The sequence below is a fragment of the Citrobacter sp. 50677481 genome (assembly GCF_001463265.1).
Classification (GTDB): domain Bacteria; phylum Pseudomonadota; class Gammaproteobacteria; order Enterobacterales; family Enterobacteriaceae; genus Citrobacter_A; species Citrobacter_A sedlakii.
In genome coordinates, this window is sequence record NZ_LNHZ01000001.1 from 286,170 (window position 1) to 471,825 (window position 185,656).

167 protein-coding genes, 1 other RNA gene, 2 pseudogenes and 1 other annotated feature (1 of these 171 running past the window's edge) are annotated in these 185,656 nt (G+C 55.8%); of the genes and pseudogenes, 68 read left to right on the forward strand and 102 right to left on the reverse strand.

Annotated elements, in window-relative coordinates; translation table 11 throughout:
• Both fetB and fetA read right to left on the reverse strand, forming a co-directional pair.
• Positions 1–570 carry the 5' portion of an iron export ABC transporter permease subunit FetB gene (gene fetB, locus APU02_RS01515; protein ID WP_060569037.1) on the reverse strand. 207 nt of this gene lie to the left of the window's left edge, so the window shows 570 of its 777 coding nt (coding positions 1–570); the start codon lies at positions 568–570; its stop codon lies off the left edge, out of view.
• Positions 557–1,234, reverse strand: coding sequence for an iron ABC transporter ATP-binding protein FetA (fetA, locus tag APU02_RS01520; protein WP_060569038.1), 678 nt, complete (start codon positions 1,232–1,234; stop codon positions 557–559). The genes fetB and fetA overlap by 14 nt, the downstream gene beginning before the upstream one ends.
• Before the next feature lie 147 nt (positions 1,235–1,381).
• On the opposite strand from fetA, the gene APU02_RS01525 reads away from it, so the two are divergent.
• Positions 1,382–2,296: an SPFH domain-containing protein gene (locus APU02_RS01525; RefSeq protein ID WP_042285781.1), complete on the forward strand. Its 915-nt coding sequence runs from the start codon at positions 1,382–1,384 to the stop codon at positions 2,294–2,296.
• Entirely contained in the window at positions 2,296–2,757 is a 462-nt protein-coding gene (locus APU02_RS01530; RefSeq protein ID WP_060569039.1) for an NfeD family protein, read from the forward strand. Before APU02_RS01525 ends, APU02_RS01530 begins: the two co-directional genes overlap by 1 nt.
• A 5-nt stretch (positions 2,758–2,762) precedes the next feature.
• On the opposite strand, the gene cueR is transcribed toward APU02_RS01530, so the two are convergent.
• Positions 2,763–3,170 carry a Cu(I)-responsive transcriptional regulator gene (cueR, locus tag APU02_RS01535; RefSeq protein WP_042285786.1) on the reverse strand — a complete coding sequence of 136 codons (408 nt, stop codon included), beginning with the start codon at positions 3,168–3,170 and terminating at the stop codon, positions 2,763–2,765.
• A gap of 107 nt (positions 3,171–3,277) precedes the next feature.
• Here cueR and copA point away from each other — a divergent pair, with 107 nt between their 5' ends.
• The 3 genes from copA (at position 3,278) to ybaK (ending at position 7,393) form a co-directional block, all read left to right on the forward strand.
• Positions 3,278–5,779 (forward strand): copper-exporting P-type ATPase CopA, encoded by a 2,502-nt coding sequence (copA, locus tag APU02_RS01540; protein ID WP_060569040.1) that lies wholly within the window; start codon positions 3,278–3,280, stop codon positions 5,777–5,779.
• Positions 5,780–5,917: 138 nt separating this feature from the next.
• On the forward strand, positions 5,918–6,712 hold the full coding sequence (locus tag APU02_RS01545) for a TraB/GumN family protein (protein ID WP_060569041.1): 795 nt from the start codon (positions 5,918–5,920) through the stop codon (positions 6,710–6,712).
• A 201-nt stretch (positions 6,713–6,913) separates the two neighbouring features.
• Positions 6,914–7,393, forward strand: coding sequence for a Cys-tRNA(Pro)/Cys-tRNA(Cys) deacylase YbaK (ybaK, locus tag APU02_RS01550; protein ID WP_042285792.1), 480 nt, complete (start codon positions 6,914–6,916; stop codon positions 7,391–7,393).
• Positions 7,394–7,437: 44 nt separating this feature from the next.
• Here the strand turns inward: ybaK and ushA are convergent, their stop codons facing one another.
• Positions 7,438–9,087, reverse strand: coding sequence for a bifunctional UDP-sugar hydrolase/5'-nucleotidase UshA (gene ushA / locus APU02_RS01555; RefSeq protein WP_060569042.1), 1,650 nt, complete (start codon positions 9,085–9,087; stop codon positions 7,438–7,440).
• A gap of 161 nt (positions 9,088–9,248) precedes the next feature.
• Here ushA and APU02_RS01560 point away from each other — a divergent pair, with 161 nt between their 5' ends.
• Both APU02_RS01560 and ybaL read left to right on the forward strand, forming a co-directional pair.
• Complete coding sequence (locus tag APU02_RS01560) at positions 9,249–10,454, forward strand: MFS transporter (RefSeq protein WP_060569043.1); 1,206 nt, start codon at positions 9,249–9,251, stop codon at positions 10,452–10,454.
• A 215-nt stretch (positions 10,455–10,669) separates the two neighbouring features.
• Positions 10,670–12,346, forward strand: a complete 1,677-nt coding sequence (ybaL, locus tag APU02_RS01565; protein WP_042285798.1) for a YbaL family putative K(+) efflux transporter — start codon at positions 10,670–10,672, stop codon at positions 12,344–12,346.
• A 110-nt stretch (positions 12,347–12,456) separates the two neighbouring features.
• Here ybaL and gsk read toward each other — a convergent pair whose 3' ends face one another.
• A complete protein-coding gene (gene gsk / locus APU02_RS01570; protein WP_042285800.1) occupies positions 12,457–13,761 on the reverse strand; it encodes an inosine/guanosine kinase in 1,305 nt (434 codons plus the stop codon).
• 142 nt (positions 13,762–13,903) lie between these two features.
• On the opposite strand from gsk, the gene aes reads away from it, so the two are divergent.
• On the forward strand, positions 13,904–14,863 hold the full coding sequence (gene aes / locus APU02_RS01575) for an acetyl esterase (RefSeq protein WP_060569044.1): 960 nt from the start codon (positions 13,904–13,906) through the stop codon (positions 14,861–14,863).
• Here the strand turns inward: aes and hemH are convergent.
• The 8 genes from hemH to APU02_RS01615 all read right to left on the reverse strand — a co-directional run bounded on the left by hemH (position 14,860) and on the right by APU02_RS01615 (position 23,006).
• Complete coding sequence (hemH, locus tag APU02_RS01580) at positions 14,860–15,822, reverse strand: ferrochelatase (protein WP_060569045.1); 963 nt, start codon at positions 15,820–15,822, stop codon at positions 14,860–14,862. The two genes, aes and hemH, sit on opposite strands and share 4 nt — an antisense overlap.
• Positions 15,823–15,994: 172 nt before the next feature.
• Positions 15,995–16,639, reverse strand: coding sequence for an adenylate kinase (gene adk / locus APU02_RS01585; protein WP_042285806.1), 645 nt, complete (start codon positions 16,637–16,639; stop codon positions 15,995–15,997).
• Positions 16,640–16,880: 241 nt separating this feature from the next.
• Positions 16,881–18,755: a molecular chaperone HtpG gene (gene htpG, locus APU02_RS01590; RefSeq protein ID WP_060569046.1), complete on the reverse strand. Its 1,875-nt coding sequence runs from the start codon at positions 18,753–18,755 to the stop codon at positions 16,881–16,883.
• A 110-nt stretch (positions 18,756–18,865) separates the two neighbouring features.
• Positions 18,866–19,471, reverse strand: coding sequence for a recombination mediator RecR (gene recR, locus APU02_RS01595; protein WP_042285814.1), 606 nt, complete (start codon positions 19,469–19,471; stop codon positions 18,866–18,868).
• Positions 19,471–19,800 (reverse strand): YbaB/EbfC family nucleoid-associated protein, encoded by a 330-nt coding sequence (locus APU02_RS01600; RefSeq protein ID WP_001515903.1) that lies wholly within the window; start codon positions 19,798–19,800, stop codon positions 19,471–19,473. Before APU02_RS01600 ends, recR begins: the two co-directional genes overlap by 1 nt.
• Before the next feature lie 53 nt (positions 19,801–19,853).
• Complete coding sequence (gene dnaX, locus APU02_RS01605) at positions 19,854–21,785, reverse strand: DNA polymerase III subunit gamma/tau (RefSeq protein ID WP_042285817.1); 1,932 nt, start codon at positions 21,783–21,785, stop codon at positions 19,854–19,856.
• Positions 20,457–20,521 (reverse strand) — a sequence feature (DnaX frameshifting element). It overlaps the preceding gene by 65 nt.
• Before the next feature lie 88 nt (positions 21,786–21,873).
• Entirely contained in the window at positions 21,874–22,425 is a 552-nt protein-coding gene (gene apt, locus APU02_RS01610; protein ID WP_042285819.1) for an adenine phosphoribosyltransferase, read from the reverse strand.
• 203 nt (positions 22,426–22,628) lie between these two features.
• Positions 22,629–23,006 carry a DUF454 family protein gene (locus APU02_RS01615; protein ID WP_060569047.1) on the reverse strand — a complete coding sequence of 126 codons (378 nt, stop codon included), beginning with the start codon at positions 23,004–23,006 and terminating at the stop codon, positions 22,629–22,631.
• A gap of 69 nt (positions 23,007–23,075) precedes the next feature.
• Here APU02_RS01615 and priC point away from each other — a divergent pair, with 69 nt between their 5' ends.
• The 3 genes and pseudogenes from priC to APU02_RS01630 form a co-directional block, all read left to right on the forward strand.
• Entirely contained in the window at positions 23,076–23,603 is a 528-nt protein-coding gene (priC, locus tag APU02_RS01620) for a primosomal replication protein N'' (RefSeq protein ID WP_060569048.1), read from the forward strand.
• 14 nt (positions 23,604–23,617) lie between these two features.
• The gene (gene rsmS, locus APU02_RS01625; RefSeq protein ID WP_042285825.1) at positions 23,618–23,785 is read left to right on the forward strand and encodes a pleiotropic regulatory protein RsmS; all 168 of its coding nucleotides are present in this window, start codon (positions 23,618–23,620) and stop codon (positions 23,783–23,785) included.
• Positions 23,786–23,812: 27 nt separating this feature from the next.
• Positions 23,813–24,469, forward strand: a pseudogene (locus APU02_RS01630) (Rpn family recombination-promoting nuclease/putative transposase); the annotation flags it as partial.
• A gap of 36 nt (positions 24,470–24,505) precedes the next feature.
• Here APU02_RS01630 and mscK read toward each other — a convergent pair.
• Both mscK and acrR read right to left on the reverse strand, forming a co-directional pair.
• Entirely contained in the window at positions 24,506–27,862 is a 3,357-nt protein-coding gene (gene mscK, locus APU02_RS01635; protein ID WP_042285830.1) for a mechanosensitive channel MscK, read from the reverse strand.
• Positions 27,863–27,981: 119 nt separating this feature from the next.
• Positions 27,982–28,635 (reverse strand): multidrug efflux transporter transcriptional repressor AcrR, encoded by a 654-nt coding sequence (gene acrR / locus APU02_RS01640; protein ID WP_042285832.1) that lies wholly within the window; start codon positions 28,633–28,635, stop codon positions 27,982–27,984.
• 141 nt (positions 28,636–28,776) lie between these two features.
• On the opposite strand from acrR, the gene acrA reads away from it, so the two are divergent.
• From acrA to APU02_RS01670, 6 genes are all read left to right on the forward strand, one after another.
• The gene (gene acrA / locus APU02_RS01645; RefSeq protein WP_042285835.1) at positions 28,777–29,970 is read left to right on the forward strand and encodes a multidrug efflux RND transporter periplasmic adaptor subunit AcrA; all 1,194 of its coding nucleotides are present in this window, start codon (positions 28,777–28,779) and stop codon (positions 29,968–29,970) included.
• Positions 29,971–29,992: 22 nt separating this feature from the next.
• The gene (gene acrB / locus APU02_RS01650) at positions 29,993–33,142 is read left to right on the forward strand and encodes an efflux RND transporter permease AcrB (protein ID WP_042285838.1); all 3,150 of its coding nucleotides are present in this window, start codon (positions 29,993–29,995) and stop codon (positions 33,140–33,142) included.
• Between the two features lie 494 nt (positions 33,143–33,636).
• Positions 33,637–34,011 carry an Hha toxicity modulator TomB gene (gene tomB / locus APU02_RS01655; protein WP_042285841.1) on the forward strand — a complete coding sequence of 125 codons (375 nt, stop codon included), beginning with the start codon at positions 33,637–33,639 and terminating at the stop codon, positions 34,009–34,011.
• A gap of 27 nt (positions 34,012–34,038) precedes the next feature.
• Positions 34,039–34,257 carry an HHA domain-containing protein gene (locus tag APU02_RS01660; RefSeq protein WP_001280991.1) on the forward strand — a complete coding sequence of 73 codons (219 nt, stop codon included), beginning with the start codon at positions 34,039–34,041 and terminating at the stop codon, positions 34,255–34,257.
• Between the two features lie 177 nt (positions 34,258–34,434).
• Positions 34,435–34,992, forward strand: coding sequence for a maltose O-acetyltransferase (gene maa / locus APU02_RS01665; RefSeq protein ID WP_042285845.1), 558 nt, complete (start codon positions 34,435–34,437; stop codon positions 34,990–34,992).
• 107 nt (positions 34,993–35,099) lie between these two features.
• Positions 35,100–35,570, forward strand: a complete 471-nt coding sequence (locus tag APU02_RS01670; protein WP_042285848.1) for a YlaC family protein — start codon at positions 35,100–35,102, stop codon at positions 35,568–35,570.
• Positions 35,571–35,617: 47 nt separating this feature from the next.
• On the opposite strand, the gene ykgO is transcribed toward APU02_RS01670, so the two are convergent.
• Complete coding sequence (ykgO, locus tag APU02_RS01675; protein WP_016537667.1) at positions 35,618–35,758, reverse strand: type B 50S ribosomal protein L36; 141 nt, start codon at positions 35,756–35,758, stop codon at positions 35,618–35,620.
• 2 nt (positions 35,759–35,760) lie between these two features.
• On the reverse strand, positions 35,761–36,021 hold the full coding sequence (locus APU02_RS01680; protein ID WP_042285853.1) for a type B 50S ribosomal protein L31: 261 nt from the start codon (positions 36,019–36,021) through the stop codon (positions 35,761–35,763).
• A gap of 178 nt (positions 36,022–36,199) precedes the next feature.
• Between APU02_RS01680 and APU02_RS01685 the strand changes: the two genes are divergently transcribed.
• Positions 36,200–37,750 carry an EAL domain-containing protein gene (locus tag APU02_RS01685; RefSeq protein ID WP_060569049.1) on the forward strand — a complete coding sequence of 517 codons (1,551 nt, stop codon included), beginning with the start codon at positions 36,200–36,202 and terminating at the stop codon, positions 37,748–37,750.
• A 39-nt stretch (positions 37,751–37,789) separates the two neighbouring features.
• On the opposite strand, the gene APU02_RS01690 is transcribed toward APU02_RS01685, so the two are convergent.
• Positions 37,790–38,143, reverse strand: coding sequence for a DUF1428 family protein (locus APU02_RS01690; protein WP_060569050.1), 354 nt, complete (start codon positions 38,141–38,143; stop codon positions 37,790–37,792).
• 80 nt (positions 38,144–38,223) lie between these two features.
• Positions 38,224–38,820: a membrane protein gene (locus APU02_RS25685; protein WP_060569051.1), complete on the reverse strand. Its 597-nt coding sequence runs from the start codon at positions 38,818–38,820 to the stop codon at positions 38,224–38,226.
• Positions 38,821–38,903: 83 nt separating this feature from the next.
• Here APU02_RS25685 and APU02_RS01700 point away from each other — a divergent pair, with 83 nt between their 5' ends.
• Complete coding sequence (locus APU02_RS01700) at positions 38,904–40,331, forward strand: PLP-dependent aminotransferase family protein (protein ID WP_042285864.1); 1,428 nt, start codon at positions 38,904–38,906, stop codon at positions 40,329–40,331.
• Here the strand turns inward: APU02_RS01700 and APU02_RS01705 are convergent.
• From APU02_RS01705 to ffs, 3 genes are all read right to left on the reverse strand, one after another.
• The gene (locus tag APU02_RS01705; protein ID WP_060569052.1) at positions 40,328–40,546 is read right to left on the reverse strand and encodes a hypothetical protein; all 219 of its coding nucleotides are present in this window, start codon (positions 40,544–40,546) and stop codon (positions 40,328–40,330) included. The genes APU02_RS01700 and APU02_RS01705 overlap by 4 nt on opposite strands.
• Positions 40,543–40,794, reverse strand: a complete 252-nt coding sequence (locus tag APU02_RS01710; RefSeq protein WP_042285870.1) for a hypothetical protein — start codon at positions 40,792–40,794, stop codon at positions 40,543–40,545. The genes APU02_RS01705 and APU02_RS01710 overlap by 4 nt, the downstream gene beginning before the upstream one ends.
• Positions 40,795–40,992: 198 nt before the next feature.
• An RNA gene (gene ffs, locus APU02_RS01715) (signal recognition particle sRNA small type) lies at positions 40,993–41,089 on the reverse strand.
• An 84-nt stretch (positions 41,090–41,173) separates the two neighbouring features.
• Between ffs and APU02_RS01720 the strand changes: the two genes are divergently transcribed.
• A complete protein-coding gene (locus APU02_RS01720) occupies positions 41,174–41,563 on the forward strand; it encodes an MGMT family protein (protein WP_060569053.1) in 390 nt (129 codons plus the stop codon).
• Between the two features lie 31 nt (positions 41,564–41,594).
• On the opposite strand, the gene APU02_RS01725 is transcribed toward APU02_RS01720, so the two are convergent.
• Positions 41,595–42,164: a YbaY family lipoprotein gene (locus APU02_RS01725; RefSeq protein WP_042285875.1), complete on the reverse strand. Its 570-nt coding sequence runs from the start codon at positions 42,162–42,164 to the stop codon at positions 41,595–41,597.
• 213 nt (positions 42,165–42,377) lie between these two features.
• Here APU02_RS01725 and tesB point away from each other — a divergent pair, with 213 nt between their 5' ends.
• A complete protein-coding gene (gene tesB, locus APU02_RS01730; protein WP_042285876.1) occupies positions 42,378–43,238 on the forward strand; it encodes an acyl-CoA thioesterase II in 861 nt (286 codons plus the stop codon).
• A gap of 70 nt (positions 43,239–43,308) precedes the next feature.
• Here the strand turns inward: tesB and amtB are convergent, their stop codons facing one another.
• From amtB to decR, 5 genes are all read right to left on the reverse strand, one after another.
• Entirely contained in the window at positions 43,309–44,595 is a 1,287-nt protein-coding gene (amtB, locus tag APU02_RS01735; RefSeq protein WP_042285877.1) for an ammonium transporter AmtB, read from the reverse strand.
• A 31-nt stretch (positions 44,596–44,626) separates the two neighbouring features.
• Complete coding sequence (glnK, locus tag APU02_RS01740) at positions 44,627–44,965, reverse strand: P-II family nitrogen regulator (protein ID WP_002891893.1); 339 nt, start codon at positions 44,963–44,965, stop codon at positions 44,627–44,629.
• A 221-nt stretch (positions 44,966–45,186) separates the two neighbouring features.
• Positions 45,187–46,965 carry a SmdB family multidrug efflux ABC transporter permease/ATP-binding protein gene (locus APU02_RS01745; RefSeq protein WP_042285880.1) on the reverse strand — a complete coding sequence of 593 codons (1,779 nt, stop codon included), beginning with the start codon at positions 46,963–46,965 and terminating at the stop codon, positions 45,187–45,189.
• Positions 46,958–48,730, reverse strand: coding sequence for a SmdA family multidrug ABC transporter permease/ATP-binding protein (locus APU02_RS01750; protein WP_060569054.1), 1,773 nt, complete (start codon positions 48,728–48,730; stop codon positions 46,958–46,960). Before APU02_RS01750 ends, APU02_RS01745 begins: the two co-directional genes overlap by 8 nt.
• A gap of 44 nt (positions 48,731–48,774) precedes the next feature.
• Complete coding sequence (gene decR / locus APU02_RS01755) at positions 48,775–49,233, reverse strand: DNA-binding transcriptional regulator DecR (RefSeq protein WP_042285884.1); 459 nt, start codon at positions 49,231–49,233, stop codon at positions 48,775–48,777.
• Positions 49,234–49,348: 115 nt separating this feature from the next.
• Between decR and APU02_RS01760 the strand changes: the two genes are divergently transcribed.
• A complete protein-coding gene (locus tag APU02_RS01760; RefSeq protein ID WP_042285887.1) occupies positions 49,349–50,401 on the forward strand; it encodes a PLP-dependent cysteine synthase family protein in 1,053 nt (350 codons plus the stop codon).
• A 43-nt stretch (positions 50,402–50,444) separates the two neighbouring features.
• On the opposite strand, the gene cof is transcribed toward APU02_RS01760, so the two are convergent.
• Positions 50,445–51,263 carry an HMP-PP phosphatase gene (cof, locus tag APU02_RS01765; RefSeq protein ID WP_042285890.1) on the reverse strand — a complete coding sequence of 273 codons (819 nt, stop codon included), beginning with the start codon at positions 51,261–51,263 and terminating at the stop codon, positions 50,445–50,447.
• A 100-nt stretch (positions 51,264–51,363) separates the two neighbouring features.
• On the opposite strand from cof, the gene APU02_RS01770 reads away from it, so the two are divergent.
• Together APU02_RS01770 and queC are read left to right on the forward strand one after the other, a co-directional pair.
• Positions 51,364–53,064 (forward strand): SgrR family transcriptional regulator, encoded by a 1,701-nt coding sequence (locus APU02_RS01770; protein ID WP_060569055.1) that lies wholly within the window; start codon positions 51,364–51,366, stop codon positions 53,062–53,064.
• 64 nt (positions 53,065–53,128) lie between these two features.
• Positions 53,129–53,824, forward strand: a complete 696-nt coding sequence (gene queC, locus APU02_RS01775) for a 7-cyano-7-deazaguanine synthase QueC (RefSeq protein ID WP_042285896.1) — start codon at positions 53,129–53,131, stop codon at positions 53,822–53,824.
• 106 nt (positions 53,825–53,930) lie between these two features.
• On the opposite strand, the gene fadM is transcribed toward queC, so the two are convergent.
• The 9 genes from fadM to bolA form a co-directional block, all read right to left on the reverse strand.
• Positions 53,931–54,329 (reverse strand): long-chain acyl-CoA thioesterase FadM, encoded by a 399-nt coding sequence (gene fadM, locus APU02_RS01780; RefSeq protein WP_042285898.1) that lies wholly within the window; start codon positions 54,327–54,329, stop codon positions 53,931–53,933.
• A 104-nt stretch (positions 54,330–54,433) separates the two neighbouring features.
• Positions 54,434–54,808, reverse strand: a complete 375-nt coding sequence (locus APU02_RS01785; protein WP_042285900.1) for a helix-hairpin-helix domain-containing protein — start codon at positions 54,806–54,808, stop codon at positions 54,434–54,436.
• Between the two features lie 149 nt (positions 54,809–54,957).
• The gene (ppiD, locus tag APU02_RS01790) at positions 54,958–56,832 is read right to left on the reverse strand and encodes a peptidylprolyl isomerase (protein WP_060569056.1); all 1,875 of its coding nucleotides are present in this window, start codon (positions 56,830–56,832) and stop codon (positions 54,958–54,960) included.
• A gap of 201 nt (positions 56,833–57,033) precedes the next feature.
• On the reverse strand, positions 57,034–57,321 hold the full coding sequence (hupB, locus tag APU02_RS01795) for a nucleoid-associated protein HU-beta (protein ID WP_233459101.1): 288 nt from the start codon (positions 57,319–57,321) through the stop codon (positions 57,034–57,036).
• A gap of 193 nt (positions 57,322–57,514) precedes the next feature.
• Positions 57,515–59,869, reverse strand: a complete 2,355-nt coding sequence (gene lon / locus APU02_RS01800; RefSeq protein ID WP_042285905.1) for an endopeptidase La — start codon at positions 59,867–59,869, stop codon at positions 57,515–57,517.
• 183 nt (positions 59,870–60,052) lie between these two features.
• On the reverse strand, positions 60,053–61,327 hold the full coding sequence (gene clpX, locus APU02_RS01805; RefSeq protein WP_042285907.1) for an ATP-dependent protease ATP-binding subunit ClpX: 1,275 nt from the start codon (positions 61,325–61,327) through the stop codon (positions 60,053–60,055).
• A gap of 182 nt (positions 61,328–61,509) precedes the next feature.
• Complete coding sequence (gene clpP / locus APU02_RS01810) at positions 61,510–62,133, reverse strand: ATP-dependent Clp endopeptidase proteolytic subunit ClpP (protein WP_003021624.1); 624 nt, start codon at positions 62,131–62,133, stop codon at positions 61,510–61,512.
• Between the two features lie 244 nt (positions 62,134–62,377).
• Positions 62,378–63,676 (reverse strand): trigger factor, encoded by a 1,299-nt coding sequence (gene tig, locus APU02_RS01815; RefSeq protein ID WP_042285910.1) that lies wholly within the window; start codon positions 63,674–63,676, stop codon positions 62,378–62,380.
• Positions 63,677–64,016: 340 nt separating this feature from the next.
• Positions 64,017–64,334: a transcriptional regulator BolA gene (gene bolA / locus APU02_RS01820; protein WP_042324511.1), complete on the reverse strand. Its 318-nt coding sequence runs from the start codon at positions 64,332–64,334 to the stop codon at positions 64,017–64,019.
• A gap of 305 nt (positions 64,335–64,639) precedes the next feature.
• Here bolA and APU02_RS01825 point away from each other — a divergent pair, with 305 nt between their 5' ends.
• The 7 genes from APU02_RS01825 to cyoE all read left to right on the forward strand — a co-directional run bounded on the left by APU02_RS01825 (position 64,640) and on the right by cyoE (position 71,994).
• Positions 64,640–65,218, forward strand: coding sequence for a lipoprotein (locus APU02_RS01825; protein ID WP_042285918.1), 579 nt, complete (start codon positions 64,640–64,642; stop codon positions 65,216–65,218).
• 47 nt (positions 65,219–65,265) lie between these two features.
• The gene (ampG, locus tag APU02_RS01830) at positions 65,266–66,741 is read left to right on the forward strand and encodes a muropeptide MFS transporter AmpG (protein WP_060569057.1); all 1,476 of its coding nucleotides are present in this window, start codon (positions 65,266–65,268) and stop codon (positions 66,739–66,741) included.
• A 459-nt stretch (positions 66,742–67,200) separates the two neighbouring features.
• Positions 67,201–68,148: a cytochrome o ubiquinol oxidase subunit II gene (cyoA, locus tag APU02_RS01835; RefSeq protein ID WP_042285924.1), complete on the forward strand. Its 948-nt coding sequence runs from the start codon at positions 67,201–67,203 to the stop codon at positions 68,146–68,148.
• Between the two features lie 19 nt (positions 68,149–68,167).
• Complete coding sequence (gene cyoB, locus APU02_RS01840) at positions 68,168–70,159, forward strand: cytochrome o ubiquinol oxidase subunit I (RefSeq protein ID WP_042285926.1); 1,992 nt, start codon at positions 68,168–68,170, stop codon at positions 70,157–70,159.
• Positions 70,149–70,763, forward strand: a complete 615-nt coding sequence (locus APU02_RS01845; RefSeq protein WP_042285929.1) for a cytochrome o ubiquinol oxidase subunit III — start codon at positions 70,149–70,151, stop codon at positions 70,761–70,763. The genes cyoB and APU02_RS01845 overlap by 11 nt, the downstream gene beginning before the upstream one ends.
• Positions 70,763–71,092: a cytochrome o ubiquinol oxidase subunit IV gene (locus APU02_RS01850; protein WP_012904838.1), complete on the forward strand. Its 330-nt coding sequence runs from the start codon at positions 70,763–70,765 to the stop codon at positions 71,090–71,092. The genes APU02_RS01845 and APU02_RS01850 overlap by 1 nt, the downstream gene beginning before the upstream one ends.
• An 11-nt stretch (positions 71,093–71,103) precedes the next feature.
• Positions 71,104–71,994, forward strand: a complete 891-nt coding sequence (gene cyoE, locus APU02_RS01855; protein ID WP_082636756.1) for a heme o synthase — start codon at positions 71,104–71,106, stop codon at positions 71,992–71,994.
• 94 nt (positions 71,995–72,088) lie between these two features.
• Here cyoE and APU02_RS01860 read toward each other — a convergent pair whose 3' ends face one another.
• Positions 72,089–72,412: a DUF1493 family protein gene (locus APU02_RS01860; RefSeq protein ID WP_060569058.1), complete on the reverse strand. Its 324-nt coding sequence runs from the start codon at positions 72,410–72,412 to the stop codon at positions 72,089–72,091.
• Between the two features lie 163 nt (positions 72,413–72,575).
• A pseudogene (tssD, locus tag APU02_RS24785) lies at positions 72,576–72,855 on the reverse strand (type VI secretion system tube protein TssD); the annotation flags it as partial.
• A gap of 190 nt (positions 72,856–73,045) precedes the next feature.
• On the opposite strand from tssD, the gene APU02_RS01865 reads away from it, so the two are divergent.
• Positions 73,046–74,410, forward strand: a complete 1,365-nt coding sequence (locus APU02_RS01865; protein WP_060569059.1) for an MFS transporter — start codon at positions 73,046–73,048, stop codon at positions 74,408–74,410.
• A gap of 46 nt (positions 74,411–74,456) precedes the next feature.
• Here APU02_RS01865 and APU02_RS01870 read toward each other — a convergent pair whose 3' ends face one another.
• The gene (locus tag APU02_RS01870; RefSeq protein ID WP_042285941.1) at positions 74,457–74,948 is read right to left on the reverse strand and encodes a YajQ family cyclic di-GMP-binding protein; all 492 of its coding nucleotides are present in this window, start codon (positions 74,946–74,948) and stop codon (positions 74,457–74,459) included.
• Positions 74,949–75,072: 124 nt separating this feature from the next.
• Between APU02_RS01870 and panE the strand changes: the two genes are divergently transcribed.
• On the forward strand, positions 75,073–75,984 hold the full coding sequence (gene panE, locus APU02_RS01875; protein ID WP_042285943.1) for a 2-dehydropantoate 2-reductase: 912 nt from the start codon (positions 75,073–75,075) through the stop codon (positions 75,982–75,984).
• Entirely contained in the window at positions 75,947–76,537 is a 591-nt protein-coding gene (yajL, locus tag APU02_RS01880; protein ID WP_042285945.1) for a protein deglycase YajL, read from the forward strand. The genes panE and yajL overlap by 38 nt, the downstream gene beginning before the upstream one ends.
• 93 nt (positions 76,538–76,630) lie before the next feature.
• Here yajL and thiI read toward each other — a convergent pair whose 3' ends face one another.
• A complete protein-coding gene (gene thiI, locus APU02_RS01885; RefSeq protein ID WP_060569060.1) occupies positions 76,631–78,079 on the reverse strand; it encodes a tRNA uracil 4-sulfurtransferase ThiI in 1,449 nt (482 codons plus the stop codon).
• A 208-nt stretch (positions 78,080–78,287) separates the two neighbouring features.
• Between thiI and xseB the strand changes: the two genes are divergently transcribed.
• The 4 genes from xseB to APU02_RS01905 are packed head-to-tail and all read left to right on the forward strand — an operon-like array spanning position 78,288 to position 82,347.
• Positions 78,288–78,530: an exodeoxyribonuclease VII small subunit gene (gene xseB / locus APU02_RS01890; protein WP_042285949.1), complete on the forward strand. Its 243-nt coding sequence runs from the start codon at positions 78,288–78,290 to the stop codon at positions 78,528–78,530.
• Complete coding sequence (gene ispA / locus APU02_RS01895; protein ID WP_042285951.1) at positions 78,531–79,430, forward strand: (2E,6E)-farnesyl diphosphate synthase; 900 nt, start codon at positions 78,531–78,533, stop codon at positions 79,428–79,430.
• 23 nt (positions 79,431–79,453) lie between these two features.
• Positions 79,454–81,316 carry a 1-deoxy-D-xylulose-5-phosphate synthase gene (gene dxs / locus APU02_RS01900; RefSeq protein ID WP_042285953.1) on the forward strand — a complete coding sequence of 621 codons (1,863 nt, stop codon included), beginning with the start codon at positions 79,454–79,456 and terminating at the stop codon, positions 81,314–81,316.
• A 56-nt stretch (positions 81,317–81,372) separates the two neighbouring features.
• Complete coding sequence (locus APU02_RS01905; protein WP_060569061.1) at positions 81,373–82,347, forward strand: aldo/keto reductase; 975 nt, start codon at positions 81,373–81,375, stop codon at positions 82,345–82,347.
• 55 nt (positions 82,348–82,402) lie between these two features.
• Here the strand turns inward: APU02_RS01905 and pgpA are convergent, their stop codons facing one another.
• The 6 genes from pgpA to nrdR form a co-directional block, all read right to left on the reverse strand.
• The gene (gene pgpA, locus APU02_RS01910; RefSeq protein WP_042285958.1) at positions 82,403–82,918 is read right to left on the reverse strand and encodes a phosphatidylglycerophosphatase A; all 516 of its coding nucleotides are present in this window, start codon (positions 82,916–82,918) and stop codon (positions 82,403–82,405) included.
• A complete protein-coding gene (gene thiL, locus APU02_RS01915; protein ID WP_042285959.1) occupies positions 82,896–83,873 on the reverse strand; it encodes a thiamine-phosphate kinase in 978 nt (325 codons plus the stop codon). Before thiL ends, pgpA begins: the two co-directional genes overlap by 23 nt.
• Before the next feature lie 77 nt (positions 83,874–83,950).
• The gene (nusB, locus tag APU02_RS01920; protein ID WP_042285962.1) at positions 83,951–84,370 is read right to left on the reverse strand and encodes a transcription antitermination factor NusB; all 420 of its coding nucleotides are present in this window, start codon (positions 84,368–84,370) and stop codon (positions 83,951–83,953) included.
• A 19-nt stretch (positions 84,371–84,389) separates the two neighbouring features.
• Entirely contained in the window at positions 84,390–84,860 is a 471-nt protein-coding gene (ribE, locus tag APU02_RS01925; protein WP_042285964.1) for a 6,7-dimethyl-8-ribityllumazine synthase, read from the reverse strand.
• Between the two features lie 89 nt (positions 84,861–84,949).
• Positions 84,950–86,053, reverse strand: a complete 1,104-nt coding sequence (gene ribD / locus APU02_RS01930) for a bifunctional diaminohydroxyphosphoribosylaminopyrimidine deaminase/5-amino-6-(5-phosphoribosylamino)uracil reductase RibD (protein WP_060569062.1) — start codon at positions 86,051–86,053, stop codon at positions 84,950–84,952.
• Positions 86,054–86,056: 3 nt separating this feature from the next.
• Positions 86,057–86,506: a transcriptional regulator NrdR gene (gene nrdR / locus APU02_RS01935; RefSeq protein ID WP_012904816.1), complete on the reverse strand. Its 450-nt coding sequence runs from the start codon at positions 86,504–86,506 to the stop codon at positions 86,057–86,059.
• 152 nt (positions 86,507–86,658) lie between these two features.
• Between nrdR and APU02_RS01940 the strand changes: the two genes are divergently transcribed.
• Together APU02_RS01940 and APU02_RS01945 are read left to right on the forward strand one after the other, a co-directional pair.
• Complete coding sequence (locus APU02_RS01940) at positions 86,659–87,198, forward strand: DUF3251 domain-containing protein (protein ID WP_060569063.1); 540 nt, start codon at positions 86,659–86,661, stop codon at positions 87,196–87,198.
• Between the two features lie 299 nt (positions 87,199–87,497).
• Positions 87,498–88,352 carry a nucleoside-specific channel-forming protein Tsx gene (locus APU02_RS01945; RefSeq protein ID WP_042285970.1) on the forward strand — a complete coding sequence of 285 codons (855 nt, stop codon included), beginning with the start codon at positions 87,498–87,500 and terminating at the stop codon, positions 88,350–88,352.
• Positions 88,353–88,377: 25 nt separating this feature from the next.
• Here APU02_RS01945 and APU02_RS01950 read toward each other — a convergent pair whose 3' ends face one another.
• The 7 genes from APU02_RS01950 to queA all read right to left on the reverse strand — a co-directional run bounded on the left by APU02_RS01950 (position 88,378) and on the right by queA (position 95,110).
• Positions 88,378–89,109 (reverse strand): YafY family protein, encoded by a 732-nt coding sequence (locus APU02_RS01950; protein WP_042285971.1) that lies wholly within the window; start codon positions 89,107–89,109, stop codon positions 88,378–88,380.
• A 15-nt stretch (positions 89,110–89,124) separates the two neighbouring features.
• On the reverse strand, positions 89,125–89,496 hold the full coding sequence (locus APU02_RS01955) for a VOC family protein (protein WP_042285972.1): 372 nt from the start codon (positions 89,494–89,496) through the stop codon (positions 89,125–89,127).
• A gap of 152 nt (positions 89,497–89,648) precedes the next feature.
• Positions 89,649–90,620 carry a protein translocase subunit SecF gene (secF, locus tag APU02_RS01960; protein WP_042285973.1) on the reverse strand — a complete coding sequence of 324 codons (972 nt, stop codon included), beginning with the start codon at positions 90,618–90,620 and terminating at the stop codon, positions 89,649–89,651.
• 10 nt (positions 90,621–90,630) lie between these two features.
• The gene (gene secD, locus APU02_RS01965; RefSeq protein ID WP_072197058.1) at positions 90,631–92,478 is read right to left on the reverse strand and encodes a protein translocase subunit SecD; all 1,848 of its coding nucleotides are present in this window, start codon (positions 92,476–92,478) and stop codon (positions 90,631–90,633) included.
• A gap of 26 nt (positions 92,479–92,504) precedes the next feature.
• Complete coding sequence (gene yajC, locus APU02_RS01970; protein ID WP_012904809.1) at positions 92,505–92,837, reverse strand: preprotein translocase subunit YajC; 333 nt, start codon at positions 92,835–92,837, stop codon at positions 92,505–92,507.
• A gap of 22 nt (positions 92,838–92,859) precedes the next feature.
• Complete coding sequence (gene tgt / locus APU02_RS01975; protein ID WP_042285978.1) at positions 92,860–93,987, reverse strand: tRNA guanosine(34) transglycosylase Tgt; 1,128 nt, start codon at positions 93,985–93,987, stop codon at positions 92,860–92,862.
• A gap of 52 nt (positions 93,988–94,039) precedes the next feature.
• On the reverse strand, positions 94,040–95,110 hold the full coding sequence (gene queA / locus APU02_RS01980) for a tRNA preQ1(34) S-adenosylmethionine ribosyltransferase-isomerase QueA (RefSeq protein WP_060569065.1): 1,071 nt from the start codon (positions 95,108–95,110) through the stop codon (positions 94,040–94,042).
• 92 nt (positions 95,111–95,202) lie between these two features.
• Between queA and acpH the strand changes: the two genes are divergently transcribed.
• A complete protein-coding gene (gene acpH, locus APU02_RS01985) occupies positions 95,203–95,784 on the forward strand; it encodes an ACP phosphodiesterase (protein ID WP_042285982.1) in 582 nt (193 codons plus the stop codon).
• Positions 95,785–95,910: 126 nt separating this feature from the next.
• Positions 95,911–96,513 carry a peroxiredoxin gene (locus APU02_RS01990; RefSeq protein ID WP_042285985.1) on the forward strand — a complete coding sequence of 201 codons (603 nt, stop codon included), beginning with the start codon at positions 95,911–95,913 and terminating at the stop codon, positions 96,511–96,513.
• A gap of 50 nt (positions 96,514–96,563) precedes the next feature.
• Here APU02_RS01990 and APU02_RS01995 read toward each other — a convergent pair whose 3' ends face one another.
• The 10 genes from APU02_RS01995 to phoB form a co-directional block, all read right to left on the reverse strand.
• Positions 96,564–97,958 (reverse strand): DUF3999 family protein, encoded by a 1,395-nt coding sequence (locus APU02_RS01995; RefSeq protein ID WP_060569066.1) that lies wholly within the window; start codon positions 97,956–97,958, stop codon positions 96,564–96,566.
• Positions 97,955–100,600, reverse strand: coding sequence for a DUF2339 domain-containing protein (locus APU02_RS02000; RefSeq protein ID WP_060569067.1), 2,646 nt, complete (start codon positions 100,598–100,600; stop codon positions 97,955–97,957). The genes APU02_RS01995 and APU02_RS02000 overlap by 4 nt, the downstream gene beginning before the upstream one ends.
• A gap of 159 nt (positions 100,601–100,759) precedes the next feature.
• Positions 100,760–102,628 carry an amidohydrolase gene (locus tag APU02_RS02005; protein WP_060569068.1) on the reverse strand — a complete coding sequence of 623 codons (1,869 nt, stop codon included), beginning with the start codon at positions 102,626–102,628 and terminating at the stop codon, positions 100,760–100,762.
• Positions 102,629–102,649: 21 nt separating this feature from the next.
• Positions 102,650–103,195, reverse strand: coding sequence for an antibiotic biosynthesis monooxygenase (locus tag APU02_RS02010; RefSeq protein ID WP_060569069.1), 546 nt, complete (start codon positions 103,193–103,195; stop codon positions 102,650–102,652).
• 48 nt (positions 103,196–103,243) lie between these two features.
• A complete protein-coding gene (locus tag APU02_RS02015) occupies positions 103,244–103,885 on the reverse strand; it encodes a hydrolase (RefSeq protein ID WP_042285998.1) in 642 nt (213 codons plus the stop codon).
• Positions 103,886–104,075: 190 nt separating this feature from the next.
• A complete protein-coding gene (malZ, locus tag APU02_RS02020; protein WP_060569070.1) occupies positions 104,076–105,893 on the reverse strand; it encodes a maltodextrin glucosidase in 1,818 nt (605 codons plus the stop codon).
• A 178-nt stretch (positions 105,894–106,071) separates the two neighbouring features.
• Entirely contained in the window at positions 106,072–107,439 is a 1,368-nt protein-coding gene (proY, locus tag APU02_RS02025) for a proline-specific permease ProY (RefSeq protein WP_060569071.1), read from the reverse strand.
• An 81-nt stretch (positions 107,440–107,520) separates the two neighbouring features.
• The gene (gene brnQ, locus APU02_RS02030) at positions 107,521–108,840 is read right to left on the reverse strand and encodes a branched-chain amino acid transporter carrier protein BrnQ (RefSeq protein WP_060569072.1); all 1,320 of its coding nucleotides are present in this window, start codon (positions 108,838–108,840) and stop codon (positions 107,521–107,523) included.
• A 408-nt stretch (positions 108,841–109,248) separates the two neighbouring features.
• On the reverse strand, positions 109,249–110,544 hold the full coding sequence (phoR, locus tag APU02_RS02035) for a phosphate regulon sensor histidine kinase PhoR (protein WP_060569073.1): 1,296 nt from the start codon (positions 110,542–110,544) through the stop codon (positions 109,249–109,251).
• Positions 110,545–110,595: 51 nt separating this feature from the next.
• Positions 110,596–111,285, reverse strand: a complete 690-nt coding sequence (gene phoB / locus APU02_RS02040) for a phosphate response regulator transcription factor PhoB (RefSeq protein ID WP_042286011.1) — start codon at positions 111,283–111,285, stop codon at positions 110,596–110,598.
• A gap of 189 nt (positions 111,286–111,474) precedes the next feature.
• On the opposite strand from phoB, the gene sbcD reads away from it, so the two are divergent.
• From sbcD to araJ, 3 genes are all read left to right on the forward strand, one after another.
• Positions 111,475–112,677 (forward strand): exonuclease subunit SbcD, encoded by a 1,203-nt coding sequence (gene sbcD, locus APU02_RS02045; RefSeq protein ID WP_060569074.1) that lies wholly within the window; start codon positions 111,475–111,477, stop codon positions 112,675–112,677.
• Complete coding sequence (gene sbcC / locus APU02_RS02050; protein WP_060569075.1) at positions 112,674–115,820, forward strand: exonuclease subunit SbcC; 3,147 nt, start codon at positions 112,674–112,676, stop codon at positions 115,818–115,820. The genes sbcD and sbcC overlap by 4 nt, the downstream gene beginning before the upstream one ends.
• A 207-nt stretch (positions 115,821–116,027) precedes the next feature.
• Complete coding sequence (araJ, locus tag APU02_RS02055) at positions 116,028–117,206, forward strand: MFS transporter AraJ (RefSeq protein ID WP_060569076.1); 1,179 nt, start codon at positions 116,028–116,030, stop codon at positions 117,204–117,206.
• A 36-nt stretch (positions 117,207–117,242) separates the two neighbouring features.
• On the opposite strand, the gene mak is transcribed toward araJ, so the two are convergent.
• On the reverse strand, positions 117,243–118,151 hold the full coding sequence (gene mak, locus APU02_RS02060) for a fructokinase (protein ID WP_060569077.1): 909 nt from the start codon (positions 118,149–118,151) through the stop codon (positions 117,243–117,245).
• Positions 118,152–118,278: 127 nt separating this feature from the next.
• Between mak and rdgC the strand changes: the two genes are divergently transcribed.
• Positions 118,279–119,190, forward strand: coding sequence for a recombination-associated protein RdgC (gene rdgC / locus APU02_RS02065; protein WP_060569078.1), 912 nt, complete (start codon positions 118,279–118,281; stop codon positions 119,188–119,190).
• 66 nt (positions 119,191–119,256) lie between these two features.
• Here the strand turns inward: rdgC and ppnP are convergent, their stop codons facing one another.
• The 5 genes from ppnP to APU02_RS02090 form a co-directional block, all read right to left on the reverse strand.
• The gene (gene ppnP, locus APU02_RS02070; protein ID WP_042286027.1) at positions 119,257–119,541 is read right to left on the reverse strand and encodes a pyrimidine/purine nucleoside phosphorylase; all 285 of its coding nucleotides are present in this window, start codon (positions 119,539–119,541) and stop codon (positions 119,257–119,259) included.
• A gap of 70 nt (positions 119,542–119,611) precedes the next feature.
• Positions 119,612–120,289, reverse strand: a complete 678-nt coding sequence (locus APU02_RS02075; RefSeq protein WP_042286031.1) for an AroM family protein — start codon at positions 120,287–120,289, stop codon at positions 119,612–119,614.
• 259 nt (positions 120,290–120,548) lie between these two features.
• Positions 120,549–120,740, reverse strand: coding sequence for a protein YaiA (yaiA, locus tag APU02_RS02080; protein WP_042286035.1), 192 nt, complete (start codon positions 120,738–120,740; stop codon positions 120,549–120,551).
• Positions 120,741–120,767: 27 nt separating this feature from the next.
• Positions 120,768–121,313: a shikimate kinase AroL gene (gene aroL, locus APU02_RS02085; protein WP_060569079.1), complete on the reverse strand. Its 546-nt coding sequence runs from the start codon at positions 121,311–121,313 to the stop codon at positions 120,768–120,770.
• 192 nt (positions 121,314–121,505) lie between these two features.
• Entirely contained in the window at positions 121,506–121,955 is a 450-nt protein-coding gene (locus APU02_RS02090; RefSeq protein WP_042286041.1) for a YaiI/YqxD family protein, read from the reverse strand.
• Between the two features lie 147 nt (positions 121,956–122,102).
• On the opposite strand from APU02_RS02090, the gene proC reads away from it, so the two are divergent.
• A complete protein-coding gene (gene proC / locus APU02_RS02095; protein WP_042286044.1) occupies positions 122,103–122,912 on the forward strand; it encodes a pyrroline-5-carboxylate reductase in 810 nt (269 codons plus the stop codon).
• 15 nt (positions 122,913–122,927) lie between these two features.
• Here proC and adrA read toward each other — a convergent pair whose 3' ends face one another.
• The 5 genes from adrA to APU02_RS02120 form a co-directional block, all read right to left on the reverse strand.
• Positions 122,928–124,028, reverse strand: coding sequence for a diguanylate cyclase AdrA (gene adrA / locus APU02_RS02100; protein ID WP_060569080.1), 1,101 nt, complete (start codon positions 124,026–124,028; stop codon positions 122,928–122,930).
• A 114-nt stretch (positions 124,029–124,142) separates the two neighbouring features.
• Positions 124,143–124,463 (reverse strand): phosphate starvation-inducible protein PsiF, encoded by a 321-nt coding sequence (gene psiF / locus APU02_RS02105; protein WP_060569081.1) that lies wholly within the window; start codon positions 124,461–124,463, stop codon positions 124,143–124,145.
• 546 nt (positions 124,464–125,009) lie between these two features.
• On the reverse strand, positions 125,010–125,270 hold the full coding sequence (gene iraP, locus APU02_RS02110; protein WP_042286052.1) for an anti-adapter protein IraP: 261 nt from the start codon (positions 125,268–125,270) through the stop codon (positions 125,010–125,012).
• A gap of 254 nt (positions 125,271–125,524) precedes the next feature.
• Positions 125,525–126,730, reverse strand: a complete 1,206-nt coding sequence (locus APU02_RS02115; RefSeq protein WP_060569082.1) for a multidrug efflux MFS transporter — start codon at positions 126,728–126,730, stop codon at positions 125,525–125,527.
• 167 nt (positions 126,731–126,897) lie between these two features.
• Complete coding sequence (locus APU02_RS02120) at positions 126,898–127,581, reverse strand: extensin family protein (RefSeq protein WP_060569083.1); 684 nt, start codon at positions 127,579–127,581, stop codon at positions 126,898–126,900.
• Between the two features lie 105 nt (positions 127,582–127,686).
• Between APU02_RS02120 and ddlA the strand changes: the two genes are divergently transcribed.
• Entirely contained in the window at positions 127,687–128,781 is a 1,095-nt protein-coding gene (ddlA, locus tag APU02_RS02125) for a D-alanine--D-alanine ligase (RefSeq protein WP_060569084.1), read from the forward strand.
• Between the two features lie 82 nt (positions 128,782–128,863).
• Here ddlA and APU02_RS02130 read toward each other — a convergent pair whose 3' ends face one another.
• Entirely contained in the window at positions 128,864–129,055 is a 192-nt protein-coding gene (locus tag APU02_RS02130) for a DUF2754 family protein (protein WP_060569085.1), read from the reverse strand.
• A gap of 258 nt (positions 129,056–129,313) precedes the next feature.
• On the opposite strand from APU02_RS02130, the gene APU02_RS02135 reads away from it, so the two are divergent.
• Positions 129,314–129,622: a YaiY family protein gene (locus APU02_RS02135; protein WP_012904778.1), complete on the forward strand. Its 309-nt coding sequence runs from the start codon at positions 129,314–129,316 to the stop codon at positions 129,620–129,622.
• Positions 129,623–129,658: 36 nt separating this feature from the next.
• On the opposite strand, the gene APU02_RS02140 is transcribed toward APU02_RS02135, so the two are convergent.
• A complete protein-coding gene (locus APU02_RS02140; RefSeq protein WP_060569086.1) occupies positions 129,659–130,753 on the reverse strand; it encodes a DUF1615 domain-containing protein in 1,095 nt (364 codons plus the stop codon).
• A gap of 14 nt (positions 130,754–130,767) precedes the next feature.
• Positions 130,768–131,988, reverse strand: coding sequence for a peptide antibiotic transporter SbmA (gene sbmA, locus APU02_RS02145; RefSeq protein WP_060569087.1), 1,221 nt, complete (start codon positions 131,986–131,988; stop codon positions 130,768–130,770).
• A 342-nt stretch (positions 131,989–132,330) separates the two neighbouring features.
• Here sbmA and ampH point away from each other — a divergent pair, with 342 nt between their 5' ends.
• Positions 132,331–133,488 carry a D-alanyl-D-alanine-carboxypeptidase/endopeptidase AmpH gene (ampH, locus tag APU02_RS02150; protein ID WP_042286067.1) on the forward strand — a complete coding sequence of 386 codons (1,158 nt, stop codon included), beginning with the start codon at positions 132,331–132,333 and terminating at the stop codon, positions 133,486–133,488.
• Here the strand turns inward: ampH and iprA are convergent, their stop codons facing one another.
• Positions 133,489–134,115, reverse strand: a complete 627-nt coding sequence (gene iprA, locus APU02_RS02155; protein ID WP_060569088.1) for a hydrogen peroxide resistance inhibitor IprA — start codon at positions 134,113–134,115, stop codon at positions 133,489–133,491.
• A 91-nt stretch (positions 134,116–134,206) separates the two neighbouring features.
• The gene (gene ehaB / locus APU02_RS02160; RefSeq protein WP_060569089.1) at positions 134,207–137,128 is read right to left on the reverse strand and encodes an autotransporter adhesin EhaB; all 2,922 of its coding nucleotides are present in this window, start codon (positions 137,126–137,128) and stop codon (positions 134,207–134,209) included.
• A 512-nt stretch (positions 137,129–137,640) separates the two neighbouring features.
• Between ehaB and hemB the strand changes: the two genes are divergently transcribed.
• Together hemB and APU02_RS02175 are read left to right on the forward strand one after the other, a co-directional pair.
• Positions 137,641–138,615 (forward strand): porphobilinogen synthase, encoded by a 975-nt coding sequence (gene hemB, locus APU02_RS02170; RefSeq protein ID WP_060569091.1) that lies wholly within the window; start codon positions 137,641–137,643, stop codon positions 138,613–138,615.
• 127 nt (positions 138,616–138,742) lie between these two features.
• Positions 138,743–140,443: a GNAT family N-acyltransferase gene (locus APU02_RS02175; protein ID WP_060569092.1), complete on the forward strand. Its 1,701-nt coding sequence runs from the start codon at positions 138,743–138,745 to the stop codon at positions 140,441–140,443.
• 9 nt (positions 140,444–140,452) lie between these two features.
• Here APU02_RS02175 and tauD read toward each other — a convergent pair whose 3' ends face one another.
• The 4 genes from tauD to tauA are packed head-to-tail and all read right to left on the reverse strand — an operon-like array spanning position 140,453 to position 143,866.
• Positions 140,453–141,304 (reverse strand): taurine dioxygenase, encoded by an 852-nt coding sequence (gene tauD / locus APU02_RS02180; protein WP_060569093.1) that lies wholly within the window; start codon positions 141,302–141,304, stop codon positions 140,453–140,455.
• On the reverse strand, positions 141,301–142,128 hold the full coding sequence (gene tauC / locus APU02_RS02185) for a taurine ABC transporter permease TauC (RefSeq protein WP_060569094.1): 828 nt from the start codon (positions 142,126–142,128) through the stop codon (positions 141,301–141,303). Before tauC ends, tauD begins: the two co-directional genes overlap by 4 nt.
• Positions 142,125–142,892: a taurine ABC transporter ATP-binding subunit gene (gene tauB, locus APU02_RS02190; protein ID WP_060569095.1), complete on the reverse strand. Its 768-nt coding sequence runs from the start codon at positions 142,890–142,892 to the stop codon at positions 142,125–142,127. Before tauB ends, tauC begins: the two co-directional genes overlap by 4 nt.
• Before the next feature lie 11 nt (positions 142,893–142,903).
• A complete protein-coding gene (gene tauA, locus APU02_RS02195) occupies positions 142,904–143,866 on the reverse strand; it encodes a taurine ABC transporter substrate-binding protein (protein ID WP_060569096.1) in 963 nt (320 codons plus the stop codon).
• Positions 143,867–144,127: 261 nt separating this feature from the next.
• On the opposite strand from tauA, the gene APU02_RS02200 reads away from it, so the two are divergent.
• From APU02_RS02200 to fbpC, 6 genes are all read left to right on the forward strand, one after another.
• On the forward strand, positions 144,128–144,757 hold the full coding sequence (locus APU02_RS02200) for a response regulator transcription factor (RefSeq protein WP_042286212.1): 630 nt from the start codon (positions 144,128–144,130) through the stop codon (positions 144,755–144,757).
• Entirely contained in the window at positions 144,757–146,298 is a 1,542-nt protein-coding gene (locus APU02_RS02205) for an MASE1 domain-containing protein (protein ID WP_060569097.1), read from the forward strand. Before APU02_RS02200 ends, APU02_RS02205 begins: the two co-directional genes overlap by 1 nt.
• Positions 146,299–146,381: 83 nt before the next feature.
• On the forward strand, positions 146,382–147,686 hold the full coding sequence (gene uhpC, locus APU02_RS02210; protein ID WP_060569098.1) for an MFS transporter family glucose-6-phosphate receptor UhpC: 1,305 nt from the start codon (positions 146,382–146,384) through the stop codon (positions 147,684–147,686).
• On the forward strand, positions 147,683–148,714 hold the full coding sequence (locus APU02_RS02215; protein ID WP_042286088.1) for an ABC transporter substrate-binding protein: 1,032 nt from the start codon (positions 147,683–147,685) through the stop codon (positions 148,712–148,714). The genes uhpC and APU02_RS02215 overlap by 4 nt, the downstream gene beginning before the upstream one ends.
• A gap of 74 nt (positions 148,715–148,788) precedes the next feature.
• Entirely contained in the window at positions 148,789–150,867 is a 2,079-nt protein-coding gene (locus APU02_RS02220; RefSeq protein ID WP_060569099.1) for an iron ABC transporter permease, read from the forward strand.
• Between the two features lie 11 nt (positions 150,868–150,878).
• A complete protein-coding gene (gene fbpC, locus APU02_RS02225; RefSeq protein ID WP_042286092.1) occupies positions 150,879–151,925 on the forward strand; it encodes a ferric ABC transporter ATP-binding protein in 1,047 nt (348 codons plus the stop codon).
• A 36-nt stretch (positions 151,926–151,961) separates the two neighbouring features.
• On the opposite strand, the gene mmuM is transcribed toward fbpC, so the two are convergent.
• The 9 genes from mmuM to APU02_RS02270 all read right to left on the reverse strand — a co-directional run bounded on the left by mmuM (position 151,962) and on the right by APU02_RS02270 (position 161,897).
• On the reverse strand, positions 151,962–152,894 hold the full coding sequence (mmuM, locus tag APU02_RS02230; protein WP_042286094.1) for a homocysteine S-methyltransferase: 933 nt from the start codon (positions 152,892–152,894) through the stop codon (positions 151,962–151,964).
• A complete protein-coding gene (mmuP, locus tag APU02_RS02235) occupies positions 152,881–154,284 on the reverse strand; it encodes an S-methylmethionine permease (RefSeq protein ID WP_060569100.1) in 1,404 nt (467 codons plus the stop codon). Before mmuP ends, mmuM begins: the two co-directional genes overlap by 14 nt.
• Positions 154,285–154,361: 77 nt before the next feature.
• Positions 154,362–155,561 carry a 3-(3-hydroxy-phenyl)propionate transporter MhpT gene (mhpT, locus tag APU02_RS02240; protein WP_060569101.1) on the reverse strand — a complete coding sequence of 400 codons (1,200 nt, stop codon included), beginning with the start codon at positions 155,559–155,561 and terminating at the stop codon, positions 154,362–154,364.
• 69 nt (positions 155,562–155,630) lie between these two features.
• The gene (gene mhpE / locus APU02_RS02245; protein WP_042286099.1) at positions 155,631–156,644 is read right to left on the reverse strand and encodes a 4-hydroxy-2-oxovalerate aldolase; all 1,014 of its coding nucleotides are present in this window, start codon (positions 156,642–156,644) and stop codon (positions 155,631–155,633) included.
• Positions 156,641–157,591, reverse strand: a complete 951-nt coding sequence (gene mhpF, locus APU02_RS02250) for an acetaldehyde dehydrogenase (RefSeq protein WP_060569102.1) — start codon at positions 157,589–157,591, stop codon at positions 156,641–156,643. Before mhpF ends, mhpE begins: the two co-directional genes overlap by 4 nt.
• Positions 157,588–158,397 (reverse strand): 2-keto-4-pentenoate hydratase, encoded by an 810-nt coding sequence (mhpD, locus tag APU02_RS02255; RefSeq protein WP_060569103.1) that lies wholly within the window; start codon positions 158,395–158,397, stop codon positions 157,588–157,590. The genes mhpF and mhpD overlap by 4 nt, the downstream gene beginning before the upstream one ends.
• 9 nt (positions 158,398–158,406) lie before the next feature.
• Positions 158,407–159,273: a 2-hydroxy-6-oxonona-2,4-dienedioate hydrolase gene (gene mhpC, locus APU02_RS02260; protein ID WP_060569104.1), complete on the reverse strand. Its 867-nt coding sequence runs from the start codon at positions 159,271–159,273 to the stop codon at positions 158,407–158,409.
• A gap of 16 nt (positions 159,274–159,289) precedes the next feature.
• A complete protein-coding gene (mhpB, locus tag APU02_RS02265; protein ID WP_060569105.1) occupies positions 159,290–160,234 on the reverse strand; it encodes a 2,3-dihydroxyphenylpropionate/2,3-dihydroxicinnamic acid 1,2-dioxygenase in 945 nt (314 codons plus the stop codon).
• Between the two features lies 1 nt (position 160,235).
• A complete protein-coding gene (locus APU02_RS02270) occupies positions 160,236–161,897 on the reverse strand; it encodes a bifunctional 3-(3-hydroxy-phenyl)propionate/3-hydroxycinnamic acid hydroxylase (RefSeq protein ID WP_060569106.1) in 1,662 nt (553 codons plus the stop codon).
• Positions 161,898–162,087: 190 nt separating this feature from the next.
• Between APU02_RS02270 and APU02_RS02275 the strand changes: the two genes are divergently transcribed.
• The 7 genes from APU02_RS02275 to lacA all read left to right on the forward strand — a co-directional run bounded on the left by APU02_RS02275 (position 162,088) and on the right by lacA (position 171,094).
• Positions 162,088–162,900 carry a DNA-binding transcriptional regulator gene (locus APU02_RS02275; RefSeq protein ID WP_072197064.1) on the forward strand — a complete coding sequence of 271 codons (813 nt, stop codon included), beginning with the start codon at positions 162,088–162,090 and terminating at the stop codon, positions 162,898–162,900.
• Between the two features lie 166 nt (positions 162,901–163,066).
• Positions 163,067–163,843 carry an MBL fold metallo-hydrolase gene (locus tag APU02_RS02280; protein WP_060569129.1) on the forward strand — a complete coding sequence of 259 codons (777 nt, stop codon included), beginning with the start codon at positions 163,067–163,069 and terminating at the stop codon, positions 163,841–163,843.
• Positions 163,844–163,861: 18 nt separating this feature from the next.
• Positions 163,862–164,815: a helix-turn-helix domain-containing protein gene (locus APU02_RS02285; protein WP_060569108.1), complete on the forward strand. Its 954-nt coding sequence runs from the start codon at positions 163,862–163,864 to the stop codon at positions 164,813–164,815.
• A gap of 27 nt (positions 164,816–164,842) precedes the next feature.
• Complete coding sequence (locus APU02_RS02290; RefSeq protein ID WP_131729027.1) at positions 164,843–165,928, forward strand: LacI family DNA-binding transcriptional regulator; 1,086 nt, start codon at positions 164,843–164,845, stop codon at positions 165,926–165,928.
• A gap of 125 nt (positions 165,929–166,053) precedes the next feature.
• Positions 166,054–169,137, forward strand: coding sequence for a beta-galactosidase (locus APU02_RS02295; protein WP_060569109.1), 3,084 nt, complete (start codon positions 166,054–166,056; stop codon positions 169,135–169,137).
• A 51-nt stretch (positions 169,138–169,188) separates the two neighbouring features.
• A complete protein-coding gene (locus tag APU02_RS02300) occupies positions 169,189–170,442 on the forward strand; it encodes an MFS transporter (protein ID WP_042286109.1) in 1,254 nt (417 codons plus the stop codon).
• Positions 170,443–170,470: 28 nt separating this feature from the next.
• Complete coding sequence (lacA, locus tag APU02_RS02305) at positions 170,471–171,094, forward strand: galactoside O-acetyltransferase (RefSeq protein WP_060569110.1); 624 nt, start codon at positions 170,471–170,473, stop codon at positions 171,092–171,094.
• Between the two features lie 64 nt (positions 171,095–171,158).
• On the opposite strand, the gene prpE is transcribed toward lacA, so the two are convergent.
• The 4 genes from prpE to prpB are packed head-to-tail and all read right to left on the reverse strand — an operon-like array spanning position 171,159 to position 176,675.
• Positions 171,159–173,045, reverse strand: coding sequence for a propionate--CoA ligase (prpE, locus tag APU02_RS02310; RefSeq protein WP_060569111.1), 1,887 nt, complete (start codon positions 173,043–173,045; stop codon positions 171,159–171,161).
• Between the two features lie 40 nt (positions 173,046–173,085).
• Positions 173,086–174,537 (reverse strand): bifunctional 2-methylcitrate dehydratase/aconitate hydratase, encoded by a 1,452-nt coding sequence (locus APU02_RS02315; protein WP_060569112.1) that lies wholly within the window; start codon positions 174,535–174,537, stop codon positions 173,086–173,088.
• A gap of 37 nt (positions 174,538–174,574) precedes the next feature.
• Positions 174,575–175,744: a 2-methylcitrate synthase gene (gene prpC / locus APU02_RS02320; protein ID WP_060569113.1), complete on the reverse strand. Its 1,170-nt coding sequence runs from the start codon at positions 175,742–175,744 to the stop codon at positions 174,575–174,577.
• Between the two features lie 52 nt (positions 175,745–175,796).
• Entirely contained in the window at positions 175,797–176,675 is an 879-nt protein-coding gene (gene prpB, locus APU02_RS02325; RefSeq protein ID WP_042286117.1) for a methylisocitrate lyase, read from the reverse strand.
• Positions 176,676–176,923: 248 nt separating this feature from the next.
• Between prpB and prpR the strand changes: the two genes are divergently transcribed.
• The 3 genes from prpR (at position 176,924) to APU02_RS02340 (ending at position 182,510) form a co-directional block, all read left to right on the forward strand.
• A complete protein-coding gene (gene prpR / locus APU02_RS02330; RefSeq protein WP_042286118.1) occupies positions 176,924–178,519 on the forward strand; it encodes a propionate catabolism operon regulatory protein PrpR in 1,596 nt (531 codons plus the stop codon).
• Between the two features lie 627 nt (positions 178,520–179,146).
• A complete protein-coding gene (locus APU02_RS02335) occupies positions 179,147–181,747 on the forward strand; it encodes an autotransporter outer membrane beta-barrel domain-containing protein (RefSeq protein ID WP_060569114.1) in 2,601 nt (866 codons plus the stop codon).
• Between the two features lie 130 nt (positions 181,748–181,877).
• Complete coding sequence (locus APU02_RS02340) at positions 181,878–182,510, forward strand: LysE family transporter (protein WP_060569115.1); 633 nt, start codon at positions 181,878–181,880, stop codon at positions 182,508–182,510.
• 10 nt (positions 182,511–182,520) lie between these two features.
• On the opposite strand, the gene APU02_RS02345 is transcribed toward APU02_RS02340, so the two are convergent.
• The 4 genes from APU02_RS02345 to ssaA form a co-directional block, all read right to left on the reverse strand.
• Positions 182,521–182,652 (reverse strand): DUF2474 domain-containing protein, encoded by a 132-nt coding sequence (locus APU02_RS02345; protein ID WP_060569116.1) that lies wholly within the window; start codon positions 182,650–182,652, stop codon positions 182,521–182,523.
• Positions 182,652–183,662, reverse strand: coding sequence for a cytochrome d ubiquinol oxidase subunit II (gene cydB, locus APU02_RS02350; protein WP_060569117.1), 1,011 nt, complete (start codon positions 183,660–183,662; stop codon positions 182,652–182,654). Before cydB ends, APU02_RS02345 begins: the two co-directional genes overlap by 1 nt.
• Positions 183,662–185,062: a cytochrome ubiquinol oxidase subunit I gene (locus APU02_RS02355; RefSeq protein WP_042286123.1), complete on the reverse strand. Its 1,401-nt coding sequence runs from the start codon at positions 185,060–185,062 to the stop codon at positions 183,662–183,664. The genes cydB and APU02_RS02355 overlap by 1 nt, the downstream gene beginning before the upstream one ends.
• A 120-nt stretch (positions 185,063–185,182) precedes the next feature.
• Positions 185,183–185,284, reverse strand: a complete 102-nt coding sequence (gene ssaA / locus APU02_RS25700) for a small effector SsaA (RefSeq protein ID WP_042286124.1) — start codon at positions 185,282–185,284, stop codon at positions 185,183–185,185.
• Positions 185,285–185,656 lie beyond the last annotated feature (372 nt).

A 185,656-nucleotide genomic window follows, 5' to 3' on the forward strand; every position in this document is an offset into this window, starting at 1 on the left:
TTTCGCTGAGTCAATCGTTGGGATTAGCGAAGCGCGAATGCTGTCGCGAATCAATCCGGCTGATGCCATTTTTGGCGTCGCGCCTAGGCTCAGTTTTTCCTGAATCTGCTGCCGCTCACTACTAAATCGCTGTCCGAGATTGTTATAGCACAAGCCAACGGCGACCATCGCGTTCCCGGCAATCATCCCGGAGATCGGAATCACCTGCATGGGAATAAATTCAATCGACCCTGACAGCACCAGCACCGCTAGTGTTAAGCCTGCGCCCACGGTAATGGCAATAAATGAGGACACAAACGCTTTATCAATATATTTGCTGCGCTTCTGCGCGTTATACGCCGCGTTAAAACAGATAAATAGCACCATCACTAACGTCAGAACGGCGTGATTGACGCCGAAGATATATTTCAGGACATAGCCCACGATAATAAGCTGAACGACAGCGCGCCCGACGCTCCAGAGAATGTCCTTTTCCAGCGCCAGTTTCTCTTTGTGGCTGATCAGCATCGCCACCACCACCAGCATCATCGCCAGGGCCAGAGACGAATTGGTAATATTATGCTCGTTCATTACGCGTCTCCTGCATTTCACCGGCATGCGGCGTCAGGGTAATAATCGTATCCGCATGATCGATCTCATCTTTATCGTGAGTAACCCACAGCACCCCAATTTGCTTATCACGAGCGTAGCGATGGATCATTTCGTTGACGTTGCGCTTATTTTTTTCATCCAGCGCGCTGGTGATTTCATCAAGCAACAGCACCTGCGGTAAAAACTGTAGATTGCGGATTAGCGAGATACGCTGCTTTTCGCCGCCGGAAAGCGCGCTGATGTTTTTCTCCAGTAGCGTTTCCGAAAGGTCAAATCGCGCCAGATCGTCGACAAGTTGCTGTCGCTCCGGGCGCTTATTGCGGATTTCCCAGGGGAAGATCAAATTATCATACACGGTGTTGCCAAACAGCGTGGGCGTTTGCGTACAGTAAGAAACCTGCTGGCGATACGTTTCCGGACTGAGCGTGGCGATGTCTTGACCCGCAAAAAGAATTTCCCCTTCGCTGGGGCTAAGTAACGATGCGATAATTTTCAGCAAGGTGCTTTTACCGCAGCCGGAAGGTCCGGTAATCAGTTTAAATTCGCCGGGGAGGAGGTTAAAGCGAATACCGCGCAGAATGGTTGTCTCCCCTGCCTGGTATCCCACGTTTTTGAGCTGAAGCAGAATGCCATTTTCTTTCATTGTGCGTCCATCTTTCCATTTTTTATCGGCAAAGAGTGTATCTCTGTATGGAATAAGAGGGGAACTCCCTTTGATTAATCGGATATAATTTGTTTACGCTGGTAGCGATATATCATTTCAAGGACAGTGCAACAGGAGGTTTTTTTAATGCTTATTTTTATCCCTATTCTCATCTTTGTCGCCCTGGTGGTCGTTGGCGCGGGCGTAAAAATCGTACCGCAGGGGTATCAGTGGACAGTGGAACGTTTTGGCCGTTACACCAAAACGCTCCAGCCCGGCCTGAGCCTCGTTGTGCCGTTTATGGACCGCATTGGCCGCAAGATCAATATGATGGAACAGGTGCTGGACATTCCTTCGCAGGAAGTGATTTCCAAAGACAACGCCAATGTCACCATCGACGCCGTGTGTTTTATCCAGGTCATCGATGCTCCACGGGCGGCCTATGAGGTCAGTAACCTCGAACTGGCGATCATCAACCTTACGATGACCAACATCCGTACCGTTCTGGGTTCGATGGAGCTCGACGAAATGCTTTCCCAGCGCGACAGCATCAACTCGCGACTGCTGCATATTGTCGATGAGGCGACCAACCCGTGGGGCATCAAAGTCACACGTATTGAAATCCGCGACGTGCGTCCTCCGGCGGAGTTAATTTCCTCTATGAACGCGCAGATGAAAGCGGAGCGAACCAAGCGCGCCTATATTCTGGAAGCCGAAGGGGTACGCCAGGCGGAGATCCTCAAGGCCGAGGGGGAGAAACAGTCGCAAATCCTGAAAGCGGAAGGCGAACGCCAGTCGGCCTTCCTGCAGGCGGAAGCGCGTGAACGCTCCGCTGAAGCGGAAGCGCGGGCGACCAAAATGGTGTCCGAAGCGATTGCCGCCGGGGATATTCAGGCAGTTAACTACTTCGTGGCGCAGAAATATACCGAAGCGCTACAACAAATAGGCTCGTCCAGTAACAGTAAAGTGGTGATGATGCCGCTGGATGCCAGCAGTCTGATGGGCTCCATTGCCGGCATCACTGAACTGGTTAAAGACAGCGCCAGCGAGCGGAAAAAATAATGATCGAGATGATAGCGGCGCATCCGCATATTTTCTGGCTCAGCCTCGGCGGCCTGCTGCTTGCCGCCGAAATGCTCGGCGGTAACGGCTACCTGCTGTGGAGCGGCGTGGCGGCAGTAATTACCGGTCTCACGGTATGGCTACTGCCGGTTGGTTGGGAGTGGCAGGGTGTGATGTTCGCGGTCTTAACCCTCCTCGCCGCCTGGCTATGGTGGAAATGGCTGGCGAAGCGTGTACGGGAGCAGAAACCCGCCGACCGCCAGTTAAACCAGCGCGGGCAGCAACTGGTGGGTCGCCGGTTTATGCTGGAGTCCGGGCTGGTCAATGGCCGCGGGCATGTGCGGGTCGGCGACAGCTCCTGGCCGGTCAGCGCCACGGAAGATCTGGCTGGCGGTACGTTAGTTGAAGTGATTGCCGTTGAAGGGATTACCCTGCATGTCAGAGCAATAATACGTTCGTAATTAACTCACCTTCCCTTGTGATGGCAGCAGCCGGAAAGATTATCGATAATCGGACAGTCGGCGCTGTCATCGCCGGGACAGGCGTCCGCCAGCGTCAGCAGTTGCTCGCGCATCGACTGTAACTCGCTGATGTGCCTTTCAATTTCCGCCACTTTTTCCAGCGTGCGCTTTTTCACATCCGCGCTGTGGCGGGCCGGATCGTTGAACAGGTTGACCAGTTCGCCACATTCTTCAAGGTTAAATCCAACCTGACGCGCCTGGCGCAGCAGCGTCAGTTCGTTCAGATGCTGTTGGCTGTAGGTCCGGTAGCCATTTTCACTGCGTAACGGCGGCGTCACCAGCCCCTTTTCTTCATAAAAGCGGATGGCTTTGCTGGTTAAACCGGTTTTTTTCGCGACATCGGATATATTCATGACTTCCCCCTTGACCTTCCCCTTGATGGAAGGTTTACCCTAAATAACAGTTAGCCCATCGAAGTGCAAGGGGCAATACCTTTGCCCTGTAACAGAGGAGAGTTGTGATGCCACAAACCATCGACCTGACCCTGGACGGCCTGTCCTGCGGTCATTGCGTGAAACGCGTGAAAGAGAGCCTTGAGCAGCGCCCTGATGTTGACCAGGCGGAAGTAAGCATTACGGAAGCGCACGTCACCGGCACCGCCAGCGCCGACGCGCTTATCGAAACCATCAAGCAAGCCGGTTACGGCGCGGAGTTAAGCCACCCAAAGGCTAAACCGCTGGCGGAGTCATCAATCCCGTCGGAAGCACTGGCAGCGGTCCCTGATGAGCTTCCGGCAGCCACGGCTGAAGACGATAGCCAACAGCTGCTGTTAAGCGGCATGAGCTGCGCCAGCTGTGTCTCCCGGGTTCAGAACGCGCTGCAAAGCGTACCGGGCGTCACGCAGGCACGGGTAAACCTTGCGGAACGCACTGCGCTGGTCATGGGCAGCGCGTCCGCCGCGGAATTAGTGCAGGCGGTGGAAAAAGCGGGCTACGGCGCCGAGGCGATTGAAGATGACGCTAAACGCCGCGAACGCCAGCAGGAAACCGCCATCGCCACCATGAAACGCTTTCGCTGGCAGGCGATTGTCGCCCTGCTGCTCGGTGTGCCAGTGATGGTCTGGGGCATGATCGGCGACAATATGATGGTCACCGACGACAACCGCAGCCTGTGGCTGGCGATCGGCCTGGCGACGCTGGCCGTTATGGTTTTCGCAGGTGGCCATTTCTACCGCAGCGCGTGGAAAAGCCTGTTGAACGGCACCGCCACGATGGATACGCTGGTCGCCCTCGGCACCGGCGTGGCGTGGCTCTATTCGATGAGCGTCAACCTGTGGCCGCAGTGGTTCCCAATGGAAGCGCGGCATCTCTATTATGAAGCCAGCGCGATGATCATCGGTCTGATTAACCTCGGACATATGCTGGAAGCCCGCGCCCGCCAGCGCTCGTCAAAAGCGCTGGAAAAACTGCTCGACCTCACACCGCCAACCGCCCGGATCGTCACCGACGAAGGCGAAAAAAGCGTCCCGCTGGCCGATGTCCAGCCAGGCATGCTACTGCGGCTTACAACCGGGGACCGCGTACCGGTTGACGGTGAAATCACCCAGGGTGAAGCGTGGCTGGATGAAGCGATGCTCACCGGGGAACCTGTCCCGCAGCAAAAAGGCGAAGGCGATAGCGTTCATGCCGGTACCGTCGTGCAGGACGGCAGCGTGCTGTTTCGCGCAAGCCGCACGGGGAGCCACACCACACTGTCACGCATCATTCGCATGGTGCGCCAGGCCCAGAGCAGCAAACCGGAAATCGGTCAGATGGCCGATAAAATCTCTGCGGTGTTCGTCCCGGTGGTAGTGGTTATTGCATTGGTGAGCGCCGGGATATGGTACTTCTTTGGCCCCGCGCCGCAAATTGTCTATACCCTGGTCATCGCGACAACGGTGCTGATCATCGCCTGTCCATGTGCGCTGGGGCTGGCAACGCCGATGTCGATCATTTCCGGCGTTGGGCGCGCCGCCGAATTTGGCGTTCTGGTTCGCGATGCCGATGCGCTACAGCGCGCCAGCACCCTGGATACGGTGGTCTTTGACAAAACCGGGACGTTGACCGAAGGCAAGCCGCAGGTTGTGGCGATCGCAACCTTTAACGGCGTTGATGACGCCATGGCGCTGCGTCTGGCGGCGGCGCTGGAACAAGGCTCCAGCCATCCGCTGGCCCGGGCGATCCTCGACAAAGCGGGCGAGGCAACGCTGCCGCAGGTTAACCGTTTCCGTACGTTGCGCGGGCTGGGCGTGAGCGGTGAAGCCGAAGGCCATACCCTGCTGCTGGGCAACCAGGCGCTGTTAAATGAGCAGCAGGTCGCCACGACGCTGATGGAGACCGAGATTGCCGCTCAGGCGTCACAAGGCGCCACGCCGGTTCTGCTGGCGATTGACGGTAAAGCGGCAGCGTTACTGGCTATGCGCGATCCGCTGCGCAGCGACAGCGTCGCGGCGCTTCAGCGACTTCATCGCGCCGGGTATCGTCTGGTGATGTTGACCGGGGACAACCCGACGACCGCTAACGCGATCGCGAAAGAAGCCGGGATCGACGAGGTGATCGCAGGGGTATTGCCGGACGGTAAAGCCGATGCCATTAAGCGTCTGCAGAGTCAGGGACGTCAGGTGGCGATGGTGGGCGACGGCATTAACGACGCCCCGGCGCTGGCGCAGGCGGATGTCGGTATCGCGATGGGCGGCGGCAGCGACGTGGCGATTGAAACCGCCGCCATCACCCTGATGCGCCATAGCCTGATGGGCGTCGCCGACGCGCTGTCGATCTCCCGCGCCACGCTGCGAAATATGAAGCAGAACCTGCTCGGCGCGTTTATTTATAACAGCATCGGTATTCCGGTCGCCGCCGGGATCCTCTGGCCCTTCACCGGTACTCTGCTGAATCCGGTGGTTGCCGGGGCGGCAATGGCGCTGTCATCCATTACCGTGGTGAGTAACGCGAACCGTCTGCTGCGTTTTAAACCAAAAGAGTAACGCGGATCGCTGACGCTTATCCGGTCTACACAGCCGTTTGTAGGCCGGATATGCCGCGCGCGCATCGTCATCCGACAATTCACGGTTTGCACCTTCTCAGGCCACGCGCTAGCATGAGTCTCTACTTAGGGAGGTCGCATGGATCTGTTGTACCGGGTAAAAAGGGTTTTCGCTGCGCTGCGCGGCCATCCGTATAGCTGGCCCGCCATCGACGTTTCGTTGCCCGGCCATCGCCACTTTCACCTGATTGGCAGTATTCATATGGGCAGTCGCGACATGTCGCCGCTGCCCGCCAGGCTACTCAAAAAGCTCAGAAACGCCGATGCGCTGATCGTTGAAGCCGATGTCTCCGGTAGCGACAGTCCGTTTGCCGACTTACCGGCGTTTGCCGCGCTGGAAGATCGCATCAGCGAAGACCAGCTGCGCAATCTGCACAGAGCGACCGACGAGCTGGGGATCTCCCCTTCCCTGTTTTCCACGCAGCCGCTGTGGCAGATTGCGATGGTGCTGCAGGCCACCCAGGCGCAACAGTTAGGATTACGGCCTGAGTACGGAATCGACTACCAGCTATTGCAGGCGGCCAAAAACGCGCAGATTCCGGTCATTGAACTGGAAGGCGCGGCCAGCCAGATTACGTTACTGAGCGAACTGCCGGACAACGGCCTGGCGTTGCTGGACGATACGCTGACGCACTGGCATACCAATGCCCGGCTGCTTCAGCAGATGATGAGCTGGTGGCTGAAAACGCCGCCGCAGGATAACGCGTTGACGCTGCCAAACACCTTTAGCGAATCGTTGTACGACGTACTGATGCACCAGCGCAACCTCGCCTGGCGGGATCGCCTGGCGGCGCTGCCCGCGGGACGCTATGTGGTTGCCGTCGGCGCGCTTCATCTGTATGGGGAAGGAAATTTACCGGCGCTGATGCGCTAAAAAAATGGCCAATATCGCTATTGGCCCGTCAAAGAGGAATTTCATCATTATTATTATGCCGCCGCTTTTTGCGACGGTGTATGTCGATTGTCGCTCAAACTCTGCATCCTGCCAATACAATTGCGCAAGATGGTACTATTTTTTAGACAGTCGTCAGGGGTATGCTTTTGTTGAATTATCTCCGAGCAAGGATTCGTAGTTATGACACCCGCCGTTAAATTACTCGAAAAAAACAAAATTTCCTTTCAGATCCACACCTACGATCACGATCCTGGCGAAACGAACTTTGGCGACGAAGTGGTGCGTAAACTGGGACTGAATGCGGATCAGGTTTATAAAACGTTACTGGTCGCTGTAAACGGAGACATGAAGCACCTGGCCGTTGCGGTCACGCCGGTTGCCGGTCAACTGGATCTAAAAAAAGTGGCGAAAGCGCTGGGGGCAAAAAAAGTCGATATGGCTGACCCGATGGTTGCGCAACGTACTACGGGGTATCTGGTGGGCGGCATTAGCCCACTCGGACAGAAAAAGCGGTTGCCGACGCTGATAGATGCGCCCGCACAAACGTTCCCGACCATTTACGTATCCGGCGGCAAGCGCGGGCTGGATATCGAACTGGCGGCAAACGATTTGGCCGCCATTCTGGACGCTAAGTTCGCCGACATTGCGCGTCGGGATTAAACCCGTTGTCAGCCCGGCGGCATAGCGTCACCGGGCAAGCAGATTTAAAAAATCACCTCATTGCCAGGCGCATACGCACCGGCATCCAGCGGTGAATTTTTCTGGATATATTCTTTCAGCACTTCCGCATCGATGAAGCCGGTGTTGACGTAGCCCGGCTTATTATCCAACCGCGGATAACCATCCCCGCCCGTGGCGTTAAAGCTCAGCGTCGCCATCCGGTAGGTTTTGGCCGGATCGATCGCTTCCCCTTTGATTTTGAGATCGTTTAGCTTACCGTCTTTCGCCACAAAGCTGACGTTAGCAAACTGCGGATACGCGCCGGAATCCGGCTTCATTTGCGCTACGGCGGTCAGGTATTCAATGACCTCTTTGCCGCTCATATCGGCGTATACCACAATGTTGCCAAACGGCTGCACCTTCAGGACGCTTTTATACGTGATGTCGCCCTCTTCAATCGAGTCGCGAATGCCACCGCCGCTCATCACCGCGAAATCCGCGCCGGTGCGCGCCATTTGCGCGGCCAGGATCAGACGGCCCATATTGGTTTGCTCGAAGCGCACTTTGCTGCGATCGCCTTCCAGACGAGCATTCACCGAGCCGATTTTGACATCCAGTTGCGCTTTGCCTTTATTCTGAAATGGCGTCAGCAGCGAGAGCATCTGCGGATTTTCGGCTATTTCCGGTGTGTAAAGCACGCGCTCACTTTTCCCGTCTTCCCAGGTGACTTTCTTCTTCAGGTTCACCGGAATGAGCTGGTAGTTAACCATTTTCATTTCACCGTTACGGAACTCAAAGTCCGCGCGGCCTACGTATTTACCCCATTCATGCGCCTGTACGATCCAGATGCCGTTCTGCTTATCCGGTGCGCAAGGCGTTCCCGGAACATAATCGACCTGCTTTTTGTTTTCTGACGCCATGCACACGGGGTCTTGCGAGTGACCGCCTACAATCATCGCCAGCGAACCGGCAGGCAGGCTGCGCGCCATTTCGACGTCGCCCGGCGCATTGGAGCCGTGATTGCCGTTATCGTAGTGCCCCATGTGGGTCGTCGCGATAATCACATCCGGCTTCTCGTTCATTTGCAGTTCCTGAATCACCAGCTTCGCTTCATCCGCGGGCTTACGGAACTCAATATCCGTAAAGAATTCAGGGTTGCCAATTTTCGCCGTGTCGTCGGTGGTTAAACCGATAACCGCAATTTTCAGATCCTGACGCTTAAAAATCGCCCAGGGTTTAAACAGACGTTCACCGGTGCTTTTCTGGTAAATATTGGCGGAAAGAAACGGAAACTTCGCCCACTTTTCCTGCTGGCGTAAAACAGTGAGCGGATTATCGAATTCGTGATTGCCGACGGCCATTGCATCATAGCCAATCAAATTCATGCCGCGAAAGTCGGGTTCGGCATCCTGCAGATCGGACTCCGGCACGCCAGTATTGATATCGCCGCCGGAGAGCAGCAGCAGGCTTCCGCCCTCTTCCGCCACTTCGTGACGAATACCGTCCACCAGCGTTTTTTGCGCAGACAGGCCATATTCGCCGTATTCACTGCGCCAGAAATGGCCGTGATGATCGTTGGTGTGCAGGATGGTGATTTTGTAAGTTTTATCCTTTTCATATGCCTGCACGGGCTGGCTGACCAGCGCCCAGGTTGCCAGCAACGCCAGTGCGACGCCACGTTTCATAAACTTCATTTTTTCTCTCCCTGACCCAGGACAAATGCAGAAATTACAGCGAGTAATGAGAATAAACAAATAAGTTTTCAGAAATGCGACTTTCTTCAAAACTCAGTCACAGGTATGTTAGGCGGATAATAATTACTCCCTGCACTTCAATAACTATAGACGTGGTACTTATGGCAATCAGTGAAACCTCTCAGCCAGCGTCGCTGCCGAAAGGGCGGACGTCATTTGGCATTTTAGGGGCCATCAGCCTCTCGCACTTACTTAACGATATGATCCAGTCGCTGATTCTGGCGATTTACCCACTGCTTCAGTCAGAATTTTCGCTGACGTTTATGCAGATTGGCATGATCACCCTTACCTTTCAACTGGCCTCGTCGCTGTTGCAACCGGTTGTCGGCTACTGGACCGATAAATATCCCATGCCGTGGTCGCTCCCCATTGGAATGTGTTTCACCCTTAGCGGGCTGGTTCTATTGGCGATGGCGGGCAGCTTTGGCGCCGTTTTGTTGGCGGCAGCGCTGGTCGGGACAGGTTCATCGGTCTTCCATCCGGAATCCTCGCGCGTGGCGCGCATGGCCTCCGGCGGACGTCACGGCCTTGCCCAGTCGATCTTCCAGGTGGGCGGCAACTTTGGTAGCTCGTTAGGGCCGCTGCTGGCGGCAGTGATTATCGCCCCTTACGGTAAAGGCAACGTCGCGTGGTTTGTGCTGGCCGCTCTGCTGGCGATTGTCGTGCTGGCGCAAATCAGTCGCTGGTACGCCGCGCAGCATCGAATGAGCAAAGGGAAACCTAAAGCCAGCGTTATCAATCCGCTACCGCGCAACAAAGTCGTACTCGCGGTAAGCGTCCTGCTGGTGCTGATTTTTTCGAAATACTTCTATATGGCGAGCATCAGCAGCTATTACACCTTTTATCTGATGCAAAAATTCGGATTATCGGTACAAAACGCGCAGCTTCATCTGTTTGCGTTTCTGTTTGCGGTCGCTGCCGGGACGGTTATTGGCGGGCCTGTCGGCGATAAAATCGGTCGAAAATATGTGATTTGGGGGTCTATCCTCGGCGTAGCGCCGTTTACGTTGATTTTACCCTATGCCACGCTCTACTGGACCGGGGTTTTAACGGTGATCATTGGTTTTATTCTTGCCTCGGCGTTTTCTGCCATTCTGGTGTATGCCCAGGAACTGTTACCCGGCCGTATCGGCATGGTTTCTGGTCTGTTTTTCGGCTTCGCTTTCGGAATGGGCGGACTTGGCGCGGCGGTATTAGGGTTAGTTGCCGACCATACCAGTATCGATTTAGTTTATAAAATCTGCGCTTTCCTGCCGCTTCTCGGGATATTGACCATATTCTTACCTGATAACCGACCTAAAGCCTGAGTTTACCGCGGCTAAAGCTAAACTTTAGCCGCGTGCCAGACCAGTTATCATAAGCGTTTGCTCTGCCTGTCCTCAGTCCCTTTTCCGATCCGTGCCTTTTTTGCGCCAGATTGCAGTTTTCTTCAAAATTCAACAATTATTCATAAACATGATAATGAAAATTGTCATAAACTATTACGTGGAATTTGTGGACATCAGCTACCAAAGGAGACGGAATGCATCACGCCACCCCGCTTATCACCACCATTGTTGGCGGCCTTGTGCTCGCTTTTATTCTCGGCATGCTTGCCAATAAACTGCGTATTTCTCCTCTGGTGGGATATCTGTTAGCGGGCGTTCTGGCCGGTCCATTTACCCCTGGTTTTGTGGCTGATACCCAACTGGCGCCGGAACTCGCCGAACTGGGGGTTATCCTGCTGATGTTCGGCGTTGGCCTACATTTCTCGCTCAAGGATTTGATGGCGGTAAAGTCCATCGCCATTCCCGGCGCGATCGCCCAGATAGCCGTGGCGACGCTGCTGGGTATGGCGCTTTCCGCAGTGATGGGCTGGTCGTTGATGACCGGCATCGTCTTTGGGCTGTGTCTGTCGACCGCCAGTACCGTGGTGCTGCTGCGCGCGCTTGAGGAGCGTCAACTGGTTGACAGCCAGCGCGGGCAGATCGCTATCGGCTGGCTGATTGTCGAAGATCTGGTGATGGTGCTGACGCTGGTGCTTCTGCCTGCAGTGGCCGGAATGGTGGAAAAAGGCAACGTCGGTTTCGCCTCGCTGGCGGTCGATATGGGCATTACCATCGGCAAGGTCGTGGCATTCATCGCCATTATGATGTTGGTGGGTCGCCGCCTGGTGCCATGGATTATGGCCCGCAGCGCCGCCACCGGCTCCCGCGAGCTGTTTACGTTATCCGTTCTGGCGCTGGCGTTAGGCATCGCCTTTGGCGCGGTGGAACTGTTTGACGTCTCCTTCGCCCTCGGCGCGTTCTTTGCCGGCATGGTGTTGAATGAATCAGAACTAAGCCACCGCGCGGCGCACGATACGCTGCCTTTGCGCGACGCGTTTGCCGTACTGTTCTTCGTTTCCGTCGGTATGCTGTTCGACCCGATGATCCTTGTGCAACAACCGCTGGCGGTGCTTGCCACGCTGGCTATCATCATCTTCGGTAAGTCGGTCGCCGCCTTCCTGCTGGTGCGTCTGTTTGGGCATTCGCCGCGTACCGCACTGACCATTGCCGCCAGCCTGGCGCAGATTGGCGAATTCGCCTTTATTCTTGCAGGTCTGGGGATGGCGCTGAATCTGCTGCCCCAGGAAGGGCAAAATCTGGTGCTGGCCGGCGCGATCCTGTCAATAATGCTAAACCCAATACTGTTTGCGCTGCTGGAAAAATATCTGGCGAAAACCGAAACGCTGGAAGAGCAGACGCTGGAAGAAGCGATCGAAGAAGAGAAGCAAATTCCGGTGGATATCTGCAACCACGCGCTGCTGGTAGGCTTTGGCCGCGTCGGCAGCCTGCTTGGCGAGAAACTGATGGCGGCGGATATACCGCTGGTGGTGATTGAAACGTCACGAACCCGCGTGGATGAACTGCGCGAGCGTGGGATCCGCGCGGTGCTGGGCAATGCCGCCAACGAAGAAATCATGAATCTGGCGCATCTGGACTGCGCGCGCTGGCTCATCCTTACTATCCCGAACGGCTACGAAGCGGGTGAAATCGTGGCGTCTGCCCGTGAGAAATGCCCGAACATTGAGATTATCGCCCGCGCGCACTATGACGATGAGGTGGAGTACATTACCGAGCGCGGGGCGAATCAGGTGGTGATGGGCGAACGTGAAATCGCCCGGACGATGCTGGAACTGCTGGAAACGGGGCCAGCAGGTGATGTGGTGCCGGGTTAATCCTGAATCCTGAATGTCACCCTGCCGGATGGCGGCGTCATGCCTTGTCCGGCCTACAGCGCCTGGTACTCTACGCAGGCCCGATCAGTGAATCGCCATCGGGCAGAGGTTCAGCGATCCCAGTAGGACTCCTCAAGACTGTCTTCCCGTTCCGGCAATCCTCGCGTCAGACGCGGGGAGTGTTGGTTCAACACCTGATAGCTGACCCGGTTCGCATACTTGCATACCTGCGCCAGTGACGAATAGGTCAACCAGGTAAAGGTATGCTTGCTGGAATTCGGCACGTTCGTGCGGTGATAGCTGTTAGCAGTAATATCATGCAGTAGCGCCGCCAGCGCGCCGTCGCCCGCGCCGTTGGTATTCATGATCTTTTCCGGACCGCCCATATACGGCGCGATATGAGAATAGACCCGCAGCGGATTCACGCAATCCTTATGACGCATCGCGCGGCTGAACTCGTACTGGTTAAACTCGGCAATCGCGCCCGGCAATAATGGATGCTGGGTTTTCCGTTTGGCTTCGTCTTCGGTGAAGCCCGCCATATACAGGCCGATCGGCCCGGCGGTGCAAAGCACCAGATCCACCCAGTCCAGCGCCTTGTCCGACGCCAGCAGCGGATCGCTCTCTCCGGTCAACGCTTCGGCTTCTTCTTCGTTCATTGCCAGAATTGAGACGTTTTCTTGCAGAAATGCCTGCCACCACTGTGGGTTATCGGCAATCACGAATTTGGTGCCAAGCGTCAGCACTACCGGCACATTGTGTTTTTTCGCATACCCGATGGCCTTCATGGTCGCTTCCGGCATTGGTTCTCCCGGCTTACAGCGCACCAGATAGGAGGTTAATACCAGCGCAGAGGCACCGGCAATCACCGACTCGGGGATGCTTTCCGCACGCAGTTGGTTCATGTGGCCGGGGCTGATGGCGAAGGTACGCTCACCGGATTCGCCGATCAGGGTAAAACAACGGCCAATCGGTCCGTCCACGCCCTGAAGATAGTTGAGATCGGTACGGCTGGAGGTATTGCACAAATAGCGATAGGCATAGCTGCCTATTTCAATGTTACTGCACATGACGCCAAGCAACACCGAGCGATCGTCCGCCAGCACCGAATAGTTGTGCATGGTGTTGCCTATGGTGCCGCCCGCAAACTGATGAGTGATTAAATTTCTCTGCTTCAGCTCCTGATATAACGCTTCCGCCACGTCATCTTCGATCACCAGAGAATGTCCGGCGCTTAATCCGTAACGTTGTATAAACTCGTCATCGACTTTCGCTTCAATATCCACCAGCGTCTGGTCGATACCGACGACCCACGCGGCGCTACTCTCGTTTTCAGGCTGAATTTGTTGCAGCAGCGGATCGCGCGCATTGACGGGGAAATAGTGTTTGGATTTGCGTTTACCGGGAAATTTCATGACTGTTTTTACGGGTGACTAACGGAGCGGTGCATGGTAGCACATTCCCCCCCGCTTCCGCAGAGTTTCAATATCCGACGGCGGGATCGCAGTTTCTGCGGCGAGAATTTTTACAATGTTCCTTTTTCACAAGGAGCGTTCGATGAACCCGGAAAATAAGCTTCCCGTCCTGACGTGCATTTCAGAAGAGATGCAGACAGTGCTTGATGTCCACCAGGACGACCTGCCGCCCTGGCCGCCCGCCGATGATGTGAAAGCCATGCGCCAGCATTATCAGCTTGAGCGTCGTTTCTGGAATCTTGATGCGCCAGCGATGACGACGCGAGAATATACGATTCCAGGCGCGCACGGCGAACTGACCACGCGGTTTTACTGCCCGGAGCCAGAAAGTCAGGCAACGCTCTTTTACCTGCACGGCGGCGGATTTATTCTCGGCAATCTCGATACCCACGACCGCATTATGCGTCTGTTGGCACAATATAGCCGGTGTACGGTGGTAGGCATTGATTATTCCCTGTCGCCCGAGGCCCGTTTTCCGCAGGCTATTGTAGAAACGGTTTCTGCCTGCCAGTTTTTTCATCAGCACGCGGACGATTATCAACTGAACATGTCGCACATTGGCTTTGCCGGTGATTCGGCGGGAGCGATGCTGGCGCTCGCCAGCGCGCTGTGGTTGCGGGATAAACGGTTGGACTGCGGGAAAGTGGCCGGCGTGTTGCTATGGTATGGTCTGTATGGCTTGCAGGACTCGCCCAGCCGTCGGCTGCTGGGCGGCGAGTGGGACGGCCTGAGTCGCGACGATCTGAAGATATTTGAGAACGCCTATCTGCGTACCGCAGAAGACCAGGAGTCGCCTTACTATTGCCTGTTCAATAACGACCTGACGCGCGACGTGCCGCCATGCTTTATCTCCACCGCCGAATTTGATCCGCTTATTGACGACAGCCGTCTGCTTTTTGACACGCTCAGGACGCACCGCCAGCCGTGCGAATACAAAATGTATCCCGGCACGCTGCATTCCTTCCTGCATTACTCCAGGATGATGCGTAGCGCTGACGAAGCGCTTCAGGACGGCGCGCGTTTCTTTACCGCCCAGCTTTAGCGATACGCTGCGGTCAGTTTTAGCATCATATCAATATGTTCCGGTGTGGCATTAAGCGCCGGAATATATTCATATTTTTTGCCGCCCGCCTCAAGGAAGATCTCTTTGTTTTGTACCGCGATCTCTTCCAGCGTCTCCAGGCAGTCAGCCGCAAAGCCCGGGCACATCACCTGTATATGGCCGGTCCCTTTTTCACCGAGCATTTTCAGCGTTTCGTCGGTATAAGGCGTTAGCCATGGCTCACGACCAAAGCGCGACTGGAAGGTCATCATCACCTTGTCCGGCGGCAGGCCGAGCGCAGAAACCAGCTCTCGGGTGGTATCACGGCAGCGCTGCGGATAATCGTCGCCTTCATCTGCATAACGCTGCGGAATGCCGTGATACGACAGCAGCAGCAGATCGGGTTCGCCATGTTCTGCAAATGATGCCCGCACGCTGTTGGCCAGCGCATCAATGTAGGCGCTGTCGTCAGCGTAATCGCGAATGAATGAGATGCCAGGAATGTGGCGTTTGCGCTCAAGAATGCGCGCCAGTTCGTCCCAGACGGCAGCGACGGTCGAACAGGAATATTGCGGGTACAACGGCAACACGACGATATGATCGACATGGTTGGCCAGCAGTTCATCCACTGCGCTTTCCAGCGATGGCGATCCATAGCTCATCCCGAGGGCAACCGGCGTATCCGGCAAGCGTGCGGCAAGCGCCTGCTGCTGCTGGCGGCTGTAAACCATTAGCGGCGACCCACCTTCCATCCACACAGACTGATACAGTTTCGCCACGCGCGGCGAGCGCAGCGGCAAAATCACCCCGCGTAACAACGGCCACCATAAAAGACGAGGCGTATCAACAACGCGTTTGTCGCTGAGAAATTGCTTGAGATAGCGTTTCACTGCCGCTGGCGTAGGCGCATCGGGCGTGCCGAGGTTAGCCAACAAAATTCCGGTTTTCGTCTGACGCATTACCGCCTCTTATCGTTTCAACTGGTTGATAATTGTAGCGGAAAAGCAGAGAAGAAGAACTAATTGCTGCGAGAGGTATTTTTGGGCGAAGCCGGAGAGTAGCGTGCCGCGTTCTCTCCGGCCTACGGTGCGGTAAGCCCGATAAGCGTGGCGCCTTCGGGCATTTTACCGATTAACCGAGGATTTTTTCCAGGTCAGCACGCACGTCAGCCACGGCCTGTGTGCCGTCGACTTTGGCGTATTGGGTGTTACCGGCTTCCGCTTCTTTCTGGTAGTAGCCAATCAGCGGTGCGGTCATCTGATGGTATTCCACCAGACGCTTACGTACGGTTTCTTCCTGGTCGTCTTTACGGGTAGTCAGCTCTTCGCCGGTCACATCGTCTTTACCGTCTACTTTCGGCGGATTGAATTTGATGTGGTATACGCGGCCAGAGGCGGCGTGAACGCGGCGACCAACGATACGGTCCACGATCAGTTCGTCCGGTACGTCGAATTCGAGAACGTAATCCACCACGATGCCCGCTTCTTTCATGGCGTCAGCCTGCGGAATGGTGCGCGGGAAGCCGTCTAACAGAAAACCGTTACGGCAATCTTCCTGGGCGATACGCTCTTTCACCAGCGCAATCACCAGCTCATCGGTCACCAGCTTACCCGCATCCATGATGTCTTTCGCTTGTTTACCCAGCTCGGAGCCAGACTTCACGGCAGCACGCAGCATATCACCCGTGGAGATTTGCGGAATACCATACTTCTCCATGATGAACTGAGCCTGAGTTCCTTTACCCGCGCCCGGAGCGCCAAGCAGAATGATACGCATTACGAAAATCCCCTTAAAGGTTGTCGATATTTTTTAAAAAAGCGCTAAACGATACCACCATCACGCAATTCGCTCAAGGAAGGTGCCCTGCGCTGAAACGGTTAACGGCGGGAAAATAAGAAAAGAGAGGAACAAATAAAAGAATGCCGGATGGCGCTGACGCTTATCCGACCTACAAACAGCAACCTGTCGGTAGGCTGGAAAGACGTTTTCGTCGCCTTCCGGCATCACCTCAACGCGGTCAGGAAACCAGCAGTTGGTTCATGCGACGGATAAACTGGTTCGGATCCTCCAGCGTCCCGCGTTCGGCAAACAGCGCCTGATCCAGCAGCAGTTCTACCCACTCTTTAAACTGAGCGTCATCTTCGGTGTCCGCGGTGCGTTTCACCAGCACGTGATCCGGGTTCAGTTCAAAGATGTATTTCACTTCCGGTACAGCCTGACCCGCAGCGGCAAACAGTTTTGCCATCTGAGTGCTCATTTCGTCCGCATCGGTGGTGACAATCGCGGGCGTGTCGGTCAGACGGTGGGTCAGACGCACCTCTTTCACCCGATCGCCAAGCAGAGTTTTCACACGCTCAACGAACGGCGTCAGCGCTTTTTCCGCTTCTTTCGCGCTTTCGTCCACTTCATCGGCCAGCTTGTCGATAGATTCGTCGGCTTTCGCCACGGACTGGAACGCTTTACCGTCGAATTCGGTCAGGTAATTCATCATCCATTCGTCGATGCGGTCGGAAAGCAGCAGGACTTCGATACCTTTCTTACGCAGCAGCTCCAGGTGCGGGCTGCTCTTCGCTGCCGCATAGCTGTCGGCGGTGATGTAGTAAATCTTCTCCTGCCCTTCTTTCATGCGGGAAACATAGTCTTCCAGCGAGACGGTCTGTGCGGAGGAATCGGTATGGGTGGAGGCAAAACGCATCAGTCTGGCGATGGTTTCCTGGTTGGCGTGATCTTCCGCCGGACCTTCTTTCAGCACCAGACCGAACTGTTTCCAGAAGGTCTGGTATTTTTCCACATCGTCCTTCGCCAGTTTTTCCAGCATTTGCAGAACGCGTTTGGTCAGCGCGCTGCGCAGATTACGGGTAACGGTGCTGTCCTGCAGGATTTCACGAGAAACGTTCAGCGGCAGGTCGTTGGAATCGATCAGACCCCGCACGAAACGCAGGTAGTTCGGCATGAACTGTTCGGCGTCGTCCATGATAAACACGCGCTGGACGTACAGCTTCAGGCCGTGTTTATGATCGCGGTTCCACATGTCCCACGGTGCCTGAGACGGGATATACAGCAGGCTGGTGTACTCCTGCTTCCCTTCCACGCGGTTGTGGCTCCAGGTCAGCGGATCGGTAAAGTCATGGGCAATGTGCTTGTAGAATTCTTTGTATTCGTCTTCGCTGATTTCGGACTTGTTACGGGTCCACAGCGCCTGCGCCTTGTTGATTTTTTCCCAGGAGACAACGGTTTCACCGTCTTTCTCTTCCTGTTTTTCAATTTCTACCGGCAGCGCGATGTGATCGGAATATTTGCTGATGATCGAACGCACGCGCCAGTCATCGAGGAACTCATCTTCGCCATCGCGCAGGTGCAGGGTAATTTCGGTGCCGCGATCGTCTTTGGTGATGTCGGCAACCGTGTATTCGCCTTCGCCCGCGGATTCCCAGAACACGCCGTTTTCCGGCTTATCGCCCGCCGCGCGGGTGCGCACGGTCACTTTGTCGGCAACAATAAACGCGGAATAAAAGCCGACCCCGAACTGGCCGATCAGCTGGCTGTCTTTCGCCTGGTCAGATCCCATGGATTCGAGGAATGATTTCGTGCCGGATTTGGCGATGGTCCCCAGATGATCGATAACGTCATCCCGGTTCATGCCCACGCCATTGTCGGCAATGGTCAACGTACGCTTATCTTTATCGAAGGAGACGCGCACGCGCAGTTCACCGTCGCCTTCATAGAGGTCCGGGTTTGACAGCGCGCGGAAACGCAGCTTGTCTGCCGCATCTGAGGCGTTAGAGATAAGCTCACGCAGGAAGATTTCTTTATTGGAATACAGAGAATGGATCATCAGATGCAGAAGTTGCTTTACCTCTGACTGAAAACCGCGAGTTTCTTGTCCTTTCATGTAGATCTACCTCAACAAAGCCATTTTTAATGGTAAAAACACGTTGAGGGGAAAATGGGGACGCGGGGGAGAGATTTCAAGCGGAGGCCGCAAACGCCGCCTCCGTTTGTTCAGAATTTAAGCTTATGGCGACCAGCAAGAGAGTGTGACAGCGTTGTGCCGTCAACCATCTCCAGCTCACCGCCAACCGGAACGCCGTGAGCGATACGGCTGGCTTCGACGCCATATTGCGCGCAAAGCTCGGCAATATAGTTCGCCGTTGCCTCCCCTTCGACCGTGGGATTGGTCGCGAGGATCACTTCATTGAGCGGCTCAGAAGAAAGGCGCTGTTCCAGCCGGTCAAGTCCAATGTCGTCCGGTCCGATACCGTCGAGCGGCGACAGGTGCCCCATCAGCACGAAATAGCGCCCGGAAAATTGCCCGGTCTGCTCAATCGCGTAGATATCCGCCGGACTTTCGACCACGCAAATCTGACCGTTTTCCTGACGACGCGGGTTTGAACAGATATTGCACACGTCCTGCTCGGTGAAAGTACGGCAATCGGCACAGTGGCCGATTTCCGACATCGCCCGGGTCAGCGCTTGCGCCAGGCGCATCCCGCCGCTGCGGTCACGCTGTAACAGCGTAAACGCCATGCGCTGCGCCGACTTCGGGCCTACGCCCGGCAAACAGCGCAGTGCTTCCATAAGCTGAGTTAACAGCGGGCTGGTTTGCATCAGAACGGCATCTTAAAGCCTGGCGGCAGTTGCATACCGGAAGAAACAGACGCCATTTTCTCTTTCTGCGTTTCTTCAATGCGACGAGCGGCATCGTTGAACGCGGCGGCGACCAGATCTTCCAGCATCTCTTTGTCATCTTCGAGCAGGCTCGGATCGATTTCCACGCGACGGCAGTTGTGCGCGCCGTTAATGGTCACTTTCACCAGACCTGCGCCGGACTCGCCGGTCACTTCCAGCTTCGCAATCTCTTCCTGCATCTGCTGCATTTTTTCCTGCATCTGCTGGGCCTGTTTCATCAGGTTGCCCAGACCGCCTTTACCAAACATAGGCTTCTCTCTCAATCACGTTAAGGGATGACAATCGTAAGCGACGCTTACGATCAAATGGGACGAATACTCTCTTCATCCAGATCCGCATCAAAAAAGCGACGCAGGGTCTGGATATTATTATCCGCAACGATCGACTCACGCGCCTGCGCAAGTTTTTCTTCATAAATGGCCTGACGCCACTCCAGCGGCGTGCGCACCGCCGGATTATCATCTTCTACGATAGTCAGTTCAACCGTTGTACCGGCCAGCGCGCTCAGCGCCTCGGCCAGTTTTTGTTTCGCGCCAGCGGAGTTCAGATGGCGCTGGCTGGAGCGCAAATGCAGACAGACAGCATTGCCGTTCTCTTCTTTCCAGGCATTGAGCGCCACCTGTTCCACCAGTTTCGGTAACGCTAACTGGCTCACCTGCGCCGCCCACGGGTCGCGTTCAATGGCTTCCGTCGCCAGCTTCGCCGCCAGTTCAGGCGTCTTTTCATGCTCCAGCGCTTTTTTCAGCGCTTTCGGCGTCGCGACAACGTCTTTCACTTCGACAACCGGAGTGGTTGCCTTCCAGCGATACGCTTCTTTCTTCACCGGCGCTTGTTCGAGCGCAGACGGTGCGGGACGCGCCTGCACGCGCTCCGTCACCGATGCCAGCCTTTCCAGCGCAGCGTTATTCACCGGCCGCGCGCGGGTTGCGGCTGCCGGTTCACTCTTTTTTGCTTTGGTTGCTCCCTGCGCGCGCTGAAGCTGATTGCGCGCCGCCAGCACCTGACTGGTGGCGTCGGACAATGGCGCGGCTGGCGCCTGCTGTGTCGGCGCAGACGGCTGCTGCGGCACCTGCGTCGGACTCATCACCGCCGTCGGGGCCACGGGCGCAAAAGACTGGCGCGGCGTCTCCGGTTCCGGCAACGGCATCCGTGGGTGAAACGCCAGCGCGCGCAGCAGGGTCATTTCAACCCCCATGCGTCTGTCCGGCGCGTAAGGCAGCTCTTTACGACCCATCAACAACGTCTGGTAATAAAGCTGTACGTCCGTTGGCGGTACGGTTCGCGCCAGTTCGCGCATCCGTACTTCAATTGTCGCCATGTCGCTGCCCAGCGCCGCGGGCGAAAGCTGGACCAGCGCAATTCGATGCAGCAGGCCGAGCATTTCGACCAGCAACGCTTCCCACTCGATGCCGCGCGCCGCCGCGTCGTTGACCAGCGACATGACGCGTTCACCGTCGGCGGCGATCACCGCTTCAACAAGCGACAGCGCCTGGTCGTCATCCAGCGTACCGAGCATCGCGCTCACCGCCTGGGTTGAAACCTGACCGTCGCCGCTGGCGATAGCCTGATCGGTCAGGCTAAGCGCGTCGCGCAGGCTCCCGTCTGCCGCCCGGGAAAGCAACTGCAACGCGCGAGGTTCGTGCGCGATGTGCTCTTCATTAAGAATGTGCTCAAGCTGGTGGCGGATCTGCTCGACGTCCAGCGCCTTAAGGTGAAATTGCAGACAGCGGGACAATATGGTCACCGGCAACTTCTGCGGGTCGGTGGTCGCCAGCAGGAATTTGACGTGCGCGGGCGGCTCCTCAAGGGTTTTGAGCAGCGCGTTAAAGCTGTGACGGGACAGCATATGCACTTCGTCGATCAGGTACACCTTAAAACGACCGCGCGCAGGGGCGTACTGAACGTTATCCAGCAGGTCGCGAGTGTCTTCGACTTTGGTACGCGACGCGGCGTCAATCTCGATGAGATCGACAAATCGTCCCTGCTCAATTTCACGGCAGTTGTCGCAAACGCCGCATGGCGTGGCGGTGATCCCGGTTTCGCAGTTCAACCCTTTCGCCAGCAGACGGGCGATAGAGGTTTTACCGACGCCGCGAGTCCCGGAAAAAAGATAAGCGTGGTGAATACGCCCTAGCGACAAGCCGTTCGCCAGTGCGGTTAGCACATGTTCCTGGCCGACAACGTCAGCAAAGGTTTGTGGGCGCCATTTTCGGGCTAAAACCTGATAACTCATTGGCTGGCTCTGCAACGCTGGAAGGTGAATTCATAGGGGGGAATGCTAACACAACCTCGCTCAATGAGCGAGGTTGCGGGGACCGGGATTAATGCCCGGCAAAGGAGACCAGACAGTAACTGGCGATACCCAATTTTTCCAGACGCGCTTCGCCGCCGAGATCCGGTAAATTGATGATAAACGCCGCGTCATTGACTTCACCACCCAGACGGCGGATCAGTTTCGCGGTGGCTTCGATGGTGCCGCCGGTCGCTAACAGATCGTCCACCACCAGCACTTTGTCGCCAGGCTGAATGGCATCAACGTGAATTTCCAGTTGATCGGTGCCGTATTCCAGCTCGTAGCTTTCAGCGATTGTCTCACGCGGCAATTTGCGCGGTTTACGTACCGGCACAAAACCAACGCCAAGCCCCAGCGCCACCGGCGCGCCAAACAGGAAGCCGCGCGCTTCGGTACCGACCACTTTGGTAATGCCCGCATCTTTGTAACGCTCAACCAGCAAGTCGATGCTGAGCGCGTAAGCCTTCGGGTCTTCCAGTAAGCTGGTGACATCACGGAAAAGAATGCCCGGTTTCGGGTAGTCCTGAATGCTTTTAATGCTATTTTTGAGAAACTCAAGCTGCTGTGCAGTCGCGGTCATAAGTGTGTGCCTGATAAATACGGTATTACTCTACATTGCGCGCAGTATACTTCATCCTGCAGATTGCCTTAACGCACTTTGGACGATCGTGTGTATAGCAGGCCAAAGTTACCTGTGGTTAACCTTTGACCAGGCGCGCCTGTGCTCGAAAACGGTCGAATTTACTGGCTACAGCCAGTAATTGCAACTGCGATGATTACGCTTCAGTGCTTTTGTTGCTTTTCATCAACTACCGGGATTCGCCACATAAATATCAGCAGGCAGGCGAGGATGAAAAGCAGGAGGATCCGCACCCACATCATGGGGGTCAGCCACAATGAGACGCCAAAAGTCATCAGGATCAGAATAATCGCCCGGGATTTCGCGCCCGGCGGCATCGCTTTATGTTTTTGCCAGTAGCGTAAATAGCTGCCAAACCACGAACGGTAGAGCAACCACTGATGAAAACGCGGCGACGAGCGGGCAAAGCACCAGGCGGCAAGTAAAATAAACGGCGTCGTCGGCAGAAGCGGCAATACCACGCCAAGCGTTCCAAGGAAAACCGCAAGCCAGCCCGTGATGATCAAGAAGATTCGTTGCATAATAAAGGCATGTCGCAAACCAGAACGCTACTTTAGCATAACAGTTATCATTTTCATTGGAGTGTTGTATTGAAAACCGCCATGCTGCTACAAAAGCTGGACGATCGGCTCGCCGAATTGCGCCATCGTTGCGCACCGCTAGCGCAGCACGCAACACTCAGCCCTCGCTTCGATCGCCAGCTTTTTCAGACCCGCGCTACGCGTCTTCAGGACTGCGTAGAGGAAGCGGAGGCCAATCTTCAGGCGCTACGCCAGGCTGTTATGCGACAGCAGCTTCCACAGGTCGCCTGGCTGGCGGAACATCTCGCCTCACAGCTGGAGGCTATCGCCCGCGAGTGTGAAAGCTGGTCGCTGCGCGAATGGGACAGCGGGTCACCCACCCTGACCAAATGGCAGCGTAAACGCCTTCAGCATCAGGAATTTGAACGCCGCCTGCGAGCGATGACGCAGGAACGTAAAATGCGCCTCGCCGAAACCCGCAGCCTGCAGGAACAACAGACGCTGCAGCGCGAAGTGGAAATCTATGAAGGTCGTCTGGCGCGCTGTCGCAAGGCGCTCGACAGCATTGAACGCGTCATCGCACACTTAACCCGCTAATCCCCGGAGAATCTATGTCACTGGAAAACGCCCCGGACGAGGTCAAACTGGCCGTCGATTTGATCGTGCTGCTGGAAGAGAATCAGCTCCCTCCGCGAACCGTGCTACGCGCGCTGGAAATCGTTATGCGTGATTATGAAAACAAGCTCAAAAGCGCGGAAGACGGCTCGCAATATCAATGATTACTGTCTGGTGGAACGTCGCGGCGAATGGCATTCCGAATGATGCGCTATGCGATTGCCGCCATGCAGCGCCATCTTGATGCGGGACATACAACGTTGCCGTTAGTGGTGCCTATCCTCTTTTACCAGGGGCTAAAAAACCCATGGCCCCACAGCCTCAACTGGCAAAGTCTGTTTAGTGAACCCGAGATGGCAAAGACGCTATACAACAGTGAATTTCCGCTGGTGGACCTGACGGCGATACCGGATAATCAGATCCTGCAGCATCAACGGATGGCGATGCTGGAACTCCTGCAAAAACATATTCGTCAACGCGATTTGAGCGAGTTACTGGATCAGTTGATCACATTGCTAACGCAGCAATCGCTTACCGACCCTCAACTTAACGTGTTGATAAACTATATGGTGAAGGCAGGTAATTGTGAAAATCCCGGCGTACTGATTCGCCAACTGGCACAAGGTGCGCCTCAGTATAAGGATCAACTGATGACGATTGCCGAATGGCTGGAAGAGAAAGGCCGCACAGAGGGTATTCAACTGGGCATGCAACAAGGTCTGGAAAAAGGCCGCCAGGCGGAGGCCCGTGCCATTGCGCGAAAGATGCTGGATGACGGGATGGAATTCTCACGTATTATGCAGTTTACTGGCCTGACCGCAGAAGAACTGGCTGCGCTGTCTCATTAAACAACCGAGGGGCGACATTCGCCGCCCCCCGTTTGGTTAACTTACCGCCGGCGTCGGATCGTCGCCTTTAATCTCGCGCTTCACTTCCGTCACTTCATCGCCCTTATCGTTGCGCAGATGCACTTCAAGTTGATTAAAGGCAATGTCGATATTGTTTTCGCGGCACAGGCGGTCGATGGCGCGGTTCAGTTCGTCCACAGTATGGCTGCGATCGCGCAGTTCGCGGACGTACAAACGCAGCTCGTGGTCGAGTGTACTGGCGCCGAAGGTGGTAAAGAACACTTCAGGCTGCGGATCGTGCATCACCTTTGGATGCTCCAGCGCCGCCTGTTGCAGAACCTTACGCACTTTTTCCAGATCTGAACCGTAGGCCACGCCAATGCGGATCACCAGTCGCGTGGTGGTATCGGACAGGGACCAGTTGATCAGACGTTCGGTCACAAACGCCTTGTTCGGGATGATCACCTCTTTGCGATCGAAGTCAGTGATAGTGGTCGCACGGATGCGGATCTTACTGACGGTCCCTGAATAGGTGCCGATGGTCACCGTATCGCCGATCCGCACCGGACGTTCGAACAGGATAATCAGACCGGAGACAAAGTTACCGAAGATCTCCTGCAAACCAAAACCCAGACCGACCGACAGCGCCGCCGCCAGCCACTGCAGTTTATCCCACGAAACGCCAAGCGACCCGAATACTGTCATCGCCCCGACGGCGATAATAATGTAATTGAGGATCGTGGTGATCGCGTACGATGCGCCCTGGCGCATTTTTAGCCGCGAGAGCACTAACACTTCCAGCAGGCCCGGCAGGTTACGGATCAATGCCCAGGCCACCATAGAGGCAATAATGGCAAACAGTAAACTGCCCATCGTCACGCTTTTCACCACCGCGGCGCCCGCTTCAGTGCCGTTGTAATGCCAGAGCGTAATGCTGTCGAGATAGCTGAACACGGTGATCAGATCGGACCAAATCGCCCAGAACATGACCGCAAACAGCGAGACCATTAGCAGCATGGTGATACGCAGCGTTTGCTGGTTCACCTGCTCGAGCGCGATCGTCGGCTCCTCCTGCGGTTCCGCCCCTTCAGCGCCCTCTTTCACCAGATTTTGCCGACGCGCCAGTGCGCGACGCCAGGCAATGCGCCGCGCCGCAACGCTCAGTCCGCGCAGTACGGTCTGGTAAAGCAGATTCCAGATAATCACCAGATAAACGGTCTCTATCCAGCGACCCGCCAGGCGAAGCGTGGTATAGAAATAGCCGGTCGCGGTCAGCACCATCAGGGCAACCGGAATGATCGACAGGATAGTGATCGTGACCAGTCGCAGTCCGTGAGATTCTTTGTCGCGCCAGCTTTCCCGGAACATCGGCCAGACCAGAAACGCGATCAACAGCAGGTTAAGGAAAATCATCGCCTGCCCCAGCACATCATCCATCAGATGCAGCGGCGACTGCTCGGCTACCACCGACCAGAAGTGCAGCGGCAGCAGCGCCAGACTGATGCGTACGATCTGACGCCGCCAGTGGCTGGTCAGCTGCGCGGGCATCCCGAAGTGTCGAATCGCCACCCCTTCTTTTTCCAGTACCTTCCAGCACAGGCCAAACACCAGCCAGAAGATGGCCAGTTTTTTGCTGAACGCCCACAGCAGGTCGCTGATGTTGAGCTGCATTGTCAGCAAAATCAGGCCGACGGCGAGGATAAGCAGGCACGCAGGCAGGGCGCGAATCAGATCGATCAGTATCGCTTTCGGCGTATTCAACTGGCTGTCATTGCGTAAGGAACCGACCGCCGCAGCGAGTTTTTGCTGCCAGGCTTTCAGCCATTTCAGACGCCAGCGAATCACGCCGGCAATCAGTAACAGCGGCAAGCCAGCGAGAAACGCGATGAATACCGCAGGCCAGGCTTTCTCCCAGTTAACGGTGATTTTCATCGCCTTAAACTGCTCTTTCAGGGTTTCCGGAAACGCCTTTATCCAGTCCCAGTCCATCGGACGGTTGCTGTTTACCCAGAAGATTTGCTGGGTGAGAATTTCTTTCAGGCTTTTTGATACGCTCATTAACTGCTGTTGATTAATTTGCAGGTTAATGGCCATCATCAGCTGATTGCCAAGCTGCTTATTCAACTGATCCAGCAGCTCGCGGCGCATATCGACCACCTGCAGCAGCGCGTCGTGCACCTCGTCGTTAACGTCGCTCTGATGCCCCTCTTCCAGTTTGGCGACGAAAGCATCATTCTGAAACAGCGCGTCGCGCTGTTGGTTGACTTCAAACTGCTCAAGACGCAAATCCGCGATGCGGTTGGTCATATCTTCAAGCTCATCTGCCGACGGCAGGGTTTGCTGCTGCTGATACAGGATACGAGACAGCAGGAGGCTCCCCTTCAGCACCGCGATCTGTTCTTTAATATTGCGTTCAGACTGCAGGGCGCGATCCAGCCAGTTTTTGACTTTGATGTTTTGCTGCATCAACGCGTTGCCGTTTTCCGTCGCGGTAATCAGACGCTGGCTGAGCTGATGGTTGATATCCAGTTCCTGCTTCACCAGCGGATTGGCCTGAATGCGCGCGGTCTCATCTGGCGAAATGGCCTCCTGCGCGGTCTTTTCGGTGAGCGTTAGCCGCTTGTTATTCACCGCTTCCTGCAACAGCTGCAGCTGATGCTCAATCCGGTTGCTGTTGGCAGTGACGAAATCGCGCTGCTTTTGCAAAGTGTCCTGGAGCACTGTATTGCCTTCCAGGCTTTTACGCTGTTGCTCAATTTGGGCATTCAGCAACACTTGCTGCGCTTGTAGCAGCACCTGTTGGGTTGGACGTAACGCCGTTTCGCCGACGCCATCCAGTTGGTTACGGATTTGCTGAAGCTGTTGGGAAGCGGCGTACATAGCGTTCTGCACGCGCTCTGGCTGCGTTTGCAGGGAAACTAACTGACTGTTATAGGTCGCCAGGTCGTTTTGCGAATTCTGCAGATCATCCAGCGCCTGGGCCACGCGCAGCTCCAGCTGACGCAGTGACAGAGTGCTGAGGGTTTTCCGCGTCTCGTCGTCATTATCGACATCGCTCAGCGCGTTAAGGGACTCCACGGCCTGACGCATTTTTTCCGGCGCCTGTGACACTTTCTGGCGTAACTGAACTGTCTCCTCTTTCACCCGTTCGATTTTCTCCAGCGTGGCAATGGTCTCAGTGAGATCCTGCTGAATCAGTTTGTCCTGGGCGGAAAGGTCTTTTTGTTTATTGAGTGTATCCAGTTGGCTTTGCACATCCGCCCGGGAAGGCAGGTCACCGTTTGTGGAGGCGCGGGCCAATGCCAATGACGGGCAGGACAACATAAGAATGAAAACAGCCACCGTGACAAAAATAAGGTGCTGTGAACGTTTATAGAGCTGCAACATAGTCATGTGAATGAAGGTTTCTGAACCGAAAAGACGACCGAAAATAGTCAACGCGCAAGAATATCACGGCTCTCTTAGGCAGAATAGCGGCAGCGAAATCGACCAGGACAATTCCTGGCGCGGGTTCAGGCCTGCGCGTCAGGCGCGACGGCGCGCAGTGTGGGGCAAAACATAAACATTTCCAGCAGGATAGCGACGTAATCACGCGCTTCTTTTTTGAGATCAAACGAATGCGGCGCAAACAGCCAGTTTTCCATGATGCCCGAGACGTAGCCGCGCATGATAACCGCGGCGCGGCGCGTGAGCAGATTTGCGGGAAGCATATTGGCTTTTATACAGTGCGTGAGGGTCTGCTCAATACGGTCATAGCTCTCCAGGCAGATGTTTCTTTGCGCCTGCTGCACTACGGCCATTTCTCCCACAAATTCGCATTTGTGGAATATAATCTCCATCAATAAACGTCGCCGCTCTTCCGTCACGGTAGATTCAAGAAGATGAACTAATATTTCTCTTAATACAGATAGTGGATCGTCGGGGAATTTTGCCTGATACTCAGTCTCAAGCTCACCAATGTTGGATTCTGACAGCTCCCAGATTTCACTGAATAAATCCGACTTGTTTCTGAAATGCCAATAGATTGCGCCACGAGTAACGCCCGCGGCTTTTGCAATCTCCGCCAGCGAGGTGGAAGATACCCCTTGTTGCGAGAACAAACGTAGCGCTACATCCAGTATGTGTTGTCGTGTTTCCTGCGCTTGTTGTTTGGTTTTTCGTGCCATATGTCGGTGAATTTACAGGCGTTAGATTTACATACATTTATGAATGTATGTACCATAGCACGACGATAATATAAACGCAGCAATGGGTTTGTGGACTTTTGACCATTGATCAATTTGAAATCGGACACTCGAGGTTTACATATGAACAAAAACAGAGGGTTAACGCCTCTGGCGGTCGTTCTGATGCTCTCAGGCAGCTTAGCGCTAACAGGATGTGACGACAAACCGGCCCAACAAGGGGGCCAGCAAATGCCAGAAGTTGGGGTTGTGACGCTCAAAACTGAACCTCTGCAGATCACCACTGAACTTCCGGGTCGCACCAGTGCTTTCCGTATTGCCGAAGTTCGCCCTCAGGTAAGCGGCATTATCCTGAAGCGGAATTTCGAGGAAGGCAGCGATATCGAAGCAGGTGTGTCTCTCTATCAGATTGATCCTGCGACTTATCAAGCGTCATACGAAAGTGCGAAAGGCGATCTGGCGAAAGCCCAGGCCGCAGCCAGCATCGCGCAGGTCACGGTGAACCGTTATAAGAAACTGCTCGGCACGCAGTACATCAGTAAACAAGACTACGATCAGGCGCTGGCGGATGCGCAACAGGCGAATGCTGCCGTGCTTGCCGCTAAAGCCGCCGTTGAAACGGCGCGTATTAACCTGGCGTACACCAAGGTGACCTCTCCGATTAGCGGCCGTATTGGTAAATCGTCCGTAACCGAAGGCGCACTGGTGCAAAACGGTCAGGCGACCGCGCTGGCGACCGTACAACAGCTTGATCCGATCTACGTTGATGTTACCCAGTCGAGCAACGACTTCCTGCGCCTGAAACAAGAACTGGCTAACGGAACGCTGAAACAGGAAAACGGCAAGGCGAAAGTTGAGCTGGTGACCAGTGACGGCATTAAATTCCCGCAGACAGGCACGCTTGAGTTTTCAGACGTGACCGTCGACCAGACTACCGGTTCTATTACTTTACGCGCCATCTTCCCTAACCCGGACCACACGCTGCTGCCGGGTATGTTTGTCCGCGCGCGTTTGCAGGAAGGGACTAACCCATCCGCTCTGCTGGTGCCGCAGCAGGGGGTAACCCGTACGCCGCGTGGCGATGCTACCGCGTTGGTCGTCGGCGCAGATAACAAAGTCGAAACCCGTCAAATTGTGGCCAGTCAGGCGATTGGTGACAAGTGGCTGGTGACCGATGGGCTGAAAGCGGGTGACCGTGTTGTCGTCAGTGGGCTGCAGAAAGTGCGTCCTGGTGCGCAGGTGAAAGCACAAGAGATTACCGCAGATAACAAACAGCAAGCTGCTGGCGGTAACCAGCCTGAGCAAACTAAGTCTTAACTTAAACAGGAGCCGTTAAGACATGCCAAATTTCTTTATCGATCGCCCCATATTCGCATGGGTGATCGCCATTATCATCATGTTGGCAGGGGGGCTTGCGATCCTCAAACTGCCGGTCGCGCAATATCCAACGATTGCGCCGCCAGCAGTGACGATCTCCGCAACCTACCCTGGCGCTGATGCGCAAACCGTGCAGGACACCGTCACGCAGGTTATCGAACAGAACATGAACGGTATCGATAACCTGATGTACATGTCCTCAAACAGTGACTCCACGGGTACCGTGCAGATCACCCTGACGTTTGAATCCGGTACCGATGCGGACATTGCGCAGGTTCAGGTGCAGAACAAACTGCAGCTGGCGATGCCGTTGCTGCCGCAGGAAGTTCAACAGCAGGGCGTGAGCGTTGAGAAGTCATCCAGTAGCTTCCTGATGGTTGTCGGGGTTATCAACACCGACGGTTCCATGACCCAGGAAGATATTTCGGACTACGTTGCCGCCAACATGAAGGACGCCATCAGCCGTACTTCCGGCGTGGGTGACGTGCAGTTGTTCGGTTCGCAGTACGCGATGCGTATCTGGATGGACCCGACAGCGCTCAACAAATTTCAGCTGACGCCGGTCGATGTGATCAACGCAATCAAAGCGCAGAACGCCCAGGTTGCGGCGGGTCAGTTAGGCGGTACGCCGCCGGTGAAAGGCCAGCAGTTGAACGCCTCGATCATTGCCCAGACGCGACTGACTTCAACCGAAGAATTCGGCAAAATCCTGCTGAAAGTGAATCAGGATGGTTCGCAGGTTCGTCTGCGTGACGTTTCCAAAATCGAACTGGGCGGCGAGAACTACGACGTTATTGCGAAGTTCAACGGCCAGCCTGCGTCCGGTTTAGGGATTAAACTGGCGACGGGCGCCAACGCGCTCGACACCGCGACAGCGATCCGTGCTGAACTGGCGAAAATGGAGCCGTTCTTCCCGTCGGGCCTGAAAATTGTTTACCCGTATGACACCACCCCGTTCGTGAAAATCTCCATTCATGAAGTGGTGAAAACGCTGGTGGAAGCGATCATTCTCGTGTTCCTGGTAATGTATCTGTTCCTGCAGAACTTCCGCGCGACGCTGATCCCAACCATTGCCGTTCCGGTGGTTCTGTTGGGGACCTTTGCGGTCCTTGCGGCCTTCGGCTTCTCGATAAACACCCTGACGATGTTCGGGATGGTGCTCGCCATCGGTCTGTTGGTGGATGACGCCATCGTGGTGGTCGAGAACGTCGAACGTGTTATGTCCGAAGAGGGTCTGCCGCCGAAGGAAGCGACGCGTAAATCAATGGGCCAGATTCAGGGCGCACTGGTGGGTATCGCGATGGTTCTGTCGGCGGTGTTTATCCCGATGGCCTTCTTCGGCGGCTCGACCGGGGCTATCTATCGTCAGTTCTCCATCACTATCGTCTCCGCGATGGCGCTGTCGGTTCTGGTAGCGTTGATCCTGACGCCGGCGCTGTGCGCCACCATGCTCAAACCCATCGCCAAAGGCGACCACGGTGAAGGCAAAAAAGGCTTTTTCGGCTGGTTTAACCGCATGTTCGATAAGAGCACGCACCACTACACCGACAGCGTAGGCAACATTCTGCGTAGCACCGGTCGTTATCTGCTGCTGTATCTGATCATCGTGGTCGGCATGGCCTTTCTGTTCGTTCGTCTGCCAAGCTCCTTCCTGCCGGATGAAGACCAGGGGGTATTCCTGAGCATGGCCCAGTTGCCTGCCGGTGCGACTCAGGAACGGACGCAGAAAGTTCTCGATGAGATGACCGACTATTTCCTGACCAAAGAAAAAGCCAACGTTGAGTCGGTGTTTGCGGTTAACGGCTTCGGCTTTGCGGGTCGCGGTCAGAACACCGGTATCGCGTTCGTCTCGCTGAAAGACTGGGCCGATCGTCCGGGCGATGAGAACAAAGTTGAGGCGATTACCCAACGTGCGTCAGCGGCCTTCTCGCAGATTAAAGACGCGATGGTCTTCGCCTTTAACCTGCCGGCGATTGTTGAGTTGGGTACTGCAACCGGCTTCGACTTCCAGTTGATCGACCAGGCGGGTCTTGGCCATGAAAAACTGACACAGGCACGTAACCAGCTGTTTGGCGAAGTGGCAAAACACCCGGATCTGCTGGTTGGTGTTCGTCCTAACGGTCTGGAAGATACGCCGCAGTTCAAAATTGATATCGACCAGGAAAAAGCACAGGCGCTGGGCGTTTCCATTAGTGATATCAATACCACACTGGGCGCAGCCTGGGGCGGCAGCTACGTAAACGACTTTATCGATCGTGGTCGTGTGAAGAAAGTTTACGTAATGTCTGAAGCGAAATACCGCATGTTGCCGGAAGATATTGGTAACTGGTACGTCCGCGGCAGCGATGGACAGATGGTGCCGTTCTCGGCCTTCTCGTCGTCACGCTGGGAATACGGTTCACCGCGTCTGGAACGCTATAACGGCCTGCCTTCCATGGAGATTCTGGGCCAGGCGGCGCCGGGCAAGAGTACCGGTGAAGCGATGGCGATGATGGAAGAGCTGGCAAGCAAACTGCCTTCCGGCATCGGCTATGACTGGACGGGGATGTCCTATCAGGAACGTCTGTCAGGCAACCAGGCCCCTGCCCTGTACGCCATCTCGCTGATCGTCGTCTTCCTGTGTCTGGCGGCGTTGTATGAGAGCTGGTCGATTCCGTTCTCGGTGATGCTGGTGGTTCCGCTTGGGGTTATCGGCGCGCTGCTGGCGGCGACCTTCCGCGGGTTGACCAACGACGTTTACTTCCAGGTGGGTCTCCTCACAACCATTGGGTTGTCGGCGAAGAACGCGATCTTGATCGTCGAATTCGCCAAAGACCTGATGGATAAAGAAGGTAAAGGCCTGATTGAAGCCACGCTTGAAGCGGTACGTATGCGTTTACGTCCGATCCTGATGACCTCGCTGGCGTTCATTCTGGGCGTTATGCCGCTGGTTATCAGCTCCGGCGCAGGCTCCGGCGCGCAGAACGCCGTGGGGACAGGCGTGATGGGCGGTATGGTTACCGCGACCGTACTGGCTATCTTCTTCGTTCCTGTGTTCTTTGTGGTGGTACGCCGTCGCTTCAGCCGCAAGAGCGAAGATGTCGAGCACAGCCATACCGTAGAGCATCGTTGATCCGCATTATAATAAAGGCCGCGCAAGCGGCCTTTTTTTTCGAGTGATAGTGTTCATCGCGCTAATTGCAACGTCGTTTACTTACGATTGAGGAATAAACGTCTTTATCCACAACAGTGAGGAGGATTTTCTTAGCGGTTTTAGTTAATTCTTATTTGTCGATTATTAATTCATTATTAAGAGTATTCCTGGCGATGAAAACAGCGACACCTCCCCCGCAACAACTAAGTCAATGAAAAGATAAGATATATTGAGTCTACGACTCAGGACAAAATACCTTATTCCGGACAGCCTCTATTACGTGCTATAATGATAATGTTGCACCTCACTCTTCTATTCACTTAATTGTAATTTTTCGTAATAGGACGATGAAATCTTTTATAGAGTAGATTATAGTTAAAGCATCAGGAGCAGAGGGCAAGTTCCAGGTCTGTTAGTTGTACCCATCCCGAAAGGTGTTCGGTTAGTTAAAGCCACTAAGAAGGGGATGCGTTATGGATGAATACTCACCCAAAAGACATGATATCGCTCAGCTGAAATTTCTTTGTGAAACGCTTTATCATGATTGTCTTGCAAACCTTGAAGAAAGCAATCATGGCTGGGTTAACGATCCAACCTCGGCTATCAACCTGCAACTCAACGAACTGATCGAGCATATTGCAACCTTCGCGCTTAATTATAAAATTAAGTATAACGAGGACAATAAGCTGATCGAACAGATTGATGAATATCTGGACGACACTTTTATGTTGTTCAGCAGTTATGGCATTAATGCGCAGGACCTCCAAAAATGGCAGAAATCCGGGAATCGCTTGTTCCGCTGCTTTGTGAATGCCACCAGGGCTAATCCTGTTAGTTTGTCTTGTTAAATATTATTACAATCATAGGTAAGAATCATGTCCGATAAACCATTAACTAAAACTGATTATTTGATGCGTTTGCGACGCTGCCAGACTATTGACACGCTGGAACGCGTGATTGAAAAAAATAAATATGAATTGTCTGACAATGAATTGGCTGTATTTTACTCAGCAGCAGATCACCGTCTCGCAGAATTAACCATGAATAAACTTTACGACAAGATCCCCTCCTCCGTCTGGAAATTCATCCGTTAATTCGTGGCAGACTCATTAGAAAATACGGATGTTTTCTTGCGAAACAATGTTGAATATTTGCTTTAAGCGTCGATACGCTGTTGTGAATTCTGTCACAAAATAACGCAGGGAACGTTCCCTGACACCCTCTGTCCCTCTACTGTATGGCTTTTAATGCTAACGCAGAGAGTGCATGGAATGAGTGAAGAAAAGCAAAAAATGATCGCGGGCGAGCTGTACCGACCCTCGGATGACACCCTGCGCGATGACCGGATGCAGGCGCGCAAGTGGGTTCACCGCTACAATCAGACCGCCCCGGACGAAAAAGCCGAACGCCTGGCGATCCTCACCGCGCTCCTCGGTCACTGTGACAAGCCCTATATCGAACCGTCCTTTCGCTGTGACTACGGTTACAATATCTTTCTCGGGAAAGACTTTTACGCCAATTTCGACTGTGTACTGTTGGACGTTTGCCCCATCCGCATTGGCGACAACTGTATGCTGGCGCCCGGCGTTCATATTTATACCGCCACCCATCCTCTGGACGCGACTGAACGCAACAGCGGACGGGAGTTCGGCAAACCGGTCACCATCGGCAATAATGTCTGGATTGGCGGACGCGCGGTGATTAATCCGGGCGTAACGATTGGCGACAATGTCGTTGTGGCCTCCGGCGCGGTGGTGACCAAAGATGTGCCGGCAAACGTGGTCGTAGGCGGCAATCCAGCGCGGATCCTGAAACACCTGTCGGCCTGATTGTAACTGTTATGCTAAATTGTGGTTAATCTGTTACTTTTTTCAGGGTTACGCCGCTTTTAAAATGGGGTGTTCATCTGCAAGTAGCACAATCACAAAGGCTAAAAATGACAGAAATACAACGCCTGCTTACCGAAACCATTGACGATCTTAACGTGCGTGAAAAGCGCGATAATAAGCCGCGCTTCAGTATCAGCTTTATCCGCAAACATCCGGGCCTGTTTATCGGCATGTACATCGCCTGGTTCGCCACCCTCGCGGTCATGTTGCAATCCGACACGCTGGTTGGCTCAGTCTGGCTGCTGGTCGTGCTTTTCATCTTACTGAACGGTTTTTTCTTTTTTGACGTCGCTCCGCGCTATCGTTATGAAGATATCGACGTGCTGGACTTCCGGGTGTGTTACAACGGCGAGTGGTACAACACGCGATTCGTTCCCCCGGCTTTGGTTGAGACGATTCTTGAGTCCCCGCGCGTCAATCGCGAACAGAAGACGCAGTTACAGAAGATGCTCTCCCGTAAGGGCGAGCTGTCGTTTTATGACATTTTTACTCTGGCACGCGCTGAAGCGCAGCAATAACCTGCCGGTGCCGGATGGCGCGCTCCGCCATCCGGCACCGGGTAATCTTACCGACGCTTTTTCCGCCCTTGTACTGCCTTAAAACGCGGATTCGTTTTACAAATCACATATAACCGCCCTTTTCTTCTGACAATCTGACAGTCCGGATGGCGCTGCTTTGCGCTGCGCAAGGAATTCAGTACCTGCATTTTCACCCCCGCTTCGAGCTTAAAAAATGGCCAAAACGTTTCTCAAAGCGCGCCGCGCTGCCTTCGTTAGCAAACGTTTTTTGCTTACCGGTGTAATACGGATGCGACTTAGATGAAACATCAATAGTGACGTACGGGTAGACCACACCGTCCAGCTCAATTTCGCGATCCGTTTTAATGGTTGACCCTACTTTAAAATATTCATCAGCGCTGGTGTCGTGAAACACCACGGTGCGGTAAGCAGGATGGATATTCGGTTTCATCTTTACCCCTTTAATTGTTACAGTATAACATAACAATAAAATACGCCAAGCCTGGCCGTTTATCAACCCCATGAAAACCAGGCTCAATACGCACATTGCACTTAACACACTCACCAATACCGGTTTTTTTCCGCGATCGGATATAATTTCTTTACGATGCGTTATTAAGGATATCTTCGTGACCACACGACATCTGGTTAGCCTGGTAACGGGCGTGCTGATCCTCGCTATTTTGCTGCCAGTAGGGGTGAGCATCTGGCTTGCCCATCGCCAGGTCGAGAGGAAGTTTATTGAGGAGCTGGATAACTATTCCACCCAGGTGTTTGAGCGCACCCAGCGTGTGGTCCAGCAGGCGAAAAATGCCCTACAGGACATTGAGGCAGTGACCAGCCTCCCCTGCTCGCATGACCATTTGCTGGCGATGCGGCGTATCTCTTTTAGCTACCGCTATGTACAGGAAGTGCTGTACCTGGAAAACAACATCCCGCGATGCTCGTCGCTGGAACAGGAAAGCCATACCGCTCCTTTTCCGCCCGCTATGAAGCTGACCGACGACGGTTACCAGGCCTGGTTTACCACGCATAACGATTTGGGGATTGCGCGCTATATGACTGCGCTGGGGAATGGTCGCTATATCGTCATGATCGATCCCGCCTCATTTATTGACGTTGTGCCCTTTGGCGCATGGCAAATCGATGTGGCGATAATCGGCACACAACGTAATATTGTTATCGCCAGTAGCGGGACCATTCCTCCCGCCGTTCTGCAATATACCCGCGAAAAAACACCGCGCCATCTGGAACGTCACGGCGTGGTATATGAAATCCGCCCCTTCCCGGAAATGGGGATTGCCATTGTCAGTTGGGCGTCGACGCGTCCACTGGATAAAATCTGGTATCAACAGGCGTTTATCTGGGTGCCCGTCGGTACGGCGATTGGGCTTCTGGCAGCGGCGTTTATCCTGCGCATTTTGCGGCGTATTCAGTCTCCCCGTCATCGGCTACAGGATGCTATACATAACCGGGACATCAGCGTTCACTATCAACCCATCATGTCGCTGACCACGGGGAAGATCGTTGGCGCAGAAGCGCTGGCGCGTTGGCGGCAAACTGACGGCAGCTTTCTTTCGCCGGACATTTTTATTCCGCTTGCCGCTCAGACCGGGCTTACCGAATCGCTTACCCGCCTGATCATCGAGTCGGTGTTTGAAGATATGGGGCAATGGCTTCAGCAGCATCCGGAACAGCATATTTCCATCAATATTGAATCCGCGGATCTTGCCTCAGAGAAGCTCCCGGCGCTGCTCAACAAACTGCTCCAGCAGTACCAGCTTTCTCCTTCTCAGATAGCCCTGGAACTGACTGAACGCGCCTTTGCCGACCCAAAAACCAGCTCGCCCATCGTTGCCCGCTATCGTGAAGCGGGACATGCCATCTATATTGACGATTTCGGTACCGGTTTCTCCAGCCTCAGTTACCTGCAGAATCTGGAAGTGGATATCATGAAAATTGATAAATCCTTTGTCAGCGCGCTGGAATACAAAAACGTGACGCCGCACATTATCGAAATGGCCCGGACGCTGAATCTGAAGATGGTGGCCGAGGGAATTGAAACGGCGAAGCAGGAAGCATGGTTACGCCAGCATGGCGTGGATTATGGTCAGGGCTGGCTGTACAGCAAAGCGCTGCCCAAAACGGCGTTTATCCTCTGGGCTGAAGAACACCTTTGAGGCGAAAATGGCTGGCGGCACGCCGCACAGCCAGTCACGTTATTCGTCGAGAATAGGGGCAAATCCACCGTAGATCATGCGTTTACCATCAAACGGCATTTCATCGCCGAATTCTTTCATCCGCGGGTCGGACATCATCTTTTGATTCGCCGCATCCCGTACCTCTTTCGACGGGTATTCGATCCAGCTGAACACCACTTCTTCGTTTTCTCCGGCTTTAACCGCCATGCGGAAATCGGTGACGCTGCCATCTGGCACGTCGTCGGCCCAGCATTCAACAATGCGAAGCGCGCCAAATTCCTTAAACAGCGGTGCTGCTTTCGCCGCCAGCGCCTTATAAGCTTCCTTGTTTTCGGCGGGGACGGCTACAACAAAACCATCAACATACTTCATGAGAAAAACCTCCGAAGTTTACTGCGCGGCCAGCCTTTCCAGCCGCGTCAGTCGGATTAAGTGTAGTCGTCTCTCGTCAACTACGCTGTCTGGATCCGGGACCTGGAAGTGTAGCGAAACCACGGCAAACAGAGCTGAATTAACGGCCCGATCGCCAGAGCGTACAGCACCGTTCCTATGCCAAGCGTGCCGCCCAGCAGCCAGCCGCTGAAGAGCACCGACACCTCGATCGCCGTTCGGATCAGACGCACCGACCAACCGGTGCGGGCATGAATGCCGGTCATCAGCCCGTCCCGCGGCCCGGCGCCAAAGCCAGCGCCGATATACATGCTCGTCGCCAGCGCGTTGACCACCACCGCCGCCGCCAGCATCACGCTGCGCACGACCAGCGAGGAGAGTTCCGGCATCAGCGCCAGCGCAGCATCGGCGGCAAGTCCAATGACAATAACGTTGCTGAATGTGCCTAAGCCGGGACGCTGGCGCAGCGGGATCCACAGCAACAGGACCAGCGCGCCAACGATAATCATCACGATGCCTATCTTCATTGACAGCAGATTTGCCAACCCAAGATGAAAAACGTTCCACGGATCGGCGCCTAAGTCCGCGCGCACAAACATGGCGGTTGAGACTCCATACAGAGCCAGTCCAAAATAGAGTTGCAGCAGTCGACGTCCCATTTTCCCCTCCCCGTCAAGATGGCTTTTATCTTCGCCATAATTGGCACTATGATTAATGACCAGTTTTGAGAAAGTGGACTGCTATGTCATCACGTCGCAATGGAAGCCAGTCGTTACATCGCCTGCTGGGTCACTGGCAGGAGACATCTTCACGTACGCCGCTGTGGCGACAGTTGGCGGAAGCGCTGCGTCTGCTGATCCTTGACGGGCGTCTGGCGCTAGACAGCCGCTTGCCTGGCGAACGCGAACTGGCGTCAGTGCTGGATGTGAGCCGCACCACCGTTGCCAGCGCGCTGGCGCAATTACGTGAAGAGGGATATCTGGACATCCGTCACGGCAGCGGGTCGCGGGTGATTCTGCCAACGCATATTCGCGACGTGCCCACGCGCTCGGCGACGCCCCTGGCGGTTGATCTTTCCACGGCGGCGCTGAATGCCGGACCTGAAATCCATCAGGCTTACCAGGAGGCGCTGCGCGCCATGCCGCCCCACTTGTTGACCTCCGGCTATCAGCCGCAGGGGTTGCTCTCCCTGCGCGAGTCTGTCGCCCGGCACTATGCGTCGCGAGGACTGCCGACCCATGCTGATGAAATCATGGTAGTGAACGGTGCGGTCAGCGGTCTGGCGCTGATCCTGCGTTTAATGACCGGGCCTGGCGACCGCGTACTTGTCGATCATCCCACTTACCCACTGGCCATTGCCGCGATTCAGGGCGCCTCCTGTCGACCGGTTGGCGTTTCGTTACCGGAGCAGGGCTGGGATACCGCTGGACTGGCAGCCACTATCGCACAGACCTCTCCCAGGCTCGCTTATCTGATGCCGGATTTTCATAACCCCACCGGGCGGTGCATGGATGAGCCGACGCGCCAGATTGTCGCCGACATTGCGGCCACAACCCACACAACGCTGGTCATTGATGAAACGATGGTGAATCTGTGGTACGACGCCGCGCCGCCGCCTCCACTGGCGGCTTATCATCGCCATGCGCCGGTCATTCTGCTGGGTTCGGCAGGAAAAAGTTTTTGGGGCGGCTTGCGGCTGGGATGGGTGCGCGCGCCCGCAAGAACCATCGCTGCGCTGGTGCAAACGCGCGACACGTTCGATCTCGGCTCGCCGGTGCTGGAACAGCTCGCCACCACGTGGCTTCTCGATAATGCCAGCGCCTTTTTACCCCAACGCCGACAGCAACTGGCGGAACGACGCGCATTGTGTCAAACGCTTATGCGCTCGCATTTTCCGGAATGGCGCTTTCAGACGCCGCAGGGAGGACTTTCGTATTGGGTGGAACTGCCGGACGCGCTGGCGACGCAGTTCGCCACGCGCGCGGAGAGCGCCGGGATACAATTGGGAACAGGCACCCGCTTCGGTTTAGCAGGCGCCTTTGATCGCTTTTTGCGGATGCCGTTCGCGCTGCCGGAAGAAGGCTTGCGCGAAGCTTTTCGAACCTTACAGCCGCTCTGGGAGAGCCTGCGCATGCAGTCAGCAGGCAGTAAAGTTCGCAAAATTATTTAGTATTGACGCGGTACCGGAAAGCCTTTCAGGGAGATGATAAAATCCTCACCCTCTTTCTTGATTCTGGCGCCCGCGTCGCACCAGTCTGAGGCAATACGGAAAAACTCGTCGCTGCCGACGTTCCAGTGTAAGCGAACATGTTTCACGTAGCCTGAGCGCAATAATTCACAGGCTTCACTGTAGCTGCTGGCGGTGGAAAGCGTTTGCTGTTTCATTTTTTCTTCTTCAGTAATCTGCGCAATGCTTTGATTTCTTTCGACGTCAGCGGTTCGACTTGCGACTCGATCGTGTGCTGGCTGTCGATCTCATCTGCGCAGACGTCGCCTTCTGCCGCCGCCCCAAAGGCGCTAAGCAGCAGTTTTTCTGTCGTGATACTCAAATTTTCGTTGTTCGTTTCGGCGTGCTGGCGAAGTTTCTCTTTCACCGCCTCATCGATTTTGACATTTAGTACCGCTGTAGCCATCGTAAAATCCTTGTGTGCAAGCAGGCAAAACACGGCGTAGCCGCAAACGCGCCGGTACGACGTGGAAAGAAAGAGGGGATTATGTTTTAACTTCCCGACAACACTCTGCCAGTTGTTCATTACAAAAAAATGACGAATTCATGACAAAATGAAGAAGTGAGACGTCGGGCTACTTCGGACGGCAGAAATGGGTGGGGGCCCTGCCAGCTACATCCCGGCACACGCGTCATCTGCCTTGGCTGCTTCCTTCCGGACCTGACCTGGTAAACAGAGTAGCGTTGCGGGAGAACCAACAGAGCCCCCATTGAGAGCGTTGTTAACCAACGCGCAGGCGCATTATCACTGCTGCCCCGGCCAATTGCAAGCCGTCGGGCGTCGGATGCTGGTTTCTTGCGCAATGGCGCTTCACCCGCCGCCGTTTCGGGATTATCCTGAAGGATTACCGCAGGAAGAAATAATGGACAGAGAAGACACTTTTCCCCAACGAGTCTGGCAAATCATTGCCTCAATACCGGAAGGATTCGTCACCACCTACGGTGACGTGGCAAAACTTGCCGGTTCGCCGCGGGCTGCGCGCCAGGTAGGCGGCGTCCTCAAACGCTTACCCGAAGGCAGCACCCTTCCCTGGCATCGGGTGGTTAACCGACACGGCGCGATCTCATTAACCGGGCCGGATCTTCAGCGTCAACGTCAGGCATTATTATCAGAAGGGGTTCAGGTGTCCGGAAGCGGGCAAATCGATTTGCAGCGTTATCGCTGGAACTACTGACCCTCTCCGGGCGGAGAGGGCCGTTTACGTCTTAATACTGCGTAGGTGCTGGTACGGCAGAAGAAGGCGTCACCTGTGTCGGCGACGTCGACGGCACCGTTGTGGTTGCGCCGCCGCTGGCCTGAACAGGCACTGCCGTCTGCTGGACAGGGACCAGCGTCAGATCGGCTTTCGTTCCGCCCTGGTTGATAACCGGCTGAACGGTATCGGTGATAAAGACCAGTTTGTCGTTCACAGTGATGGCTGCGCTCAGCAGAATGCGGGCATTCGGCTTGATATCGGCCGGGTTAAACGGCAGTACGAAGCTGAACGGCGCTTGCTTCCCTTCGGTTCGTACCGCTTTTTGCGACAGCACCTTAGACGGCGCATCGGCCAACGAAGCGTCTGACAGGGTAACGGTCAGAACAGCATCAGGCGGCAACGCCACTTTCTGACGGATCCATACGGTACCTGAAACATTAGGTTGCTGAATAGTGGACTGTGTGGCAGTAATGGAAGTGTTCGGGTTTGGCGCAGGCGTCTGAATGTCCGCGCTTTTATCCGCGCAGGCAGCCAGGGACACCGCAACCGCTAAACCACTTACTATGTGCACGAGTTTCATTCAATTCTCCTTATCATCAATGCACCAGCAGGCCTTTCCCCCCGCCGGAAGAGTGGTTAACAAATACATAACGTCAATAAGTGTGGCACATATCACTGATTTTTGCCTGGATTAAGCCTTTTATTCAGACTATTGCACCCATCGGACCACTTAATAAATTGCGTTATACTCTGCCTATCTCGCTTCGGCGCCGTTGTTACCTGGAGAGCATGTATGAGTCAGGCACTGAGTAATTTGCTGACATTATTGAATCTGGAAAAAATTGAGGAAGGACTCTTTCGGGGCCAGAGTGAAGACTTAGGACTGCGCCAGGTCTTTGGCGGGCAGGTTGTCGGTCAGGCGCTGTATGCCGCTAAAGAGACCGTACCGGAAGAACGCCTGGTTCACTCTTTCCACAGCTATTTTTTACGCCCCGGCGACAGCCAGAAACCGATTATTTATGATGTGGAAGTGCTGCGCGACGGCAACAGTTTCAGCGCCCGCCGCGTTGCCGCTATCCAGAACGGCAAGCCTATTTTTTACATGACCGCGTCGTTTCAGGCGCCAGAAAACGGTTTTGAACATCAAAAAACCATGCCGCACGCCCCCGCGCCAGACGGCCTGAAATCAGAAACCGAAATCGCCCAGTCGCTGGCGCATCTGCTGCCACCGGTGCTGAAGGATAAATTTCTCTGCGACCGCCCACTGGAGGTGCGACCGGTTGAGTTCCACAATCCGTTGAAAGGCCATGTGGCCGAACCCACCCGTCAGGTGTGGATCCGCGCTAACGGCACGCTGCCGGATGATATCCGCGTGCATCAGTATCTGCTGGGCTACGCGTCGGATCTTAATTTTCTGCCGGTTGCGCTACAGCCGCACGGCATTGGTTTTCTGGAAAAAGGGATTCAGATCGCCACCATCGATCACTCCATGTGGTTCCACCGTCCCTTTGATTTGAATCAGTGGCTGTTGTACAGCGTGGAAAGCACCTCGGCGTCCAGCGCCCGGGGCTTTGTACGCGGCGAGTTTTATACCCAGGACGGCATATTGGTCGCCTCAACTGTGCAGGAAGGGGTGATGCGCAATCACAACTAAACCGGCAGACGCCGTATGCGGTTGATAACGCACGCAGGCCCGGTCAGCAATACGCTGCCGGGCCCTGACGTTACGCGTTATACGCGTTCTCGCCGTGGCTGTTGACATCCAGCCCTTCGCGCTCTTGCTCTTCCGGCACGCGCAGCCCTACGGTCATATCCGCCAGCTTGTAACCGATGAACGCCACCACGCCGGACCAGACGAGGGTGATGGCAATACTTTCCAGTTGTACCAGCACCTGATGCCCCATCGTTACGCCCTCGGCGAACCCCACGCCGCCCAGCGCGCTGGAGGCGAATACGCCCGTCAGAATACAGCCGACGATCCCGCAGACGCCGTGAACGCCAAACACATCGCACGGGTCGTCAACTCGCAGCAGACGCTTCAACATGGTTACGCCCCACAGCCCGGCTAGCCCGGCGACCACGCCGATGATTAACGCGCCGCCTACGCCGATATAGCCGCAGGCAGGCGTTACGCCAACCAGACCGGCAATCGCACCGGAACAGGCGCCCAGCAGAGACGGTTTACCGCGCAGCGCCCACTCCCCGAAAATCCAGCCGAGGATTGCCGCCGCCGTCGCGACAACGGTATTGACGAAGGCCAATGCCGCAATTTCATTCGCCGCCCCGGCAGAGCCGGCGTTAAAACCAAACCAGCCGATATAAAGGATCGCCGTGCCGGTAAACACCATCGGCAGGTTGTGCGGTTTAAACGCCTCTTTGCCAAAACCGACGCGTTTGCCAATCAGGTATGCGCCCACCAGCCCGGCAATCGCCGCGTTAATATGCACCACGGTACCGCCGGCGAAGTCCAGCGCGCCATGTGACGCCAACAGGCCTCCGCCCCACACCATATGGGCGATCGGAATATAGGAGAGCGTCAACCAGACCACCACAAAGATCAGCACGGCAGAGAAACGGATACGTTCCGCCAACGCCCCGACGATCAACCCGACGGTGATACAGGCAAACGAGCCCTGAAAAGCAACGTGAATATACTGGTAGATACTGCCCATCACGGCGGTCAGCTCAATGTTCTTGAGCATCACCCAGTTAACATTACCGAAGAAGTTATTCCCTTCGCCAAACGCCAGTGAATAGCCAAATACCACCCACATAATACACACCAGCGCGAAGGTGACCGTCACCTGCGTCAGCATCGACAACACGTTCTTACCGCGGATCAGACCGCCATAGAACAGGGCAATGCCGGGAATGGTCATAAACAGCACCAGCGCGGTGCAAATCATCATAAAACCGTTGTCCGCTTTTTCGGCAACTGCCGGAGCAGCCGCTGCCAGCCCAGGCAGCATCGCCAGTGAAGCAAGGCCCGTTTTCATCGTTGCTATCTTCATTTTGTCGTTTCCCGTTACTGTGTGCCAGGCGTTACAGCGCCGCTTCGTCGGCTTCGCCGGTACGAATACGAATCACACGCTGCAGCTCAGCGACGAAAATTTTGCCGTCGCCAATTTTTCCGGTGTATGCCGCTTTACTGATGACATCAATCACTTCATCAAGCTGGTCGTCGGCAATCGCCACATCAATTTTCACTTTGGGCAGGAAATTGACGCTGTATTCCGCCCCGCGATAAAGCTCAGCATGACCTTTCTGCCGCCCAAAGCCTTTCACTTCGGTGACGGTCAGTCCCTGAATACCTATAGAAGAGAGCGCTTCGCGAACGTCTTCCAGTTTGAACGGTTTGATTACCACGGTAACCAGCTTCATAGATCCCCTCCAGTCAGAATTCGGTAATGGCGCTGCTACACGTATACGTGATTGCAAGGGTTATGCCAGAAATGAAAATTCGCCGAAGAGCGGCCTGCGGCTGGCGAAAGAATTGACGTGAGAAAGGGCGAGGCGAAGCGAGAAAAGAAAAACGCACCATGGCAGTGCATGATGCGTTACATTTTTGCACCACCGCCGTCGGGGTTAACGGCGTCGGTGCATCAGGCGGGTTGCGACTCTTCCCGCACGCTGGCCGCCAGTTCCTCTCCGGCGAGCTGGAGCTGATACATCTGCCAGTAGCGTCCCTGCGCGGCGAGCAGTTGATGATGGGTCCCGCGCTCCACCGCTTGTCCGCGATGCAGCACCAGAATGGTATCCGCTTCCACGATAGTTGACAGTCGATGAGCGATCACCACCAGCGTGGTATGTTCGCGCACCGCCGCCAGCGCCCGCTGAATTGCCTGCTCAGTGCCCGAGTCAATGCTGGCGGTCGCTTCATCGAGAATTAAGATTTGCGGCGTCGCGACCAGAACCCGCGCCAACGCAAGCAGCTGTTTTTGCCCGACGGAGAGGTTATTTCCCTGCTCGCCAAGACGGGTATGGATACCTTCGCTCATGCCGCGCGCCAGCTCCGCGAGCTGCACGGTTTCGAGCGCCTGCCAGACCTGCTCCTCGGAAATATCCCGTCCCAGGGTAACGTTGGCAAGGAACGTATCCGCCATCACCACCGGATCCTGCTGCACCATCGCCACGCCCTGGCGTAACGCACCGTGACTGAGCGTACTCAGCGGACGGCCATCAAGACGAATTTCGCCGTGGCGAAGGGGATAATAGCCCATCAGCAGGCTGGCAAGCGTGCTCTTGCCGCTGCCGGTGTGCCCCACCAGCGCCACAAAACTGCGCGACGGCACTGAGAGGCTAATGTTTTGCAGCACCAGATTATCATCGCGATAAGCAAACGAAACATCGTCGATTTCGATCTGCCCGGATGCCAGCGGACGAGCGTCCTGACCGTAACGCTGACGCGGGCCGTCCATCAGTTCAAACACGCGTTCACCCGCCACTACCGCCTGTTGCAGCATCGACTGCTGCGTAGTGAGTTCAATTAGCGGCTCATTCAGGCGCCCCAGATAACTGATGAAGGCGTACAGTACGCCGACTTCAATAGTGCCGACAGAGGTAAAGCTGAACAGCATCAGCAGCCCACAGAGAATCAACGCTGAAAACAGGCTCAACAGAGGACGCAATAAAAAGCCGTCCAGACGCAGTGTCTGCATCCGCGCCATATAATGCGATCGGCTGGCCTCCCCCATTCTTTCACCAAAACGCGCCTGCTGGCGGAACTGCTGAATGACGCTCATGCCGTTGATGACTTCGTTAAAACCGTCGTTAATATCGGCGAGATAAGCGCGTACCCGGCGCACTATCGGCGTGCTGTAGCGCTGGTAGATCACCATCACCACCAACACGGCCGGGAAAATCAGGATCGCCACCAGCGCCATACGCCAGTCAAGACTGAACATCGCCACCAGCATCGCGCCAATCAGCGCCGCGCTGCGCAGCACGGTCGCCACCACCGTGACGTACAGATCGCGAATGACTTCGGTGTCATTGGTGACGCGTGAAATCAGTTGGCCGACGGGTTGGGTGTCAAACTCGCTTAGCGGCTGTCGCAGCGCGGCGTCCATCACGTCGGTACGCAGTTGCTGAACCACCCCGACCGCGGCGCGGTTAAACAGCAGCGACTGCGCGTAATGCAAACTGGCGGCCAGGATTTGCAAGCCGAGATAAGCGGCTATCAGCCCGGCGACAATGCCGAGCGGCAGCGTGTTTTTCGCCACCATATTGTCGATAAAATAACTGATCAACAACGGGCCGCTGACTTCCGCCGCCGCCGCAATCCACAGCATCACGACCGCGATACCCAGCGGTTTACGCCACGGAGATCCATAGGCCAGCAGGCGCTTGAGGGTCGGCCATAACTGCCCGAAACTACGCATTCGCCGTCTCCTCATCGTTTTGCGGCGCATCGTCCAGCGCGGCTTCCAGTTGCTGGTAACGGTACATGTCGCGATACCAGCCCGCCTGCTGAACCAGCGTCTCATGGTCGCCACGCTGCACAATATGACCATGCTGCATAACGATGATTTCGCTCGCTTCGGTCAGCGCCGACAGTCGGTGCGCGCTGATAATCACCGTGCGCCCTTCTCCCCACTGGCGCAGGTTATGCAGGATCTGATGCTCGGTGCGGCCATCCACTGCCGACAGCGCGTCATCAAGGATCAGAATTTCGGCATTCAGCAGCAGCGCTCGCGCAATGGAGATGCGCTGTTTTTGCCCGCCAGACAGCATGACGCCGCGCTCGCCCACTTCGGTGTCATAGCCCTGCGGCAGACGCAGAATATCCTCATGAACGCTGGCCAGCCGCGCCGCATGCTCAATGTCCTGCTGCGTGGCGTTCGGGCAGCCCAGCGCAATGTTATTGGCCACGGTATCGGAAAACAGAAAAGGCGTCTGGCTAACCACCGCCAGGCGGCTGCGCCAGCTGTCCAGTTGCAAACGCGGCAACGGAATGTTGTGAAAACGCACGTCCCCCTGGGTAATGTCGAAATGACGCTGAATCAACGACAGCACCGTACTTTTACCTGCGCCGGTGGGCCCGCAAATGCCAAGCATCTGCCCCGGTTGAAGGCGAAAAGCCACGTTTTCCAGCGCCGGATGCGAGGTGTGGGGATAGCTGAACTCACGTATCGCGACCGCCAGTTCTCCCCGCCCTTCCGGCACCGGTTCCGTACCGTCGTTAACTACCGGCGCTTCGGCCAGCATCGCGCGAATGCGGCTGTATGCCGCGCTGCCGCGCTCGACGATGTTGAACATCCACGCCAGAGCCAGCATTGGCCATATCATCAGCCCGAGATACATCATAAAGCTGGTTAATTGTCCCAACGTCAGAGCGCCCTGGACAACCATCCAGCTGCCGCCGCCAATCGCCAGCAGGTTCGCCATCCCGATGGCGATGTAAATCGTGGGATCAAAGCGCGCGTCAATGCGCGCCACGCGCATGTTTTTCTTACCGGTGTCGTCCGCATCGGCCGCAAACAGCGCCGACTGGCGATCCTCCAGACCAAAGGCTTTGATCATGCGGATACTGGTGAGGCTCTCCTGGGTACGGTCATTCAGGCTGGAGAAAGCAGCCTGCGCCAGGCGAAAGCGATCGTGCAACTTATCGCCGTAGCGCTTAATCATCAACGCCATAACCGGCATGGGCAACAGCGCTAACAGGGTCAGTTGCCAGCTGATCTGCGTGGACATCACGATCAGCACCGCACAGCCCATCACCAGCGAATCCACCAGCGTCAGGACGCCTTCGCCTGCGGCGAACACCACGCGATCCACATCGTTGGTGGCGCGCGCCATCAGATCGCCGGTACGGTGGCGCAAATAAAATTCAGGATGCTGACGGCTCAGCTGACGGTAGTAATCTTCCCGCAGTTCCACCGCAAGCTGGTAAGACGCGCCAAACAGCAGCACGCGCCAGACGTAGCGCAGCAGATACACCACTACGGCAATCAGGGCGATGGTGCCAATCCACATCAGCACCCGCTGCGTCGCAAAGTGCTGCGCGGTGACGCCATCCACGACAATGCCCACCACCTTTGGCGGAATGAGCTGAAGAATGGCGATGATAATAAGCAAGGCAACAGCGCCGAGGTAGCGACGCCACTCCCGGCGAAAATACCAGCTTAATTGAGCAAATAATCGCACGCGTTATGTCCTGACCTGATTTTCCGGCTCATCGTCCGGGAGGGTTATTCAATGGGTAAAGCGGTAGTGTATTTAATCTGTTCCATCGCGAAACTGGATGTCACATCGGAGAGGCCCGGCACGCTGTTCACCAGGCGCTTATAGAAATCATCGTAGCGTTTCATGTCGGCCACCTGTACCCGCATCAGGTAGTCGTACTCCCCGGCCATGCGCCAGAAGCCAAGCACTTCGGGCATCTCGCTGACCACCGTCACGAAACGGCAGTACCATTCACTGCTGTGGTGCTGGGTTTTGATCAGCACGAAGGCGGTTAATCCCAGCCCCAGTTTTTCCGGGTCCAGCAACGCGACTTTGCCCAGCAAAATACCGTCGTCTTCCAACCGTTTGAGGCGCTTCCAGCAGGGCGTGGTGGTCAGATTAACGGCATCCGCCAGCGCCTGCAAAGAGAGGGTGCAGTCTTGCTGCAACAGCGCCAGTAGCTTGCGGTCAATTTTATCTAACATATCGACGTCTCAGAGAACAATTTTCTCCATTCATTCTATTTTAAAGGTCAAATAGCAACAATTTTTTCCGTGCTTTTCGCTACGCTTGGCACAAAATGACAAATGGATATTAACGATGAATAGTGCATGGGTTAAAAACGCCATCAATGAAATCAACGCGGATTACCATCGCTCCGCCGATACTCACCTTATTCGCTTGCCGCTGCCTGCCTTTCCGGGTATCCAGCTGTATCTTAAAGATGAAAGCACGCACCCGACCGGCAGCCTGAAACACCGGCTGGCGCGCTCGCTGTTTCTCTACGGGCTGTGCAACGGCTGGATCAAAGAAGGCACTACTATTATAGAATCCTCTTCGGGATCGACCGCGGTTTCTGAAGCCTATTTCGCTCGCCTGCTGGGGTTGCCGTTTATCGCCGTCATGCCATCCTGTACGGCAAAGCGTAAGATTGAGCAGATTGAATTTTACGGCGGTCGCTGTCATTTCGTCGAAAGCGCGTGTGAAATTTACGCCGCCTCGGAGCAACTGGCGCGCGAGCTGAACGGTCATTACATGGATCAGTTCACCTACGCTGAACGCGCCACCGACTGGCGCGGCAACAATAACATCGCCGACAGTATTTTCCGCCAGATGCAGTGCGAGCCGAACCCGGTTCCCGCGCACATCGTTATGAGTGCGGGCACAGGCGGCACCTCCGCCACTATTGGACGCTATATTCGCTGTCAGGGCTATGCGACCCGTCTGATGGTGGTTGACCCGGAAAACTCGGTATTCCTCCCCTACTGGCAAAACCGTGACGCCACGCTTCGCAGCCCGACGGGCAGTAAAATCGAAGGCATAGGCCGTCCGCGCGTGGAGCCTTCTTTTATTCCGGACGTGGTGGACGAAATGCTGCGCGTGCCCGATGCCGCCAGCGTGGCAACCGCGCACTGGCTGGAAACCCAGCTCGGTCGTAAGGTTGGGGCTTCCACGGGAACCAATATGTGGGGAATGCTGCACCTTGCCGCCAGAATGCGCGACGCGGGTGAAACCGGTTCACTGGTGACGCTGTTATGCGACAGCGGGGAGCGGTATCTGGACACCTACTACCACCCCGAGTGGGTAAAGGCGAACATGGGCGATTTGACGCCGTGGCAGGATGCGCTTGCTCAGTTGCTACGCCTTAAATAAAAAAACGGGCAACGTGATGCTGCCCGTTGCCGGAAAGGATCTCTCATTCGGGGGAATAAGGTAGATGCGGATTGTCCAGCCAATGTGTCAAAAAGTGTGATACCGCCTGATTACGGCAGTGGCCAATAACCGGCAGATGCGGCAGCTCGGCAATCAACTGCGGCATCGCATTGCCCATAATCAGGCCATGACCAACGCTACCGAGCATTTCACGGTCGTTCATCGCGTCGCCGAACGCCATGCATTCCGCCATCGTCAGTCCAAGGTGCTGACTCAACACTGTCAATGCGGAACCTTTATTACAGTTCACCGGCAATACTTCCAGGCAATCAACGGCAGAGAAGCACAGATGCGCCCGTGGGCCTAACGTTTCATGCAACTGCGTTTTCAGTCGCGACAGATCGTCATGATCGCCGCAGAAGCAAACCTTGGTGACTTGATCCGCCGGGAGACGTTTGATATCGACGATCTGGTAGCGAAAACCGCTGTAGACGTGGGCCTGCAGGATCGCCGGAATGTCCTCGCCGGTAAACCAGCCATTGTCGTTAAAAACATGCATACTTGCCCGGGTGTCCCACTTCTGCTGCAGGACAATTTGCGCGACCGCCGGATCCAGATCCTGTCGATGCAGCACCTCTCCTTCCAGCGAATGAATGCGCGTACCGTTGCCGGTAATTAAAAACGCCTCCAGCGAAACGGCGCCGAGAATATGGCGCATTTCCAGCACGTGACGCCCGGTCGCAAAAGCCAGCGTGATGTCACGTTCACGCAGGCGGGACAACGTGGAAATCGTTTCCTCACCCAGCAGGTGGTTTGGCATCAGCAAGGTGCCATCCATATCAAATGCAGCCAGACGAGCCATCTCTTTCTCCACTCTGTGACGGGGTTAACTTGTGGATGAGTATCACCTGATATATACGGAAGTAATAGTGAATAGATAATCTGAATTGTTCCGGGTTTTTATGCGACTTCTTAATCGTCTTAATCAATACCAGCGGCTGTGGCAACCTTCTGGCGGCGAACCGCAAAGCGTGACCGTGGGCGAACTGGCGGAGCGCTGCTTTTGCAGCGAGCGTCACATCCGCACCCTGCTACGTCAGGCGCAGGCGGCGGGGTGGCTTGTCTGGACGTCGCAGTCCGGGCGGGGGAAGCGCGGATTGCTGCGTTTTTTGGTGACGCCGGAATCGCTGCGCACCACGATGATGGAGCAGGCGCTGGAAAAAGGGCAACAGCTTAGCGTACTGGAGCTGGCGCAACTGGCGCCCGGCGATTTGCGCGCCATGCTCCAGCCTTTTATGGGGGGTCAGTGGCAGAATGCGACGCCAACGTTGCGAATTCCCTATTATCGCCCGCTGGATCCGTTGCACCCTGGTTTCCTGCCTGGCCGCGCCGAACAGCATCTGGCAAGCCAGATTTTCTCGGGTCTGACCCGCTTCGACAGCGAGACGCAGCAACCCTGCGGCGATCTAGCGCACCACTGGGAGATTTCCCGCGACGGCTTACGCTGGGATTTTTATATCCGATCCACGCTGTACTGGCATAACGGCGACCCGGTGGCAACCACGCAGTTACACCAGCGGCTGTTGATGCTGCTGGCGCTTCCGGCGCTGCACAGGCTGTTTATCAGCGTCAAGTCGATAGATGTGACCCATCCGCAATGCCTGACGTTCACCCTTCACCGCCCGGACTTCTGGCTGGCGCACCGTCTGGCAAGCTACTGTAGCCATCTGGCGCATCCGGAACAGCCACTCGTCGGTACGGGGCCGTTTCGCCTGACGCTTTTTACTCCGGAACTGGTGCGTCTGGAAAGCCACGACCATTACCATCTTACGCATCCCCTGCTTAAAGCCATTGAATACTGGATCACACCACAATTGTTCGCGCAGGATCTGGGCACCAGTTGCCGTCACCCGGTGCAGATCACCATTGGAAAACCAGAAGAACTCGCCACGGTAAGCCCGGTCAGTACCGGAATCAGCCTGGGCTTTTGCTACTTAACGTTGAAAAAGAGCGCAAGATTATCCCTGCACCAGGCGCGTTGGCTGGTCGAACTCATCCATCGTTCTTCGCTGCTTGAGACGCTCGATGTCGGCGAGAATTTAATCACGCCCAGCCGCGCGCTGCTGCCAGGCTGGTCTATTCCACGCTGGCAAGGGCTTGAGGAGGTGGCGCTGCCAAAAACCTTGACTCTGGTCTACCATCTGCCAGTGGAACTGCACACCATGGCCGAACGCTTGCGCCTGACTCTGGCGGATCTGGGCTGCGAGCTGACGTTAATTTTCCACAATGCGAAAACCTGGGAGGGCTGTCATCTGCTTGCCGAAGCGGACCTGATGATGGGGGACAGGTTGATTGGCGAAGCGCCAGAATATACCCTCGAACAATGGCTGCGCTGCGACGCGCTCTGGCCACATGTGCTCGACGCGCCTGGGTTTTCGCACCTACAGGCGACGCTGGATGCGCTGCAAATTCGTCCCGAAGAAGCGCATCGGCACGCCGCGCTCCGGCAGGTTTTCACCACTCTGATGAATGAGGCGACGCTGACGCCGCTGTTTAACTATCATTACCGCATCAGCGCTCCCCCAGGCGTGAACGGCGTACGCCTGAATCCGCGCGGCTGGTTTGCCTTTACGGAAGCCTGGCTGCCGCCGCCGGGGCCGTGAAGTCGCTGGTCGGCGCGCATTTCAGGCGTTAACATAATGGTTTTGTAGATTTACGGGAAATACCATGAAACGTGCCGTCGTTGTGTTCAGTGGAGGACAAGACTCCACCACCTGTCTGGCGCAGGCGCTGCATCAGTATGATGAAGTGCATTGCGTGACCTTTGACTATGGTCAGCGCCATCGCGCTGAGATCGATGTGGCCCGTGAACTGGCCCTGAAACTGGGCGCCCGTGCGCACAAAGTGCTGGATGTGACGTTGCTCAGCGAACTCGCCGTCAGCAGCCTGACGCGCGACAATATCCCGGTACCGGATTACGAACCGGAAGCAAACGGGATCCCCAATACTTTTGTTCCCGGACGCAATATTCTGTTTTTGACGCTAACGGCCATTTACGCCTACCAGGTGAAAGCAGAAGCGGTGATCACTGGCGTGTGTGAAACCGATTTTTCCGGCTACCCGGACTGCCGCGACGAATTTGTGAAAGCACTCAATCACGCGGTTAATCTTGGCATGGCGAAGGACATTCGATTTGAAACGCCGTTAATGTGGATTGATAAAGCTGAAACCTGGGCGCTGGCAGACTACTGGGGCAAGCTGGATCTTGTGCGTCATGAAACACTGACCTGTTATAACGGCATTAAAGGCGACGGTTGCGGCCAGTGCGCGGCCTGTCATCTTCGCGCCAACGGTCTGCACCATTATCTGGCTAATAAGCCTGCGGTAATGGCGGCGATGAAACACAAAACCGGTTTACAATAACCCCTGTAGCATGGCCGGATGGCGAAACGACGTGTCGTGTCCGGCCTACGCCGTCTGATGCGCAGGCCGGATACGCGAAGCGCCATCAGGTACGCTTCGCGGTTTTCTACTGGACCATTTGCTCCAGCTTATCCCGCAATTCCCCTTCCAGCGGTAACGCTTTCTGTGTTTTCAGATCGATGCAAACGAAGGTGATCAGCGCATCGGCCACCACCTGCCCTTCTGGTTCAAGCGTGATGACCTGGCTCAGAATACCGCTTTTACCGTTTAACTGTTGGACCTGACTGGTGACGGTCAACAGATCGCTCAGCACCGCCGGACGGCGATAATTAATATTGATATTTACCACCACGAAGGCGATGTTGTGCGCCGTCATCCACTGAAAGCTGTCGCTGTTTTCCAGCCCGTCCCAGCGGGCTTCTTCAAGGAATTCCAGATAGCGGGCGTTATTGACATGTTGGTAAACATCGAGATGATAACCACGGACTTTGATTTGTGTTTGCATAGCGCTGAAACCTTAATTTATCGTTATAGGTATGACAGAAGTAAAGAGGTCATAACTGGTATGACCTCCGTAATCCTGGCAAATTTTAGCCACTACGCAAGTGCTTAAAGCGTTAACGCTGACAGATTACGTTCAACTAACGCGCTACCCATGCCCGGCACCTGCTTGAGATCGTCTACCGTTTTAAAAGGACCGTACTCTTCGCGATAGCTGACGATCGCCTGTGCTTTCTTCAGCCCGACGCCGTTCATCGCGCGCGCCAGCTCCTCTGCCGTTGCGGTGTTAATGCTGACCCGGGTACCGTCTTCGTCGCTGGCTTTCACTGGCGCCGCCGCTTTGTTTTGCGCAGCGGTATGGGCTTCCGCTTTGTTTTCCGCCACCGCGCCCTTTGTTGCCGGTGCGGCGGCCAGCGCGCTGTGCGTCATGCCCGCGCAGGCTAAAGAAAGGGTAATGAGTAGCGCTTTGAATCCGTGTTTCATACTGTTTCTCCTTGTTTGTTAACAGTGAAAGCACAATAGCGGGACGGCAGAAAGCGAACAAATGGCAAAGTTCAGAAATGGAAAAGGCCGCGAAAGCGGCCTTTTGGTGTTACAACTGTTGAGCTATTTTTTGCGAGACGTCTCGATGATTAAGGCTGTTGCTCCATCGCATCACCGATTTTGATCTTCGCTTCTTTACGCAGATTGCTCATCAGCGCTTCAAACACAATCTGCGCATTGTTCTGGGTGATACCCTGAACCATCGCCTTTTTCTGATCTTCCGGCATGGAGCCGGCTTTCACTTCGTCCAGCGCCAGGATCACGACGTTACCCTGCATGTCGTCAGCAATGCCATAGCTTGGTTTATCTTTGGCTGGCAGGCTCAGGCCAAACGCCGCCTGGCTAATCGGATCCTGTCCCGTACGGCTCAGGGTTTTCGATTCGCCAAAGCGCAGGCCCGCCGCTTTCATCGCTTCTGCGCCTTTTCCTGCTTTCAGATCAACCAGCAGTTTTTCCGCGCTCAGTTTGGCCTGCTGCGTGGCTTTTTCATGTTTCACTATTTCAGTGACCTGATCTTTTACCTCAGCCAGAGGCTTCACCGCTTCCGCTTTATGCTCGCTAATGCGCAGTACAAACGCACGATCGCCGTCAACGGTGATGATATCGGAGTTTCTGCCCGGCGTGCCGTTTTCACCTACCAGCGAGCCGTCAAAGATCGCGTCTGACACCGGTTTAAAATTGAGTTCTTCAGGCAGACTGTCGCGGCTAAACCAGCCCGTTTCCACCGCTTTCACACCGGCGACTTGCTCAGCGCCCACCAGCGATTCGGTGTCATTGTTCGCCGCGTCGCTAACTTTCTGTTGCAAGGCGAAAAAGGCGTCGATTGCTTTTTCCTGTTTCACTTTCGCGGCAATGTCGTCACGTGCTTCGCTCAACGGTTTGACCTTCGCCGGCTGGACGTCGTCAAGACGCGCCACCAGGAAACCGACGGAAGATTTGATTACGCCGGAAAGCTGGCCTTTTTCTTTCAGACCGGCATTTTTCAGTTCGTCAGGGGTGGTTGATTCTTCCAGCCAACCCATGTCGCCGCCGTTACGGGCAGAGATGATATCAGCCGATTTTTCTTTCGCCAGCGCTGCAAAATCACCGCCTTTATTCAGCGCGTCCAGCACCGCTTTGGCTTCATCTTCCGTTTTGGTCTGGATGATGCTGTAACGGGTGCGCTGCGGCTGAGTGAATTCATCCTGATGCTGATCGTAATAAGACTGAATGTCTGCATCGCTCACCGGTTTTTGCATCGCCGCAGCGTCGAGCTTGATATAGCTGACGCGGAACTGTTCCGGGGTCATGAAGCTGTTTTTATGCTGCTCGTAATAGCTGCTGACATCCTGTTCGGTCACCTGCTGCTTCGCCGCCAGCGCATTGACGTCGATAGTGGCTTCACGCACCACGCGCTGCTGAGCCACCAGCGCCGCCAGTTCGTCTGTTTCGCCTTTGAGCATAAAGTCGGTACCCGCAACGCCGCTGATCAGCTGCTGGGTGGTCAGTTGATTACGCAGCGCCTGGGCATACTGGTCCGCGGTCATGCCCATCTGATTAATAATCGCGTTGTAGCGATTGTTATCAAATTTACCGTCAACCTGGAAAGCGGGCGTAGTGAAAATCGCTTGTTTAACCTGTTCGTCGCTGATGCCAAGTTTGAGTTCGCGCGCGTACTGGTCGAGCAGCGCTTCGTCGATCAGGCGATTCAGCGTCTGCTGGCGCAGGGTTTTCATATAGCCTTCATTGGCGGCCAGTTCTGAATACCGATCGCCAAGCTGCTGCTGCATGCGATTACGTTCGCTGTTGAACGCATTCTCAAACTGCCCACGGCTGATTTCCTGGCCATTCACTTTAGCGGCGTAGTTGTTGCCTCCGCCAATCAGGTAACCACTCACGCCGGTCAGAATGAACGACACGATAATGATTCCGAAAATAATCTTGAGCACGAGACTGTTAGCAGCCGTGCGTAAGCTGTCCATCATGGTGTAACCACACTCCGCTGTAGGTGACTATACACTGCACGCAGCATAGTGTTTCCTGAACGCTGCGCATAAAGGCCTATTGTGACAAGAAACAGGGGCGATTGTCAGCCCACAACGTATAGAAAATCGGTTCAATAATAAAAAAGGCACATCAGATGATGCGCCCTTGTACTGGATCCTGTTCCCCTGAAGGGAATACGCTTAGTTTACAGCGTCTTTCAGTGCTTTACCTGCACGGAAGCCAGGAACTTTCGCCGCAGCAATGGTGATCTCTTTACCGGTTTGCGGGTTGCGACCAGTACGGGCAGCACGCTCTTTAACGGCAAAAGTACCAAAACCTACCAGCGCAACGTCATCCCCTTCTTTCAGAGATTCGGTAACAGATGCAATAATTGCATCTAACGCACGTCCAGCCGCAGCCTTAGAGATATCAGCCCCTGCAGCAATTTTGTCGATCAGTTGAGATTTATTCACTCTTCTCTTCCTCATTATAATTTATATCGCACCTGAGTCCTTCAAAGTGCGACCGCGCAGCAGTTATATCAGGCCTGCCATGCCCTTACAACACCCGTTAATGATGGCAAGCCTAATCCGTCATCTAAATTAGCTATACAAAAAAAGGCTGGCAAGCCCGAAATGGCCTGCCAGCCCTGTTTTTATTAGTGCTCTTTGCGCGAGGTCACTATTTTGCGGTTACAACCTGCATGCCAGACGGCTCATTTTGCAGCGCGAGGGTCAAAACTTCTTCGATACGTTTCACCGGATGAATGTCCAGATCCGCAATCACGTTATCCGGAATCTCTTCCAGGTCACGTTTGTTCTCGTCAGGAATTAAGACCGTTTTAATGCCGCCACGGTGTGCCGCCAGCAGTTTTTCTTTCAATCCGCCGATAGGCAACACCTGGCCGCGCAGGGTGATCTCACCGGTCATCGCGACATCGGCGCGTACCGGGTTACCGGTCAGACAGGAGACCAGCGCAGTACACATTGCGATACCGGCGCTCGGGCCGTCTTTCGGCGTCGCGCCTTCCGGTACGTGAACGTGGATATCGCGTTTTTCGTAAAAGTCCGGATTAATACCCAGTTTTTCCGCGCGCGCGCGTACCACCGTCAACGCTGCCTGAATGGACTCCTGCATCACCTCGCCCAGCGAACCGGTATAGGTGAGCTTGCCTTTGCCCGGCACGCAGGCGGTTTCGATGGTCAGCAGATCGCCGCCCACTTCCGTCCACGCCAAACCCGTGACCTGGCCCACACGGTTTTCGTTGTCCGCACGACCATAGTCAAAGCGCTGAACGCCCAGGTAATCGTGCAGGTTATCGCCGTTGATCACGATATGCTTCAGGGACTTATCCAGCAGCAGTTGCTTCACGGCTTTCCGGCACAGTTTAGAGATTTCACGCTCCAGGCTACGTACGCCCGCTTCACGGGTGTAGTAACGAATAATGCCGATAATGGCGCTATCGTCGACCGTCAGCTCACCTTTTTTCAGCGCGTTACGCTCGATCTGCTTCGGCAGCAAATGCTGCTTCGCAATATTCAGTTTCTCGTCTTCGGTGTAGCCAGACAGACGGATCACTTCCATACGATCCAGCAGCGGCGCCGGAATGTTCATCGAGTTAGACGTCGCGACAAACATGACGTCGCTGAGGTCGTAGTCCACTTCCAGGTAGTGATCGCTGAACGCCACGTTCTGCTCGGGATCCAGCACTTCAAGCAGGGCGGACGCCGGATCGCCACGCATATCCGAAGACATCTTGTCGATCTCATCAAGCAGGAACAGCGGGTTTTTAACGCCCACTTTGGCCATTTTCTGGATCAGTTTACCCGGCATAGAACCGATGTAAGTCCGGCGGTGACCGCGAATTTCCGCTTCATCGCGCACGCCGCCGAGCGCCATACGGATGTATTTACGCCCGGTCGCTTTCGCGATGGACTGGCCCAGAGAGGTTTTACCTACCCCCGGCGGCCCAACCAGACACAGGATCGGTCCTTTAATTTTGTTCACACGGCTCTGCACCGCGAGATACTCAAGGATACGGTCTTTCACGCGCTCAAGGCCGTAATGATCGGTATCAAGAATTTCCTGCGCCTGACGCAGGTCTTTTTTGACTTTGCTCCGCGCATTCCACGGAACCTGCACCATCCAGTCGATATAGCCGCGCACAACGGTCGCTTCTGCCGACATCGGAGACATCATTTTCAGCTTCTGCAGCTCCGCTTCCGCTTTCTCTTTCGCCTCTTTCGGCATTTTCGCCGCGTCGATCTTGCGCTTCAGCGCTTCGTTTTCGTCCGGGGCATCATCCATTTCGCCAAGTTCTTTCTGAATGGCTTTCATTTGCTCATTCAGATAGTACTCACGCTGAGATTTCTCCATCTGCTTCTTAACGCGGTTGCGGATACGCTTCTCAACCTGCAGCAGATCGATTTCGGACTCCATCATCGCCATCAGATATTCCAGACGCTCGTTCACGTCGGACATTTCCAGCACGGACTGTTTGTCCGCCAGCTTCAACGGCATATGCGCCGCGATGGTATCCGCCAGACGCGCCGGGTCGTCGATGCTATTGAGCGACGTCAGCACTTCCGGTGGGATTTTCTTGTTCAGCTTGATATAGCCTTCGAACTGGCTGATTGCCGTGCGCACCAGCACTTCCTGTTCACGCTCGTCGATGGCGGGGGAATCAAGGTATTCCGCTTTCGCAGAGAAGTGTTCGCCGTTATCAGACAGCGCAGAAATACGTGCACGCTGTAACCCCTCGACCAGCACTTTTACCGTGCCGTCAGGCAGTTTCAGCATTTGCAGAATAGAGGCCACGGTCCCGACGGTGAAAAGATCGTTTACACCCGGCTCATCCGTTGATGCTTCTTTCTGGGCGACCAGCATGATTTTTTTATCATGGTCCATAGCCGCTTCCAGACAACGGATAGATTTTTCCCGCCCTACAAACAAGGGTATGACCATGTGCGGATAAACCACCACATCGCGCAACGGCAATACGGGGATTTCAATGCGTTCAGAACGCTCAGGATTCATAGAGCTCTCTCTTAGTTTAGTGTCCGCCAGGTAATCAGGTGACACGCTGTGCTTCATCTCACCTTTAACATGTATGTCAGTATATGGGGATGTTTCCCAGACATTCAACGGCAGGATTCAGGAAAAATAAAAGGGGAGATAAAATCCCCCCTTTTTGATTAACCAGTTGTATATTTTGGCTAATTATTCGCCAGATGCCTGCTGCGCTTCCGGCTTGCCGTAGATCAGTAACGGCTTGCTTTGACCGCCGATGACCGACTCGTCAATCACCACTTTTTCGACGTCTTCCATAGAAGGCAGATCGTACATGGTGTCGAGCAGCGCGGCTTCAACGATGGAACGCAGACCACGGGCGCCTGTTTTACGCGCCATCGCTTTCCTGGCGATAGCATCCAGCGCTTCGTCACGGAATTCCAGATCCACGCCTTCCAGATTAAACAGCGCCTGATACTGTTTGGTCAGGGCATTTTTCGGCTCTTTGAGGATCTGAATCAGCGCTTCTTCGCTCAGTTCGCTCAGCGTTGCCACGACCGGCAGACGACCGATGAACTCCGGGATCAACCCGAACTTAATCAAATCTTCCGGTTCGACCTGAGAAAGCAGCTCGCCTTCGCTGGCTTTGTCGGATTTGCCTTTCACCGTCGCGCCAAAACCAATGCCAGAGCCGGTTTCAACACGGTTCGCGATCACTTTATCCAGACCCGCGAACGCGCCGCCGCAGATAAACAGGATTTTCGAGGTATCAACCTGCAGAAACTCCTGCTGAGGATGTTTGCGTCCGCCCTGCGGCGGAACCGCGGCGACGGTCCCTTCGATCAGCTTCAGCAGCGCCTGCTGCACGCCTTCGCCGGAAACGTCACGGGTGATGGACGGGTTGTCAGATTTACGGGAAATCTTGTCGATTTCATCGATATAGACGATACCCCGTTGAGCTTTCTGCACGTCGTAATCACACTTCTGCAGCAGCTTCTGAATAATGTTCTCAACGTCTTCACCCACATAACCGGCTTCGGTCAGGGTGGTGGCATCCGCCATGGTGAACGGAACATCCAGCAGGCGCGCCAGCGTTTCGGCCAGCAGCGTTTTACCGGAACCGGTGGGACCGATCAGCAGAATGTTACTTTTACCCAACTCGACGCCGTTACTGGTGTCGCCGTTGCGCAGACGTTTGTAGTGGTTGTAGACCGCAACCGCCAGCACTTTTTTCGCCTGTTCCTGGCCGATAACATAATCGTCAAGATGGTTGCGAATTTCATGCGGCGTCGGCAATGCGCTGCGTTCGCGGTGCGGCGCCACTTCTTTAATTTCTTCGCGAATGATGTCGTTACATAAATCGACGCATTCGTCGCAGATATACACCGATGGACCGGCTATAAGCTTACGCACTTCATGCTGGCTTTTGCCGCAAAAAGAGCAGTACAACAGTTTGCCCGAGCCATCTTTGCGTTTATCTGTCATGAGTTAAAACCTCTTTCTTTGTTCTTTGTGCCGCACACGACGACGCAAAATGCCATTCTCAGGCGCAAGTCGCTTAGTCGCGTTGTGCCGCCTTTCATTAGTATATACACAAAATCATTCACGCTACATGAGGCAAACGCCCGTAGAATGATGAGTGTCGCGGCACGCTTGCGCCCGGGGCATCAATTACGATGGGTCAAAATCGAGTCGACTAAGCCGTACTCTACCGCTTCGGAAGCAGAGAGGAAGCGGTCACGCTCTGTATCGCGTTCAATCTGCTCAAGAGATTGACCCGTATGGTGCGCCATAAGTTCATTCATGCGCCCTTTCACTTTTAAAATTTCACGAGCATGAATTTCGATGTCCGTCGCCTGGCCCTGATAGCCGCCCAGCGGCTGGTGGATCATGACGCGAGAATTCGGCAGACAGAAGCGTTTACCTTTCGCCCCTGCGGTCAGCAGGAACGCGCCCATAGATGCCGCCTGCCCCATACAAATGGTGCTGACGTCCGGCTTGATAAACTGCATAGTGTCGTAAATAGACATCCCTGCGGTAATCACGCCGCCTGGGGAGTTAATATACAGGTAGATATCTTTTTCCGGGTTTTCCGCTTCCAGGAACAGCATCTGCGCCACAATCAGATTAGCCATATGGTCTTCGACCTGGCCGGTCAGAAAAATGACGCGTTCCTTAAGTAGACGAGAATAGATATCAAATGAGCGCTCACCGCGTGAGGTCTGTTCAATGACCATCGGCACCAGCGCCATATGGGGTGCAAAGTTATCTCGTTCGCCGCTGTATGACATTTCCGTCTCCTGGATAAAATTTGAAAAAACCTGCTGTACCGATTGTAACCTTATGGACGGATTATCAGCTAGTCCCTCTGTTATGGGTACGGCATCGCTATAATTCAAGCATAACAATCTTTTGCTTTAACGCTAACACCGAAAAACGCTTTTTCGCCCTCTCGCTGCAAAAGGTCCGGCAAAAAAAAGACCCGCCACCAGAGGGTGACGGGTCCTTGTGCGAATGTCACGCGATAGCGCGAAATTACGCCTGCTGGTTCATCAGCTCGTTGAACGTTGTGGCTTTTTCAGTCACTTTCGCTTTCGCCAGAACGGCTTCAACAGCCTGCTCTTCCAGCGCAACGTTACGCATGTTGTCCATCAGCTCTTTGTTTTTGCTGTAGAACTCGATCACTTCTTTCGGATCTTCGTACGCAGAAGCCATCTCTTCGATCAGGCCTTTTACGCGCTCTTCGTCAGCTTTCAGCTCGTTGGTGCGAATCACTTCACCCAGCAGCAGGCCAACAACGACGCGGCGTTTAGCCTGTTCTTCGAACAGTTCGCGCGGCAGTTCCAGCGCTTGTTTCTCGTTGCCGCCGAAACGCTGAGCAGCCTGGCGACGCAGTACGTCGATTTCGCTGTCGATCAAAGCGGAAGGAACGTCAATGTCGTTCGCTTTCACCAAACCTTCGATGGCCTGAGATTTAACGCGGTTACGTACAGCCCCTTTCAGTTCGCGCTCCATGTTCTTGCGCACTTCGGTACGCAGACCAGCAACGGAACCATCTTCAACGCCGAAACGCTTGATGAATTCTTCAGTCAGTTCCGGCAGCTCGCGCTCTTCCACTTTCTTCAGGTTAATCGCGAACTTCGCGGCTTTACCTTTCAGGTTTTCAGCGTGGTATTCTTCCGGGAAGGTGACGTCAATGGTGAATTCTTCACCGGCTTTGTGACCTTTGATACCGTCTTCAAAGCCCGGGATCATACGTCCCTGGCCCATTGCCAGGACGAAGTCAGACGCTTTTCCGCCTTCGAATTCTTCGCCGTCTACAGAACCGGTGAAGTCGATGGTCACGCGATCTTCTGCATCAGCAGCGCCGTCTTTGTCTTTCCAGGTCGCCTGCTGCTTGCGCAGGGTGTCCAGCATGACGTCAACGTCAGCGTCGGTCACTTCAACCACCGGTTTTTCAACTTCGATAGCATCCAGACCCGTCAGTTCAACTTCCGGATAGACTTCAAATTCTACAGAATAGGTGAAGTCTTCACCCAGCTTGTATTCGCCCGGAACGTAGTTCGGCGCACCAGCCGGATTGATTTTTTCTTTGATGATCGCATCAACGAAGTTGCGGCTCATCAGGTCGCCCAGAACATCCTGGCGAACAGACGCGCCATAACGCTGAGCAACAACATTCATAGGTACTTTGCCTTTACGGAAGCCGTCAATACGTACTTTCTTCGCTACGTTGACCAGCTCGCTTTTCACAGCGGTCTCGATGCTGTCAGCAGCGATAGTAATCGTTACACGGCGGCCAAGGCCTTGAGTGGTTTCAACTGAAACTTGCATCTTGTTACCTCAAAAAATCACAGTGCTCGGTCAACTCTACTCCGCAAGCACAGATTATTGGCTTCGCGGAACCGGGATGTTCTCATAATCAATCACATTCCCTGTCGTCAGAATCATCCCGAAGACATTCAAATAGACGCGGCATTATAGCGGCATCACTTTTATGAGTCGAGAACGGTGATTGCGCGTTGCTGCGGCTTTTTTCACAATTCCCGGCTAATTTTGGTCTGAAAACCGTCAAACCAGAACAAAATTCAGACAAAATAAAACGGCCCGCAGGCCGTTTTCACACAATCATTAGCAACATACTGGAAAAGCGTCAGCGGTTGCAAATACGTTTTCAGGCGATGCTTCCTGCTCCACGGCATGGCGGTGACGCAAAAATCGTATCCTGCAACCCTTCCCATTCCTTAATGGTGTAGGTGTGCAGCGCCAGCGCGTGGACCGTCGTGGACAGTTCAGCCGTTAATGTGCCGTAGATCATCCGATGACGATTTAAAAACCGTTCGCCTGTGAAGCGATCGCTAACCAGAACCACTTTAAAGTGGCTTTCGGAACCTGCCGGGACATTGTGACGATAACTCTCATCCACAACTTCGAGGAACACGGGTTGGAACGCTGCCCTTAATTTTTCTTCTATTTGCTCACGTATCATCATGAAAGATCTCCTCAAACCACGCTGAGATGTCACCCATCCCTTTAAATATTAGCCGCTTTTACCGGTTCCATTACACCATTACAACAAATATTTAGCCTTCGTCTGATTTTCAGCGTCAAACTCGTGAAGTTTACTGATTTATACATTCCGAAGATTGCAAAAAGCCGAAGTTTGTTCTCCATGCAGTCATAAAACGGACAACGCGATGAATTTACATGCGTTACCCACTTCCCCTCGCCGTTAGCGGTGTTATGATGGCGGGAATTTTTCACTTTCTCTGCTGAAGATTTACTGAGAGTCCGAACATGTTAAAAAAAATCCTCTTTCCGTTAGTCGCTATCTTTATGCTGGCAGGCTGCGCGACGCCGCCGACCACCATCGACGTGTCCCCGAAAATGACCCTGCCTCAGCAGGATCCAAGCCTGATGGGCGTGACCGTCAGTATTAACGGCGCTGACCAGCGTACGGATCAGGCGCTGGCGAAAGTCACCCGCGACAACCAGCTCGTCACCCTGACCGCCTCCCGCGATCTGCGCTTCCTGTTACAAGAAGTGCTGGAAAAACAGATGACCGCGCGCGGATATATGGTGGGTCCGAACGGTGCGGTTAACCTGCAAATCATTGTTAATCAGCTGTACGCCGACGTCTCCCAGGGCAACGTCCGCTATAACATCGCCACCAAAGCCGATATCGCCATCATCGCCACCGCGGCAAACGGCAACAAGATGACGAAAAACTATCGTGCCAGCTACTCCGTTGAAGGCGCTTTCACGGCGACCAACAAAAATATCGCTAACGCGGTTAACAGCGTGCTGACCGACACCATCGCGGATATGTCTCAGGACACCAGCGTCCACGACTTCATCAAGCAAAACGCACGTTAATATCTGCATCCTGACCCGGCCTCACGCCGGGTCAGTTTTCTGAGCCCATGTCCAGTCACTACTTACGTATTTTTCAGCAACCAAAATCAGCGATTTTGCTGATGCTAGGGTTCGCCTCCGGCTTACCGCTCGCGCTGACGTCCGGCACGCTTCAGGCGTGGATGACTGTCGAGAATATCGATCTTAAAACCATCGGTTTTTTCTCGCTTGTCGGTCAGGCTTACGTCTTTAAATTTCTCTGGTCGCCGGTCATGGACCGCTACACGCCGCCTTTTTTGGGCCGCCGTCGCGGTTGGCTGCTGACCACCCAGAGCCTGCTTTTGATCTCCATCGCGGCGATGGGTTTCCTTGAGCCTGGCAGCCAGTTGCGCTGGATGGCGGCCCTCGCGGTCGTCATCGCCTTCTGTTCCGCCTCGCAGGACATTGTTTTCGACGCGTGGAAAACAGACGTCTTAGCCGCGGAAGAACGCGGCGCGGGTGCGGCGATCAGCGTGTTGGGGTATCGGTTGGGGATGTTAGTTTCGGGCGGACTTGCGCTGTGGATGGCCGACCGCTGGCTTGGCTGGCAGGGTATGTACTGGCTGATGGCGGCGCTGCTTATTCCCTGCATTATCTCAACGCTGCTGGCGCCGGAGCCAACCGACGCCATTCCGGTGCCCAAAACCCTTGAACAGGCCGTCGCCGCCCCACTGCGCGACTTTTTTGGCCGTAACAACGCCTGGCTGATTTTGCTGCTCATCATCCTTTATAAACTCGGCGACGCGTTTGCCATGAGCCTGACGACGACCTTTTTGATTCGCGGCGTCGGATTTGACGCCGGTGAAGTGGGCGTGGTGAACAAAACGCTGGGGTTACTGGCGACCATCGTCGGCGCGCTGTACGGCGGCATATTAATGCAGCGACTGACCCTGTTCCGCGCGTTGCTGATCTTCGGCATCCTGCAAGGGGTTTCTAACGCGGGATACTGGCTGCTGTCGGTCACTGATAAGCACATGTTCAGCATGGCAACGGCAGTATTCTTCGAAAACCTGTGCGGGGGGATGGGGACATCCGCGTTTGTCGCCTTGTTGATGACGCTGTGTAATAAGTCCTTTTCCGCCACCCAATTTGCGCTTCTTTCCGCGCTTTCTGCTGTGGGTCGCGTGTATGTCGGCCCGGTTGCAGGTTGGTTTGTTGAAGCGCACGGCTGGTCGACTTTTTATCTCTTCTCCGTTGTCGCTGCGCTACCCGGTCTGCTTCTGCTGCTGATATGCAAACAAACGCTGGAGTACACGCGAGAGAGCGAAAGCTTCCTGCCGCGTACGGAATTCCGTTCTGCTTACCGTCTGGCGCTGAAAATACTGATGGCGGGTTGCGCGATGTTGGGCGTCTGGCTGTTACTGCTGACGATGAATGCGCTGAACTTGTCCAACTTCACCTTCCTCGCTGGGCTACTGGAAGTGGCGGTGATCGTGGCAATCATTGGCGTTGTCGTGGGCGGCGTGCTGGATTATCTGGCGCTGCGCAAAACCCGTCTGGTGTAAGTGGCAGACATTATTTAGCCGTTGTAATCACCCTGCGCGATTATAACGGTTAAATAATCAACACTTGAGAAAAATATTATTTGTTGTTTTGTGCGCAATAGAAACTGGAAATTATTGACGCCTTTAATGTATTTTATTTTCCTTACTCGATTCAGCCTGAGCGCATTTATTTTTTGTATTTTGTTTGTCTCTTTTTTGATAATTAATTGTTAACCAATTGTTTTATTTTTGCATTGGTTATACCAATTGCCCTCCCGCCCCTTCCTCTTAGTCCCCTTTCGTTATAACGCGATGTTGCAACAGGTTCTTAATGCTATACTGACATATCTTGCAACATATGTGACACGTGCGGCAGAACCCGGTAACACAGATCCAATGATGTTTACAGTAATGTAACCTTCCCGTAAAATGCCCACACACTTTAAACGCCACCAGGTCCCGTGGAATTGAGGTCGTTAAATGAGACTCAGGAAATACAATAAAAGTTTGGGATGGTTGTCATTAATTGCAGGCACTGCATTACTCAGTGGCTGTAATTCTGCGCTGTTAGATCCCAAAGGACAGATTGGACTGGAGCAACGTTCACTGATACTGACGGCCTTTGGCCTGATGTTGATTGTCGTTATCCCTGCAATCTTGATGGCAATTGGTTTCGCCTGGAAGTATCGTGCGAGCAATAAAGATGCGAAGTACAGCCCGAACTGGTCACACTCCAATAAAGTGGAAGCTGTGGTCTGGACGGTGCCGATTCTGATCATCATTTTCCTTGCGGTACTTACCTGGAAAACCACTCACTCTCTTGAGCCAAGCAAACCGCTGGTGCATGACGAGAAGCCTATTACCATCGAAGTGGTTTCCATGGACTGGAAATGGTTCTTCATCTACCCGGAACAGGGCATTGCTACCGTGAATGAAATCGCCTTCCCGGCGAACACTCCGGTTTACTTCAAAGTGACCTCCAACTCCGTGATGAACTCCTTCTTTATTCCGCGTCTGGGTAGCCAGATTTATGCCATGGCCGGTATGCAGACTCGTCTGCACCTGATCGCCAACGAAGCCGGTACCTATGACGGTATCTCCGCCAGCTATAGCGGTCCAGGCTTCTCCGGTATGAAGTTTAAAGCTATCGCCACACCAGACCGCGCCGCATTCGACCAATGGGTTGCTAAAGCGAAACAATCTCCGAACACCATGAGCGACATGGCTGCGTTCGAGAAAGTGGCTGCGCCAAGCGAATACAACCAGGTGGAATATTTCTCCAACGTGAAACCGGATTTGTTTAAAGACGTCATTAACAAATTTATGGCTCACGGCAAGAGCATGGACATGACCCAACCGGAAGGTGAGCACAGCTCGCACGAAGGGATGGAAGGCATGGACATGAGCCACGCGGAAGCCGCTCACTAAGGGGCCGAGGAAGAAAACGATGTTCGGAAAATTATCACTGGATGCAGTCCCGTACCATGAACCCATTATCATGGTCACGATTGCTGGCATTATCATCGGTGGTCTGGCCTTACTGGGCTTAATCACTTACTTCGGTAAGTGGACCTACCTGTGGAAAGAGTGGCTAACGTCAGTTGACCACAAACGTCTTGGCATCATGTATGTCATCGTCGCTATCGTAATGTTACTGCGTGGCTTTGCCGACGCCATCATGATGCGTAGCCAACAGGCGCTGGCCTCGGCGGGCGAAGCGGGTTTCCTGCCGCCGCACCACTACGACCAGATCTTTACGGCTCACGGCGTGATCATGATCTTCTTCGTGGCCATGCCATTCGTTATCGGTCTGATGAACCTGGTGGTTCCCCTGCAGATCGGCGCGCGTGACGTTGCGTTCCCGTTCCTCAACAACCTGAGCTTCTGGTTCACCGTTGTTGGCGTGATCCTGGTTAACCTTTCTCTGGGCGTTGGTGAATTCGCACAGACCGGTTGGCTGGCCTATCCGCCGCTTTCGGGAATAGAGTACAGTCCAAGCGTCGGGGTCGATTACTGGATATGGGCGCTGCAGCTCTCCGGTATTGGGACAACGTTAACCGGTATCAACTTCTTCGTGACCATTCTGAAGATGCGTGCGCCGGGCATGACGATGTTCAAGATGCCGGTATTTACCTGGGCTTCGCTGTGCGCCAACGTGCTGATTATCGCCTCGTTCCCTATTCTGACAGTGACCATCGCGCTGCTGACCCTGGATCGCTATCTGGGCACCCATTTCTTCACCAATGATATGGGCGGCAACATGATGATGTACATCAACCTGATTTGGGCCTGGGGCCATCCGGAAGTGTACATTTTGATCCTGCCGGTGTTTGGGGTGTTCTCCGAGATCGCCGCGACATTCTCCCGTAAACGTCTGTTTGGTTACACCTCGCTGGTGTGGGCGACAGTGTGTATTACCGTTCTGTCGTTCATCGTTTGGCTGCACCACTTCTTTACTATGGGTGCAGGCGCGAACGTCAACGCCTTCTTCGGTATTACCACCATGATTATCGCCATCCCGACCGGGGTGAAGATCTTCAACTGGCTGTTCACCATGTATCAGGGCCGTATCGTCTTCCATTCAGCGATGCTGTGGACGATTGGCTTTATCGTGACCTTCTCGGTCGGCGGTATGACCGGTGTTCTGCTGGCGGTACCGGGCGCGGACTTCGTTCTGCATAACAGTCTGTTCCTGATTGCGCACTTCCATAACGTCATCATCGGCGGCGTGGTCTTCGGGTGCTTCGCCGGTATGACCTACTGGTGGCCGAAAGCGTTTGGCTTCAAGCTGAACGAAACCTGGGGTAAACGCGCGTTCTGGTTCTGGATCATCGGTTTCTTCGTGGCGTTCATGCCGCTGTACGTGCTGGGCTTCATGGGGATGACCCGTCGTCTCAGCCAGCAGATCGATCCGCAGTTCCACCCGATGCTGATGGTTGCGGCTGTCGGTGCGGCGCTGATTGCGATTGGTATTCTGTGCCTCGTTATTCAGATTTACGTTTCTATCCGCGACCGCGAGCAGAACCGTGACCTGACCGGTGACCCGTGGGGTGGCCGTACGCTGGAGTGGGCAACCTCTTCTCCGCCTCCGTTCTATAACTTTGCCGTTGTGCCGCACGTTCACGAGCGTGACGCCTTCTGGGAAATGAAAGAAAAAGGCGAAGCGTACAAACAGCCTGCGCAGTATGAAGAAATTCATATGCCGAAAAACAGCGGCGCGGGCATTGTGATTGCCGCCTTCGCAACCCTCTTCGGGTTCGCCATGATCTGGCATATCTGGTGGCTGGCAATCGCAAGCTTCGCAGGCATGATCATCAGCTGGATTGTGAAGAGCTTTGACGAGGACGTGGATTACTACGTACCAGTCCGTGAAGTCGAAAAACTGGAAAACCAGCATTTCGATGAGATTTCTAAGGCAGGGCTGAAAAATGGCAACTGATACTTTAACGCACGCGACTGCCCACGCGCACGATCACGGGCACCACGACGCAGGTCAGAACAAAATCTTCGGATTCTGGATCTACCTGATGAGCGACTGCATTCTGTTCTCGATTCTGTTCGCAACCTATGCCGTTCTGGTGAACGGCACCGCGGGTGGCCCGACGGGTAAGGACATTTTCGAACTGCCGTTCGTTCTGGTTGAAACTTTCCTGCTGTTATTCAGCTCCATCACCTACGGCATGGCGGCGATCGCCATGCACAAGAACAACAAGAGCCAGGTGGTTTCCTGGCTGGCGTTGACCTTCTTGTTTGGCGCCGGGTTCATCGGGATGGAAATCTATGAATTCCATCACCTGATTGTTAACGGTATGGGTCCGGATCGCAGCGGTTTCCTGTCGGCGTTCTTTGCGCTGGTCGGTACCCACGGCCTGCACGTAACCTCTGGACTGATCTGGATGGCGGTGCTGATGGTGCAAATCGCCCGTCGCGGCCTGACCAGTACTAACCGTACCCGCATTATGTGCCTGAGCCTGTTCTGGCACTTCCTGGATGTGGTGTGGATCTGCGTGTTCACTGTTGTTTATCTGATGGGGGCGATGTAATGAGTCATTCTAACGATCACGGCGGCGCGTCCCATGGCAGCGTAAAGACCTACATGACAGGCTTTATCCTGTCGATCATCCTGACGGTGATCCCGTTCTGGATGGTGATGACGGGGGCGGCTTCTCCAGGCGTTATTCTGGGGACAATCCTGGCAATGGCAGTGGTGCAGATTTTAGTGCATCTGGTGTGCTTCCTGCACATGAACACGAAGTCTGATGAAGGCTGGAACATGACGGCTTTTGTCTTTACCGTGCTGATCATCGCCATCCTGGTTGTCGGTTCCATCTGGATCATGTGGAACCTCAACTACAACATGATGATGCACTAAGAGCGGCGGTTATGATGTTTAAGCAATACCTGCAAGTAACGAAACCAGGCATCATCTTTGGCAACCTGATCTCGGTGATCGGGGGGTTCCTGCTGGCCTCCAAGGGCAGCATTGATTATCCCCTGTTTATCTACACGTTGGTTGGGGTGTCACTGGTTGTGGCGTCGGGTTGTGTATTTAACAACTACATCGACAGGGATATCGACAGGAAGATGGAAAGGACCAAAAACCGGGTGCTGGTTAAGGGCCTGATTTCTCCTGCTGTCTCGCTGGTGTACGCCACCCTGCTGGGTATTGCTGGCTTCATGCTGCTGTGGTTTGGCGCGAATCCTCTGGCCTGCTGGCTGGGCGTGATGGGCTTTGTGGTCTATGTAGGCGTCTACAGCCTGTATATGAAGCGCCATTCAGTTTACGGTACGCTGATTGGTTCTCTCTCCGGCGCTGCGCCGCCGGTGATTGGCTACTGCGCCGTGACCGGCGATTTCGACAGCGGCGCGCTGATTCTGCTGGCGATTTTTAGCCTGTGGCAGATGCCGCACTCGTATGCCATCGCCATTTTCCGCTTTAAGGATTATCAGGCGGCAAACATCCCGGTTCTGCCGGTAGTGAAAGGCATTTCGGTGGCGAAAAATCACATTACGCTGTACATCATCGCCTTTGCGATCGCCACGCTGATGCTCTCACTGGGCGGTTACGCCGGGTATAAATACCTGGTGGTCGCGGCGGCGGTGAGCGTCTGGTGGTTAGGAATGGCGCTGCGCGGCTATAAAGTGGAAGACGATCGCGTCTGGGCGCGCAAGCTGTTCGGCTTTTCGATCATCGCCATTACCGCGCTTAGCGTAATGATGTCCGTCGACTTTATGGTGCCGGATTCGCACAGCCTGCTGACTTACGTCTGGTAAGACAGCCTTGCGCTAACTCACGTTGAAAAGGGTGCTTCGGCACCCTTTTTTAGTGGTCGGCTTGTATTCCTGATGGCGCTTCACTTATCAAAGGTCAATCATAAAGCCATTTTCCCACTTTTGCTGACTCAATAATCATCTCTACGGTAAGTGGTTTCAGCTCTCTCTCTGGAGGCTCCTTTTTCCAGAAGGGATATTCTGTGACAATATAATTACTTCCATCAAAGTTTGAACACTCGATACCAAAATGTTCAAATAAATCAGCTAAAAAATCATAGGCATCCTCTGGTAAAAACTCAAAATCATCCGTTAAATTCCATTCTTTCGTCACTTGCTTCAGACCAGGCCTAAACCAATGCTCCCTGACAGGATACTTCTCCATAATGTATTCAATAACTTCAGCCTCGAAGTTTCTCATTAGAAGGATGTCCACTGTATACGATCTTTAGGTCTCGCTATGAGGTTGTATTGACTACGGGTATTTCTTGTCACAACAAACAACATCACCAGAAGTTGCGCATGACCGACAAAAGGAATCCACCGGCCAATGAAGGTCGCGATTTGATTTGTGGGAACCATTTTCAACTTTGCCGATCATTCCAGGCATCACTGTAGATAATATTTCCATCACAGTGCTTCCAGGTGATTTTCTCGTAGCGCAACTTATTGTCTCAAGGTGATTGTTGTTCTGGTCTTCAGGCGCCGCCATCGTGGGATAAACTGAAACATGCGCACACCTTCAAGCAGCATGTTGAAATACTCCACCTCCATCCCGGCATCATTAGTCTTATACCAGCGTATCTCGGCAGATTTTAAACTCTGCCCTTTCGCGACGGCCTTGTATAAATACGGGCTGGAATAGCCATTTTCTTTCTCTCCTTCATCTCCATGATGAGATTCGGAAAAAAGAATACTTTTGCAATTATGAAAAGTAAATTAGTTACACAAGTAACAAACCCTTTTATGTCTCTTCACAATTCTACATATCGTAGTGGTTTACCCTGTTACCTCGCCGCTTTACACTAGGCGCGACATTAAGACAGAGGTGGGAATGAACGATTATAAAATGACGCCGGGCGAGTTGCGCGCCACCTGGGGTTTAGGGACCGTGTTTTCATTGCGCATGCTTGGCATGTTTATGGTCCTGCCGGTTCTGACCACATACGGCATGGCATTACAGGGCGCCAGTGAAGCGTTGATTGGTATCGCGATTGGTATTTACGGCCTCGCGCAGGCGATATTTCAAATTCCGTTTGGACTGCTTTCCGACCGTGTTGGCCGTAAACCACTCATTGTCGGCGGGTTGGCCATCTTTGTTTTAGGCAGCATTATCGCCGCCCTCTCCCACTCCATCTGGGGGATTATTTTAGGGCGGGCGCTTCAGGGCTCCGGAGCGATCGCCGCCGCCGTGATGGCGTTGCTGTCCGATCTCACCCGCGAACAAAACCGCACCAAGGCGATGGCGTTTATCGGCGTCAGCTTTGGCATCACCTTCGCTATCGCCATGGTGCTTGGCCCGATAATCACCCACGCGCTGGGGCTGAACGCCCTGTTCTGGATGATCGCTGTTCTCGCCACTACCGGTATTGTGTTGACAATCTGGGTCGTGCCAAACAGCACTACCCATGTGCTAAACCGCGAGTCCGGCATGGTGAAAGGCAGCTTCCGGAAAGTGCTGGCTGAACCTAAACTGTTGAAACTTAACTTCGGTATTATGTGTCTGCACATTCTGCTGATGTCGACTTTTGTCGCCTTACCCGGTCAACTCGCAGACGCCGGGTTGCCTGCCGCCGGGCACTGGAAAGTCTATCTGGTCACGATGCTGATCTCTTTTGCCTCCGTGGTGCCCTTTATTATTTACGCCGAAGTGAAGCGCAAAATGAAGCGGGTATTCCTGCTCTGCGTGGCGTTGATTGTGATTGCGGAGATCGTACTGTGGGGCGCGGGAAATCATTTCTGGGAGCTGATTATTGGCGTCCAGATTTTCTTCCTTGCCTTTAATCTGATGGAAGCCCTTCTGCCTTCGCTCATCAGTAAAGAGTCACCAGCGGGCTATAAAGGCACAGCGATGGGCGTCTATTCCACCAGCCAGTTCCTCGGCGTGGCGATTGGCGGCTCGCTGGGCGGTTGGGTCGACGGCATGTTCGATGGACAAACCGTTTTCCTCGTCGGCGCGCTGTTAGCCGTTGTCTGGCTGGCGGTCGCCAGCACAATGAAAGAACCGCCTTATGTCAGTAGCCTGCGGGTAGAAATCCCGTCCGATATCGCCGCCGATGACACATTAAAGCAGCATCTGTTGGCAACAGATGGCGTGAGTGAGGTGCTGATCGCGGAAAATGAGCATTCTGCGTATGTTAAGATCGACAGTAAAGTGACGAACCGTTTTGAGGTTGAGCAGGCTATCAGGCTAGCCTGATGGTTGCCGGATGGGGGTTATCGCCGATCCCATCCGGCATAAACGCTTAATCGCGGAAGTTTTTGAACTGGAACGGCTGACCTAAATCCCCGCCACGCACCAGCGCCATAACGGACTGAAGATCGTCGCGGGATTTACCGGTTACGCGAATTTCATCACCCTGAATCTGCGCCTGCACCTTCAGCTTGCTGTCTTTGATCAGCTTAACGATTTTTTTCTGCACCGCGCTTTCAATACCCTGCTTCAGCTTCGCTTCCACAAACCAGGTTTTGCCGCTGTGCACAAACTCTTCCGGCACATCCAGCGAAGCCCCTTCAATGCCGCGTTTCAGCAGTTTGGCACGCAAAATGTCCAGCAACTGGTTCACCTGGAAGTCGGACTCACTCAGCACTTTGATGGTTTTATTCGCGTCGTTCAGCTCAATACTGGCCTCTACGCCGCGAAAATCGAAACGCGACTCGACTTCACGAACCGCGTTATCTACGCCGTTACGCGCTTCCTGCAGATCAACCTCGGAAACAATATCGAAAGATGGCATCTTTTCTTCTCCCTTCATTTTCGTTGCGTTGCATAATACCTGCAACGAGGCTTAACGAGAAGCTTAGCTGATGGCGCTATACTTAGGCCATAACACCTGGCGCAGTTGCAGGTGAGGAGGAACAATGAAAGTAACAGTGCTTGGATGCGGCGCCCTGGGTCAACTCTGGCTTACAGCGTTGTGCAAACAGGGACATGACGTTCAGGGTTGGCTGCGTATTCCCCAGCCCTATTGCAGTGTGAATGTGATCGAGACCGACGGTTCGATTTTTAACGAATCTCTGACGGCGAACGACCCGGAGTTTCTTGCCGACAGCGATCTGCTGCTGGTTACCCTGAAAGCCTGGCAGGTTTCCGACGCCGTAAAAGCGTTGGCAGCCATGTTACCCGTCAGTACGCCTGTTCTGTTGATTCACAACGGTATGGGTACCATTGAGGAGCTGAAATCGCTCCGCCAGCCGCTGCTGATGGGCACCACCACCCACGCGGCGCGTCGCGATGGCAACGTCATCATCCACGTTGCCAGCGGCACCACGCATATTGGTCCAGCCCGGGAGCAGGATGGCGACTACAGTTATCTTGCGGATACATTGCAATGCGCGCTGCCTGACGTCGCCTGGCACAACACGATTCGCGCGGAGCTGTGGCGGAAGCTGGCGGTAAATTGCGTGATCAATCCGCTCACCGCGTTGTGGAACTGCCCAAACGGCGAGCTTCGCCATCATTCCGACGAGGTCGCGTTGATTTGTCGGGAAGTCGCGGCGGTGATTGAACGGGAAGGTCATCATACGTCAGAAGACGATTTACGCTATTATGTCGAACAAGTCATTGAGAGTACGGCAGAAAACATATCTTCCATGTTGCAGGATATCCGGGCGATGCGGCATACCGAAATTGATTACATCACCGGTTATCTGCTGAAACGCGCCCGGGCGCACGGCATCACTGTGCCGGAAAATAGCCGCCTGTTTGAATTAGTGAAACGAAAGGAGAGTGAGTATGAGCGCATCGGCACTGGTCTGCCTCGCCCCTGGTAGTGAAGAGACCGAAGCGGTCACTACCATCGACCTGTTAGTGCGTGGCGGTATTGACGTCACCACGGCGAGCGTCGCCAGCGATGGCAATCTCACGATTGTGTGTTCCCGTGGCGTTAAACTGCTGGCAGACGCGCCGCTGGTTGAAGTCGCCGACGGCGATTATGATGCGATCGTTTTACCCGGCGGCATTAAGGGTGCGGAATGCTTTCGCGACAGTCCGCTGCTGGTGGAAACGGTCAAACAGTTCCACCGCTCTGGGCGCATTGTCGCCGCTATTTGCGCGGCCGCTGCGACCGTGCTGGTTCCACATGATATTTTCCCCATCGGCAATATGACCGGCTTTCCGGCACTGAAAGATAACATCCCCGCCGAACAGTGGCAGGACAAGCGCGTCGTATGGGACGCACGTGTGAAGCTGTTAACCAGCCAGGGGCCGGGGACCGCCATCGACTTTGGGTTGAAAATTATTGATCTGCTGGTTGGACGTGAAAAAGCCCACGAAGTGGCGTCACAACTGGTGCTGGCGGCGGGCATTTACAACTATTACGAGTAAGCGGGTAAAAGCCGGGTGGCAGTTGTGCCTTACCCGGCCTAATAAGTGATCTGTATTATCGACCCGGTAAGCACTGCGCCACCGGGCAATCAATTACGGACGGTAAACCTTCACGTTCTCAAAGCCCTGCTCGCGCAGATAAAGCGCCTGCAGACGGCTCATCACGCCGCGCTCGCACCACAGCAGCCAGGTTTTGCTCTGATCGAGATCGCCGAATTTGGTGCTCAGCTTGTAGAACGGCAGGGAAACCACATCCACGCCTTCCACCTTCAGCGGTTTGTCGTCCTGCTCATCGATGGAGCGGATATCGAGGATCGCGTCGTTCGGGCCGAAGCCGCTGACGGTCTCCACTTCAACCACCTCCTGCTCGGTCTGTTGGGCGATCTCGCGGATATCGACGTTGCTGGCTTCCGCCACCACGTTATCAAGAATGCTGAAATCGAAGTTCTCTTCTTCCGCTTCAATTTTCGCCTTGATGGCTTTCACCGTCGGACTTTTTGAGATCACGCCGCAGTATTCCGGCATCGTGCGGGCGAAATCTTCGGTACCAATTTCGCGGGCGATATTGATGATGTGCTCTTTGTCGTATGCGATCAACGGACGAAGAATCAGGGTATCAGAGACATTATCAATCAAACGCAGGTTGGTCAGCGTCTGACTGGATACCTGCCCCAGCGCTTCGCCCGTCACCAGCGCCTGCACACCATACCGCTCCGCCACTTTCGACGCTGCGCGCACCATCATGCGCTTAAGCACGACGCCCATCTGGCCATCGTCGACCTTTTCGAGGATCTCACCGACCACCGGCTCAAAGTTAATGGCGACAAAGCGGACGCGGTGCGAACTGCCGTAACGGTTCCACAGGTAATGCGCCACCTGGCGAACACCGATTTCATGCGCCGCGCCGCCAAGATTAAAGAAGCAGTAATGTACGCGGCAGCCGCGACGCATCAACATGTAACTGGAAACGCCAGAGTCAAAACCGCCTGAAATCAGCGACAGCACGTCTTCCTGGGTACCGATCGGGAAACCGCCAATCCCTTCATAGCGACCTTTGATGATCAGCAGACGGTCATCTTCAACTTCAAGATGCACCGTTACATCCGGGTTGGTCAGCTTCACGCGCGCAGATTCAATATGCTGATTTAATCCGCCGCCCACGTAACGTTCCACTTCGATGGAGCTAAACGCATGCTTACCGCGACGCTTCACACGTACGCAGAAGGTTTTGCCTTCCAGACGGTCGCGGTACTCCACCAGCGCTTTCTCGAAGATATCGTGCAGGTCGGTGAACGGCACATCTTCCACTTCAAGGATATGGTGGATACCCGGAATGCGGGTCAGCGCCTCGCGAATCATCAGGCGCTGGCTTTCATCCTTAGCGCGAACTTCGATGTTATCCCAGTGGCGAACGACAGCAAGGGTCTCATCATAGTGCTTTAAAACGTTACGAATGTTCCCGGTCAGAATTTTTATAAAGCGCAAACGCACAGATTGGCTTTTGATAGTGATTTCCGGGAACAATTTAATGATAAACTTCATGGCGGCAATGGTTCTTAAGCAAGCCATCAAAGGCTTGTATTGGAGAATAGTACAGCAGCCCAAACATGAAGCTGCATCCAGGCGCGGGAGTATACCATCAACCGGCCCGTCCTGTGCACATCCCCTTACCATTGTGCGTTATTTGCTTATCAGTGCGAGTCCGTTACCATAGTCTTGTGCTGCCATTACTGAGAGTCAGACATTCATTATGCCGAAGAAAAACGAGGCGCCCGTCAGCTTTGAAACATCGCTGAACGAGCTGGAGCAAATTGTAACCCGTCTGGAAAGCGGCGATCTGCCGCTTGACGAGGCGCTGAACGAATTTGAACGTGGCGTGCAGCTGGCGCGTCAGGGCCAGGTTAAGCTGCAGCAGGCTGAACAGCGCGTGCAGATCCTGCTGTCTGACAACGAAGACGCAGAGACGACGCCTTTTACACCGGATAACGCGTAAATGGATTTTACCCAGCAGCTACAGGCTTGCGTGGAGCAGGCCAATCAGGCGCTAAACCGTTTTATCGCTCCACTGCCCTTTCAGAACACTCCCGTGGTCGAAACCATGTTGTATGGCGCATTATTAGGGGGTAAACGCCTGCGCCCGTTTTTGGTTTACGCCACCGGCCAGATGTTTGGCGTCAGCAAGGGTACGCTGGACGCCCCGGCCGCCGCCGTTGAGTGTATTCACGCCTATTCACTCATTCATGACGATTTACCGGCGATGGATGACGACGATTTGCGCCGCGGCCTGCCGACCTGCCACGTCAAATTTGGCGAAGCGAACGCCATTCTCGCTGGCGACGCCCTGCAAACGCTGGCGTTTTCCATCATCAGCGACGCGCCGATGCCGGAAGTGAGCGACCGCGATCGCATCGCGATGATTTCCGAACTGGCGAACGCCAGTGGGATCGCGGGGATGTGCGGCGGTCAGGCGCTCGATCTGGACGCTGAAGGTAAGCAGGTGCCGCTGGACGCGCTGGAGAAAATCCACCGCCATAAAACCGGCGCATTGATCCGCGCCGCAGTGCGCCTGGGCGCGTTAAGCGCGGGCGAAAAAGGGCGAAACGCCCTGCCGATACTCGACAAATACGCAGAAAGTATCGGCCTGGCCTTCCAGGTTCAGGATGACATTCTGGATGTGGTGGGCGATACTGCAACGTTGGGTAAACGCCAGGGTGCCGACCAGCAGCTTGGCAAAAGTACCTATCCTGCACTTCTGGGTCTTGAGCAAGCCCGGAATAAAGCCCGGGATTTAATCGAAGAGGCCCGTCAGTCATTAAACCAGCTGGCCGTTCAGTCTCTCGATACCTCGGCACTGGAAGCGCTAGCGGACTACATAATCCAGCGTGATAAATAAACAACCAATCCTATGGGCTTGCGATGAGTTTTGATATAGCCAAATACCCTACCCTGGCACTGGTCGACTCCACCCAGGAGTTACGCCTTTTACCCAAAGAGAGTCTGCCGAAACTCTGCGACGAACTGCGCCGCTATCTTCTCGACAGCGTCAGTCGTTCCAGCGGACACTTCGCCTCCGGGCTGGGCACGGTGGAACTCACCGTGGCGCTGCATTATGTCTATAACACGCCGTTTGACCAGCTTATCTGGGACGTGGGCCATCAGGCTTATCCGCACAAAATTCTCACGGGTCGCCGCGATAAAATCGGCACCATCCGCCAGAAAGGCGGCCTGCACCCATTCCCATGGCGCGGCGAGAGCGAATACGACGTCCTGAGCGTCGGTCACTCTTCGACGTCTATCAGCGCAGGAATTGGCATTGCCGTCGCCGCCGAAAAAGAGGGAAAAGATCGCCGCACCGTGTGCGTGATTGGCGACGGTGCGATCACCGCCGGTATGGCGTTTGAAGCAATGAACCACGCGGGCGATATCAAGCCGGACATGCTGGTGATCCTCAACGATAACGAAATGTCGATTTCCGAAAACGTCGGCGCGCTCAATAATCACCTGGCGCAGCTGCTTTCCGGCAAGCTCTACTCCTCGTTGCGTGAAGGCGGCAAGAAGGTCTTTTCTGGCGTACCGCCGATTAAAGAACTCCTGAAGCGCACAGAAGAACATATCAAAGGCATGGTGGTGCCGGGCACGCTGTTTGAAGAGCTGGGCTTTAACTATATCGGCCCTGTGGATGGTCACGACGTACTGGGACTTATCACGACGCTCAAGAATATGCGCGATTTGAAAGGTCCGCAGTTTCTGCACATCATGACCAAAAAAGGGCGTGGCTATGAGCCTGCCGAAAAAGATCCGATCACGTTCCATGCGGTGCCGAAATTCGATCCCTCCAGCGGCTGCCTGCCGAAAAGCAGCGGCGGCCTGCCGAGCTATTCGAAAATCTTTGGCGACTGGCTGTGCGAAACCGCAGCGAAAGACAGCAAGCTCATGGCGATCACCCCGGCCATGCGCGAAGGTTCCGGCATGGTCGAATTTTCGCGTAAATTCCCGGATCGCTATTTTGACGTCGCGATCGCCGAACAACATGCGGTAACCTTTGCCGCCGGTCTGGCGATTGGCGGCTACAAGCCGGTGGTGGCGATTTACTCCACCTTCCTGCAACGCGCCTACGATCAGGTTATTCATGACGTGGCGATCCAGAAGTTGCCGGTGATGTTTGCCATTGACCGCGCCGGGATTGTCGGCGCCGACGGGCAGACCCACCAGGGGGCGTTCGATCTCTCGTATCTGCGCTGCCTGCCGGATATGGTTATCATGACCCCCAGCGATGAAAACGAATGCCGCCAGATGCTGTTTACCGGCTATCACTACAGCGAAGGCCCGACCGCGGTCCGCTACCCGCGCGGCAACGCGCTGGGCGTTGAACTGACGCCGCTGGAGAAGCTGCCTATCGGCAAAGGCGTGGTGAAACGTCACGGTGAAAAACTGGCCATCCTGAACTTTGGTACGCTGATGCCGGAAGCGGCAAAGGCCGCGGAATCGCTTAACGCAACCCTGGTGGATATGCGTTTTGTGAAGCCGCTGGACGACGCGCTGATTCTGGAAATGGCTGCCCAGCACGACGTGTTGGTGACGCTGGAGGAAAACGCCATTATGGGCGGCGCGGGCAGCGGCGTGAACGAGGTGCTGATGGCGCATCGTAAGCCGGTGCCAGTGCTGAACATCGGCCTGCCGGACTTCTTTATCCCGCAGGGCACTCAGGATGAGGCGCGCGCCGAACTGGGGCTTGATGCCGCTGGCATTGAAGCCAAAATCAAGGCCTGGCTGGCATAATCGTCTATTTGCTCCTGCTATGCTTATCTCATTATCAGCATAACAGGAGCGAAACAATGCAATACAACGTCTTAGGAAAAACCGACCTTCGGGTCTCCCGCCTGTGTCTGGGCTGTATGACGTTTGGCGAACCGAGCCGCGGCAATCACGCCTGGACGCTTCCCGAAGAAAGCAGTCGTCCGATCATCAAACACGCCCTTGAGGGCGGCATCAACTTTTTCGACACCGCCAACAGTTATTCCGCAGGCAGCAGCGAAGAGATTGTCGGTCGCGCCCTGCGCGATTTCGCCCGTCGTGACGAGGTGGTGGTGGCGACCAAGGTCTTTCATCAGGTTGACGACCTGCCGGAAGGTTTATCCCGTGCGCAGATCCTGCGCTCTATCGACGACAGTCTGCGGCGTCTGGGTATGGACTACGTTGATATCCTGCAAATTCACCGCTGGGACTACAACACGCCGATAGAAGAAACGCTGGAAGCGCTGAATGATGTCGTGAAAGCCGGGAAAGCACGTTACATCGGCGCATCCTCAATGCACGCCTCGCAATTTGCCCAGGCGCTGGCTCTGCAAAAACAGCACGGTTGGGCGCCGTTCATCAGTATGCAGGACCATTACAATCTGATCTATCGTGAGGAAGAGCGCGAGATGCTGCCGCTGTGCTATCAGGAGGGCATCGCGGTAATCCCGTGGAGTCCGCTGGCGCGGGGTCGTCTGACCCGTCCGTGGGGGGAAACTACCGCGCGCGTCGTCTCCGATGAGGTGGGTAAAAATCTGTACCGTGAAAGCGACGAAAACGATGCGCAGATCGCCGCCCGCCTGGCAGGCGTTAGTGAAGAGCTTGGCGCGACGCGCGCTCAGGTGGCGCTGGCGTGGCTGCTCAGCAAACCCGGTGTCGCCGCGCCGATTGTCGGCGCATCTCGGGAAGAACAACTGGATGAACTGCTGAACGCGGTGGATTTAACGCTGAAGCCGGAGCAAATAGCCGAACTGGAAACACCGTACAAACCGCATCCGGTGGTGGGATTCAAGTGAAGACAGCGCCCGATAGCACGACGCTATCGGGCCTCTCCCGCATTTCAGGAATCGGTTAAAACATACCGATCGGCCAGTGGTGGCCGATAAAATACAAAATACCGGCAGAAATCACCCCTGCAACGATATCGTCAACCATGATCCCCATCCCACCGTGGACGTTGCGGTCAAACCAACGGATCGGCCATGGCTTCCACATATCAAGAATGCGGAAAATAACGAACCCGGCTGCCACCCACTGCCAGTCGCGGGTCGGCAGCGCCATCAGGGTGATCCACATCCCGATGAATTCATCCCAGACAATACTGCCGTGATCATGGACGCCCATGTCTTTCGCCGTCTGATGGCAAAGATAGACCCCGATACAGATGCCCAGCATCACCACCAGTGAATAGAGCTGCCAGGGCAGAAAGGTCATCACATACCAGAACGGGATCGCCGCCAGTGACCCCATCGTGCCCGGAACCACCGGACTCAGACCACTGCCAAAACCGGTAGCCAACAAATGCCACGGGTTAGTCAGTTTCAGGCGGCTTTTCGCCGTATCTTTATGACGTGGCAAAATGGTCATATCCTTTCCAGTCGAAGGTGACAGGCTCGCCGTCACGCGTAAAACAGATCCCTTCCACATCCGCGCTCATTTGCCCGATGCAGGTAAACGGCACGCCGAGATGGCCGAGCGCGACATCCAGCGCCCCGCGATTCAGTTCCGGTACCGTAAAGCATAATTCATAGTCTTCGCCGCCGGAGAGCGCCCAGCGCAGCGCCTGTTCGCTTTCGACATGACGTTTGACCGCGTCGGAGAAAGGCAGCGTTTCAATGTCTATGCGCGCGCCGCAGGCGCTGGCTTTGACGATATGCCCAAGATCGGAAATCAGCCCATCCGACAGATCGATCGCCGCGCTCGCCTTGTCGCGCAGCGCCTGCCCTTGAAGAATACGCGGCGTCGGTCGCAGGTGGCGTTTTAGCAGATATTCCCGGTCAACCTCATCCGCAACCTGTAAACGGTGCTGTAAAATCGCCAGCCCTGCCGCGCTGTCGCCTGGCGTACCGGTAACGTAAATCCAGTCGCCCGGCTTCGCCCCTGAGCGTTTCAGGGCGCGGCCCGCAGGGACGTAGCCGTGGATACCCAGCGTCATGGAGAGCGGCCCACGCGTGGTATCGCCGCCAATCAGCTGCATATCGTAATAATTGAGTAGTTCGAACAGACTGTCGCTGAATATTTCCAGCCAGCGTTCATCGACCTCCGGCAGCGTTATCGCCAGCGTCAGCCACGCCGGATCGGCGCCCATTGCCGCCAGATCGCTTAAATTGACCGCCAGCGCTTTATACGCCAGGTCCGCCGGATCGATATCGGCCAGGAAGTGATTGCCCGCCACCAGCGTATCGGTACTGATCGCCAGGGTCTGTTTTTCAGGAATATTCAGGAGTGCGCAATCGTCGCCAATACCGGTTTCGACATCGAGACGAGAGCTTCTAACACGGTCAAAATAACGGGCAATCAGGGAGAACTCGCCGCATGCCATACGTTATGCCTCAGCAGAAATAAAGAAAAAGCCGCCAGCGGAGCGGAGGCGTCCCCGCGTCACTGACGGCCTGGTGATTACTTTTTGTTGGGGCGAATCGCAGGCGCTGCTTTATCCAGTACGCCATTGACGAACTTGTGGCTGTCTTCTGCGCCGAAGGTTTTCGCCAGTTCGATCGCTTCGTTGATGGCCACTTTATACGGCACATCGCTACGCTTAGACAGCTCAAACAGCGCAATGCGCAGGACCGCTTTTTCCACCTGACCCAGTTCTTCCAACAGGCGGGACAGGTAAGGCTTCATCAAACCGTCCAGGTACGCGCTGTTAGTCGCCACCCCGGACAGCAGTTCGCGGAAGTACATGACGTCAACATCTTTTACGTCCTGTTCTGCCAGGAACTGGTATTCAACATCAGCGATGTCGTTCTGGGACAACTGCCAGGAGTAGAGCGCCTGAACGGCACACTCACGAGCGCGGCGACGAGCAGCAGGTTTCACGGATTTCCCCTTACAAAAATCAGGCCTTGATGGCTTTCAATACATTAATCATTTCAAGCGCGGTCAGTGCAGCTTCCGCGCCTTTGTTACCGGCTTTGGTGCCAGCACGTTCAATCGCTTGTTCAATGCTTTCGGTGGTCAGTACGCCAAAGGCGACAGGAATTTCGCTGTCCTGAGCGACATGCGCCAGGCCATTGCTTGCCCCACCAGCAACATATTCAAAGTGTGCGGTGCCACCACGGATCACGGTGCCAAGCGCAATCACCGCGTCATATTTACCGGTTTTCGCCAATGCGCCAGCCGCCAGCGGCAGCTCGTATGCGCCTGGAACCCAAACGACGGTAATATTTTCATCTTTAACCTGGCCAATGCGTTTCAGTGCGTCAACCGCACCGTCCAGCAGGCTGTCATTGATAAAGTTGTTGAAACGCGCAATGGTGATGGCGACGCGAGCGTCCGGAGTAGCAACGTTAGCTTCAATAATGTTCATATTCTTCCTTCGGGTTCGGTATAAGCCCCCGCAGGGGGGCGGATTTTATCATAAATATCGTCGCGCTGCTTCCTAAATTCAGGCAGCCATTACGCCGGAATCAAATGCAGGCAAACGTCCGGACCTACACGACGTATCTCATTGAATGTAAACTTCGGCGCCTGGCTAAGTTGTTCAAGCCCTGGCAGGACGCATAATCCGCGGGCGTCATTGCCTAACAGTGTAGGCGCAACATAAACGATTAGCTCGTCCACCACGCCAGCCTGCAGCAGCGCGCCCGCAAGGGTCGGCCCCGCCTCCACCCAGAGGCTGTTGATCTGCTGTTTGCCTAACAACATCATCAGCACCACCAGATCAAGATGGCCATTGTGTTCCGGCACCAGAAGCGTACGCACCGTTTCCGGCCACTGGCGGGAATCATCTTTGGTACGCGCAAACCAGGTTTCTCCCGGCTGCTGAACAATGCGGTGTTCCGGCGTCACGCGATTCTGACTGTCGATCACAATCCGCACCGGTTGGCGCAGCGTGTCCTGCGGGTATACCGCCTGCGTCGCGTCGTCCAGTTCAGTCCAGCGTACGGTCAGTTGCGGATCGTCCGCCAGTACCGTTGCGCTACTGGTCAGGATGGCGTGGCTTTGCGCACGCAGACGCTGAACGTCGCGTCGCGCCTGCGGCGAGGTGATCCACTGGCTTTCACCGCTCGCCATCGCCGTACGCCCGTCCAGCGAGGCGCCGAGCTTAAGCTGAACATACGGAAAACCGGTGCGCATTCGCTTGAGAAAGCCTTTATTTAACGCTTCCACTTCGCGCATCATCAGACCGTGGCTGACGTCGATCCCTGCCTGTTGCAGACGGTACAGCCCACGTCCGGCCACCTGTGGATTCGGATCCTGCATCGCCGCGACCACGCGTGATACTCCGGCAGCAATCAGCGCATCGCAGCACGGCGGGGTGCGGCCATGGTGGCTACAGGGTTCAAGGGTAACGTAAGCCGTCGCGCCTTTGGCTTTTTCGCCGGCCATCCGCAGCGCATGGACTTCGGCGTGGGGTTCCCCGGCGCGGTGATGGTAACCTTCGCCGACAATTTCGCCCTCTTTCACAATCACGCAACCGACGTTGGGATTGGGGTGAGTGGTGAACCGCCCGCGCGCAGCAAGCTTCAGCGCGCGCGCCATGTATATCTCATCCTGCATGGCTTAGTCCTGTAGGCGAGCGATCTCTTCGCCGAATTCTTTGATATCTTCGAAGCTACGGTAGACGGAGGCAAAACGGATATAGGCGACTTTGTCGAGTTTTTTCAGTTGTTCCATCACCAGATTGCCGATCATTTTACTCGGCACTTCACGCTCACCGGTGGCGCGCAGCTGCGACTTGATGTGGTTCAGCGCCATTTCGACGTCATCTGAACTGACCGGACGCTTTTCCAGCGCACGTAACATGCCGCTACGTAGTTTTTCTTCATTAAAAGGTTCGCGCACGTCGTTGCTTTTCACAACCCGTGGCATCACAAGTTCCGCGACTTCGAAAGTGGTGAAGCGTTCGTTACAAACCAGACACTGCCGACGGCGGCGTACTGACGATCCCTCGCCCACAAGACGAGAGTCAATTACTTTCGTGTCTACGGCGAAACAAAATGGGCAATGCATACGGCGTCCTGACCAGGTGGTTAACAGAAATCTATTTTACCCTGAACTGACGTGACAACAAAGGCGCAACGCTTTTGAGACAAAGGATCGGTGTCTTTGCGCCGTTTACGCACTACCATTAGGTCAGTGCAATATTCCAGGAAAACCGCGATATGACAAAACGTTACCTAAGAATTCTCCTGGCGGGAAGCCTGTTTAGCCTTACCGCCTGCGCCCAGCAAAGCGAGGTTCGTCAGATGCATCAAAGCATCAGTACGTTAAATAAAGAGATGAATCAGCTTAATCAGGAAACGGTAAAAATTACGCAGCAGAACAGCCTGAACGTGAAATCCACCCGCGGCGTGTACCTGTTGCCGGGCTCAAATACGCCGGCGCGTCTGAACAGCCAGATTGGCACGCTGCGCATGTCGCTAAAAAATATCGCGCCGAATGCTGACGGCACACGCGTGACGCTACGGATTCAGGGTGAGTCCAACGATCCGTTACCGGCTTTCAGCGGCACCGTTGAATATGGGCAAATTCAGGGAACAACTGACAATTATCAGGAAGTCAATGTGAAGAATATGTTGATTAACGCCCCTGCCAGCCTCCTGGCGCCAGCCGATGTGGACATTCCGCTTCAACTTAATGGTGTTACACCCGAGCAGTTAGGCTTTATCCGTATTCATGATATCCAGCCTGTGACGCGCTAAACGCTTCTGCGGAACGTTTTGTGCGTTCCGCAACATCTCACCCGCCCTTTTTGTGACTCTACTGACATCACCGAAATTTTTGCTAATCCTTTGCAACATTCACCAAAGTCAGTACAATCGCCGCGCTAAAACACGCAAACGTGAACGCAATCGATTACGTGAATGATAGAAATGTGAAACATGACAGATTTTTGTGAGCAATGATTTTTATAATAGGCTCCGCAGAAACACGAAATATTTAGAAACCTAATTCGCGCCTTTTTCACTCCCGTTAGGGATTTTCAATCAGTGGCATAAATATGAAAAAAACATTACTTGCAGCCGGTGCAGTGCTCGCGCTTTCTACGTCTTTCACCGTGAACGCCGCCGACAACGACAAACCGCAGTATCTTTCCGACTGGTGGCACCAGAGCGTCAACGTTGTGGGTTCCTACCATACCCGCTTCGGACCGACACTGCGCAATGACACCTATCTGGAATACGAAGCTTTCGCCAAAAAAGACTGGTTTGATTTCTATGGCTACGTCGATGCGCCTCGCTTCTTCGGCGGCGACAGCAACTCCCGCGGGATCTGGAACCACGGTTCTCCGCTGTTTATGGAAATCGAACCACGCTTCTCGATCGATAAGCTGACCAACAGCGACCTGAGCTTTGGTCCGTTCAAAGAGTGGTATTTCGCGAATAACTATATCTACGATATGGGTCGTAACAGCGAAGGCCGCCAGAGCACCTGGTATATGGGTCTCGGTACCGACATCGACACAGGGTTGCCGATGAGCCTGTCCCTGAACGTCTATGCGAAATATCAGTGGCAGAACTACGGTGCGTCCAATGAAAACGAATGGGATGGCTACCGTTTCAAAGTGAAATACTTTGTGCCGATTACCGATCTGTGGGGCGGTAACCTGAGCTACATTGGCTTCACCAACTTCGACTGGGGCTCTGATCTGGGCGACGATCAGTACCGCACCAGCAACTCTATCGCGTCCAGCCACATTCTGGCGCTGAACTACGATCACTGGCATTACTCGGTGGTCGCCCGTTACTTCCATAACGGTGGTCAGTGGAAAGATGGCGATGAGCCGGTATGGCAGGCGGAACCGATCAAGTCTAACGGCTTCGGCTGGTACCTGGTGGTAGGTTACAACTTCTAAGTAGCGCAAATAGCCGGGTGGCAACTTATGCCTGACCCGGCCTCCGCGCGTCGCCCGCTGTTCCGCAAGCGGGCTTTTTATCGCTTACCTTGCGCAAAAAATCCGCCAACGAGCGCTCTGCACTCTCGCAAAAGCGCCGCTCCGTCATCGTGATCTGCAAACATCTGTCGAGCCGAAAGCAGCGATAATCATCCCGCCGTTCGCACCAGGCGACCAAAAGCCAGTATTCGCCCCAGAAATACATCCCCAGCGGCTGCACCTCCCGCCAGGAGAGCTGTCCGGCCTCGTCGCGATAATGCAGCGCCAGCACCTGTTGGCCGGAAATGGCGCGATGAATAAGGTCGAATGCGCTGCGAGAATGCGGCTGTGTCCCAAAGTCCGGGGCGAATATCCGCGCCTGCTCGGCTTTACGGCGGCTTTCTTCCGGCAGGATAGCCAGCACTTTCTCTTGTGCTGACGCCAGTTCGCGCGACAGGGAATCTCCGCCCCAGGTCGTCAACAGACGAATAGCCGCAATCAGCGCTTCGGATTCCCGGTGAGTCAACATCAGCGGCGGCAAATCAAATCCCGCCATCAGGCGATACCCACTGCCCGCCTCTCCTTCCACCGGTACTCCGGACAGCGACAGGTCGCGGATATCACGGTAGATCGTCCGTTCTGACACCTCCAGCCGCTCGGCAAGTAGCGCCGCCGTCGTCAGTCGCCTGCCGCGCAGGATCTGCACAATCTGAAACAAACGGTCGGCGCGACGCGTCATAGTGACTCTCTTACGTTAAGCGGGTTGATGTAATCCGACACGGTTACCTTCGCTGTCGGTAAACAGCGCCACGGTGCCAATCTCGTTGCCCAAATCGATCGGGCCGAACACGCATTCACCACCGGCGCTGGCGACGCGATCCAGCGTTGCCGCAAGATCGTCGGTGTGCAGATAAACGATTGCGCCCTGCGGCGAAGGCAAGACGCCGTCGATTTTCGCCAACGCGCCGCCGGTAGCCGGATCGTCATAGGGAAAGACCGCCAGATCGGCACAGTCCATTTTTTCGCGGCGCAGCGACAGCCCCAGCACCGGCTCATAAAACGCGATAGCGCGCGCCATATCGGTGACGGGAATTTCAAACCAGTTAATGATGCTTTTACTTTTCATCCTTCCTCCTGCCTGTGTGGTTGAGTTCAGAAGAAGAATAAAACAGGGCTCCTGACAGCATACTGTCAGTAATGATTGCGGAACAAGCCAGAAAGGAAAAAGAAAAATCCCGATCTTACGACCGGGATTTCATCAGGGAGCTGAACACCAGGTTACGGCAGAATTGACGGCTGATCCGCCCCTTCTTTTTCGACTTTCTGCTGCAGCATGTGCTCGCGTTTCATACCCAGCTTCAGCGCCAGCGCCGACGCAACGTAGATGGAAGACGCGGTACCGATAGAGACACCGATCAGCATGGTCAGCGAGAAGCCTTCCAGCACCGGGCCGCCGAACAGGAACAGCATCAGAATCACCATCAACGTGGTACCGGAGGTGATCAACGTACGGTGTAGCGTCTGGGTCAACGACACGTTAAAGATTTCGTACGGCGTACCGCGACGAATCTTGCGGAAGTTCTCACGGATACGGTCAGATACCACAATGCTGTCGTTAAGTGAGTAACCGATAACGGACATCAGCGACGCCACGATTGTCAGGTCGATCTCAATATGGAACAGCGACAGGATCCCAAGCGTGATGATCACGTCATGCGCCAGCGCGATCACCACCCCGGCCGCCAGTCGCCACTCGAAGCGGAAACCGACGTAAACGAGGATAGAAATCAGCGCGGCTAACAGCGCCATCGCGCCGGTTTGCGCAAGGTCAGCACCCACGCTCGGTCCGACGAATTCAATTCGCTTCACCGCCGCGTTCTGGTTGGTGGACTCGTTAATCACACTCAACACTTTGCTGCCCAGCACCTGGCCGCCGTTCGCCCCTTCGGTCGGCGGCATACGAACCATGATGTCGTGACTGCTGCCGAAGTTCTGTAAAAGCGGATCAACAAAGCCCGCTTTTTCCAGCGCATCGCGCATCACATCCATCTCCGCAGGTTTTTCCAGCGTGATTTCGATAACCGTACCACCGGTAAAATCGAGCCCCCAGTTAAAGCCGCGTACGCCCATAATCACAATGGCCGCAATCAGCAGAGCGCCTGAGATGCCGAAAGCCCAGTAGTCCCAGCGCATAAAGTCCCAGACTTTACGGCCATGGTTCAATTGTTCAACAGTATATTCCTGTGCCACTTCGCACTCCTCAGATTGACAGCTTTTTGACGCGCTTGCCGCCATACAGCAGGTTTACGATGGCACGTGTACCGACAATTGCGGTAAACATTGACGTCGCTACACCGATACCGGTCGTAATCGCGAACCCTTTAATCGCCCCGGTGCCGACCGCGTACAGAATGATAACTTTGATCAGCGTGGTGATGTTCGCATCGAAAATAGAGCTGAACGCCCCCGCATAACCTTCGTTAATCGCCTGCTGCACCGAACGCCCGTTGCTCAACTCTTCTTTGATACGTTCGTTGATAAGCACGTTCGCATCGACGGCAACGGCAAGGGTTAAGACGATCCCCGCAATCCCAGGCATACTCAGCGTGGCCCCCGGCAGCAGCGACATCACGCCGACAATCAGCACCAGGTTTGCGATCAGCGCGCTGGTCGCAATCAGACCAAACTTCTTATAGAACAAGATCATGAACAGAATGGAGACCGCCAGACCCGCCAGGCACGCTTCCAGACCCTGCTTAATGTTCTGCATACCCAGGGTTGGACCGATGGTCCGCTCTTCAACAATCTGAATCGGCGCAATCAGCGCGCCGGCACGCAGCAGCAGAGAGAGCTGACGCGCTTCGTTCGGGTTGTTGATGCCGGTAATACGGAAGCTGTTACCGAGACGAGACTGGATGTTGGCGATGTTAATCACCTCTTCCTGTTTCACCAGCACGGCACGACCGTTGGCGTCTTTCTTACCGCTGTCCTTATACTCCACAAACAGGGTCGCCATCGGCTTGCCGATATTGTCCTTGGTGAAGTTAGACATGATGTTGCCGCCTGCGCTATCGAGCGAAATGTTCACCTGCGGCTGGTTATACTCGTCCTGGCTGGACGTAGAGTCGGTGATATGGTCACCGGTCAGGATGACGCGTTTGTACAGCACAACCGGCTGGCCTTCACGCATCTGCTTCACTTCGGAGTCGCCCGGTACGCGTCCGGACGCTGCCGCAGCCTGGTCTACGTTGGTGTTAACCAGACGGAATTCCAGCGTCGCGGTCGCGCCAAGGATCTCTTTCGCGCGCGCCGTGTCCTGAATGCCAGGCAGTTCAACCACAATGCGGTCAGCGCCCTGGCGTTGCACCACCGGCTCGGCGACGCCCAGCTGATTCACACGGTTACGCAAAATATTGATGTTCTGCTGAACCGCGTATTCACGCGCTTCGCTTAAGCGCGCATCGGTCATTACCGCACGCAGCGCGTTGCTTCCCTGGCTGGAGATCACCAGATCCGGGTGGCGTTTGCTGAGATACGCAATCGCGTCGTCACGCGCGCTGGCATCACGGAAATTGATGCTCAGACCGTAGTTGTCTTCTTTACGAACGGTAGTATACGGGATGCCTTTTTCACGCAGATCGCTGCGCAGGCTATCGATATTTTGTTCCTGCAATTTACCCAGCGCGGTGTCCATATCCACTTCCATCAGGAAGTGAACGCCGCCACGCAGGTCAAGACCGAGTTTCATCGGTTCTGCTTTGATGGCAGCCAGCCAGCGCGGGGTAGCCGGAGCAAGGTTAAGCGCCACGACGTATTTATCACCCAGCACGCCCACCAGCGCTTCACGTGCGCGCAGTTGAGTGTCGGTGGTGTCGAAGCGCGCAAGAATAGCGCCCTCTTCCAGTGCCACAGACTTCGCGGTAATTTTTTCTTTTTGTAACGTATTCTGGACCTGGATCAGCGTTTGCTCACTGGCGGCGACACCGCGCGCGCCAGTGATTTGAACGGCCGGATCCTCACCATACAGGTTGGGAAGCGCATACAGCAGACCGACGACAATGACGACGATCAGCATGACATACTTCCACAAAGGATAACGGTTTAACACGGCAGTTCCCTTCGGGAAAGTTACTATTACAGCGCCTTCATGGTGCCTTTCGGCAGAACGGCAGCTACGAAGTCACGTTTGATAACCACTTCCGTGGTGTCATTCAGCGCGATAGCGATGTAGCCAGTTTCTGCTACTTTGGTCACACGACCCACCAGGCCGCCATTCGTCAGGACTTCATCACCTTTCGCGATAGAATCCATCAGCTTTTTGTGCTCTTTGGTGCGCTTCTGTTGTGGGCGCAGGATCATGAAATAGAAGATCAGGCCAAACACAACCAGCATCAGAATCAGAGACATCGGGCTGCCCTGCGCCGGAGCACCTGTTGCCGCTACCGCATCAGAAATAAAAAAGCTCATTCAAATTCCCTCATTATTAAAATTAATCAACGTTTAAAGGTGGAACAGGTCGACCCTGACGTTGGTAAAAATCGGTCACGAAGCTCTCTAATTTACCTTCTTCAATAGCCTTGCGTAAACCCGCCATCAAACGCTGGTAGTAACGCAGGTTATGAATGGTATTGAGTCGCGCGCCCAATATTTCGTTGCAACGATCGAGATGATGCAAGTAGGCGCGTGAATAATTGCGACAGGTATAGCAATCACACTCAGCGTCGAGTGGGCTGGTGTCGCTTTTATGCTTCGCGTTACGAATTTTCACCACGCCGTCGGTCACGAACAGGTGACCGTTACGGGCGTTGCGGGTTGGCATCACGCAGTCAAACATGTCAATACCGCGACGTACGCCTTCAACCAGATCTTCCGGTTTACCGACACCCATCAGGTAACGCGGTTTATCTGCCGGAATTTGTGGGCAGACGTGCTCCAGAATGCGGTGCATGTCCTCTTTCGGTTCACCCACAGCCAAGCCGCCGACAGCGTAGCCATCAAAGCCAATCTCTACCAGACCTTTCACGGAGATATCGCGTAAATCTTCGTAAACGCTGCCCTGAATGATGCCAAAAAGCGCATTTTTGTTGCCGAGGCTATCGAAACGGTCGCGGCTACGCTTCGCCCAACGCAATGACATCTCCATCGAACGTTTAGCATAGTCCCAGTCCGCCGGATACGGCGTGCATTCGTCAAAGATCATCACAATATCGGACCCGAGATCGTACTGAATCTCCATCGATTTTTCCGGATCGAGGAAAATCGGATCGCCGTTGATCGGGTTACGGAAATGGACACCCTGCTCGGTGATCTTCCGAATGTCGCCCAGGCTGAACACCTGGAATCCCCCGGAGTCGGTGAGGATCGGGCCTTTCCACTGCATGAAGTCATGCAGATCGCCGTGGAGTTTCATGATCTCCTGGCCCGGACGCAGCCAGAGATGGAAAGTATTACCGAGGATAATTTGCGCGCCGGTGGCTTCCACCTCTTCCGGCGTCATCCCTTTTACGGTGCCGTAGGTGCCCACAGGCATAAAAGCAGGCGTTTCCACTACGCCACGATCAAACACCAGGCGACCGCGACGCGCACGACCATCGGTGGTATCAAGTTCGAACTTCATTATTTCTCCTGCATCAGAGAGACAGTCTGATGGTGATTACAGTGCCGCGGCCTTAGTCCCCGACACGCTCATTCAAAGCCTGCGGATTGTACGTGATAAACATCGCGTCCCCGTAGCTAAAAAAGCGATATTTTTGTTCTACCGCAGCCTTGTAGGCGTTCACTGTATGCTGATAACCGGCAAACGCGGAGACCAGCATGATAAGCGTAGATTCCGGCAGATGGAAATTGGTCACCAGCGCATCAATGACTTTGTACTGATAGCCGGGATAGATGAAGATCTGCGTATCGCCAAAAAACGGTTTGATGATGTCGTTTTTCGCCGCCTGCGCCGCGCTTTCAAGAGAACGCACCGAGGTGGTGCCGACCGCCACCACACGGTTGCCGCGCGCTTTCGCCGCCAGCACCGCATCAACCACCTCTTGCGGCACTTCGGCATACTCAGAGTGCATGATGTGATCTTCGATAGTGTCCACGCGTACCGGCTGGAACGTCCCCGCGCCGACATGCAGCGTGACAAACGCCATCTCAATACCTTTGGCGCGCAGTTTTTCCAACAGCGGTTCGTCAAAGTGCAAACCGGCGGTTGGCGCCGCGACCGCGCCAGGCTTTTCGCTGTAAACCGTCTGGTACAGCTCGCGGTCGGCCTCTTCGTCCGGGCGCTCAATATACGGCGGCAGCGGCATATGGCCAATGGCGTTGAGGATATCAAGCACCGAGCGTTCGTCATGGAACGCCACTTCAAACAGCGCATCGTGGCGCGCGGTCATGGTTGCTTTAATGCTCTCGTCATCGCCCAGCAGCAGTTCTGCGCCCGGCTTCGGCGCTTTGGATGCGCGAATATGTGCCAGAATACGTTTATCATCAAGCATACGTTCGACCAGCACTTCAATCTTGCCGCCGCTGGCTTTACGGCCAAACAGGCGCGCCGGGATCACGCGGGTATTGTTAAAGACCAGCAGATCGCCAGGGTTGAGCTTGTCGAGCAGATCGGTGAAAGTACCGTGCGTCAGCGCGCCCGTTGGCCCGTCCAGTGACAGCAAGCGACAGCTGCTGCGCTCAGGCATGGGATAGTGAGCAATCAGGGATTCAGGTAGTTCAAAGGAGAAATCGGCGACGCGCATGACGTATACTCGTGACTTAAAAACAGGCGGCATAGTCTAGTGCTCACACCCTTTTGCTGCAACAACTAGCCGCCACCGGACAAATAAAACGCATGAATTTTCTCGCTCACCTGCATCTCGCGCACCTCGCGGACAGCTCCCTTTCCGGCAATTTGCTGGCCGATTTCGTGCGCGGCAACCCTGCCGATATCTACTCGTCAGAGGTTGTCGACGGGATTTTTATGCACCGCCGTATCGACGTGCTTACCGATAACCTGCCGGAAGTAACGGAAGCCAAAGCCTGGTTCCGTCCCGAAACTCGCCGTGTTGCGCCGATTACCCTTGACGTGATGTGGGATCATTTTTTGTCGCGCCACTGGGAACGGCTTTCGCCGGAGATGCCGTTGCCGGAGTTTGTGCGCTATGCCCATCAGCAGGTGTCGATCATTCTGCCAGACTCGCCGCCGCGTTTCGTTAATCTCAATAATTACCTGTGGTCGGAACGCTGGCTGGAGCGTTATCGCGAGATGAATTTCATTCAGAACGTACTCAACGGCATGGCCAGTCGTCGCCCGCGTCTGGATGCGCTGCGCGACTCCTGGTACGACCTGGACGAACATTACGACGCACTGGAAACGCGTTTCTGGCAGTTCTACCCGCGCATGATGGCGCAGGCGAGAAATAAGCAGCTCTGACAGCATGATCAATGATAGGCAAAAGCTTGCTGAACGATTGTCGCCACCTCTTTGTCTTATTCGCGAACACTCTCTATACTGGCCCGCGTTGCGTTCCAAAAACCCTTAACTTTGCAGGAGAATAATATGGTACTGGTGACTCGTCCGGCTCCGGATTTTACAGCAGCTGCGGTACTCGGTAGCGGTGAAATCGTTGAAAACTTCAATTTCAAACAGCACACCAACGGTAAAGCGACCGTTCTGTTCTTCTGGCCAATGGATTTCACCTTCGTTTGCCCGTCCGAACTGATCGCGTTCGACAAACGTTATGAAGAATTCCAGAAGCGCGGCGTTGAAGTGGTTGGCGTTTCCTTTGACTCCGAATTCGTCCACAACGCATGGCGTAACACCCCTGTCGACAAAGGCGGCATCGGTGCGGTGAAATACGCAATGGTTGCTGACGTTAAGCGTGAAATTCAGAAAGCCTACGGCATCGAGCACCCGGAAGCGGGCGTTGCGCTGCGGGGTTCCTTCCTGATCGACGCAAACGGCATTGTTCGCCACCAGGTGGTTAACGACCTGCCGCTGGGCCGTAACATCGACGAAATGCTGCGTATGGTTGACGCGCTGCAGTTCCACGAAGAGCACGGCGAAGTCTGCCCGGCACAGTGGGAAAAAGGTAAAGAAGGTATGAATGCGTCTCCGGACGGCGTGGCGAAATACCTGACCGAAAACGTTTCCAGCCTGTAACCGGCACGAATCACGTAAAAAGGCTCGCATAGCGAGCCTTTTTTATTGCGTTACGCCGCGCCGTCTTTTTTTACTTCACGCCAGAGACGAAAGGCCAGCAGCGCCAACAGCGCGACGCCGACAATCAGCACGCCCCAGACCAGCAACTGTTTTGCCTGGCTTTCACGTTCCGTCGCTGGGGTCGCAGTTAACCGTGATTCCCCGCCCAGTTTGACCGCTTCGTTGACGGAGGCCGAGGGTAGCGTCGCCACATCATAGGTTGTTCGCAAATCGGCCGGAATAAGCATATCCACGCCAACGCTTGCCGGTTCCGCTGCGCCATTCCCCCAGGCCAGCAGATAGGGGGCTTTCCCTTGCGCGTTGAACACCAGATCATAACGATCGCGGTAGCCTGTCACCTGCGGCAGCGTTTCCGGTAAGCGCGCGTTAAGCGTGGTGATTTTTATCGCCTCCACCAAGGTTCCGGGCAGCGGGACGGGCGCCGATGCCCTCCCCTCCAGCTGATAGAGCACCTCTTTTTTCAGCACCTGCCAGTCACTCTTCGCCGTACTGCGCCAGGCAATCTCGACGGGAAGAACGCCATCGCTGTTCAGAGTGATATCCAGCGAACTGAGCGGCTGAGGACGCGTCCACTGCCATTGCGCCTCCGTTGCCGACAACCGCCGTCCCTCGCCCTGCATCGCCATTTGCTCCGCCACGACGTGCGCGGGGGCGCTGACAGCCTTAACGCCCGTTAGCGCGACGGTGGCGCGGGGCGCTTCCAGCACAAGCAACAGATAACGAATGGCATGCGGGGATAACGTGATATCGACGTCAATCCTGTCGAGTTTCAGACGATCGTTGCCGCTGGCGATATCCATCAATGGCATCTCCTCGCGCAGCGAATGCCAACGCTTGAGATTGACGCTGTAATAGACCGATGCTTTCCCCTGCCACGGCGTCTGCGGTGTATCCCAGGCGAGCTGAAGTTGGGACAGCGAAACCGCTTCGCTCGCCTTTTCCGGCAACGTCAGCAAATAGTGCTGACCGACGGGTTTCGCTTTCTCCCCTTCCAGCACGATCTCTACGCCGCTTTTGGAACGCAGCAGGATTTTATCGGTGTCGTCTTCCGTTGTCTGGCGTGACGTTACCGGCGAAGAGTCCAGCGGGAACAGCCGCAGCGCCGTCGGCTCAGACGCCGCCTGCTGGCGCGCCGCCTTCACCAGGCTAAACGGCACCGCTTCTCCCCTTTGGTTAAATACGCGCACATCCTGCAGTTCCGGTGAGGCGCTTTGCTGATAGACGTCCTGAGGCAGCGCGATTCGGTACCACTGCGAAGGGGTGGATGTGCCAAGCGTCACGCCAAAAGCGTAGTCCTGCGGCGATGCCACTGGCGTCTCGTTACCCAATACCGGGCCAGCCAGCGTTAGCAGCGTGGTACAGACCACGGCGTTAATCCATTTCATTTTTCTTCTCCTGCTTTAGGCGGTAACGGTGAGAAATAGCCAACGATCAGCACCAGAATCGCCACGCCGATAAAGGCTACCGCGCGCGCCAGACCGCCCCCGCCAGCGCTGTCCACCAGCATCAGTTTAACAATCACCAGCCCCAGCAGCACCGCGCCGCAGAGCCATTCCCGCCGCGAGGCCCGACGGGTCGCATGCAGCATCATCACCAACGCGCTGAGCATCCAGAACAGGGCGAAACAGGTCTGAATAAGCCGCGAATGCCATAGTGATTCAAGCTCCCAGGCCACTTCGCCATACCAGGCGAGCGCACGAAGCAGGACACCGTTCAGCCACCAGAATGCAAGCGCCATCAGCGCGACCACGGGCCAGGGCTGGCATAAAGAGAGTGTCGCAGGAAAATAGCGCCGCGCGGCGCGGTACAACGCGACCAGCCCCAGCAACGCGAAGGCGGCGCCTTCCTCCAGTGGGTTAACCAGCGGCAGGTATGCCTGGCGGTACACTACGCCATCCTGTAAGTTTGCCAGCGCCAGCAAGCCTGCCAGCGCAACCGCTACCGGCACCATCGCCTGCACAGCATATAGCGCCGGCCAGACCTTAAACGGCCAGAACCGACGGCGCACCGCCGCGCCGATGAAAATAATCAGCAGCCCGCCTGTCGCCATCATCACGCCGCTTCCCCAGGCCGCCATGCCCCACGGCAAATCGCGGGCAAACCAGAACAATTCGGCGGCCAGCGCCAGTAAAAACATCCACAGGAGTGAAAGATGCAGCCCCTGGGAGATTCGCGGCGGTAACGCGCGCTCGTCGCGGCGCAGCAACATCAGCGCGGCAGGCAGCGCCAGACACCATGCCAGATTCTGCCAGCCCGCGGCAAACAGTGACTGGCGGGAAATTTGCAGCAAAAGCGCCAGCAACATCACCGGCCACAGCAGCCACTTACTGGCCTCCAGCGCGTGCCACGCCAGGCGTTTTCCGACGCTCCGCCAACCCCAGACCGACACCGCCATCAGCGCCAGCACGCCGGACACCACCCAGGCATCTTTGTTGAAGATTAATTGCGAAGCGCCGGCCAGCGCGATAAGCCAGAACAGCACCCCGCCCGCCAGCAGTCCCCAGCTTCCCCGTATCGCGATCTGCCGCCATAACCACGCTGCTGCCAGCCAGCACAGGCTGAGCACCGCGAAAATCAGCATCAGGCTCAGCGCATCGCTTGCATCCGTCAACGCCCACAACGCGCTGCCGAGCGCCAGCACCAGCAGCGCTGTGCCGCTGTAGCTCATACGACGTTGCTGCTGTTGAACGCCCAGCCATAAAATACCCAGGCCTTCCAGCGCCCAGGCCATCGCCGTCCAGCGCGCCGACAGCGCCAACGGGATAGCCAGCGTCGCAAATGCGCCGCCCAACGCCAGCGCCGCCAGCACCAGAGGACGTCCCAGCGACGGATAGCGACGCAGCGCCAGCCAGGCGAGACATAAGTAGACTCCGCCATAGCCCAGCGCGCTGAGCGCCGGACCGTACTCCCAGTGACGGGTCATCGCGTACTGCATCCCAAAACCTATTAACGGCGGTGCAAACAGCAGCACGCCGTCGACAATCTGTCGGCCTTTCTCCTGCACCCGCAGCGACAGCGCCACGCTCAGCACGCCAAAAATCAGGATATTCGCCGCCAGGAAAAGTTGGCAGGGAAGGTAATACGCTGGCTGATAGTCGCTCAGCCCCCACAGTCCGCCGACGCCAAAGGTAAAGAGCAGGCCGAGCAGATTAAGTTCGCGCCAGTGCTGCCAGATGCTGATCGCGAGAATGCCAACCGAAAGCAGTAAATAGAAGGAGAACAGCGCGACATAGTTGCCGCTGCCGGTAGACAGCAGCAGCGGAGCGAGATAGCCGCCGAGACTCGCCAGCATCGCCAGGCTGAGCGCCTTTTGCAATATCGCCAGCCCGACGCTCGCCGCACAGATGACCACCAGTAATCCAAAGGCCAGCGTCATCGGCAACATCTGCCAGAGACGAAAGGCGCCAAAGACCGTGAGATAGAGTGCGCCCGTTGCGCCCCCCTGCAAAATCAACGCATAGACGGGCTGTCTATGCCGCAGCCGCCAGCCGACGGCGAGCAGGACAATGGCAAACAGCGCAGCCGCCACCAGGCGCAGTTCAAGCGGGAACAGGGCGTGCTCAACCGTATAGCGCAGCAGAAAAGACAGCCCAAGAAACAGCAGCAGAATACCGAGTTTCGCCAGCGGGTTGCCCTGCATAAACCAGCGCGCCAGCGAAGTAATCATGCCGCCAAAGGCGGAAGGCGGCTTTGCCACTGCAGGGGCCGGGTCGCGCGGCGGGACACCATCGTGGTTTGCCGCGCGCTGAGGACGCTGCGCTCGCCACGGGCTCGCTGGTTCAGACGCAACGTCGGGCACAGATTCGGTCGGGATGACCGTTTCAACCGGCTGCGCTGGCGTCGGCGTTGTCTGCGCAACCGTCGGCGCTGCGACAGCGCGCTGCTCGAGTTCTTCCACCCGGCGGCGCAGTCTGGCAAGCTCATCGCGGGTGGTCGCGCTTCGGTTAAACGCGACAATCGCCAGGATCGGCACCACCACCAGCGCGAAAAACACGATGATGCAGCCAAGGATTAAAAGGTCGTCCATGTTGTCACCTTCACTGTACGGGATCGTCTAAGATTGACACAAATTGTTGCATTTGCGCTATCTCTGAAGATGAAAATGCCGGATGGCGCGTCAGCATCTCATCCGGCAACAACGGGACTTTACCGTATCGGGCAGGCGCCAGCGCCCCCGCCCGTCAGGTTAAAAAGCGAAGCAGGAACAGCCCAGCGCTCCCCAGAATGCGCGATCGTCGGAAACCGCAATTCCGGATTTTCGGGCAATGTCGTGCTGATGACCGTGAACGCCGCAACTGCCGCAGCACTGATGCATTTGCACTACCGCCCCCACCTTCGCCGACGCTGGCGGCGCGGCGCGGTAATGCCCAGGCACATTCACCACCGGCGACCAGTCCGGCACCACCGGGATAGCAGGCGGCGCCAGCGGCGTGAAAGGCCCGGCGGCATAGACCACTTTACCATCCACAACCGTCATCACTGACTCAATGCCTTTGATCTCCTCCTCCGCAACGCTGAAGTAGTCTTTCGACAGCACCACCAAATCCGCCAGTTGATCTTTCACAATGCGGCCTTTTTTGCCCTGTTCGCTGGAGAACCACGCGCTACCCGCCGTCCACAGCTCAAGCGCCACGTCGCGCGGCAAACGGTTGTTCTCGTCATACATCGCCGTCCCGCCCACCGTACGCCCGGACACCAGCCAGTAAAGCGCTGTCCACGGGTTATAACTGGCAACGCGGGTCGCATCCGTCCCCAGCCCGACCGGAACGTCGGCCGTCAACATTTTCGCGACCGGCGGTGTATGCTTCACCGCCTCTTTGCCGTAGCGATCAATAAAATATTCGCCCTGAAACGCCATGCGGTGCTGTACCGCTATCCCGCCGCCGAGCGCCTTTACGCGGTCGATGTTGCGTTCGCTGATGGTCTCGGCATGGTCGAAGAACCAGTGCAGGCCGTTAAACGGGATATCGCGATTCACCTTCTCAAACACATCCAGCATCCGGCCTATCGATTCGTCGTAAGTGGCGTGCAGGCGGAACGGCCAGCGGTGTTCGACCAGATGGCGCACCACGCGCTCCAGTTCATCCTCCATGCCTTCCGGCAGGTCCGGGCGCGGCTGAAGGAAATCCTCAAAATCCGCCGCCGAAAAGACCAGCATTTCTCCCGCCCCGTTCGCGCGATAAAAGTCGGTCCCCTGCCCCGGTTTGAGCATATCGGTCCAGCGCTCAAAATCTTCAAGCTCCTGCTGCGGACGCTGAGTAAACAGGTTGTAGGCAATGCGCACGGTCATCTGATCGTTTGCATGTAACTGCTCAATAATCTGATAATCTTCCGGGTAATTCTGGAAGCCGCCGCCCGCGTCGATGGCGCTGGTCAGCCCAAGGCGATTCAGCTCGCGCATAAACTGGCGGGTCGAGTTGACCTGCATGTCCAGCGGCAGCTTCGGTCCCTTCGCCAGTGTCGAATAGAGGATCATGGCGTTTGGTTTGGCGATCAGCATTCCGGTTGGATTACCGTTACCGTCGCGAACAATTTCGCCGCCTACCGGGTCTGGCGTTGCTTTGGTGTAACCGACCGCGTTCAGCGCCGCACGGTTGAGCAGCGCGCGGTCGTACAAATGAAGCACAAACACCGGCGTATCCGGCGCAGCCTCGTTAAGCTCCTCCAGCGTCGGCATTCGGCGTTCGGCAAACTGGAACTCACTCCAGCCGCCCACCACGCGAACCCACTGCGGCGACGGCGTTCGGTCTGCCTGCGCCTTCAGCATACGCAGCGCGTCCGCCAGTGACGGCACGCCTTCCCAGCGTAGCTCAAGATTGTAGTTCAGCCCTCCGCGAATCAGGTGCAGGTGCGAATCGTTAAGACCGGGGATTACGGTATGGCCTTTCAGGTCGACAACCTGCGTACCGTCAGCGGCCAGACCCATCATCTGGTCGTGGCTTCCCGTGGCGAGGATTTTACCGTCTTTAATGGCAACCGCTTCCGCATGCGGGCATTGGCTATCGAGGGTGTGTATTTTTCCGTGAGTCAAAATTAATGAGGCAGTGTGAGACATAATATTCTCCTGATGAGTCGGTCAGGCTTTTTTCAGCCAGCCGGCAAACAGACGGGTGACGATGGGCATCCAGAACCAGACAACCAGCGCAACCACGCACGCATCGTTGATCAGATGCAACGCTAACGATCCCTTCAGGGTGGGCAGGATCATCCCGGTCAGCCAGGGCACCAGATTGGTGCTGGGAAAAATGACCAGCAGGGTGATAAGAAATTGCTTCCAGCGGCGTGGCTGCCGGACATGCGGCGCGGGTGGGGTGAACCAGAACGCGGCTTCCGTATGAATTTCCGTTTTATCGCCATCCGACAGCAGCGGAGCGATTTCGTCGACCAGAATCCGCCGGGTGTCCGACTGCGTCCAGTTGTAGAGATGCTCGAGCGTGTCGAAGCGGATGATGATATTCCAGTGATTTTGCCCATCGGTGGGGCGAATGACGTTTGCCCCCAAATGACCGGGGAACTCCGCCGCGACCGGCATAATTTTTCCAAGCCATAATTCATACCGCGCCGCCTGTTCAGGCCGGAGAGTGTGGGTAATCACCAACGTCACAGATTTATTCTGCGCCATGACAAATTCCTTACCGAAGGTCAATGGCGGGTTGCCCCGCCATGGGAATCAGGCTTTACGTTCAGGCGCGCCATGTACCAGGGTGTAAGCGTAATCCACCCCCATACCGTAGGCGCCGCTGTGTTCACGCACCAGATCCATAACCGCGTCATAGGTCTCTTTGCGTGACCAGTCGCGCTGGTACTCAAGCAGAACCTGCTGCCATGTCACCGGCACCGCCCCGGCCTGCACCATACGATCGATAGCACGTTCGTGCGCATCAACCGACGTCCCGCCGGAAGTGTCGGTAACCACATAAACTTCGTAACCGGCTTCCAGCGCCATCAGCGCCGGGAAGGTCAGGCACACTTCAGTCCACAGCGCAGAAATAATCAGTTTTTTACGCCCGGTAGCCTCAACGGCTTTGACAAACGCCGCATCTTCCCAGGAATTCATGGACGTGCGTTCGATGGGTTTGACATCCGGATGAACAGCGAGCAATTCCGGCCAGATATAGCCGCTGAAACTTTTCGTTTCTACTGAAGTATAGATAACCGGCACATTAAATATTTTGCCTGCTTTCGCCAACGCAACCGTATTATTCTTTAAAAGCTGTCTGTCTATATTAGCTACACCGAATGACATCTGCGGCTGATGATCAATAAAAATCAGGGCGGAATTAGACGGATCAATCAATTCACGGATAGACATAAATACACCTTACAATCAATAAGTTATAGGTAAACTTCTGTGTGTGCCATATACGTTCGGGCCCGGATTGATAAAGCAAATTGAGTATAGCGAGAATTGATTGTGAGGATATTAAAGAAATTTGTCCGCTCTGTTTAATTTAACCGAACAAGATAAAAAGGCAGGTTTTAATACCTGCCTTTAATAAGGATTAATGACCTAACCAAATGGCAGCCGATATCGCCGGTAATGACAGTACGCAGTCCTGCAAATCGGCCTTACCTTCTTTGATCTGCCAGGCGTTAACATTTAGCAGCGGCGACGCCGGTAAAACCACCTCGCAGGCTTCGCCGCGGTTGATCGCGACCAGCACGCGCTGTTGGTTATAAACGCGTAAAAATACCACCACATTGTCTTGCGCATATATCACCTGACAGCCGCCATAGCGCAGCGCCTGGCTGCGCTGGCGCAGCTTCGCCAGACGCTGGTACAGCGCCAGCAGCGCGGCATCCTGCTTCTCCGCCTGCCAGGGGAAGGGTTTGCGGCAGAACGGGTCGTTGTTGCCATCCAGTCCCACCTCATCGCCGTAGTAAATGCAGGGGACGCCCGGCCAGCTAAACAGCCAGACAACCGCCAGCGGCAGACGCGCGACATCTTTTCCAAGCAGCGATTTAAACCGCGCCGTATCGTGGCTGTCGAGCTGGTTGAACATCCGCAACTGCTGCTGGTGCGAGAGCCCCGCGCGGTAATTCTCCATCCACGCCATACAGGTCTGCGCGTCAATCTGTTGCGGATCGTAAGAAATATCCGTGTTCGCGAGAAACCCCCACAGCGGGAAAGTAAAACCGCGGTAGTTCATCGCCGCGTCTTCGACGTCCGCCTGCAGCCACTGCCGCGCGTCGCCAAAGTGCTCGCCGACAATATAGGCTTCCGGCTGCGTCTCTTTCGCCGCCTGCGTAATGCCCGCGACGTGCCGGAGGTTATGCCGCGCTCCGCCGTCTTCGCCAAGCATATGCACCACATCGAGCCGCCAGCCGTCCATATTCCAGGGCGCTTTCAGCCAGTGGCGCACAATGCTGTCTTCACCGCGGTAAATTTCATTAACCAGACTTTCCGACCGGTAGTCCAGTTTTGGCAAACTGGGGTAGCCCAGCCAGTCCAGCGCGACGCCATCCTCTGAAAAGCTGTACCAGTCGCGCCAGGGAGACGCCGGATTATGGCACGCGCCGCCCGTCCCCCGGTTATGCCGGTCAAACCATGCATGGGAATCACCACTGTGGTTAAACACGCCGTCCAGCACCAGCCGTATCCCCTGCTGCTGCGTCTTCTGCCGCAAACGCATCAGCGCCGGATCGCCGCCAAACTGCGGATCCACGTGACGATAATCTTCCGTGTCATATTTATGCACGCTTGGCGCGGTGAAGACCGGATTCAGATACAGCGCGGTCACGCCGAGCTTTTTCAGATACGGCAGCTTCTCGCTGATCCCATCCAGATCGCCGCCATAAAAGGTCGATCCCCCGGCCTGCGCGGTCAGGGGATCGTCCCAGTCGCGCAAAACAATGTCCTGACCCGCCGCATGATGGAAATAGACGTTATCCTGCTGCGCCTCGCGCGGCTGGCTACGCGCAAAACGATCGGGGAAGATCTGATAAAAAATTTGATCGGCCACCCACTGCGGGCCGTTATCCGGCACGTCAACGGCAAACTGCTCAAGGCGGGCCGGCGGGAAGCGGCTGAATCCCTGTGGCGTAAACCAGCGCTGGCGATCGTGCCAGAGCAGCTTAAAGCTGTAGCGGCGACGCGGCTGGCCGCGACTCAGGTCGATGACCGCGCGCCATGCGGTGACGCCGGGATGTGGCTGGCTGCGCAGTTTGTGCATTGCCAGCGACGTTTCTTCGTTGTCATTTTCCGCGCGCAGCGTCACGCGTTGAGGCAGGTTTTCCCCCGCCAGCCAAAGCGTAATGCTCAGTTGCGCTTTGTTTTGCTTAACAAATGGGGCAACCGGAAGGTGCCAGGCGTTCAACATCACGTATCCCCTTTGATGAAAATGCGCTCACCTTGCCACAGCAATTTACAGGATAACTCATCATCTGCAGGTTTATTGGGGGAGGAGTGTGGGGGAGGATATTTTGACGGCATTGCCGGGTGGCGACGCTGACGCGTCTTATCCGGCCTGCGAGCATTCGCAGACCGGACACACACCGTTACTGCGCCATCAGACGATCGCGACGGCGTTTGAACATCCAGCCAATCAGCAGCAGGACAATCCACGCAAAACCAACGTACAGCGAGATGCGGGTATCCGGGTGATAGCCAATCAGCCCAATGATAAAGACGAGAAAGATCAGCCCGGCGATAGTGGTCGCCACCCCGCCTGGCACTTTAAATTTCAGCGCGTTGACCTCGTCGGGCGGCAGACGGCGACGGAAGGCAATCTGCGACAGCAGGATCATAATCCACACCCACACCGTGGCGAAGGTCGCCAGCGAAGCGATAACCAGGAAGACGTTTTCCGGCATGATATAGTTCAGATAAACCGCAAACAGCAGCGCAACGGTCATCACCATCACGGTCACCCACGGAATACCGCGGCGCGAAGTCCTGGCAAACACCTTCGGCGCGCTGCCCTGCTCCGCCATGCCGTGCAGCATACGACCCACGCCAAAGACGTCAGAGTTAATCGCCGACAGCGAAGCGGTAAGCACCACGAAGTTCAGAATGCTGGCGGCAAACGTTATTCCCAAATGCTGGAAGGTCAGTACAAACGGGCTACCATTAGTTCCCACCTGGTTCCACGGGTAGATCGACATAATGACAAACAGCGTTCCCACGTAGAACACCAGAATACGCATCGGCACTGAGTTAATCGCGCGCGGGATCGATTTCTCCGGGTCTTTCGCCTCCCCGGCGGTGATACCGATGATCTCAATCCCGCCGTAGGCGAACATCACCATCTGGAGAGACATCACCATGCCCAGCCAGCCGTTGCTGAAAAAGCCGCCATTGCTCCACAGGTTATGAATACCGGTCGGCTGACCGCCGTTGCCAATCCCCCAGATGATAATGCCGAAACCGGCGGCAATCATGATGATAATGGTGGCAACTTTAAAGAAGGAGAACCAGAACTCCAGTTCGCCGAAAACCTTCACGCTCATCAGGTTGATGGCGCAAATCAGCAGCACCACGCTAAGCACCCAGATCCAATGCGGCACCGCCGGGAACCAGACGCCCATATAGATACCGAACGCGGTCACGTCGGCGATGGCGACGATCAGTATTTCAAAACAGTAGGTCCAGCCGGTGATGTAGCCCGCCAGCGGGCCGAGGTTTTCTTGCGCATAGCGCGAAAAGGAACTGGCTGCGGGGTTGTGAACGGACATTTCGCCCAATGCGCGCATAATGATATACGCGGCAACCCCGCCAATAATGTACGCCAGCAGTACGCTTGGCCCCGCCATTTTGATGGCGTCCGCCGAGCCGTAGAATAGCCCGGTGCCAATTGCTGAACCCAGTGCCATAAAGCGAATGTGCCGGGTGCTTAGCCCACGCTTTAGCTTGTTATTACTTTCCATCAATTCCTGACCCATCTACACAATAAAAAACCACGGGGTTAAGCAAGATAACCCCGTGGTCAAAACATACTGTCAGCAATCTTAGTGGGCGCTGGAGGTCACCTGCCGACCCGCTGCGCGATCCCAGATAATTGCCAGGACCACTATCACGACGGTGGGCATTAACCACGCCAGTCCCTGTTCCGCCAGCGGTAAACGCTGGGTCCAGGCCGGTAACACGTCGCCGATTGCCGATGCTTTAATCCCGTCAAGGATACCAAAAAGCAGGCTGATAAACATCGCCGGTGCGATAACGCGGGACGAATTATGCCACCATGAGCGGGTAAAACTTAATACAACCAGTGCGATACACGGCGGATAGATCGCCGTCAGCACCGGAATGGAGATCTGAATCAGGTGGCTCAGCCCCAGGTTGGAGACCACCATCGAGAAGCCGCCGAGGATAAACACCAGCGTGCGATACGAAAGCGGGACGTACTGCGCGAAGAACTCCGCACAGGCGCAGGTCAGGCCAACCGCGGTGACCAGACAGGCGATGAAGATCAGGGCCGCCAGCAGCAAGCTCCCCGCGCCGCCGAAGGTATGCTGAACGTATGCATGCAGGATCGCCGCGCCGTTAACGGACTGATCGACCAGCGTCGCGCTGTCTGACCCCAGACGGAACAGCGCCAGATACAACAGCGTCAGACCAATGCCCGCCATCAGGCCAGCCCAAACGGTATAGCGGGTCAGCAGACGCGCTTCGGTCACGCCGCGCGAGCGCGCCGCGTTCACAATCACGATACCAAATACCATCGCACCCAGCGTATCCATGGTCAGATAGCCGTTCACAAAACCGTTAGAGAACGCCGCGTTTTCATAAGCGTCCATGGCAGTGCTGATAGGGCCAGCCGGCCAGATGATTGCCGCAACGGACAGGACGATCAGCGCGATAATTTTCAGCGGCGCCAGGAAATTCCCTACCGTATCCAGCAGTTTGCCAGGATAGAGCGACACCAGAATAACGAGGGCGAAATAGACCACGCTATAGATAAACAGCGGCATCGCCGAATCGCCGGTCAGCGGCGCGATGCCCACTTCAAACGACACGGTCGCGGTGCGCGGGGTCGCAAACAGTGGTCCAACCGCCAGGTAACAGACGGTTGCCAGCAGGACGCCCGCCACTTTACCGATTGGGGTGCTCAGGCTGTCCACGCCGCCACCCACTTTCGCCAGCGCGATCACGGTCAACACCGGCAGACCCACGGCGGTAATCAGAAAGCCGAAAGCCGCAGTCCAGACGTGCTCGCCCGCCTGCAGACCAACCATTGGTGGAAAGATAATGTTTCCTGCGCCGACGAACAGCGCAAAAGTCATAAAGCCAAGGGCGATAATATCGCGCGATTTTAACTGATGGGTCATAAAGCTTACGGCCTGTGGATGTGGTGTTGATTAAATTAAAATTTTTTACCTTTCCCTACGGGAAGATACAGCGGATTTTTTAAGCAATTCCAGCGGGATATGCTCCTGGGCTGGCGCGGCGAAGAATAGTTTTTCGAATTACCGCCTGAATGCAGTCAGACCGCCAGCATCTGGGGCGCAATTTAAACGCTTATAACGTTTTAAAGCAAGGAGGGATCTAAAAACCGGAACATTATCGCGATATCGAATTCAGAGTTGGCATAAAACACCATTCTTAAGAAAAAGTCATGGCTTATCATGCGAACAAAAAACGACCAGACGTTGCGAAATTTAGTAGACTGTTCTTAACCGCAAACAAAATAAGCCAGCATTCGCTGGCTTATGGAAAGATAGCCTTACGATCGGGCATTAAGCCGATTTTTTGGCAATTAAACGTTCCGGCAGCACAAAACTAAAGCGCGTGCCTTTGCCCAGTTCACTGTCAATCGATAAGCGGCTTTCATGATGATTCACCGCATGTTTAACGATGGCCAGCCCGAGCCCACTGCCGCCGGTTTGCCGCGAACGGGCCTTGTCGACGCGGTAAAAACGCTCGGTCAGACGCGGCAAGTGTTCCGGCGCGATCCCCGGACCATTATCCTCCACGCTGAACGCCGCACCGTGCGGCACAGCGTGCCAACGCACAGTGATGTGGGTTCCTTCCGGCGTATGGTTTACCGCGTTATACACCAGGTTAGAAATCGCGCTACGCAACTGTTCTTCATTCCCCAGCACCTTAAGCTGATTATCGACCTCAAAGCTGAAGGTGTGCTTATTCTGGCTCAGCGTTTGCGCTTCGCGTTCCACCATGCGCAGCATCATCGGCACATCGACCTGCTCATTGAGCAACAGCGTCGGCGAGGCTTCAATCTTCGACAGCGTCAGCAATTGTTTCACCAGTCCTTCCATCCGGAAAGTCTGTTCGCGCATCGTCAGCAACGCTTTCTCGCGCGTGGCCCCTTCCAGCGGCTGTTCGTGCATCATTTCCAGATACCCCTGCAGCACAGTGAGCGGCGTGCGTAGCTCGTGGCTGACGTTGGCAAAGAAGTTGCGTCGCGCCCCTTCAAGCTGATGCATCTGGGTCACGTCCCGGGCGACCATCAGCAACTGCTTGTCGGTATAAGGCATCACGCGAATCTCCAGATGCCGTCCGGTATTGAGCACCAGATTCAGCGGCCGGGTGAAATCACGCGTTTTGAGATAGTGAGTGAACTCAGGATAACGCAGCAAGTTGAGGATATTCTGCCCGTTATCGTCGGGCCAGCGTAGCCCCAGCACCTGTTGCGCCAGGCCGTTACACCAAAAAATTCCGCCCTCTTCGGTGGTTAATACCACCGCATCCGGTAGCGACTCCGCCCCGCTGCGAAAGCGTTTGATCAGGTTTCCCAGTTCACGCCGACGTTTTTTGTTACGAAGCTGCATCTGATGCAGCCCGTACAGCAGCGGCTCCCAGCTTCCGCTGCCCGGCGGCGGCGTCATGCTGCGATCAACCCACAGCCACCATGACAGGCGTAATAAATTCCAGAAATGCCAGATGAGCAGTCCCGTTACCGACGCCAACAAAAACCACGGCAGGTAACCAAAAATAGCGCTGAGGATAAAGGCCGGGATACAGCAAAGTATCAGTTCCAGCACCAGCCTTTTCCATGACAGTCTTTCCAGCACGCGTCATACTCCGTTCTGAGCCAGGCCTGCGCCTGGCGCTTGTTTTACCCTTCAGAAGCGGGTTGAAAAACGATACCCTGTCCCACGTACCGTCTGAACCATCCGGTCATGACCGCTGGTTTCCAGCGCCTTGCGCAGACGTCGAATATGCACATCGACCGTGCGATCCTCAACGTAAACGTTAGTGCCCCAGACGTGGTTCAACAACTGTTCACGGCTGTAAACGCGTTCCGGGTGAGTCATAAAGAAGTGCAGTAACTTGAATTCCGTCGGCCCCATATCGAGAGGGTTTTCGCCGGTCATGACGCGGTGGGAAGTCGGGTCCAGGCTCAACCCCTGCATCTCGATCACCTCTTCCACTGCCATAGGCGAAATGCGGCGCATAACGGCTTTGATACGCGCCACCAGTTCTTTCGGGGAAAACGGCTTGGTTATGTAGTCGTCTGCGCCGGTTTCCAGGCCGCGCACGCGGTCTTCTTCTTCGCCTCTGGCGGTGAGCATCATCACCGGAATATCCCGGGTCATCGCTTCGCGTTTGAGGTGTTTAATAAACTGGAGACCAGAACCGCCAGGCAACATCCAGTCAAGGAGGATCAGATCCGGCCAGGGTTCGTTAAGTTGGTTCACCGCACTGTCATAATCTTCGGCTTCGACAGGCTGAAAGCCATTTTGCTCGAGCACGAAGCAGACCATTTCGCGAATTGGAGCTTCATCTTCTACGACCAGAATACGTCTCGCCATGATTTGCCCTGTTTTAGATAAATTGCTAGTCATCAATGCGGCGTCATTATGCGTCACTTTTATGACAGATTTATGAAAAAGATAGCGCAGGCTGATGACAGGTTGTTGATTTATTACAAGCCATACAGGAGATATTACCGTCCGTGAAAAGGTATAATCCCCGCCACGCTTTTTTGCCATGGAACCGTTATGCGCATCTTACACACCTCTGACTGGCATCTGGGACAGAATTTTTACAGCAAAAGCCGCGCCGCTGAGCACCAGGCCTTTCTCGACTGGCTGCTGGCAACGGCGACCGAGCAGCAGGTGGATGCCATTATTGTCGCAGGTGACATTTTTGATACCGGCTCGCCGCCAAGCTACGCCCGCGAACTGTACAACCGTTTTGTCGTCAATTTACAGCAAACTGGCTGTCATCTGGTGGTGCTGGCGGGCAACCATGACTCCGTCGCCACGCTCAACGAATCCCGCGAAATTCTCGCCTTTCTGAATACCACCGTTGTCGCCAGCGCCGGACACGGTCCACAGCTTCTGCATCGCCGCGACGGAACGCCCGGCGCGGTACTGTGCCCAATTCCCTTTTTACGCCCGCGCGACATCGTTACCAGTCAGGCCGGATTGAGTGGTCTGGAAAAACAGCAGCACCTACTGAGCGCCATCACCGACTACTATCAGCAACAGTATCAGGCCGCCTGCGCCCTGCGCGGCGAACACACGCTGCCGATTATCGCCACCGGTCACCTGACTACCGTCGGCGCGAGTAAAAGTGACGCGGTGCGTGACATTTATATTGGCACCCTCGATGCGTTTCCCGCGCAAAATTTCCCTCCCGCCGATTATATCGCGCTGGGTCATATCCACCGTGCGCAGCAGATTGGCGGTACCGGGCACATCCGCTACTGCGGCTCCCCCATCGCCCTGAGCTTTGACGAGTGCGGTAAACATAAATGCGTCCATCTGGTGAGCTTTGAAAACGGCAAACTGGCGAGCGTCGACAACCTCACTGTGCCGGTAACACAGCCGCTGGCGGTACTGAAAGGCGATTTCGCCGCTATCACTGAGCAGCTTGAACAGTGGCGTGACGCGCCGCAAACGCCGCCGATCTGGCTGGATATTGAGATCACCACCGACGAATACCTGCATGATATGCAGCGCAAGATCCAGGCGCTGACCGAAACGTTGCCCGTGGAAGTGCTGCTGGTGCGTCGCAGTCGCGAACAGCGCGAACGTATGCTAAGCAACGAACGACGGGAGACGCTGAGCGAGCTGAGCGTTGACGAGGTGTTTACCCGCCGTCTGGCCCTGGAGGCACTCGACGATCCTCAGCGCCAGCGCCTGATCTCGCTGTTTCACACCACCTTACAGACGCTGTCCGGGGAGGATGACGCATGAAGATTCTCAGCCTGCGCCTGAAAAATCTCAACTCGCTGAAAGGGGAATGGAAGGTAGATTTTACTGCTGAACCCTTCGCCAGTAACGGTCTGTTCGCCATCACCGGCCCCACGGGCGCCGGAAAAACGACGCTGCTGGACGCCATCTGTCTGGCGCTCTACCACGAGACGCCGCGTCTGAATACTGTTTCACAGTCGCAAAACGATCTGATGACCCGCGACACCGCTGAATGTCTGGCGGAAGTGGAATTTGAGGTAAAAGGCGAAGCCTACCGCGCATTCTGGAGCCAGAACCGCGCCCGCAACCAGCCTGACGGCAATTTACAAGCGCCGCGCGTGGAGCTGGCGCGCTGCGCCGACGGGAAAATTCTTGCCGATAAGGTGAAAGATAAGCTTGAGATGACCGCCGAACTGACCGGTCTGGACTACGGACGCTTTACCCGCTCAATGCTGCTCTCTCAGGGACAATTCGCCGCCTTCCTCAATGCTAAACCGAAGGAGCGCGCAGAACTGCTGGAGGAGCTGACCGGGACGGAAATCTACGGACAAATTTCGGCGAAGGTATTTGATCAACACAAAACCGCGCGGGCCGATCTGGAGAAACTTCAGGCGCAGGCCAGCGGCGTCGCGCTGTTAGCGCCTGAGGCGCGACAGGCGCTGAATGAACGTTTGCAGGCGCTCACTGACGAGGAACAACAGCTTGCCGCGCGGCAGTCAACCCTGCAACAGCACCTGAACTGGCTGACGCGGCAACACGAACTGCACGCGGAAACACAGCGTCGGCAGCAGGCGCTGGAAACAGCGCAAGCGGCATTACAGCAGGCCCAGCCGCAGCTTGCGCCGCTGAACCTGGCGCAGCCGGCCAGAGCGTTACGCCCACACTGGGAACGTATTCAGGAACAATCCGCTATCCTTTCCCGCACCCGCCAGCAGATTGAAGAAGTAAATGCTCGCTTACAAAGTACGCTTACGCTGCGCAGCCGTATTCGCCGCTATGCGCAACAGCAGTCCGCGACGCTGGTAAACGCTCAGCAAACGCTGACGGCCTGGCTTAGCGAACACGATCGCTTCCGCATGTGGAGCAACGAACTGGGCGGCTGGCGGGCGCTGTTTGCCCAACAGGCCAGCGACGCCGTCCAGCGGGAGAAATGGCGGCAACAGCTGGCGTCAGATACCCGCAAGCGGGAAGCATTGCCGACGCTGACCCTCGCCCTCACGCCAGATGAGGTTACCGCAGCGCTGGCCCAGCATGCGCGACAGCGCCCGACTCGCCAGCGCCTGCTGGCGCTGCATGGTCAGCTCGCCCCCAACATTAAGCGTCTGGAGCAGCTTAAAATGCTGATTGCGCAGAATACGCGCACGCTGGCGGAGCAAACCGCGCAACTGGACGCCAGGCGCCAGCAGTATAAAGAGAAAAACCAGCATTACCTCGACGTCAAAACCCTCTGTGAACAGGAAGCGCGAATTAAAGATCTCGAAAGCCAGCGCGCGCTGTTGCAGTCCGGACAGCCCTGTCCGCTTTGCGGCTCGACCACGCATCCGGCGGTAGCGGCCTATCAGGCGCTCGAACTCAGCGTCAATCAGGCGCGACGTGACGCGCTGGAAAAAGAGGTCAACGCGCTGGCGGAACAAGGCGCCACGCTGCGCGGGCAGTGCGACGCCCTGAAGCAACAGGTGCAGCGCGACGAGAACGAAGCGCAGGCGCTGGCGAAAGATGAGCAAGCGCTCACTGTTGAATGGCAGGCATTAATTCGCGATCTCAATATCACGCTGCAGCCACAGGATGATATTCAACCCTGGCTAACGGCGCAGGACGATCATGAAAAACAGCTTTACCAGCTCAGCCAACGCCATGCTCTGGACGCGCAACTCGTCGCGCATCAACAGCAGATCACGCAGTTTAGTCAGCAGATTAACCAGCGTCAGGCGACGCTGACCGCGCAGCTCAGTCGCTACGCACTCTCCCTGCCGGACGAGGGGCACGAAGAGGCGTGGCTACACGCACGCGCTGCGGAGGCGCAGACGTGGCAACAAAAGCAGACCGAGCTTAACGAACTGCAGGCGCGTATCGCGCAGTTGACCCCACTACTCGAGACCCTGCCCCCAGCCGAGGCGGATTCAGAAGATCCTGCGCCGGTTTCGCTGGACCACTGGCGTCAGGTGCACGACGACTGTCTGTCGCTGCAAAGCCAGTTGCAAACATTAGAGCAACAGGCGGTGAACGAGAATCAGCGCGCCAGCGAAGCCCAAACGCAGTTTACGGCGGCGCTGGAAAGCAGCATTTTTGCCGACCAGGCGGCGTTTCTCGCCGCGTTGCTGGATGAGGAGACCCTTGCGCGCCTTGAGCAACTCAGGCAGTCGCTGGAAAACCAGTTGCAGCAGGCCCGCACGTTAGCGGCACAGTCCACGCAGGCACTGGCGACGCATCAGCAACAGCCGCCTGCCGGTCTGGATCCCACCTTATCGATTGCGCAGATCCAGGCGGATGCCGCGCAGCTCAACGGCCAGCTACGCGAAAACGCCACCCGGCAGGGAGAGATTCGCCAGCAGCTGAAGCAGGACGCCGACAATCGACAACAACAGCAAAGCCTGATGCAGGCGATCGCCAGCGCCAGCCAGCAGGTTGAGGACTGGGGCTATCTGAACGCGCTTATTGGCTCAAAAGAGGGTGATAAGTTCCGTAAATTCGCTCAGGGCCTGACACTGGATAATCTGGTCTGGCTGGCGAATAACCAGCTCACGCGTTTGCATGGTCGCTATTTGCTTACGCGAAAAGCCAGCGACGCGCTGGAGCTGGAGGTGGTGGATACCTGGCAGGCGGACGCCGTGCGGGATACCCGCACCCTTTCCGGCGGCGAGAGTTTCCTCGTCAGCCTCGCGCTGGCACTGGCGCTTTCGGATCTAGTGAGCCACAAAACGCGCATTGATTCGCTGTTTCTCGATGAAGGTTTCGGCACCCTTGATAGCGAAACGCTGGACACCGCGCTGGATGCGCTGGATGCGCTGAACGCCAGCGGCAAGACCATCGGCGTGATTAGCCATGTGGAGGCGATGAAAGAGCGGATCCCAGTGCAAATTAAGGTGAAGAAAATCAACGGGCTCGGTTATAGCAAACTTGACCCCCTGTTTGCGGTGACGAAGTGAATGGCATGCCGGGTGGCGTTTCGCTTATCCGGCCTGCTCAACAGTCACGCCGCCATTCGGCAAAGACCGATGCGTTAGCACGATCGTCAATACTCAGAGACGAATAAGGAATGGCATTCCGCCCGACTTAACCGCAAGCTATGACGCGATTGGCTGCGGCAATGCGCAGCCGCTGCGCTTAACCCGCGCACAATAATGGCAGGTGGTATGAACAAGGTTATTTTTTCTTTAGCGCTCGGGACGTTTGGGCTGGGCATGGCCGAATTCGGCATCATGGGGGTATTAACGGAATTAGCCCGCGACGTTGGCATTTCGATTCCCGCCGCCGGACATATGATCTCGTACTACGCGTTTGGCGTGGTGCTGGGCGCCCCCATTATCGCCCTTTTTTCCAGTCGCTTTTCGCTCAAGCATATTCTGCTGTTTCTGGTGACCCTGTGCGTCATCGGCAACGCGATATTTACCCTCTCCTCTTCTTACGCCATGCTGGCGGTCGGCAGGCTGGTCTCCGGCTTTCCGCACGGCGCTTTCTTTGGCGTGGGCGCGATAATTCTGTCTAAACTCGTCCGGCCGGGAAAAGTCACCGCCGCCGTGGCGGGGATGGTGGCCGGAATGACCGTCGCAAATCTGGTTGGCATCCCGCTCGGGACGTTTCTCAGCCATGAATTCAGCTGGCGCTATACCTTTTTGCTGATCGCCGTGTTTAACGTTGCGGTGATGGTCTCGATCGGTTTCTGGGTGCCTGATCTGCATGATGAAGCGAAAGGAAAGCTGCGTGAACAGTTTCATTTCCTGAAAAGCCCCGCGCCATGGCTGATATTTTCCGCCACCCTGTTCGGCAATGCCGGGGTTTTCGCCTGGTTCAGCTATATCAAACCGTACATGATTTACGTTTCCGGCTTCAGCGAGACGGTCATGACTTTCATCATGATGCTGGTCGGGCTGGGGATGGTACTGGGCAACCTGCTTAGCGGACGGTTATCGGGTCGCTTTTCTCCGCTTCGGATCGCGGCGACAACCGACTTTGTCATCGTCCTGTGTCTGCTGCTGCTCTTTTACGTGGGCGGGATAAAAGTCGCGTCACTGACGTTTGCGTTTATCTGCTGCGCCGGACTGTTTGCCCTTTCCGCGCCGCTGCAGATCCTGCTGCTGGAAAATGCCAAAGGCGGCGAACTGCTGGGCGCGGCAGGGGGGCAAATCGCCTTTAATCTCGGGAGCGCTATTGGCGCATACTGCGGCGGAATGATGCTGACGCTGGGTTTTGCCTATCACTATGTGGCGCTGCCCGCCGCCCTGCTGTCGTTTACGGCAATGGCGTCATTGTTGACGTATGGACGCGTTAAGCGCCGACAGCACCCGGTGTTACCGGTGGCCGGAGGGCGCTGACGCGCGTCCGGCCTATACGTACTGCCCGCAGGGCTATTACCCTTGCGGCCACAGCCACGCGGCGCCGCGCACGCCGCTGGAGTCGCCGTGTAGCGCTTTACGGACCGGCGTTTCACACTCACCACCAAAGACAAATTGTTTGATAAGCGTCGGGACGGTTTTATACAAACGATCGACATTGCTCATCCCGCCGCCCAGCACGATCGCATCCGGATCGAGTATGTTCACTACATGGGCAAGCGATTTCGCCAGCCGCAGCTCATAGCGGCTTAACGCCAGCTCGGCCACCGGATCCTGCGCCGCCACACGCTGCATGATGTCGCTGCCCTGCAGCGGATGCCCGCTCAGGCGGTGGTAATCGGTCGCGAAGCCGGTGCCGGAGATAAACGTTTCAATACACCCCTGTTTGCCACAATAGCAGGGCACCTCCTCGCGATAGCGAAGCTCATCTTCATCCATCCACGGCAATGGATTATGCCCCCACTCGCCCGCCGTACCGTTCCCTCCGATGTGCGCCCGTCCGTTCAGCGCAACGCCTGCGCCGCAGCCGGTACCAATAATCACCGCAAACACCGTTTGCGCTCCGGCAGCCGCGCCGTCGACCGCTTCAGATACCGCCAGACAGTTTGCATCATTCGCCAGGCGCACCTCACGCTGCAAACGCGCGCACAGATCGCGGTCGAATGGCTGTCCGTTAAGCCAGGTCGAATTGGCGTTTTTCACCACGCCGGTGTAAGGCGACAGGGAACCGGGAATGCCTATTCCGACCGTTCCCGTCTGCCCGGTAGCGCGTTCGGCCATGGCGACCAACGTCGCAATGGTCTCAATAGTTTGCTGATAATCCTCACGCGGCGTCGGCAGGCGATGGCGGAACAATTGCTCCCCCGCCTCGCCGAGCGCAATCACTTCCGTTTTGGTACCGCCAAGGTCAATACCTATACGCACAGGCCACTCCTTATTTTTTTCGGCAATATCAATAGCGTAGAGTCGGGCTTTCGCTTAAGCAATGCAAGGCCGCCGACAATTCGCTACTATACGCGCTGGATTTAACGACAAGGCCGTGGAAATTATCATGCTGTGGTTCAAAAATTTAATGGTTTACCGTCTTAGCCGCGATATTTCGTTGCGCGCTGAAGAGATGGAAAAACAGCTAGCCTCAATGACGTTTACCCCTTGCGGTAGCCAGGATATGGCCAAAATGGGCTGGGTGCCGCCAATGGGATCGCACAGCGATGCACTGACGCATGCCCACAACGGCCAGATCCTGATTTGCGCGCGTAAAGAAGAGAAGATCCTGCCTTCGCCGGTCATCAAACAGGCGCTGGAAGCGAAGATCGCCAAACTGGAAGCCGAGCAAGCGCGTAAGCTGAAAAAAACGGAAAAAGATTCGCTGAAGGATGAAGTGCTGCATTCTCTGTTGCCGCGCGCCTTCAGTCGCTTCAGCCAGACAATGATGTGGATCGACACGGTTAACGGGCTGATCATGGTGGACTGCGCCAGCGCCAAAAAAGCGGAAGATACGCTGGCGCTGCTGCGTAAATGCCTCGGTTCGCTGCCGGTGGTTCCGCTGGCGCTGGAAAATCCGATCGAATTGACGCTCACTGAATGGGTGCGTTCCGGCACCGTGGCTCAGGGCTTCCAGTTGCTGGACGAAGCCGAACTGAAAGCGATGCTGGAAGATGGCGGCGTGATCCGGGCGAAAAAACAGGATCTGGTGAGCGACGAAATCGCGGTGCACATTGAAGCCGGTAAAGTGGTGACCAGGCTGGCCCTCGACTGGCAGCAGCGCATTCAGTTTATGGTTTGCGATGACGGTTCGATTAAGCGTCTGAAATTCAGCGACGAACTGCGCGATCAAAACGAAGATATCGATCGGGAAGATTTCGCCCAGCGTTTCGACGCTGACTTTATCCTGATGACCAGAGAGCTGGCGGCGTTGATCCAGAATCTGGTGGAAGGCCTGGGTGGAGAAGCCCAGCGCTAAAGCGCGGTTGCTGCGCAAGGAAAGGCCGGACAAGACGCTTTTGTGTCGCTATCCGGCCTTTCTCGTTTACAGATAGCGGCAAAGGTAGGAGGTCGGCTCCGCCACCTGCAAATGGAACTCACTGTGGCCAGGGACGTTAAATACCTCGCCGGCGGCATACACTTTCCATTCGGTTGCGCCCGGCAACAGGACATTCAACGCGCCGCTCACTACCGTCATTTCTTCCGGCTCTGCGGTACCAAACGTGTATTCCCCTTCCAGCATCACGCCAACGCTGGCGCGGCCAGTGCTGCTGCTGGTAAAGCCGATCGATTTCACTTTGCCGGAAAAGTATTCGTTACTTTGAAGCATAAACTGACCCTGTCTGGTGATTAAATTCACTCCCAATATAGGATCCTGACCTTTCGCCTGTCACGCAAAATTAAACCAGCAATTCAGAAGCCAGCCGTGCAATCAATACATTAGAGAGCAAGACCGGCACATCCAACGACTTTTGCAGCACATCGCGGTGACGCTGATGAAATCCCAGGCAGTCCAGCATAATCACATCCGCGCCCTGCTCAAGCAGCGCTTTACCGGCGTCGATCAACTGCTGGACGCTGCCATGCACCGGATTCGCCAGTGAATAAACCGGCGGCGACGCCAGCACCTGCCACTTTTCCGCCTGGGCAGACATAAGCTCCTCGACCGGCACGATAACGCCCACCTGATGTCCGTCAACGATAGAGGCCACCAGCGGCGGGATAATACGTCGCGGCTCCAGCAGAATACTGTTACGCGCGGTCATACTTCTGATGCTCGCGGTGCTCATCAAAAGAATAATGTCGTAACCCTGGTTATCCAGCACCTCAATAACGCTTTGCAGGTCGCGTTCGACTTTTTGTTTAGAGACATGGGCCGGTTGATTATCGCTAAGCAGGGTTAAGAGCGGTGCTTCTCCTGCGTCAATTTTATAATCCGTGAGCACATCTTCACGGTTCATTTTTCCAAGCAGGCTGTGATGGGTAATGTGCTGTTCGTCGATGTACTCCGTCAGGAGCGGCAGGATTTCGCTCGTGGGTACAACGCCGATAGTGAGAATTGCCAACGACGCGCTCATTTTTGCCACCTTTTTATATTTCGTCGTTTATTTGCGAACAAATGCTCTACGCCACTGCCGACATTTGCCTGATGCAAATTCAAATGCAAAAAAGCGTAGCAGGAGATGGGCAAAGTATTATGTAAAGATTCCAGATGATTCCAGTAAAATATTGTTATCGTTTAATGTTCGTTTTTTGAAACAAAATGTCATCTGCGAAATATGTGATGCAGCTTCGGTTTAGGGATAACTCAGAATCCATTCCGAGTCGCTTGTGGCGTCAGCTTTTTTCAGGATCTTCGTAACGCTTTTTCGCATCCATCGCTTCTTGCGCTGTCGGATGCTCGCTGATTAACGAGTCGGGTTTCGGGTGATCGGCACGCAACTGATACCAGGTCACGGTCTGACCCGGTGCGCCTTTCTCAATGGTGACAATATACGCTTCCCGTGGATAAGGAGGTCTGGTCGGCATGGCTCTTCCTTTTTGTCAGAATGAACCTTAAGTATAGACGCCGCCTTGTTTACGCTGCGTAACCTGCGCCAGCGCGCCCCGAATTTCAGAAATCACCTGGTCGGGCGCGTTTGACGCATCAATGATGAAATGGGCCGCCTGGCGATACAATATGTCGCGCTGGGCAAGCACCTCTCGCACCTCTTCACTGAGCGGTTTGCCGGTTAGCGCCGGGCGCAGTTCTTCTTCAGGCGACGCTTCCAGGCGTCCCACCAGCGTGGACACCGGCGCGCTTAAATAAACGACAATGCCGTTTTCGCGCATGAAGTGACGATTGTATTCCGTCAGAATAATGCCGCCGCCCGTAGCCACGACCGTCGCAGGGGCAGTGACCGCTTCCAGCGCGGCGGTTTCCCGGGCGCGAAACCCAGGCCAGCCTTCCCGTTCAACGATCTCCGCCACCGTCATTTGCATCTGCGACTGTAGCCATTGGTCGGTATCGACAAAGCGGCAGTCAATTGCCGACGCCAGCGCCATGCCAACCGTTGTCTTTCCACATCCACGCGGACCCACAAGATAAAGCGGTTGCGTCATACCGGGAATTCCCCAAAAAGCCGCGACGTTGCGGAATAAAATGTCGTGAAAGTAATAATCATACCACCCAATGCGTAGACAGCCCAAAGTGTAAACATTAATTTCCACCTCGAACTAAAAATAACAATATATCCCTACTATAACAAGAAACAGTGCTGAGAAAACTGTAAAAAATAAATTACATCATCCTTTTCAGCGCTGAGCTTCCCGCCACCACTTCTCCAGCTCAGCCGCGAAGTGCTGGCGGTCACGCGGCGAGAGGCTGTCCGGCCCGCCGGTCTGGATGCCGCTGGCGCGGAGGGTATCCATAAAGTCGCGCATGGTCAGACGCTCGCGGATCGTCGACTCGGTGTAACGCTCCCCGCGCGGGTTGAGCGCTGCGGCGCCTTTCGCCAGCACTTCCGATGCCAGCGGAATATCCGCGGTGATCACCAGATCGCCTGCTGCGCACTGGCGCACGATTTCGTTATCCGCCACATCAAAACCGGCGGGCACGCGCAGCGTGCGGATAAACGGCGATGGTGGAACGCGCAGAGTCTGGTTCGCCACCAGGATCAACGTCTGTTGCATTCGCCCGGCGGCGCGAAAAAGGATCTCTTTAATTACGTTCGGACACGCATCCGCATCAACCCAAATCGTCATACTGTTTCCCGTTAAGAGGCAATTTTCTATTGTCGCGTGCTTTTGCCCTGCGGCAAAGTGCTGTTTGCCCTTCATGGCTCTTTCATAACGCGTTAAGCTAGGCTTTATCAGTCAAAACAACAATTATCACGCATAGGGAGTGACGAGATGGATAAGAAAATCGGTTTTATCGGCTGCGGTAATATGGGTAAAGCGATCCTCGGCGGCCTGATTGCCAGCGGTCAGGTGCTCCCCGGCCAGATTTGGGTTTACACGCCTTCCCCTGAAAAAGTCGCCGCGCTGCGCGACCAGTACGGCATTAACGCTGCGCAATCCGCCCAGGAAGTGGCGCAGATCGCTGATATTGTTTTTGGCGCCGTGAAGCCCGGCATCATGATCAAAGTGCTGAGCGATATCACCTCCAGCCTGAATAAAGAATCGCTGGTGGTGTCGATTGCCGCGGGCGTTACGCTGGACCAGTTGGCTCGCGCGCTGGGACATGACCGTAAAATTGTTCGTGCGATGCCAAACACGCCGTCGCTGGTCAATGCCGGGATGACCTCCATTACGCCAAATGCGCTGGTGACGCCTGAAGATACTGCTGACGTATTGAACATTTTCCGCTGCTTTGGCGAGGCGGAGGTCATTGCTGAGTCGATGATTCATCCGGTTGTCGGGGTCAGCGGCTCCGCGCCTGCCTATGTCTTTATGTTTATCGAAGCGATGGCCGATGCCGCCGTGCTGGGTGGAATGCCGCGCGCCCAGGCCTATAAATTTGCCGCCCAGGCGGTGATGGGTTCCGCAAAGATGGTACTGGAAACCGGTGAGCATCCGGGGGCGTTGAAAGATATGGTCTGCTCGCCGGGCGGTACCACCATCGAAGCGGTACGCGTCCTCGAAGAGCGCGGGTTCCGGGCTGCGGTGATCGAAGCGATGGCGAAGTGTATGGAAAAATCAGAGAAGCTCAGCAAGTCCTGAGCAGGCAACCGGACGTTACGCCGCCACTTCGGTGCGGTTACGTCCGGCGTGCTTTGCTTTATAGAGCGCCAGATCGGCGGACTTCAGCCATTCGCGATAATGGCTAAACTGCGGTGTCAACGGAGCAACGCCAACGCTGATATGCACCATCACCTGCGGAGCGCAGGGCAGACGTAATGCGCGAAGTCCTTCGTGAACCCGCGACATCGCCGCAATGGCATTGCCGGCTGGCGTCCCATGCATAATGACCGCAAACTCATCGCCGCCAAAGCGGCCTATCAGGTCGCTGCTACGCAGGGTCATCCGTAGCTGTCGGGTCAGCGCCTGAATGGCCTCATCGCCGACGTCGTGTCCCCAGGTGTCATTAATTCCCTTGAAATGGTCGATATCAATGATCAGGAGCGTGCAGTCGCAATGCTGCCGGCGACAGCGTTCAAACTCCGCGCGCAGTAGCATCTCCCAGTGGCGCCGGTTAAAGACCCCTGTCATCCCGTCATGGGTGCTCATGATCTTTAGTCGTCGCTTATGCTCCGCCAGCGTTGTCGCGGTCTGGTAACTTACCCAGGCAAATAAAAGCGGATAGAGGATGATAATAGGCAGCGTCAGTCCCCCTTCAAGCGGCGTGCTGGAAAACGACACCACGCCGCCGGTCAGTTGCAGTGTCAGCAAGGTGGATAATGTCATCAGCACCGTTCCGGCGAAAAACAACCGCGAACCGCCCGCGCCCATCAGATTCATCCCCATCATCATCAACAGCGCGCAGGAAGGCAGCGCGTTAACGCCAGTCAGCCCAATCCACACGCCAGCGAAGACCGCATCTATTTTGAAATTGCCGAACTCGCGATGCAGCGGATCGCTTGCCCTGCTGGCAATCTGCCAGGCCAGATGCGGCCAGACGAACGCCCAGCCAACCAGCGCTAACCACCAGCCCCCTGCTACCGGCTGGCTGACCAGGGTTGCCGCAAGGGGGAAGAACATTCCGCCCAGCGCCACCGCGCGCGGCAGCCTGACGCGCCGGGCGAATCGCAGTCCGGAGCGCTGAAGATCGTGCTGCAAAGAGATGTAACCACCCTCATCCGGCGCGATGTGATTTTTGTAAAAATTATCGTCATTCATTATTTTTTGGGAACATTTAGAAATAATTTCCCAAATTATAGAGACGAGCGTGGCGGGGAAAGTATGAGATTTCGGGTGAGCGATGCCCTCGGCTCACCCGTTAGCACTACGCGCTTAGGCCGCTTTCTTCAGGCAGGCGCTCATAAACTTACTGCGATCGTCACCTTTCAGCGACTGCTGTGTCGCCTGAGAATTGCACTCACGCATTTTCTGCTGCTGCGGCGTCAGGCTTTTCTCATTAGGATCGGATTGACTGTTTTTAAGGCAATTACTCATGTACGTCTTGCGGGCATCCCCTTTTAGCGCCTGCGCTGTCGCCTGCTGATTACAGGTGGTCATACGCTGTTGTTGTGGGGTGAGTGTTTTCTCGGCAGCACCGACTGTCGTTAAAAAGACCAGACCAAATAATAGCGTTACCAGTAATGTTATTTTCATAGCACCATCCTTTTTTGAACCAGGACACAGTCGAGCGTTTCGCGAAATGCCTTGCCATGCCGGATGGCGACGATCCGCGAACCTGATTTCGTACTGATGTCATTAAGTCTGGTCGCTAACCTCAAAAAAGCCACCCGACAGCAGTTATTTCGTCATTACGCCATAGTGTCATGACGGGAATTTCAACGCGTCCGGCTGGAATGAACATCAGCGGTAACAACGCAAGGGTTTTACCGCTTCGCTTCATTTTATATTCTCCATGTAAAATACTCACTTACCCTAAATAACAGACCTTGCAGGAAGGCGACAAATGAATGAATCCCGCTGAGCGTAGAAAACGCATTGAGTTATATGCGCCAACGCTACAACACACTTTTAACGGATGTCTTCAGGGTAAAATAATAAAAACAAAGCGACTATAACGTTATGTCGTGACAGGTTTATGACAATGTGTTCTGGCTTATAGCCAAAACACATTCGCGTTGCCGGACAGGACCAAAGCGCCCTGGTCAATTTCCGCCAACGCGTCTGTCACGAAGAATAACGTTAGTAACGAGGGTGTTTCAGGAGTTTTTGGACATACTGGCGCAGCAGTTCTTTATCGTCATCAGAAATGCTGGCATCCGGCTTTACCCCGTCAAGAGCCCCTTCCACCTGTTGAATCAGGATATCCTGCTCTTTTTTCGCCATATTACGCAGCATCGCCGTGACGATAATCTCTAACGCCTCTACCTGAGCAACCAGTTCCTTCGATTCTTCTTCTTTCTGGGCAAGCTTAAGCAACAACTCAGCAATGAGATTTTTCATGACTGTATTCCCTTAACTAAAGAAGCCTGACGTTATCATTGTGAACTCATGCTGCCTAGAGGTGAAGTGTAGTATTTTTAAAAGAAAGAAATGACTTTGCGTAAATAATCACAAATTAACGATAGCGAAACGTTTCTCGCCAGCAGTGAGGAAGACTGAAATTAAAGAAAGCAAATAAATAATCACCTCCAGCCATAATCTAAAGTTATGATAAAAATGCATGGATTTAACTTAAGTCACTTTCTTTTATTAATTCAACCCGTTGTACGACCTTTTTCCCGCTGGCGTAACGTCAGCAATAACTGAACAATGTTGATTAGCACAATGACCGCGGTGGCAATAAATACCCAGCGGAAACCGGCCATTGCCGAGACCGTCGCGCCCATTAACGGCCCCGCAACGTTGCCAAGATACATAAACGACTGATTATAACCAAAAATACGTCCAGTAATTTGCTCACTGGAATATTTCACCAGCAGCGTTTGTACCGCAGGCAGCATCGCGCCATCGGCAAACCCGAGCAGAAAACGCAGTACGCCAAGCTGAAAAGGCGTAGTGACCCATGACATAGCGAAAAACAACACCACCGCACAGATAAGCGTCGCCATTAAAATGCGCTCCGTGCCGATCCGATCGCCCAGCTTTCCCAGTCGCGGCGCAGAGATGAGTGCGGAAATACCCGGCACCGAGGCAATTAATCCGCTCAGAAAAGCGATGTTATTGCTGTCCGGCGCCATCGACTTAATAAACAACGCCAGAATCGGACTAATGGAGCCATTGCACAGTTGAATGACCAGCGTGGTGAAAAACAGGCTAATAACTAACGCCGGGTACGGGAGCGAAGCAAAAACCGCCCTGCCGCTCAGACGTTCACTCTTTTTCAGTGTCGGACGCACGCCTTCTTTGATTAAAAAGAAGGTCACCAGAAAGCTCACCATCAACAGCATTGCGGTAATAAGAAAGACGGGTCGTAGCCCGACATGGTCGGCAATAAAGCCGCCCATCAGCGGGCCGCCAATCACGCCGCTAATTTGCGCGGTCGCCAGCGTACTGAGCGCCCATCCGCTTCGTTCGCGCGGAACCTGCGACGCGACCAGCGCCATCGCATTAGGAATATAGCCGGAAGTGAGCCCCATAATGCCGCGCAGCAAAAACAGCTGCCAGACGTTTGTGGCAAACGCCTGTAGCAGAATCGCGATCGCCATGCCTAAGGACGCGCGCAGCAGCATCAGCTTACGGCCCTTGCGATCGGCGAGACTGCCCCACAGGGGCGAGACAATGGCGGAGATAAGAAAGGTGATACTGAAAGTCAGACCAGACCACATCGAGAGCGCTTCGTGGGAGGAAACCCCTAACTGTGAAATATACAACGGCAAGAACGGCAGGATTTGACTGATTGCCAGACCGGTGAAAAAGCAGCCGAACCAGACGGAAATGAGGTTAACTTTCCAGGATTCCATAAATACTCGTTGTGATAACGTACTGAAAACGCGGCACAGTTTAGCAATAATGCAGCCGCGGAATGGTTCAAGAGATGCGATGGGTCTGAGTTTGCTATTTTATCTTCCCGTTCATCAGATTTGTGAAACAAATCACATAAATGACCCCCACATGCAGCGCGTTATGCTTAACGACAAAGGCCGTATCCGCGCATGCCGAGGTGAAAATGGTTAGCGTGCGCGGCGTTATACTCCGGACCCAACCCGTTACCAAAGTACTGACAGCTCGCACTGAGCATCGCGCGCAGCCAGGGGGCGCTTTCATCCTGCTTCCAGCCGCGCAGCACGCTTATGTTTCGCCCGTCAGCAAGGCGAAAGCCGCTGATATCCAGCGCCTGCGCGCTGGCGTGTTCGCTACGGCGCGCGTCGGGACGGTGGTAGATATTGCGGCAGGCGAAGCTGCCCAGGTGATCGATACGCGTCAGCCTGCTGGCCATAAACTGCTCGGTTAACGGCCGCGCCTGCTGTTCAACAAACAGCGCTGCGCTGAGCGCCAGCGGGCAGGAAGCGAGAAAGCTGCTGCTCAGTTTAACCGCGCCGAAATCCCTGACGCGCACCACGTCGGTTAACGGACAGTCGCCCGTACTGTCGGCCACCGGCTGCGAGGAGATCAGCTTTCGCTGGTTCGCCTGTTGCAGCAAAGTCTGACATTGATCTTTCGTCAGCCGCTGAAGCTTGAATTTGGTCAGCCAGTTGGGCGGATCGGTCAGCCCGAGCGGCGTAAAGGGATTGTAATATGACGGCAGATACCGGTACCCCACGCCCCCCGCCACGCCCAAGAGAATAATAAACAGCCAGTCTTTACCTTTCACGCCCCCTCCTTTGCGTTTCTGCTTAACATTATGGCAGAAGCCCGCGAATCCCTCGTTTTGTCGTGGTAATGTATACGCTTTGCGTTCGATGGAATGGGTTTTAAGATGGCAAAATTGCGGGTAGGAATCGTATTTGGTGGGAAATCAGCGGAACATGAAGTGTCATTGCAATCGGCAAAAAATATTGTCGATGCCATCGACAAGACCCGCTTTGACGTTGTGCTTTTAGGCATTGATAAACAAGGGCAGTGGCACGTCAGCGATGCCGAAAATTACCTGCTCAACGCCGACAATCCGGCGCGCATTGCGCTGCGCCCTTCTACTACCAGCCTCGCGCAGGTGCCGGGTAAACATGAGCAGCAGCTGATTGACGCGCAAACCGCGCAGCCGTTGCCGACAGTTGACGTAATTTTTCCGATCGTTCACGGCACGCTGGGCGAAGACGGCTCATTGCAGGGCATGCTGCGGGTGGCGAATTTGCCGTTTGTCGGTTCCGACGTGCTGGGCTCCGCGGCATGTATGGATAAAGACGTCACCAAGCGTCTGTTGCGTGATGCCGGGCTGAATATCGCGCCCTTTATCACCCTCACCCGTGCCAACCGTCACGCTATCAGCTTTGCCGACGTAGAAGCGCGTCTTGGTCTGCCGCTTTTCGTGAAGCCTGCCAACCAGGGCTCATCCGTGGGCGTCAGTAAAGTCACCAGTGAAGCGCAGTATGCGCAGGCGATCGAACTGGCGTTCGGATTCGATCACAAAGTGGTGGTGGAACAGGGGATCAGGGGTCGCGAGATCGAATGCGCGGTCCTCGGCAACGCTCATCCGCAAGCGAGCACCTGCGGCGAGATCGTGCTGAACAGCGATTTCTATGCCTACGACACCAAATACATTGACGACAACGGCGCGAAGGTTGTGGTGCCTGCGGCGATCGCGCCTGAGGTTAACGACAAGATCCGTGATATCGCGATCCAGGCTTACCAGACGCTGGGCTGCGCCGGTATGGCGCGGGTGGATGTCTTTTTAACGGCGGATAACGAGGTGGTGATCAATGAGATCAACACCCTGCCGGGATTCACCAATATCAGTATGTATCCGAAACTGTGGCAGGCCAGTGGGTTAGGCTACACCGACCTGATCACCCGGTTAATCGAGCTGGCGCTGGAGCGTCACGCGGCGGATAACGCCCTGAAAACGACCATGTAATCTGCACTTTTGATTGCCCGGTAGCGTCAGGCTTACCGGGCGCTCAAATGCACATTATTTGACTGACGCAGCGTCGTCATCTTCACACTCGGCGACGAATGATCAGCCCCGCCAGCCAGAAGCTCATCACCCAGGTGACTGCGCCCACGGCATAGGTTTGCCAGCCTTTAGCTTCAAATCCCAGCAACCCGACGACACCGTTAAGAATAAAAATAAGCCCGATGGCGAAGGCATAGTAATGCCAGTCGCGGCGGATTTTTACAGGCAAATTCATAGCGTCTCCCGCACGAAAAAAAGCATAGTGGCATAGTACTGGAAACCCGTCTGTGCCGTATGCGGAATTTCTTAAATGTTGCAAAATTTAAATTAAGGTAATGTATTTGTGACAAGCGGCAAAAATCTGCATTCCAGGACTCATCCCAGGCTTAATTTACCATCATTCTGATATTGACAAACGCGATGACCTGTCAGACTCACACTACGTTCCTGGCAGATGTCAGGCAGAAAGCAGAAATTCCCGCGGAGGTCATTTATGGCTGATTTCACTCTCTCAAAATCCCTGTTTAATGGGAAACATCGAGAAACCTCCTCTACCCCTGGCAACATCGCGTATGCGGTGTTTGTGCTGTTTTGTTTCTGGGCTGGCGCGCAGATCCTGAACCTGTTGGTTCACGCGCCGGGTGTATATGAGCATCTGATGCAGGTTCAGGAGACGGGACGTCCGCGCGTCGAAATCGGGCTGGGCGTCGGTACAATATTTGGCCTGGTGCCGTTTCTGGTCGGCAGTCTGATTTTCGGCGTGATTGCCGCCTTCCTGCACTGGCGGCATCGCCATCACTGATCTTTCCTGTCGGGTGGGATTCCCTCACCCGACCCGCTACAGCTTCATACATCTCGCCCGTCGATCGTCTACCCGTTTTGCGAACCACGCCGTCGTCAGATTACGGGTAATCTTGGGACTTTCCAGTTGAATACCCGGCAGCATCTCTCGCGGTAATGCTTTACCCGTTTTCTTCTCGGCGAGAGCGTAGACCCCTTTGTACAGATCCGTCTCTTCGAACGCCAGGCTGTCGCCTTTTTCCAGCTGTCGACGGATAGCGCTTTCACTGAGATCCAGTTTGTTCGCCAGCTTACGCACCGCCAGCTCGGTTTTGCCCGCCGCCTTGCTGCCATACGCGATCAAATCGCCGTCCAGCGCCAGTTTTACACCGCTGGCTTTGCTGACGGCATTCTGGAAAGCGGCATTACGGCTGGCATACCATCCGGCATTAAAGTCGGCAAAGCGAAAAATTGGCGCGCTGTAGTTCGCCGGATAATTGAGCAGATGGTAGGTCCCAAACCACAGTCCGCCGCGACGGGTGAAGACTTCCTGACGCACCGTACCCTCCATCGTCCACGGGTAACCGTTGGCGTGCTGCTCGGCGAAAGCGATGCTGACCTGCATCGGACCGCCCGTATGAACCGGATTCAGCGAGCCAAACAGCGTCTGCCCCATCGGCACCATATTGATGAAATCATCAAAAATCGCGCTAAGTTGTTTTTCGGTTTTTACCGTATCAAGGCGATCGCTGTAGCTCTTGCCATTCGGGGAGTTGATTTTAAGCGCGGTATGCACCAGAAAAAGCGGAATATGCATGCGCCCGGCGCGGCGGTCAATCTCCTGCCAGGCGATTTTGCTCAGCCCCGGCACGGTGGGATCGGCTGTATAGTTAGACTCCTGCTGTGCGACCGCCAGCACCGAACAGACGTTTTCCTCCGTCGGGGCGATCTTCTGGCTCTCAAAGGTTTTCGCCAGGTCTTTGGCCCAGCTATCGCGGTCTTTGACGCTGGCTGGCATTTTCTGGCGCACCACGCTCGCGACGTCGACGGCTTTCTCCCCTTTTTTTAGCGGCTGCGCCGTCTGGGTAGTGCATCCAACAAGGACCAGCCCGGCCAGTAATGACAAAGGGGAAAAACGAGACGCCGCCGACATAATGCTTCCTTATGTTAACCAAGAGTGTGGGTGACAGCCTGAATATCGTTGTCGTTCAGTTCGCGCTCAAAGCTGCGCAGACGTTTGTAGATAGACATCAGCTCCACCAGCGTGGTCCATGAGTTTATCAGATACTGAAAAGCCCCACGTACCTGGCTAAACACATTGGTGATTTGCGTCATCAGGCCGAGCGTAATCGTACCGGCAACGATCGACGGAAACAGCAGGAACAAGCCGAAAACGTTATCCACCTGCAGGTACAAAATGCGGGCGATATTAAAATACATGTAGTGGAAATAGAGACGGAAATAGTTCTGGCGCACCGCGTTGAACAATTCACGAACCGTTGGCGGCGTGGCGCGGTTGGCGTCGTCTTCGCCATACACCAGCTCTTTACGATAAGCCGCTTCGACGCGCTGATTTTTGAACTCCAGCCCCGGCAGCTTGATCCCAACCACCGCCAGCAAACCGGTGCCCATCAGCGACCAGATAATCGCGGCAATCACCAGACCGTAAGGCACATGGCCGACAATCGGCAGTTCCGGTACGTGTGGAGAAAGCGCAATCAGCACCGGCAGAAAAGCGATTAAGGTCATAATCGCCTTAATAAAGCTCACGCCCATGCTTTCCAGCGTGGAGGCAAAACGCATGGTATCTTCCTGCACACGCTGGGCGGCACCTTCGATATGACGCAAATGCTGCCACTGCGCCATGTAGTATTCATTCATCGCCGTACGCCAACGGAACACATAGTGGCTGACGAAAAAATTGTTCAACACGCTTATCACCACGGCAATCAGCGCAATCCCCAGAAAGATACCTAACTCATTGTAGAATTGCGCCATTGTGACAGTATGAGGAGCGCTAAGCGCTTTCTGAATCAGATCGTAAAAGGGCGCATACCAGGCATTGACGGCCACCCCAACTTCAACCAGAAACCAGGTCACAAAGACAATCAGCGACGTGCCGAGAATCGACCAGTACTGCCAGCGGTGCGGGCTGTAGATAAACCAGAACAGGGCAAATACCCCCACGCAAAGCACGTAATAAGCATAAAAGATCAGGTAGTTCAAAGACCAGAAACGCGCGGCGCTAATGGGCACGTCGTCCGTTGCGCCGGTGAAATGCGCAACCCAGTCTCCCCCACCCGCCTGCCAGAAAATGACGGCAGCGATTGCCCAAATAAACGCCGAGAGAAAAAAGGGTCCCGGCTTCGGGAAAAATGACTTGAACATAATGCTCTCCTGCTAACTTCTTATCGTTATGACAACGGCTGTGCTGAAGAAAGTAAAAACGTCACACCAGCGAAACCGCCATTGTGACCAGAACGGCGGCGCTTAGTTCGTCTGCCATTGCTGAAATATTGTTTCGACGGATTACAGCCTCCCGCACAAAAACGACGGCTACTATACGCTCAGGATCACAAAAGCGAACTTTCTTTCGCCGCAAAAAACGTGGATTTACTCGTCGTTACGTTTTTATAACTATCCTTGCTTTAATTAGCGCTTTGAAAAAGAACGCGCCGTAGTATAAATACGAACTGTCTTCTTCCTTTTATTCTTGCATGGACACCACCGTTGAAACGTAGTCTGCTTTTTTCTGCCGCGCTGTGTGCGGCGTCATTGACCTCAGTCCAGGCGGCGCAGCCTATCGCTGAACCGGTTTTCGCATCTGATATCGTTGAACGTTACGCCAATCATATTTTTTATGGCAGCGGCGCAACGGGGATGGCGCTGGTTGTGATCGACGGCAACCAGCGGGTCTTTCGCAGCTTCGGCGAAACCCGCCCAGGTAATAACGTGCGCCCACAGCTGGACTCGGTTATCCGTATTGCCTCGATAACCAAGCTAATGACCAGTGAAATGTTGGTGAAGCTGCTCGACCAGGGCACAGTCAGGCTGGACGATCCGCTGAGTAAATACGCTCCTCCAGGCGCATATGTTCCGTCGTATCAGGGCAAACCGATCACCCTGGTGAACCTGGCGACGCATACCAGCGCCCTGCCTCGCGAACAGCCTGGCGGCGCGGCGAAACGTCCGGTTTTTGTCTGGCCGACGCGTGAGCAGCGCTGGCACTATCTTTCTAACGCCACGCTAAAAGCCGCGCCGGGTTCGCAGGCGTCATATTCCAACCTGGCGTATGACCTGCTGGCGGATGCGTTGGCTACCGCCGCCGGTAAGCCTTACACCCAACTCTTTGAAGAAAAGATCACCCGGCCTTTGGGCATGAAAGACACGACCTATACGCCGTCCCCCGACCAGTGCAAGCGTCTGATGGTGGCGGAAAAAGGCGCCAGTCCGTGCAATAACACCCTTGCAGCGATTGGCAGCGGCGGCGTCTATTCAACGCCGGGCGATATCATGCGCTGGATGCAGCAGTATCTGTCCTCTGACTTTTACCATCGCAGTCGTCAGGCCGACAGGATGCAGACGCTGATCTATCAGCGTGCGCAACTCACCCGCGTGACGGGCATGGATGTGCCGGGTAAAGCAGATGCGCTTGGCTTAGGCTGGGTATATATGGCGCCGAAAGAGGGCCGTCCGGGCATTATTCAAAAAACCGGCGGCGGTGGTGGATTCATTACCTATATGGCGATGATTCCTCAGCAAAACGTCGGGGCGTTTGTGGTCGTGACGCGCTCACCGCTGACGCGTTTCAAAAATATGAGTGACGGTATTAACGATCTGGTCGTCGAACTGAGCGAAAATAAACCGTTAGTGGTTCCGGCATCCTGATCAGTATTCTGAAGGCAGACGGTTAATTCCCACCAGTTTGCCTTTATTCATTTCGATATAGCCGCCCTTACGTAATGCCGCCAACACTTCCGCTACCACCGAGCGGGATATACGCGTGCGCTGGTGAATATAATTCATGACGCCAACCCGTGCGCGTAATCCTTCCTCCCATTCATTCATTGAAAACAGGGTCGAACGAATTTGTTCATAGGAGTTATTGCCGATCAGTTGCAGATCGCGCAGTTCAAGAATGCGGTTCAGCCACGCCAGCCAGCAAAATGCATCACGCCACAGCTGGCACTCTTCGATAAGAGTCACGGTTTGCGATGAAGGCAGAAAATAACCGGAACAGGTTCCATCAGAGATCAGCTCATACGGCACGTTGTTTTCCATCACGCCGTTAGCAAGGCCCATGATAAAAGGCGCCTGCCCTATGCCGACCAAAATGTGTTCCTGCCGTCTTAATGAAATGATGCCATCAAGGATAACTACGGTGTTATCACGATTCACATCACTGGAATAAAGAGTCTGTTTCTCATTACGGGAAAACTCAAAACGCGTTCCATATTTTGATAAACATGCGTCGAGCCGAGCGAATTCGGTTAATGGTTTACTGACAGGCAACATATTAGCGTTCCTTGCATTAATGCCCGTCAAATCCTTGACGGGCATTGTTTACCAATTTAAATACGCTTACATCTGTTCCACTCGGGAACGATTACCAGGTGTATTTAACGCCGACGTTAGCAGACCAGTCCTGGTCGACATCGCCGCCACCGAGGTAGTTAGCATCGGTGTATGCGCTGAAGTTTTTGGTGAAGCTGAACTGTGTACCCAGGCCCACGCGAACGGCGGAACCTTCAGTGCCGTTATCGATGGAGTCACCGTTTACGTCAGCATCGTTATTGGCATCGTCATAGACGTAGGCCAGTTTGAAGTATGGCGTCAGCGCCTGATCTTCGCTGTAAGCGAAGGTATAACCTGCGTCAACACCCAGTTCATAACGCATGCTGTCGTAAGACTGACCGTCAACCTGCAGATTGTTGCTCAGCTGGTAGTCGTCGCCAGACTGGAACAGGCCAGACACGCTGCCGTACGGCGTAAGGTAACCCGCATCGCCCAGTTTCCAGTCATAACCCAGTTTCAGACCGAAGCCCCAGGCATCCGTAGACGCGCTGCCATCAACATACTGTCCATTGCTCATGTTGGCGGACAGATCGTTGTTGAAGTGCGAGTAGCTCATGTTGCCATCAACAAAGATGTTGTTTGCAAAACGCGCGGAAGAGTAGATGTACGCGGACTGGCTGTCCTGATCCACCTGACCGGTATGGTCGCTCATGTCGCCTTTGCCGAAGCCTGCCGCGGCACCGACGATCCATTTCGCGTTGTTACCATCAATTTTGGTATCAACACCGACCATGATGCCGTTAACATCCTGATCGTAGTTAATGGTGCCGTTGTCGCCGCTGAAGCTGCCGCCGAAGTAGCTCACCCATGCGCCGCCGTTATCAGCCAGACCGTGACGCGCGTTGGTCAGACGAGCCCCTACGGTGTCCTGCTCCAGATTCCAGATATTGTTGTTAGCAGACGGGATGCTCAGCGCCATGTTCGCATAGTCTGTCAGCTCCATCTGCTGCAGAACAACGGTATTGCCTTCCTGCTGCGCCTGATAGGTGTAGGCACCCAGATCCGCTTTGTTAGCGGCGGAGAAGGTGGCAGTGCTGTTCTTATCGTTTACGTAGATCAGCTCTTTGCCCTGATAATCCGCAACAGCGCCTTCGCCCGTCGCGTTGTCGATACGCACTTTGTAGTTGCCGGTTGCAGCCGCAACGCCATCACCCGCATTATCAACTTCAGCCAGGTCCGCGCTATACGCATCGCCGTTACCGTTAATGGTCAGGTGACCATCAGAGTTCATGGCGATAACGCCGTAGCCGTAGTTAGACTGGCTGTTGTCCCAGGTACGATCGTTAGTCAGATCGGCGTCCAGCACGAAACTGTTGCTGTGAACATCAAAGACACCGGCGTGTACGTTGCCGTTGGCGTCAGTATAACTGGTCAGGTTCAGGGTATCCGCTTGCAGTGCATACGCGGTGCTATTGCCCACGTCCAGTACGCCGTCGTTGGTCACCGTGATCGAGTTGGCATACAGTGCCGCATCATTAGTGCCCCAGCCCGCAGAAACATCATCAGCAATGGTCACGGTACTGTTGTCGATGGTCAGCGCATCGGTCGCAACATGACCATCTTCATTGATATTCAGCGCCGCGCCGCCGGTCAGTGCGATGGTGTCAGAAACCAGTGAAGAATCTGCAACATTCACGACAGAACCGCTGTTGATGTTCAGGGTATCGATCAGAGAGGACTTCGTCGTATCCCACTGAGAACCATTATTCAGCGTGACGTTGAATAAACCACTTTGATATACGTTGTTGCCAATGACGTGACCATCTTCACCGTAGGCAGTGTCGCTGTTATCCACGCCATAGGTTGACCACGGCCACAGGCTGTTAGCGGCGATATCAATCAGCGTAGAGGTTTTGTCAGTACCTGCAGCAACGCTGTCGTAAATACCGTCGCCATCGGTATCCGTCTGATGAACAGACATCGCCGCGCCAACCCACTTAGTGCCGTTGTCCAGCGTCAGATCCAGACGATCGGTGCCATCCCAGCCGTTAGTGTCCACGTGGTCGTCAGTATCGCGATAGCTGTCCGCACCGTTCGGGAAGAAGTTCTCGTCAAAGTTGCTGGAGAAGACCACATCCCCCATCAGCGAGGAATTGCTCAGATACGCAGTGGTTTGCATTGCATTATCGGCTGCCGGCGTGGCAACCACGGCTAAGGCGACGTCATCCGCACTGTATTCGCCACTGTAATCGCTGGCATTGTTATTGTTGCCAAACCAACCTGACGTGCCTTCGTCGGAGAGAGACCCTGAGGTCACAGTAGAATCGGTAACGGTAATTGTGTTGTTGAAAATTTCGCCGCTGTTAACGCCAGTGCTGACCGTATTGTCGTCAACATCTTGCCACTCGTATCCCTGAGTCAGCGTAATACCCGCCACGTGAGAATTATTGGCGATAGTCAGATCAACTTCCTGATCCAGGGTAATCGCGGTGCCCATGTTATACACGTCGACAACATGGGTATCCGCTGTGCCGTCGGTATAGGTGCCGTTGTAGGTATAGTGTTCGTAGTTATCGTCGATGGTCGAGTTATCAACGGTGAGCGTCAGGCGGTCGTAAACATACCCCGTTGTGTCACGGCCCACACAATCGGTGGTCATGCATTCCGAGGTGATCATACCGTGAACGGTACTGTTTTTGATCGTCAGGCTGTTGTCATTGGTGTTGGTGCTCAGACCATCATCCAGGTAATACGTTGAAATGACGCCATTAACGGTTGCATTCTTGATAACCGGGTAAATATCTCCGTTATATACGCTGTCCGTAGCGTAGTTATTCCAGCCGACATAACCTTCAAAATAGACGCCGTCAGCGTAAGAGGAATTATCATAGTGCACAAACGTATTATACGTTGTGCCGGAGATATCCGTTGAAGCATTCGCCTGAGAAGTGATTGCCAGAGTGCAAGCCAATGCTAATTGTGAGACTACAAGTTTCTTTTTCCAGGAGTGCATTTGTCATCCCTCCTCAGGGACGTAATAGTGTTGATCCATCAATTATTAATGCATAGAAAACAATTTTGTTTTGCGAGGAGGATTATGCGATGCCTTTACGGAAAGGTTCAATTAAACTTTGTTTTCCGTCCGGAATCGGACATTAATAATAACATTAAAAATGCATTAACAGCATCAAATAAAAAGAACCACAAAAACAAGCAATTACAATATAAGCAACTCTAAAGGCATACAGAAAATAAATGCAACACAGCATTATCAACACGATACTGAATGAATAATCCTGTAATCACCTCAGACCGCTAAAAAATAAAATCAATTAGTATTCAAAATACAGCCGCAAGAATTAATTTCATTCTCGTATATGAATAATGAGCTATGCATAACAATTTATTGTTCAGATATTTCTTTAAATTGACGTACAAACCGCGCTTAGCGCCAACTTTCGTAAAACACGGATGACCAGATTCAGGTATACTAGCGACTTCGTTTTCACAAACATCAGGCATCCCATGACAGACTTAATCCACCGCCCTCGCCGCCTGCGCAAATCCGCTGCGCTGCGCGCCATGTTTGAAGAGACAACACTGAGCTTAAACGACCTGGTGTTGCCGATCTTTGTTGAAGAAGAACTCGACGACTACAAGGCTATTGAGGCCATGCCCGGCGTTATGCGCATTCCGGAAAAGCATCTGGCGCGCGAGATCGAACGCATCGCGAACGCGGGCATCCGTTCCATCATGACCTTTGGTATCTCTCACCATACCGATGACACCGGCAGCGATGCCTGGAAAGAAGACGGTCTGGTGGCGCGCATGTCACGCATTTGCAAGCAGACTGTGCCTGACATGATCGTGATGTCAGATACCTGCTTCTGCGAGTACACCTCCCACGGCCACTGCGGCGTACTGTGTGAGCACGGCGTTGATAACGACGCGACACTGGCGAACCTCGGCAAGCAGGCGGTTGTTGCCGCAGCCGCGGGCGCTGACTTCATCGCGCCGTCCGCGGCAATGGATGGACAAGTACAGGCCATTCGCCAGGCGCTGGACGCCGCGGGCTTTACGGACACCGCGATCATGTCCTACTCCACCAAGTTCGCGTCATCGTTCTACGGCCCGTTCCGTGAAGCGGCAGGTACCGCGCTTAAAGGCGATCGTAAAACGTATCAGATGAACCCGATGAACCGCCGAGAAGCGATCCGTGAATCCCTGCTCGACGAAGCACAGGGCGCGGACTGCCTGATGGTGAAACCCGCTGGCGCGTACCTTGACGTATTGCGCGATATCCGTGAACGCACCGAATTACCGCTCGGCGCGTATCAGGTCAGCGGCGAGTACGCGATGATCAAATTTGCCGCCATGGCGGGCGCGATCGATGAAGAAAAAGTGGTGCTGGAAAGCTTAGGCGCGATCAAACGCGCGGGCGCGGACCTGATCTTCAGCTACTTCGCGCTGGACCTGGCGGAGAAAAACATCCTCCGCTAAGGTTCCTGCTTTTTGCTGGTTGCCGGATGGCCTACCCATCCGGCCTTTCCCCAAAACGTCACCCGACCGTCATACAAGCGACACTTACGCCTTCTACTGTCTGCTCAGGACAGATGGAGGGGATGCTATGTTTAGTCTCGAGAACGTACTCAACGACCTTTGGCCCGAGGCGAGGACCACGCCGTGGCAGAAGTCATTATTACAGCGTCTGCTCTATGAAAAAGAGTTTCAGCAGTTTGCGACACGCCATCCCCATCTCAAAGGGGTGGATATGGTCGAACAGGTCCTTGAACATCTGGAGATTCGCTGCGAGATCCCCGAACATCACATTGAAAATATTCCCGAATCGGGTCCCCTGGTGGTGATTGCCAACCATCCCACCGGCACGCTGGACGGACTGGCGCTGATCTATGCCCTCTCCCGCGCCCGACGTGATATCAAAGTCGTGACGAATCGACTGCTTTCGCACCTTACCCCGCTCCGCTCGTTGTTCATCCCGGTAGACAATATTCATGGCCGTACGCCGAAATCCTCGTTGCAGCGAATGGATGCGCATCTGCAGGCGGGTGGCGCACTGGTGTTCTTTCCCGCCGGAGAAGTTTCCCGCCTGACCCTGAAGGGGATAGCGGAGCGGCACTGGCATTCCGGGTTCATCAGAATGGCGGAGAAGTACCGCGCGCCGCTGCTGCCCGTTTACATTCACGCACGTAACAGCCCGTTGTTCTATGCCTGCGGCCTTATCTCCGCGCAGGCCTCGCTGCTGCTGTTAATGCAGCAAATGTTTCGTCGCCGTGGCAGCACCCTGCCCGTGCGTATCGGACAGCAGATTGCCTGGACGCAGTGGTCCGCCCCCCAACGCACCGTTCGCGAGTTGGCCGGGAAGTGCCGTGAGCACGTCATTGCGCTGGGCCAGAACCGGGCCGGCGTGTTTCGCACCGAAAGCACCATCGCGCCGCCAGAGAACAGAGCGCGGTTGAAACGCCAACTGGCAAACGCGGAGTGTCTGGGCCGTACAGCAGATGGCAAAATCATCTATCTCTGGCAACGTAACGGGCAAGAAGACGCGACCATCCTGCGCGAGCTGGGACGGTTACGGGAAATCGCTTTTCGCGCGGTCGGTGAAGGCAGTGGTAAACGCCGCGACATCGACCGTTACGACGATGAATACCTGCACCTGATTTTATGGGATGAAGACGATCTGGAGATTGTTGGCGCGTACCGCTTTGCCCCCTGCGCTTTGGTGCAACAAAAACAGGGGCTTGACGGTCTGTATAGCCACAGCCTGTTCGACTACGATGCGCGCATGGCGGACATTATGCAGCAAGGTATTGAACTGGGGCGCAGCTTTATCCAGCCGCGCTACTGGGGACGACGGGGGCTGGACTATCTGTGGTCCGGCATCGGCGCCTGGCTCGCGCGCAATCCGCAGTACCGTTACCTGTTCGGACCGGTGTCGATCTCCGGCGGACTGCCTCCCGATGCCCGGGATCTGCTGGTGGCGTTCTATCGTCTGTGGTTCCCGCCCACGCATCCGCTGGCCGTCTCCCGCCAACCCTGTCCGGCATCGCTTCCCGATGTGCTGGCGCAGTTTACCGGCAACGATTACGCCGAAGATCTCACCCGTCTGAAATCGCTGTTGGGCAATCTCGGCTGCGGGATCCCGCCGCTGTATAAGCAATATTCCGAGCTGTGCGAACCGGGCGGCGTGCAGTTTATCGATTTTGGCCGTGACCCGGATTTCAACAACTGCGTGGACGGGTTGGTCCTGGTGGATTTAACCCGACTGAAGGCCAACCGCTACGCGCGTTATATCGGCGCGCATACGTAGCGCTTTAATTTAACCTGCCCGGAAGAACGGCTTATCCCCGAGAACAGTGGCCCGGTGCATAATTCGTCGCTGCGGCAGGTAATCGGCGTTGGCGTAATGCTGCGTCACCCGGTTATCCCAAATCGCCACATCATTCGGCTGCCAGCGCCAGCGCACCTGGAACTCCGGTTTCGTCATGTGGGCGAACAGGAAACCGAGCAGCGCCTCACTCTCTTTCTCTGTGACATCGACAATTCGCGTGGTGAATCCCTCGTTGACGAACAGCGCTTGTTTACCGCTTACCGGATGGGTGCGTATCACCGGATGCAGCAGCGGCGGATGTTTCGCCACGGCTTCCCGCCAGCGCTGATGCTCCTCCTCCGTCCGGCGGTATTTATACTCAGGGAAAGATTTGCGAAAGTCGTGCTCCGCCCGTAGCCCGCGCAATAACAGGCGAAATGGTTCAGAAAGCGCGTCATAGGCGGCAATACCGCTGCTCCACACCGTATCGCCGCCGGTATCGGGTAACGTTTTGGCAGCAAGTATCGCCCCGGATGGCGGCGTCTCAATAAAGGTAACGTCAGTGTGCCAGTTGTCGTTATCCGGTGGATTATCGTTGTGCGTATCCAGCACGATAATCTCATCCACCCCGTCGGCATGGGGATAAACAGGATGAATATGCAGATCGCCAAACCGCAGAGCCAACGCGCGCTGCTGCCGGGGCGTGATGGCCTGCCCGCGCAAAAACACCACCTGATGGCGCAGTACCGCATGGTAAAGCTGCTCGAACTGATTATCGCTTAGCGGACGGGTCAAATCCGCGCCGGAAATCTGTGCGCCAATAAACGGCCCCAGCGGGGTAATTGCTAAACGTTCACTCATTGGACTTCTCCATACCAGGGCGTCAGGCGGCGCTGAAGCGCGCGCAAACCCAGTTCTAAAATAAAAGCGATAACCGCAATGACCGCGATCCCTGCCAACACGACGTCGGTCGCGAGAAATTCCCCTGCCGACTGCACCATAAATCCTAAGCCCCGCGTCGCGGCGATCAGCTCCGCCGCCACCAGCGTCGACCAGCCGACGCCAAGTCCGATACGCAAGCCGGTCAGGATCTCTGGCAATGCTCCCGGCAGGATCACGAACCAAAGTACCTGAAGCCGGCTGGCGCCCAACGACTGCGCCGCGCGAATGCGCACCTGCTGTACGCTTTTTACGCCGGCCATTGCCGACATCGTCACTGGCGCAAAAATCGCGAGATAGATCAGTAAGATCTTCGAGGTTTCGCCGATGCCAAACCAGATCACCATTAGCGGCAGATACGCCAGCGGCGGCACGGGCCGATACAGCTCAATGATCGGATCGAGCATGCCGCGCACCGTCGGGCTAAGCCCCATCGCGATCCCCACCGGAATACCGACAGCGACTGCCGCCAGCAGCGCCAGCACGATGCGGCTCAGACTGGCTGCCAGATGCTGCCACAGCGTGGCATCCATAAACCCCTGCGGCCCGGCAATAGCAATCAGCTTTTTCAGTACCTGCTCCGGCGGCGGCAGGAACAAAGGACTCACCAGTTGCATCGCCGCCACTGCCCACCACGCGAGAAGGATCGCCGCCAGCGTAGCAATGCTCAGCGTGAACTGGCGGGAGAATGGCCTGCGCCATTTCAGCGCGCGCGGGCGCGGTTTATCGTTAATCAACACGCTCATGAAAAGGCCTCCCGCTCGGCGAAAACGCGCTGCAAAACATACTCGCGGGTGTCGATAAACTGTGGGTCGGACTTGATACTACGCCCGCTTTCCCCCGCGACAACGCGCCGGGAAAAGTCGAGCGGCAGCCGTTCCAGCACCCGCCCAGGTCCGGGAGAGAGCAACAGCAGTTCGGTGGCCATAAATACTGCTTCTTCAATATCATGGGTAATGAGCAGCACCTGTTTTCCCGTCTCGTGCCAGAGCTTAAGCAGCAGGATTTGCATCTGCTCGCGGGTAAACGCATCCAGCGCGCCAAAAGGTTCGTCGAGCAGCAAAAGTTGCGGGTTTGCCGCCAGCGCGCGGGCAATACCCACGCGCTGGCGTTGCCCGCCGGAAAGCTGCCAAATGTAACGCTGCCCGGCCCCGTCCAATCCGACCTTCCTCAACATCGCCTGCGCAATGTCATCACGCTGCGCTTTTTTCACGCCCGCCAGTTGCAGACCCAACGCGACGTTGTCCTGCACGTTGCGCCACGGCAGCAGTCCTTCCTGTTGAAACACCACGCCTCGCTCCGCCCCCGGTCCGTCAACACGCTTCCCTGCCAGTTGTATCGTCCCGCGCTGATACGGCATAAACCCGGCGATCAGATTCAGTAGCGTGGTTTTACCGCAGCCGGACGGGCCCAGCACGACCAGCAGTTCGCGGCTGTCCAGCGTCAGACTGATATCTTCCAGCGCGGGCTTTCCGCCGTAATCGGCGTATAAATGAGAGATTTGCAGCATCCTCGCCTCCTTTACGGTATAAAGCGATCGGTAACGAACTGGCTGTAGTCGCTTGCCACGGCGGGAACTTTGCCCTGCGCTTTCAGGAACTGCGCCGTGTCGATAATCGCTTTATTCACCGGCCCATTCAGTTCCGCTATCTGCTGCTGCGCCGTCAGGTAAGAATTACCCTTCACCAGACCCGGCACATCGGCTTCTGGCACGCCGCTTAGGCGCGACAGCTTGCGGAGGTTCTCCGACTGCTTCAGCCACGCGTCCGGATCTGCAATATAAGGCTGCTGCGCGTCGAGCGCGCTTTTGGCGAAGGCTTTCACGACTTCCGGATGTGAATCGGCAAAATCTTTCCGCACCACCCAGACATCAAGCGTCGGCGCGCCCCATTCCCCAACCTGAGCGGAGTCGGTCAGTATCTTGCCCTCTTTTTCCAGCGTATTAACCGCGGGCGCCCAGACATATGCGCCGTCAATATCCCCACGTTGCCAGGCGGCAATAATTGCCGGTGGCTGCAGGTTTATAATCTGTACCTGATCAGGCTTTATTCCCCAGTGCTTCAGCGCCGCCAACAGGCTGTAATGGGTGGTGGAGATAAACGGTACCGCAATACGTTTGCCGATCAGATCCGTGGGCGTGTGGATATTCTTCTTCACCACCAGCGCTTCGGAACTGCCGAGTTTAGAAGCGAGCAGGAAAACTTCGACAGGCACCTGCTGGCTGGCTGCGACCGCCAGCGGGCTGGAACCGAGATTACCAATCTGAACGTCGCCCGAGGCCAACGCGCGTACGATGCTCGCCCCGCTGTCGAACTTGCGCCAGTCGACGGTTGCGCCGCTCGCATTCTCAAACGTGCTGTCCGCCTGGGCGACTTTTGCCGGTTCAGCGGAGGTCTGATACGCGACGGTGACGTTAACCGCCTGCGCCTGAAACGCGATGAATGCCAGAACGGCAAGAAGTGAATAATGCGATGAACGTGCCATAGGTCTGCTCCCTTGTCTTGTTATAGAGGCAGTATTTCGTCGCAAAAGAAATTGATAAAGGAATTAAAAAGTCTTGCTAATAGCAAAGCGTTTTTAGAAAAAAATCGGCAATAGTTAGTGATTTCGCGCATTACCCCAAACGACGCCGCTGTCAGGTTGCATGACGTTTTTGTTACATCCATTCCATAACTACGCCTGATTGATTGCCAGCGCAGCGGCGGCAGGCATCATAGCGATATGATCCGGCAAGAGAGCAAAAAGATGATACGTGTGGTGCTGGTGGACGACCATGTGGTGGTGCGATCCGGTTTTGCGCAGCTACTGAGTCTTGAAGACGATCTGGACGTCGCGGGCCAGTACAGCAGCGCGGCAGAAGCGTGGCCTGCGCTGCTGCGCGAGGAGGTCAACGTGGCGGTGATGGATATCGCCATGCCGGATGAAAACGGCCTGAGCCTGCTGAAGCGACTGCGGGCGCAAAAACCCCAGTTCCGCGCCATTATTCTCAGTATTTATGACTCGCCGACCTTTGTGCAAAGCGCGTTGGATGCAGGCGCCAGCGGCTATCTCACCAAGCGTTGTGGACCGGAGGAACTGGTTCAGGCCGTACGTTCCGTCGGCATGGGCGGGCACTATCTCTGCGCCGATGCGCTACGCGCGCTGCGCGGCGGGAAACAGTCATCACCGGTCCTGGAAGCGCTTACGCCACGCGAGCGCGAGGTATTCGACCTGCTGGTGAAGGGCGATAGCGTGAAAGCGATCGCCTTTAAGCTCGACCTGAGCCATAAAACAGTACATGTGCATCGCGCCAACGTGCTCGGCAAGCTGAACTGTCACAGCACCATTGAGCTGGTGCATTTTGCGCTCGACCACCAACTGCTGGCGGGGCACTGATGTCGCGCGGCGTTCGCCACGTCGTCATTTCGCTGTTTATCCTGCTGGCCTGGGGAACGGGCTGGCTGATGCTGTGGACGCTCAGTTTTTACCTGACCCACAACGGTCAACAAGCGGCGCTGTTTTTACCGCACGGCGTTTATCTGGCGCTGCTGATCCTGCTTTCGCGTCGTTACTGGCCCGCGCTGGTCTTACCCCCCATAGCGATGCTCTTCTGGCTGCACAGCGAACACTTACTGAATGGCTATCTGCTGACGGCCGCACCGTTGATCGGCCTGCTTCCCGCCAGCCTCGCACAGCAGTACTGGCGCCGTTTCCCACTTTACTGGCAGCGGCTCACCCTGCTGCTGGCGACGGTCACCGTCGCTTCTCTTCTGAATACTGTCCTGCTTTCTCCGTTTGTGAAAAGCCCGGCATTACTGCTCGGGCTGGCCTCATTTACTGGCGGCGTACTGCTGACGCCGTTTGTTTATCTGATTTTTGAATTTCTTCGCCAGCAGCACCGTTATCATCTGCTGGGGCTGGACACCACTAATCCACCGCTGCGCACCTCGCTGATTATCTGGTGCAGCCTGTTTTTTATCATTGGCATCGGTACCCAGATGGTGCTTTCGCCGGAAATTGAACGGCTGCTGCTGATTGTGGTCTTTCTCCCCAATGTCGTGATGGCATGGAAATTCGGCTGGCAGGGCGGCGTGCTTTCTGGCCTGCTCGGCAGCATGATGATCACCCTCGCCCGTCAGGTTGGGGTTGGATTCAGTAACCTGATTGAGCTGGAGATCTTCCTCGCCACCCAGTCGCTGCTGGGCATCGGGCTGGGGATCGCCATCAGCCGTCAGCAGCATCTGGCGCAAAACCTGCACCATTACCGGCAACGTCTGGAGGCCGAACTGGCGGCGCGACGGGCGCTGACTGAAAAGCTGATCCATACAGAGGAAGACACACGTAAAAATCTGGCGCGCGAGCTGCACGATGAAATCGGCCAGAACATTACCGCCATACAGATCCAGTCACAATTAGTAAAACGGGCGCGCGATCCGGCGCAAACCCAGGCCGCCGCCAGCCAGATTAACGAACTGGCCCGGCGCATTCACCACTCTACCCGTCAGCTTCTGCGCCAGCTTCGACCGCCCGCGCTGGATGAACTGTCATTCAAAGAGGCGCTGCATCATTTGCTCAACGAGTTTGCTTTTCAGGAGCGCGGTATCCGCTGCCGGTTTGACTATCAGTTGCCCTCCACGCCCGAAAGCGAAACGGTGCGCTTTACCCTCTACCGTCTGTTGCAGGAACTGTTGAACAACGTCTGTAAGCACGCCGCCGCCAGTGAGGTCTCGATTGTTTTGCGCCAGCGCGGTGAGACGGTGTATCTGGACGTAAAAGACAACGGCGTGGGCATCGACGTGGCGCGCATGTCTGGCTTCGGTATTCAGGGAATGCGCGAACGCGTCAGCGCGCTCGGCGGTGAACTGACCCTGGAGTCACGGGACGGCACGCGGGTGAGTGTTAACTTGCCCACAAATTTGCAACAAATCGCCTTTTAACCAGGAAAAAGTCTTAGTCACTCCGGACTTTCTCTCATCCCCTTTCGGTTTCATTTTTTTATAGTCAGAAAAACGGAGACGGTATGCACGCACGCCCAGCGATTGACATTGAACAACGTTACCGGACGCTGCGCCCGAGATTACTGCTGTGCATGGTGATTGGCTACGCGGCGTTCTACCTGACGCGCAAAAGCGTGAACTATGTGTTACCTGCGTTACAAACCGATCTAGGGCTGGATAAAGGCGATATCGGTCTCCTGGGATCGCTGTTTTACCTCAGCTACGGGCTGTCGAAATTCACCGCCGGACTGTGGCACGACAGCCACGGACAGCGTGGATTTATGGGCGTGGGACTTTTCGCTACCGGCGTGCTGAACGTCGCGTTCGCGTTTGGCGAGTCACTGACGCTTCTTCTTGCTGTCTGGACGCTGAACGGATTTTTTCAGGGCTGGGGCTGGCCGCCCTGCGCCCGTCTGCTGACCCATTGGTATTCACGCAATGAACGCGGTTTCTGGTGGGGCTGCTGGAACATGTCGATCAACATCGGCGGGGCGATTATCCCGCTGATTAGCGCCTTTGCCGCCCACTGGTGGGGCTGGCAGGCGGCGATGCTGACGCCGGGGATCATCAGCATGGCGCTGGGTATCTGGTTAACACTGCAACTGACAGGAACGCCCCGCGAAGAGGGATTACCGTCAGTCGGCGCCTGGCGTAACGACCCGCTGGAACTGCGCCAGGAGCAGTTAAGCCCGCCGATGGGGCTGTGGCAGATGCTGCGAACCACCATGTTGAAAAACCCGATGATTTGGTTGTTAGGCGTGTCGTATGTGCTGGTGTATCTCATCCGCATCGCCCTGAACGACTGGGGCAACATCTGGTTGACCGAGAGCCACGGCGTCAATCTGCTGAGCGCCAACGCCACGGTTATGCTGTTTGAAGTGGGCGGACTGCTCGGTGCGCTGTTTGCTGGCTGGGGGTCAGATTTACTGTTCAGCGGCCAGCGGGCGCCGATGATTTTGCTGTTCACGCTGGGGCTGATGGTGGCCGTCGCCGCGCTGTGGCTGGCGCCAGTGCATCATTACGCGCTGCTGGCGGTCTGTTTCTTTACGGTGGGTTTCTTTGTCTTTGGCCCACAAATGCTGATCGGTCTTGCTGCGGTGGAGTGCGGACACAAAGCAGCGGCCGGGTCGATCACCGGGTTTCTCGGCCTGTTCGCCTATCTGGGAGCAGCGCTGGCGGGCTGGCCTCTGTCGCTGGTCATAGAACGCTACGGCTGGTCGGGGATGTTCAGTTTGCTCTCGATCGCCGCGGTATTAATGGGTTTACTGCTGATGCCCCTGCTGATGTCGGGCATCACCACCCCACTCAGTCAAAGGATAAAACAATGAAAATGACCTTTACCTCTACCCTTATTGCCTCTGCCGTGGCGCTGGCAACACTTTCCGGCGCGGCGCAGGCGAAAGGCCGTCTGGTGGTCTATTGCAGCGCTACCAATGAAATGTGCGAAGCAGAAACCAAAGCTTTTGGGGAAAAGTACGACGTGAAAACGTCATTCATCCGCAACGGCTCGGGCAGCACGCTGGCGAAAGTCGATGCCGAAAAGAAAAACCCGCAGGCTGACGTCTGGTACGGCGGTACGCTTGATCCGCAGTCTCAGGCTGGGGAAATGGGTCTGCTGCAACCGTATAAATCGCCCAACCTTGAGCAGGTCATGACACAGTTCCGCGACCCTGCCAAACTGAAAGGAAATTATTCGTCGGCGGTGTATGTGGGCATTCTCGGCTTTGGCGTTAACACTGAACGCCTGAAAGAGAAAAACCTGCCGGTGCCAAAATGCTGGAAGGATCTGACTAAACCAGAATACAAAGGCGAAATTCAAATTGCCGACCCGCAAAGTTCCGGAACGGCGTACACCGCACTGGCGACTTTTGCGCAACTGTGGGGGGAAGATCAGGCCTTTGATTACCTGAAACAGCTAAACAGCAACGTTTCTCAGTACACCAAGTCCGGCATCGCCCCGGCGCGAAACGCCGCGCGCGGTGAAACGGCTATCGGTATCGGCTTCCTGCACGACTACTCGCTGGAAAAAGAACAAGGCGCACCGCTGGAGCTGATCTCCCCGTGTGAAGGCACCGGCTACGAAATCGGCGGCGTCAGCATTCTGAAAGGCGCACGCAATCTCGACAACGCCAAACTGTTCGTCGACTGGGTGCTGTCGAAAGAGGCGCAGGAACTGGCATGGAAGAAAGGTAAGTCTTATCAGATCCTGACCAATACCACCGCGGAAACGTCACCTAACTCACTGAAACTCGACGGCCTGAAGCTGATCAATTACGACATGGATAAATATGGCTCAACGGATGTTCGCAAAGCGCTCATCAATAAATGGGTCAGCGAAGTGAAAATGGGTAAATAAGCCCACTTTTGCGGTCATGCCGGGTGGCGGCTACGCCCTACCCGGCCAGGATCTTCCTCAACACCGGAACCGCTATGTCACACACACTTGCACGCCATTCCGTGAAAAAACGGGATGCGGTATTCCTTTGGGTATTGCTGAGCTGGCTGGCATTTGCGCTGCTGCCGAGCTGGAGCCTGGATTATGGTCTGCTGGAGTCGACGCGCGATGAGATTGTCGACGCCTACGGCTGGTCGCAGGTTAATGTTAGCTGGCTGTGGTATCTGCTGCCAGGCCTGCTGCTGATACGTCCTTTTCAGGAAGCCACGCGGGAGCAGCGCAACCGCCATTACCTTGACGCAGGCTGGTCGTTATTCTGTATGGCGTTTGTTGTCATCAGCGCCACTGTGGAAGGTCGCGGCTTAGGCTACGCGACCCTCGTGCTGTTTGTGGCGCTGGGCGCGATGATGACCCTGGCGCTGACCCGTCTGGAATGGCTGGGCGGCGACCGTTTCGTCATCGGCTCGCTGGTCGCCATCGTGGCGTTGATTGGCGTGTTTATCGTCTGGCCAAGCATCGCTATTTTTATTCCGATGTTCACCGGCGATACCGGAGAATTCGCGCCGCTGGCGTTTATGACCGTGCTGTCACAGGCACACATCATCCAGGTCATTATCAACTCTATCGCGCTGTCGATAGCGGTGGGCGTCGGCTGCACGTTTTTTGGTCTGGTGTTGGCGATTTACACCACCCGTATCGCCCGCCGCAGCGCCATTATTGGCCGTATTTTTTCAATATTGCCGATCGTCACCCCGCCGTTCGTCGTGGGGCTGGGGGTGACGCTGATGATGGGCCGCTCCGGCTATGTCACTGAATGGATGGTCGACTGGTTCGGGCTGACCAATACCAACTGGCTGTACGGTTTTACCGGCATCTGGCTGGCGCAGGTGCTGGCGTTTACCCCAATGGCGTTTATGATCCTCGATGGCGCGATCAAAACCATTCATCCATCGCTGGAAGAGGCTTCCTATACCCTGCGCGCCAGCCGCTGGCAGACGTTTAACGGCGTGTTTGTGCCGCTGCTCAAACCGGCGCTGGCGAACGCGTTTCTGATCGTCATTGTGCAGTCGTTGGCCGACTTCAGTAACCCGCTGGTTCTCGGCGGTAACTTCGACGTTCTGGCCACGCAAATCTACTTTTACATTACCGGTTCACAACTGGATTATCAGGCCGCCAGTACCCTCGGCGCGTTCTTGCTGCTCTTTTCGCTGCTGGTGTTCTGCGTCCAGTACATGTGGATCGGTAAGCGCTCCTATGTCACCGTGTCCGGTAAATCGTATCGCGGTGATGTGCAGCCGCTGCCGGTGACGCTCGTGTGGAGCGTGGTGGTGATCCTGGCGGTGTGGGTGGCCTTTAACGCCCTGCTTTACGGCAGCATTTTCTACGGCAGCTTTACCGTTAACTGGGGCGTGGACTACACCCTGACGCTGGATAACTTTATTAAGCTGTTCGGCCAGGGCATGAGTGACGGCGCATGGCCTTCGCTACTGGATACCCTGCTTTACGCCGGGATTGCCGCGCCAATCACCGCCGCCTTCGGGTTGCTTATCGCATGGATCGTGGTGCGTCAGCAGTTCAAAGGCAAGAAGACCATCGAGTTCACCACCATGCTGTGCTTTGCCGTACCCGGCACCGTGGCGGGCGTGTCATACATTCTCGCCTTTAACAGCGCGCCAGTGTATCTCACCGGTACGGCGGCGATTGTCATTATCTCAATGGTGATGCGGAATGTGCCGGTAGGGATTCGCGCCGGAATTGCGGGCTTAGGACAAATCGATAAATCGCTGGATGAAGCTTCGCTCAGTCTGCGCGCCGGGAGTTTACGCACCATTACCCACATTCTGCTGCCGCTGCTGCGCCCGGCGATCCTCTCCGCGCTGATCTACAGCTTTGTGCGCGCCATTACCACCGTCAGCGCCATTGTGTTCCTCGTGACGCCGGACACCCGGGTGGCGACGGCCTACATTTTAAACCGCGTAGAAGACGGCGAATACGGGGTGGCGATTGCCTACGGTTCGATTCTGATCGTGGTGATGCTGGCAATCATTTTCATCTTTGACTGGCTGATCGGGGAAGCGCGTATCTCCCGTTCGAAAGCGAAAAATCAGGCGTAATGGAGCGCACTATGAGTCAGAAAAATTTTGTTGAACTGCGCAACGTCACCAAACGATTCGGCAGCAACACGGTGATCGACAATATCACTCTCACGATTCCGCAGGGACAAATGGTGACGCTGCTCGGTCCCTCCGGCTGCGGTAAAACCACTATTCTGCGTCTGGTCGCCGGGCTGGAAAAACCGAGTGAAGGGCAGATTTTTATCGATGGCGAAGATGTTACCCACCGTTCCATTCAGCAGCGCGATATCTGTATGGTGTTCCAGTCCTATGCTCTGTTCCCGCATATGTCGCTGGGAGAAAACGTCGGCTACGGCCTGAAGATGCTCGGCGTCTCACGCCAGGAAGTCAACGCCAGGGTGAAGGAGGCGCTGGCGATGGTCGATCTTGACGGCTTTGAAGCGCGCTATGTCGATCAGATCTCCGGCGGCCAACAGCAGCGCGTGGCGCTGGCGCGCGCCTTGATCCTCAAACCAAAGGTGCTGTTGTTCGATGAGCCGCTGAGTAACCTCGACGCTAACCTCCGGCGCAGCATGCGTGACAAGATCCGCGAACTGCAAAAGCAGTTTGATATTACCTCACTGTACGTCACCCACGATCAAAGCGAAGCCTTTGCCGTTTCCGACACCGTGCTGGTGATGAACAAAGGACATATCATGCAGATCGGTTCGCCGCAGGAACTGTACCGCCAGCCCGCGTCACGTTTTATGGCGAGCTTTATGGGCGATGCCAACCTGTTCCCGGCCACCTTCACCCCGGAAGCGGTGAATATTTACGGTTATCGCCTGCCGCGCCCCGCGCACTTTGTGGCTGAAGGCGCCGGGACCGTGGGCGTGCGTCCGGAAGCGATCACCTTAAGCGATCGTGGGGAAGAGAGTCAGCGTTGCGCCATCCGGCACGTGGCCTATATGGGGCCACAGTACGAAGTAACGGTGGAGTGGCACGGGCAGGAGATTTTATTACAGGTCAACGCTACGCGCTTACAGCCGGACGTCGGCGAGCAGTACTACCTCGAAATCCACCCGTACGGCATGTTTATGTTAGCGGACGCGGCGTGATCGTTGCCGGGTGGCGTGACGCCACCCGGCGCACCCTCAGCGCCGGGCGTTTAACTCGGCAATATCCTTTGGCGTCGTCCGGCAGCAGCCGCCTATCAGCTTCGCCCCCGCCGCTAACCACTGCGGCAAATAATCCGCCAGCGTCTCGCACGCTTCACCATGATGATGCCAGGTTTTGCTCACCGCATCGTAATGCTCACCCGAATTCGGGTAAATCACCAGCGGCAGCGCCGTTACGCCGCGCAAATGCTGTAACGCGGCGGTGGTGTTTTCCAGCGCGATGCAGTTAATGCCAATCGCGACCACCTGCGGATAATGATTCAGCCACTCGGCCACCTCCTGCAACGGTGTGCCGTCGCTCAGATGTTCACTGTCGCGTAGGGTGAAAGAGAACCATGCGCGGGCGCGCGGGTAGTCGGTCAACAGCGCCGCCAGCGCCTGAATCTCAACAAAGTTAGGCAGCGTTTCACAGGCCAGCAGATCGGCGCCAGCATCCAGTAGCGCCTCAACGCGCGGACGGTGGAAGGCCTGAAATTGCTCGGGGGTGCGCACGTAGTCACCGCGATATTCCGACCCGTCCGCCAGGAACGCGCCATACGGGCCGACCGATCCCGCCACCAGCAGCGTGCCCGCCTGCGGATTTTCCGCCAGCCAGGCTTCGCGAGCTTTACGCGCCAGCTCCACGCTTTTGCCGATCAGCGCTTTGGCCTGCGCTTCATCCAGTCCGCGCGCCGCAAACCCTTCCGGCGTGGCCTGGTAGCTGGCGGTAATCGCGCACTGGGCCCCGGCGCGAAAATAGTCCAGATGCACTTCGCGGATCAGCTCCGGGTTTTCTACCAGCACCCTGGCTGACCACAAACTGTCGGTAAGATCGCACCCCCGCGCTTCCAGCTCCGTCGCCATTGCCCCGTCCAGCAACAGAAAATCGTGCTTTTCGAGAATGGCGCTTAACGGATTATTCTGCGACATGTTCAGACTCCTGTTGTTTATCTCGCGATTGAGTAAGGAAATAAACACCATAACACAGCGCCACAAACGGTAAACCGCACCACAGCGCAATTCTCTGACTCGGATCGAAAGCCAGCCCGATACAGGCCACCAGGCAAAGGACGAACCCGGACACGGGCACCAACGGATACCAGGGGGCGCGATACTGTAGCGCATCAAGCGTTTTGCCCTGCTGAACGTGACGACGACGAAAAACAAAATGTGACGCGCAGATACTCAGCCACACCGCCACCACAGCAAAGCCGGAAATCGCCGACAGCGCGACATAGACCGTATCCGGCGCGATCACGCTGGAAAACAGCGCCAGCACGCCGCCGAGCATACTCACCGACAGCGCGGTAAGCGGCACGCCATTGCGGGTCACCCGCGCAAAACAGGCGGGCAGCGTGCGCTCGTTTGACAGCGACCACAGCATCCGCCCGGACGCGTACAGCCCGGAGTTTGCCGCCGACAGGATCGCAGTCAGGATCACGAAGTTCACAATATCCGCCGCGTAAGGAATGCCCACCTTCTCAAATACCAGCACAAACGGGCTTTTTTCAACCCCCGCCTGCTGCATTGGGATCAGCGCCGCCAGCACGAACACGGTGCCGATAAAGAAAATGATCAGCCGGGCAATGGTGGTACGAATCGCCACCGGGATGACTTTTTGCGGGTTTTCCGTTTCACCGGCGGCAATGCCGATAAGCTCTGTGCCGGAAAAGGCGAAATTCACCGCCACCATGGTCATCAGTATCGGCAGGCCGCCGTGCGGGAACCAGCCTTCGGCGGTGATATTGCTTAACCCCGGCGCGGGTGAACCGTCCTGCATCGGAATGATACCGAAAATCGCCGCTCCGCCAAGAACAATAAACGCGATGATGGTGATCACCTTCACCAGTGAAAACCAGAACTCGCCTTCGGCAAAAAAGCGGGTGGACACCACGTTCAGACCAAATATCACCAGACAGAAAATGACACACCAGATCCAGACGGGCACCTGCGGAAACCAGTACTGCATGCAAAATCCGGCGGCGGTAAAGCTGGAGCCGAGCGCCACAGTCCAGGTTAGCCAGTAAAGCCATGCCACGGTGTATCCCGTCGCCGGACCGAGGTAGCGCGCGGCATAGACGTGAAACGCCCCGGTTTCCGGCATCGCGACCGACAGCTCGCCGAGGCACTGCATCACCAGCCAGACCACCAGCGCGCCAATCAGATAAGCCAGCAGCGTCCCTGCCGCCCCGGTGGTCGAAATAATGTATCCGGTATTAAAAAATAAGCCGGTACCGATTACGCCACCCAGAGACAGCATAATCAGATGGCGGGTTTTCATGGTGCGCTTCAGTGGCGCATGTTGTTTTGTTGTTTGCATATAACCTTCTAAACGTATGGACATCTAAACATCCAAAGAAGGTTTGTTATACCGTGTTTACGGGCGGAATGCAAAACTCAGCCAGCCGCCAGGCGGCGCGATGTCCGGCTCATCAGCACAAACACCGCCAGTCCCGCCAGCAGGATCCCTGGCGCTGACGCCGCCATCACACCGACGGTACCGGTGCCGAGCGCCAGCATTTTCCCGGCCAGCAGCGGCCCGCTCATCGCTCCGAGGCGCCCGACCGCCACGGCGGTGCCGACCCCTGTCGCCCGAATGTCGGTACTGTAGAACAGCGGCGCCAGCGCGTAGAGCACGCTTTGCCCGCCGGTGGCGAACAGCCCGGCGATGAATCCGGCCATCAGCATACCGCTGAAGGAAGAGACGGTGCCCAGCGCCAGCAGCGAGGCCAGCATCCCGCTATAGATCAGAAGCGACATGGTCAGCGGCCGCAGCTTGTCCATCAACGCCCCGAGGATCAGCGTGCCTGCCGCCGCGCCGATTTGCAGGGAAAACATCACCCGCGCCGCCTGCGAAGGCTGAAATCCCTGTTCCACCAACAGCATCGGCAGCCAGTTGATCAGCATGTAGACCACCAGCAGGGTGAAGAAATAGCACAGCCAGAGCAGCAGCGTGGCGCTGGCCGTCGCCGGGGCAAACAGCGCGCGCAACGGTGGCGCGCCCGGGGTTTGACCGGCAAATACTGCCGACTCCGGCAGCCAGCGCATCAGCAACGGCACCAGCAGCAGCGGAATCACGCCGCCCACCCAGAAGACGGTCTGCCAGGCCGTTGCGACACCAGCAAAACCGAGCATTGCCGCCAGCGCGGCGCCAATAGGCACCCCGCAGTACATCAGGCTGACCGCCGTGCCGCGAAAGCTTGGCCCCGCGGCTTCGGAGGTAAGCGCAATCAGATTCGGCAGCGCGGCGCCCAGGCCCACGCCGGTCATCAGGCGGGCAAACACCAGCGTGAAGAAACTCCACGACAGGGCGGTCGCCAGCGAAAACACGCCGAACAGCGCCACGGAGGCGATCAGGACGCGCTTGCGTCCATAGCGATCCGCCAGCATGCCACCGACCAGCGCGCCGGGTAACAGGCCGAGGATCCCGGCGCTGAAGATCCAGCCCATTTGCATGCTATCCAGCGAGAATGCCCGGGCGATGCCCACGGCGGCGATACCGGCGGCCTGGAGATCGAGCCCTTCCATCAGGGCGACCAGAAAACACAGCCCGATGGTCAGCATCAGGCGCGATGTAGCGTAGGGACGAGGATGCATAAGATCTCCCTCTGAGTTCACGGGGCAGGTGAATGGCGGCTGATACGTTGCCAGCCGCATCATTCTTATTTATTGACAGTTGCGCAGATCCAGCGCCACATCGACGATCATGTCTTCCTGGCCGCCCACCATCCGGCGTTTCCCCAGTTCGACGAGGATGTCGACCGCGCTCAGGCCGTAGCGTGCCGCCGCCACTTCGCAGTGACGCAGGAAGCTGGAGTACACGCCGGCATAGCCCAGCGCGAGGGTTTCGCGATCCACGCGCACCGGGCGGTCCTGTAACGGGCGCACCAGATCGTCGGCGGCGTCCATAAGCGCATACAGATCGGCGCCGTGCTGCCAGCCGAGCTTATCGGCCGCGGCAATAAAGACCTCCAGCGGCGCGTTGCCCGCTCCGGCTCCCATTCCCGCCAGGCTGGCGTCAATGCGGTCACAGCCCTCTTCCACGGCGGCGATCGAGTTCGCCACCCCAAGACTCAGGTTGTGATGCGCGTGCATGCCGGTTTCTGTTTCCGGCTTCAGCACCGCTTTCAGGGCGCGGAAGCGATCGCGAATGTCCGTCATGTTCATTGCGCCGCCGGAGTCGACCACATAGATGCAGGTCGCGCCGTAGCCTTCCATCAGCTTCGCCTGCCTGGCCAGATTTTCCGGCGTGGTCATATGGCTCATCATCAGGAAACCGACGGTGTCCATTCCCAGCTCACGGGCAGAGTGAATATGCTGAGCGGAGACGTCCGCCTCGGTGCAGTGGGTCGCCACGCGCACCACCCGCGCCCCGGCCTGATACGCATTTTTCAGGTCATGAATCGTGCCGATCCCCGGCAACAGCAGCGTGGCGATTTTGGCATGTTTCACCACCTCCGCCGCCGCTTCAATCCACTGCAAATCGCTGTGCGCGCCAAAGCCGTAGTTGAAGCTGGAGCCTTGCAGGCCGTCGCCGTGGGCGACCTCAATCGAATCCACCCGCGCGTCGTCGAGCGCTTTCGCAATCTGGCGCACGTTTTCCAGTGAATACTGATGACGAATGGCGTGCATGCCGTCGCGCAGGGTCACGTCCGAGATGTAGAGTTTTTTACCGTTCATGCTGCTTCTCCTGCCCGACGCGTCAGCGACTGCGCCATCTTTTCAGCGGTCGCCAGCGCGCTGGAGGTCATAATATCGAGATTGCCCGCATACGCTGGCAGGTAGTGCGCCGCCCCTTCCACTTCCAGATACACCGCGGTTTTCAGCCCACAGAACTGTCCGATGCCCGGCAAATTCACTGGTTGATCCTCAGGAATGACCTCAAACTGCACGCGCTGCTTCAGGCGATAGCCCGGCACGTAAGCCTGCACTGCGGCCGCCATCTCGTTGATGGACGCTTCCACTTCCGCCTGCGAGGCGGCGTCGCTCAGCACATAGACGGTGTCGCGCATCATCAGCGGCGGTTCGGCCGGGTTAAGCACGATAATCGCTTTTCCCTTCGCCGCACCGCCCACCGCCTCAATGGCTTTCGCGGTGGTTTCGGTGAACTCGTCAATGTTTGCCCGCGTTCCCGGTCCGGCGGATTTACTGGCGATCGAGGCGATAATCTCGGCGTAATGCACCCGCGCCACGCGGGAGACCGCCGCCACCATCGGGATGGTCGCCTGCCCGCCGCAGGTGACCATGTTGACGTTCTGCTGGTCGACGTTGGCCGCGAGATTGACCACCGGCACGCAGTACGGGCCAATGGCCGCAGGCGTCAGGTCAATCAGGCGAATGCCCGGCTTCGCTTCGCGCAGGGCGGCGTCGTTTTGGACATGCGCCCCCGCGCTGGTGGCATCGAACACAATATCAATGTCGGCAAATTCCGCCATCGCCATCACCCCTCGTACCCCGTCGTGGGTGGTGGCGACGCCCATGCGGCGGGCGCGGGCCAGTCCGTCCGATTCAGGGTCAATACCGACCATCACCGCCATCTCCAGATGCTGACCGTGACGCAAAATTTTAATCATCAAATCGGTGCCGATATTGCCGGAACCGATAATGGCAACCTTACACTTACTCATGACTGACTTCCTTCTGTGGTCGCCGCGGAAAACGTGACGGCAACCGAACCAATACCTGCAATATGGGCGGCAAAGGTGTCGCCCGCGTTGACCGCGACCATCGGCCCCAGCGCCCCGGTCAGAATAATGTCGCCGGCGCGCAGCGGCTCGCCGAGGCTGGCCATTTTGCGCGCCAGCCAGACGGCGGCGTTCAGCGGATGCCCCAGGCATTCGCTGCCGCGCCCGCTGGACACCTCTTCGTTATTGCGCGTCATGTGCATGGCGCAGTTTTTCAGATCGACTCCGGCCAGACGCTGCGCCGGGCCGCCGAGCACATACACGCCGCAGGAGGCGTTGTCCGCCACGGTGTCGACAAACTGAATCGACCAGTCGCGGATGCGGCTGCCCACCACTTCCAGCGCGGGCAGCACCCATTCAACGGCGCCAGCCAGTTCATCAAAGGTGGTGTCAACGTGCGGCAGATCCCGGTTAAGCACCAGCGCGATTTCCGCTTCGATGCGCGGTTGCAGCACGCGGGAAAACGGGATGGTCTCGTTGTCGCCGTAGCACATGTCGGCGAACAGGGTGCCGAAGTCCGGCTGACTCACCCCCAGCTGCTGCTGAACTTTCGGGTGCGTCAAGCCGACTTTGCGTCCGACTACCCGGCGCCCCTGCGCCACGGCGTGTTCAACATTGATGCGCTGAATGGCATAGGCGGCTTCCGCACTCTCCACGCCCGGCCATTCACGCACCGGCGCAATGGCTTCGCCCTGCTCTTCTGCAAGCCGCAACGCTGCAGCGATTGGTTCAAGGATAGTGTTCGACATAACCGTTCCTTATGGGCGCGCGAGGAAATTGAGCACCAGTTGGTTAAAGGCGTCCGCATGTTCCCACTGCGCCCAGTGGCCGCAGTCGCGATAGATATGCAGTTCGGCACCGGCAATCCCGGCGAGCAGGCGCAGACCGGCGTCCATCGGCACAAAGCGGTCGTTGCGCCCCCAGACAATCAGGGTCCGGGCGGTGATTTCGCTCAGGCGCGGCGTGAAGTCGGGGAATTGCTTCGGGTTCGCCTCCAGACTCTTAATAAAGTTGTCCAGATGATCGCGGCGCGACAGCATATTGTTCAGCCGCGCTTCAAACAGCGCGTCGGTCAGGTCGCGGGGGTCATGGACGAAGATGTTCATCATCTGTTTCAGATTGTCGATGGTCGGCTCGCGGTAAAGCTGATTCAGCCGCTTAATGCCTTCCGTCGGCATTGGCGTGAACAGGCTCATGCCGCCGGTTCCCCCGCCCATCAGCACCAGCCTGCCGACGCGCTCCGGCCAGCTCAGGGTGAAGGCGACGGCGCTGTGGCCGCCCATTGAGTTACCCAGCAGGTGGACGTTCTGAATGTCCAGTTGGTCGACCACGCTTTTCAGAATGCGGGCATTGAGATCGGATCGTGACCCGGTATTGACGATCGAATCGCTCTTGCCCCAGCCCGGGCAGTCGAGCAGGATCACGCGATAGCCCGCTTCCACCAGCGGATCGATATTGCGGCTGAAGTTGGCCCAGCCCGTGGCCCCCGGGCCGGAACCGTGCAGCAGAACGACGGTTTCGTCGCCTGCGCCGCAGTCGTTGTAATGGATGCGTAGCGTTTTACCGGCTTCCTCAACGTTGAGAAAACGGCTGGTCGCGGCTTCGGTTTGCGGTTGATAACTCATGATGTTCTCCTGCCTTTCAGTTCAGTGTTCTGGCGCTCAGCGAGCCAAATCCGGCGATCCACTCCGGGATCGGGCGATAGTAACGACCTTCGCTTCGCCAGGCGCCAAAGGCGGAAATGGCGGCGAAAGCGGCAACCCAGGTTTTGATTTCGTGGGTGGATTTGCCCGCGATCGCGGACAGCTCTTCATTGCTGACGGCATCCAGTTCGGCAATACGCCCCTGTTCGAGCAGCGACATAAACCGGTTATCCCAGATGGGGTTCAGCGGGTGCAGCGTTTTCTGATCTGCAACAAACTTCTCGGCGGCGCCGATCACCCGCTGCTGACGCAGCTCACGCTCCCCGGCAGGCAACTGTTTGCCACTGCCCAGCAGGCGATCGCGCATATGGGCGTCGGCTTTCGCCAGCTCCGGCACCGGCGGCTGGTGCGACAACCCGCCGGACCCTAAAAACAGCACCCGCTTATTAAGCGTGCTGGTGAAACGACCAATCGCTTCCCCCAGCATCCGGGTACGCTGAAAGCCCGGCAGCGGCGCGGCGACGCCGTTGATAAACACCGGCAGCACCGGCACGTTGTCCAGCCCGCCGAGCAAAAACTCCAGCGGCTGGGCAAAGCCGTGATCGACCTGCATGCAATACGAGACGGCGAGATCGATGCCGTTTTTCATCACCGCGTGGGCGCAGGCTTCGGCCAGTTCAGTCGGTACCGGCAGTTCCCCCGCCGCGCTGCCAAAATCGCCAATCGCCGTCGCGCCGACGCCTAAACAAAACGGCGGCATGACGTCATAGAAAAACCCGTTGTAGTGATCCGGAGCGAACAGCACCACCAGTTCGGGATCAAACGCGGCGATCCGCGCGCGGGCACTGGCGATAACGCCGTTGACCTCGTCCAGCACGGCCTGCGCCGGGTCGACATAGCCCACCAGCGGCGAGTGGGAAAGACAGTGAAGATAAGCGTGCATATCAGGCCACCTTTTCGACAGGAAGATTGGCATCCGCGCGGGTCAGCGTCATCACTGACGCCAGGGTATTGAGCGTGGCGCCGAGGGTTTGAGGAATGGCGACGGCGGCGACAAAGCGGTCCGGGCGCATCACCACCAGCGAGACGTTATGCCGTGCGAACCACTCGCGCAGACGCCCCTGCGCGTCGCCGATACGGATCACCCCGTCATGGCGGTCCTGCGGGGTGCCAATCTGCACCTCCGGCACCACCTGAATAAAGTGCGTGCCGGTGGCGCGCCACTGCCGGATCTGCGCTTCGCTCATCCCCCACAGCGGGTTACAGCCCCAGCCGATCACCGCGAAGTTCGCGCCGATGACGTTATCCAGCAGCGTCGCCTCTCCCGTCTCGAGCGTGATCTTCGGCTGAATAAACATCTTGCCGACGGGGGACGTTGCGGCCTCGCCTTCGCGCACCAGCGCGCCGTCGTGATACTGCGGCATCGGCTTGAAGCGCATTTCGAGGAAGTAGCGTTTCACCGGCGGCAGGTAGTTCAGCAGCCAGGAGGCGCCGTCACGCACCGCGCCATGCCAGCGCTTCGGCGGCGCCAGCACGTTACCGGCGGTCACTGAGAGGTCAATCATCGCTTTTGCGTGATCGCGGCGTTCCTGCTGGTAGGTATCGAGCAGCGCGTCACTCGCTTTGCCGTCGATCACCAGCGCCAGCTTCCAGGCGAGGTTAAAGGCGTCGCGCATGCCGCTGTTATAGCCCTGCCCCTGCCAGACTGGCATGATGTGCGCCGCGTCGCCGGCCAGCAGCACGCGATCGACGCGGAAGCGATCGGCAAGACGGGCGTTATGGGTGTAGACGCGCTGACGGATCAGCTCGACGTTGTCCGGGTTCGGCAGCACCTTGCTTAACAGCTGACGCATGTTTTGCGGCTCGCTGAGCTGCGCCTCGGTCTCCCCTGGCATCACCATAAATTCAAAACGCCGCACCGCGTGGGGTAGTGCGGCGGAAACGTAAGGCCGCACCGGATCGCAGCACAGATAGACATGCGGCGTGCTGAGCGGATCGTTGGCAATATCGACCACAATCCACTGGTTCGGCGCGGTTTTCCCTTCGAACGGCACGTTCAGCGTGCGGCGCACCAGGCTCGCTCCGCCATCGCAGGCCACCAGCCACTGTGCTTTGACCGTTTCCCGTTGCCCCTGCGCCGTTTTCAGGTTGAGCGTCACCTCGCCATCCTGCTGGCTGAAGGCTTCCAGCTCGCGAGAGAACAGACAGCGCACATTGGGAAAGCGCGACAGCCCCTCAAGCAACACCGCATCCACCTGCGGCTGGATAAACGCGTTGCGCCGCGACCAGCCGAACTCATCGGTCATCGGCTGAATATCAGCAAAGCAGCGGCCTTTTGGCGTAAGAAAGCGCATCGCGTGGTGTGGCGTGGTATGTGGCAACACCTTCTCCACCAGCCCGACGGACTGCATGGTGCGCAGCGCCTCATCGTCAATGCCGATGGCGCGGGGATAGTCGATGAGCTTATCAAGCTTTTCCACCACCAGCACCTCGATGCCCATCTGACCAAGATAGTTGGCCATCATCAGTCCGACCGGCCCCGCACCGGCTATGGCGACCTGAACGGTATGGTTGACGGCGGGTTGAATATCAGGGGTTGTTGACATGTTGTACCTCACGATTCGGACAAAACGGCGGGGCTGAGTCAGTTAGCCATCGCACTTTTTTGTTAAAAATATGTGAATACTTTTTTATAGTGTTGTCAGTATAAGAAGGGCTTTTTGCGCTACAATCAAAACATGTCAGAACGTGCACCAGGTGCATATCTTTGTTTTAACTATAAATATGTCAATAAACATGAAGAATGATGAGCAGACGGAATACAAAACCGTTCGCGGTTTAACGCGCGGCTTAATGTTATTAAATATGTTAAATAAACTCGATGGCGGGGCCAGCGTCAGCCTGCTGGCGGAGCTGAGCGGCCTGCATCGCACCACGGTGCGCAGGCTGCTGGAGACATTACAGGATGAGGGATACGTCCGGCGCAGCCGGTCTGACGACAGCTTCCGCTTAACCATTAAAGTGCGCCAGTTGAGCGAAGGATTTCGTGACGAACAGTGGATTTCTGCACTGGCGGCGCCGCTGCTGGGCGATCTCCTGCGCGAAGTGGTCTGGCCGACCGACGTGTCGACGCTGGACGTTGACGCGATGGTGGTACGGGAAACCACCCACCGCTTTAGCCGGCTGTCGTTTCACCGCGCGATGGTCGGGCGGCGCCTACCGCTGCTGAAAACCGCTTCTGGCCTGACCTGGCTGGCGCTTTGCCCGGAAAACGAGCGTCAGGCGCTGATAGCGATGCTGGCGGCGCGTCCGGGCGAAGAGTACCAACTGGCCCGCGAACCCCGCAGGCTGGACGCCATTCTTGCCCGCACCCGCCAGGCGGGCTACGGGCAAAATCATCGTGGCTGGGATGAAGAGGAGAAAATCGCCTCTATCGCCGTACCGCTGCGCAGCGAGCAGCGGGTGATTGGCTGTCTGAACCTGGTGTATATGGCCAGCGCGATGAGTATTGAGCAGGCGGCAGAGCGGCATCTTGCGGCGTTACAACAGGTGGCGCGACAAATTGAGGAAGCCGTAGAGTCGCAGGCGATTCTGGTGGCCGGACGGTGAAGCGGGTCACATTTTTACCTCGTCCCTGCGCCTGTTGACCGGAACGCGCGCGCTCATCCAGTAAATCATCTGGCCCAATCTCATCGCTATTCGCCCATTTGCCCACATTTTTTCCTCGCGCCCTCTATTACGCTGTCTCCACTGACCCTCACGTGGAGTACCGATGATGAACATTACGCAAATTCGCAACGCCACCCAGTTGATTACGTTTGGCGGCAAAACATTTCTCATTGACCCGATGCTGGCGCCGAAAGGCGCGTGGCCGGGCTTTCCCGGCACCGCCCGCGCCGATATTCGCAACCCCACCGTGGAGCTTCCCTGCGATATCGACACGCTGTTACAGGCCGACGTGCTGATCGTTACCCATCTGCATGAAGACCATTGGGACGACGCCGCGTCCGCATGCGTGCCGAAGGATAAGCCGATTTATGTGCAAAACGAGCAGGATGCGCAGACGCTGCGCGAACAGGGTTTTACCGCGCTGACGGTGCTGACGGAAGAGACCATTCTCGGGGCGATCACGCTGCGTAAAACCGGCGGCCAGCACGGCTCCGATCATCTGTATGCCGTTCCCGAAATGGCGGCCCGGCTGGGCGAAGCCTGCGGGCTCATCTTGACCCATCCGCAGGAAAAAACGCTGTATCTGGTGGGCGATACCGTCTGGCGCGACGAGGTCGAAGCCAACATGATCCGCTATCAGCCTGATGTGGTGGTATTGAACGCCGGTTTCGCGCACGTCATCGGTTTTGGCCCGATCATCATGGGCGCGGAAGATGTGCTAAAAACCCATTTCACCCTACCGGACGCGCAGATCGTGGCAACGCATATGGAAGCCATCAATCACTGTCTGTTAACGCGCGCGGCGCTCAAAGACTACGCACGTGACAACCAGATTGCAGAATATGTGCATGTGCCGGAAGATGGGGAAACCCTGACGTTTTAACCGCCATCGAGGAGAACTATGCGCCCCGTTACCGTCGCCATTGTCGCCGTGGACGATTTCAGCCCATTTCACTTTTCTGTGCCCTGCATTCTGTTCGGGGAAAAGGTGGCAACGCAGAAGCGCTTTACGGTGAAGATCTGCGCCGAAACGCCGGGTACGGTCAACTCGCAGGACGGGTTTTCGTTGCACGCCGCCTACGGTTATGAGGCGCTCATCGACGCGGATATTGTGATGATCCCCTACTGGGGCGCCACCGCCCAGCGTCCTCCCCAGACGCTACTGGGTACGCTGGTGCAGGCCCGGCAAAACGGCGCGCAAATTGTTGGCCTTTGTCTGGGGGCATTTGTTCTGGGCTATGCAGGCCTTCTGGACGGCAAACGCGCCGCCACGCACTGGGAATTTGAGCAGGATTTTCAGGCGCGTTTTCCGGCGGTGACACTTGATATCAACGCCTTGTATGTTGATGACGACGGGATCATCACCTCTGCGGGCACGGCGGCGGCTCTCGACTGCTGCCTGTATGTGATTCGCCAGCGCTTTGGCAGCGTAGTGGCAAACCAAATCGCCCGGCGGATGATTGTTCCGCCACACCGTGAAGGCGGCCAGGCGCAATTTATCGCCCAGCCGGTGCCCAAAACCACGCGCGATGCGCGCATTAACGGACTGCTGGACTATTTGCGCCAGACAATCCGCGCGCCCCATGACCTTGATTCGCTCGCCAGTCGGGTCATGATGAGTCGTCGCACGCTCACGCGTCATTTTATGAAGGCGACAGGGTGTAGCGTCGCCGAATGGCTGATCCGTGAACGCCTGCGCCTCAGCCAGACGCTGCTGGAATCCAGCCAATTGCCCATCGAGCGCATCGCCAGTGAAGTGGGTTTTCAGTCTGCTGTGACCTGGCGTCAGCATTTTAAATCCCACTTCGGCGTCAGCCCGGCTGAATGGCGAAAAACCTTTCGCGGTATGGCATGATAGCGCGCGGAAAACGTGGAAATCAGGGTGATGAATGTGAAACCGGTAACGCTTTACGATGTGGCAGACTATGCTGGCGTCTCTTATCAGACCGTCTCGCGGGTGGTGAATCAGGCCAGTCACGTCTCGGCGAGAACCCGCGAAAAAGTGGAAGCCGCCATGGCGGAGCTGAACTACATTCCTAACCGTGTCGCCCAACAGTTAGCCGGCAAACAGACGCAGCTGATTGGCGTTGCCACCGCCAATCTGGCGCTGCACGCACCGTCGCAGATTGTCGCCGCCATTAAATCCCGCGCCGACCAGTCCGGGGCCAGCGTGGTAATTTCCATGGTAGAGCGCAGCGGCGTCGACGCCTGTAAAGCGGCAGTGCATAACCTGCTTGCGCAGCGGGTAAGTGGGCTTATCATCAACTATCCCCTCGACGAAGACGACGCCATTGCCGTTGCCGCCGCCTGTGGCAACGTGCCGGTACTGTTCCTTGACGTGTCGGACCAGTCGCCCATCAACAGCATTATTTTTTCCCACGACGACGGCGCGCGCCTCGGCGTGGAGCACCTGGTTCAGCACGGCCACCAGCGCATCGCCCTGCTGGCCGGACCGCAAACGTCGGTTTCCGCGCGCCTGCGTCTGGCGGGCTGGCATAAGCACCTCGCGCGTTATCAACTCCAGCCGGTGGCGCAACAGGAAGGCGACTGGAGCGCGATGTCCGGTTATCTCCAGACCCAACGGATGCTTAACGCGGGGACGATCCCCGGCGCGATGCTGGTCGCCAACGATCAGATGGCGTTAGGCGCAATGCGCGCCATAAGCGAGTTCGGTCTGCGCGTGGCGACCGATATTTCCGTAATCGGCTATGACGATACCGAAGACAGCGCCTGCTACATTCCCCCCCTTACGACCATCAGGCAGGATTTCGCGCTGCTTGGACAAACCAGCGTCGACCGCCTGATCCAGCTTTCTCGCGGGGCATCAACCGGGGGCAATCAGTTGCTGCCGGTCACGTTGGTGGAGCGCAAAACCGTACAGCCACCTGGGACACAGGCCGCCTCTCCACAAGCGCTGGCCGACTCGCTCATGCAGCTGGCGCGTCAGGTCGCCCTGTTAACACGCTAAATCCTGCACACGAAAATGTGTGAGACAGTTCACTCATTAGCTTCAACAGACTTTACAGTTTTCTGGCTCTGCCCGTATGTTGTCTTAAATTGTGAGCGGATAACAATTCACGACAGGACATAGCCATGACATTGACCACGGATTCACTCGCCGCCGTACTGGCGCGCCGCGACTGGGAAAATCCCGGCGTAACCCAGCTTAACCGCCTGGAAGCCCACCCGCCATTTTCCAGCTGGCGCAGCGCTGAAGACGCCCGGGATAATACCCTTTCTCCCCAATTGCGCAGCCTCAACGGCGACTGGAAATTTGCCTGGTTCGCCTCGCCGGAGGCGGTGCCGGAAAGCTGGCGGCTAAACGATCCGGAAAATGCCGACACTATCCCCGTACCGTCAAACTGGCAAATGTACGGCTACGACGCACCGATTTATACCAACGTCACCTACCCAATTCCGGTCAATCCGCCCTACGTACCCGCAGAGAACGCTACAGGATGTTACTCGCTCACATTCCATATTGACGAGGCAGCACTCCACGACAGCCAGACGCGGATCATTTTCGACGGCGTCAATTCGGCCTTTCATCTCTGGTGCAACGGACGATGGGTCGGCTACGGCCAGGACAGCCGTCTGCCTTCGGAGTTCGATCTCAGCTATTTTCTGCGCGGCGGCGAGAACCGTCTGGCGGTGATGGTGCTGCGCTGGAGCGACGGCACATACCTGGAAGATCAGGACATGTGGCGCATGAGCGGTATCTTCCGCGACGTCAGCCTGCTAACCAAGCCCGCTACGCAAATCAGCGATCTGCGGATTTCCACCCGCTTTAATGATGATTTCAGCCGCGCCGAACTGGCCGCCGAAATCAGAATGCACGGTGAACTGCGCGACGATCTGCGCGTCACCGTGCAGTTGTGGGATGGCGACGTCCTGGTCGGTGAACAGACGGCCCCCTTTGGCGGCGAAATTGTTGACGAGCGCGGCGCGTATCATGACCGCGCCACCCTGCGCCTGAAAGTCGATAACCCGTCGCTGTGGAGCGCCGAAACGCCGCATCTGTACCGCGCGGTTGCGCAGTTGCATACCGCTGACGGCGAACTGATTGAAGCCGAAGCCTGTGACGTCGGCTTTCGCCAGATCAGCATTGAAAACGGCCTGATGTTGCTGAACGGCAAGCCGCTGCTGATTCGCGGGACAAATCGCCACGAACATCACCCGAAGCACGGTCAGGTAATGGACGAAGCGACGATGGTACAGGACATCATCCTGATGAAGCAGAACAATTTTAACGCCGTGCGCTGCTCCCATTACCCAAACCACCCTCTGTGGTACACGCTGTGCGACCGTTATGGCCTGTACGTCGTGGATGAGGCCAACATCGAAACCCACGGCATGGTGCCGATGAACCGCCTGACCGATGACCCAACCTGGCTTCCCGCCATGAGCCAGCGGGTGACGCGCATGGTACAACGCGACCGCAATCACCCGAGCATTATTATCTGGTCGCTGGGCAATGAGTCCGGGCATGGCGTCAACCACGACGCGCTGTACCGCTGGTTGAAATCGGAAGATCCGTCGCGCCCGGTGCAATATGAGGGCGGCGGCGCAGACAGCGCGGCGACGGATATTATCTGTCCGATGTATGCCCGCGTCGATCAGGATCAGCCGTTCCCGGCGGTGCCGAAATGGTCAATCAAAAAATGGCTGTCAATGCCGGGCGAGCAGCGTCCGCTGATCCTCTGCGAATACGCGCACGCAATGGGCAACAGCCTCGGCGGTTTCGCCAAATACTGGCAGGCGTTTCGGCAGTATCCGCGCCTGCAGGGAGGCTTTGTCTGGGACTGGGTCGATCAGTCGCTGATTAAATATGATGATGAAGGTAACCCATGGTCGGCCTACGGCGGCGACTTTGGCGACACGCCGAATGACCGCCAGTTCTGCATGGACGGTCTGGTGTTTGCCGACCGTACGCCGCATCCGTCGCTATACGAAGCCAAACACGCGCAGCAGTTTTTCCAGTTTACCCTGCTGCCCGGCGCGGAACGTAACATCGAGGTGACCAGCGAATATCTGTTCCGCCATAGCGACAATGAGATCCTGCACTGGTCCCTTGCCCTGGACGGTAACCCCATTGCAGCGGGGAACGTCGTGCTGGACATCGCCCCGCAGGGACGCCAGGTCATTACCCTTCCCGACGTTGCTGCCCCCAATGCAGCAGGCCAGCTATGGCTGACGGTGCGCGTTGAGCAGCCGCAGGCCACCGCGTGGGCGCCAGCCGGACACATCAGCGCCTGGCAGCAGTGGCCGCTGGCGGAAAAACTGAGCGTGGCGATCTCCTCGCCTGTCGGTTGTGCGCCACGGCTTGAGGCGGGAGAGACGCATTATCTGGTCACGGTGAATCAACAACGCTGGCAGTTCTGCCGCCAGCAGGGTGTATTGACGCAGTACTGGATCGGCGAGGACGCGCAGCTGCTGACCCCGCTTCGCGACCAGTTTACCCGCGCGCCGCTTGATAACGATATCGGCGTCAGCGAAGCCACGCGTATTGACCCGAACGCCTGGGTTGAACGCTGGAAAGCCGCCGGGCATTACCGCGCAGAAGCGATGCTGTTGCAGTGCGAAGCACAGACGCTCACCGACGCGGTGATCATCACTACCGCCCACGCCTGGCAGACCCAGGGGGAAACGCTGTTTATCAGCCGTAAAACCTGGCGCATTGACGGAGATGGCGAACTGACGATCACGGTGGATGTGGATGTCGCCCGCGGCACGCCACACCCGGCGCGCATCGGACTGACCTGCCAACTGGCCCAGGTGGCGGATCGCGTGAACTGGCTGGGATTAGGTCCGCATGAAAACTACCCGGACCGCCTCTCTGCCGCCTGCTTTGATCGCTGGGACCTGTCGCTCGACGACATGTATACGCCGTACGTTTTTCCGAGCGAAAACGGGCTGCGCTGCCACACCCGCGAACTGCGCTATGGCGCCCACTGCTGGCGCGGCGACTTCCAGTTCAATATCAGCCGCTACAGTCAGCAACAACTGATGAAGACCAGCCATCGCCATCTGTTGCAGGAAGAGGCCGGTACATGGCTGAACCTTGACGGCTTCCACATGGGCGTGGGCGGCGACGACTCCTGGAGCCCGTCGGTGTCGCCGGAATACCAGCTCAGCGCAGGTCGCTATCACTACCAGATCGTCTGGTGCCTGAAATAACAAAAAACGGGCAGGTTAACGCCTGCCCGATATTCGCATAAGGACGTTCACATGCATTATTTGAAAAATACTAACTTCTGGATGTTCGGCTTTTTCTTCTTCTTTTATTTTTTCATTATGGGTGCTTACTTCCCCTTTTTCCCGATCTGGTTACATGATATCAACCATATCAGCAAAGGCGATACCGGTATTATCTTCGCCTGCATCTCGCTATTTTCACTCTTGTTCCAGCCCATTTTCGGCCTGCTCTCTGACAAGCTCGGCCTGCGCAAGCATCTGTTGTGGGTCATTACCGGTATGCTGGTGATGTTCGCGCCGTTCTTTATTTACGTTTTCGGCCCGCTATTGCAGGTCAATATTTTGCTCGGTTCGATTGTCGGCGGGATCTATCTGGGGTTTATTTATAACGCCGGCGCGCCCGCCATTGAGGCCTACATAGAAAAAGCCAGTCGCCGCAGTCATTTTGAATTTGGCCGCGCGCGGATGTTCGGTTGCGTCGGCTGGGCGCTGTGCGCGTCGATTGCCGGCATTATGTTTACCATTAATAACCAGTTTGTCTTCTGGCTGGGCTCCGGCTGCGCGGTGATCCTGGCATTGCTGCTGTTCTTCTCGAAAACGGAAGCGCCCTCATCGGCAAAAGTGGCCGATGCGGTTGGCGCGAATCACTCGGCATTTAGCCTGAAACTGGCGCTGGAATTATTTAAACAGCCGAAGCTGTGGTTTCTGTCGCTGTATGTTGTCGGCGTGTCCTGTACCTACGATGTGTTTGACCAGCAATTCGCTAACTTCTTTACCTCATTCTTTGCCACTGGCGAACAGGGTACCCGCGTGTTTGGCTACGTTACCACCATGGGTGAACTGCTGAACGCCAGTATTATGTTCTTTGCGCCGCTGATCGTGAACCGCATTGGCGGTAAAAACGCCCTGCTGCTGGCGGGCGCGATTATGTCAGTGCGGATCATCGGCTCGTCGTTTGCCTCTTCGGCGCTGGAAGTGGTGATCCTGAAAACCTTGCATATGTTTGAGATACCGTTCCTGATTGTCGGTTGTTTTAAATACATCACCAGTCAGTTTGAGGTACGCTTCTCTGCCACGATTTACCTGGTGTGCTTCTGCTTCTTTAAGCAACTGGCGATGATTTTCATGTCGGTTTTCGCCGGCAATATGTATGAAAGCATCGGTTTTCAGGGAGCATATCTGGTGCTCGGACTGATCGCGCTGAGCTTTACGTTGATTTCGGTATTTACCTTAAGTGGTCCGGGGCCGTTTACCCGCCATGTCAAACCTGTCTGTAAACAAGCATAAACCCCACCACAAGGATGAAATTTCACACATGACTATGCCAATGAGAGAAAGAATAAAAGCAGGCCAACTGTTTACAGATATGTGCGAAGGTTTGCCGGAAGAGAGATTGCGCGGAAAGGAATTGATGTATGAGTATAACCATTCACGTCCGTCAGAAGTTGAAAAAAGGAAAAGCTTGATTAAATCCATGTTTGGCTCAACGGGAGAAAATGCATGGATAGAGCCGCCCATTTATTTTTCCTACGGTACCAACATCCATATCGGTGACAACTTTTATGCTAATTTCAATTTTACCATCGTAGACGACTATACCGTCACGATTGGCGATAACGTTCTGATTGCGCCAAATGTCACCCTCTCCGTGACCGGGCATCCTGTTCATCATGAATTGAGGCAAGCGGGAGAGATGTATTCCTTTCCGATCACAATTGGCAATAACGTCTGGATCGGCAGCAACGTGGTTATCAATCCAGGTATCACGATAGGAAATAACACCGTGATTGGCGCAGGTAGCGTGGTCACAAAAGACATTCCTTCAAATGTCGTTGCCGCGGGCGTTCCCTGTCGGGTTATCCGTGAAATAAACGACAGAGATAAAGAATATTATTATAAAGACCGCAAAGTAGAGCGTTCCCTTTGCCACCAGGCATGACACCGGGCGCTCTACAACAATGCAGACCGTAGGCCCGGTCAGCTTGCGCCACCGGGCGCTACCGCTACTCCTCAATGATCTGGCGGATTTGCTGCAACGCGGCGGGATCGTCGAGGGTGGTGAGATCGCCGGGATCGCGGCCTTCGCAGATGGCCTGGATCGTCCGGCGCAACATCTTACCGGAGCGCGTTTTCGGCAACTGCGAGACAAACCAGACGTGGGCGGGACGGCCAAAATTGCCAATCTGGCTGTCCACCAGCGCCATAATCGCTTTTTCTTCCGCCTGCGCCACATCACGATCTTCCAGGCTGTCGCTCTGTTTCGGGATAACAAACGCCACCGCCACCTGCCCTTTCAGCGCGTCTTTTACCCCCACGACCGCCACCTCGGCGACGTTAGGATAGCTGGAAATGCTCTCCTCTATCTCGCGGGTGCCAAGACGGTGGCCGGCAACATTTATCACGTCGTCGGTACGTCCGAGGATAAAGTAATAGCCGTCGGCGTCGCGAATGCCCCAGTCGAAGGTGGCATACACCTGACGGCTGAACAGCGACCAGTAGGTGTTAACAAACCGTTCATCGTCTCCCCAGATAGTTTGGATACAGCCCGGCGGCAGCGGCCCCTCAATCACCACCATCCCCTTTTCGTTCACGCCGCAGGGTTCGCCGGTCACTTCATTGAGTAACTGCACGTTATAACCGTACATCGGTACGCCCGGGCTACCGAGCCGCGACGGTCTGTCGTCAAGCTGACGGGCAAGCGCCATAATCGGCCAGCCGGACTCCGTCTGCCAGTAATTATCGATAACCGGCACCTCCAGCGTCTGGGTGACCCACGCGGCGGTGGGTTCATCCAGCGGTTCTCCGGCCAGATACAGCACCTCCAGCGAGGAGAGATCGTGATTGCGGATCTGGGCGGTTGGAAATTTCTTCAGTACGCGAATGGCGGTCGGCGCGGAAAACATCCGGTTCACCCGGTACTTCTCGACAATTTTCCACCACACCCCGCAGTCCGGGTACGTTGGCAGCCCTTCATAGACAATCGTCGCCATCCCCGCCAGCAGCGGCGCGTATACGATATAAGAGTGACCGACAACCCAGCCGATATCCGACGCGCAAAAAAAGACGCCGCCCGCTTTGCCGCCAAAAATGGTGTCCATTGAGGTTGCCAGCGCCACCGCGTAGCCGCCGACGTCGCGCTGCACGCCTTTGGGTTTTCCCGTGGTGCCGGACGTGTAAAGAATGCAGGAGGTCTCGTTAGATTCCAGCCACGCTACCGGCACCCGCGCGCCTGCATGTTGCTGACGCAGGGCGGCATAATCAAGATCGCGTCCGGCCACCCGCGCCATTTTCGCCAGCCCACGGTCCACCAACAACACGTGCTGCGGCTGATGCTGCGCCTGCGCGATGGCGTCGTCGAGCAGCTTTTTATACGGCAGGATCTTTCCTCCGCGCGCCCCGGCATCCGCCGAGACGATCAGCACCGGTCTGGCATCGTCAATTCTCGCCGCCACACTGTGTGAGGCAAAACCGCCAAATACGACCGAATGAATCGCCCCAATGCGTGCGCAGGCCAGCAGCGTCACGTGCGCCTCGGCAATCATCGGCATATACACCAGCACCCGATCGCCGCGCCGGACGCCCAGCGACAGCAGCATCGACGCCACTACGTTCACCTCGTCATACAACTGGCTGAAGGTGTAGGTGCGCTCCTCTTCGGTTTCGGAAGAGACGGCGATCAGCGCCAGCGCGTCCGGCTGTTTATCCAGCCAGCGGTCGATGGCGTTATAACACAGATTGGTGGTGCCGCCGCAGAACCAGCGGGCAAACGGCGGGCGGCCATGATCCAGCGTCCGGGTAAACGGCGTCTGCCAGTCGATGCGCTTTGCCTGCTCTGCCCAGAACAATTCCGGTTGCGTAATCGAACGCTGATAAAATTCGCGAAAAGACATGAGGCTCTCCTGTTGAACTTATGCCCTATTGCTATCTGTTTCAGATAACGAACAAGTCGAGGTACTCGTTAACCGGCATCTGCTCCAGACGGGTTCGGTCCAGGGAGGCTTCCAGAATGCGCTGCTGCTGACGGGCCGGGAACTGACGCGCCAGGTTGATTTTGAATTTTTCGATAAGCTTTGGAATGCCGTCGGCGCGACGGCGGGCGTGGCCGATAGGGTAATCCACCACCACTTCATCAAACGCCGTACCGTCGGTGAACGCCACGGTGATGGCATTGGCGATGGCGCGTTTTTCCGGATCGTGATAGTCGGCGGTAAACTGCGAGTCTTCAAAACAGCTTATCTTCTCACGCAGAGCGTCGATGCGTTTATCCTGCGCCACGCCATCTTCATAATCCGCCGCCGTTAAACGTCCGAACAGCAGTGGGATGGCAACCATGTACTGAATGCAGTGGTCGCGATCCGCCGGGTTATTCAGCGGGCCTTTCTTGTCGATGATGCGAATGCAGGCTTCGTGAGTGCGAATGGTCACCTTCTCAATATCCGCCGCAGTTTTACCCGCCGCCTGCATCTGCGCATGCAGGGTCATCGCCGCTTCTACCGCGGTCTGCGAATGGAACTCCGCCGGGAAGGAGATTTTAAACAGCACATTTTCCATCACGTAAGAGCCATAGGGGCGCTGGAAGCGGAATGTTTCGCCTTTGAACGAGACGTCGTAGAACCCCCAGGTTTTCGCCGTCAGCGCTGACGGATACCCCATCTCGCCGGTTTTTGCCATCAGCGCCAGGCGTACCGCGCGGGAAGTGGCGTCGCCTGCCGCCCAGGACTTCCGCGTGCCGGTGTTCGGCGCATGGCGATAAGTTCGCAGCGACTGGCCGTCGACCCACGCCAGCGATACCGCGTTCAGGATCTCGTCCCGGGTCAGCCCCAGCATTTCCGCCACCACGGCGGTGGACGCCACTTTCACCAGCAGCACGTGATCCAGGCCGACGCGGTTAAAGGCGTTCTCCAGCGCGATGCAGCCCTGAATCTCGTGAGCTTTGATCATCCCGCTCAGCACCTGCTTCATGGTCAGCGGCGCTTTGCCTGCCGCCACCGCGTTACGTGACAGCCAGTCCGCCGTCGCCAGGATGCCGCCGAGGTTATCAGAAGGGTGCCCCCATTCGGCGGCAAGCCAGGTATCGTTAAAATCGAGCCAGCGGATCATCGCGCCGATGTTAAACGCCGCCTGAACCGGATCGAGCTGAAACTGCGTGCCCGGCACGCGCACGCCGTTTGGCACGAGAGTACCGGGGACAATCGGCCCCATAAGTTTTTTGCACGCCGGATAGTCCAGCGCTTCGAGACCACAGCCGAGCGTATCCAGCAGGCAGTAATGCGCGGTGTCATACGCCACTGTTGAGGTGATGTCATAATTCATCACGTAATCGACGATATCAACGATTTCGCGGTCAAATTCCGGGCGGACGTTTAGTTCTTGTACGGACATAAAAGCGTTCCTGCATGTTAGGGTCAGAGGGAGTGAATCAGCAACGTTGGTCTAACGAGACGAACGGACGATCTTCCGGTCCGGTATAGTTGGCGGAAGGTCGGATAATTTTGTTGTCCTGACGCTGTTCGATGATGTGCGCCGCCCAGCCGGTGACGCGGGCGATAACAAACAGCGGAGTGAACATTTCGGTGGGAACGCCCATCATGTTGTAAGACACCGCCGAGAACCAGTCGAGGTTGGGGAACATCTTTTTGGTTTCCCACATCACCGTTTCCAGACGATCGGCGATGTTGTACATCTTCAGCGAGCCGCCTTCTTCAGAAAGCTGCTTCGCCACCTGCTTAATGACCTGATGACGCGGGTCGGCCAGGGTATAAACCGGGTGCCCAAAGCCAATCACCACCTCTTTGTTTTCCACACGTTTGCGGATATCGGCTTCCGCTTCGTCCGGCGTTTCGTAGCGCTGCTGGATCTCGAGCGACACTTCGTTTGCTCCGCCGTGCTTCGGCCCGCGCAGTGCGCCTATCGCGCCGATAATGGCCGAATAGACGTCCGACCCGGTGCCCGCAATGACCCGGCTGGTGAAGGTGGAGGCGTTGAATTCGTGCTCGGCGTAAAGCACCAGCGAAATGTGCATCGCTTTTTCCCAGCTTTTTGACGGTTTCTCGCCGTGTAGCAGATGCAAAAAGTGGCCGCCGATGGAGTCGTCGTCGGTTTCTGGTTGGATGCGCTCACCATTGTGGCTGTAGTGGTACCAGTAGAGAAGAACAGAGCTGAGCGACGCTAACAGCTTGTCGGCGATATCCCGCGCCCCGGAGACGGTGTGGCCCTCTTTTTCTGGCAGGGTGCAGCCCAACGCCGAGACGCCGGTGCGCATGACATCCATCGGATGCGACGCGGCGGGCAGCGCTTCCAGTACGATGCGCACGTTGGCCGGTAATCCCCGCAGCGCTTTCAGTTTGATTTTATACGCGTGAAGCTCGTCGCGGGTCGGTAATTTGCCGTGGATCAGCAGATGGGCAACCTCTTCGAATTCGCAGTGCCGGGCGAGGTCCAGTATGTCGTAACCGCGATAATGAAGATCGTTGCCGCTTTTGCCGACGGTGCACAGCGCGGTATTGCCTGCCGGTACGCCGGACAGCGCAACGGATTTTTTCGGCTTAATGACATGTGTGTTGTTTTGCAGGATCGTCGAGTCTGTCATGTTGTCCTCGTCATTATTGTAATGTGCAGGATAGTGAGGTCTGGGCGAAGCGTTACTTCCGGTTCAGCGCGTCCAGCGCCTCCTCGTACTGGTAGTAATTGATGCTCTCGTACAGCTCGTTGCGGGTTTGCATCATGTCGATGACGCTTTTTTGCGTTCCTTCCTGACGCAGCACGTTATAGACCTGTTCCGCCGCGCGGTTCATCGCGCGAAACGCCGACAGCGGGTACAGCGCCATCGCCACGTGGGCGCTGCGCAGTTCATCGGTGGTAAACAACGGCGTCGCGCCGAATTCGGTGATGTTGGCGAGGATCGGCACATTGACCGCGTCGGCAAACTGTCGGTACATGGCAAGCTCGGTGATCGCCTCCGGAAACAGCATGTCGGCCCCCGCGTCAACGTAGGCCTGCGCGCGATCTATCGCCGCGTCCAGGCCCTCTACCGCCAGGGCGTCGGTGCGCGCCATGATCACAAAGTCGGGATCGGTTCGGGCATCCACCGCCGCGCGAATGCGATCCACCATCTCCTCTTTCGAGACGATCGCTTTGTTCGGTCGGTGACCACAGCGCTTAGCGCCGATCTGATCTTCAATGTGTAACGCCGCCGCGCCGGCTTTGATCATTGACCTTACGGTGCGGGCCACGTTAAAAGCCGACGCGCCAAAACCGATGTCGGCATCCACCAGCAGCGGCAGCGGGCAGACGTCGGTGATGCGACGAATGTCGGTCAGCACGTCATCAAGCGTTGAGATCCCGAGATCCGGCAACCCCAGCGATCCTGCCGCCACGCCGCCGCCGGAAAGGTAAATCGCCTGGTAGCCTGCGCGCTGTGCCAGCAGAGCGTGGTTAGCGTTAATGGCGCCGACTATCTGAAGCGGGTTTTCTTGCGTAAGGGCCGCGCGAAATGCCTGACCCGGCGAGTGTCGTGACATATTTTATCCTTTGTTATCAAGTTGTGAACATCGTTACTCTCCACAAAGCAAAGGCTATGCCAGGTGCCGCACCCGATTAAGAAAAATAAAAAACACTGATATGACAATACGATAGATAAATCCCGCTGGCAGATAGCGAAAAAAAGCGTGTCAGCTAACGTTTCATAAAATGTTCCGCGTTGTTTCATTGCAACATAATTGAAACAAGGCTAAACCCATTATTCGGTCTCTTCACGTTTAGGTTTGCTATGACAGCTTCGCCTCTCCCTCCACGGATCAACGACGACAAACCGGTCATCTGGACCGTCTCGGTGACGCGGCTGTTCGACCTGTTTCGCGACATCAGCCTCGAGTTCGATCATCTGGCGACCATCACCCCTATTCAGCTTGGCTTTGAAAAAGCGGTAACCTACATTCGCAAAAAGCTGGCGACCGAACGCTGCGACGCCATCATCGCCGCAGGCTCTAACGGCGCGTACCTGAAAAGCCGTCTCTCTGTTCCAGTGATTCTGATTAAACCGAGCGGTTTTGACGTACTGCATGCGCTGGCGAAAGCGGGAAAACTGACCGCCTCGATCGGTGTGGTGACGTATCAGGAGACGCTGCCGGCGCTTATCGCCTTTCAGAAAACATTTGGTCTGCAACTAGAACAGCGCAGCTACGTCACCGAAGAGGACGCGCGCGGGCAGATAAACGAACTTAAGGCTAACGGCATTGAGGCGGTGGTCGGCGCGGGGCTCATTACCGATCTCGCCGAGGAAGCCGGTATGACGGCGATTTTTATCTATTCTGCGGCCACAGTGCGCCAGGGATTCAGCGATGCGCTGGATCTGACGCGAATGACCGCCCGCGTAACGGCCTCTTACGCGTCCGATCGGGCGCTGCGTACCCGCTATGCCCTGGAGGATATCCGTGGCGCGTCCGGACAAATGGAACAGGTGCGTCAGACCATCATGCTCTACGCCCGCTCCCGCGCCGCGGTGCTGATTCAGGGCGAAACCGGCACCGGCAAAGAGTTGGCCGCACAGGCCATTCATCGCGAAAGCGGCGTACACGCGGGGTCTCGCAGCGACATCGCCTCCCGTCCTTTTGTCGCTGTGAACTGCGGTGCGATTACGGAATCGTTGCTGGAAGCAGAACTGTTCGGCTACGAGGAGGGCGCTTTTACCGGCTCCCGACGCGGGGGGCGCGCCGGACTGTTCGAAATCGCCCACGGCGGAACGCTGTTTCTGGACGAGATAGGCGAGATGCCATTGCCCCTGCAAACCCGTCTGCTGCGCGTACTGGAAGAAAAAGAGGTGACCCGGGTGGGCGGTCATCATCCTCTCCCCATCGATGTGCGGGTGATCAGCGCCACCCACTGCAATCTGGAAGAGGCAATGAAACACGGTCAGTTCCGCCGCGATCTCTTTTACCGCCTGAGCATTCTGCGCCTCGCTCTGCCTGCGCTGCGCGATCGCCCTGGCGATATCGCTGCGTTGGCTGAGGGGTTTTTAAAACAGTCGCTGGCTGCCCTGAACGTCCCGTTTACCGATACCGTCCGCAGCGGTCTGGCGCAAAGCGCAGCCGTTCTGGTGACCTACCCGTGGCCGGGAAATATCCGCGAGCTGCGCAATATGATGGAGCGTCTGGCGCTGTTTTTAAGCGTCGACCCCATGCCGACGCTGGATGCGGATTTATTACAGCGGCTGCTGCCGGAACTGTCAGAACGTGACGAAGCCGTATCTCCATCCACACGACTGACGGCCAGAGAAGCGCTCGACCGCTTCAATGGCGATAAATCCGCCGCGGCTCAGTTTCTTGGTATAAGCCGCACGACATTCTGGCGGCGGTTAAAACAGTAATCCCCCGTTTCAGAATGTTCACTTTTATCGGAACTGACGTCTTTATAGATAACCAACGGATGCCAAAATATATTCTTACATCCGTCATCAGATTATTCGGCAAGCAAAAAACATTTAATTGATAATAATCCTAAAAGCACAAACAAATTTCTCAAATATGTCACTGATTAAAAATTGACATTTATCAAGCAATATTTAAAAAGCGCGCTTACAAAGCGTAAAATTAATGATACCACTACGTGATTACACAAGGGTCAAATGATGAATATTTTAATGTTATCCAACTACCTTTGAGTAATTTCACTTACCGCAACCCTGTACCATCCCTTTGTTTTACCTTGTTTTCCAGCATAGTAAACACATCCCCGGCATGAAAGGAAACATTAAGCATCATAATGAAACACGGTGGAAATGCGGTTCCCGGTACTGTCTGTATGACGCAATTAATTGTTTAAATCTATCAATGTAAGGCGAGAGTAATAAATAAACGATTGAAACTTTTTGACTGACAGCGAATAGTTAAAAGGCAGGAACGCAAACATATAAGCAATCTATTAATGCCCGTTATTACAGACAGGCATTGTTGCTTATCACTTCTTTTATTTTAAAACTTACGGACGAGTGATCATGAAAAAACACGCGTTATATTTTCGTTCTTCTTTGTTATCTCTCGCAATTTCAGCGGCGCTGGCCTCAACCGCAGCGGCAAATACTATCAATGCGCTGACCTTCCCCCCCCCTTCCGACGCTAATGCCATTATTACGATTAATAACGATAATAATGTCTTACTCTCGGCATCTGAAAATACAGACCCGGCCTGGGATCGCTTTGGCTCCCTGCGGGTGGGTGAAAATAGCGACGGCTCGCTGATCATTGACAATCGGGCGATTACCACCGACGCCGGGATGATTGGCAACAATGCAACGGGCAGCGTCACACTCCAGAGCGGCGCCGCGTGGACACTGAAAGGGCTAAATCTGGTGCTGGGAACCCACGACGGTTCCGGTACGCTTGTGGTTAACAGCGGCAGCCGCGTCAGCGGGATTAACGAACTGCGGATCGGCGAATACGCCGCACAGGCCTCTGGAGAAGTGAACATCGACGGAGCCGGTTCGTCTGTATCGTCCAACTGGGCGGTGGTGGGCGATCAGGGAAAAGGCAAACTGACCATCACCAACGGCGGCTCGCTTACCCTCAGTGAACACATGAACATTGGCTATGTGGGCAATACCCTGAACTCAAACCGCGAAGGCGCTGGCGAAACGCGGGTCGACGGCGCAAATTCACAGCTGAATGTCGCCCAGGGCATCTATCTTGGCGGGTTTACCACTACGCCTAATGACGCCACCGGCAGTCTGACCGTCAGCAATGGCGCGACGATCAACTCCGGCACGCTTATCTGGTTGGCGGTGGGCGAAGGCAGCACCGGTATCCTGAACATTGGCGGCGCGCAGGGAGAAACCGAACAGGCGGCAGGTTCAATTAACGTTCCACGAATTCATCTTGGGAATACCGACGGCGTCAGCACGGCGGTGCTCAACCTTAACCATAACAGCGATGATTTCGTGCTTGGCGCCAACATTACCGGCACCGGCGAGGTGAATCATCTCGGTTCGGGAACGTCCACCCTGACCGGTGCGAGCAATTACCGGGGCAACACCCACGTCGCCAGTGGGACACTGCGTGCCGGAGCGGTTAACACGCTGAGCGCGAACTCGGACTACCTTGTCGACAGCGGCGCCAGTCTCGATCTGAATGGTTACTCTCAAACGGTTAACTCGCTGGTGCTTGACGGAAACGCGACGCTGTCGGCTGACACACCGTCTGACGGTACGTTTACGCCCACCACGTTGACCATTAATGGCGATTACGCCAGCAACAACGGGCTACTGTCCCTCCGTACCGCATTGGGTGATGATCTTTCCGCGACCGACAAACTGGTGGTGAAAGGCGATACCTCAGGCACGACGCGCGTGAGCATCGTTAACGCAGGCGGCAGCGGCGCGGAAACAATTGAAGGCATCCAGGTCGTCAATGTTGAAGGCGCGTCGGCCGGCAGCTTTGTGAAAGAAGGCCGTATTGTCGCGGGCGCGTATGATTATGATCTGACGAAACGGGATAACCAGAACTGGTATTTGACCAGCCTGGCCTCCGTGACGCCACAACCCCCCGTCCCACCGGTGGACCCCGAAGAACCTGAACAGCCGGAAGAACCCGATGTTCCGGTGCCACCTGCGCCGGAAGGCACGCATCAGTATCGCCCGGAAACGGGTAGCTATCTGGCGAACGCACTTGCCGCCAATACGCTGTTTAACACTCGCCTGCACGATCGTTTGGGCGAGACGCAATACACCGATCTGTTAACCGGTGAAAAGAAAGTGACCAGCCTGTGGATGCGACACGTTGGCGGTCATCAGCGCTTTAAAGACAGCTCCGGCCAGATCAGCACCCAAAGTAACCGCTACGTGATCCAGCTTGGCGGCGACATTGCCCAATGGAGCAGTGACGGCCAGGATCGCTGGCACCTGGGTCTGATGGGCGGTTACGCGAACAGTAAGAGCCGCAGTCACGCCAGTCTCACGGGCTACGCGTCTCGCGGCGAGATCAGCGGATATAGCGCTGGCGTTTATGGCACATGGTACGCCAATGACGCCGACAAAACTGGCGCCCATCTGGACGCATGGGTGCTCTATAACTGGTTTGAAAATACCGTATCCGGACAGGGACTGGCGTCAGAGAAATATGATTCCGACGGGATCACCGCTTCGCTGGAAACAGGCTATACCTTCAGCCTCGGCGCCAGTCGCGATGGGCGTACCCGTTACTGGTTGCAGCCAAAAGCCCAGCTTACCTGGATGGATGTGCAGGCGGACAATCATACCGAGAAAAACGGGACCCGGGTGGTCGATGAAACGGATGGCAACCTGCAAACGCGCCTGGGCATTAAAGCTTTTATGCAGGGCCATAATGCCATCGATGACGGTAAAACGCGCACCTTCCAGCCGTTTGTCGAAGCGAACTGGATCTACAACAGCCAGAACTATGGCGTGAAGATGGACGATATTCGCAGTGAAGTGAAAGGCACGCGCAATATCGGCGAGTTGAAAGCGGGTGTGGAAGGGCAACTCAACGCTCGCCTGCAACTGTGGGGTAACGTCGCTCAGCAGGTAGGCGACAAGGGTTACAGCGATACGCAAGGCATGTTGGGGTTGAAATATACATTCTGACAGACGCGCCACCCGCGGCAACGCGGGTGGTTTTTCTCTTCCCTTCTCTCTTTGTGATCCCCCTCGCATCGCCATCCGTCGGTGAAAAATAGGATGACATCAGATCGTTCATTTGACAGAAGCGTGGTGTATGGACCCTTTACATGCCGTATTTCTTACCGTCAGCCTGTTTGTCCTGACCTTTTTTAATCCCGGCGCGAATCTCTTTGTCGTGGTGCAGACCAGCCTCGCCTCCGGACGGCGCGCCGGAGTGCTTACCGGACTTGGCGTCGCCGCTGGCGATGCGCTTTATTCGGGGCTGGGACTGTTTGGCATGGCAACATTAATCACGCAATGCGAGGCGCTGTTTTCGCTGATAAAAATTGGCGGCGGCGCCTATCTCCTGTGGTTTGCATGGAACAGCCTGCGCCGCCAGGACACACCGCAAATGGGCCCGCTCGCGCAGCCGGTGGCGGCGCCGTGGACGGTCTTTTTCCGTCGCGGTTTGCTGACCGATTTATCAAATCCGCAGACGGTGTTGTTTTTTATCAGTATTTTCTCCGTCACGCTCAGCGCGGATACGCCGACATGGGCGCGGATGATGGCCTGGGCGGGCATCGTGCTTTCTTCCATTATCTGGCGCGTCTTCCTCAGCCAGGCCTTTTCGTTACCCGCGGTCCGTCGCGCGTATGGGCGGATCCAGCGCGTCGCCAGCAAAATTATTGGCGCAATTATCGGTTTGTTTGCCCTGCGCTTGATTTACGAAGGCATAACCCATCGCTAATCTTTTGTGCTCAGGAACGAAAGCCCGCAGAGGTCATCAGCACTCTGAACAGCGCGCCGACCGCCGCCAGCAGCAGAACGCTGGCGCACCAGATGGCGATCAGCCATACCACGCGGTGGGACCATTTTTTGATTTTCGCCATCAGTGATATCCCTCTCCGTGACGGATTTTTCCGCGGAATACGTAGTAGCTCCAGAAGGTGTACGCCAGGATCACCGGGATGATGATCAGCGCACCTACCAGCATAAAGCCCTGGCTTTGCGGCGGCGCGGCAGCTTCATGCAGGGTGATCCCCGGTGGAATAATATACGGCCAGATGCTGATCCCGAGCCCGCTGAAACCGAGGAAAATCAGCCCCAGGGTCAGCAGAAACGCGCGGGCATGAAAGTCCGGTCGATACAGACTGCGCCACAGCCACAGGCTGAAGACGATGACCAGCAGCGGAACCGGCAGGAAATAGTACAGATTCGGCAGCGAGAACCAGCGTTCGGCAATCGCGCTCTGCGTCAGCGGCGTCCACAGGCTGACCACCGCCATCACCAGCAACAGGACGATCAACAGCGGACGGGCCAACTGCCGCATCCGGCTTTGCAGCGGATCTTCGCTTTTCATGATAAGCCAGGTCGCGCCCAGTAATGCATAGGTGATGACCAGGCCGAGGCCGCAGAACAGGTTAAACGGCGTCAACCAGTCCAGTTGCGAGCCGCTGAAGGCGCGTCCACTGACCTGAAAACCGCTGACCACCGCGCCGACCACGATCCCCTGGCAGAAGGTCGCCAGTATCGATCCGACAATAAACGATTTATCCCAGAAGGCGCGGTGTGATTCCGTGGCCTTGAAGCGGAACTCAAAGGCCACGCCACGGAAAATCAGCCCGAGCAGCATCAGCAGCAGCGGAATAGTGAGCGCATCGGCAATCACCGCGTAGGCCAGCGGGAACGCGCCGAACAGTCCCGCGCCGCCCATCACCAGCCAGGTTTCGTTACCGTCCCAGACCGGCGCGACCGAGTTTACCATCACGTCGCGGTCATGCTTATCGCGAATAAACGGAAACAGAATGCCAATCCCGAGGTCGAAGCCGTCCATGACGATATACATCAGGGTGGCGAAGACGATGATGGCAAACCAGATTACAGACAGATCGAGCGTCATCAGCGTTTCTCCTGATCGAGCGGTTCACCCACCGCGGAGATGGGACGTGCCGGGCGGCCATCGGTTTCAGAGGTCGGTTCCTCCAGCGGTTGCGGTCCCTTTTGGATCAGGCGGATCATATAGAGATAGCCGACGCCAAACACCAGCGAGTAAACCACAAAGAACGCCAACAGGCTGATGCTCATCTGTAGCGTGCTGTGCGCCGATACCGCGTCACGGGTACGCAACAGGCCGTAAACCACCCACGGCTGTCGCCCAACTTCGGTGGTCACCCAGCCCGCGAGGATCGCGATCAGCCCTGATGGTCCCATCCACAGCGCGAAATGCATAAAAGGGCGGGAGTGATATAACCGGTTTTTGTAGCGCAACCACAGGCTGGCGAGTCCCAGCAAAATCATCAGCACCCCCATCCCCACCATCAGACGAAACGACCAGAACACGATGGTTGAGTTGGGGCGCTCATCTTTTGGATAATCCTTCAGGGCGGGTACCTGCTTGTCGAGACTGTGGGTCAGAATCAGGCTGCCTAACGCGGGGATCTCCAGCGCATAGCGGGTTTCTTCCGCGTCCATATCCGGCCAGCCCACCAGCGTCAGCGGCGTGGGTTCGCCCGGCGTGTTTTCCCAGTGTCCTTCAATGGCGGCGATTTTCACCGGCTGATGCTCAAGGGTATTCAGACCATGCATATCGCCAATCAGCGCCTGCACCGGCGCCACCAGCATCGCCATCCACAGCGCCATGGAAAACATTTTGCGGATTGCGGGTGTATCGTTGCCCTTCAGCAGATGCCAGGCCGCCGAAGCGCCGACAAACATTGCGCTACTCAGAAACGCCGCCACCGACATGTGCAGCAGGCGGTAAGGGAATGACGGGTTAAAGATAACGGCGAACCAGTCCACCGGCACCACCTGACCGTTAATGACCTCGAAACCCTGCGGCGTGTGCATCCAGCTATTGGACGCGAGGATCCAGAAGGTGGACATCAACGTGCCCAGCGCCACCATGCAGGTGGAGAAAAAGTGCAGGCCCGGCCCGACTTTGTTCCAGCCGAAGAGCATCACCCCCAGAAAACCGGCCTCCAGGAAGAAAGCCGTCAGCACTTCGTAGGTCAGCAATGGGCCGGTTATACTGCCGGCAAACTGCGAAAAACCACTCCAGTTGGTACCGAACTGGTAAGCCATCACCAGACCGGAAACCACCCCCATGCCGAAATTCACTGCAAAGACTTTAACCCAGAACTGATATAACGAACGCCAGACCGGATTATTTGTTTTTAACCAAAGTCCTTCCAGTACAGCCAGATAGCTGGCTAAGCCAATAGTGATAGCCGGGAAAATAATATGAAACGAAACGGTAAAGGCAAACTGGATTCTTGCCAGCAAAAACGCATCAATATCCATATTTTCTCCCGTTTATATGACGATACCTGCGCATAGAGACAACGACATCCAATAATTAAACGTTAAGCGAAGCGTAAAAATACTCCCCCACGTTAAAACAGGGGGGAGAAATTCACCCGGTCAGGATTTTTTCTTTGGCGTGCTGTCTGGCTTATCGCCGGATTCCGGGGCTTCGGAAGGATCATCTTTTTCGACAGCGAAACGGTTAAGGTGATAAAGCATAGTGCCTCCTTCGGTTATTTTCGCGCGATGCAAATATCACCAATCGTTACCGTTTAAATAGACTTCGGCAACGCTCTGGATATTTTCCTCGCGCCATCATTTATTGCCTGTTAACAAGCCTGTCTGACCATTAAGAATAGACGCTAAGCCCCGATATTCAAGGCAAGAAAATAGCGAAGCGAGGGAAAGGAAATAGTGTCAGTGGGAATTTGAGATTTTCGGATAAAAGCCGGATGGCGGCGGTGAACTGCGCCTCATCCGGCTTACATGATTGTTTACAGGCCCGGTAGCGCAGCGCCACCGGGCCGTTCCGTTAAAACGACGCTTTAATGCCGAGCATCGCCGAGGTGTCGCTGTAGCCTTTGTCACCGA

Excerpts from the sequence above, each read along its gene's own strand:
- APU02_RS02205 (WP_060569097.1), top strand. The coding sequence starts at position 144,757 with ATGTCGCGCGGCGTTCGCCACGTCGTCATTTCGCTGTTTATCCTGCTG.
- sbcD (WP_060569074.1), top strand. The coding sequence starts at position 111,475 with ATGCGCATCTTACACACCTCTGACTGGCATCTGGGACAGAATTTTTAC.
- APU02_RS01660 (WP_001280991.1), top strand. The coding sequence starts at position 34,039 with ATGTCCGATAAACCATTAACTAAAACTGATTATTTGATGCGTTTGCGA.
- APU02_RS01680 (WP_042285853.1), bottom strand. The coding sequence starts at position 36,021 with ATGAAACCGAATATCCATCCTGCTTACCGCACCGTGGTGTTTCACGAC.
- recR (WP_042285814.1), bottom strand. The coding sequence starts at position 19,471 with ATGCAAACCAGCCCGCTGTTAACTCAGCTTATGGAAGCACTGCGCTGT.
- APU02_RS02000 (WP_060569067.1), bottom strand. The coding sequence starts at position 100,600 with ATGGACGACCTTTTAATCCTTGGCTGCATCATCGTGTTTTTCGCGCTG.
- APU02_RS01705 (WP_060569052.1), bottom strand. The coding sequence starts at position 40,546 with ATGAAACAGCAAACGCTTTCCACCGCCAGCAGCTACAGTGAAGCCTGT.
- clpX (WP_042285907.1), bottom strand. The coding sequence starts at position 61,327 with ATGACAGATAAACGCAAAGATGGCTCGGGCAAACTGTTGTACTGCTCT.
- APU02_RS01825 (WP_042285918.1), top strand. The coding sequence starts at position 64,640 with ATGTTAAAAAAAATCCTCTTTCCGTTAGTCGCTATCTTTATGCTGGCA.
- ushA (WP_060569042.1), bottom strand. The coding sequence starts at position 9,087 with ATGAAGTTTATGAAACGTGGCGTCGCACTGGCGTTGCTGGCAACCTGG.
- APU02_RS25685 (WP_060569051.1), bottom strand. The coding sequence starts at position 38,820 with ATGGGACGTCGACTGCTGCAACTCTATTTTGGACTGGCTCTGTATGGA.
- tgt (WP_042285978.1), bottom strand. The coding sequence starts at position 93,987 with ATGAAGTTCGAACTTGATACCACCGATGGTCGTGCGCGTCGCGGTCGC.
- araJ (WP_060569076.1), top strand. The coding sequence starts at position 116,028 with ATGAACAAGGTTATTTTTTCTTTAGCGCTCGGGACGTTTGGGCTGGGC.
- proC (WP_042286044.1), top strand. The coding sequence starts at position 122,103 with ATGGATAAGAAAATCGGTTTTATCGGCTGCGGTAATATGGGTAAAGCG.
- APU02_RS01850 (WP_012904838.1), top strand. The coding sequence starts at position 70,763 with ATGAGTCATTCTAACGATCACGGCGGCGCGTCCCATGGCAGCGTAAAG.
- proY (WP_060569071.1), bottom strand. The coding sequence starts at position 107,439 with ATGGAAAGTAATAACAAGCTAAAGCGTGGGCTAAGCACCCGGCACATT.
- aes (WP_060569044.1), top strand. The coding sequence starts at position 13,904 with ATGAACCCGGAAAATAAGCTTCCCGTCCTGACGTGCATTTCAGAAGAG.
- cueR (WP_042285786.1), bottom strand. The coding sequence starts at position 3,170 with ATGAATATATCCGATGTCGCGAAAAAAACCGGTTTAACCAGCAAAGCC.
- APU02_RS02275 (WP_072197064.1), top strand. The coding sequence starts at position 162,088 with ATGAAGAATGATGAGCAGACGGAATACAAAACCGTTCGCGGTTTAACG.
- sbcC (WP_060569075.1), top strand. The coding sequence starts at position 112,674 with ATGAAGATTCTCAGCCTGCGCCTGAAAAATCTCAACTCGCTGAAAGGG.
- APU02_RS02140 (WP_060569086.1), bottom strand. The coding sequence starts at position 130,753 with ATGTCGGCGGCGTCTCGTTTTTCCCCTTTGTCATTACTGGCCGGGCTG.
- APU02_RS01870 (WP_042285941.1), bottom strand. The coding sequence starts at position 74,948 with ATGCCATCTTTCGATATTGTTTCCGAGGTTGATCTGCAGGAAGCGCGT.
- aroL (WP_060569079.1), bottom strand. The coding sequence starts at position 121,313 with ATGACGCAACCGCTTTATCTTGTGGGTCCGCGTGGATGTGGAAAGACA.
- sbmA (WP_060569087.1), bottom strand. The coding sequence starts at position 131,988 with ATGTTCAAGTCATTTTTCCCGAAGCCGGGACCCTTTTTTCTCTCGGCG.
- APU02_RS01545 (WP_060569041.1), top strand. The coding sequence starts at position 5,918 with ATGGATCTGTTGTACCGGGTAAAAAGGGTTTTCGCTGCGCTGCGCGGC.
- thiI (WP_060569060.1), bottom strand. The coding sequence starts at position 78,079 with ATGAAGTTTATCATTAAATTGTTCCCGGAAATCACTATCAAAAGCCAA.
- APU02_RS02280 (WP_060569129.1), top strand. The coding sequence starts at position 163,067 with ATGAACATTACGCAAATTCGCAACGCCACCCAGTTGATTACGTTTGGC.
- APU02_RS01905 (WP_060569061.1), top strand. The coding sequence starts at position 81,373 with ATGCAATACAACGTCTTAGGAAAAACCGACCTTCGGGTCTCCCGCCTG.
- APU02_RS02340 (WP_060569115.1), top strand. The coding sequence starts at position 181,878 with ATGGACCCTTTACATGCCGTATTTCTTACCGTCAGCCTGTTTGTCCTG.
- APU02_RS02135 (WP_012904778.1), top strand. The coding sequence starts at position 129,314 with ATGGCTGATTTCACTCTCTCAAAATCCCTGTTTAATGGGAAACATCGA.
- tesB (WP_042285876.1), top strand. The coding sequence starts at position 42,378 with ATGAGTCAGGCACTGAGTAATTTGCTGACATTATTGAATCTGGAAAAA.
- APU02_RS01700 (WP_042285864.1), top strand. The coding sequence starts at position 38,904 with ATGTCATCACGTCGCAATGGAAGCCAGTCGTTACATCGCCTGCTGGGT.
- APU02_RS02300 (WP_042286109.1), top strand. The coding sequence starts at position 169,189 with ATGCATTATTTGAAAAATACTAACTTCTGGATGTTCGGCTTTTTCTTC.
- ppnP (WP_042286027.1), bottom strand. The coding sequence starts at position 119,541 with ATGCTTCAAAGTAACGAATACTTTTCCGGCAAAGTGAAATCGATCGGC.
- psiF (WP_060569081.1), bottom strand. The coding sequence starts at position 124,463 with ATGAAAATAACATTACTGGTAACGCTATTATTTGGTCTGGTCTTTTTA.
- dnaX (WP_042285817.1), bottom strand. The coding sequence starts at position 21,785 with ATGAGTTATCAGGTTTTAGCCCGAAAATGGCGCCCACAAACCTTTGCT.
- APU02_RS02220 (WP_060569099.1), top strand. The coding sequence starts at position 148,789 with ATGTCACACACACTTGCACGCCATTCCGTGAAAAAACGGGATGCGGTA.
- clpP (WP_003021624.1), bottom strand. The coding sequence starts at position 62,133 with ATGTCATACAGCGGCGAACGAGATAACTTTGCACCCCATATGGCGCTG.
- APU02_RS01955 (WP_042285972.1), bottom strand. The coding sequence starts at position 89,496 with ATGAAAAGTAAAAGCATCATTAACTGGTTTGAAATTCCCGTCACCGAT.
- APU02_RS02015 (WP_042285998.1), bottom strand. The coding sequence starts at position 103,885 with ATGTCTATCCGTGAATTGATTGATCCGTCTAATTCCGCCCTGATTTTT.
- APU02_RS02315 (WP_060569112.1), bottom strand. The coding sequence starts at position 174,537 with ATGTCCGTACAAGAACTAAACGTCCGCCCGGAATTTGACCGCGAAATC.
- mhpT (WP_060569101.1), bottom strand. The coding sequence starts at position 155,561 with ATGCATCCTCGTCCCTACGCTACATCGCGCCTGATGCTGACCATCGGG.
- acpH (WP_042285982.1), top strand. The coding sequence starts at position 95,203 with ATGAATTTTCTCGCTCACCTGCATCTCGCGCACCTCGCGGACAGCTCC.
- tauA (WP_060569096.1), bottom strand. The coding sequence starts at position 143,866 with ATGGCACGTTCATCGCATTATTCACTTCTTGCCGTTCTGGCATTCATC.
- fbpC (WP_042286092.1), top strand. The coding sequence starts at position 150,879 with ATGAGTCAGAAAAATTTTGTTGAACTGCGCAACGTCACCAAACGATTC.
- htpG (WP_060569046.1), bottom strand. The coding sequence starts at position 18,755 with ATGAAAGGACAAGAAACTCGCGGTTTTCAGTCAGAGGTAAAGCAACTT.
- acrB (WP_042285838.1), top strand. The coding sequence starts at position 29,993 with ATGCCAAATTTCTTTATCGATCGCCCCATATTCGCATGGGTGATCGCC.
- APU02_RS02200 (WP_042286212.1), top strand. The coding sequence starts at position 144,128 with ATGATACGTGTGGTGCTGGTGGACGACCATGTGGTGGTGCGATCCGGT.
- ykgO (WP_016537667.1), bottom strand. The coding sequence starts at position 35,758 with ATGCAGGTACTGAATTCCTTGCGCAGCGCAAAGCAGCGCCATCCGGAC.
- ddlA (WP_060569084.1), top strand. The coding sequence starts at position 127,687 with ATGGCAAAATTGCGGGTAGGAATCGTATTTGGTGGGAAATCAGCGGAA.
- prpE (WP_060569111.1), bottom strand. The coding sequence starts at position 173,045 with ATGTCTTTTCGCGAATTTTATCAGCGTTCGATTACGCAACCGGAATTG.
- APU02_RS01720 (WP_060569053.1), top strand. The coding sequence starts at position 41,174 with ATGCTGGTTTCTTGCGCAATGGCGCTTCACCCGCCGCCGTTTCGGGAT.
- mhpE (WP_042286099.1), bottom strand. The coding sequence starts at position 156,644 with ATGAACGGTAAAAAACTCTACATCTCGGACGTGACCCTGCGCGACGGC.
- APU02_RS01690 (WP_060569050.1), bottom strand. The coding sequence starts at position 38,143 with ATGAAGTATGTTGATGGTTTTGTTGTAGCCGTCCCCGCCGAAAACAAG.
- apt (WP_042285819.1), bottom strand. The coding sequence starts at position 22,425 with ATGACCGCGACTGCACAGCAGCTTGAGTTTCTCAAAAATAGCATTAAA.
- APU02_RS01865 (WP_060569059.1), top strand. The coding sequence starts at position 73,046 with ATGAACGATTATAAAATGACGCCGGGCGAGTTGCGCGCCACCTGGGGT.
- maa (WP_042285845.1), top strand. The coding sequence starts at position 34,435 with ATGAGTGAAGAAAAGCAAAAAATGATCGCGGGCGAGCTGTACCGACCC.
- cyoB (WP_042285926.1), top strand. The coding sequence starts at position 68,168 with ATGTTCGGAAAATTATCACTGGATGCAGTCCCGTACCATGAACCCATT.
- mhpC (WP_060569104.1), bottom strand. The coding sequence starts at position 159,273 with ATGAGTTATCAACCGCAAACCGAAGCCGCGACCAGCCGTTTTCTCAAC.
- acrR (WP_042285832.1), bottom strand. The coding sequence starts at position 28,635 with ATGGCACGAAAAACCAAACAACAAGCGCAGGAAACACGACAACACATA.
- ybaL (WP_042285798.1), top strand. The coding sequence starts at position 10,670 with ATGCATCACGCCACCCCGCTTATCACCACCATTGTTGGCGGCCTTGTG.
- ribE (WP_042285964.1), bottom strand. The coding sequence starts at position 84,860 with ATGAACATTATTGAAGCTAACGTTGCTACTCCGGACGCTCGCGTCGCC.
- fetA (WP_060569038.1), bottom strand. The coding sequence starts at position 1,234 with ATGAAAGAAAATGGCATTCTGCTTCAGCTCAAAAACGTGGGATACCAG.
- APU02_RS01760 (WP_042285887.1), top strand. The coding sequence starts at position 49,349 with ATGAATAGTGCATGGGTTAAAAACGCCATCAATGAAATCAACGCGGAT.
- APU02_RS02295 (WP_060569109.1), top strand. The coding sequence starts at position 166,054 with ATGACATTGACCACGGATTCACTCGCCGCCGTACTGGCGCGCCGCGAC.
- APU02_RS01940 (WP_060569063.1), top strand. The coding sequence starts at position 86,659 with ATGACAAAACGTTACCTAAGAATTCTCCTGGCGGGAAGCCTGTTTAGC.
- ispA (WP_042285951.1), top strand. The coding sequence starts at position 78,531 with ATGGATTTTACCCAGCAGCTACAGGCTTGCGTGGAGCAGGCCAATCAG.
- APU02_RS01560 (WP_060569043.1), top strand. The coding sequence starts at position 9,249 with ATGGCAATCAGTGAAACCTCTCAGCCAGCGTCGCTGCCGAAAGGGCGG.
- APU02_RS02010 (WP_060569069.1), bottom strand. The coding sequence starts at position 103,195 with ATGGCGCAGAATAAATCTGTGACGTTGGTGATTACCCACACTCTCCGG.
- mmuM (WP_042286094.1), bottom strand. The coding sequence starts at position 152,894 with ATGTCGCAGAATAATCCGTTAAGCGCCATTCTCGAAAAGCACGATTTT.
- decR (WP_042285884.1), bottom strand. The coding sequence starts at position 49,233 with ATGTTAGATAAAATTGACCGCAAGCTACTGGCGCTGTTGCAGCAAGAC.
- yajL (WP_042285945.1), top strand. The coding sequence starts at position 75,947 with ATGAGCGCATCGGCACTGGTCTGCCTCGCCCCTGGTAGTGAAGAGACC.
- gsk (WP_042285800.1), bottom strand. The coding sequence starts at position 13,761 with ATGAAATTTCCCGGTAAACGCAAATCCAAACACTATTTCCCCGTCAAT.
- lon (WP_042285905.1), bottom strand. The coding sequence starts at position 59,869 with ATGAATCCTGAGCGTTCTGAACGCATTGAAATCCCCGTATTGCCGTTG.
- phoB (WP_042286011.1), bottom strand. The coding sequence starts at position 111,285 with ATGGCGAGACGTATTCTGGTCGTAGAAGATGAAGCTCCAATTCGCGAA.
- APU02_RS02005 (WP_060569068.1), bottom strand. The coding sequence starts at position 102,628 with ATGTCTCACACTGCCTCATTAATTTTGACTCACGGAAAAATACACACC.
- hupB (WP_233459101.1), bottom strand. The coding sequence starts at position 57,321 with ATGAGGAAGAGAAGAGTGAATAAATCTCAACTGATCGACAAAATTGCT.
- APU02_RS01670 (WP_042285848.1), top strand. The coding sequence starts at position 35,100 with ATGACAGAAATACAACGCCTGCTTACCGAAACCATTGACGATCTTAAC.
- ehaB (WP_060569089.1), bottom strand. The coding sequence starts at position 137,128 with ATGCACTCCTGGAAAAAGAAACTTGTAGTCTCACAATTAGCATTGGCT.
- copA (WP_060569040.1), top strand. The coding sequence starts at position 3,278 with ATGCCACAAACCATCGACCTGACCCTGGACGGCCTGTCCTGCGGTCAT.
- tauB (WP_060569095.1), bottom strand. The coding sequence starts at position 142,892 with ATGCTGCAAATCTCTCATTTATACGCCGATTACGGCGGAAAGCCCGCG.
- adk (WP_042285806.1), bottom strand. The coding sequence starts at position 16,639 with ATGCGTATCATTCTGCTTGGCGCTCCGGGCGCGGGTAAAGGAACTCAG.
- yaiA (WP_042286035.1), bottom strand. The coding sequence starts at position 120,740 with ATGCCGACCAGACCTCCTTATCCACGGGAAGCGTATATTGTCACCATT.
- APU02_RS02335 (WP_060569114.1), top strand. The coding sequence starts at position 179,147 with ATGAAAAAACACGCGTTATATTTTCGTTCTTCTTTGTTATCTCTCGCA.
- tig (WP_042285910.1), bottom strand. The coding sequence starts at position 63,676 with ATGCAAGTTTCAGTTGAAACCACTCAAGGCCTTGGCCGCCGTGTAACG.
- ssaA (WP_042286124.1), bottom strand. The coding sequence starts at position 185,284 with ATGCTTTATCACCTTAACCGTTTCGCTGTCGAAAAAGATGATCCTTCC.
- thiL (WP_042285959.1), bottom strand. The coding sequence starts at position 83,873 with ATGGCATGCGGCGAGTTCTCCCTGATTGCCCGTTATTTTGACCGTGTT.
- APU02_RS01990 (WP_042285985.1), top strand. The coding sequence starts at position 95,911 with ATGGTACTGGTGACTCGTCCGGCTCCGGATTTTACAGCAGCTGCGGTA.
- APU02_RS01945 (WP_042285970.1), top strand. The coding sequence starts at position 87,498 with ATGAAAAAAACATTACTTGCAGCCGGTGCAGTGCTCGCGCTTTCTACG.
- pgpA (WP_042285958.1), bottom strand. The coding sequence starts at position 82,918 with ATGACCATTTTGCCACGTCATAAAGATACGGCGAAAAGCCGCCTGAAA.
- xseB (WP_042285949.1), top strand. The coding sequence starts at position 78,288 with ATGCCGAAGAAAAACGAGGCGCCCGTCAGCTTTGAAACATCGCTGAAC.
- APU02_RS01785 (WP_042285900.1), bottom strand. The coding sequence starts at position 54,808 with ATGAAACACGGATTCAAAGCGCTACTCATTACCCTTTCTTTAGCCTGC.
- APU02_RS02355 (WP_042286123.1), bottom strand. The coding sequence starts at position 185,062 with ATGGATATTGATGCGTTTTTGCTGGCAAGAATCCAGTTTGCCTTTACC.
- malZ (WP_060569070.1), bottom strand. The coding sequence starts at position 105,893 with ATGTTGAACGCCTGGCACCTTCCGGTTGCCCCATTTGTTAAGCAAAAC.
- ppiD (WP_060569056.1), bottom strand. The coding sequence starts at position 56,832 with ATGATGGACAGCTTACGCACGGCTGCTAACAGTCTCGTGCTCAAGATT.
- tauC (WP_060569094.1), bottom strand. The coding sequence starts at position 142,128 with ATGAGCGTGTTGATTAACGATAAACCGCGCCCGCGCGCGCTGAAATGG.
- APU02_RS01530 (WP_060569039.1), top strand. The coding sequence starts at position 2,296 with ATGATCGAGATGATAGCGGCGCATCCGCATATTTTCTGGCTCAGCCTC.
- cydB (WP_060569117.1), bottom strand. The coding sequence starts at position 183,662 with ATGACGCTCGATCTGTCTGTAATCTGGTTTGCCATCATCGTCTTCGCC.
- hemB (WP_060569091.1), top strand. The coding sequence starts at position 137,641 with ATGACAGACTTAATCCACCGCCCTCGCCGCCTGCGCAAATCCGCTGCG.
- APU02_RS01710 (WP_042285870.1), bottom strand. The coding sequence starts at position 40,794 with ATGGCTACAGCGGTACTAAATGTCAAAATCGATGAGGCGGTGAAAGAG.
- prpR (WP_042286118.1), top strand. The coding sequence starts at position 176,924 with ATGACAGCTTCGCCTCTCCCTCCACGGATCAACGACGACAAACCGGTC.
- glnK (WP_002891893.1), bottom strand. The coding sequence starts at position 44,965 with ATGAAGCTGGTTACCGTGGTAATCAAACCGTTCAAACTGGAAGACGTT.
- mmuP (WP_060569100.1), bottom strand. The coding sequence starts at position 154,284 with ATGCAAACAACAAAACAACATGCGCCACTGAAGCGCACCATGAAAACC.
- APU02_RS01615 (WP_060569047.1), bottom strand. The coding sequence starts at position 23,006 with ATGCAACGAATCTTCTTGATCATCACGGGCTGGCTTGCGGTTTTCCTT.
- queC (WP_042285896.1), top strand. The coding sequence starts at position 53,129 with ATGAAACGTGCCGTCGTTGTGTTCAGTGGAGGACAAGACTCCACCACC.
- ampG (WP_060569057.1), top strand. The coding sequence starts at position 65,266 with ATGTCCAGTCACTACTTACGTATTTTTCAGCAACCAAAATCAGCGATT.
- APU02_RS01770 (WP_060569055.1), top strand. The coding sequence starts at position 51,364 with ATGCGACTTCTTAATCGTCTTAATCAATACCAGCGGCTGTGGCAACCT.
- APU02_RS01725 (WP_042285875.1), bottom strand. The coding sequence starts at position 42,164 with ATGAAACTCGTGCACATAGTAAGTGGTTTAGCGGTTGCGGTGTCCCTG.
- dxs (WP_042285953.1), top strand. The coding sequence starts at position 79,454 with ATGAGTTTTGATATAGCCAAATACCCTACCCTGGCACTGGTCGACTCC.
- uhpC (WP_060569098.1), top strand. The coding sequence starts at position 146,382 with ATGCACGCACGCCCAGCGATTGACATTGAACAACGTTACCGGACGCTG.
- APU02_RS02345 (WP_060569116.1), bottom strand. The coding sequence starts at position 182,652 with ATGGCGAAAATCAAAAAATGGTCCCACCGCGTGGTATGGCTGATCGCC.
- amtB (WP_042285877.1), bottom strand. The coding sequence starts at position 44,595 with ATGAAGATAGCAACGATGAAAACGGGCCTTGCTTCACTGGCGATGCTG.
- APU02_RS01950 (WP_042285971.1), bottom strand. The coding sequence starts at position 89,109 with ATGACGCGTCGCGCCGACCGTTTGTTTCAGATTGTGCAGATCCTGCGC.
- cof (WP_042285890.1), bottom strand. The coding sequence starts at position 51,263 with ATGGCTCGTCTGGCTGCATTTGATATGGATGGCACCTTGCTGATGCCA.
- mhpB (WP_060569105.1), bottom strand. The coding sequence starts at position 160,234 with ATGCACGCTTATCTTCACTGTCTTTCCCACTCGCCGCTGGTGGGCTAT.
- prpB (WP_042286117.1), bottom strand. The coding sequence starts at position 176,675 with ATGTCACGACACTCGCCGGGTCAGGCATTTCGCGCGGCCCTTACGCAA.
- rsmS (WP_042285825.1), top strand. The coding sequence starts at position 23,618 with ATGTCACTGGAAAACGCCCCGGACGAGGTCAAACTGGCCGTCGATTTG.
- rdgC (WP_060569078.1), top strand. The coding sequence starts at position 118,279 with ATGCTGTGGTTCAAAAATTTAATGGTTTACCGTCTTAGCCGCGATATT.
- APU02_RS01845 (WP_042285929.1), top strand. The coding sequence starts at position 70,149 with ATGGCAACTGATACTTTAACGCACGCGACTGCCCACGCGCACGATCAC.
- adrA (WP_060569080.1), bottom strand. The coding sequence starts at position 124,028 with ATGAATGACGATAATTTTTACAAAAATCACATCGCGCCGGATGAGGGT.
- cyoE (WP_082636756.1), top strand. The coding sequence starts at position 71,104 with ATGATGTTTAAGCAATACCTGCAAGTAACGAAACCAGGCATCATCTTT.
- iprA (WP_060569088.1), bottom strand. The coding sequence starts at position 134,115 with ATGTTGCCTGTCAGTAAACCATTAACCGAATTCGCTCGGCTCGACGCA.
- tomB (WP_042285841.1), top strand. The coding sequence starts at position 33,637 with ATGGATGAATACTCACCCAAAAGACATGATATCGCTCAGCTGAAATTT.
- APU02_RS01860 (WP_060569058.1), bottom strand. The coding sequence starts at position 72,412 with ATGAGAAACTTCGAGGCTGAAGTTATTGAATACATTATGGAGAAGTAT.
- brnQ (WP_060569072.1), bottom strand. The coding sequence starts at position 108,840 with ATGACCCATCAGTTAAAATCGCGCGATATTATCGCCCTTGGCTTTATG.
- queA (WP_060569065.1), bottom strand. The coding sequence starts at position 95,110 with ATGCGCGTCGCCGATTTCTCCTTTGAACTACCTGAATCCCTGATTGCT.
- panE (WP_042285943.1), top strand. The coding sequence starts at position 75,073 with ATGAAAGTAACAGTGCTTGGATGCGGCGCCCTGGGTCAACTCTGGCTT.
- APU02_RS01525 (WP_042285781.1), top strand. The coding sequence starts at position 1,382 with ATGCTTATTTTTATCCCTATTCTCATCTTTGTCGCCCTGGTGGTCGTT.
- tauD (WP_060569093.1), bottom strand. The coding sequence starts at position 141,304 with ATGAGTGAACGTTTAGCAATTACCCCGCTGGGGCCGTTTATTGGCGCA.
- lacA (WP_060569110.1), top strand. The coding sequence starts at position 170,471 with ATGACTATGCCAATGAGAGAAAGAATAAAAGCAGGCCAACTGTTTACA.
- mscK (WP_042285830.1), bottom strand. The coding sequence starts at position 27,862 with ATGACTATGTTGCAGCTCTATAAACGTTCACAGCACCTTATTTTTGTC.
- hemH (WP_060569045.1), bottom strand. The coding sequence starts at position 15,822 with ATGCGTCAGACGAAAACCGGAATTTTGTTGGCTAACCTCGGCACGCCC.
- APU02_RS01995 (WP_060569066.1), bottom strand. The coding sequence starts at position 97,958 with ATGAAATGGATTAACGCCGTGGTCTGTACCACGCTGCTAACGCTGGCT.
- APU02_RS01600 (WP_001515903.1), bottom strand. The coding sequence starts at position 19,800 with ATGTTTGGTAAAGGCGGTCTGGGCAACCTGATGAAACAGGCCCAGCAG.
- mhpD (WP_060569103.1), bottom strand. The coding sequence starts at position 158,397 with ATGTCGAACACTATCCTTGAACCAATCGCTGCAGCGTTGCGGCTTGCA.
- APU02_RS02115 (WP_060569082.1), bottom strand. The coding sequence starts at position 126,730 with ATGGAATCCTGGAAAGTTAACCTCATTTCCGTCTGGTTCGGCTGCTTT.
- prpC (WP_060569113.1), bottom strand. The coding sequence starts at position 175,744 with ATGACAGACTCGACGATCCTGCAAAACAACACACATGTCATTAAGCCG.
- iraP (WP_042286052.1), bottom strand. The coding sequence starts at position 125,270 with ATGAAAAATCTCATTGCTGAGTTGTTGCTTAAGCTTGCCCAGAAAGAA.
- APU02_RS02215 (WP_042286088.1), top strand. The coding sequence starts at position 147,683 with ATGAAAATGACCTTTACCTCTACCCTTATTGCCTCTGCCGTGGCGCTG.
- APU02_RS02270 (WP_060569106.1), bottom strand. The coding sequence starts at position 161,897 with ATGTCAACAACCCCTGATATTCAACCCGCCGTCAACCATACCGTTCAG.
- APU02_RS02285 (WP_060569108.1), top strand. The coding sequence starts at position 163,862 with ATGCGCCCCGTTACCGTCGCCATTGTCGCCGTGGACGATTTCAGCCCA.
- ribD (WP_060569062.1), bottom strand. The coding sequence starts at position 86,053 with ATGCAGGATGAGATATACATGGCGCGCGCGCTGAAGCTTGCTGCGCGC.
- ybaK (WP_042285792.1), top strand. The coding sequence starts at position 6,914 with ATGACACCCGCCGTTAAATTACTCGAAAAAAACAAAATTTCCTTTCAG.
- APU02_RS01745 (WP_042285880.1), bottom strand. The coding sequence starts at position 46,965 with ATGCGTAGTTTCGGGCAGTTATGGCCGACCCTCAAGCGCCTGCTGGCC.
- cyoA (WP_042285924.1), top strand. The coding sequence starts at position 67,201 with ATGAGACTCAGGAAATACAATAAAAGTTTGGGATGGTTGTCATTAATT.
- acrA (WP_042285835.1), top strand. The coding sequence starts at position 28,777 with ATGAACAAAAACAGAGGGTTAACGCCTCTGGCGGTCGTTCTGATGCTC.
- fadM (WP_042285898.1), bottom strand. The coding sequence starts at position 54,329 with ATGCAAACACAAATCAAAGTCCGTGGTTATCATCTCGATGTTTACCAA.
- bolA (WP_042324511.1), bottom strand. The coding sequence starts at position 64,334 with ATGATGATACGTGAGCAAATAGAAGAAAAATTAAGGGCAGCGTTCCAA.
- APU02_RS02175 (WP_060569092.1), top strand. The coding sequence starts at position 138,743 with ATGTTTAGTCTCGAGAACGTACTCAACGACCTTTGGCCCGAGGCGAGG.
- yajC (WP_012904809.1), bottom strand. The coding sequence starts at position 92,837 with ATGAGCTTTTTTATTTCTGATGCGGTAGCGGCAACAGGTGCTCCGGCG.
- mhpF (WP_060569102.1), bottom strand. The coding sequence starts at position 157,591 with ATGAGTAAGTGTAAGGTTGCCATTATCGGTTCCGGCAATATCGGCACC.
- APU02_RS02090 (WP_042286041.1), bottom strand. The coding sequence starts at position 121,955 with ATGACGATTTGGGTTGATGCGGATGCGTGTCCGAACGTAATTAAAGAG.
- nrdR (WP_012904816.1), bottom strand. The coding sequence starts at position 86,506 with ATGCATTGCCCATTTTGTTTCGCCGTAGACACGAAAGTAATTGACTCT.
- APU02_RS02130 (WP_060569085.1), bottom strand. The coding sequence starts at position 129,055 with ATGAATTTGCCTGTAAAAATCCGCCGCGACTGGCATTACTATGCCTTC.
- APU02_RS02075 (WP_042286031.1), bottom strand. The coding sequence starts at position 120,289 with ATGAGCGCGTCGTTGGCAATTCTCACTATCGGCGTTGTACCCACGAGC.